The 230,686-nt window shown below is 69.1% G+C and carries 206 protein-coding genes, 6 tRNA genes and 1 pseudogene (1 of these 213 cut by a window edge); 134 read left to right on the top strand and 79 right to left on the bottom strand.

The window, feature by feature from the left end; genetic code table 11:
* The 5 genes from P3H15_RS07185 to P3H15_RS07165 all read left to right on the top strand — a co-directional run.
* Positions 1–551, top strand: partial view of an RNA methyltransferase gene (locus P3H15_RS07185; RefSeq protein ID WP_276136580.1) — the 3' portion only. Its footprint begins 298 nt before the window's first position; 551 of the gene's 849 nt are visible here — the last part of the coding sequence; the start codon falls outside the window, past its left edge; it ends in the stop codon at positions 549–551.
* Positions 552–635: 84 nt separating this feature from the next.
* Positions 636–1,505, top strand: a complete 870-nt coding sequence (gene dapF, locus P3H15_RS07180) for a diaminopimelate epimerase (protein ID WP_276136579.1) — start codon at positions 636–638, stop codon at positions 1,503–1,505.
* Positions 1,506–1,563: 58 nt separating this feature from the next.
* Positions 1,564–3,018: a GTPase HflX gene (gene hflX / locus P3H15_RS07175; protein WP_276136578.1), complete on the top strand. Its 1,455-nt coding sequence runs from the start codon at positions 1,564–1,566 to the stop codon at positions 3,016–3,018.
* The gene (locus P3H15_RS07170) at positions 3,011–4,126 is read left to right on the top strand and encodes a hypothetical protein (protein WP_276136577.1); all 1,116 of its coding nucleotides are present in this window, start codon (positions 3,011–3,013) and stop codon (positions 4,124–4,126) included. The genes hflX and P3H15_RS07170 overlap by 8 nt, the downstream gene beginning before the upstream one ends.
* A 69-nt stretch (positions 4,127–4,195) precedes the next feature.
* Positions 4,196–5,518, top strand: a complete 1,323-nt coding sequence (locus P3H15_RS07165; protein ID WP_276136576.1) for an esterase family protein — start codon at positions 4,196–4,198, stop codon at positions 5,516–5,518.
* 15 nt (positions 5,519–5,533) lie between these two features.
* Here the strand turns inward: P3H15_RS07165 and P3H15_RS07160 are convergent, their stop codons facing one another.
* Genes P3H15_RS07160 through P3H15_RS07145 form a run of 4 tightly spaced genes read right to left on the bottom strand, consistent with a single transcriptional unit; the run spans position 5,534 to position 9,715 of the window.
* Positions 5,534–5,791 (bottom strand): HPr family phosphocarrier protein, encoded by a 258-nt coding sequence (locus P3H15_RS07160; protein ID WP_005240765.1) that lies wholly within the window; start codon positions 5,789–5,791, stop codon positions 5,534–5,536.
* 57 nt (positions 5,792–5,848) lie between these two features.
* Positions 5,849–7,954, bottom strand: a complete 2,106-nt coding sequence (locus P3H15_RS07155; protein ID WP_276136575.1) for a fructose-specific PTS transporter subunit EIIC — start codon at positions 7,952–7,954, stop codon at positions 5,849–5,851.
* A 16-nt stretch (positions 7,955–7,970) separates the two neighbouring features.
* Positions 7,971–8,951, bottom strand: a complete 981-nt coding sequence (gene pfkB / locus P3H15_RS07150) for a 1-phosphofructokinase (RefSeq protein WP_276136574.1) — start codon at positions 8,949–8,951, stop codon at positions 7,971–7,973.
* Positions 8,948–9,715, bottom strand: coding sequence for a DeoR/GlpR family DNA-binding transcription regulator (locus P3H15_RS07145; protein ID WP_072942464.1), 768 nt, complete (start codon positions 9,713–9,715; stop codon positions 8,948–8,950). Before P3H15_RS07145 ends, pfkB begins: the two co-directional genes overlap by 4 nt.
* 197 nt (positions 9,716–9,912) lie before the next feature.
* Between P3H15_RS07145 and ptsP the strand changes: the two genes are divergently transcribed.
* A complete protein-coding gene (gene ptsP / locus P3H15_RS07140) occupies positions 9,913–11,583 on the top strand; it encodes a phosphoenolpyruvate--protein phosphotransferase (RefSeq protein WP_276136573.1) in 1,671 nt (556 codons plus the stop codon).
* Between the two features lie 67 nt (positions 11,584–11,650).
* Here ptsP and P3H15_RS07135 read toward each other — a convergent pair whose 3' ends face one another.
* On the bottom strand, positions 11,651–12,907 hold the full coding sequence (locus P3H15_RS07135; protein ID WP_276136572.1) for an acyl-CoA dehydrogenase family protein: 1,257 nt from the start codon (positions 12,905–12,907) through the stop codon (positions 11,651–11,653).
* Between the two features lie 272 nt (positions 12,908–13,179).
* On the opposite strand from P3H15_RS07135, the gene P3H15_RS07130 reads away from it, so the two are divergent.
* On the top strand, positions 13,180–14,508 hold the full coding sequence (locus P3H15_RS07130) for a uracil-xanthine permease family protein (protein WP_276136571.1): 1,329 nt from the start codon (positions 13,180–13,182) through the stop codon (positions 14,506–14,508).
* A gap of 127 nt (positions 14,509–14,635) precedes the next feature.
* Positions 14,636–15,778 carry an acyl-CoA dehydrogenase family protein gene (locus P3H15_RS07125; RefSeq protein ID WP_276136570.1) on the top strand — a complete coding sequence of 381 codons (1,143 nt, stop codon included), beginning with the start codon at positions 14,636–14,638 and terminating at the stop codon, positions 15,776–15,778.
* A 117-nt stretch (positions 15,779–15,895) separates the two neighbouring features.
* Here the strand turns inward: P3H15_RS07125 and lexA are convergent, their stop codons facing one another.
* On the bottom strand, positions 15,896–16,627 hold the full coding sequence (gene lexA / locus P3H15_RS07120) for a transcriptional repressor LexA (RefSeq protein ID WP_276136569.1): 732 nt from the start codon (positions 16,625–16,627) through the stop codon (positions 15,896–15,898).
* A 216-nt stretch (positions 16,628–16,843) separates the two neighbouring features.
* Here lexA and P3H15_RS07115 point away from each other — a divergent pair, with 216 nt between their 5' ends.
* Positions 16,844–17,341 (top strand): LysM peptidoglycan-binding domain-containing protein, encoded by a 498-nt coding sequence (locus P3H15_RS07115; protein WP_276136568.1) that lies wholly within the window; start codon positions 16,844–16,846, stop codon positions 17,339–17,341.
* Between the two features lie 180 nt (positions 17,342–17,521).
* Positions 17,522–17,986 (top strand): transcriptional regulator NrdR, encoded by a 465-nt coding sequence (gene nrdR, locus P3H15_RS07110; protein ID WP_015890458.1) that lies wholly within the window; start codon positions 17,522–17,524, stop codon positions 17,984–17,986.
* A gap of 38 nt (positions 17,987–18,024) precedes the next feature.
* Here the strand turns inward: nrdR and hrpA are convergent, their stop codons facing one another.
* Positions 18,025–21,912: an ATP-dependent RNA helicase HrpA gene (hrpA, locus tag P3H15_RS07105; protein ID WP_276136567.1), complete on the bottom strand. Its 3,888-nt coding sequence runs from the start codon at positions 21,910–21,912 to the stop codon at positions 18,025–18,027.
* A gap of 70 nt (positions 21,913–21,982) precedes the next feature.
* Between hrpA and P3H15_RS07100 the strand changes: the two are divergent.
* From P3H15_RS07100 to P3H15_RS07085, 4 genes and pseudogenes are all read left to right on the top strand, one after another.
* Positions 21,983–22,626 (top strand): annotated as a pseudogene (locus P3H15_RS07100) (Pr6Pr family membrane protein).
* A 97-nt stretch (positions 22,627–22,723) separates the two neighbouring features.
* Entirely contained in the window at positions 22,724–23,803 is a 1,080-nt protein-coding gene (locus P3H15_RS07095) for an alpha/beta fold hydrolase (RefSeq protein ID WP_276136566.1), read from the top strand.
* Positions 23,804–24,140: 337 nt separating this feature from the next.
* Entirely contained in the window at positions 24,141–25,505 is a 1,365-nt protein-coding gene (locus tag P3H15_RS07090; RefSeq protein WP_276136565.1) for an MFS transporter, read from the top strand.
* Between the two features lie 62 nt (positions 25,506–25,567).
* On the top strand, positions 25,568–26,800 hold the full coding sequence (locus P3H15_RS07085) for an aspartate aminotransferase family protein (RefSeq protein ID WP_276136633.1): 1,233 nt from the start codon (positions 25,568–25,570) through the stop codon (positions 26,798–26,800).
* Here P3H15_RS07085 and P3H15_RS07080 read toward each other — a convergent pair.
* Positions 26,764–27,066 (bottom strand): hypothetical protein, encoded by a 303-nt coding sequence (locus P3H15_RS07080; protein ID WP_276136564.1) that lies wholly within the window; start codon positions 27,064–27,066, stop codon positions 26,764–26,766. The two genes, P3H15_RS07085 and P3H15_RS07080, sit on opposite strands and share 37 nt — an antisense overlap.
* Positions 27,067–27,084: 18 nt before the next feature.
* Between P3H15_RS07080 and P3H15_RS07075 the strand changes: the two genes are divergently transcribed.
* A complete protein-coding gene (locus P3H15_RS07075; protein ID WP_276136563.1) occupies positions 27,085–27,801 on the top strand; it encodes a hypothetical protein in 717 nt (238 codons plus the stop codon).
* On the opposite strand, the gene P3H15_RS07070 is transcribed toward P3H15_RS07075, so the two are convergent.
* Entirely contained in the window at positions 27,787–28,467 is a 681-nt protein-coding gene (locus P3H15_RS07070; RefSeq protein WP_276136562.1) for a PhzF family phenazine biosynthesis protein, read from the bottom strand. The genes P3H15_RS07075 and P3H15_RS07070 overlap by 15 nt on opposite strands.
* An 88-nt stretch (positions 28,468–28,555) precedes the next feature.
* Here P3H15_RS07070 and P3H15_RS07065 point away from each other — a divergent pair, with 88 nt between their 5' ends.
* Complete coding sequence (locus P3H15_RS07065; RefSeq protein ID WP_276136561.1) at positions 28,556–29,479, top strand: hydrogen peroxide-inducible genes activator; 924 nt, start codon at positions 28,556–28,558, stop codon at positions 29,477–29,479.
* Between the two features lie 13 nt (positions 29,480–29,492).
* Here P3H15_RS07065 and P3H15_RS07060 read toward each other — a convergent pair whose 3' ends face one another.
* Positions 29,493–30,254, bottom strand: a complete 762-nt coding sequence (locus tag P3H15_RS07060; protein WP_276136560.1) for a LysR family substrate-binding domain-containing protein — start codon at positions 30,252–30,254, stop codon at positions 29,493–29,495.
* Positions 30,255–30,312: 58 nt separating this feature from the next.
* On the opposite strand from P3H15_RS07060, the gene P3H15_RS07055 reads away from it, so the two are divergent.
* Entirely contained in the window at positions 30,313–30,717 is a 405-nt protein-coding gene (locus P3H15_RS07055; RefSeq protein WP_276136559.1) for a DUF5997 family protein, read from the top strand.
* Positions 30,718–30,720: 3 nt separating this feature from the next.
* Here P3H15_RS07055 and P3H15_RS07050 read toward each other — a convergent pair whose 3' ends face one another.
* The 3 genes from P3H15_RS07050 to P3H15_RS07040 all read right to left on the bottom strand — a co-directional run bounded on the left by P3H15_RS07050 (position 30,721) and on the right by P3H15_RS07040 (position 35,417).
* Complete coding sequence (locus P3H15_RS07050; protein ID WP_276136558.1) at positions 30,721–33,225, bottom strand: RNA helicase; 2,505 nt, start codon at positions 33,223–33,225, stop codon at positions 30,721–30,723.
* 40 nt (positions 33,226–33,265) lie between these two features.
* Positions 33,266–34,303 carry an alpha/beta fold hydrolase gene (locus P3H15_RS07045; RefSeq protein ID WP_015890471.1) on the bottom strand — a complete coding sequence of 346 codons (1,038 nt, stop codon included), beginning with the start codon at positions 34,301–34,303 and terminating at the stop codon, positions 33,266–33,268.
* A 145-nt stretch (positions 34,304–34,448) separates the two neighbouring features.
* Positions 34,449–35,417, bottom strand: coding sequence for a proteasome assembly chaperone family protein (locus tag P3H15_RS07040; protein WP_276136557.1), 969 nt, complete (start codon positions 35,415–35,417; stop codon positions 34,449–34,451).
* 286 nt (positions 35,418–35,703) lie between these two features.
* Here P3H15_RS07040 and P3H15_RS07035 point away from each other — a divergent pair, with 286 nt between their 5' ends.
* The 3 genes from P3H15_RS07035 (at position 35,704) to P3H15_RS07025 (ending at position 38,423) form a co-directional block, all read left to right on the top strand.
* The gene (locus tag P3H15_RS07035) at positions 35,704–36,330 is read left to right on the top strand and encodes an MBL fold metallo-hydrolase (RefSeq protein ID WP_072942364.1); all 627 of its coding nucleotides are present in this window, start codon (positions 35,704–35,706) and stop codon (positions 36,328–36,330) included.
* 118 nt (positions 36,331–36,448) lie between these two features.
* Positions 36,449–37,114, top strand: a complete 666-nt coding sequence (locus tag P3H15_RS07030; RefSeq protein ID WP_276136632.1) for a DUF5642 family protein — start codon at positions 36,449–36,451, stop codon at positions 37,112–37,114.
* Positions 37,115–37,274: 160 nt separating this feature from the next.
* Positions 37,275–38,423: a DUF4192 domain-containing protein gene (locus tag P3H15_RS07025; protein ID WP_276136556.1), complete on the top strand. Its 1,149-nt coding sequence runs from the start codon at positions 37,275–37,277 to the stop codon at positions 38,421–38,423.
* Positions 38,424–38,430: 7 nt separating this feature from the next.
* Here the strand turns inward: P3H15_RS07025 and galE are convergent, their stop codons facing one another.
* On the bottom strand, positions 38,431–39,423 hold the full coding sequence (gene galE, locus P3H15_RS07020) for a UDP-glucose 4-epimerase GalE (protein WP_072942361.1): 993 nt from the start codon (positions 39,421–39,423) through the stop codon (positions 38,431–38,433).
* Between the two features lie 3 nt (positions 39,424–39,426).
* The gene (locus P3H15_RS07015) at positions 39,427–40,119 is read right to left on the bottom strand and encodes a metal-dependent transcriptional regulator (RefSeq protein WP_015890477.1); all 693 of its coding nucleotides are present in this window, start codon (positions 40,117–40,119) and stop codon (positions 39,427–39,429) included.
* Positions 40,120–40,252: 133 nt separating this feature from the next.
* Here P3H15_RS07015 and P3H15_RS07010 point away from each other — a divergent pair, with 133 nt between their 5' ends.
* Together P3H15_RS07010 and P3H15_RS07005 are read left to right on the top strand one after the other, a co-directional pair.
* On the top strand, positions 40,253–41,524 hold the full coding sequence (locus P3H15_RS07010; protein WP_072942360.1) for an acetoin utilization protein AcuC: 1,272 nt from the start codon (positions 40,253–40,255) through the stop codon (positions 41,522–41,524).
* Positions 41,517–44,276 carry a GNAT family N-acetyltransferase gene (locus tag P3H15_RS07005; RefSeq protein ID WP_276136555.1) on the top strand — a complete coding sequence of 920 codons (2,760 nt, stop codon included), beginning with the start codon at positions 41,517–41,519 and terminating at the stop codon, positions 44,274–44,276. The genes P3H15_RS07010 and P3H15_RS07005 overlap by 8 nt, the downstream gene beginning before the upstream one ends.
* Positions 44,277–44,369: 93 nt before the next feature.
* On the opposite strand, the gene P3H15_RS07000 is transcribed toward P3H15_RS07005, so the two are convergent.
* The 3 genes from P3H15_RS07000 to P3H15_RS06990 form a co-directional block, all read right to left on the bottom strand.
* Positions 44,370–45,341, bottom strand: coding sequence for a sigma-70 family RNA polymerase sigma factor (locus P3H15_RS07000; RefSeq protein ID WP_005240812.1), 972 nt, complete (start codon positions 45,339–45,341; stop codon positions 44,370–44,372).
* Positions 45,342–45,507: 166 nt separating this feature from the next.
* A complete protein-coding gene (locus P3H15_RS06995; RefSeq protein WP_276136554.1) occupies positions 45,508–46,986 on the bottom strand; it encodes a methyltransferase in 1,479 nt (492 codons plus the stop codon).
* A gap of 30 nt (positions 46,987–47,016) precedes the next feature.
* Positions 47,017–47,376 (bottom strand): DUF3099 domain-containing protein, encoded by a 360-nt coding sequence (locus P3H15_RS06990; protein ID WP_276136553.1) that lies wholly within the window; start codon positions 47,374–47,376, stop codon positions 47,017–47,019.
* 77 nt (positions 47,377–47,453) lie between these two features.
* On the opposite strand from P3H15_RS06990, the gene P3H15_RS06985 reads away from it, so the two are divergent.
* Positions 47,454–47,690: a DUF3039 domain-containing protein gene (locus tag P3H15_RS06985; RefSeq protein ID WP_276136552.1), complete on the top strand. Its 237-nt coding sequence runs from the start codon at positions 47,454–47,456 to the stop codon at positions 47,688–47,690.
* Here the strand turns inward: P3H15_RS06985 and P3H15_RS06980 are convergent.
* On the bottom strand, positions 47,663–48,835 hold the full coding sequence (locus tag P3H15_RS06980; RefSeq protein WP_276136551.1) for a YihY/virulence factor BrkB family protein: 1,173 nt from the start codon (positions 48,833–48,835) through the stop codon (positions 47,663–47,665). The two genes, P3H15_RS06985 and P3H15_RS06980, sit on opposite strands and share 28 nt — an antisense overlap.
* A 253-nt stretch (positions 48,836–49,088) precedes the next feature.
* Here P3H15_RS06980 and P3H15_RS06975 point away from each other — a divergent pair, with 253 nt between their 5' ends.
* Positions 49,089–50,852, top strand: coding sequence for a DEAD/DEAH box helicase (locus P3H15_RS06975; protein ID WP_276136631.1), 1,764 nt, complete (start codon positions 49,089–49,091; stop codon positions 50,850–50,852).
* Between the two features lie 111 nt (positions 50,853–50,963).
* Here the strand turns inward: P3H15_RS06975 and P3H15_RS06970 are convergent, their stop codons facing one another.
* Complete coding sequence (locus P3H15_RS06970; protein ID WP_005240831.1) at positions 50,964–51,158, bottom strand: hypothetical protein; 195 nt, start codon at positions 51,156–51,158, stop codon at positions 50,964–50,966.
* Between the two features lie 261 nt (positions 51,159–51,419).
* Here P3H15_RS06970 and P3H15_RS06965 point away from each other — a divergent pair, with 261 nt between their 5' ends.
* The 3 genes from P3H15_RS06965 to P3H15_RS06955 are packed head-to-tail and all read left to right on the top strand — an operon-like array spanning position 51,420 to position 53,483.
* A complete protein-coding gene (locus P3H15_RS06965) occupies positions 51,420–51,773 on the top strand; it encodes a DUF952 domain-containing protein (protein ID WP_276136550.1) in 354 nt (117 codons plus the stop codon).
* 47 nt (positions 51,774–51,820) lie between these two features.
* On the top strand, positions 51,821–52,303 hold the full coding sequence (locus P3H15_RS06960) for a cation:proton antiporter regulatory subunit (protein WP_005240833.1): 483 nt from the start codon (positions 51,821–51,823) through the stop codon (positions 52,301–52,303).
* A gap of 7 nt (positions 52,304–52,310) precedes the next feature.
* Positions 52,311–53,483, top strand: a complete 1,173-nt coding sequence (locus tag P3H15_RS06955; RefSeq protein WP_276136549.1) for a cation:proton antiporter — start codon at positions 52,311–52,313, stop codon at positions 53,481–53,483.
* An 81-nt stretch (positions 53,484–53,564) separates the two neighbouring features.
* Here the strand turns inward: P3H15_RS06955 and P3H15_RS06950 are convergent, their stop codons facing one another.
* Both P3H15_RS06950 and ppgK read right to left on the bottom strand, forming a co-directional pair.
* Positions 53,565–54,938, bottom strand: a complete 1,374-nt coding sequence (locus tag P3H15_RS06950; RefSeq protein ID WP_276136548.1) for an RNA polymerase sigma factor — start codon at positions 54,936–54,938, stop codon at positions 53,565–53,567.
* A gap of 121 nt (positions 54,939–55,059) precedes the next feature.
* Entirely contained in the window at positions 55,060–55,812 is a 753-nt protein-coding gene (gene ppgK, locus P3H15_RS06945; protein ID WP_276136547.1) for a polyphosphate--glucose phosphotransferase, read from the bottom strand.
* A 161-nt stretch (positions 55,813–55,973) separates the two neighbouring features.
* Between ppgK and P3H15_RS06940 the strand changes: the two genes are divergently transcribed.
* Positions 55,974–56,894: an inositol monophosphatase family protein gene (locus P3H15_RS06940; protein ID WP_276136546.1), complete on the top strand. Its 921-nt coding sequence runs from the start codon at positions 55,974–55,976 to the stop codon at positions 56,892–56,894.
* Positions 56,895–56,901: 7 nt separating this feature from the next.
* On the opposite strand, the gene cei is transcribed toward P3H15_RS06940, so the two are convergent.
* Entirely contained in the window at positions 56,902–57,591 is a 690-nt protein-coding gene (cei, locus tag P3H15_RS06935) for an envelope integrity protein Cei (RefSeq protein ID WP_276136545.1), read from the bottom strand.
* Between the two features lie 482 nt (positions 57,592–58,073).
* Here cei and P3H15_RS06930 point away from each other — a divergent pair, with 482 nt between their 5' ends.
* On the top strand, positions 58,074–58,376 hold the full coding sequence (locus tag P3H15_RS06930) for a DUF4193 domain-containing protein (RefSeq protein WP_005240850.1): 303 nt from the start codon (positions 58,074–58,076) through the stop codon (positions 58,374–58,376).
* A gap of 46 nt (positions 58,377–58,422) precedes the next feature.
* On the opposite strand, the gene P3H15_RS06925 is transcribed toward P3H15_RS06930, so the two are convergent.
* The gene (locus P3H15_RS06925; protein ID WP_072942341.1) at positions 58,423–58,893 is read right to left on the bottom strand and encodes a DUF3093 domain-containing protein; all 471 of its coding nucleotides are present in this window, start codon (positions 58,891–58,893) and stop codon (positions 58,423–58,425) included.
* 86 nt (positions 58,894–58,979) lie between these two features.
* Here P3H15_RS06925 and dut point away from each other — a divergent pair, with 86 nt between their 5' ends.
* Positions 58,980–59,501: a dUTP diphosphatase gene (gene dut / locus P3H15_RS06920; RefSeq protein ID WP_276136544.1), complete on the top strand. Its 522-nt coding sequence runs from the start codon at positions 58,980–58,982 to the stop codon at positions 59,499–59,501.
* A gap of 2 nt (positions 59,502–59,503) precedes the next feature.
* Positions 59,504–60,355, top strand: a complete 852-nt coding sequence (locus tag P3H15_RS06915) for a DUF3710 domain-containing protein (protein WP_276136543.1) — start codon at positions 59,504–59,506, stop codon at positions 60,353–60,355.
* A gap of 49 nt (positions 60,356–60,404) precedes the next feature.
* On the opposite strand, the gene P3H15_RS06910 is transcribed toward P3H15_RS06915, so the two are convergent.
* Entirely contained in the window at positions 60,405–61,118 is a 714-nt protein-coding gene (locus tag P3H15_RS06910; protein WP_276136542.1) for an alpha/beta fold hydrolase, read from the bottom strand.
* Between the two features lie 136 nt (positions 61,119–61,254).
* Between P3H15_RS06910 and P3H15_RS06905 the strand changes: the two genes are divergently transcribed.
* Positions 61,255–61,632, top strand: a complete 378-nt coding sequence (locus tag P3H15_RS06905) for an OB-fold nucleic acid binding domain-containing protein (RefSeq protein WP_043825920.1) — start codon at positions 61,255–61,257, stop codon at positions 61,630–61,632.
* 28 nt (positions 61,633–61,660) lie between these two features.
* A complete protein-coding gene (locus P3H15_RS06900; RefSeq protein ID WP_276136541.1) occupies positions 61,661–62,341 on the top strand; it encodes a DUF3159 domain-containing protein in 681 nt (226 codons plus the stop codon).
* A gap of 79 nt (positions 62,342–62,420) precedes the next feature.
* On the opposite strand, the gene P3H15_RS06895 is transcribed toward P3H15_RS06900, so the two are convergent.
* Entirely contained in the window at positions 62,421–63,080 is a 660-nt protein-coding gene (locus tag P3H15_RS06895) for a TrkA family potassium uptake protein (RefSeq protein ID WP_124392938.1), read from the bottom strand.
* A 64-nt stretch (positions 63,081–63,144) separates the two neighbouring features.
* Positions 63,145–63,810, bottom strand: a complete 666-nt coding sequence (locus P3H15_RS06890; RefSeq protein ID WP_072942332.1) for a TrkA family potassium uptake protein — start codon at positions 63,808–63,810, stop codon at positions 63,145–63,147.
* A gap of 162 nt (positions 63,811–63,972) precedes the next feature.
* Here P3H15_RS06890 and P3H15_RS06885 point away from each other — a divergent pair, with 162 nt between their 5' ends.
* The 3 genes from P3H15_RS06885 (at position 63,973) to P3H15_RS06875 (ending at position 67,781) form a co-directional block, all read left to right on the top strand.
* Positions 63,973–65,967 (top strand): APC family permease, encoded by a 1,995-nt coding sequence (locus tag P3H15_RS06885; RefSeq protein ID WP_276136540.1) that lies wholly within the window; start codon positions 63,973–63,975, stop codon positions 65,965–65,967.
* Positions 65,968–65,980: 13 nt separating this feature from the next.
* Positions 65,981–67,249 (top strand): class I SAM-dependent RNA methyltransferase, encoded by a 1,269-nt coding sequence (locus P3H15_RS06880; protein WP_276136539.1) that lies wholly within the window; start codon positions 65,981–65,983, stop codon positions 67,247–67,249.
* Between the two features lie 73 nt (positions 67,250–67,322).
* The gene (locus P3H15_RS06875) at positions 67,323–67,781 is read left to right on the top strand and encodes a MarR family winged helix-turn-helix transcriptional regulator (RefSeq protein ID WP_072942327.1); all 459 of its coding nucleotides are present in this window, start codon (positions 67,323–67,325) and stop codon (positions 67,779–67,781) included.
* Here P3H15_RS06875 and P3H15_RS06870 read toward each other — a convergent pair.
* From P3H15_RS06870 to glsA, 4 genes are all read right to left on the bottom strand, one after another.
* Entirely contained in the window at positions 67,778–68,440 is a 663-nt protein-coding gene (locus P3H15_RS06870) for an SIMPL domain-containing protein (protein ID WP_276136538.1), read from the bottom strand. The genes P3H15_RS06875 and P3H15_RS06870 overlap by 4 nt on opposite strands.
* The gene (locus P3H15_RS06865) at positions 68,437–69,276 is read right to left on the bottom strand and encodes an ABC transporter permease (protein ID WP_276136537.1); all 840 of its coding nucleotides are present in this window, start codon (positions 69,274–69,276) and stop codon (positions 68,437–68,439) included. The genes P3H15_RS06870 and P3H15_RS06865 overlap by 4 nt, the downstream gene beginning before the upstream one ends.
* Complete coding sequence (locus tag P3H15_RS06860) at positions 69,273–70,232, bottom strand: ATP-binding cassette domain-containing protein (RefSeq protein ID WP_276136536.1); 960 nt, start codon at positions 70,230–70,232, stop codon at positions 69,273–69,275. The genes P3H15_RS06865 and P3H15_RS06860 overlap by 4 nt, the downstream gene beginning before the upstream one ends.
* 92 nt (positions 70,233–70,324) lie before the next feature.
* Positions 70,325–72,145, bottom strand: a complete 1,821-nt coding sequence (glsA, locus tag P3H15_RS06855; RefSeq protein ID WP_276136535.1) for a glutaminase A — start codon at positions 72,143–72,145, stop codon at positions 70,325–70,327.
* 251 nt (positions 72,146–72,396) lie between these two features.
* Here glsA and dxs point away from each other — a divergent pair, with 251 nt between their 5' ends.
* On the top strand, positions 72,397–74,346 hold the full coding sequence (gene dxs / locus P3H15_RS06850; protein ID WP_276136630.1) for a 1-deoxy-D-xylulose-5-phosphate synthase: 1,950 nt from the start codon (positions 72,397–72,399) through the stop codon (positions 74,344–74,346).
* Between the two features lie 72 nt (positions 74,347–74,418).
* Here the strand turns inward: dxs and P3H15_RS06845 are convergent, their stop codons facing one another.
* On the bottom strand, positions 74,419–75,816 hold the full coding sequence (locus tag P3H15_RS06845; RefSeq protein WP_276136534.1) for a sugar porter family MFS transporter: 1,398 nt from the start codon (positions 75,814–75,816) through the stop codon (positions 74,419–74,421).
* Positions 75,817–75,912: 96 nt separating this feature from the next.
* Positions 75,913–76,929 carry an iron-siderophore ABC transporter substrate-binding protein gene (locus P3H15_RS06840; RefSeq protein WP_276136533.1) on the bottom strand — a complete coding sequence of 339 codons (1,017 nt, stop codon included), beginning with the start codon at positions 76,927–76,929 and terminating at the stop codon, positions 75,913–75,915.
* Between the two features lie 294 nt (positions 76,930–77,223).
* Between P3H15_RS06840 and P3H15_RS06835 the strand changes: the two genes are divergently transcribed.
* The 6 genes from P3H15_RS06835 to P3H15_RS06810 are packed head-to-tail and all read left to right on the top strand — an operon-like array spanning position 77,224 to position 83,997.
* Positions 77,224–78,003 (top strand): GntR family transcriptional regulator, encoded by a 780-nt coding sequence (locus P3H15_RS06835; RefSeq protein WP_072942313.1) that lies wholly within the window; start codon positions 77,224–77,226, stop codon positions 78,001–78,003.
* Positions 78,000–78,227: a ferredoxin family protein gene (locus tag P3H15_RS06830; protein WP_005240903.1), complete on the top strand. Its 228-nt coding sequence runs from the start codon at positions 78,000–78,002 to the stop codon at positions 78,225–78,227. Before P3H15_RS06835 ends, P3H15_RS06830 begins: the two co-directional genes overlap by 4 nt.
* Before the next feature lie 16 nt (positions 78,228–78,243).
* The gene (locus tag P3H15_RS06825) at positions 78,244–79,674 is read left to right on the top strand and encodes an ABC transporter substrate-binding protein (protein ID WP_276136532.1); all 1,431 of its coding nucleotides are present in this window, start codon (positions 78,244–78,246) and stop codon (positions 79,672–79,674) included.
* Positions 79,671–80,528 carry an ABC transporter permease gene (locus P3H15_RS06820; protein ID WP_276136531.1) on the top strand — a complete coding sequence of 286 codons (858 nt, stop codon included), beginning with the start codon at positions 79,671–79,673 and terminating at the stop codon, positions 80,526–80,528. The genes P3H15_RS06825 and P3H15_RS06820 overlap by 4 nt, the downstream gene beginning before the upstream one ends.
* Positions 80,525–81,298, top strand: coding sequence for an ABC transporter ATP-binding protein (locus P3H15_RS06815; protein WP_276136530.1), 774 nt, complete (start codon positions 80,525–80,527; stop codon positions 81,296–81,298). Before P3H15_RS06820 ends, P3H15_RS06815 begins: the two co-directional genes overlap by 4 nt.
* The gene (locus tag P3H15_RS06810) at positions 81,298–83,997 is read left to right on the top strand and encodes a fumarate reductase/succinate dehydrogenase flavoprotein subunit (RefSeq protein ID WP_276136529.1); all 2,700 of its coding nucleotides are present in this window, start codon (positions 81,298–81,300) and stop codon (positions 83,995–83,997) included. Before P3H15_RS06815 ends, P3H15_RS06810 begins: the two co-directional genes overlap by 1 nt.
* 50 nt (positions 83,998–84,047) lie before the next feature.
* On the opposite strand, the gene P3H15_RS06805 is transcribed toward P3H15_RS06810, so the two are convergent.
* From P3H15_RS06805 to P3H15_RS06790, 4 genes are all read right to left on the bottom strand, one after another.
* A complete protein-coding gene (locus P3H15_RS06805; RefSeq protein ID WP_276136528.1) occupies positions 84,048–86,156 on the bottom strand; it encodes a 3-hydroxyacyl-CoA dehydrogenase NAD-binding domain-containing protein in 2,109 nt (702 codons plus the stop codon).
* Positions 86,157–87,365, bottom strand: a complete 1,209-nt coding sequence (locus P3H15_RS06800; protein WP_072942301.1) for a thiolase family protein — start codon at positions 87,363–87,365, stop codon at positions 86,157–86,159. It abuts the gene before it with no gap.
* A gap of 149 nt (positions 87,366–87,514) precedes the next feature.
* A complete protein-coding gene (locus P3H15_RS06795) occupies positions 87,515–88,801 on the bottom strand; it encodes a ribonuclease D (RefSeq protein ID WP_276136527.1) in 1,287 nt (428 codons plus the stop codon).
* Positions 88,802–88,850: 49 nt separating this feature from the next.
* The gene (locus P3H15_RS06790) at positions 88,851–90,245 is read right to left on the bottom strand and encodes a wax ester/triacylglycerol synthase family O-acyltransferase (protein WP_276136526.1); all 1,395 of its coding nucleotides are present in this window, start codon (positions 90,243–90,245) and stop codon (positions 88,851–88,853) included.
* Between the two features lie 166 nt (positions 90,246–90,411).
* Between P3H15_RS06790 and P3H15_RS06785 the strand changes: the two genes are divergently transcribed.
* Positions 90,412–91,662, top strand: coding sequence for an alpha/beta hydrolase (locus P3H15_RS06785; protein ID WP_276136525.1), 1,251 nt, complete (start codon positions 90,412–90,414; stop codon positions 91,660–91,662).
* Here P3H15_RS06785 and P3H15_RS06780 read toward each other — a convergent pair whose 3' ends face one another.
* Positions 91,663–92,256, bottom strand: a complete 594-nt coding sequence (locus P3H15_RS06780; protein ID WP_072942294.1) for a DUF3000 domain-containing protein — start codon at positions 92,254–92,256, stop codon at positions 91,663–91,665.
* Between the two features lie 161 nt (positions 92,257–92,417).
* Between P3H15_RS06780 and hemE the strand changes: the two genes are divergently transcribed.
* The 4 genes from hemE to P3H15_RS06760 are packed head-to-tail and all read left to right on the top strand — an operon-like array spanning position 92,418 to position 97,907.
* Positions 92,418–93,485 (top strand): uroporphyrinogen decarboxylase, encoded by a 1,068-nt coding sequence (gene hemE, locus P3H15_RS06775; RefSeq protein ID WP_276136524.1) that lies wholly within the window; start codon positions 92,418–92,420, stop codon positions 93,483–93,485.
* Complete coding sequence (locus P3H15_RS06770; protein ID WP_276136523.1) at positions 93,482–94,843, top strand: protoporphyrinogen oxidase; 1,362 nt, start codon at positions 93,482–93,484, stop codon at positions 94,841–94,843. The genes hemE and P3H15_RS06770 overlap by 4 nt, the downstream gene beginning before the upstream one ends.
* Before the next feature lie 4 nt (positions 94,844–94,847).
* Complete coding sequence (gene hemQ / locus P3H15_RS06765) at positions 94,848–95,543, top strand: hydrogen peroxide-dependent heme synthase (protein WP_276136522.1); 696 nt, start codon at positions 94,848–94,850, stop codon at positions 95,541–95,543.
* A gap of 15 nt (positions 95,544–95,558) precedes the next feature.
* Positions 95,559–97,907 carry a molybdopterin-dependent oxidoreductase gene (locus P3H15_RS06760; RefSeq protein ID WP_276136521.1) on the top strand — a complete coding sequence of 783 codons (2,349 nt, stop codon included), beginning with the start codon at positions 95,559–95,561 and terminating at the stop codon, positions 97,905–97,907.
* Here P3H15_RS06760 and msrB read toward each other — a convergent pair.
* The 4 genes from msrB to P3H15_RS06740 are packed head-to-tail and all read right to left on the bottom strand — an operon-like array spanning position 97,867 to position 102,096.
* Positions 97,867–98,304 (bottom strand): peptide-methionine (R)-S-oxide reductase MsrB, encoded by a 438-nt coding sequence (gene msrB / locus P3H15_RS06755; protein ID WP_072942286.1) that lies wholly within the window; start codon positions 98,302–98,304, stop codon positions 97,867–97,869. The two genes, P3H15_RS06760 and msrB, sit on opposite strands and share 41 nt — an antisense overlap.
* Positions 98,305–98,358: 54 nt before the next feature.
* Positions 98,359–99,693, bottom strand: coding sequence for a glycosyltransferase family 87 protein (locus P3H15_RS06750; RefSeq protein WP_276136520.1), 1,335 nt, complete (start codon positions 99,691–99,693; stop codon positions 98,359–98,361).
* A gap of 34 nt (positions 99,694–99,727) precedes the next feature.
* Complete coding sequence (locus P3H15_RS06745) at positions 99,728–101,284, bottom strand: alpha/beta hydrolase (RefSeq protein WP_276136519.1); 1,557 nt, start codon at positions 101,282–101,284, stop codon at positions 99,728–99,730.
* Between the two features lie 23 nt (positions 101,285–101,307).
* The gene (locus P3H15_RS06740; RefSeq protein ID WP_276136629.1) at positions 101,308–102,096 is read right to left on the bottom strand and encodes a pyrimidine reductase family protein; all 789 of its coding nucleotides are present in this window, start codon (positions 102,094–102,096) and stop codon (positions 101,308–101,310) included.
* 34 nt (positions 102,097–102,130) lie between these two features.
* Between P3H15_RS06740 and zapE the strand changes: the two genes are divergently transcribed.
* Positions 102,131–103,147: a cell division protein ZapE gene (gene zapE, locus P3H15_RS06735; protein ID WP_276136518.1), complete on the top strand. Its 1,017-nt coding sequence runs from the start codon at positions 102,131–102,133 to the stop codon at positions 103,145–103,147.
* Positions 103,148–103,156: 9 nt separating this feature from the next.
* Here zapE and P3H15_RS06730 read toward each other — a convergent pair whose 3' ends face one another.
* On the bottom strand, positions 103,157–103,687 hold the full coding sequence (locus P3H15_RS06730; RefSeq protein WP_072942281.1) for a GNAT family N-acetyltransferase: 531 nt from the start codon (positions 103,685–103,687) through the stop codon (positions 103,157–103,159).
* 1,460 nt (positions 103,688–105,147) lie between these two features.
* Here P3H15_RS06730 and P3H15_RS06725 point away from each other — a divergent pair.
* A complete protein-coding gene (locus tag P3H15_RS06725; RefSeq protein WP_276136517.1) occupies positions 105,148–105,636 on the top strand; it encodes a 2-isopropylmalate synthase in 489 nt (162 codons plus the stop codon).
* 70 nt (positions 105,637–105,706) lie between these two features.
* On the opposite strand, the gene P3H15_RS06720 is transcribed toward P3H15_RS06725, so the two are convergent.
* The 5 genes from P3H15_RS06720 to P3H15_RS06700 form a co-directional block, all read right to left on the bottom strand.
* A tRNA-Val gene (locus P3H15_RS06720) sits at positions 105,707–105,781 on the bottom strand.
* 16 nt (positions 105,782–105,797) lie between these two features.
* Positions 105,798–105,870, bottom strand: a tRNA-Gly gene (locus P3H15_RS06715).
* Positions 105,871–105,950: 80 nt separating this feature from the next.
* Positions 105,951–106,022: transfer RNA gene (locus P3H15_RS06710), tRNA-Val, on the bottom strand.
* A 1-nt stretch (position 106,023) separates the two neighbouring features.
* Positions 106,024–106,094: transfer RNA gene (locus P3H15_RS06705), tRNA-Cys, on the bottom strand.
* A gap of 24 nt (positions 106,095–106,118) precedes the next feature.
* Positions 106,119–106,191 (bottom strand) — tRNA-Gly (locus P3H15_RS06700).
* Positions 106,192–106,442: 251 nt separating this feature from the next.
* On the opposite strand from P3H15_RS06700, the gene P3H15_RS06695 reads away from it, so the two are divergent.
* From P3H15_RS06695 to P3H15_RS06645, 11 genes are all read left to right on the top strand, one after another.
* Positions 106,443–106,514: transfer RNA gene (locus P3H15_RS06695), tRNA-Val, on the top strand.
* A 155-nt stretch (positions 106,515–106,669) separates the two neighbouring features.
* Complete coding sequence (locus tag P3H15_RS06690) at positions 106,670–107,872, top strand: RtcB family protein (protein WP_276136516.1); 1,203 nt, start codon at positions 106,670–106,672, stop codon at positions 107,870–107,872.
* Between the two features lie 77 nt (positions 107,873–107,949).
* Complete coding sequence (locus tag P3H15_RS06685; protein ID WP_072942273.1) at positions 107,950–108,375, top strand: TIGR02611 family protein; 426 nt, start codon at positions 107,950–107,952, stop codon at positions 108,373–108,375.
* 95 nt (positions 108,376–108,470) lie between these two features.
* Positions 108,471–110,528, top strand: coding sequence for a threonine--tRNA ligase (thrS, locus tag P3H15_RS06680; RefSeq protein ID WP_276136515.1), 2,058 nt, complete (start codon positions 108,471–108,473; stop codon positions 110,526–110,528).
* A 5-nt stretch (positions 110,529–110,533) separates the two neighbouring features.
* Positions 110,534–111,109 carry an HIT domain-containing protein gene (locus tag P3H15_RS06675; RefSeq protein ID WP_072942269.1) on the top strand — a complete coding sequence of 192 codons (576 nt, stop codon included), beginning with the start codon at positions 110,534–110,536 and terminating at the stop codon, positions 111,107–111,109.
* A gap of 79 nt (positions 111,110–111,188) precedes the next feature.
* Positions 111,189–111,854: a phosphatidylinositol phosphate synthase gene (gene pgsA / locus P3H15_RS06670; RefSeq protein ID WP_276136514.1), complete on the top strand. Its 666-nt coding sequence runs from the start codon at positions 111,189–111,191 to the stop codon at positions 111,852–111,854.
* Positions 111,851–112,756 (top strand): phosphatidylinositol mannoside acyltransferase, encoded by a 906-nt coding sequence (locus tag P3H15_RS06665; protein ID WP_276136513.1) that lies wholly within the window; start codon positions 111,851–111,853, stop codon positions 112,754–112,756. The genes pgsA and P3H15_RS06665 overlap by 4 nt, the downstream gene beginning before the upstream one ends.
* Positions 112,753–113,880 (top strand): glycosyltransferase family 4 protein, encoded by a 1,128-nt coding sequence (locus P3H15_RS06660; protein WP_276136512.1) that lies wholly within the window; start codon positions 112,753–112,755, stop codon positions 113,878–113,880. The genes P3H15_RS06665 and P3H15_RS06660 overlap by 4 nt, the downstream gene beginning before the upstream one ends.
* A complete protein-coding gene (locus P3H15_RS06655) occupies positions 113,877–114,899 on the top strand; it encodes an NUDIX domain-containing protein (protein WP_072942263.1) in 1,023 nt (340 codons plus the stop codon). The genes P3H15_RS06660 and P3H15_RS06655 overlap by 4 nt, the downstream gene beginning before the upstream one ends.
* A gap of 152 nt (positions 114,900–115,051) precedes the next feature.
* Positions 115,052–115,954: a pyridoxal 5'-phosphate synthase lyase subunit PdxS gene (pdxS, locus tag P3H15_RS06650; RefSeq protein WP_015890540.1), complete on the top strand. Its 903-nt coding sequence runs from the start codon at positions 115,052–115,054 to the stop codon at positions 115,952–115,954.
* Between the two features lie 152 nt (positions 115,955–116,106).
* Positions 116,107–116,928: an acyl-CoA thioesterase II gene (locus tag P3H15_RS06645; protein ID WP_276136511.1), complete on the top strand. Its 822-nt coding sequence runs from the start codon at positions 116,107–116,109 to the stop codon at positions 116,926–116,928.
* A 6-nt stretch (positions 116,929–116,934) separates the two neighbouring features.
* Here P3H15_RS06645 and P3H15_RS06640 read toward each other — a convergent pair whose 3' ends face one another.
* The gene (locus P3H15_RS06640) at positions 116,935–117,558 is read right to left on the bottom strand and encodes a hypothetical protein (RefSeq protein WP_276136510.1); all 624 of its coding nucleotides are present in this window, start codon (positions 117,556–117,558) and stop codon (positions 116,935–116,937) included.
* Between the two features lie 56 nt (positions 117,559–117,614).
* On the opposite strand from P3H15_RS06640, the gene tesB reads away from it, so the two are divergent.
* Both tesB and pdxT read left to right on the top strand, forming a co-directional pair.
* Positions 117,615–118,469, top strand: a complete 855-nt coding sequence (gene tesB, locus P3H15_RS06635; protein WP_276136509.1) for an acyl-CoA thioesterase II — start codon at positions 117,615–117,617, stop codon at positions 118,467–118,469.
* Positions 118,466–119,074 carry a pyridoxal 5'-phosphate synthase glutaminase subunit PdxT gene (gene pdxT / locus P3H15_RS06630; RefSeq protein WP_087555886.1) on the top strand — a complete coding sequence of 203 codons (609 nt, stop codon included), beginning with the start codon at positions 118,466–118,468 and terminating at the stop codon, positions 119,072–119,074. Before tesB ends, pdxT begins: the two co-directional genes overlap by 4 nt.
* A gap of 158 nt (positions 119,075–119,232) precedes the next feature.
* Here pdxT and P3H15_RS06625 read toward each other — a convergent pair whose 3' ends face one another.
* Together P3H15_RS06625 and P3H15_RS06620 are read right to left on the bottom strand one after the other, a co-directional pair.
* Positions 119,233–119,415 (bottom strand): hypothetical protein, encoded by a 183-nt coding sequence (locus tag P3H15_RS06625; RefSeq protein WP_276136508.1) that lies wholly within the window; start codon positions 119,413–119,415, stop codon positions 119,233–119,235.
* Positions 119,412–119,768, bottom strand: coding sequence for a GntR family transcriptional regulator (locus P3H15_RS06620; RefSeq protein WP_276136507.1), 357 nt, complete (start codon positions 119,766–119,768; stop codon positions 119,412–119,414). The genes P3H15_RS06625 and P3H15_RS06620 overlap by 4 nt, the downstream gene beginning before the upstream one ends.
* A gap of 145 nt (positions 119,769–119,913) precedes the next feature.
* Here P3H15_RS06620 and P3H15_RS06615 point away from each other — a divergent pair, with 145 nt between their 5' ends.
* The 10 genes from P3H15_RS06615 to P3H15_RS06570 all read left to right on the top strand — a co-directional run bounded on the left by P3H15_RS06615 (position 119,914) and on the right by P3H15_RS06570 (position 131,392).
* Positions 119,914–120,666 (top strand): YebC/PmpR family DNA-binding transcriptional regulator, encoded by a 753-nt coding sequence (locus P3H15_RS06615; protein WP_276136506.1) that lies wholly within the window; start codon positions 119,914–119,916, stop codon positions 120,664–120,666.
* A gap of 135 nt (positions 120,667–120,801) precedes the next feature.
* Positions 120,802–121,371, top strand: a complete 570-nt coding sequence (ruvC, locus tag P3H15_RS06610; protein ID WP_087555889.1) for a crossover junction endodeoxyribonuclease RuvC — start codon at positions 120,802–120,804, stop codon at positions 121,369–121,371.
* Positions 121,368–121,970: a Holliday junction branch migration protein RuvA gene (gene ruvA / locus P3H15_RS06605; protein ID WP_276136505.1), complete on the top strand. Its 603-nt coding sequence runs from the start codon at positions 121,368–121,370 to the stop codon at positions 121,968–121,970. Before ruvC ends, ruvA begins: the two co-directional genes overlap by 4 nt.
* Entirely contained in the window at positions 121,967–123,064 is a 1,098-nt protein-coding gene (gene ruvB / locus P3H15_RS06600; RefSeq protein ID WP_276136504.1) for a Holliday junction branch migration DNA helicase RuvB, read from the top strand. The genes ruvA and ruvB overlap by 4 nt, the downstream gene beginning before the upstream one ends.
* 136 nt (positions 123,065–123,200) lie before the next feature.
* Entirely contained in the window at positions 123,201–123,578 is a 378-nt protein-coding gene (gene yajC / locus P3H15_RS06595; RefSeq protein WP_276136503.1) for a preprotein translocase subunit YajC, read from the top strand.
* A gap of 143 nt (positions 123,579–123,721) precedes the next feature.
* Positions 123,722–125,392: a protein translocase subunit SecD gene (gene secD, locus P3H15_RS06590; protein WP_072942238.1), complete on the top strand. Its 1,671-nt coding sequence runs from the start codon at positions 123,722–123,724 to the stop codon at positions 125,390–125,392.
* On the top strand, positions 125,389–126,615 hold the full coding sequence (gene secF, locus P3H15_RS06585; protein WP_276136502.1) for a protein translocase subunit SecF: 1,227 nt from the start codon (positions 125,389–125,391) through the stop codon (positions 126,613–126,615). The genes secD and secF overlap by 4 nt, the downstream gene beginning before the upstream one ends.
* 1 nt (position 126,616) lies before the next feature.
* A complete protein-coding gene (locus tag P3H15_RS06580) occupies positions 126,617–128,383 on the top strand; it encodes an ABC transporter substrate-binding protein (protein WP_276136501.1) in 1,767 nt (588 codons plus the stop codon).
* Complete coding sequence (locus P3H15_RS06575; protein ID WP_276136628.1) at positions 128,380–128,913, top strand: adenine phosphoribosyltransferase; 534 nt, start codon at positions 128,380–128,382, stop codon at positions 128,911–128,913. Before P3H15_RS06580 ends, P3H15_RS06575 begins: the two co-directional genes overlap by 4 nt.
* Before the next feature lie 103 nt (positions 128,914–129,016).
* Positions 129,017–131,392 (top strand): bifunctional (p)ppGpp synthetase/guanosine-3',5'-bis(diphosphate) 3'-pyrophosphohydrolase, encoded by a 2,376-nt coding sequence (locus P3H15_RS06570; protein ID WP_072942231.1) that lies wholly within the window; start codon positions 129,017–129,019, stop codon positions 131,390–131,392.
* 78 nt (positions 131,393–131,470) lie between these two features.
* Here P3H15_RS06570 and P3H15_RS06565 read toward each other — a convergent pair whose 3' ends face one another.
* Both P3H15_RS06565 and P3H15_RS06560 read right to left on the bottom strand, forming a co-directional pair.
* Positions 131,471–132,265, bottom strand: coding sequence for a peptidylprolyl isomerase (locus P3H15_RS06565; protein WP_276136500.1), 795 nt, complete (start codon positions 132,263–132,265; stop codon positions 131,471–131,473).
* 22 nt (positions 132,266–132,287) lie between these two features.
* On the bottom strand, positions 132,288–133,166 hold the full coding sequence (locus P3H15_RS06560; protein ID WP_072942228.1) for a peptidylprolyl isomerase: 879 nt from the start codon (positions 133,164–133,166) through the stop codon (positions 132,288–132,290).
* Between the two features lie 177 nt (positions 133,167–133,343).
* Between P3H15_RS06560 and P3H15_RS06555 the strand changes: the two genes are divergently transcribed.
* Genes P3H15_RS06555 through P3H15_RS06545 form a run of 3 tightly spaced genes read left to right on the top strand, consistent with a single transcriptional unit; the run spans position 133,344 to position 135,933 of the window.
* Positions 133,344–134,024 carry an MBL fold metallo-hydrolase gene (locus P3H15_RS06555; protein ID WP_174705493.1) on the top strand — a complete coding sequence of 227 codons (681 nt, stop codon included), beginning with the start codon at positions 133,344–133,346 and terminating at the stop codon, positions 134,022–134,024.
* Between the two features lie 15 nt (positions 134,025–134,039).
* Entirely contained in the window at positions 134,040–135,311 is a 1,272-nt protein-coding gene (gene hisS, locus P3H15_RS06550) for a histidine--tRNA ligase (RefSeq protein ID WP_015890560.1), read from the top strand.
* A complete protein-coding gene (locus tag P3H15_RS06545; RefSeq protein ID WP_276136499.1) occupies positions 135,274–135,933 on the top strand; it encodes a hypothetical protein in 660 nt (219 codons plus the stop codon). Before hisS ends, P3H15_RS06545 begins: the two co-directional genes overlap by 38 nt.
* Before the next feature lie 4 nt (positions 135,934–135,937).
* Here the strand turns inward: P3H15_RS06545 and P3H15_RS06540 are convergent, their stop codons facing one another.
* From P3H15_RS06540 to P3H15_RS06530, 3 genes are read right to left on the bottom strand one after another with little or no spacing between them, the layout of a single operon-like run.
* Positions 135,938–137,344 carry a hypothetical protein gene (locus P3H15_RS06540; protein ID WP_276136498.1) on the bottom strand — a complete coding sequence of 469 codons (1,407 nt, stop codon included), beginning with the start codon at positions 137,342–137,344 and terminating at the stop codon, positions 135,938–135,940.
* Positions 137,341–137,670 (bottom strand): type VII secretion target, encoded by a 330-nt coding sequence (locus P3H15_RS06535; RefSeq protein WP_276136497.1) that lies wholly within the window; start codon positions 137,668–137,670, stop codon positions 137,341–137,343. Before P3H15_RS06535 ends, P3H15_RS06540 begins: the two co-directional genes overlap by 4 nt.
* Before the next feature lie 60 nt (positions 137,671–137,730).
* On the bottom strand, positions 137,731–138,438 hold the full coding sequence (locus P3H15_RS06530; RefSeq protein WP_276136496.1) for a TetR/AcrR family transcriptional regulator: 708 nt from the start codon (positions 138,436–138,438) through the stop codon (positions 137,731–137,733).
* A 221-nt stretch (positions 138,439–138,659) separates the two neighbouring features.
* Here P3H15_RS06530 and P3H15_RS06525 point away from each other — a divergent pair, with 221 nt between their 5' ends.
* The 4 genes from P3H15_RS06525 to P3H15_RS06510 are packed head-to-tail and all read left to right on the top strand — an operon-like array spanning position 138,660 to position 143,680.
* Positions 138,660–140,198: an amino acid permease gene (locus P3H15_RS06525; RefSeq protein ID WP_276136627.1), complete on the top strand. Its 1,539-nt coding sequence runs from the start codon at positions 138,660–138,662 to the stop codon at positions 140,196–140,198.
* A gap of 1 nt (position 140,199) precedes the next feature.
* Positions 140,200–141,045: an urea amidolyase associated protein UAAP1 gene (locus tag P3H15_RS06520; protein WP_276136495.1), complete on the top strand. Its 846-nt coding sequence runs from the start codon at positions 140,200–140,202 to the stop codon at positions 141,043–141,045.
* Positions 141,042–141,698 (top strand): urea amidolyase associated protein UAAP2, encoded by a 657-nt coding sequence (locus tag P3H15_RS06515; protein ID WP_276136494.1) that lies wholly within the window; start codon positions 141,042–141,044, stop codon positions 141,696–141,698. Before P3H15_RS06520 ends, P3H15_RS06515 begins: the two co-directional genes overlap by 4 nt.
* Positions 141,695–143,680, top strand: a complete 1,986-nt coding sequence (locus P3H15_RS06510; RefSeq protein WP_276136493.1) for a 5-oxoprolinase/urea amidolyase family protein — start codon at positions 141,695–141,697, stop codon at positions 143,678–143,680. The genes P3H15_RS06515 and P3H15_RS06510 overlap by 4 nt, the downstream gene beginning before the upstream one ends.
* Positions 143,681–143,727: 47 nt before the next feature.
* On the opposite strand, the gene P3H15_RS06505 is transcribed toward P3H15_RS06510, so the two are convergent.
* Genes P3H15_RS06505 through P3H15_RS06495 form a run of 3 tightly spaced genes read right to left on the bottom strand, consistent with a single transcriptional unit; the run spans position 143,728 to position 145,699 of the window.
* Positions 143,728–144,204, bottom strand: coding sequence for an SRPBCC family protein (locus P3H15_RS06505; protein ID WP_276136492.1), 477 nt, complete (start codon positions 144,202–144,204; stop codon positions 143,728–143,730).
* Positions 144,201–144,557, bottom strand: coding sequence for a helix-turn-helix transcriptional regulator (locus P3H15_RS06500; RefSeq protein ID WP_276136491.1), 357 nt, complete (start codon positions 144,555–144,557; stop codon positions 144,201–144,203). Before P3H15_RS06500 ends, P3H15_RS06505 begins: the two co-directional genes overlap by 4 nt.
* 56 nt (positions 144,558–144,613) lie before the next feature.
* Positions 144,614–145,699: a dihydrodipicolinate reductase gene (locus P3H15_RS06495; protein WP_276136490.1), complete on the bottom strand. Its 1,086-nt coding sequence runs from the start codon at positions 145,697–145,699 to the stop codon at positions 144,614–144,616.
* Positions 145,700–145,829: 130 nt separating this feature from the next.
* Here P3H15_RS06495 and P3H15_RS06490 point away from each other — a divergent pair, with 130 nt between their 5' ends.
* Positions 145,830–147,422, top strand: coding sequence for an HD domain-containing phosphohydrolase (locus tag P3H15_RS06490; RefSeq protein ID WP_276136489.1), 1,593 nt, complete (start codon positions 145,830–145,832; stop codon positions 147,420–147,422).
* A gap of 38 nt (positions 147,423–147,460) precedes the next feature.
* Here the strand turns inward: P3H15_RS06490 and P3H15_RS06485 are convergent, their stop codons facing one another.
* Together P3H15_RS06485 and P3H15_RS06480 are read right to left on the bottom strand one after the other, a co-directional pair.
* A complete protein-coding gene (locus P3H15_RS06485) occupies positions 147,461–149,239 on the bottom strand; it encodes an ATP-binding cassette domain-containing protein (RefSeq protein ID WP_276136488.1) in 1,779 nt (592 codons plus the stop codon).
* Positions 149,236–149,637, bottom strand: coding sequence for a WhiB family transcriptional regulator (locus tag P3H15_RS06480; protein WP_276136626.1), 402 nt, complete (start codon positions 149,635–149,637; stop codon positions 149,236–149,238). The genes P3H15_RS06485 and P3H15_RS06480 overlap by 4 nt, the downstream gene beginning before the upstream one ends.
* Before the next feature lie 362 nt (positions 149,638–149,999).
* Between P3H15_RS06480 and P3H15_RS06475 the strand changes: the two genes are divergently transcribed.
* The gene (locus P3H15_RS06475) at positions 150,000–151,292 is read left to right on the top strand and encodes a cyclopropane-fatty-acyl-phospholipid synthase family protein (RefSeq protein ID WP_276136487.1); all 1,293 of its coding nucleotides are present in this window, start codon (positions 150,000–150,002) and stop codon (positions 151,290–151,292) included.
* Between the two features lie 85 nt (positions 151,293–151,377).
* On the opposite strand, the gene P3H15_RS06470 is transcribed toward P3H15_RS06475, so the two are convergent.
* The 8 genes from P3H15_RS06470 to P3H15_RS06435 form a co-directional block, all read right to left on the bottom strand.
* Complete coding sequence (locus P3H15_RS06470; RefSeq protein ID WP_276136486.1) at positions 151,378–153,441, bottom strand: transglycosylase domain-containing protein; 2,064 nt, start codon at positions 153,439–153,441, stop codon at positions 151,378–151,380.
* A gap of 510 nt (positions 153,442–153,951) precedes the next feature.
* Positions 153,952–155,223, bottom strand: a complete 1,272-nt coding sequence (locus P3H15_RS06465; RefSeq protein ID WP_276136485.1) for a cytochrome P450 — start codon at positions 155,221–155,223, stop codon at positions 153,952–153,954.
* A 205-nt stretch (positions 155,224–155,428) separates the two neighbouring features.
* Positions 155,429–156,388, bottom strand: coding sequence for a PDR/VanB family oxidoreductase (locus P3H15_RS06460; RefSeq protein ID WP_276136484.1), 960 nt, complete (start codon positions 156,386–156,388; stop codon positions 155,429–155,431).
* Positions 156,389–156,893: 505 nt separating this feature from the next.
* Positions 156,894–158,198, bottom strand: a complete 1,305-nt coding sequence (locus P3H15_RS06455) for a CdaR family transcriptional regulator (RefSeq protein WP_276136483.1) — start codon at positions 158,196–158,198, stop codon at positions 156,894–156,896.
* Positions 158,199–158,930: 732 nt separating this feature from the next.
* Positions 158,931–159,563: a TetR/AcrR family transcriptional regulator gene (locus P3H15_RS06450; protein ID WP_276136482.1), complete on the bottom strand. Its 633-nt coding sequence runs from the start codon at positions 159,561–159,563 to the stop codon at positions 158,931–158,933.
* A 70-nt stretch (positions 159,564–159,633) separates the two neighbouring features.
* Positions 159,634–160,623: a nitronate monooxygenase family protein gene (locus tag P3H15_RS06445; protein ID WP_276136481.1), complete on the bottom strand. Its 990-nt coding sequence runs from the start codon at positions 160,621–160,623 to the stop codon at positions 159,634–159,636.
* 151 nt (positions 160,624–160,774) lie between these two features.
* Positions 160,775–161,758, bottom strand: a complete 984-nt coding sequence (locus P3H15_RS06440; RefSeq protein ID WP_276136480.1) for a TrkA family potassium uptake protein — start codon at positions 161,756–161,758, stop codon at positions 160,775–160,777.
* 111 nt (positions 161,759–161,869) lie between these two features.
* Complete coding sequence (locus P3H15_RS06435; RefSeq protein ID WP_072942187.1) at positions 161,870–162,268, bottom strand: RidA family protein; 399 nt, start codon at positions 162,266–162,268, stop codon at positions 161,870–161,872.
* Between the two features lie 108 nt (positions 162,269–162,376).
* On the opposite strand from P3H15_RS06435, the gene P3H15_RS06430 reads away from it, so the two are divergent.
* Entirely contained in the window at positions 162,377–163,411 is a 1,035-nt protein-coding gene (locus P3H15_RS06430; protein WP_276136479.1) for an Rv2578c family radical SAM protein, read from the top strand.
* 153 nt (positions 163,412–163,564) lie between these two features.
* Entirely contained in the window at positions 163,565–164,020 is a 456-nt protein-coding gene (locus P3H15_RS06425; RefSeq protein ID WP_276136478.1) for a hypothetical protein, read from the top strand.
* Positions 164,021–164,039: 19 nt separating this feature from the next.
* Here the strand turns inward: P3H15_RS06425 and P3H15_RS06420 are convergent, their stop codons facing one another.
* The 3 genes from P3H15_RS06420 to P3H15_RS06410 all read right to left on the bottom strand — a co-directional run bounded on the left by P3H15_RS06420 (position 164,040) and on the right by P3H15_RS06410 (position 166,372).
* The gene (locus P3H15_RS06420; protein ID WP_276136477.1) at positions 164,040–164,756 is read right to left on the bottom strand and encodes an SRPBCC domain-containing protein; all 717 of its coding nucleotides are present in this window, start codon (positions 164,754–164,756) and stop codon (positions 164,040–164,042) included.
* 2 nt (positions 164,757–164,758) lie between these two features.
* Positions 164,759–165,385 carry a helix-turn-helix domain-containing protein gene (locus P3H15_RS06415; RefSeq protein ID WP_276136476.1) on the bottom strand — a complete coding sequence of 209 codons (627 nt, stop codon included), beginning with the start codon at positions 165,383–165,385 and terminating at the stop codon, positions 164,759–164,761.
* 63 nt (positions 165,386–165,448) lie between these two features.
* Positions 165,449–166,372, bottom strand: a complete 924-nt coding sequence (locus tag P3H15_RS06410; RefSeq protein ID WP_276136475.1) for a neutral zinc metallopeptidase — start codon at positions 166,370–166,372, stop codon at positions 165,449–165,451.
* Between the two features lie 143 nt (positions 166,373–166,515).
* On the opposite strand from P3H15_RS06410, the gene aspS reads away from it, so the two are divergent.
* The 14 genes from aspS to aroB all read left to right on the top strand — a co-directional run bounded on the left by aspS (position 166,516) and on the right by aroB (position 185,193).
* A complete protein-coding gene (gene aspS, locus P3H15_RS06405; protein WP_276136474.1) occupies positions 166,516–168,324 on the top strand; it encodes an aspartate--tRNA ligase in 1,809 nt (602 codons plus the stop codon).
* Positions 168,325–168,393: 69 nt separating this feature from the next.
* On the top strand, positions 168,394–169,365 hold the full coding sequence (locus tag P3H15_RS06400) for a DUF389 domain-containing protein (protein WP_276136473.1): 972 nt from the start codon (positions 168,394–168,396) through the stop codon (positions 169,363–169,365).
* The gene (locus P3H15_RS06395) at positions 169,365–171,929 is read left to right on the top strand and encodes a circularly permuted type 2 ATP-grasp protein (RefSeq protein WP_276136472.1); all 2,565 of its coding nucleotides are present in this window, start codon (positions 169,365–169,367) and stop codon (positions 171,927–171,929) included. The genes P3H15_RS06400 and P3H15_RS06395 overlap by 1 nt, the downstream gene beginning before the upstream one ends.
* A complete protein-coding gene (locus P3H15_RS06390; RefSeq protein WP_276136471.1) occupies positions 171,926–172,876 on the top strand; it encodes a transglutaminase family protein in 951 nt (316 codons plus the stop codon). The genes P3H15_RS06395 and P3H15_RS06390 overlap by 4 nt, the downstream gene beginning before the upstream one ends.
* Before the next feature lie 65 nt (positions 172,877–172,941).
* Positions 172,942–174,117: a phosphotransferase family protein gene (locus P3H15_RS06385; protein ID WP_276136470.1), complete on the top strand. Its 1,176-nt coding sequence runs from the start codon at positions 172,942–172,944 to the stop codon at positions 174,115–174,117.
* Between the two features lie 55 nt (positions 174,118–174,172).
* Positions 174,173–175,606 (top strand): replication-associated recombination protein A, encoded by a 1,434-nt coding sequence (locus P3H15_RS06380; RefSeq protein WP_276136469.1) that lies wholly within the window; start codon positions 174,173–174,175, stop codon positions 175,604–175,606.
* 78 nt (positions 175,607–175,684) lie between these two features.
* Entirely contained in the window at positions 175,685–178,357 is a 2,673-nt protein-coding gene (alaS, locus tag P3H15_RS06375; protein WP_276136468.1) for an alanine--tRNA ligase, read from the top strand.
* Between the two features lie 2 nt (positions 178,358–178,359).
* Positions 178,360–178,896 carry a Holliday junction resolvase RuvX gene (gene ruvX / locus P3H15_RS06370; protein WP_276136467.1) on the top strand — a complete coding sequence of 179 codons (537 nt, stop codon included), beginning with the start codon at positions 178,360–178,362 and terminating at the stop codon, positions 178,894–178,896.
* Positions 178,893–180,668 (top strand): endolytic transglycosylase MltG, encoded by a 1,776-nt coding sequence (locus tag P3H15_RS06365; protein WP_276136466.1) that lies wholly within the window; start codon positions 178,893–178,895, stop codon positions 180,666–180,668. Before ruvX ends, P3H15_RS06365 begins: the two co-directional genes overlap by 4 nt.
* Positions 180,658–181,485: a shikimate dehydrogenase gene (locus P3H15_RS06360; protein WP_276136465.1), complete on the top strand. Its 828-nt coding sequence runs from the start codon at positions 180,658–180,660 to the stop codon at positions 181,483–181,485. The genes P3H15_RS06365 and P3H15_RS06360 overlap by 11 nt, the downstream gene beginning before the upstream one ends.
* Before the next feature lie 91 nt (positions 181,486–181,576).
* Positions 181,577–182,179: an A24 family peptidase gene (locus tag P3H15_RS06355; RefSeq protein ID WP_276136464.1), complete on the top strand. Its 603-nt coding sequence runs from the start codon at positions 181,577–181,579 to the stop codon at positions 182,177–182,179.
* A 75-nt stretch (positions 182,180–182,254) separates the two neighbouring features.
* Positions 182,255–183,442 (top strand): chorismate synthase, encoded by a 1,188-nt coding sequence (aroC, locus tag P3H15_RS06350; RefSeq protein ID WP_276136463.1) that lies wholly within the window; start codon positions 182,255–182,257, stop codon positions 183,440–183,442.
* 38 nt (positions 183,443–183,480) lie between these two features.
* On the top strand, positions 183,481–183,987 hold the full coding sequence (locus P3H15_RS06345) for a shikimate kinase (RefSeq protein ID WP_072942154.1): 507 nt from the start codon (positions 183,481–183,483) through the stop codon (positions 183,985–183,987).
* A 93-nt stretch (positions 183,988–184,080) separates the two neighbouring features.
* Positions 184,081–185,193, top strand: coding sequence for a 3-dehydroquinate synthase (gene aroB, locus P3H15_RS06340; protein ID WP_072942152.1), 1,113 nt, complete (start codon positions 184,081–184,083; stop codon positions 185,191–185,193).
* 105 nt (positions 185,194–185,298) lie between these two features.
* Here aroB and P3H15_RS06335 read toward each other — a convergent pair whose 3' ends face one another.
* A complete protein-coding gene (locus P3H15_RS06335) occupies positions 185,299–186,045 on the bottom strand; it encodes a B-4DMT family transporter (protein WP_276136462.1) in 747 nt (248 codons plus the stop codon).
* A 135-nt stretch (positions 186,046–186,180) separates the two neighbouring features.
* Here P3H15_RS06335 and P3H15_RS06330 point away from each other — a divergent pair, with 135 nt between their 5' ends.
* The 18 genes from P3H15_RS06330 to P3H15_RS06245 all read left to right on the top strand — a co-directional run bounded on the left by P3H15_RS06330 (position 186,181) and on the right by P3H15_RS06245 (position 205,352).
* Positions 186,181–187,284 carry a Xaa-Pro peptidase family protein gene (locus P3H15_RS06330; protein WP_276136461.1) on the top strand — a complete coding sequence of 368 codons (1,104 nt, stop codon included), beginning with the start codon at positions 186,181–186,183 and terminating at the stop codon, positions 187,282–187,284.
* A 34-nt stretch (positions 187,285–187,318) separates the two neighbouring features.
* Positions 187,319–187,882 (top strand): elongation factor P, encoded by a 564-nt coding sequence (efp, locus tag P3H15_RS06325; protein ID WP_276136460.1) that lies wholly within the window; start codon positions 187,319–187,321, stop codon positions 187,880–187,882.
* Positions 187,883–188,392 carry a transcription antitermination factor NusB gene (nusB, locus tag P3H15_RS06320; protein WP_276136459.1) on the top strand — a complete coding sequence of 170 codons (510 nt, stop codon included), beginning with the start codon at positions 187,883–187,885 and terminating at the stop codon, positions 188,390–188,392.
* Between the two features lie 140 nt (positions 188,393–188,532).
* Complete coding sequence (gene pyrR / locus P3H15_RS06315) at positions 188,533–189,162, top strand: bifunctional pyr operon transcriptional regulator/uracil phosphoribosyltransferase PyrR (RefSeq protein ID WP_276136458.1); 630 nt, start codon at positions 188,533–188,535, stop codon at positions 189,160–189,162.
* Positions 189,163–190,107, top strand: a complete 945-nt coding sequence (locus tag P3H15_RS06310) for an aspartate carbamoyltransferase catalytic subunit (RefSeq protein ID WP_276136457.1) — start codon at positions 189,163–189,165, stop codon at positions 190,105–190,107.
* The gene (locus P3H15_RS06305; protein WP_276136456.1) at positions 190,104–191,447 is read left to right on the top strand and encodes a dihydroorotase; all 1,344 of its coding nucleotides are present in this window, start codon (positions 190,104–190,106) and stop codon (positions 191,445–191,447) included. The genes P3H15_RS06310 and P3H15_RS06305 overlap by 4 nt, the downstream gene beginning before the upstream one ends.
* The gene (locus P3H15_RS06300) at positions 191,444–192,010 is read left to right on the top strand and encodes a transporter (protein WP_276136455.1); all 567 of its coding nucleotides are present in this window, start codon (positions 191,444–191,446) and stop codon (positions 192,008–192,010) included. Before P3H15_RS06305 ends, P3H15_RS06300 begins: the two co-directional genes overlap by 4 nt.
* A complete protein-coding gene (gene carA / locus P3H15_RS06295; protein ID WP_276136454.1) occupies positions 192,007–193,167 on the top strand; it encodes a glutamine-hydrolyzing carbamoyl-phosphate synthase small subunit in 1,161 nt (386 codons plus the stop codon). Before P3H15_RS06300 ends, carA begins: the two co-directional genes overlap by 4 nt.
* Positions 193,167–196,535 carry a carbamoyl-phosphate synthase large subunit gene (carB, locus tag P3H15_RS06290; RefSeq protein WP_276136453.1) on the top strand — a complete coding sequence of 1,123 codons (3,369 nt, stop codon included), beginning with the start codon at positions 193,167–193,169 and terminating at the stop codon, positions 196,533–196,535. The genes carA and carB overlap by 1 nt, the downstream gene beginning before the upstream one ends.
* Positions 196,532–197,377 carry an orotidine-5'-phosphate decarboxylase gene (gene pyrF, locus P3H15_RS06285; RefSeq protein WP_276136452.1) on the top strand — a complete coding sequence of 282 codons (846 nt, stop codon included), beginning with the start codon at positions 196,532–196,534 and terminating at the stop codon, positions 197,375–197,377. Before carB ends, pyrF begins: the two co-directional genes overlap by 4 nt.
* 126 nt (positions 197,378–197,503) lie before the next feature.
* A complete protein-coding gene (gene mihF, locus P3H15_RS06280) occupies positions 197,504–197,824 on the top strand; it encodes an integration host factor, actinobacterial type (RefSeq protein ID WP_072942134.1) in 321 nt (106 codons plus the stop codon).
* An 8-nt stretch (positions 197,825–197,832) separates the two neighbouring features.
* Positions 197,833–198,456, top strand: a complete 624-nt coding sequence (gmk, locus tag P3H15_RS06275; protein WP_276136451.1) for a guanylate kinase — start codon at positions 197,833–197,835, stop codon at positions 198,454–198,456.
* 41 nt (positions 198,457–198,497) lie between these two features.
* The gene (gene rpoZ / locus P3H15_RS06270; protein WP_005241734.1) at positions 198,498–198,803 is read left to right on the top strand and encodes a DNA-directed RNA polymerase subunit omega; all 306 of its coding nucleotides are present in this window, start codon (positions 198,498–198,500) and stop codon (positions 198,801–198,803) included.
* Positions 198,804–198,817: 14 nt separating this feature from the next.
* Positions 198,818–200,119, top strand: coding sequence for a bifunctional phosphopantothenoylcysteine decarboxylase/phosphopantothenate--cysteine ligase CoaBC (coaBC, locus tag P3H15_RS06265; protein ID WP_276136450.1), 1,302 nt, complete (start codon positions 198,818–198,820; stop codon positions 200,117–200,119).
* A gap of 133 nt (positions 200,120–200,252) precedes the next feature.
* Positions 200,253–201,467: a methionine adenosyltransferase gene (gene metK, locus P3H15_RS06260; protein WP_072942128.1), complete on the top strand. Its 1,215-nt coding sequence runs from the start codon at positions 200,253–200,255 to the stop codon at positions 201,465–201,467.
* Positions 201,468–201,513: 46 nt separating this feature from the next.
* Positions 201,514–203,532: a primosomal protein N' gene (locus P3H15_RS06255; RefSeq protein WP_276136449.1), complete on the top strand. Its 2,019-nt coding sequence runs from the start codon at positions 201,514–201,516 to the stop codon at positions 203,530–203,532.
* A gap of 87 nt (positions 203,533–203,619) precedes the next feature.
* Positions 203,620–204,276: a PadR family transcriptional regulator gene (locus tag P3H15_RS06250; RefSeq protein WP_276136625.1), complete on the top strand. Its 657-nt coding sequence runs from the start codon at positions 203,620–203,622 to the stop codon at positions 204,274–204,276.
* Positions 204,277–204,374: 98 nt separating this feature from the next.
* On the top strand, positions 204,375–205,352 hold the full coding sequence (locus P3H15_RS06245) for a triacylglycerol lipase (RefSeq protein WP_276136448.1): 978 nt from the start codon (positions 204,375–204,377) through the stop codon (positions 205,350–205,352).
* 62 nt (positions 205,353–205,414) lie between these two features.
* Here P3H15_RS06245 and P3H15_RS06240 read toward each other — a convergent pair whose 3' ends face one another.
* Complete coding sequence (locus P3H15_RS06240) at positions 205,415–205,621, bottom strand: hypothetical protein (RefSeq protein ID WP_072942124.1); 207 nt, start codon at positions 205,619–205,621, stop codon at positions 205,415–205,417.
* A 238-nt stretch (positions 205,622–205,859) separates the two neighbouring features.
* Here P3H15_RS06240 and fmt point away from each other — a divergent pair, with 238 nt between their 5' ends.
* From fmt to P3H15_RS06225, 3 genes are all read left to right on the top strand, one after another.
* Positions 205,860–206,783 (top strand): methionyl-tRNA formyltransferase, encoded by a 924-nt coding sequence (gene fmt, locus P3H15_RS06235; RefSeq protein WP_276136447.1) that lies wholly within the window; start codon positions 205,860–205,862, stop codon positions 206,781–206,783.
* Entirely contained in the window at positions 206,780–208,207 is a 1,428-nt protein-coding gene (locus P3H15_RS06230) for an RsmB/NOP family class I SAM-dependent RNA methyltransferase (protein WP_276136446.1), read from the top strand. Before fmt ends, P3H15_RS06230 begins: the two co-directional genes overlap by 4 nt.
* Before the next feature lie 127 nt (positions 208,208–208,334).
* On the top strand, positions 208,335–209,192 hold the full coding sequence (locus P3H15_RS06225) for a mycofactocin-coupled SDR family oxidoreductase (RefSeq protein ID WP_276136445.1): 858 nt from the start codon (positions 208,335–208,337) through the stop codon (positions 209,190–209,192).
* 60 nt (positions 209,193–209,252) lie between these two features.
* Here the strand turns inward: P3H15_RS06225 and P3H15_RS06220 are convergent, their stop codons facing one another.
* A complete protein-coding gene (locus tag P3H15_RS06220; protein WP_276136444.1) occupies positions 209,253–209,591 on the bottom strand; it encodes an MmcQ/YjbR family DNA-binding protein in 339 nt (112 codons plus the stop codon).
* A gap of 58 nt (positions 209,592–209,649) precedes the next feature.
* Between P3H15_RS06220 and rpe the strand changes: the two genes are divergently transcribed.
* From rpe to ppc, 15 genes are all read left to right on the top strand, one after another.
* The gene (gene rpe / locus P3H15_RS06215; protein ID WP_276136443.1) at positions 209,650–210,333 is read left to right on the top strand and encodes a ribulose-phosphate 3-epimerase; all 684 of its coding nucleotides are present in this window, start codon (positions 209,650–209,652) and stop codon (positions 210,331–210,333) included.
* Positions 210,334–210,361: 28 nt separating this feature from the next.
* Complete coding sequence (gene ribD, locus P3H15_RS06210; RefSeq protein WP_276136624.1) at positions 210,362–211,414, top strand: bifunctional diaminohydroxyphosphoribosylaminopyrimidine deaminase/5-amino-6-(5-phosphoribosylamino)uracil reductase RibD; 1,053 nt, start codon at positions 210,362–210,364, stop codon at positions 211,412–211,414.
* An 11-nt stretch (positions 211,415–211,425) separates the two neighbouring features.
* Positions 211,426–212,034: a riboflavin synthase gene (locus tag P3H15_RS06205; protein ID WP_072942119.1), complete on the top strand. Its 609-nt coding sequence runs from the start codon at positions 211,426–211,428 to the stop codon at positions 212,032–212,034.
* Between the two features lie 80 nt (positions 212,035–212,114).
* Positions 212,115–213,368 carry a bifunctional 3,4-dihydroxy-2-butanone-4-phosphate synthase/GTP cyclohydrolase II gene (locus tag P3H15_RS06200; RefSeq protein ID WP_276136442.1) on the top strand — a complete coding sequence of 418 codons (1,254 nt, stop codon included), beginning with the start codon at positions 212,115–212,117 and terminating at the stop codon, positions 213,366–213,368.
* Positions 213,365–213,856 carry a 6,7-dimethyl-8-ribityllumazine synthase gene (gene ribH / locus P3H15_RS06195; RefSeq protein ID WP_087555955.1) on the top strand — a complete coding sequence of 164 codons (492 nt, stop codon included), beginning with the start codon at positions 213,365–213,367 and terminating at the stop codon, positions 213,854–213,856. The genes P3H15_RS06200 and ribH overlap by 4 nt, the downstream gene beginning before the upstream one ends.
* A gap of 13 nt (positions 213,857–213,869) precedes the next feature.
* Positions 213,870–214,322, top strand: coding sequence for a PH domain-containing protein (locus P3H15_RS06190; protein ID WP_276136441.1), 453 nt, complete (start codon positions 213,870–213,872; stop codon positions 214,320–214,322).
* A 67-nt stretch (positions 214,323–214,389) separates the two neighbouring features.
* Positions 214,390–216,573: an excinuclease ABC subunit UvrC gene (gene uvrC / locus P3H15_RS06185; protein ID WP_276136440.1), complete on the top strand. Its 2,184-nt coding sequence runs from the start codon at positions 214,390–214,392 to the stop codon at positions 216,571–216,573.
* A gap of 44 nt (positions 216,574–216,617) precedes the next feature.
* Complete coding sequence (rapZ, locus tag P3H15_RS06180; RefSeq protein WP_072942446.1) at positions 216,618–217,484, top strand: RNase adapter RapZ; 867 nt, start codon at positions 216,618–216,620, stop codon at positions 217,482–217,484.
* Positions 217,481–218,506, top strand: a complete 1,026-nt coding sequence (gene yvcK, locus P3H15_RS06175; protein WP_276136439.1) for a uridine diphosphate-N-acetylglucosamine-binding protein YvcK — start codon at positions 217,481–217,483, stop codon at positions 218,504–218,506. The genes rapZ and yvcK overlap by 4 nt, the downstream gene beginning before the upstream one ends.
* Positions 218,503–219,480, top strand: a complete 978-nt coding sequence (whiA, locus tag P3H15_RS06170; protein ID WP_276136623.1) for a DNA-binding protein WhiA — start codon at positions 218,503–218,505, stop codon at positions 219,478–219,480. The genes yvcK and whiA overlap by 4 nt, the downstream gene beginning before the upstream one ends.
* A 261-nt stretch (positions 219,481–219,741) precedes the next feature.
* Positions 219,742–220,761, top strand: a complete 1,020-nt coding sequence (gene gap / locus P3H15_RS06165) for a type I glyceraldehyde-3-phosphate dehydrogenase (protein ID WP_015890630.1) — start codon at positions 219,742–219,744, stop codon at positions 220,759–220,761.
* Positions 220,762–220,780: 19 nt separating this feature from the next.
* The gene (gene pgk, locus P3H15_RS06160) at positions 220,781–221,992 is read left to right on the top strand and encodes a phosphoglycerate kinase (RefSeq protein WP_276136438.1); all 1,212 of its coding nucleotides are present in this window, start codon (positions 220,781–220,783) and stop codon (positions 221,990–221,992) included.
* Positions 221,993–221,995: 3 nt separating this feature from the next.
* Positions 221,996–222,781 (top strand): triose-phosphate isomerase, encoded by a 786-nt coding sequence (tpiA, locus tag P3H15_RS06155; RefSeq protein WP_276136437.1) that lies wholly within the window; start codon positions 221,996–221,998, stop codon positions 222,779–222,781.
* A gap of 125 nt (positions 222,782–222,906) precedes the next feature.
* Positions 222,907–223,140: a preprotein translocase subunit SecG gene (gene secG / locus P3H15_RS06150; protein WP_072942108.1), complete on the top strand. Its 234-nt coding sequence runs from the start codon at positions 222,907–222,909 to the stop codon at positions 223,138–223,140.
* A gap of 46 nt (positions 223,141–223,186) precedes the next feature.
* The gene (ppc, locus tag P3H15_RS06145; protein WP_276136436.1) at positions 223,187–225,943 is read left to right on the top strand and encodes a phosphoenolpyruvate carboxylase; all 2,757 of its coding nucleotides are present in this window, start codon (positions 223,187–223,189) and stop codon (positions 225,941–225,943) included.
* A gap of 350 nt (positions 225,944–226,293) precedes the next feature.
* Here the strand turns inward: ppc and pgl are convergent, their stop codons facing one another.
* Genes pgl through tal form a run of 4 tightly spaced genes read right to left on the bottom strand, consistent with a single transcriptional unit; the run spans position 226,294 to position 230,614 of the window.
* Positions 226,294–227,037: a 6-phosphogluconolactonase gene (gene pgl, locus P3H15_RS06140; RefSeq protein WP_095860617.1), complete on the bottom strand. Its 744-nt coding sequence runs from the start codon at positions 227,035–227,037 to the stop codon at positions 226,294–226,296.
* Positions 227,030–227,941: a glucose-6-phosphate dehydrogenase assembly protein OpcA gene (gene opcA, locus P3H15_RS06135; RefSeq protein ID WP_276136435.1), complete on the bottom strand. Its 912-nt coding sequence runs from the start codon at positions 227,939–227,941 to the stop codon at positions 227,030–227,032. Before opcA ends, pgl begins: the two co-directional genes overlap by 8 nt.
* Entirely contained in the window at positions 227,942–229,486 is a 1,545-nt protein-coding gene (zwf, locus tag P3H15_RS06130; protein ID WP_276136434.1) for a glucose-6-phosphate dehydrogenase, read from the bottom strand. It abuts the gene before it with no gap.
* Positions 229,487–229,489: 3 nt separating this feature from the next.
* A complete protein-coding gene (tal, locus tag P3H15_RS06125) occupies positions 229,490–230,614 on the bottom strand; it encodes a transaldolase (protein ID WP_276136433.1) in 1,125 nt (374 codons plus the stop codon).
* Positions 230,615–230,686 lie beyond the last annotated feature (72 nt).

Below are 230,686 nucleotides of genomic sequence, written 5' to 3'. Positions count from 1 at the left end.
GCGAGAAGACCGACGCCGCGCCGGAACTGATCGCGGTCGCGAAGACCCGCGCCCCGCGACTGAAGGACCTGCGGCTGCAGTCCGTCCCCCTGATCGTCGTGTTCGACCGGCCCACCTCACCCGGAAATCTGGGCACCCTCGTCCGCTCCGCCAACGCGTTCGGCGCCGACGCGGTCGTCGTGGTCGGCCACGGCGCCGACCCGTTCGACCCCCGGAGCGTCCGCGCCTCCACCGGATCGCTCTTCGCGATGCCCGTCGTCACCGTGTCGTCCGTCGACGAGATCCTCGCGTTCCGCGACGCCCGGCGAGCGTCCGGAACCGACCTGCACATCGTCGGGACGGACGAGACCGGTTCCGTCACCATCGACGCCCACGACTTCGGTGGCGGCACCGTGCTCGTGATCGGCAACGAGACCCGCGGGATGAGCGCCGCGTGGCGAGGCGCCTGCGACACGGTCGTCAACATCCCGATCGGGGGCGCGGCCAGTTCCCTCGGCGCCCCCTCCGCCGGCGCTGTCGCCCTCTACGAAATCGCCCGGCAGCGCAGATGAACCGCACCGCGGTAGCGCAGATGAACCGCACCGCGGTAGCGCAGATGAACTGCACCCCCTCGGCGGTTGGTTAGAGTGGTGCGCATGGATTTCAGCAAGGGACACGGCACCGAGAACGACTTCGTGGTCCTCCCGGATCCCGACGTCCGCATCGATCTGTCCGCCCCGCGGGTGGCGGCGCTGTGCGATCGCAGGCGTGGACTCGGCGCCGACGGAATCCTGCGCGTCGCCAAGGCCGGTGCGCTGGCCGCTGCCGGCGTGCTCGCCGAACTCCCGGACGGCACGTCCGAGGACGACTGGTTCATGGACTACCGCAACGCCGACGGGTCGATCGCGGAAATGTGCGGCAACGGTGTCCGCGTCTTCGCCCACTACCTCCGGTCCACCGGCCTCGAGACGCGCGACGAGTTCGTGGTCGGCAGCCGGGCCGGCGGCAAACCGGTCATCGTGCACTCGGCCGACGGCTCCGTCGGCGAGGTCACCGTCGACATGGGGGTGGTGCGAGATCTGGGAACGAGCGCCGCGACCATCGACGGCAAGGTGTTCAACGGCATCGGCATCGACGTCGGCAATCCGCACCTGGCGTGTGTCGACGCGCATCTCACGGCGGCGTCCCTGTCGGCCCTCGACCTGACGGCCGCGCCCGGTTTCGATCCCGGTTTCTTCCCGCACGGCGTCAACGTGGAGATTCTCACCCGCATCGATTCCGGTGCCGTGGACATGCGGGTGCACGAGCGCGGGGTCGGCGAGACCCGGTCGTGCGGCACCGGCACGGTGGCCGCGGCCACCGCCGCGCTGCGCTTCGACGGCGCCGATTCCGGTGAGGTGAATGTCCGCATTCCCGGTGGTCAGGTCACGGTCGCGCTGTCCGGCGGCCGGGCGACGTTGCGTGGACCGTCCGTCCTGGTGGCGTCCGGGAACCTCGACGACAGCTGGTGGAACGGCCTCGCCTGATCGCCCTGCGCGAAATGCACGTGCACGCCCTCGACATTCCGTGGGATCATGAGGGTGTATGACGAAAACACATCGCACAGAAGAATCGCCGATCTCCGACTTCACTGAGTTCGCCTACGACGACGGGCGCCCTTCGGTCGGCGAGATGCAACTCGAGGACCGCAGCGCGCTGCGGCGGGTTGCCGGGCTCTCCACCGAGCTCACCGACGTCACCGAAGTCGAATACCGGCAGTTGCGCCTCGAACGCGTGGTGCTCGTCGGTGTCTGGACCCAGGGAACCGCGGCGCAGGCCGAATCCAGCATGGCGGAGCTCGCCGCACTGGCCGAGACCGCCGGATCGGAGGTCCTCGAGGGCCTCGTCCAGCGGCGGGACAAACCCGACGCGGCCACCTACATCGGGTCCGGCAAGGCCGAGGAACTCCGTGAGGTAGTCCTCTCGACCGGCGCCGACACCGTCATCTGCGACGGTGAACTCACCCCGGCGCAGCTGACCGCGCTGGAGAAGGTCGTCAAGGTCAAGGTCATCGACCGGACCGCCCTCATCCTCGACATCTTCGCCCAGCACGCCACGTCCAGGGAGGGCAAGGCGCAGGTGGCGCTGGCTCAGATGGAATACATGCTGCCCCGACTGCGCGGCTGGGGTGAATCGATGTCCCGGCAGGCGGGTGGTCGCGCCGGCAGCAACGGCGGTGTGGGTCTGCGTGGTCCCGGTGAGACCAAGATCGAGACGGACCGCCGTCGTATCCGTGAGCGGATGGCCAAGCTGCGTCGCGAGATCAAGGGCATGAAGGCCGCCCGCGACACCAAACGCACCAGGCGACTGCGCAGCGAGACCCCGTCCATCGCGATCGTCGGCTACACGAACGCCGGCAAGTCGAGCCTGCTCAACGCGTTGACCGGATCCGGGGTGCTGGTGCAGAACGCGCTGTTCGCCACCCTCGATCCCACCACCCGCCGGGCGGCGCTGGACGACGGCCGCGAATACGTCCTCACCGACACCGTCGGGTTCGTGCGGCATCTGCCGACGCAGCTGATCGAGGCGTTCCGCTCGACGCTCGAGGAAGTGACGGACGCGGATCTGCTGCTGCACGTCGTCGACGGTTCCGATCCGCTGCCCACGGATCAGATCAAGGCCGTCCACGAGGTGATCACCGAGGTGATCCGGGAGAACGACGCCGCGGCACCGCCCGAGCTCATCGTGGTGAACAAGATCGACGCCGCCGACCCGGTCACGTTGACCCAGCTGCGTGGCCTGCTGCCCGGTGCGTCGTTCGTCTCCGCCCGGACCGGGGAGGGCATCGCCGAGTTGCGGGCACATCTGAGCGACGTCCTGGTCCGCCCGGAGATCGAGGTCAGCGTTCTCCTCCCGTACAACCGGGGCGATCTGATGGCCCGGATCCACTCGGACGGTCAGATCCTCGACTCCTCCCACGAGGAGGACGGCACACGCGTCCACGCGCGGGTGCCCGAAGCGCTGGCGTCGGCGCTGGTCGAGTACAGCGGCAGTGCCTGACCGCTCACGGTGGTCCGCCCGCGTGGCGGTCGCCGTGCTCGCGGCGTGCGTACCGCTCGCCGCGGCGGGAGTGGGGAACGCCGAGCCGTTCTTCCGCGACCGGACCGCCGTCGACGCGTCGGAGTTCGGTCCGCTGTGCACTCCTGACGATTCCGCGATCGGCACCCCGGAAGAGGCCTCGCTCGAGGAGCTGTCGGGGCTCGTGTCGGCGGGCGGGCTGCTCTACGCGGTCGGCGACAGCGGGTCCGATCGCGCGGTCGCGGTGATGGACGGGAACTGCGCCGTGCAGCGCTGGCTTCCGCTGCCGGTCGATCCGTACGACGTCGAGGACATGGCGTCCGGCCCCGACGGTCGGCTGTGGCTGGCCGACACCGGCGACAACGGACGCAGGCGCGAGACGGTGGCGTTGATCGCGATGGACCGTGACACGGGCGCGGGAGAACTGCATCGGCTGACGTATCCGGACGGCCCCCACGATGCCGAGACCGTCCTCGTCCAGCGCGACGGCACCCCGCTGATCGTCACGAAGGAAGTGTTCGGGGCGGGCAACGTGTACCGGCCCGTCGGGGGTGTCGCCGTGGGTGATCTCGCGAGCCCCGGCCCGACCCCGCTGGAGAAGGTCGGAACGCTGGACGTCTCGGCGACGAACGGCGTCGACGACGCGACCACCGGCAGCGGCACCACGGCCCCGGCCGTGCATTCGACGATGTTCACCGGCGGGGCCGTGTCCGCCGATGGGACCGTCGCCGCCGTGCGCAGCTACTCCGAGGTGTTCCTGTTCTCCGCCCCGGACGGCGACCTGGCGGCGGCATTCGCGGCCGGACCCGCCGTGCGCGCCCACGTGCCGGAGCAGCCGCAGGGGGAGTCGGTCGCGTTCACCGAGGACGGCGACCTGCTGATCGCCTCCGAGGCCCGGGAGGGGCCCGTGCCACCGATTCGGGTGCTGCCCGGGGCGGTGTCGAGGGTGCAGGAACAGGCCCGTGCCCAGGCCGTTTCGGACGAGGCGTCGACGCAGTCGCCGGGAACGGCGTGGGGTATCGGCGTCGTCGGCGGCGTGGTCGTGCTCGCCGTGGTCGCCGGCTATCTCGTCCGCCGTCGTGCCCGATAGGTCTGATTTGCGAGAAATGTTGCGAGCCTGATTCTTTCGGTGGGTGACACGGTGTGAATACTGGGCGCTGTGCAGGCCCACGAGTTGTTGTCGCGTATCGCCCACCTGTCGCTCGAGCACGGTCGCGCCCGGGTCGCGTCGACGGCGGCCGTGATGGTGGGCCTCGTCGTGTTGCTCGCGGTGACTCGTTCCACCAGACCTCCGGTCGTCGGCGCAGCGGCGGTCGCGGTGCCCGTGACCGCCGTGATCGGAGGCGCCGTGTGGGCGGCGTACCGTCCGCTGCCCAACCAGATACCCCTCACCGGGTACGCCTGGATCTGGCTCGCCGTCGGAATCCTCGTCCTCGCCGCGGCGCTCCTGCTCCGGAAACCCGGAGTCCGGCGGGCCGGGGTGATCGCTGTCGCGGCTGCCGCGGCCGCGGCCGCGGCGGTGGGCCAGGTGAACGCGGAGGTCGGCGTCTTCCCGACCGTCGGCTCGCTGGTGGGGCACCGCCCACCGACGAGCGTCCAGCCGGTGTCGTTCGGTGACGTCTCCGGGTTCGAGGACGCGGTGCAGTCGGGGACCCCGCTGGACTCGGTGTGGACACGTCCGGTGCGCACACCCGGCTCCGGTGTGGTGACGGAAGTGGAGATCCCGGGCACCGAATCCGGATTCGGTGCCCGGCCGGCTGTGCTGTACCTGCCGCCGGCGTACCTGACGTCACCCCGGGCGGTGCTCCCCGTCCTGGTGATGATCGCGGGACAACCGGGGCGGCCCCAGGACTGGTTCAGCAGCGGACGACTGGGATCCACCGTGGATGCGTATGCCGCACGGCACGACGGACTCGCACCGGTCGTCGTGGTGGTCGACGCGCTGGGCTCGCAGGACGCGAATCCGCTGTGCCTCGATTCGGCGCTCGGCAACGCAGCCACCTACGTGGCCCGCGACGTGCCCGCCTGGATCGAGACGTCCCTGCAGGTGTCGCACGATCCGGCACAGTGGGCGATCGGCGGATTCTCCTACGGCGGAACCTGCTCGATCCAGCTGGCGGTGAACTATCCGCGAATCTTCCCTACTTTCCTCGATTTCCTCGGTCAGGACGAGCCCTCGCTCGGCGATCACGCGGGGACGGTCGCGGCGACGTTCGGCGGCGACGAGCGCGCGTTCGCGGCGGTCAATCCGGCCGACGTGCTGAAGACACGACAGTTCCCCGAGTTGACCGGGGTGTTCGTGGCCGGGGCCGCCGACGACGAATACCGCCCGCAGCAGCAGCGGATGTTCGCTGCCGCGCGGGCGGCCGGTCTGAACGTGCGGTACTACGAGCTTCCCGGTGGCCACGAGGGTGCCACCTGGAGTGCGGCACTCGAACGCGAGATGGACTGGACCGGCCGTCAGCTGGGGCTCACAAGCTGACGGGCCGGGTACCGGTCAGGCGTCGAGGTCGGCCGCCACGAGCTGCGCGACCTTCTCGACGGCGTCGGCGTCGTCGCTGGTCACGGTGACGTCGGTGCCCTTGGTGGCGCCGAGCGTCATGATGAGCAGTGCGGAGCCGGCGTCCACGGGTTCACTGTCCGCCACGGCCAGCGTGACGGGCACACCGGCGGCGGCAACCGCTTCGGCGATGACGGCGGCGGGACGGGCGTGCAGGCCGATGGACGAACCGACGGCGACTGTGGTGCTGGGCATGGACTCTCTCCTCTGTCGGTGGGGTTGGTGCGGGTCGAGCGGGTCGATCTGTTTCTCTTACGCTGCGACTGTCGCAACGTCGGGGTCGAGTTCGGCGTCGGACGCGCCGGGCTTGATGAATTCCTTCGCGCCGACGACGCACAGGGCGGCGACGACGACACCGGCGGCCAGCGACACCAGGAACCACAGCAGGTTGCCGATGGCGAAGAAGACGAAGATTCCGCCGTGCGGTGCGCTGAGGGTGACGTCGAACGCCATGATCAGGGCGCCGGTGACGGCGCCGCCGGCCATCATCGAGGGGATGACGCGCAGCGGGTCTGCGGCGGCGAACGGAATGGCGCCTTCCGAGATGAACGCCGAGCCGAGGAGCCAGGCCGCCTTGCCGTTCTCCCGTTCCGCCTCGCTGAACAGGCTGGGACGCAGGACGGTCGATGCGAGGGCCATCGCCAGCGGCGGGACCATGCCCGCGGCCATCACGGCCGCCATGATCCGCAGCGAGGCGGGGTCGTTGACGTTGAGGCCTGCCACCGCGAACGCGTATGCGGCCTTGTTGACCGGGCCTCCGAGGTCGAAGCACATCATCAGTCCGAGGATGATGCCGAGGAAGATGACGGAGCTGCCGGACAGTCCGTTGAGCCAGTCCGTCAGACCCGTCGTGATCGCGGCGAGCGGACGGCCGAGGACCAGGAACATGAGGGCGCCGACGATCAGTGTCGCGAACAGCGGGATGATCACCACAGGCATCAGGCCGCGCAACCATTGAGGCACCGGGATCCGGCTGATCCACAGCGCGACGACACCGGCGATCAGACCGCCGACGAGGCCTCCGATGAATCCGCCGCCGACGAAGACCGCCACCGCACCCGCGGTGAAGCCCGGCGCCAGACCGGGCCGGTCGGCGATCGCGAAGGCGATGTAACCGGCCAGCGCGGGGACGAGGAAGCTGAACGCCAGCGAACCCAGCTGGAACAGCACCGCGCCCAGGTACGTCGTCAGGCCACCGTCGGGGAGTTGGCCGAGGGAGTTGTTGAGGACGATGTCCTCCGCGGGACCGGAGATCTCGTAGCCGCCGAGCAGGAACCCCAGGGCGATCAGCAGACCACCCGCGGCGACGAACGGGATCATGTAGCTGACACCGGTGAGCAGCACCTGACGCAGGTGGGTGCCCCAGCCGACCGACCCGGCCGGCTCGTCCGCGGCGCTGCCCGCGCTCCCCGCGTCCACGGTCGCCGCGGACGGGTTCATGCCCGCACGCAGCGCCTCGGTGATCATGGTGTCGGGCTCGTTGATCGCGCGCTTGACGCCCGACGCCACCACCGGCTTGCCTGCGAAACGCTCCTTGCCCTTCACGCCGACGTCGGTGGCGAAGATGACGGCGGATGCGCCCGCGATCACTCCGGAAGGCAGCGGTGTGCTGCCGCTCGAACCCTGCGTCTCCACGTGGACGACGACGCCTGCGCGTTCGCCGGCGGCGACGAGGGAGTCGGCGGCCATGTAGGTGTGGGCGATGCCGGTCGGGCAGGCCGTGACCGCGACGATGTGCTTCGGCCCCGCCTCGGGTTCCGGTTCCTTCTCCGGGGCGACCGGTTCGGGCGTCGTTGCCGGAGCCGGGGCAGCAGCCGCGGCCGCAGCGGCGGCGGGTGCTGCAGCCGCCGTCGCGGCAGCAGGTGCGGCGGCGGGCGCGGGGGCCAGGACGTCGTTGACCAGGGTGACGATCTCGGCGGGGGTCTTCGCATCACGCAGCGCGCCGACGAAGGCCGGGCGTACCAGCGCCCGGGCGAGCGAGGACAGCAGCTTCATGTGCTCCGCGCCCGCACCCTCGGGTGCGGCGATGAGGAACACCAGATCGGCGGGTCCGTCGGGGGCGCCGAAGTCGACCTTCGGGGCGAGCCGGGCGAATCCGAGAGACGCCGCCACAACGGCCTCCGAGCGGCAGTGCGGGATCGCGATCCCGCCGGGAAGTCCTGTCGCCGATTGTGATTCACGCGCCAGCGCGGCATCGCGGAGAGCGTCCGCTTCGGTGGCGCGACCGGCGTCCGCGAGACGCTGGGAGAGCGCGGAGATCACGTCCTCCTTGGCGGCTCCGAGGTCGGTGTCCAGGGAGATCAGATCTTCGCTGATGATCTGCGGCCCCGAATCACGGTCGGGTGTCGAGTGAGACATGGTGTTTCCTTCTGGTTCAGGCCGGATCGGGGGCGGGGGAGCTGAGGGCGGTGACGGTGACGGCGTCGATGTCGACGTGTTCGGGGGTCGGCAGGGTGGTGCCCGGGAGGGCGGCCGCCGCGCTGCCGTAGGCAACGGCGGATCGGAGGCAGTCCGCGGGCGACGCGCCGGACAGGTGCGCTGCCAGGTAGCCCGCCAGCGAGGAGTCGCCGGCGCCGACGGTGCTGCGGGCGACGATCGGTGGTGGCGTGGCCCACCAGGCGCCGGCCTCCGTCACGAGAACGGCGCCCGCGGCGCCGAGCGTGGCGAGGACGGCTTCGACCCCACGATCCACGAGCTGCCTGCCCGCGTGGGCGGTGGCCGTCGGGTCTCCCCGCAGCGCGGACTCCTCGAGCAGGTGCCCGTCGGCGCCGGTGAGTTGCGCGAGTTCCTCGCTGTTCGGTTTCACGAGGTCGGGGCAGGCCGCCGGGAATCGGTCCGCGAGTGCGAGCAGCGGGGCGTCCGAGGTGTCGACGGCGACCCGGCACGACGCCGAACGCAGCGCCTCGACGAGCGTGGCGTACCAGTCGGTGGGGATTCCCGGGGGCAGGGAACCGGACAGCACCACCCATTCGGCCCGGGACCCGCGTTCGATGATCTCCGACTGCAGATCGGCGAGGGACCGGGCCGACATCGTGACACCGGGTTCGTTGATCTTGGTGGTGGTGCCGTCGGGTTCGGTGACGGTGATGTTGGTGCGTGCCGAACCGGACGTCGCGACGGTCACGTGCTCGATCCCGTGCTCGGACAGGGCGGTGAGCAGGGGGTCGCCCGCGTTGCCGGGCAGCACCGCGACAGCGTCGACACCGGCGGACGTGAGCGCGCGGGCGACGTTGACGCCCTTGCCTCCGGGGTCGCTGTGGGTCGCGGCTGCGCGCAGGACGGTTCCCCGTTCGAGGCGCCCGAGCAGGTTGACGGTGCGGTCGATGCTCGGATTGGCGGTCAGCGTGACGATCATGCGATCACCACCTCGATTCCCTGGTCGTGGAAGTGGGCTCGGTCTGCGGGCGTGATGTCGGCGTCGGTGACGAGGATGTCGACGCTGTGGATGGGGGCGAAGCTCACGAGGTGCTCACGGCCGACCTTCGACGAGTCGGCGACCACGACGACGTGGTTGGCGCAGCGGACCATCGCACGCTTCACGGCGGCCTCCTCGGTGTCCGGTGTGGACAGGCCGTGGCCGACGCTGAGCGCATTGGTGCCGATGAATGCGACGTCGACGCGGAGGACGTCGAGGATGCGCAGCGCCTCCTCGCCGACGGCGGCCTGCGTGATGCCGCGAACGCGGCCGCCGAGCATGTGCAGGGTCACCGAATTGAGTCCGGCGAGCCGGGCCGCGATCGGCACCGAGTTGGTGATCACGGTGAGGTCCAGATCGGACGGCAGTTCCGGGATGATGCGCCCGGTGGTGGTTCCCGCGTCGAACAGCACGCTGCCACCGGACGGCGGCAGGTAGGCGGCGGCGCGCTTGGCGATCCGATCCTTCTGCTCGGCGCGGGTGTGATCGCGCTCCGTCATGCCGGGTTCGGTGACGGTGAGGGAACCTGCGGGGACCGCGCCGCCGTGCACGCGACGGATGTGGCCGAGGCGTTCGAGCAGCGCGAGGTCGCGGCGCACGGTCTCGGTGGTGACGCCGAAGGTGTCGGAGAGGTCGGCGACCGACATGCGCCCCCGCTGCGAGATCAGCGTGGTGACCGCTTGCTGGCGTTCTTCCGGATACACCGTGACCCCGTTCCTGTTCTCGTCGATGAAGTCTTCGGTGACGAGATCCGTTATGGTCTGCATCACACGAAATGTTGTGTCATGTTGTTTTACGCCCGAGTATGTTGACATGTCAAGAGTTGAGAGTAATCTCCGTCACATAGTCGATTCGCATTTCCGACTGTGTGACGACAGAACGAGCCGGCCAGGAGGACCCGATGACCGAAGACCGTGAAATCGTGCGAGGTACGCCGGTGGTACCGGGCATTGCCTACGCGCCGGTGATCTGGCCGGCCCCGCGGCCGGAGGTCGCACCCGGATCCGCCCGGATCGACGAGGCGTCGCGCGACGCGGAGATGGTCCGCTTCGAGGAGGCGGCCGCCGTGGTGTCGCAGCGACTCCGCGACCGCGCGGCGAGCGTCTCCGGCGCCGCGGCGGAGGTGCTGCAGGCGAACGCGGCGATGGCCGCAGACCGCGGTTGGCTCGGTGCGGCGCAGAAGCTGATCGCCGGCGGAACCCCGGCCGGGGAGGCGGCAGCGGAGGCCACCGAGCAGTTCGTCACCCTGTTCACCAAGATGGGTGGGCTGATGGCCGAACGCGTGACCGACCTGCGTGACATCCGCGACCGCGTCGTCTCCGAACTCCTCGGCCTACCCGAGCCGGGCATCCCCGTGCCCACGACCCCGTCGATCCTCTGCGCCCAGGACCTGGCGCCCGCCGATACCGCCGGTCTCGATCCCGAGCTGATCGTCGGACTCGTGACCGTTCTCGGCGGCCCGACGAGCCACACCGCGATCATCTCGCGGCAGCTGGGCATCCCGTGTGTCGTCGCGGTGCGTGATCTCGAATCCGTCGTCTCGGGGACCCCCGTCCTCCTCGACGGCTCGGCGGGCGAACTCGTGATGGAACCGGACCCCGTCGAGGCCCGCGCCGCCGTGGAGCACGGGCGCGCCGAACGGCTCCGCATCCAGTCCTGGGAAGGGCCGGGCCGCACCAGCGACGGGCACGCCGTCTCGATTCTGGCCAACGTGCAGGACGGGGCCGGGGCGCGGTCGGCGTCCGGGACCGCCGCCGAGGGCGTCGGACTGTTCCGCACCGAGTTGTGCTTCCTGGACCGCGATTCCGAGCCCGGCGTCGACGAGCAGGCCGAGATCTACGGCGAGGTGCTCGACGCGTTCGCGGGCCGGAAAGTGGTGATCCGGACCCTCGACGCGGGATCGGACAAGCCGCTGCGCTTCGCCAACCACGCCGACGAGGCGAACCCCGCGCTCGGGGTCCGCGGCATCCGCATCGCCGAACAGAACCCGGGCATCCTCAGCAGGCAACTCGACGCCGTCGCGGCCGCGGCGAAGCAGACGCAGTCGCAGCCGTGGGTGATGGCGCCGATGATTTCCACTCCCGCCGAGGCCGAATCCTTCGCGGCCGAGGTCCGCGCCCGCGGTCTCGTGCCCGGGGTCATGGTCGAGGTGCCTGCCGCGGCGCTGCTGGCCGACCGCCTCCTGCGTCACGTCGACTTCCTGTCCATCGGCACGAACGACCTCGCGCAGTACACGATGGCCGCCGACCGGATGTCGTCCGATCTGGCGTCGCTCACCGACCCCTGGCAGCCGGCCGTTCTCGCGCTCGTCGCGCGCACGGCCGAGGCCGGCGTCGCGGCGGGCAAACCGGTCGGCGTCTGCGGCGAGGCCGCCGCCGACCCGCTGCTCGCCTGCGTCCTGATCGGACTCGGTGTCACGTCGCTGTCCTGCGCGGGCGCCGCCGTGTCCGGTGTGGGGGCGAAGGTGGGATCGGTCACGCTGGACGACTGCCGCCGGGCCGCCGAGGACGTGCTCGCCACGAGCGATCCCGCGGAGGCGCGTGCCGCGGCGGTGCGGGTGCTCGGCACGTAGTCCACCGCCGGATTCCGGCCACTCACCGCCCGAAGGGCTCGAGGAAGTCCGTCCTCGAGCCCAGCTCTCAGGTCGTCACTGTGTCGAGTGAGTCGTAGTCCGGTGACGCGAGCAGGCTGTGGAGCTGGCGCCGGCGAACTCCCATATTTCCGCCGTCGAACAGCGGAAGCACGATCGCGTCTTGCAGGAGCCCTGCGAGAGGCAGGTCGTGGTTGTAACTGTCGATACCGACGACGCGCATGAGGTCGGTGATGACCTTCACCGCAGTCTCGGAGCCGTAGATCTTCGCCTGCACAGCCAGTTCGAGGGCACTGGGCAGTTCGTGGTCGAGAGCATTGCAGGCCTTCCAGCTCAGGTACCGGGCGGTCTCGATCGCGATCTTCGCGTCGGCGAGCGCATACCCGACCGCCTGATGTTCGATGATCGGCACCCGGCCGGCGCGCCGCTCACGCTTGGCGAACGCGAGGGTGAAGTCGAAGGCCGAACGCATGAGTCCCACGCCGAAGATTCCGACGAGGGCAGCGGTGCCGGCGAAACTCGCCTCGACCAGGGCCTTGCCGCCGCCGACCTCGCCGAGGACGTTCTCGCGCGGAACCCGAACATTGTCGAAGTGGAAGCGCGGGGTGAGATGCCCTCGGTGGCCCATCGTCTCGAAGTTCTCGTCGGATACGAAGCCATGGTCGGGTGTAGGCACGAGAAGGACGGAGAGCGAGTGGTCGGCGGCCGCTCGGGTCCGGGGATCGGGATCGGTGCGGCACACCACTGTGAGAATGTCCGCGCCCTTCGAGTCCCAGCCGGTTGCGCTGCTGATCCATTGCTTCGCGCCGTTGATCACCCACTGATCGCCGTCGAGTACCGCGGTGGTGCGGGTCCCTTCAGCCGGCGCAGGTTCGTCGAAGTTGGCGATCCCGCCCGGCTCGCTGTGACAGAAGGCGGCGAGCGGGGCACCGGTGCCGGACAGGAAGGGGCGCAATGTCTGCTGGACTTGGTCGGGGCTGCCGGCGTTGAGGACGGGGAGCAGCCCGAGTAGTGAGGCGAACAGCGTCAGCGACACGTTCGCATCGACTGCATAGAACTCCTCGGCGATCAACGCCAGGTCGACCATCCCGTTACCCTCTCCGCCCGCGGGCGCGGGGATGATCTTGCGGAGCCACCCCTGTGCGACAACGTCTTCGTAGGCAGGGCGGGTGGCGAGGAATCTCTCTTCGGCCGTGGGCAGATGGCGAATCGTCCTGCCGACGTCTGCCAACGCTTTACCGGCGAAATCGCGGGCCGAGAGTTGGAGCTCACGCTGCTGTGGGGTCAACGTGAAGTCAATGGCCATGATATTCGTCTCCTGGGTGTCGAGTACGCAGCAGCGCTGCATCGCGCAGTATCGCTGGGATCCGGCGGGCGGCCACTCGAATCGGCCACCGTCGTGTGAGCGACATCACTCATCATGCGTCGATCGGAACGTCGGTGTCTTGTCGGTTTACGCACGACTGTTGCCGTGGAGCGAACGAGTAGGAAATTGAGCGCGCGGGGTGAACGTCGCCGAAGCAGTGGATCCGGTCCGACGGCGCGAAAATCCCAGATCGTGCCTACTATTGGCGAACTGTGACGAAAAGAGAAACAGACGCCCCCGACGGTCCGGTCGGCGGCTCTGACGGCCCGTCCTCGACCACGCGCGCGTTCGGGTGGACGTTGCACGGCGACGGCAGGCGGATCGGCGAGGGCGAGGTGGTCGCTCCCGGCGAGCGCCTCACCTGGCCGCGCACGGTCGGAATCGGGATGCAGCACGTCATCGCGATGTTCGGCGCCACCCTCCTGGTGCCGACGATCACCGGGTTCCCGGTCACCACGACGCTGCTGTTCTCGGGTATCGGGACGGCCCTGTTCCTGCTCATCACCCGCGGTCGCATCCCCAGTTACCTGGGGTCGTCGTTCGCATTCATCGCGCCGCTGACGGCGTCGCAGAGTTCCGGTCCCGCAGCGCAACTCGGCGGTGTCGCGGCCGCAGGTCTGCTGCTGCTCGTCATCGGTGTCGCCGTGAAACTGGCCGGGTCGCGGGTCATCGACGCGGTGATGCCGCCGGTCGTCACCGGCGCCGTGGTGGCGCTGATCGGGCTCAATCTCGCACCCACCGCGGTGGATTCGTTCGAGTCACAACCACTGATCGCCGGGGTCACCCTGCTCGCGATCCTGCTCGTGACCGTTCTCGGCCCGGGGTTGCTGGGCCGCCTCGGCATCCTCGTCGGCGTCGTCGTCGGCTGGGTGTTCGCCGCCGCGATCGGCGGTCTCGCGGAGGAGCGGGTGACGGCGTTGCGGGACGCGGCCTGGTTCGGTGTGCCCGAACTGCGGGGACCGACGTTCGAATGGTCCGTCATCGCGCTGACCCTGCCGGTGGTAATCGTCCTGATCGCCGAGAACGTCGGCCACGTCAAGGCGGTGTCGGCCATGACGGGTCGGTCCCTCGACGACGTCGCCGGCAATGCGCTCGTTGCGGACGGACTGGCCACCACCCTCGCCGGGTTCGGTGGCGGGTCCGGAACCACCACCTACGCCGAGAACATCGGCGTGATGGCCGCGACGCGGGTGTACTCCACCGCCGCCTACTGGGTCGCGGCCGCCACGGCCGTGGTTCTCGCGTTCTCACCGAAGTTCGGAGCCCTCGTGTTCACCGTGCCGAACGGTGTCATCGGCGGCGCCACCCTCGTGCTGTACGGGCTGATCGGCGTCCTCGGTGTGCGCATCTGGATGGACGCCGAGGTCGACTTCACCGACCCCGTGAATCTCACCGTGGTCGCCGCCGCGCTCGTCGCCGGCATCGGCGACCTGACTTTGACGGTCGGATCGGTGGAACTCGGCGGCATCGCGTGGGGTTCGGTGGGCATCCTCGTCGCCTACCCGGTGATGCGCTGGCTCGCGGGGTTCCGCAAACGCTGACACCGGTGACCGGATGGGTCACGAATCCCGATCACCTGGGTCATTCACCCCGGAGTTCCTCGCCTCTACCGTCGAACCAGACGTATCTCGAACGAGACGTAACAGACAGTTGATACGAGGAGTCGGCGTGGAGCGCACCCTGTTCGAACCGGAGCACGAACTGTTCCGGGAGTCGTACCGCAAGTTTCTCGCACAGCACGCCGAGCCGAACCACGCCAAGTGGGAAGAGCAGAACATCGTCGACCGCAGCCTGTGGGTGGAGGCCGGAAAGCAGGGCTTCCTCGGCATGGCCGTGCCGGAGGAATTCGGCGGCGGCGGCGTGCGCGACTTCCGGTACAACGCGATCATCACCGAGGAGACGACCCGCGGCGGGTACAGCGGCATCGGCTTCACCCTGCACAACGACGTCGTCGCGCCGTACCTGCTCGAACTGAGCAACGACGAGCAGAAGCAGCGGTGGCTGCCCGGCTTCGCGTCGGGTGAGCTGATCACGGCGATCGCGATGACCGAACCGGGCACCGGCAGCGACCTGCAGGGCATCAAGACGCGCGCCGTACGCGACGGCGACGACTGGGTTCTCAACGGTTCCAAGACCTTCATCACCAACGGCATCAACGCCGACCTCGTGATCGTCGTCGCGTGTACCGATCCCGACAAGGGAGCGCAGGGATTCAGCCTCCTGGTGGTCGAACGGGACATGCCGGGCTTCGAACGCGGCCGCAACCTCGACAAGATCGGGATGAAGGCACAGGACACCGCAGAGTTGAGCTTCACCGACGTTCGCGTCCCGGCCGCCAACCTCCTCGGTGAGGAAGGCATGGGCTTTCTCTACCTGATGAAGAACCTCCCGCAGGAGCGGTTGTCGATCGCCGTGGTGGCCGCCGCCGCAATGGAATCGGCGCTGAACATGACGATCCAGTACTGCCGCGACCGGAAGGCCTTCGGAAAGTCGATCGGCAGCTTCCAGAACACGCGCTTCGTACTCGCCGAACTCGCCACGGAGGCGACGGCCGTCCGGGTCCTCGTCGACAAGTTCATCGAACTGCTCAACGACGAGAAGCTGTCGGTGCAGGAAGCGGCGATGGCCAAGTGGTGGACCACCGAGGCACAGGTCCGGCTGATCGACCGGTGCCTGCAGCTGCACGGTGGCTACGGGTACATGAAGGAGTATCCGATCGCGAAGGCGTACATGGATTCTCGTGTTCAGACCATCTACGGCGGGACCACCGAGATCATGAAGGAAATCATCGGTCGCGGACTCGATCTCTGACGAGGCACGACCTGCGTATCTGCAACGAACTCCGGCCTCCGGCCGTACCGGGGTGGATGCGAGTGGGGCCCACGGCGATCGCCGTGGGGCCCCACTCGTGTCTGCCGCCGGCAGTGACTAGATCTTGCGCATGACGGTGACGACCTTGCCCAGAATGGCCGCATCGTTGCCGGGGATCGGATCGAACAGCGGGTGGTGCGGCATCAGCCACACCTCGTTGTCGGTGCGCTTGAACGTCTTGACGGTGGCTTCGCCGTCGATCATCGCTGCCACGATGTCCCCGTTGTCCGCCACGTTCTGCTGCCGGACCACCACCCAGTCGCCGTCGCAGATCGCGGCGTCGATCATCGATTCGCCGACGACCTTGAGCAGGAACAGCGAACCCTGGCCCACGAGTTCACGGGGGAGCGGGAAGACGTCCTCGACGGCTTCCTCGGCGAGGATCGGGCCACCGGCGGCGATCCGGCCGAGGACCGGGACGAACGTGGGCTCCGGCAGGGGTGCGTCGTCGGTACCGGACTTGACCGCTGCCAACTCGACAGTGGTCCCGGCGTTCGCGGCGACGCCCGCCGCGACCTCGTCGAGACCGCGCACGTCGACGGCGCGCGGACGGTTCGGATCCCGGCGGAGGAAACCCTTCCGCTCCAGCGTCCGCAGCTGATGGGCGACGGACGACGTGGAGGTGAGCCCCACGGCGTCGCCGATCTCGCGGATGCTCGGCGGGTAACCGCGCTCGTTGACGGACTTGCGGATCACCTCGAGGACGCGGCGCTGCCGGTCGGTCAACCCGGCGGCGGAGCCACCGCTCACACGTGGAGTCGAACCGTCGGTCGAGCTGTCGTCCTTCATGGCGAGGTGCCTCCGTCTGTGTGTCGATCTTCTCGGTATGGGTCGCATGTGACTGCTGTGCCGCGTGACACGAATCTATCCCGCTTTCCTCGGAGTTTCAAACATCTGTTCGATATGTGTCGCGAGAAGTAGAGACTTTGTCGGAGGGTCGTGGTAGAAATCGAACATGTGTTCTTTCGAACGCGTGATCGAACGCCAGGAGCAGCGGAGGTACCGATGAGCAACGCAGTTCTCCATCGGCAGGCAGTGCCGAACCGGCAGGCACTCGCGCGGGGTGCCGTCCGTTCCGGCGCCGCACGGTCGTACCGCACCGAACCGCGTCGCCGGCGCACCGACGGGGAGTTGCGACGTCCGTCGTCCGGCGCCGTCGCGTACCGGCCCATCCACACCGGCGTCTCCCGCGCCGACCACGAACGCGGGGCGAACGATGTCGGCTGGCGGACGGTGCTCGCCGGTATCGTGATCACCGCCGGTGTGTTGTGCGGACTCGCCGGGGTGGCGCAGCTGGCCACCGGCGGCAGTGTGAGCAATTCGGCGGCCACGGAGGTCGTGCAGGTGCAGCAGGGCGAGAGCCTGGCCGCGGTCGCTGCGCGGATCGCGCCGGAAATGCCGGTGGCGCAGGTGGTCGAGCGGATCATGGAGCTCAATGCCATGTCCAATTCGGCGTTGCACCCGGGCCAGAGTCTGATCGTCCCGTCCTCCGCGACCCGGTGACGGGGGTGGCTCTGCATGACTGTCCCGCCGGGCGGCCGAGTAGTCTCGGAGGCTGTCAGTCCCACCACCGCGTGTGGTCGCGTCGAGATCGTGCATCCGCTGCGTGAATCCGTTTTCGTCGGTTCGCCATCGGGGGAGGCGAACAGTTGCGGCCACGACGGCTACGACGAAGGAATCGCCATGCACTGCCCGTTCTGCCGGCACCCCGATTCACGTGTGGTCGATTCGCGCGAAGCCGACGAGGGACAGGCCATCCGCCGCCGCCGTTCGTGCCCCGAATGTGGTCGACGGTTCACCACCGTCGAGACCGCCGTCCTGTCGGTGGTCAAGCGCAGTGGGGTCACCGAACCGTTCAGCCGGGAGAAGGTGGTGCGGGGTGTCCGCCGTGCCTGCCAGGGCCGGCAGGTCGACAACGACGCACTGAATCTCCTTGCCCAGCAGGTCGAGGACGCGGTCCGCGCATCGGGTTCCGCGGAGATCCCGAGCAACGAGGTGGGTCTCGCCATCCTCGGTCCCCTTCGTGACCTCGACGAGGTTGCGTATCTGCGGTTCGCGTCCGTGTACCGGTCGTTCAGCTCCGCAGAGGACTTCGCGCGCGAGATCAAAGAGCTACGCGAACACCGCGAATCCCGCGACGACGCCTGAGCCTGCGCGTCCGCGCATTTCTTGCATTGCCCTGCGCGTCAGCGCACCTTCTGCATGGCGCTCAGTACCCGCTTCTCGGAGACCGGGACCGGCGTTCCGAGTGTTTGAGCGAACAGGCTGACGCGCAGTTCCTCGATCATCCAGTGAATCGCGTCGACCTCGGGTGAGTGCTGCCGTTCTTCCGGCAGGCCGGCGAGCATCCGTTCGTATCCGGCGTACACCCGGTCGAGCGCATCCATCCCCTTCTGGTCGCGCGGTGCGCTCCCGGGCAGGGCTTCCAGTCGTGCGACCGCGGCAGCGAGGTAGCGGGGCAGTTCGCGGAGGCGGGTGGCGCCGATGTCGGCGACGAATCCGGGAAACAGCAGCGACTGCCGTTGTTCCCGCACGTCGTCGGCGGCCTCGCCGGTGGCGCGTTCCAGCACGACGGCGAGCCGGTGGTCCGCTTCGAGCACCGGCGACACGAGTCGCACGAGTACTGCCACGTTCCGGGCCATCTCGGCGCGTGCCTTCGCGACGAGGGCGTCGAATTCCTGCGGCGTGCGCACCGGGGTGCCGTGTGCGGCGATCAACTGATTCGCGGCGGCGGTGCGGCAGTCGTCGATGAGGGCGTCGAGGCTGCCGTCGGGGTTCTGCCCGAGCGCCAGCCGCTGTGCGTTGCCCAGGCCGGATGTCACCGTCTTCGCCTGGGTGGGAACGGCGGCCAGCAGCAGCCGGCGCGTTCCGTCGCGCATCGCGGCGCGCTGGGCGGCGGCGGTGCTGAGGACGCGGACGGCGACACCGTCACCCTCCGGGACCAGCGCGGGGTAGCCGGTGACCTTCTGACCGCCGAGTTCGCGTGTGACGGTGGCCTCGAGGGAACCGAGGGTCGCGGGTGTCCACGTGAGTGCGGGGGGCCGCTCCGAGTTCGACGCCGCCTTCGCCACTTCCGCCTGGACGCGGGGTGCGAGCGACTTGCGCAGCGACACGAGGTCCTTGTTCCGCCCGAGGACGGCACCCTTCTCGTCCACGGCGACGAACGTCATGCGCAGGTGGTCGGGGAGGGCGGTGACGTCGAAATCCTTGGGGTCGATGCGGCAGGCACCGAGCCGCGACAGTTCGCGTGCCATCGCCGTGGTGAGCGGTTCGGAGCGCGGTTTCACCGCGGCCAGTGCGGCGGCCGCGAAGTCCGGTGCCGGAACCACCTGTCGGCGAAGGGTCTTCGGGAGCGTCTTGATCAGTGCGGTGACCAATTCGACGCGCATGCCGGGGACCAGCCAGTCGAAGCCGACGGCGCGCAGCCCCGCGAGCAGGGCGATCGGGATGCGGGCGGTGACGCCGTCGTCTTCGTTGCCGGGCTCGAACTGGTAGGTGAGCGGGACCTGCATGTCGCCCTGACGCCAGGCGTCGGGGTATTCGCCGCCGAGCACCGCGGCCGAATCGGCGTTGACGACCGTCGACTGGGTGAACGTGAGCAGGTCCGGATTCTTGCGGCGGGCGCCTTTCCACCAGGAGTCGAAATGCCGGGCGGAGACCGCCTCCGGGCCGACGCGCTGGTCGTAGAAGTCGTAGAGCGTGTCGTCGTCGACGAGGATGTCGCGTCTGCGGGCGCGGTGCTCGAGTTCCTCGACGTCTTCCAGGAGTGCGCGGTTGTCGTGGAAGAACTTGTGCTGGGTCTGCCATTCGCCCTGCACCAGGGCATGGCGGATGAACAGGTCCCGGGACGTCTCGGGGTCGATGGTGCTGTAGGTGACCGCACGCCGGGCGACGAGGGGGATCCCGTACAGCGTCACGCGTTCGTAGGCCATGGCGGCGCCGCGTTTCGACGACCAGTGCGGTTCGGAGTAGGTGCGTTTCACGAGGTGCGGGGCCAGCTTCTCGGCCCATTCGGGTTCGATCCTGGCCGACATCCGCGCCCACAGCCGGGACGTCTCGACCAGTTCGGCGGCCATCACCCATCGCGGTGGCTTCTTGAACAGGCTCGAGCCGGGGAAGACCGCGAATCGGCTTCCGCGCGCCCCGAGGAAGTCCCGTTTGTCACCCTCGCGCAGCCCGATGTGTGACAGCAGACCGGCGAGGAGCGACTGGTGGATGGCCGCCTCGCCTGCCGGGGTGCCGGTGGTCTCCCAGCCGAGTCCCCTGGTGATCTGGCGGAGTTGACCGTGCAGGTCCTGCCATTCGCGGATGCGCAGCCAGTGCAGGAACTCGTTTCGGCACATCTTGCGGAACTGGTTGGACGACAACTCGTTCCGCTGCTCGCGCAGATACTTCCACAGTTCGAGGAAGGCGAGGAAGTCGGAATTCTCCACGGCGAACCGGGCGTGCTTCTCGTCGGCCGCCTGCTGGAACTCGGCGGGACGTTCCCGCACGTCCTGGATGGAGAGTGCGGCGACGATGACGAGCACCTCGGACAGGCAGCCGTTGCGGTGCGCCTCGACGAGCATCCGGGCCATGCGCGGATCGACGGGGATCTGCGCGAGTTCCCGTCCGACCGGGGTGAGGACGGGCTGCTCGTTCTGGGCTTTCCGTTCGATCGCTCCGAGTTCCTCGAGCAGGCCGATGCCGTCGCGGACGGCGCGCGGGTCCGGCGGTTGCACGAACGGGAACGCGGCGACGTCGCCGAGGCCGAGCGCCGTCATCTGCAGGATGACGGACGCGAGGTTGGTGCGCAGGATCTCCGGCTCGGTGAACGCGGGCCTCGACTCGAAGTCCTCCTCGGAGTAGAGGCGGATACAGATCCCGTCGGCGACACGGCCGCAACGACCGGAACGCTGGCGGGCGGAGGCCTGCGAGATCGGTTCGATCGGCAGGCGTTGCACCTTGGTGCGCACCGAGTAGCGGGAGATGCGGGCGGTGCCCGGGTCGACGACGTACCGGATGCCGGGCACGGTGAGCGACGTTTCCGCGACGTTCGTCGACAGCACGACCCGCCGCCCGGTGTGGGGGGTGAACACCTTGTGCTGCTCCGCAGCCGACAATCGCGCGTACAGGGGCACGATCTCGGTGCCGCGCAGTCTGCGGTCGCGCAGGGCGTCGGCGGTGTCGCGGATCTCCCGTTCGCCGGAGAGGAAGACGAGGATGTCGCCGTCGCCCTCAGCGGAGAGCTCTTCGACGGCCTCGCACACCGCGTCGACGGGGTCGCGGTCGAATGTCTGCTCGCCGACTTCCACCGTGAGCGGGCGATACCGCATCTCGACGGGGAACGTGCGCCCGGACACCTCGACGATCGGCGCGGGCACGCCGTCGGCGGCGAAGTGTTCCGCGAAACGTTCCGGGTCGATCGTCGCCGACGTGATGATCACTTTCAGATCGGGCCTGCGGGGGAGGAGCTGGCGCAGGTATCCGAGGATGAAGTCGATGTTGAGGCTGCGTTCGTGCGCCTCGTCGATGATGAGGGTGTCGTACCGGCGAAGCATCCGGTCGCGCTGGATCTCGGCGAGCAGGATTCCGTCGGTCATCAGCTTCACCAGCGTGCCGTCCGACACCTGGTCGGTGAATCGCACGGTGTAGCCGACGGTCTCACCGAGTTCGCTGTGGAGTTCCTCGGCGATGCGCTCGGCGACCGTCCGCGCCGCCAGACGGCGGGGCTGGGTGTGTCCGATGAGTCCGCGGACGCCGCGGCCGAGTTCGAGGCAGATCTTCGGGATCTGCGTCGTCTTGCCGGATCCCGTCTCGCCGGCCACGATGACGACCTGATTCTCGGCGATCGCCTTCGCGATGTCGTCGCGGCGCCGGCTCACCGGCAGTGCGTCGGGGTACTCGATGGCGGGGACGCTGTCGAGTCTTCGGGTGACGCGGCCGCGCGCGGCGTCGATCTCGTCGGACAGGGAGGCGAGGGCGTCGGGCGTGCGGGCACGGTCGAGTCGCCGGCGGAGCCGGTGTTCGTCGCGCAGAGTGAGTTCGCCGAGGCTGTTCTTCAGTTCCCGCCGGCTGGGTGCTGTGGTGGACATGCTGGACCCCAGCCTAGCCAACCCGGTGGATCGCCCTGTGCCGCGCCCGCCCGTGTGCGAATATCGGCGGATGGACGCCGCCGTCGTCACGGAGCTGCGAGGTCAGAGGATCGTTCGGGTTCTGCGGGCGGCGTTCGCCGCCTACGGGCTGGTCGCGTTGCTGTGGATTCCGCTCCGCAACGTCGGCAGTGACGACTTCTCGACGGCCGACTACCTCAGCTATTTCACCATCGAGAGCAACATCCTCGCTGTCGTCGTCCTGCTGATCGGCGCGATCCGGGATCCGCAGTCGCGGCGCTGGCAGCTGTTCCGCGGCGCGACGACGCTGTACATGGTCATCACCGGAGTCGTGTATGCGGTGCTGCTGGCGAACATCGACGTCATGCTGCAGGACGGCTGGATCAACACGGCCCTGCACCGGCTGCTGCCGCTCGTCCTGCTGGTCGACTGGGTGCTCGCCCCGTCCCGGGTGCCGATCTCCGACGCCCAGAGTCTCGGCTGGCTGATCTTCCCGGCCGTGTACGGCGCCTACTCCCTGATCCGGGGCCGATCGTCGACTGGTACCCGTATCCGTTCCTGGACCCCCGCAACCAGGGGTACGTCCAGCTGGCCGTCACCGCGGTCGTGTTGCTGCCGGCGAGGGCGTTGATGGCGCTCGCCGTGAACGCGGTGGGACGTCTCGGTGCGCGCCACCGGTACGGCGAGGACCGGTAGCGGCGAAGCCTCGCGCAGCCGATTCGCGGACCGCGCTATCCTCCACACGACAGGCGTCCACGCGATCATCCGTGACTTCGGCAACGGCTGGGAGACTATGTTCGACGAGTTCGCAGGGGAGACCTTCGACCTGCTCACCCGCGACCGCGGCAGTGTCGTCGCCGCCGACGACGGGGTCCCCCTCGCGGTGCGCGAGGTGGGTCCGGCGTTCGCCCCGCTGACCGTGGTGTTCGTCCACGGGTTCTGCAACCGGATGACCGGCTGGCACTTCCAGCGGGTTCAGCTCGAGGAGACGTGGGGCTCGACGATCCGCATGGTGTTCTTCGATCTGCGCGGCCACGGCAACTCCGGGGTGCCGCGGCGGGACACGTGCACGATCCCGCATCTCGCGCAGGACGTCGACGCCGTGATCCGGGCGCTGGTGCCGGAGGGGCCGATCGTGCTGGTCGGCCACTCGATGGGCGGCATGGCCGTCCTCTCCTACGTCGGCCGGAACCCCGATCTGATCGGTTCCCGCGTCGTCGGGGTGGGGCTGATCGCCACCGCGGCGGAGAAGCTGGGTGACGTGGGGCTCGCCCGCACCCTCAACACGCCCGTCGTCGCCGGTTTCAGCACCGCGGCCCGTCACCTGCCCCGGGTGGTCCAGAGCGGCCGCGGCGCGAGCAAGCGGGTGCTGGCGCCGATCCTGAGGTCGGCGTCGTTCGGTGACCGCAGCATCAGCCCGGCGATCATGTGGCATTCCGAGCAGATGATCAACGACACCTCGCTCAAGACGCTGGTCGACTTCCTGCCGTCGTTCAAGAACCACGACGAGACGGCGGCGGTGCCGTTGCTGGCACCGATCGAGACGCTCGTCGTGTGCGGCGATCGTGACGTCCTGACCCCGTTCCGCTATTCGAAGGCCATCGCCGGCGTGTTGCCGGACACGGAACTGGTGAAGGTGCCCGGTGCGGGACACATGGTGCAGCTGGAGCGGGCGCAGCTGGTCACGGACGCGATCGATCGTCTCCTGATCCGTTCCGTCGAAACCCTGCCCACACCGAGTGCCTGGAGCGAGTGGGTGCGGGTGGCCACGGACCACGTGGACCACGTGCGGCACTGGGTCGCCCACGGCGGGCCCGCCGCCTGGTGGCGGGGGCTACGCGGTCGTCCCGTCGCCGGCCCCACGTTCCGGTAACACGCAGAATTCGTTTCGTCGACGGGCGGGAAGAGCAGTGACGTCGACCCCGGTGCGCTCGCTTCGACGTACTCGCGGCCGTATGCGTCCGTCCACCGGCGGGTCCACGGCTAGCCCAGGGTCTCGCACCAGAATCGGGCCAGTGATTGCGAGTCCCGGCAGTCGACGGCAATGGCGTGATTCGGCTGGTCATGGGTTGCGGTGACCCGCGCATCGGTGACTGAACACCGTCCCGGGCGGGTACTCGGTGCCCGTGTAAACCGCGAAATCGACGACAACACGTGTCACTCGGGACACAATGAGGGCACGCGACCACCGGCCTCAGGAGGCGGGATCTATGGCATCTGCGGATGCGTCAGCCGAGCAGGAAGCCCTCCCACCAGGTGTTCTCCGACGCGCGATCGCGGCGTCGGCGATGGGAAACGCCACCGAATGGTTCGACTACGGTGTGTACGCGTTCACGGTGTCATACATCTCGGCTGCGTTTTTCCCCGGCGACACCGGTTCCGCCACCCTCTACGCCCTGCTCGTGTTCGCGGTGTCGTTCGTGGTGCGTCCGCTCGGCGGTCTCGTGTGGGGTCCGCTGGGTGACCGGCTCGGCCGTCGCCAGGTCCTCGCTCTGACGATCATCCTGATGGCGGGTGCGACGTTCTGCGTCGGCCTCGTGCCGAGCTACGACGTCATCGGTTTCTGGGCGCCGCTGCTGCTGGTGCTGCTGCGCATGATCCAGGGCTTCTCGACCGGCGGCGAATACGGCGGCGCGGCAACGTTCATGGCCGAGTACTCGCCGGACCGCAAGCGCGGCTTCTGCGGAAGTTTCCTCGAGTTCGGCACCCTCGGCGGGTACGCGCTCGGCGCGATCGTGGTTCTGGCGGTGGAGTTGTTCTCCAGCGATCCGTTCATGTCCACCTGGGGCTGGCGTATCCCGTTCCTGATCGCCGGGCCGATGGGCCTGATCGGCCTCTACCTGCGGACCAAGCTCGAGGAGACGCCCGTCTTCCGGGAACTGGACGCGGAAGGCGCGGTGGAGTCGGGGACGACCCACGAGTTCAAGGACCTGATCACCGAGTACTGGAAGCCGTTGCTGCTGCTCGGCGGACTCGTCATCGCGTTGAACGTCACCAACTACACGCTGCTGAGCTACATGCCGACCTATCTGGAAACGCAGATCGGCCTGTCGTCCACCGCATCGCTGACGTTGTTCATCGTGGGGCAACTCGTGATGATGGCCGTCATTCCGTTCGCGGGCGGGTTGTCGGACCGGGTGGGCCGAAAACCGTTGTGGTACGGCTCACTCGTGGGATTGATCGTGCTTGCCGTCCCGATGTATCTGCTGATGCGTCAGGGTTTCGGATGGGCGATCCTGGCGTTCGCGGTTCTCGGGTTGCTGTACGTCTTGCAGCTGTCCACGATTTCGGCGACGTTCCCGGCGATGTTCCCGACACACGTGCGGTTTGCGGGGTTCGCCATCGCCTACAACGTGTCGACGTCGTTGTTCGGTGGCACGGCCCCCGCGGTCAACGAACTGCTCATCGAATGGACGGGCAACTCGCTGATGCCGGCGTTCTACATGATGGCCGCGTGTGGGATCGGTCTCGTCGCGCTGTACTTCGTGGCGGAGACCGCGGGCGCGTCCATTCGCGGTCGTGGGATACCGGGTGTCGACACGGAAGCGCACCCCACCGCACTCGTGCAGAAGTGACGCGGCCGGATCCGAGCCGGGGCGCCGTGGCATAGTCGCCTGGGGTGGGGTTTCACGAAGGGATGAGCATGGCGTCGGCACTGTGGCACGGATTCGCGGATATGGGCGCGGTGGAACAGAAGGGCGCCTTCGTGGTGTCCCGCGGCGAGGGCGCGTACATCTGGGACAACCGTGGCAACCGCTACCTCGATGCGACTGCGGGTCTGTGGTTCACCAACGTCGGGCACGGGCGTGCGGAGATCGCGGACGCCGTCGCGGAGCAGTTGCGGACGATGGCGCACTTCTCGAACTTCGGTGACTTCGTTCCCGAGACCACCGCGACCCTGGCCGATCGGCTCGCCACCATCGCGCCGGTGCCGGGCAGCAAGATCTTCTTCACCTCAGGCGGCTCGGATTCGGTGGACACGGCGGCCAAGCTCGCCCGCCGCTACTGGCACGAGATGGGAAAACCGGCCAAGACGATCGTGGTCGGCCGCCAGAAGGCGTACCACGGAATGCACGTCGCGGGCACCGCGCTGGCGGGTATTCCCGTCAACCGCGAGGGCTACGGCGAGCTGATGGCCGACGCCGCGACAGTCGCCTGGAACGACGCCAAGAGCCTGCTCGAGCTGATCGAGAAGGTGGGTGCCGACACGATCGCCGCGTTCTTCTGCGAACCCGTCATCGGCGCGGGTGGCGTGTACCTGCCGCCGGAGGGGTACCTCGCGGAGGTCCGCGACATCTGCCGCGAGCACGACATCCTGTTCGTGGTCGACGAAGTGGTGACGGGATTCGGCCGCATCGGCGGCGAGTGGTTCGCGTCGACGCGATTCGATCTGCAGCCCGACATGATGACGACGGCAAAGGGTCTCACGTCCGGGTACGTCCCGATGGGTGCGGTGTTCATCGCCCCGCGGGTGGCCGAGCCGTTCTTCGCAGGCGGGGTGTGGTGGCGGCACGGCTACACCTACGGTGGGCACGCGGGTGCCGCCGCGGCCGCGCTCGCCAACCTCGACATCATCGAGCGCGAAAACCTGCTGGCCGAGTCGAAGCGGCTCGAGTCCTCGTTGCACGAGCACCTCGCGCCCCTCGCCGACCACCCGCGGGTCGAGGAAGTGCGCAGCGGTCTCGGTGCGGTCGCGGCCGTGCAGTTGGCCGATCCGGCGGAGGCGCTCCCGTTCGTGAATACGTTGCGTGAGTTCGGCATCTCGGGCCGCGCCGCGGGTCAGGGCGCCATGCAGATCTCGCCGTCGTTCGTGATGACGGACGATCAGGTCGCTCAGCTCGCCGACGGGTTCCGCCGGGCGCTGGGCTGATCGGAGCCGGCGCCCCGCCTGCGGAGGCGGTGCAGGGCGCCGGTGACCCGGTCCCGCCACGTCGGCGACGCCAGCGCGATCTCCTGCTGCCCGTCGTGCGCGGCGTACGCGCGGGTGTAGCGCTCGTGCAGACGGGCCCGCACCTCGTCGGGCGTGTACGCCTTGCGGTGCCGATCCGCGCGGACCGCGACGACCCCGGTCGCGGCGACACCCACCACACCGGCGAGTCCGAGAAGTTTCCACCATTGCCTGCCATGCAGTCGCATCCTTCTAGGCTAGGGCCCATGGACGCGCCACGGCACACGGACGCACGACGACACCGTTCCACCATCGACCTCGACACCGCGGTCGAGGTCACCCGCACCGGCGACATCTGGATCTTCCGCGGAGAGTCCCCGGCCGACAGGGCCATCCAGACGCTGACGAACAGTCCGGTCAACCACGTCGGCATGTCGGTGGTGCTCGAGGACCTTCCGCCGCTGATGTGGCACGCCGAGCTCGGGCATTCGTTGCAGGACATGTGGACGGGCCGCTTCCAGCGTGGTGTGCAACTCCACGACCTGCGCGCCGCGGTCCAGGTGTGGGGTGCGCGGTACGGGCAGCGGGGATGGCTGCGTCAGCTCGCCGAACCCGCGACGCCGCAGCAGGAGGACGCGTTGATGCGGGCGATCGCGCGGCTCGACGGAACGCCGTTCCCGTCCACCGCGAAACTCGCGTCGCGGTGGTTCGGCGGGCGCCTGCCCGGGTCGCGCCGTCGCCGGGAGCAGCCGGCGAGCCTCGAAAGCGCCTATTGCGCCGAGGTGGTCGCGCAGACGTACGAGGAGATGGGTCTGATCAGCGGTCGCAGGCGCACCAACTGGTACGACCCCGGCAAGTTCTGGAGCGGCGACCGGCTTCCGCTCGCTCCCGGTGTGACGCTGGGCCGGGAGATCGAGGTGAGCCTGAGCGAGGCCGACCTCGCCGCGGGGCGGGGACGGCGGCCGCCGTCAGAGGGTGCGTGACTTCTCGGGGTGTACCCGTCCGCCGACCTCGATCCAGCCGGCGGGGTCGTACGTGGTGCGCAGTTCGGACCCCTTGCCCTGGGTGATCAGGAGGGCGTGCCGCAGGTGCGCGGTGATCCGGACGGCGGCGGCTCCGGTGGCCTCGTCCTCGGTGATGCCCATGTCGGGGGCGAACATTCGCGACCGGATCGAATGCTCGACCTTGTCGGTCCACGCCCACAGATAGTGGTGCCCGGCGCCGAACTTCTTCGGGTCGGCAGCCTGGACCTCGCGCACGCTGTCCATGGGGTACAGCGAGAACTCCGGCGCCCACTCGGGCCGGGCCCGCACCCAGGTGATCGCGCCGGAACGCCGGGTGGTGACGGGGCCCGCAGGGACGTCGAGTGTGGTGACCGCGGCACCGCGCTCGTGCAACCACCAGGACAGTCCGACGGTGGGATGTCCGGCGAAGGGCAGTTCGGTGGTGGGGGTGAAGATCCGGGCGCGCGCGTGCGCGTCGTCGGGCCCGGGGATGTCGACGAAGATCGTCTCGCTGTATCCGAGTGTGCGGGCGACGGACTGCCGCTCCTCGGGCGGGACGGCCGAGGAGTCGACGATGCCGAGCGGATTGCCGTGGCGTCCTTTGTCGTCGGTGAACACCCGGACGACGTCTACGTGGATGGGCATTGACGCACCCTATCGCTCCACGGGTTCCTGCATAATGCAGGAACCTGTCCAAAAGGCCGAGGCGATGGAAAGCATTAGGCTGATAGGCATGGCCGATCAGAGTTATCAACCCACACTGTCGCAGCTGCGTGCGTTCGTGGCAGTCGCGGAGTACCGCCATTTCGGCACGGCGGCAGCACGATTGAGTGTGAGCCAACCCACACTGTCGCAGTCGCTGGCCGCACTGGAGAACGGGCTCGGTGTGCAGCTCATCGAGCGCAGCACCCGGCGCGTCCTCGTCACCGCGGCGGGGGAGCGGCTCCTCGGTCAGGCCAAGGTGATTCTCGAGGCCGCGGACGGTTTCGTCGCGACGGCCGCGGGCGTCGGCGACCGGTTGGCCGGGCCCCTGCGGATCGGGCTCATTCCCACCGTCGCCCCCTACGTGCTGCCGGCCCTGCTGCCGGCGCTGCGCGAGGAGATGCCCGCACTGGAGCCGCAGGTCATCGAGGACCAGACGGCGCGACTTCTCGAGGCGCTGCGTGTGGGCTCACTCGACGTCGCGGTGCTGGCCCTGCCGAGCGGTGTCAGCGGTCTCGTCGACATCCCCTTGTACACAGAAGATTTCGTGATGGTCGTCCCGAAGGGGCACCCGCTGGCCGGTCGCACCGACATCTCCCCGCCGATGCTGGACGAGCTTCCCCTCCTGCTGCTCGACGAGGGGCACTGCCTGCGCGATCAGACCCTCGACCTGTGCCGCTCGGTGGATGCACATCCGGTGGCGGGCGACACCCGCGCCACATCGCTGTCGACGGTGGTGCAGTGCGTCGCCGGCGGACTCGGCGTGACCCTGGTGCCGGAATCCGCCGTCCAGGTGGAGACCGGACGGGGTCCGCTCGCGACGGCCCGCTTCGCCGCTCCCGCGCCCGGTCGCACGATCGGCCTCGTGTTCCGGTCGTCCAGTGCCCGCGCGGACGACTACGGGCAACTCTCGCGCCTGTTCACGAAGACGGCGCCGGTGGGCACCCCCGCCTGACGGGCGGGGAGTGTCAGGACCGCCGACGCGGTTTGCCCTTCTTGCCACCCTTGGGCTTGCCGCCCTTGGCTCCGGTGCCGGAGCGCGGCGTCCGCGTCCCCGTGGCCGGCTTCTGGCGTGCGGCCGCCGCGGCGGGACGCTTCTTCTTCGGCTCCGCCGCCGGGGTGCGGCCCCGGGAGCTGTTGACGGTGCGACCCCGGACGATGCCGATGAACTCCTCCACCAGATCGGTGGTCTCGTCCTCGGGCCACGACAACGCGATCCGCGACTCCGGGCCGTCCGACACCGTCCGGTAGACGAGGTCCTTGCGGTGGTGGAGCCGGGCCAGCGACTGCGGGACGACGAGCAGCCCGACCCCCGCGGCGACCAGTTCGATCGCGTCGGCCGACGTGGCCGGACGGTCCGCGGCAGGCAGTCCCGGCAGCCGGTCCCACACGAGGACGTCGTCGAGGGGGTGCTGGATGATCTCGTCGGCCAGATCCGCGATCGACACCTCGTCCACCGCCGCCACGACGTGGTCCTTCGGTGCCACGACCACCGGGATCTCGGTGTACAGGGGGATGGCGCTGAGACCGGTCCGGTCAATCGGCAGCCGCACCAGTCCCACGTCCGCACTCCGGCGACGTAACTGATCGGGTGCGTCCGAGGCGGACACGGGGACGAGGGCGAGGGGGACGTCGGGCAGCCGTTCGGCCCAGATCCGTACCCACTTGGTGGGGGTCACGCCCGGGACATACGCGAGCCGGAAGGGAGGGGATGCATCCGCGTCTGTCACTCCGTCAGGCTACCGGGCGTGGTCAACGGCACCGCACACGCTCGTTACTCTTGACACCATGACGTCGCACAAGAGCCCTCAGACTATGAAGCCCGCCACCGCGGCGAAGAAGCTGGGTGTGTACCTCGAGGCCACCCCCGCGCAGTTCCAGGAGGGTGTCGTCTCCCGCGACGAGCTCGGCGCACTGCAGAGCGATCCGCCGGAGTGGCTGGTCGAGCTGCGCCGCAACGGCCCGCACCCGCGGCCGGTGGTCGCGGCGAAGCTGGGGGTGTCCATCGCGGGCCTCGCGCGCGGCGGCATCACCGAGGCGCTCACCACCGAGCAGATCGACGCCCTCATGGCGGATCGCCCCGAATGGCTGCAGCAGGAGCGCGCCACCCAGGCCGAGGTCCGCAAGGAGACCGTCCGCATCAAGGAGAAGAACGCGGCACGGCGTGATCAGCCCCGCCGGCCGCGTTCCTGACCGCTAGCCTTCGACGATGCTGAGCTCGTCGAAGATCACTTCACCGGCCGCGTCGGACTCGGGGAGGTCCACGACCGCCGTCAACGCCCACCCGTGATCACCCTGCGGGTCCTCGAGGACCTGCCGGACCCGCCACAGCTCGGGCGCGGTCTCCACCTGGAACAACTGGGGGCCGCGGGCCGAGGGCCCGGTGCCGAGCGAGTCGTACTCGTCGAAGTACGGCTGGAGCTGGTCCTCCCACTCCTCGGCGTCGATGCCGTCGTCCAGCCCCTCCAACTCGGCCCACCGCCGCCGCGAGGCGAGGTCGATGCGCCGGAACATGGCATTGCGCACCATCACCCGGAATGCCCGCGTGTTCGCGGAGATCGGGCGCGGCACGTCGGCGCCGAACGCGACCTGCTGGTCGTCGCCCTCGGCGCCGGGGTCGGTGAGTGATTCCCACTCGTCGAGCAGGCTCGAGTCGACCTGGCGGATCAGCTCACCCAGCCACTCGATGAGGTCGTCGAGTTCCTCCGTCCGGGCCTCGGTCGGAACGGTCTGGCGCAGTGCGCGATACGCGTCCGCGAGATACCGCAGCACGAGCCCTTCCGAACGGGCCAGACCGTAGTGGCTGACCATTTCGGCGAACGTCATGGCCCGCTCGACCATGTCCCGCACGACCGACTTGGGCGACAGCGCGAACTCCGTGATCCACGGATGCCCACCCCGGTACATCTCGAACGCCGGGAACAACAGGTCCGCGAGGGGCTTGGGCCAGGTGACCTCCTCGAGCAACTCCATGCGTTCCTCGTATTCGATCCCGTCGGCCTTCATCTGCGAGACGGCCTCGCCGCGGGCGAAGTGCTGCTGCGCCATGAGCACCTGCCGGGGGTCGTCGAGGGTCGACTCGATCACCGACACCACATCCAGTGCATAGGAATCGGATTCGACGTCGAGGAGTTCGAGGGCGGCCAGCGCGAACGGTGACAGCGGCTGGTTGAGTGCGAAGTCCCGCTGGAGTTCCATCGTGAGCCGGGCCATCCGGCCGTCGGCGTCGGGCTCGTCGAGTCGCTGCACCACACCGGCGTCGATCAGCCCCCGGTACAGCGACAGCGCCTTGAGGATGTGCTTGCGCTGCGCCGGCCGCGGCTCGTGGTTGTCTTCGAGGAGGTGCCGCATGGACTCGAAGCAGTTACCCGGTCGTGCGATGACGTTGAGCAGCATGGAGTTCGACACGGAGAACCTCGAGACGAGTGGTTCCGGCGATGCGGCGACGAGGCGATCGAACGTGGCCTCGCCCCACGACACGAATCCGTCCGGCGCCTTCTTGCGCTGCACCTTGCGGCGTTTCTTCGGGTCGTCGCCCGCCTTGGCCAGCGCCCGCAGATTCTCGACCTCGTGTTCGGGGGCCTGCACCACCACGGTACCCAGGGTGTCGTAGCCGGCGCGTCCCGCACGTCCCGCGATCTGGTGGAACTCGCGGGCCCGCAGGTGCCGCGTGCGGGTGCCGTCGAACTTGGTCAGCCCGGTCAGCAGCACGGTGCGGATGGGGACGTTGATCCCCACGCCGAGCGTGTCGGTGCCGCAGATGACCTTCAGCAGACCGTCCTGCGCCAGTTTCTCGATGAGGCGCCGGTATTTCGGCAGCATGCCCGCGTGGTGGACGCCGATGCCGTGCCGGACCAGACGTGAGAGCGTCTTGCCGAATCCGGTGGTGAACCGGAACCCGCCGAGGGCGTCGGCGATGGAGTCCTTCTCCTCGCGCGAACAGAAGTTGACGCTCGTCAGGGCCTGCGCGCGTTCCAGGGCGGCGGCCTGGGTGAAGTGGACGACGTACACCGGGGCCTGATTGGTGGTCACCAGTTCCTCGATCGTCTCGCTCACGGGTGTCGTCGCGTACGAGAACATCAGCGGAACGGGACGCTCGGTGCCCGCCACGACGGTGGTGGGCCGCCCGGTCCGGCGGGTGAGGTCGGACGAGAAGAAGTCGACCTCCCCGAGGGTGGCCGACATGAGGAGGAACTGGGCGTGGGGGAGCTCGACGAGGGGGACCTGCCACGCCCAGCCGCGGTCGGGTTCGGAGTAGAAGTGGAACTCGTCCATCACGACCTGGCCGATGTCGGAGTCGGGGCCCTCGCGCAGCGCGAGGTTGGCGACGATCTCGGCGGTCGCGCAGATGATCGGCGCCCGGGAGTTGACGGCGGCGTCGCCGGTCATCATGCCGACGTTCTCGGCGCCGAACACCTCGCACAGGGCGAAGAACTTCTCGCTGACAAGGGCTTTGATCGGGGCCGTGTAGAACGTGCGCTTGCCGGTGGCCATGGCGTAGAAGTGGGCGCCGACCGCCACCATCGACTTACCGGATCCGGTGGGCGTCGCGAGGATCACATTGGCCCCGGACACCAGCTCCATGACGGATTCTTCCTGGGCGGGATAGAGCGTCAGTCCTCGTTCTTCGGTCCAGGAGGTGAAGGCGTCGAAAACGGAATCGGAATCCGCGTTCTCGGGGAGCAGGTCGGAGAGAAGCACTGCTACAGGCTAGCCGGACGGCCGTGCGCCGCTGCCGGGCCTATGTCGCGCTGCGTTCGTCCGATCCCATCGCGTCGAGAACCGCCATGCGGGTGGACGCGCTGCCGGTGATGGTGCTCTCACCGACGCCGGTGACGAGCATCTGCCGCCACTTCGCCTCGTCGAACTGCAGGGGATGGGTTCCGGACAGGAACTTCTCGATGGTGCGCAGGAACCGCATCGGATCGTCGCGGAACGGGAAATGTCCTGCGCCGCGGAAGATCTCGAGGTGGGAGCCGGGCATCGCCGCGTGCGCGAGGTGCGCGTGGCTGACCGGAATGACGGCGTCCTGATCACCCCAGATGAGCTGCACCGGGAGGTTCTCGGTCAGATAACATCGGTCGAGCATCGTGACGACCTGCCCGCGCCAGTCGACGACCGCGCGGAGGGTGCGCAGGTACGCCTCGTACGCGGTGGGGTCGTACAGCTCCGCGAGTACCCGCACCAGGTCGGGTGTGTCGTGGAGCATGGCACCGGGGCGGAGGCGCGTGCCGTTCAGCTGACTCAGCACGTTCCCCACCAGCCGCACGGTGGGCATCGCGCCGGGAATGCGCAGCAGCTTCAGCGCCTCGTTGACCACCGGGACGGACGCGAGCCGCAGTAGCGGGTGGACGTCCTTGGTGACGCCGCCTGCCGATACCAGGACGAGGCGGTCGACCATCTGCGGGAACTGGTAGGAGAACTGCATGGCGACACCGCCGCCCAGCGAGTGACCGACGACGGTGACCTTGTCGATGCCCAGGGTGGACAGCAGGTCGCGCATGCCGTTGGCGTACGCCGCGACCGAGTAGTCGGCCCGCGGCTTGTCGGAGCGTCCGTGACCCAGCAGGTCGGGGGCGATGACGGTGTAGTTCTTGGCGAGATGCGGGATGATCTCGGTCCACGTGGAGGAGTTGTCGCCGATGCCGTGGATCAGCAGCAGCGCGGGACCCTCGCCCGCCATGCGGAACGCGCGACGGTAGCCGTGGATGGTGCGGAACATCATGCGGGTTTCGGCGTTCGGAACAGGCCTGAGCTTACGAATGCGGTTGTCGCTCATGTCGCCTCCTGAACTAGGTGCATTTCCCGAATGTTGACAGCTCAATCATCCGCTTGGTCTCGACGCTATTGCACCGGTCCCGGCCGAACAACTGGACCGTGCGGTCGCACAGTGCCGGGAGGGCGACCGCACAAACCGATACCGGTCAGGCCCCGCCCTGGGATCCCCCCTCCTCCTCGGAGTTGCCGCTCTCGCCGTCCTGCATCGCCTGTTCGGCCAGGAAACGCTCGAATTCCGCACCGAGTTCGTCGCCACTCGGCAGGTCTTCCTCGCTGGCCAGGAGCGTGGATTGCTGTTCTTGAGCCGTTACGTAGGCATCGTACTGACGTTCCAGGGCGTGGACGACGGTTTGTACCTCGTCGTTACCTGCGATGTGCTCGTCGACCTGTTCACGGACGCGGGCGGCGGCCTCGCCGAGCGCGGCCAGCGGCAGGTCCAGGTCGGTGACGTCACTCACATTCTCGAGGAGGGTTTCCGCCGCCCCCGGGTAGTCCGTCTGAGCCAGGTAGTGGGGAACGTGAACCGAGAATCCCACCGACTCGTGCCCGTGCTGCGCCATCCGCAACTCGATCAGCGAGGACGCGCTGCCCGGCACCTGCAATTCGCCCGACCAGCGCTGGTGGTCCTTGATCAGGTCCTTGTTGGTGGAATGCGCGGTCACACCGAGCGGACGGGTGTGCGGGATGGCCATCGGGATGGCGTTGATGCCCACGGTCCGGCGCACACCGAGCTGCTCGGCCAGCAGGCGCACCGCCGTCGTGAACCGCTCCCAGCGCAGATCGGGCTCCATGCCGGCCAGCAGCAGGAACGGGGTACCCGCCGCGTCCTTCAGCGCGTACAGGTTCAGCTCGGGCTGGTCGTAGTCCGAGAAGTGATCGGCCTTGAACGTCATCGTGGGCCGACGGGAGCGGTAGTCCACGAGCTCGTCGACCGCGAAGGAGGCGACGAGTTCGCTCTCGAGGCTCTCGCGGAGATGCGTCGTGGCGAGTTTGACGGCGTGGCCTGCGTCGGAGAAGCCCTCGAGTCCATGGATCAGCACGGGTCCCTGCCCGTCCGCGGAGGACAGCTGCGGTGCCGGGAACTCCAGCTCGTACATCTTCGACTGTTCGTCCATTACAGACCTCTTCTCCTTCGTGCCTGGCCTCCAGTGTCCCCTATCGTCTCCGGCATCGATACGTCGGACTTTGCTCTCGGAGGCCCTGCTCTGGGGGAACACGCCACGCCCGACCGATAATTCCCGCCGGACGGCCTCCGGTGTTCGCCCACAGCGAGATCCCGCGCACGGTCTGTGGCAATGTGAGGAACGGCACGATCCGAGACGGACGACCCTGGAGGTGCGCGATGTCGACACGGGTGCGAGCGATACGGGTGCGAGCGATACGGCGATCGAAGGTCGAGTCGTGAGCGTGCGCATCGACCGAGTGGTCACCTCCGGCACCTTCAGCCTCGACGGTGGCACCTGGGACGTCGACAACAACGTGTGGATCGTCGGTGACGACGCCGAAGTCGTGGTGATCGACGCAGCTCATACCGCAGCCCCGATCGTCGCGGCCGTCGGCGGCAGGCGCGTCCGGGCGATCGTCTGCACCCACGGTCACAACGACCACGTCACCGTGGCCCCCGAATTGTCCGCGGCACTGGACGCCCCGCTCTTCCTCCATGCGGCCGACGACGTGTTGTGGCAGCAGACGCACCCCGCCGTCGCCTATACGCCGATCGAGGACGGGCAGGAGATCGCGGTGGCCGGGACCGACCTCCGCGTGCTCCACACGCCCGGGCATTCTCCCGGTTCCTGCTGCCTGTATCTGCCGGAGGCGGGGGAGTTGTTCAGCGGCGACACCCTGTTCTCGGGCGGTCCGGGAGCCACCGGGCGCTCCTACTCGGACTTCCCGACGATCATCGGATCCATTCGCGATCGCCTGTTCGCGCTGCCGGCGTCGACGACGGTCCGCACCGGGCACGGCGACGGCACCACCATCGGCACCGAGGCCCCGCATCTGGAGGAATGGATCGCCCGCGGCAGCTGAGCCGCAGCCTCCCCGCTGTCGGTGTGCCGGCGTGGCAGAGTGGCGGAAAGGGTACATCCGACACGGGAGGACGACGGTGACATCTCGGAGCACAGCGGTACGGACGGCCGTCGCCCCGGTGGTCGCGCTGGCCGCGGCGGCGATTCTCGCCGGGTGTACCTCGACCGTCTCCGGTGAACCGCAGCCGAGCACCACGATCGCGGCGGGTTCGCCGTCCGGAAAGGGACTGTCGAAGCTGCTGGTCGATCCGGCCGACTTCCCCGCCCGTTACGAGGCGATCGTCCTGCCCGCTCAGGCCGTGTCGATGGCGGCGCCCGACCTGACGGGGGTTCCGCAGGGTGCGGTGGTCGACCCCGCGGACTGTGCGCCGCCTGCACAGGACTACGGACCGACCGGCACGGTCATGGCGGTCGGTACCGACAATGCGAGCCGCTCGACGATCTCGGTCGAGCTCACCAGGACCGATACACCCCTCGGCGACCTGGCGGAACAGACGAAGCGGTGCGGTGAGGTCACCGTGACGGACAACGGGGCCGAGTCCACCGTCACCACCGAGATCACTCCGGCCCCTCCCGTCCGGGCGGACGACACCCTCGCGCTGCGGCGGACTGTCAAATCCGGCACCGGGAGCGAACAGGTCACCCAGTCGATGGTGACGCTGATCGCGCAGGTGGGCGACGTGCGGGTGTCCGCGACCTTCATGTCGTTCGGCGATGCGAAGGCCGACACCGTCGCTCTCGACGAAGTGTTCACCGCCGCCGTGCAGAAGGTGCAGAACAGCTGAGCGGGCCCTAGCACAGGGCTCCGACGACTTCTCGGCCGAACGGCGCGTCCGCCCGGCGCGGCGGCCGGGTTGTCCACAACCCGTCGCCCATCCACAGCCCTCTGTGTTTGCCCAGCTCGCCCGCCGGCCCCCGCGGCGTCGACCCGACAGAGTCTGGGGCATGACGACACCCGCATTCCCCCACGGTTCCGGCTTCTCCGACGATTCCGGCGGGGAACCGCCCCCGCAACAGCACACGGTCACACTGTCCGCTCCGGACGACCTCCTCGCCTCGATTCCCGCACTGCTCGGATTCCGGCCTGCCCGGTCGATCGTGGCGGTGTGCCTGACCGGGAAGCACAACTCGTCGGTCGGTGCCGTCATGAGACACGACCTGGTCCTCGGAGGTGCCGGAGGGCCGAGCCCGACGATGTGCGCGGCGCTGGGCCAGTTCGCCACCGTCTGTGAGCGCGACCGCGCCGGCGGGGTGATCCTGGTTCTCGTCGACGACCGTGTCACCGGCCCGTCCGCGCTCTGCCTCGACGAAGTGTCCGTGATCGTCGAAGAATTCGAGGAGCTCCTCGAATTCACGCCGACCGACCTTCTCGACGTCTTCCTCACGGCGGAGATCGCTTCGGGCGGTGCATGGTTCAGCTTCTTCGGCGGCAATTACGGCGTCCAGTCCGATCCGGCGTCGTCCCGCGTCGCGCTCGCGCGGGTCCTCGAGGGCAAGCCCATCCGCGCCTCGCGCGAGGAGATGGAGGCCACGATCGAGGTGGGGCCGGTGCTCGAACGGATGCAAATTGCCGCCCTCGTCGAACGTGGTCGCCCGTCGTCGCTTCTGCGAAGGCAACTGGCCGAGCGGTCGCCCATGCCGGATCGCTGCCACCGACTCGAGCTCGAACTGGTGCTGACACACGTGGCGCGGGTGTCGTCCGGTGAGAGGCTCCTCGCGCCGGAGTACGCGGAACTCGCGCTCGCACTGGACAATGTCACCGTCCGGGACAGCGTGCTCGCACTCGCCGTGGGCCCGTACGCCGACGATGCCGAGCAACTGTGGATTCTCCTGGCCCGCAACCTCCCCGACCCGGAACGCGCGAACCCGGCGGCGCTGCTCGGCTACAGCGCCTACCTGCGGGGGGACGGGCCGTTCGCCGGCATCGCATTGGCCGCCGCACTGGACTCGGAGCCGGGGCACAGGCTGGCCACCCTGCTGGACGGTGCACTGCACAGCGGAATGCGGCCGGCCGAGGTGCGGGGACTGGCCGACGTCGGTTACGAACGCGCGAGCGCGGTCGGCGTCGTGCTGCCCCCGCCGCTCGCCGGCTGAGCCGGCGTCAGCGACGTGCCGCGTGCGACCGGTCGCCCAGCTCCTGCAGGTAGGTCCAGGCATCGGCGACGATCTCGTCGAGGTCCGTGTGCTCCGGCCGCCACCCGAGTTCCGCGATCGCACGATCACTCGACGCGACGAGCACGGCGGGATCGCCTGCCCTTCGCGGCGCGTCCTCGACCGCGATGGGGAGCCCGGTGACCCGCGCGCACGCCGAAATGACTTCGCGCACACTGAAACCCGCGCCGCTACCGAGATTGTAGATGCGGTGCCTGCCCTCGATCGACGATTCCAAGGCCAGCACGTGCGCCTCGGCGAGGTCGAGCACATGGATGTAGTCGCGGATCGCCGTTCCGTCCGGGGTGGGCCAGTCGGTTCCGAAAATCGAGATCTTCTCCCGCTGGCCGAGCGCCACCTGGAGCACGAGAGGAATCAAATGCGTTTCGACGACCCGGTTCTCGCCGGCCGACTTGTACGCTCCCGCGACGTTGAAATACCGCAGGCTGGTCGCCGCGAGCGAATGCGCCACCGAGTACGAGGTGATGGCGTGGTCGATCGCGAGCTTCGTCGCCCCGTACGGGTTGGTGGGACGCGTCGGATCGGCCTCCGTGATCGGCGAGTGCTCCGGTTCGCCGTACGTCGCGGCCGTCGACGAGAACACGAGTTTCTGCGTCCCCGAGTGCCGCATGGCCTCGAGGAGTTCGAGCGTGGTGACGACGTTGCCGCGCCAGTACTTCTCCGGGTACTGGACCGACTCGCCGACGAGCGACTGCGCGGCGAAGTGCAGCACCCCGTCGAACCGGGGAGTGCCGCTCGTGCCCAGCACCTCCGCCGCCACGTCCGCGACGTCGCCCTCGATGAACTCGGCACCGAGCGGCACCGCGTCGGCATTACCCGTCGACAGGTCGTCGATGACGACGACCTCGTGTCCTCGTTCGAGCAGGACCGTGCTGCAGACGCTGCCGACATAGCCGGCGCCGCCGGTGACCAGAAGTTTCATCGACTATCCCTGAACCTGCTTCACCTGGACGGCGTGCGCCATCTCCTCGGACAGATCGAACCCGCTGTGGCCGGGCACCGTGATCGTGACCGACCCGGGCTTGGTCTCGACGGTGACGCGCGCGTCCGGAACGACGCCCGCCTCACGCAACTGTCCGATGACGTCCGGATCCGACTGGACGTGCTCGGCGAGACGGCGGACGACGACCGCGGTCGGCTTGCCGGGCGGCACGTCCGTGAGGCGGATGAGCGTCTCCGGCGGGTCGACCGGGCGGTCCAGCCCGAGCAGAGCCAGTCCCGGAATCGGGTTGCCGTACGGCGAGGTGGTGGGGTTGTTGAGCACCTCCACCAGGCGCCGCTCCACTTCCTCGCTCATGACGTGCTCCCAACGGCACGCCTCCGCGTGAACCTCTTCCCACCGGAGACCGATTACGTCCACGAGGAGTCGTTCGGCCAGGCGGTGCTTCCGCATCACGGACACCGCGAGTTCGCGGCCCTTCTCCGTCAGTTCCAGGTGGCGGTCACCGGCGACCAGGAGAAGGCCGTCACGTTCCATCCGGGCGACGGTCTGGCTGACCGTCGGACCGCTCTGCTCGAGTCGTTCGGCAATACGTGCTCGAAGTGGGACGACGCCCTCTTCTTCCAAGTCATAGATCGTCCGGAGGTACATCTCCGTGGTGTCGACCAGATCCTTCACACTCACACCCCTTCGTCTCGGTTGATTCTACCGGTGATTGCCCGGCACCGGCGCCGTCCGTCCCCGCCGCGCGTCGGTGCCGGTCCGGCGGGGTCTGCTGACACCCTCCACGGGGGACCAGTAGCGTGAGTCCATGACCGCGTCGTTCAGTTCCGGGGAGGATTCGGCTGCACTGGTATCGAACCGTGCAGTCGTGTGGAGTCCGGACTATCTCAGTTATCGGTGGAGTGCGGACCATCCGATGAATCCCACGCGGCTCGAGCTGACCATGTCGCTCGCGCGCAGCCTCGGGACTCTGGAGGGAGTCGAGCTGTTGCGGCCCGCCGCCGCCTCGGACGCAGATCTGTTGAGGATCCACACTCCCGCGTACATCGAAGCGGTCAAACAGGCCGGTCACTCCGCGACGTCCGGTGTGCTCGGCGCGGAGGCACCGCACGGGCTCGGCACGGAGGACAATCCCGTTTTCCCCCAGATGCACGAGGCGAGCGCGATCCTCGCCGGCGGATCCCTCGCCGCAGCGCAGGAGATCGCCGCGGGCCGCACCCGCCGCGCCGTCAGCATCGGCGGCGGCATGCATCACGCCATGCCCGACTGGGCCTCCGGCTTCTGTGTGTACAACGATGTCGCCATTGCCGTCTCCTGGCTGCTGGACAACGGTTTCGACCGGATCGCCTACATCGACGTCGACGCACACCACGGGGACGGTGTCCAGCACGCGTTCGCCAACGACCCTCGGGTCCTGACGATCTCGCTGCATCAGCACCCGGCAACCCTCTGGCCCAACACGGGGTGGTCGAGCGAAGTCGGCGAGGGATCGGGGGAGGGCACGGCGATCAACCTCCCCGTGCTGCCCGGCACCGTCGACGCGTTGTGGCTGCGCGGTTTCCACGCCGTGGTGCCCGGTGCCCTCGCCGCGTTCCGGCCGCAGATCGTGATCAGTCAGTGCGGTGTCGACAGCCACCGGGAGGACCCGCTGGCCGACCTCGCGCTGACCGTCGACGGACAGCGGGCCGCGTTCCTCGCGATGCGCGACCTCGCCGACCGCTACGCCGAGGGGCGCTGGCTCGCCGTCGGCGGCGGCGGTTACGGCCTCGTCCGGGTCGTCCCGCGGGCGTGGACCCACCTGATCGCCGCGGCGCTCGACCGGGAGATCGACACGGCCCGTGCCGTGCCCGAGGCCTGGCAGGAGCGGGCTCACGCCCTCGCGCCCAGCGTCGACCTGCCGGACACCATGGGCGACGGCGGGGAGGTCGACTACCTGCCGTGGGACGGTCCCGGCGGCACACCGGAAACCGGGATTCCGTCGGTCGACCGCGCACTGACGCGGATCGACTCCGCCGTCATCGCCACCCGCCGCGCCTGCTTCCCGCTACTCGGACTCGACCCGGAGGATCCCCGTGACTGAGCAGGCGGACGACAGCGAAACGACCGGTGCCACGGCGTCGTCGGGCGGCGCGGAGGCGGGCAGCACCGAGTCGTCGGTCGGTGCCGGGGCGACGGGGAAACCCGACCCCGCGCACAACTACCCGCGGCACTGGGTCGCCGACGTGCTCGCGGCGGACGGCGGGGCGGTCGCGTTGCGGCCGATCGTGCCCGAGGACGCCGACAAACTCGTCGCGTTCCACTCCAAGCTGTCCGAACGCACCCGCTATCTACGGTATTTCGGTCCCTACCCGACGATGTCGCAACGGGACGTCGTTCATTTCACCACGGTCGACCACCACGACCGGGTCGCGTTCGTGGTGCTGCTGGGGGACGAGATCATCGCCGTCGGCCGGTACGAGCGGCTCACCGGCGAGGGAGACGGTAAATCCGCGGAGGTGGCATTCGTCGTCGCCGATGCGCACCAGGGCCGCGGACTCGGGCCGATCCTGCTCGAGCACCTGGCCGCGGCGGCCGCGGAGAGCGGTCTGACGATGTTCGTCGCCGAGGTCCTCGCGGAGAACCGGAACATGGTGACCGTCTTCCGTGAGGCGGGATATCAGGTGAGCCGCAGCTTCGAGGGCGGCGTGCTCAGGCTCGAGTTCGCGATCGACCCCACGGAAGCGATGGTGTCCGTGCGCAATTCCCGCGAGCGGGCCGCCGAGGCGCGGAGTATGCGCAACGTGCTCAGTCCGCGTTCGGTCGCGGTGATCGGCGCGTCCACCGACCGGGCGAAGGTCGGCAACGCCGTCCTGACCAACCTGCTGCGGGCCGGATTCACCGGCCCGGTGTATCCGGTCAACGCCGAGCACCGTTCGGTCCACGGGGTGCGGGCGTACCCGACGGTCCGGGACATCCCCGACGAGGTGGACCTCGCGGTCGTCGCCGTCCCCGCCGAATCGATCAACGCCGTCCTCGACGACTGCCTGGACAAGGGGGTCAAGGCCCTCGTCGTCGTGTCCTCGGGATTCAGTGAAACCGGAATGGACGGACGGCAGTCCGAGCGCCGCCTCGTCCATGCCGCCCGCGCGCACGGGATGCGGCTGATCGGTCCGAACGCGCTCGGCGTGGCCAACAACGACCGAGAGGTGTCGTTGAACGCCACCCTCGCGCCCGTGCTGCCGAGCCCCGGCAACGTCGGATTCTTCTGCCAATCCGGCGCCCTCGGCATCGCCATCCTCGACGAGGCCGCGCGGAGCCGAATCGGGTTGTCCGCGTTCGTCTCTGCAGGCAACCGCGCCGACGTCTCCGGCAACGACCTGCTGCAGTACTGGGATTCGGACCCGGCCACCGAGGTCGTGCTGCTGTATCTGGAGAGCTTCGGCAATCCCCGCAAGTTCTCGCGGATCGCGCGGAGGGTGGCGAGAAACAAGCCGATCGTCGCGGTCAAGAGTGGGCGGCACGCCGTTCCGCCCGCGCTGGCGGCCAGCGGCGGCGAGATGGACGATTCGATCGTGCGTGCACTCTTCGAGCAGGCCGGGGTGGTGCAGGTCGGGTCGATCTCGCAGCTGTTCGACTGTGCGCTGCTGTTCGGGTATCAGCCGCTGCCCGCGGGCCCCCGGCTCGCTGTGGTCGGGAACTCCACCGCGCTCGGTGTCCTGGCGGCCGACGCGGCCCGCAGCGAGGGTCTGCAGGTCGGCGACCCCGTCGACCTCGGCCCGCAGGCCGGTCCCGAGGAATTCGCGACGGCGGTGCGGACGGCGCTCGCGTCCTTCGACGTCGATTCGGTGATCGCCGTGTTCGTTCCCCCGGTCGCCGTGCCCGCCGAACCGTATGCCCAGGCGCTGCGGGAAGCGGTGCGGGACGCCGACAAGCCGGTCCTCACGACGTTCCTCGCGGCGGAGGGCGTGCCCGACGTCCTGGCGGTCCGGGGTGAGGACGGGCATCCGACGCGCGGTTCGGTGCCCTCCTATCCGGGTCCGGAACGCGCGGCGCTGGCGCTGGCGCGGGCCTGGCGGTACTCGGCCTGGAAGAGTAAGCCGTCCTCGAAAGTCGTGCGCCCCAACGGGATTGACCCGGAACGGGCGAAAGGGTTGGTCGACGGCTGGCTCGGGGCGTCGTCCGGACGCTGGCTGTCGGACTTCGAGGCGTCGCAACTCCTCGCGTGCTACGGCGTGGACGTCGTGGAATTCCGGTCCGCCACCACCGAGGAGGAGGCCGTGCAGGCCGCCGAGGAACTGGGGTACCCGGTGGCGGTGAAGGCGACGGGGGAACAGTGGCGGCACCGGCCCGACCTCGGCGGCGTCCGCCTCGACCTCGTCGGACCGGACTCGGTCCGCTGGGCCTACCGCGACCTCGCCGCCGCATCCGGTGAACCCCTGCTCCACGTGCAGCGGATGGCCACCAAGGGAATCGGCTGCGTCGTCGGCGTGCAGGACGACCCGTCGTTCGGCTCGCTCATCTCGTTCGGGCTCGCCGGCGTGATCTCCGACCTGCTCGGTGACCGCGCCTACCGGGTGCTGCCCCTCACCGAGGACGCCGCGGCGGAGCTGATCGACGCACCGAAGGCCGCGCCGCTGCTGTCCGGCTACCGCAGCGCGGTGCCCGTGAACAAATCGGCCCTCGTCGACCTCGTACAGCGAATCTCCGCTCTCGCCGACGACCTGCCGGAGGTGCGGGAACTGGCCTGCGAACCGGTGCTCGCGTCCGCCGAGGGCGCGCTGGTCACCGATTCGCGCGTGCGGATCGGCCCGGAGCCCAGCGTCGCCGACCTCGGTCCCCGCCGGCTGCGCTGACCCGGCTCACGGTCCCGCAGGTCCCCGCACAGCACAGCGCCGGTGCCGGTCGTGTACGACCGGCACCGGCGCTGATGCGGAGGGAGACCCGGGTCAGCTGGCGTAGGAGCGCAGCCGCTCGGCGCGGTCGCCCTGGCGCAGCTTGCCCATCACCTCGCGCTCGATCTGACGGACACGCTCGCGGGAGAGCCCGAAGAGCTTGCCGATCTGGTCGAGGGTGCGCGGCTGACCGTCGTCGAGTCCGTAACGCAGGCGGATGACCTGCTGCTCACGTTCGTCAAGGGTGGCGAGCACGGTGCGCACGTCGCTGTGCAGGAGACCGGCGATCACGGCGTTCTCCGCGGACGTGGCCTCGGAATCCTCGATGAAGTCACCCAGCGGGGCTTCCTCGTCGTTGCCGACCGGCATGTCGAGGCTCACCGGGTCGCGGCTGTGGTCGAGGAGATCCGCGATCTTGTGCGCCGGGATTCCCGATTCCTCGGCCAGTTCGTCGTCGGTCGCCTCACGCCCGAGCTGCTGATGCAGTTCACGTTTGATGCGGGCCAGCTTGTTGACCTGCTCCACGAGGTGCACTGGGAGCCGGATCGTGCGGCTCTGGTCGGCCATACCGCGGGTGATCGCCTGACGAATCCACCAGGTGGCGTACGTCGAGAACTTGAACCCCTTCGCGTAGTCGAACTTCTCCATCGCGCGGATCAGGCCGAGGTTGCCCTCCTGGATGAGGTCCAGCAAAGGCATGCCGCGACCGGTGTACCGCTTCGCGAGCGACACGACGAGCCGCAGGTTGGCCTCGAGGAGGTGCGCGCGGGCGGACTGCCCTTCCCGGACGACCGTCGCGAGGTCGCGCTTCTTGGCGGGGGAGAGGCGCTTCCCCGTCTCCAGGATGTGCGCTGCGTACAGCCCAGCCTCGATTCGCTTGGACAGTTCCACCTCGTCTGCGGCCGTCAGCAGCGCTGTGCGGCCGATGCCGTTCAGGTAGACGCGGACCAGGTCGGCAGCGGGGCTCTGGGCGTCCAGATCGGCGGCGCTGGGGCGAATGCGAGTAGTGGTGCTGGGGCTTGTCATGACTTGCCTCCTCATCGGTGGTGTCTCATATGGATCAACGCACCGACGGCCCGGGAAAGTTCCCGGCCGGTAATTTACGAAGAGGCTGTGACCTGCGGGTTCCTCGATTCGGTCCTGAGAAGTTGCTGAGAACACGTATAAGGGGGACGGATCGGGAACCCGGCGGCTACGCGGGGAGCACCAGTCCGTGCCGGACGAGGGCGTGCACGAGCGGCACCGCCGACTGCGCGAGTTCGTCCGCGTCGACCCCGTGCGCGGCGGCGAGGAGTTCGATCAGTTCGCCCAGTACGAGGCCGTCGCCGCGCATGCCCGCGACGAGCGAGGCGACGAGATCGTCGACCTCGTGCTGCCACGCCGGGCCGTTTCCCCGGTGCAACCGGGCGACCACCTGCGTCCATCCCTCGTCTCCGGGCAGGAACACCCGCTCCAGGGCGGTGCTCTCCTCGACGCGGAACCGGGCGGTGAGCACGTCGTGGTCGCGCAGCCACGCCACCCGATCGAAGTACGCGAGCGCCTCCGCGCCGAGCGGATCGGTGTAGCCGTGGGTGAGGTCTTCCGCCATCAGATCGGTGGGTGCGTCGGTCCGGCGCAGGTAGACGAACCCGAAACCGACCCCCTCCACGTCTGCGCTCGCGAGGTGGTCCAGCCAGTCCCCGGCGATCGTGGCGGTGGCCGGGTCGCGGGTGTCGAGGCCGCCGTCCCGCATCCAGGTACCGACGTACAGGGCCGGGTCCGCGACGTCCCGCTGCACCACCCACGCGTCGATCCCGTGGGCGGGCAGCCAGGACGCCACCCGGGCACGCCAGTCCTCACCCTCGACGTGGATCCACGACGCCAGCAGCGCCGCCGTGCCGCCGGGCGCGAGGTAGTCGGCCACGCGGGAGATCATCAGCTCGCTCGCGCCGTCGAGGTCGAGGCCGGAGTCGCGGTAGGTGTGGCCCACCGTGGCGCGGCTCACGACGAACGGCGGATTGGCCACGACCTGATCGAACGTGCGGCCCTCGACCGGCTCGAACCACGACCCGGCGAGCAGTTCCACCTCCTGCTCGTTGAGCGCCGCCGTGACCGCCGCCAGGTCCACCGCCCGGACGTTCAGGTCCGTCGCCGTGATCGAGTCGGCGTAGGACGCGCCGTGCAGCGCCTGGATGCCGCACCCGGTCCCGATGTCGAGCAACGTCCCGACCGGTGCCGTCGGGGTGGCCTGCAGCAGCGACAGCGACGCGTGCCCGACGCCGATGACGTGGTCGACGGGTGTCTCGCGGGGGCGGAGGGAGCCGTCGAGGTCCGAGAGCACCCAGCGGTTGCCGCCGCCGATGTCCAGCGGCCGCAGGTCGAGGGCGGCCCGGACGACGTCGCCCTCGGATTCGAGCAGGCCTGCGGCGACGGCGTCGTCGACCGCGAGGGGGGCCAGCGCTTCGGCCACCTCGCCGGCGGGACAGTCGTCGGTGAGCAGGAACAGGCGGATCAGGGTGCCGAGTTCGCCGCAGGACGCGCTGGCCCGGCGCACCGGGACCGGTTCGTTGCGACTCAACGCCGCATGGACCTCGGGGCCGAGCGCATCGAGCAGGGTGTCCGTGTCGTACCGATTGCGGAGGAGGGCCGCACGCAGAGACGGGCAGATCGACAGCAGTTCGTCACGGTTCACCCGTGCATTGTTGCAGGACGCCCGTCGGCGTCAGCCCTCGATCGTGTGGTGCGGCGGCGCGGGCAGGGCCGTGGACGGTGCGTCGCGGTGGTCGTACCTGCTGGGCTCGTCCTTGGTGCGCGGCGGCCGGTCGTTCGCGATGAGGACCGCGATCCACGGCAGCGGGATCGACACGCCGATGATCGCCATCGAGATCCACGGGTTCTCCCAGATGCCGTACGCCACCGCCGCGAAGATCAGCGCCGGGAACCGGAACGACATGATGAGCAGGTACTTGCGGACACGGGCACGGTGTTGATCCTCGATGGATCGCGCTGCCTCGGTGATGAGAACCGGATTACTCGGTGAGCCGGCGTCGTGGGACCCACCGAACCCTGCACTTCGTGCCATGTCTCCACTGTTCCACTGTCGGGCGGCAAATGCACACGGGGGGTGGGATCGCCGGCCGGTTGCGGCATTATTGAGGGGTGAGCACTCAAACCAAGGAACGGCCCGACGTCACCACCGACGAGTCGACCGATGACGACACTCCCAAGGTCTTCCATTACGTGAAGAAGAACAAGATCGCGGAGAGCGCCGTCATGGGCACTCACGTCGTCGCGTTGTGCGGCGAGGTGTTTCCGGTGACGAAATCCGCGAAGCCGGGATCGCCGGTCTGCCCCGACTGCAAGAAGATCTACGACGGATTGCGCAAGGGCGACTGAGGTTTCGCCGGCGCTCGTCGCACACCCGGTGGCTCGGGAGATTCGCGTACCGGGCCGTCGGGCTCTTCGTCGTTCCCGGACCCTTGCCCGGCCGGATCGGGGCGGGTGCGGTCGCCGACGACCTTGATCGGGCCGGTGGCGATGCGGCGTGTGAGGCTGGTCACCGGACCCGCCGATGGTGAACTCTCGGCCTGCGCGGCGATCCAGTCCCGCATCTGGTCGATGCGGGTCGCCCTGGCAGGCCAGAACTCCTGCACGGTGGCGTTGAACTCGGCGCCGAGCACCACCGCGAAACCCAGGAAGAACGTGAACAGAAGGAACGCGATCGGCGTGGCCAGCGCCCCGTACGTGTACCCGGTTCCCGCCACCCACGAGAGGTAGCGGCGCAGGCAGGTGCTCGCGCCGAGGAAGAACACGCCCGCGACGAGCGCGCCGCCGAGCAGTCGGTGCCAGGGCAGCGACCGGGGGAGCGCCACCTTGTACAGCGTCGTCAGGCCGACGATGAGCAGCAGTCCCACGCCGGGGTAGTAGAACGTGTCGACGATCTGCGTCCCGATCGTGCGCCACGCCTCCGGGAGCACCCTCCCGACGAGCGTCGGCCCCAGCGCGACCAGCGGCAGGGTGAACACGGCGAGAATCAGGAACATCACGTAGAGCAGCAGCGCGAACAGGCGCTGCCACACGGGGTGCCGCGCCTCCTGCTGGCCGTGGGCCTCGACGATCGAGTCCACGAACGTGGAGATGGCCGACGAGCCCGCCCAGAGGGACAGCAGGAAACTCAGGGACACGATCTCGGGACGTCCCCGTTGGAGGACGTCCCCGACCGTCGGGCGGATGATCTGTTCGACGACGCTGTCGCTGAACACGGTCCCGCTGAAGTTGATGATCTTCGACTGGATGATGTCGACCGTGTCGGGTCCGAACCACCCGCCGACGTAGCCGAGCATGCCGAGGAGTCCGAGCAGGAGCGGGGGCAGCGACAGCGTCTGCCAGAAGGCCGCCGTGGCCGCCTTCCCGAAGATCGAATCGTCCCACGCCTTGCTCGCTGTGCGACCGATCACGCTCAGTGCGCGACGTAGCGGATGCCACCCGGACCGGGGTGGATCACCGCCACTCTGCGGTGTTGTCGAGGGTGTTTCGGTCATGATGTTTCCAGCATCCCTGACGACACGCCCGGTTGCCCACCGCTGCTGTCCTCGTGTCGCGACAAATCTGTCAGTATCGGAACTCGCGAATGCGGTTCGCGTCGGATCCGGGCGCTAGGCTCCTTGACGGACAGCGCCTTCGGGTCTGGACCGGACGTGTCGATCGATACCGAGGAGTGCGAGCAAACAGTGCCATGCCAGCGGAGGGCAGCCCGTGAGTGCTGAGACAGTGGGCTCCCAGTCGGCGCCGACAGTGGAAACCGAGGCCGCGCAGATCGTGGGTACCGAGGCCTACCTCGCACAGACCGAACCAGCCAGGCCCGCGGGATCGCTGCGCGCCTGGCAGCGTCGTGCGCTGACCAAGTACCTGTCCACCGGACCGCAGGATTTCCTCGCGGTCGCGACGCCGGGCGCCGGTAAGACCACCTTCGCGCTGCGCGTCGCGTCGGAGTTGCTGCGCGACCGGACCGTCGACCAGGTGACGGTGGTCGCGCCGACCGAGCACCTCAAGCACCAGTGGGCGGAGTCCGCGGCGCGCAACGGCATCGCGCTGGACTCGTACTTCTCGAACTCGACCGGGCAGACGTCCAGCGACTATCAGGGTGTCGTGGTGACGTACGCGCAGATCGCCTCCCACCCGTTCAAGCACCGGGTCCGCACCGAGAGCCGGCGCACGCTGGTCATCCTCGACGAGATCCACCACGGTGGCGACGCGAAGAGCTGGGGTGACGCCATCCGGGAGGCGTTCGGTGACGCCACCCGCCGTCTGGCCCTGACCGGTACGCCGTTCCGCAGCGACGACAGCGCGATCCCGTTCGTGACGTACGAACCCGACCGCGAGGGTCTGATGCGCTCGAAGGCGGATCACTCCTACGGGTACTCGGACGCGCTCGCGGACGGCGTCGTCCGGCCCGTCGTGTTCCTCGCGTACTCCGGCGAGGCACGCTGGCGGAACAATGCGGGCGAGGAGTTCTCCGCGCGGCTCGGTGAGCCGCTCAGCGCGGAGCAGACGGCCCGTGCGTGGCGCACGGCCCTGGACCCGTCGGGTGACTGGATTCCCGCGGTCCTGCACGCCGCCGACACCCGCCTCGGACAGTTGCGCACCGGCGGCATGCCCGACGCGGGCGGCCTGGTGATCGCCACCGACCAGACTGTCGCCCGTGCCTACGCGCAGACCCTGAAGGCGGTCACCGGCGAAGACCCGGTCGTGGTCCTCTCCGACGACCCGACGGCGTCCAAGCGGATCGCCGAGTTCGGCGCGAGTACCCAGAAGTGGATGGTCGCCGTCCGCATGGTGTCCGAAGGCGTCGACGTCCCCCGCCTGGCCGTCGGCGTGTACGCCACCAGCGCGTCGACCCCGCTCTATTTCGCGCAGGCGATCGGTCGTTTCGTGCGGTCCCGCCGCAAGGGTGAGACCGCGAGCGTGTTCCTCCCGTCGGTGCCGGTGCTCCTCGACCTGGCCAGCCAGCTGGAGGCGCAGCGCGACCACGTGCTCGGCAAGCCGCACCGGGAGAAGGACGGCTTCGACGACGACCTGCTCGCCGACGCGAACAAGCAGAAGGACGAACTCGGCGAGGAGGAGAAGGCGTTCACCTCGCTCGGTGCCGATGCCGAGCTCGATCAGGTGATCTACGACGGCTCGTCCTTCGGGACGGCCACGTTCTCGGGATCCGACGAGGAGGCCGACTACCTGGGTCTGCCCGGTCTGCTCGACGCCGATCAGATGCGCGCCCTGCTGCGTCAGCGTCAGTCGGAGCAGCTGGACAAGAAGGAGCCCGCCGCGCCCGCGCCCGTGCACACGCCAGTTCCGCAGGTCGCGGACCGGGTGGCTGCCGCCGGGCAGCTCGCGCAACTGCGCCGCGAACTGAACAGTCTCGTCGCGATGCACCACCACCGGACGGGCAAGCCGCACGGCACGATCCACGGCGAACTCCGCCGGGTCTGCGGGGGACCGCCCACGGCCATCGCCACCGTCGATCAGCTCACCGAGCGGATTTCCACCCTGCGGCAGTGGTGACCCCCGTCACCGCGTGACGCGGATGCACAAGAGACCGGCGAGTGCAGTGCACTCGCCGGTCTCTTGGTGCTGAAAGAGGTGAGCCTGGGACGGGTCACCCGGGCTGACGTATCAGATTGCAGCTTCGGCTTCGGACACGATCGTGGCGTTCATCTCGCGAAGTCGGTCTGCGTGCTCGTTGGCGTGGTGACCGCAGAAGAGCAACTCTCCTCCGGTCGGAAGGACCGCGCGAACGCGGGCTCCCGCACCGCACCGGTCGCACCGGTCGGCTGCGGTCAACGGGGGGCTGGTCAGTGTTCCGGGCATGACTCCTCCGTACTGGCTTTCGACTGGTGCCGAGTGCCTGGGGCCTTGGTCCGCCGCGTCGGGGGTGGCGCGGTGGATCTACTCTGTCAGACGTTTGGGGTTTACGCGTTGTTCCCGACGGCGTTTCTCAGTGTTGCATCACACACGAAACCGGCCCGAAACGTGCCGACAGCGACGTGACGAGCGCCGATGCGAACAGACCGATCGGTCCGAGTTCGCTGACAGCTGATTCGATTTCGGCCGTGACGCTAGTCTCACCGTGTGAAATCCGAAGACCAACTCGTTCACATCTGCAGCCGCGACGAATGGCGCGCCGCGGAACGCGAAGGGGCTCGCGTGCCCGCCACGTACGCCGCGGACGGATTCGTGCACCTCTCCACACCCGCTCAGGTGCATCTGCCCGCCAACCGGGTGTTCGCCGGGCGCACGGACCTCGTCCTCCTGAGACTCGACCCCGACGCGCTCGGCGCGCCGGTGAAGTGGGAGCCGGGCGTGCCGGCCGATCCGGCGTCGATGCTGTTCCCGCACCTGTACGGGCCGCTGCCCGTCACGGCGGTCACCGCCGTCGAGGAGTACCTCCCCGAGGCCGACGGCACGTTCCCGGCCCGGCGCTGACGCGAGCCTTCCGCGGTTGGTCACCCCCATCGGACTACCGTGGAGGCATGAACGTTGAAGTGACGCCACTACCCGGTATCGGGGTGCGTAAGGACTTCGAACTCGCCGCCGGTCGCCGCATCGGTGTCATCACCCATCGCGACGGCCGCACGGACCTGATCGTGTCGAAGGCCGACGACCCCGACGCCTGCGCCGCGTCCGTGCCGCTCACCACGGAGGAAGCGGCCGTGCTCAGCAATCTGCTCGGAGCACCGCAACTGGTGGCGCAGCTGGAGGAGGAACACCGGGACCTGCCCGGCATCCGCACCAAGCAGCTGTACATCAAGGAAGATTCCCGATTCGACGGCCGCCCGCTCGGCGACACCGCGATGCGCACGCGCACCGGCGTGTCGATCGTCGCGGTCATGAGGGCGGGCCAGGTGTACCCGTCACCGAAGCCCGACTTCCTGCTCACCTCCGGCGACCTGCTGGTCGCCGTCGGAACCACAGACGGACTGGACGCGTCAGCCAAGCTCCTGGCCAACGGCTGACAGACCCGTGAACACCACCACGCTCGCGCTCATCGAACTGGGCGCGGTGTTTTTCGCGCTCGGCCTGCTGGGCCGTCTGGCAGCTCAATTCGGGATGTCGCCGATCCCGTTCTATCTCCTCGGAGGCCTCTGCTTCGGCAGCGGCGGATTCGTCAACCTCGGCGACATCAGCGAGTTCAGCCACCTCGCGAGCGAGATCGGGGTGGTCCTCCTCCTGCTTCTGCTGGGGCTCGAGTACACCGCATCGGAACTCGTCACCGGGCTGCGACGGTCGTGGATGGCCGGTGTCGTCGACGCCGTCCTGAACGCCGCGCCCGGAGCGGTCGTCGCCCTGATGCTGGGGTGGGGGCCCACCGGTGCCGTCGTGATGGCCGGCGTCACCTACATCTCGTCCTCGGGCATCATCGCGAAGGTGCTGAGCGACCTGGGACGGCTCGGTAACCGGGAAACGCCGGTCGTGCTGTCGATCCTGGTGTTCGAGGACCTCGCGATGGCCGTGTACCTGCCCATCCTGACGGCCCTGCTCGCCGGCGTCAGTTTCGCCGGTGGGCTCGAGGCGGTGGCCATCTCCCTCGTCGTGATTTCCGTCGTCCTCGTGATCGCGCTGCGGTACGGCCGCTACGTGTCCGCCTTGCTGGACAGCCCGGACAGCGAGACCCTGCTCCTGAAGCTGCTCGGTGCCGCGCTGCTGGTGGCGGGGATCAGCTCGGCGATGCAGGTCTCGGCCGCCGTCGGGGCCTTCCTCCTGGGGATCGCGATCTCCGGCACCACCGCCCACAACGCGAGCCGCGTCCTCGAGCCGCTCCGCGATCTGTTCGCGGCGATGTTCTTCGTGGTGTTCGGGCTTAACACCGATCCCCGGGCGATTCCGCCGGTCCTCGGCTGGGCCGTGCTGCTCGCCGTCGTCACCGCGCTGACCAAGATGGTCACCGGTGCGTGGGCGGCGAAACAGCAAGGGGTCGGGAGGCTGGGCCGGGCCCGCGCCGGGGTCGCGTTGATCGCGCGCGGCGAGTTCTCGATCGTCATCGCGGGGCTGGCGTTGTCGGCTGGGGCGGTGGAGAGCGAACTCGTGGCACTCGCCACCGCGTACGTGCTCCTGATGGCCGTCATCGGCCCGGTGGCGGCACGAGTGGTCGAACCGGTGGCGGGCGCCTGGATCCGGGTTCGCACCACCGCGTGACGGGCGCCCGCCGGATGTCCCGGCGCACGAACGACGATGCCCCGGACTCGCTCGGAGTCCGGGGGCATCGCAGTCTGTGCGTCAGTCCAGGTAGTCGCGCAGCACCTGCGACCGCGACGGGTGGCGCAGCTTCGACATGGTCTTGGACTCGATCTGGCGGATGCGCTCACGCGTGACGCCGTAGACCTGTCCGATCTCGTCGAGGGTGCGGGGCTGCCCGTCGGTCAGGCCGAAGCGCAGGCGCACGACGCCCGCTTCACGCTCGGAGAGCGTCTCGAGCACCGACTGGAGCTGGTCCTGCAGCAGGGTGAAGGACACGGCGTCGACGGCCACGACGGCCTCGGAGTCCTCGATGAAGTCGCCGAGCTGGCTGTCGCCTTCGTCGCCGATGGTCTGGTCGAGGGAGATGGGCTCACGCGCGTACTGCTGGATCTCCAGCACCTTCTCGGGCGTGATGTCCATTTCCTTGGCGAGCTCTTCGGGCGTGGGCTCACGGCCCAGGTCCTGCAGGAGTTCACGCTGGATGCGGCCGAGCTTGTTGATGACCTCGACCATGTGCACCGGGATGCGGATGGTGCGGGCCTGGTCGGCCATCGCGCGGGTGATGGCCTGACGGATCCACCACGTGGCGTAGGTCGAGAACTTGTAGCCCTTGGTGTAGTCGAACTTCTCGACGGCACGGATGAGGCCCAGGTTGCCTTCCTGGATCAGGTCGAGGAACGCCATCCCGCGGCCGGTGTAGCGCTTGGCCAGCGACACGACGAGCCGGAGGTTGGCCTCCAGAAGGTGGTTCTTGGCGCGGTTTCCGTCGCGGCAGATCCAGCTCATGTCCCGGCGCTGGGCGGCGGGAAGCTTCTCGCCGGAGTCGGACAGCTCCTGCATGATCTGGGTCGCGTACAGCCCCGCCTCGATCCGCTTGGCGAGCTCGACCTCCTCTTCGGCGTTGAGGAGGGCGACCTTGCCGATCTGCTTGAGGTACGCGCGGACGGAGTCTGCGGATGCGGTCAGCTCGGCGTCCTTGCGGGCCTGGCGGAGCGCTTCGGACTCCTCCTCGTCCCACACGAAGTCGCCGGACGCCTTGTCCTTCTCGGACGGCTCCTCGGTCTCGTCGTCCTCGCCGACTGCGACGACCTCCACGACATCGGACTCGACCTCGGCGAGGTCGCCCTCGGTGATGTCGATGTCTTCCATGTCGGCGGGATCCTCGTCGAGGTCCTCGCCGTCCGCACCCTTACCGGCCGTGGCCTTCTTGCCGCCCGCCTTCTTCGCCGCCGCCTTCTTGGCGGGGGCCTTCTTCGCTGCTGCCTTCTTGGCGGGGGCCTTCTTCGCCGCTGCCTTCTTCGCGGGAGCTGCCTCGGCTGCCGGAGCGGTGCCGGTGGCTGCCGCTGCGACTGGTGCTTCCGGTCCTGACTCTGAAGTCGAATCAGCAGTCTGACGTGTATCGGTGGCTGCCACGTACGCCCTTTCGTGACGGTGTCGTGCGGCGTCACGCCAGAGTGGTCATCCGGCGGAGAGGTCTACTGGTTTCGCCGGCGCGCAGCCGGGCTCTTCCATTGTAACGACCCATCCGAAATAGTTACGGAGCGATGCCCGTTTCGACCGCGAGCGCAGCACCGACGATTCCCGCCGTGTTGAGCAGCGCAGCAGGTACGACGGGTGTCCTGTTGGTCAGATGGGGGATCCACTTCTCGTGTTTGCGGCTGATTCCGCCGCCGGCGATGAACAGATCCGGCCACAGGAGGTTCTCGAACCGGGTGAGCACCCGGCTGACCTCGGCGGCCCACTCCTTGTACGACAGATCCTTCTTCTCTTTCACCGAGGACGCCGCCCGGTGCTCGGCCTCCTTGCCGTCGACCTCCATGTGCCCGAACTCGGTGTTGGGAAGCAGTACGCCGTTGTGGAGAATCGCCGAGCCGATGCCCGTGCCGAACGTGAGGAGGATGACGACCCCCTTCGCGTCCCTGCCCGCGCCGAGGGCGTCCTCGGCCATCCCCGCCGCGTCCGCGTCGTTGAGGACGGTGACGCGCCTGCCGCCGAGTGCGTCCGAGAACAGCGCGCGCGCGTCGGTCCCGATCCACCCCTTGTCGATGTTCGCGGCGGATCGTGCGACGCCGCCGGTGACGACGCTCGGCAGAGTGATACCGACCGGTCCGTCCCATTCGGCCTGGCGGATGATCTCCGCGACGGTCTTCGCGACCGCCTCCGGGGTGGACGGATGGGGGGTGAGGAGCTTGATGCGGTCGCCGATCAGTTCTCCGGTCTCGAGATCCACGACGCCACCCTTGACGCCGCTGCCGCCGACGTCGACACCGAACCCCGTTTTGGCCATGGCGTGTGCTCCTCCGTGTCGACGACGACGTGTTCTCCGGGCGCGCTTCTGCTGCCCGTCACACTAGTGCGTCGAGGCGGGTTCGGTGGGTGATGACACCGGACGACGCTGTGGCGCCGGAAGGGAGCGCGGACCGTCAGCGGTGGTGTGAGGCAGCGAAAGTGTGTTCCGATGGGTGTGTGCATGCACCCCAGAGTTCAGACACCGCGCCCGGCCACGTCGGCACCGATCCCAGACGACTGCTCGAGGTCGCCGTCACGGTGGCCGAGGAGGCCGCCGCACACGTCCGGGCGCGGCGGCCCGAGGTGTTCGGAATCGTCGGGACGCGAGCGGAATCCGGCGACTCGGTGGCGTCGAAGAGCACTCCCACCGACCCGGTCACCGTCGTCGACACCGAGAGCGAGCAGGTCATCCGCGACCGCCTCGCGGAGCTTCGTCCCGAGGACGCGATCCTCGGCGAAGAGGGTGGGGGAGAGGGCGATTCCGTCGCGGGCGTGCGCTGGATCGTCGACCCGATCGACGGCACCGTCAACTTTCTGTACGGGGTGCCCGCGTACGCCGTCTCGGTGGCCGCCCAGATCGACGGAGTGTCCGTCGCCGGGGTCGTGGTGGACGTGGCGGCCCGGTCGACGTACGCGGCGGCGCGCGGCGGCGGGGCGACCCTCACCGACGCCGACGGACGGGTCAGCGCACTGCGGTGCAACCCCGTCACCGACGTGTCGATGGCGTTGCTCGCCACCGGATTCGGATACGGTGCGGCCCGGCGCACGGTTCAGGGCGCCCTCATCGCCGACATCCTGCCGAGGGTGCGGGACATCCGCCGGATCGGCTCGGCGGCCCTCGACCTGTGCATGGTCGCGGCCGGCCGTGTCGACGCCCATTTCGAACACGGGCTGAGCCCGTGGGACTGGGCGGCGGGTTCGCTGATCGCGACCGAGGCGGGCGCCCGCGTGCGGATCCCGTCGCCGCACACGTCGAGTGCGGACGGTGAGGTGGTGGTGGCCGCGGCCCCGGGCATCGCGGACGCGCTGGACGCCCTGTTCGCCGAGATCGGGGCGGATAACCCGATCCCGGAGGAGTGACCGGCGGTCAGCAGCGGGCGGTGCGCGCCGCCTTCAGGAGATCGATGTCGAGAGGTGCGGGCTGGGTCCCGGGCGGCGGATCCTTCAGGGACCGCAGGACCTCCTCGGCGTCGGCGTTCGGCGAGATCTTGCGGAAGTAGGTTCCGAGGGCGAGGTCGACCGTGTCGTCGGTGCGGGTGTCCTGGATGAGTTCCGCGCACGGGGCCACCAGCCAGAGCGCGCTCGCGGCGGCGGCGCCGTTCGGGCCGAACCGCAGTTGCCCCTGACACTGCATGTTCTGGTCGACGTAGATCGGGTCGTTGCCCGCCTGGACGTCGGGTGCGCTCGCGAACCCGTAGTCGCTCAGCTGCGCGGCCACCTGCGCCGCCTGGCCGTGCTCGCCGTTGGCGTTGAACACGCGCACCTTCGTGGCGGACAGCGCGGCGGGCTCCACGTCCCGCAACGTCGAGCCGTCGACCCTCTCGCCCAGCGCCTGCGGCGGCGGGGCCGCGGGATCGACCGGCTGCGCGGCCGGTTGCGGAAGATTGCAGTCGACCGTCGCGGCCAGGTCCTCGTCGTCGCCGAGGACGCCGATCCACACGACGGCTCCGAGCAGGGCGAGGACCGCGAACACCACGAGGATCGGCATCGCCCGCCGCCGCCGGAACGGACGACCCTTGTCGTCGAGCGGGCTGCCTTCGGTGATCAGTGAAACCACAGTGTGCCTCGACCTCTCCTACGAACTGCGCTTCGAACGTGTCGCCCGTCCAGCGCACCGATACAGGGCCCGGCCACACGTCGTGGCGCAGGTTCGGCACCTACCTTAGATCCCTGCGGCGTCATAACCCCGAACCCATCCCCGTTGTGGAATGTCACAGCTTGCTGTGGTGTTGGTGACGATTAGCAGACAATTTGCGCGATCGGCCGATTCGGTTACGTCTTTTGTACTTCCTTCGGCTACTGTCTGGCGGCCCCAGTCGTTCAAAGCATGCAGAACGAGGGTCGGCAGAAGATGACAAAAGAGGCGTAGATCATGATTCCGGAGCCTGGTATCCGGGCACGTATCCACTCGCTGCAGCGCCCTGCAGCCGCAGGGTGTGATCTGCGCCGAGGCGGTTTTCGTGTGGACGGTCGACCTGGCATTCGGTTCGACGCGTCGCACGGGCCGGGATACACGGACGAAGATGAGGGGAAGGCGACATGGCAACTGACTACGACGCACCGCGGCGAACAGAGTCCGACGAGGTTTCGGAGGATTCGCTGGAGGAACTGAAGGCGCGACGCAACGAGGCTCAGTCGGCTGTTGTCGACGTCGACGAGTCCGACACCGCGGAGTCGTTCGAACTGCCCGGCGCGGATCTGTCCGGTGAGGAATTGTCGGTGCGGGTCGTGCCGAAGCAGGCCGACGAGTTCACGTGTTCGAGCTGTTTCCTGGTGCATCACCGCAGCCGGCTCGCCAGTGACGCGGGTGGAGTGCTGGTGTGCAGGGACTGCGCGGCCTGACCGGCGGCGAGTTCGAGAGGCGGACGGTGGGAGGCCCACCGTCCGATCAGTCTCCGTCCGTCTGCGGGCGGGCACGGTCGAGCGCGGCCAGCAACTCCGCGGGCCGGCGCGTGCTGATCAACCAATAGGGGGTCGGGTCCTCGGGGTCGTCGAGCACGATCAGTGCCATCGGCTTGACCCAGACCCGGTGTTGCACGAAGGCGGCGGGGTCGAGCTGACGGCCGAGAGCTGCACTCTTCGCCGAACCCGGTACCTCGGCGACCCGCGCGATGACGTCCACCGGCAGATGCGCCTGTCCGACGCGCAGATGGACGCCGCTCGGTTCCTCGACGACTTCGACCCGCAGGCGGCTGAGCCAGACGAGTCCCCACACGGGCAGCGGCAGCAGCAGGACGTACGGCAGCCACGCGCGCAGGCCGGGCGCACCCATGTGCACCTCCGCGGCGAGCAGCCCGGCGACGAACAGGCCCACAGCCCACCACCAGACGGGCACCCACAGGCGCTCGGAGTACAGCACGGGCGAGGCGTTATCGGTGGGCGCGACTTCGGGCCGGGACGTTTCTGACACCCGTCCAGGATAGTCGGTGTCTGAGAGTAGGCTCGGTGCACGTGAGCGACCTATCTCCCGGCCATTCTCCCGCCGCGACCCCCACCATTCCCCCCGTCGCCCTCCAGCGGCTGGACCCGGGCATTCCGGTTCCGCAGCGCGCGCACGACGGCGACGCAGGTGTCGACCTCTGCAGCACCACCGATGTGACCATCGAGCCGGGGCGCCGCGTCCTCGTCGGAACCGGTATCGCGGTCGCGTTGCCCCTGGGCACCGTCGGGCTGATCCACCCCCGATCCGGGCTGGCGGCCAAATCGGGATTGTCGGTGGTCAACACCCCCGGCACCATCGACGCGGGATACCGGGGCGAGATCAAGGTGTGCCTGATCAATCACGACCTCGAGACCCCGATCGAGATCCGGCGGGGTGACCGGATCGCCCAACTGCTCGTGCAGCGGGTCGAACTGGTGTCGTTCGCCGAGGTCGAGTCCCTCGACGGCACCACCCGCGGCAGCGACGGACACGGGTCGAGTGGAGGCCACGCCAGCCTCGTCGGCAATGCCAGTGAAGGAGCCTGATCATGTTCGGACGTCGTAAGAAGGCGGAAGCCGAGGCCGACCGGCCCGATTTCTTCGAGGACGCGGAGATGGACGCCGCGGAAGACGACGCCGACGCCGCGGACTACGAGGACGACTACGACGCCGTGACCGAGGTGGACGGCGGTCCGTACGACGCCGACGACCTCGAGTCGGGAGCCGACCTCACCGTCGGCGAGGTCGGGACCCGCCTCGACCTCGGTTCGGTCCTCGTGCCGATGCCCCAGGGCGCCCAGTTGCAGGTCGAGATGGCGCCCGACGGTTCGCCGCAGGCCGTGCATCTCGTCACCCAGCACGGACGCATCACGGTGGCCGCGTATGCGGCCCCGAAGTCTCCCGGTCAGTGGCGTGAGGTCGCGGGCGACCTCGCCGAATCGTTGCGCAACGACAACGCGACGGTGAGCGTCGAGAGCGGACCGTGGGGACGTGAGGTGTTCGCCGTGACCCCGAACGCCGACCTGCGCTTCATCGGCGTCGACGGCTACCGGTGGATGGTGCGCTGCGTGGTCGCGGGACCGAGCGGTGGCAACACGACCGACTCGGAACTCGTCGCGACCGCCCGGGCGATCCTGCGTGACACCGTGGTGAAGCGGGGAAACGAGCCGAACCCGGTGCGGACCCCACTGCCGGTGGTGCTGCCCGACGCCCTCGCCCAGCAGCTGGCCGCCGCCCACCAGCAGCAGCTGGCGCAGCAGCAGGGAGGCGCCCCGCAGCAACCGGCTCCGCAGCAACCGGCCCCGGGTCCGCAGGGCGAGCAGCAGCCGCCGCAGGCCCCGGCCCAGCCGCAGCAGCGTCGCGGCGAATCGGGTTCGGCGATGCAGCAACTCGGTCGCTGAGCCCGCGTCCGGTGGGGGATTGCGGGGGGATTGCGGGGGATGACGACGCTCAGGCCGTGTGCAGGACCGAGTCCAGCGCGCTGAGGCACGTGTAGCCGAGAACCGCCGGATCGGCGCCGATCTCGTCCAGTGTCACCGTGACGAGACCGGCGTGCGGTAGTCGTTCGGACCAGGTGCGGGCGACCTCGAGGGGGTGCACGGCGTCGTCGGTCGCGGCGGCGATGCCCACCGGCGCCGCGATGCGCTCGAGGTCGTCGAGACCGGGCGCGTGATACTCCGACGCCTCGTCCAGTGCCGCGGGCAGGTGCGGCCACTGGGATCGCCAGGATTTCGCCAGTTCCCGGCCCAGCCACGGTGGGCTGGAGGCGATCATCTCGGCGGTGACCTGTTCGAGGCCGTCCGCCCGCAGCCGGGCGGCGGTGAACCGGGCGCTGGCGGCGGCGGGGGCGTCCGCGGCGGTCCCGGTCCACGCGGGCAGCGCCGCGAGTACTCCCGCGACACGATCGGGGTGTGATCCTGCCCACTGCAAACACACCGCGGCGCCGATGGAGACCCCGCCGACGAGGATTCTTCCGTGCTGTGCGGCGGCGTCGTCGAGCGCGTCGAGGTAGCTGCCGACGACCCTCCGGGGATCGGGTTCGACTGCGACCGTACGCACTCCACGGCTGGTCAGGGGCTCGGTGAAGGCACGGGCGACGAAGTCCGCATCGGACCCCGTACCGGGGAGCACGACGGCCACGGACGGCCGGTCATCAGAGGGCATGAGTTGATCCTGCCTGGTGCGTCACAGCGGCCTCCCGGTGGTGTGGTTGCGGGGAACCAATGGGTCTACAGTGGCGAATACACAGCCCTACGAGCGGCGCGAAGATCTCGCGTCGCACATGCTCCAGGAGCGCGCAATGGCACCCGCCACGGCAGGATATTTTCGTCGGCTGACTCGAAGGCTCACCGAAGACCTCGAGCAGCTGGACGCCGAGGAAATGGCCGAGACGTCTCAGGCGTCCGGCGCACAACGTGCCTGCGACTGCAGCCGCGGCGAAGAGGTCACCATGCTGGGGCGGCTCCGCAGTGTGGAAGCCTGTCCGAAGTCCGGAAACGCCAGCATCGAGGCGGAATTCTTCGACGGCACGGAACAGATCAAGCTGGTGTGGATCGGGCGGCGGCGAATTCCGGGTATCGAGCCGGGCAAGACGCTGCTCGTGCGTGGACGTGTCGGTGAACGCGACGGCCAGAAGGTGATCTTCAACCCGTATTACGAGCTGCGCGGCGACTCGTAGGGTCCGCCTTGTGTGGCACTCTCGTTGAGTGACCGAAACGAAGCAGCAATCCATACTCGACCAGCTCGGCGGTATCAGCGGGCTGATCTATTCGACCCTGCCCATCCTGGTCTTCGTTCCGGTCAATGCTGTGTGGGGTCTGGGCCCGGCGATCTGGGCGGCCCTCGGCGTCGCCGCCGCGATTCTCGTCTGGCGTCTCGTCCGCCACAGCCCCATCCAGCCCGCGGTGTCGGGGTTCTTCGGCGTCGGTATCTCCGCGTTCATCGCTTACCGCACAGGCGATGCCAAGGGGTACTTCCTGTTCGGCATCTACACGAGCCTCGCGTACGGGGCGGTCTTCCTGATCTCGATTCTGGTGCGCCGGCCGCTCGTCGGCCTGATCTGGGGCTTCCTCAACGGCCACGGCAATCTCTGGCGGCGCCATCGCGGCGCGGTGCGCGCCTACGACGTGGCCACCGCCGCCTGGGCGCTGGTGTTCGCGGCCCGATACCTCGTGCAGTCGCAACTCTACGATTCGGACCAGACCGGCTGGCTCGCGTTCGCCCGCATCGCGATGGGCTGGCCGCTGGCCGGATTGGCTCTCCTGGTGACGATCTGGGCCGTGCGCCGGGCCGACCGGATCGTCGAGCCGGGTCCGGCCGAGGACACGGGCGTACCGACCGACGACACGGAAGCGGGTGGCCCCAGGGAGGAGCCCGACCGCCCCTGAGTGCGATCCCCGACCTGGGGCCGCCTGAGCGCTGACCGATTGTGCCGGAGAAGAATTCGGCGCTGCTCGCGCCGGGCGGCTACGAGAGCCCGACCGCCGCGCGCAGGTCGTCCTCGACATCCACCCCGGCGACGAACAGCAGCTCGTCACCGCCCTCGAGCGGATCGTCCTGCTGCGGCACGATGACTCGTCCACCGCGCAGGATGGTGACCAGCGCGGCGTCGCGGGGCAATTGCAGCTTGCGGACGGGTTTCCCGGCGAGGGGCGTGTTGTCGGGCAGCGTGACCTCGACGAGGTTGGCCTGCCCCTGGCGCAGCGTCATCAGCCGCACGAGATCGCCTACCGACACCGCCTCCTCCACCAGCGAGGCGAGCATCCGGGGGGTGGACACGGCGACGTCGACGCCCCAGGACTCGTCGAACAACCACTCGTTGCGCGGATCGTTGACGCGGGCGACCACGCGGCTGACCCCGAACTCGGTCTTCGCGAGGAGGCTGAGGACGAGGTTGGCCTTGTCGTCACCGGTGGCCGCGATCACGACCTCGTAGGTTTCCAGGGAGGCCGTCTCGAGGCTGCTCAGCTCGCACGCGTCGGCGTGGACCCAGGTCGCCTCGGGCACCGACTCCTGTTCGACGTGCTCGAGTTTGCGCTCGATCAGCATGACGTCGTGTTCGCTGCGGACCAGTTCGCGCGCGATCGAGCGTCCGACTGCGCCGGCTCCTGCGATTGCGACTCTCATCGATTGCTTCCGTTCGGGTGGTCGATCGTGAACATTCTCACTGCCGTCTCAGCTCGCTGCCGTCTCAATTGTCCGAAGGCGGGGGATTGCCCGCGAGTGCCACGGCCTCGGCCACCGTTCCCGACACGGCCGCGATGTACACCTGGTCGTCGGCCTGGAACACCGTCTTGCGGTCCGGCAGGACGCCGGTGCCGAAGCGGATGATGAACGCGACCCGCGAATGGGTCGCCGCCTCCAGTTCGGCGACGGGCCTGCCGATCCAATCCTCGTGCAGGGACAACTCGGTGACCGCGACCGTTCCGGACGGGTCGCGCCACTTGGTGGTCTGGCTGTCGCGGGTGAGGGTGTGCAGGAACCGGTCCGTCGACCACGGGACGGTCGCGACGGTGGGGATCCCGAGCCGCTCGTACACGGCGGCGCGCTTCGCGTCGTAGATCCGGGCGACGACGCGTTCCACACCGAACGTCTCGCGGGCGACCCGCGCGGAAATGATGTTGGAGTTGTCGCCGGACGACACGGCGGCGAACGCCTCCGCACGCTCGATACCGGCCTTGACCAGCACGTCACGGTCGAAACCCATGCCGACGACGGTGTGTCCGGGGAAGTCGGGTTCGAGACGCAGGAACGCGGCGGGGTCGCGATCGATGACCGCGACCTCGTGGCCGATCCGGGTCAGCGAGCCGGCGAGGGATGAGCCGACCCGGCCGCATCCCATAATGACCACATACACCTTGTACTCCGTTTCTGGGCTCTGGTTTCACGTCTCGAGTACGTGCGTACCGAATCGAACCGTACAGTGCCCGGACGGAAGAGCAACCGGGACAGAGATCGCAATCCGGACACATTGGTGGGTGAGGGTCCAGGTTTTCTGCGGACGGCTTACGCTTTGGCAGTGTCAAAGCTCTCGACCGCCACAAAGCGGCTACTGCTAGGCAGACCCTTCCGGAGCGACAAGCTCGGGCACACGCTGCTTCCCAAGAGGATCGCCCTCCCCGTCTTCGCGTCCGACGCGATGTCCTCGGTGGCGTACGCCCCCGAGGAAATTTTCCTGGTGCTGTCGGTGGCGGGCATCTCCGCCTACGCCTACACCCCCTGGATCGGGCTCGCCGTCGCCGCCGTGATGGCGGTGGTGGTCGCCAGCTACCGGCAGAACGTGCACGCCTACCCGTCCGGCGGCGGCGACTACGAGGTCGCGACCGTCAATCTCGGTCCCACCGCCGGTCTGACCGTCGGCAGCGCCCTGCTGGTGGACTACGTGCTCACGGTGGCCGTGTCCATTTCGTCGGCGGCGTCCAACATCGGTTCGGCGGTCCCGTTCGTGGCCCAGCACAAGGTACTGTTCGCGGTCGCGGCCATCGTCCTGCTGACCGCCATCAACCTGCGGGGCATCCGCGAATCCGGTGCCGCCTTCGCGATCCCGACGTACGCGTTCATCGCCGGCATGGCGCTGATGCTGCTGTGGGGGTTCGTCCAGATCTACGTGTTCGGCGACGACCTGCGCGCCGAATCGTCCGGGTTCGAACTCGAAGCCGAGGACTCACACCTGTACGGGATCGCGTTCGCGTTCCTGATCGCGCGGGCCTTCTCGTCCGGGTGTGCGGCACTGACCGGTGTCGAGGCGATCAGCAACGGTGTTCCCGCGTTCCAGAAGCCGAAGTCCCGTAACGCGGCGACCACGCTGCTGCTGCTGGGGTCGATCGCCGTCGTGTTGCTGATGGGCATCATCATCCTGGCTCAGAAGATCGGGATCGTGTACGCGCACAGCCCGGCCGAGCAGCTGATCGGCGCGCCGGCCGGCTATCACCAGAAGACGCTGATCGCGCAGATCGCGGAGACTGTGTTCGGCGGTTTCCCCATCGGGTTCTACTTCATCGCCATCGTGACGGCCCTGATCCTGGTGCTGGCCGCGAACACGGCCTTCAACGGCTTCCCCGTGCTCGGCTCGATCCTCGCGCAGGACCGCTACCTGCCGCGTCAGCTGCACACCCGCGGCGACCGCCTGGCGTTCAGCAACGGCATCCTGTTCCTGTCCGGGGCGGCGATCGCGTTCGTCGTCCTGTTCGGCGCCGAGGTGACCAAGCTGATCCAGCTGTACATCGTCGGCGTGTTCGTCTCGTTCGTGCTCAGCCAGACGGGCATGATCCGGCACTGGACCCGGCATCTGAAGACCGAGAACGATCCCGCTTCGCGCCGGCGGATGCAGCGCTCCCGGGTGATCAACTCCATCGGCCTCGCCATGACCGGTGCGGTCCTGATCATCGTGCTCATCACGAAGTTCGCGGCAGGCGCGTGGATCGCGATCGTGGCCATGGTCGCGATATTCGTCGTGATGAAGATGATCCGGAAGCATTACGACAGCGTCGCGCGGGAACTCGAGGAGCAGGAATGGGACGGGGTGCTGCCCAGCCGCACGCACTCCATCGTGCTCGTCTCCAAGCTGCACATGCCGACGATGCGCGCGCTGGCCTACGCCAGGGCGACACGGCCGGACACGCTCGAGGCGATCACCGTCAATGTCGACGAACCCGACACGAGGGCGCTCGTGCGGCGGTGGGAGAAGAGTGACATCTCGGTGCCGCTCAAAGTGATCGAGTCGCCGTACCGCGAGATCACCAAACCCGTGCTCGACTACGTGCGCCGCGTCCGGAAGGACTCGCCGCGGGACGTCGTCACCGTGTTCATTCCCGAGTACGTGGTGGGGCACTGGTGGGAGCAGATCCTGCACAACCAGAGTGCACTGCGGCTCAAGAGCCGGCTGCTGTTCCAGCCGGGGGTGATGGTCACCAGCGTGCCGTGGCAACTGAACTCGTCCGAGAAGGCGAAGACACTGAACATCGAATACACGGCCGGGGCCTCGCGCCGCGGCTACGAACCCGACGACAAGTGACGGACGAGAAGCGTTGAGTGAGAACTGGTCGGACCGCCACCTCGAGCTGCGGCTGGGAAATCCCGGGCACGGTGGTTTCGTCGTCGCCCGCCACGAGGGCCGGGTGGTCTTCGTCCGGCACGGGCTGCCGGGCGAGCGGGTCGTCGCCCGGGTCACCGAGGACCGCGGCGGGTCGTACTGCCGGGCCGACGCGATCGAGATCCTCGACGCGTCGCCGGAGCGGGTCGCCCCGGTGTGCCCGGTGTCCGGTCCGGGCGGCGCGGGCTGCTGCGACTTCTCGCACGCGAGCCTGCACCTGCAGCGGGACATGAAGTCGCAGGTCGTGTCGGAGCAGCTGGTGCGGCTCGCGCGGGTGCAGCGCGACGTGGACGTCGAGGAACTGCCCGGCACGGGGGACGGCACGGGCTGGCGCACCCGGGTCCGGCTGGCCGTCGACCCGGACGGCCGTCCCGGCTACCACCGGCACCGCAGTTCCGGGATCGTCACGGACCTCGCGTGCCCGCAGATCGAGGCCGCCGCGTACGACGGTGTGGGCGAACACGATTGGAAGCCCGGCAGCGAGGTGCAGATCGTTCTCGACGGCGCGGGGGAGCGGCACGTGGTCGAGATCGCGCCGCCGAAGGTGTCGCGGACCGGCCGCACGAGTCCCGGGCGGCGTGGTGCCATGGCACGGCGGGCCGCAGGCGGTGCGCCGCGCGCGGAGCGGGTGGTCGTGGGATCGGGCCGCCCGGTGGAGCGGGTGCGCGACCGCACATGGGAACTGGCCGCCACCGGGTTCTGGCAGGCGCATCGCGGGGCCGCCGAGGCGTATTCCGCGGTGGTCTCCGAATGGGGCGGGCTGTCCGCGGGTGAGACGGCATGGGACCTGTACGGGGGAGTCGGGGTGTTCGCCGCCGCCCTCGCAGGCGGCGCCGGGTCGTCGGGACACGTGGATTCCGTGGAGTCCGCGCGCCAGGCCGTGGCGGACGGGAAGGCGGCGCTCTCCGACCTCCCGCAGGTGCGCTTCCACGCCGACCGGGTCGAGCGCGCGATCGCCGGGTTGGCCTCCCCGCCACGGGTCGTGGTACTCGATCCGCCGCGTGCGGGTGCCGGGCGTGAGGTGATCGAGACGGTCGCCGCCGCCGGCGCCGAGCGGGTGGTGCATGTGGGGTGCGACCCGGCGTCGTTCGCCCGCGACATCGGTCTGTACCTCGGGCAGGGATATCATGTCGACGAGTTGCGCGCGTTCGACGCGTTCCCGCTGACCCACCACGTGGAGTGCATCGCGTTGCTCACGCGCTGACGAAGTTCGTTACCGAACGCAACAATACGTATAGTCGAGCCCGCAGGTAGTGGGTGTTCGGGACGGGGACAGGATGTCGGTACAGGCAGATACTGCGCAGGCGCTCGTCGATGCGGTGTTCGCGCTCGGGCGGTCGTTGCGGGCGGTCGTCTCCGCGAGCGGCGAGACCCCGATCGCGCCCGCACTGACGAGCGTGCTGTTCGTGCTCGCCGCGCGCGGGGAGTGCCGCCAGAACGAACTGGCCGCCGACCTGTGTGTGAGTCAGTCCTCGCTGAGCAGGCAGATTTCCGAACTGGTCGACGCGGGATACGTGTCCCGCGCCGCCGATCCCGACGACAAGCGGGCCTCCCGGATCCGGGTGTCGCCGAGCGGGATGGACATTCTGGCCGAGACCACCGCGCGCCGGGCCGAACGGTTGCGCGGCATGCTCGAAGACTGGTCACAGGAACAGGCACTGGCGGCCGTGACGTCGCTGACCCAGCTCACCGACACGTTCGCCGCCTCGGTGCAGCAGCGCGGCCCCCGGGCCTAGACCAGCCGCCACCGCACGCGCACGTCCACCCGCGTCGGTTTCTCACCGCGTTCGACGGCGATCGCGGAATCGGCCGCCGCGAACGCCTTCGCGACCGGTCGCGGGGATACGTCACCGATGTCGACCTCCGCGATGTCGAGCACCTCGCCCAGTGCGCTCCCCGACAGCGAGGCGTACTGCTCCGCTTTGCCGAGGGCATCGGCCCACGCCCGTTCCCGGGCGGTCGCAGTCAGCGCGGCCGGATCGGAGAAGTCGAATTCGAGTCCACCGAGGCGGATGTCGTCGCCACCCGCGCCGACGCAGGCGGCCACCACCTGCGCCGGTGACGGTGCGGACGCGCCGGCCGCACGGACGGTGATCTGCAGCGTCGTCGCCGCGGTGTAGCCCGTCACCTCGTTGCCCCGGCCCTCGGCCCACGTGGTCTCGGAGTGCACGGACAGCCCGGTGGTCGCGAGGTCGGGACCCGAGACGCCGTACCCGCGCAGGGTGTCGGTGACGGCAGTGGTGGAGCGGGCGACGGCCTCGAACGCATCGGCCACCGCGGGACGCGTCGCCGTCACGGTGACGGAGGCGCGGACGAGATCCGGAACCGCGGAGACGATTCCGGATCCGCGCACCGTCACCGCATGCTCGGCGGGACCGGACACAGGCACCGTCACGACTTGCGGTTGTACAGGCGCATCGTCAGTGGTCCGAAGATCACGACGAATCCGGCGCACCACCCGAACACCACGGCGAGATCTGCCATCTCCACCGTTCCGGCCATGAGCCCGCGAATGGACGTCACCAGCGTGCTGATCGGGTTGACGCCGACGAACGCCTGGAGCCAGCCCGGCATGGTCGCGGGGTCGACGAAGATGTTGCTGGCGAACGTCAGTGGGAACAGGATGAACATCGACACCCCCATGACCGCCTGCTCGGTGCGCATGAGCATCGCGAACATCGTCCAGATCCACGACAGGCTGAACGAGAACAACAGCAGCAGTCCGATCGACGCCACCACACCGACGAGCCCGCCATCCGGGCGGAAACCCAGGACGAGCCCGAGGATCAGGACGATGATCGAGGCGATCGTGTAGCGGACGACGTCGCCGAGCAGCGCGCCCACGAGAGGCGACGGACGCCAGATCGGGAGCGACCGGAACCGGTCGAAGACACCCTTCTCGATGTCCTTGTTGAGCGTTAGGCCGGTGTACATGGTGATCATGACGACCGTCTGCACGAGGATGCCCGGCAGCAGGAACTGCACGTAGGCGCTGGTCGATCCGGCCAGCGCACCCCCGAACAGATACGTGAACATCAACGTGAACATGATCGGGAACATCGTCACGTCGAACAGTTGCTCGGGAACGTGCTTGATCTTGAGCAGTGCCCGCCAGCCGAACGACAGCGACGTCGACAACGCGGTGGGGCGCGCGGGCCTCGGGCCGGGCATCTTCAGGACGTCGGCGACAGCCGCTGCGGTGTCGGCGGTCCGGTCGGTGGTGGAGGTCATGCGTGCTCCTCGGTGGGTCGGCCGGTGAGGGAGAGGAAGACTTCGTCGAGGCTCGGCTGCCCCAATGCGAATGTGCTGACCGCGATTCCGGCGTCGTCGAGTGCGGGCAGCGCCCGCGAGACCCGGGCCGGGTCGTCGATGCGGGCGGTGAGTGCGGCGGGATCGGCTTCCTCGGTGACCGGCACGTCGAGCACGTCCCGCAGCAGCGCCGCCGCCGCGGGACGGGTGGCGATGTCGGTGACCCGCACGTGCAGCGCGCCCGATCCGACGGAGGCCTTGAGTTCGCCGGTGGTGCCCTCGGCGATCACCTTGCCGTGGTCGATGACGGCCACCCGGTCGGCGAGTTGGTCGGCCTCGTCGAGGTACTGCGTGGTCAGCAGCACCGTCGTTCCGCCTGCCACCAGTGCGCGGACGATTTCCCACACCTGATTGCGGCTGCGTGGGTCGAGACCGGTGGTGGGTTCGTCGAGGAAGATCATCTCCGGGGTGACGATGATGCTCGCCGCGATGTCGAGCCGCCGGCGCATGCCGCCGGAGTAGTTCTTCACCTGCCGGTTGCCCGCCTCCTCCAGACCGAACGCGGACAGCAACTGCTCGGACCGGGTGCGGGCCGCCGCGCGGGAGTACCCGTACAGCCGGCCGAGCAGCAGCAGATTCTCGCTGCCCGTCAGATCCTCGTCGAGCGAGGCGAACTGCCCGGTGAGGGAGACCTTGCTGCGCACGGCGTCCGGCTCGGTCGCGACGTCGTGTCCCAGCACGGTGGCGGTTCCACCGTCGAGGGGCAGCAGCGTGGCCAGCATGCGGATCGCGGTGGTCTTGCCCGCGCCGTTCGGTCCGAGGACGCCGTAGACGCCTCCGAGGGGAACGGCGAGATCCAAGCCGTCGACCGCGTGGGTGGATCCGAATGTCTTGACGAGTCCCGTCGTCTCGATGGCCAGCTTGGTCGCTGTGAGCATTGCACCCTGCTTTCGATTCGAGCGTCGGCGGTTACGAGCCCCAAGCCTGTCCGATTTTTCCGATTCGGGCAACGGGTTTTCCCGCGGGCCGATCAGAGTCCGTCGCCCTGGCGCAGCAGCGCCCGCAGCATCACGTCGAGTTGCTCGTAGGCGCCCGATGCCAGGCGTTTGAGCAGTGCCAGCTCGAGTTTCGGTTCCTCCGAGGCCATTTCGGCGTAGCGCTCGACGGTCAGTACCGCGACCGTCACCTCGGTCTCGGCGCGGACGTCGTTGAGGAACCGGGAGTCGAGCATCATCGTCATCTCCCCGAAGCTCATGCCCGCCGACAACGTCATGAATCGGTGCACCGCACCCGACTGGTCGGTGATCGTGGAGCTGACGCTGCCGGACAGGATGAGGAACAGCCCGGCGGCCCGGTCGCCCCGGTGGATGACGAGGTCACCGCGCGAATACGACTGGGTGACCAGATCGCGGGTGAACCGTTCGAGTTGCTTCGCGCTGAGGGTGGACAGCATGGGGTGTTCGGCGATCGTGACGGACGACGGCTGACGTGCCGTGCTGCAGTGCCGGTCGAGGAGGATGTCCTCACACCACTGCACGGCGGCATCCAGGTCGGCGAACACCCGGCCCGCCCGTCCCGACAGGTCGGAGCGGGTGTTGCCGAGCAGACCGGCCGGGTCGACGAACGCCAGCGCGCACCCGCACTGTCCGAGGTCCGCCCGCAGGGTCTCGAACATCCCGCGGGCGACCCCGCTGACGTCGTCGACGCGCCGGACGTCGATCACCACCGCGTCGAGGTTCTCCTCGACGCCGCCGATCTCGCGCACCGCGCTCTCCGCGCCGGCGAACAGCAGATCGCCGTGCAGTTCGTAGATCCGGCTGCGCTTGCCGACGTCGTCGAGGGCGGCGCGCTCAGCGGGTGACCGCCGCATCCGCGAGGGGGCGTCCGACACCGAGTACCGGGCGCGGACCGCGGAACGGGCGGCGCGGGTGACGTGCAGGAAGTGCAGTTCCAACTCGTTCGACAGGGCCCGGCACGCCTCGACTCCGCGGACGCTGTTGCCGTGGGAGTCGAGGCGCGGCGAGTAGATCGCGATCCCGATCTGCCCGGGCAGGACGGCAAGGACGCCGCCCCCGACTCCGCTCTTGGCGGGCAGGCCGACCTCGTAGACCCATTTGCCCGCGGCGTCGTACATGCCGCACGTCGACATCACACTCAGGACCCGCTCGACCAGGGCCGGCTCGAGGACGGTCTCCCCGGTGACGGGATTGACGCCGTTGTTCGCCATCGTCGCCGCCATCAGGCTCAGGTCGCGGCACGTCACGTCGAGGGAGCACTGACGGAAGTAGAGATCGACCGCCTCGTCGGGGTCGCCGGTGATGATGTCGAACGAGCGCAGCATGTGGCCGATCGCCCGGTTGCGGTGCCCGCTCCGCGACTCGGACTCGTAGACCGCCCGGTTGAACGTCAGGTCCCGGCCTGCGTACCGGGAGTACGTGGACCGGATCCGCTCGAATCGCGTGTCGAGGTCGGGACCGGCCACCAGCGACGTCGCGGTGATCGCTCCGGCATTGATCATGGGATTGCGGGGCCGTTCCGTCCGCGGGTCGAGGCTGATCTCGTTGAACGGTTCCCCGGACGGTTCGACGTCGATCTTCTCGGCGACGGCGGCGGAGCCGCGATCGGCGAGGGCCAGGGCATAGGTGAACGGTTTCGAGATGGACTGGATCGTGAACGGCAGGCGGGTGTCGCCGACCTCGTACACGTAGCCGTCCACTGTCGCGACGCAGATGCCGAACGAGTCGGGGGCGACCGCCGCGAGCTCGGGAATGTAGTCGGCGAGCTGTCCGCCGCGGTTCTCCCGGGTCTCGGTGAAGACTTTTCCGATCAGCGCGTCCACGACGGTGCTCATGAGAAGACCCTAGAGGCTGCTCACGACGAATTCGGCTGTTCTGCCGGGCCCGCCCGGCGACGCAATTGTGTGAAGCCGGTCACGGCTGTGGCCGGAATGCCCGAGGACGAAGCCGCACCACGGCGCCGCCGCGACCGGTACCGTGTGTCCCGCCCTTCCGCGGCTCCGTAGACTGGTTCCACTGTGACGTGACACGAAGCCACGTGGCAGAGGCGCGCAAGGCAGCGTGCATCACGGAGGGAGCGATCTCGTTGGGTGTTCTTGCCCGTATCCAGACGCCTGACGATCTTCGTCAGCTGAATCCGGCGGAGATGAAGCAGCTCGCCGCGGAGATTCGTGAGTTCCTCGTGCAGAAGGTGGCGGCGACCGGCGGGCACCTCGGCCCCAACCTGGGCGTCGTGGAGCTGACGCTCGCGCTGCACCGCATCTTCGAGTCGCCGGCCGACCCGATCATCTTCGACACAGGTCACCAGGCGTACGTCCACAAGATCCTCACCGGCCGCAAGGACGATTTCGACTCGCTCCGCAAGCAGGGCGGCCTGTCGGGGTACCCGTGCCGGGCGGAGAGCGATCACGACTGGGTCGAGTCGTCCCATGCGTCGGCGGCGCTGTCGTACGCCGACGGCCTCGCGAAGGCCTTCGAACTGACAGGCCAGGCCCGCCACGTGGTCGCCGTCGTCGGTGACGGCGCCCTCACCGGCGGCATGTGCTGGGAGGCGCTGAACAACATCGCCGCGGGCAAGGATCGCTCGGTGGTCATCGTCGTCAACGACAACGGCCGCTCGTACGCCCCGACCATCGGTGGTCTCGCCGACCACCTCGCCGCCCTCCGGCTCCAGCCCGGCTACGAGCGGATTCTCGACAGCGGCCGGCGGATGGTGAAGAAACTTCCGTGGGTGGGACGCACCGCCTACTCGGTTCTGCACGGGATGAAGGCGGGACTCAAGGACGCCGTCGCCCCGCAGGTGATGTTCACGGACCTGGGCATCAAGTACCTCGGGCCGGTCGACGGCCACGACGAGGCCGCGCTCGAATCCGCGCTGCGCCGCGCGAAAGCGTTCGGCGGTCCGGTCATCGTGCACGCCGTCACCCGCAAGGGCATGGGTTACGCGCCCGCCGAGAACCATGTGGCCGATCAGATGCACTCGACCGGCGTGATCGATCCGGTCACCGGTAAATCGGCCGGATCGGCGTCCGCCGACTGGACGTCGGTGTTCTCCGCCGAGCTGATCGACCAGGCGAGCCACCGTCAGGACATCGTGGCGATCACCGCCGCTATGGCGGGCCCGACCGGTCTCGCCGCGTTCGGCGAGAAATACCCCGACCGCATGTTCGACGTCGGGATCGCCGAGCAGCACGCCGTCACGTCGGCCGCCGGCCTGGCGCTCGGCGGCCTGCACCCGGTGGTCGCCGTCTACTCGACGTTCCTCAACCGCGCCTTCGACCAGTTGCTGATGGACGTCGCCCTGCTGAAGCTGCCCGTCACCCTCGTCCTCGACCGCGCGGGCATCACCGGCAGCGACGGCGCCAGCCACAACGGCATGTGGGACATGTCGCTGCTGGGCATCGTGCCCGGGATGCGGGTCGCGGCTCCCCGCGACACGGCCACCCTGCGGGAGGAACTGCACGAGGCGCTGGCCGTCGACGACGGGCCGACCGCATTGCGCTTCCCGAAGGGCACGGTCGGTGACGACGTGCCCGCCGTGAGCCGGCTCGACGGCGTCGTCGACATCCTGCGCGCCCCCTCCGGTCGCAACGACGTGCTCATCGTGTCGGTCGGCGCGTTCGCCGGTCTCGCGCTCGCTGCCGCGGAACGTCTGGAACAACAGGGCATCTCGGCGACCGTCGTCGACCCGCGGTGGGTGCTGCCGGTCCCGGAGTCGCTCCTGAAGCTCGCCGAGGACTACACGATGGTGGTCACCGTCGAGGACAGCGGCCTGCACGGCGGTGTCGGGTCCACCGTGTCCGCCGCGCTGCGGTCGGCCGGGGTCGATGTGCCCTGCCGCGATCTCGGTGTTCCGCAGCGGTTCCTCGACCACGCGTCCCGCGCGCAGATCCACACCGAGTTGGGACTCACCGCGCAGGACGTCGCCCGGCAGATCACCGGGTGGTTCGCCGGCCTCGGCAACGTGCGCCCCGGGCAGCAGAACGGGGTCGTCGCCGGCCTCGACGCGCAGCGCGCGGAGAACAGCGGTCAGTAGGACCAACCCCGCCCCACACGAGAAATCCGGCCGAATCACGGAGTGATTCGGCCGGATTTCTCGGTACCCGGGTCAGGTGTGCATCTCCTCGAGTTCCATGCCCTTCGTCTCCCGGACCTTCAACCGGACGAAGAAGTACGACAGCAACGCGAAGAACGCGAACAGGCCGTACAGGAACCACAACCCGACCGAGCGGGTGAGCGGCGGGAACGACAGCGTGACCGTGAAGTTCGCGATCCAGTTCGCCGCCGTGCTGATGCCGAGGGCGTAGGCGCGCATGTTGTTGGGGAACATCTCGCCCAGCATCACCCACATGATCGGGCCCCAGGTGGCGGCGAAGAAGATCACGAACAGGTTGGCGCCGATCAGTGCGAGCGCTCCCCACGGGCTGGGGAGGACGACGTCGTCGCCGCTGCCGGTCGCCTGGGAGAAGGCGACCGCGGCCAGCAGCAGGCTCACGAACATGCCGAGCGAGCCCACCTCGAGCAGAATCTTCCGGCCGATCCGGTCGACGAACAGGATGGCGACGAATGTCATGCCCACGTTGATGATCGCGGTGATCACCGACGTGGTGAACGACTCGTTTTCGGTGAAACCTACCGACTTCCACAGCGTCGTGGAGTAGTAGAAGATCGCGTTGATACCCACGAACTGCTGGAAGACGGCCATGAAGATGCCGACCCAGACGAGTGGCTGCAGCCCGAACTTCGGGCCGCGGATATCGTCGAACGACGCCGTCGACTCGTGGCGGAGGGTCAGCCGGATCTCGGAGACGCGTTCCTGCGGGTCGACCTCGCCGGTGATGTTCGCGAGGATGTCGGCGGCCTCCTGATCGAGGTGCTTGCCCACCAGGTATCGCGGCGACTCGGGGATCATCAGGGCGAGAACGCCGTACACGACGGCGGGAATCACGCCGACGAGGAACATCCAGCGCCACGCCTCGAGGTTGAGCCACAGTTCGTTCGACGCGCCGCCCGCCGCATTCTGCAGCACCGCGTCCGACAGCAGCGCGGCGAAGATGCCGAGGGTGATCGCCAGTTGCTGCAGCGACGCCAGCGCGCCGCGGTAGCGGGCAGGCGCGATCTCCGAGATGTACGTGGGCGCAATGACCGACGCGATGCCGATGCCCAGACCGCCGAGGACGCGCCACAGCATCAGGTCCGGGACGCTGAACGCGAGACCGGAACCGAACGAGGACACCACGAACAGCACCGAGCCGAGCAGCATCACCTTCTTGCGGCCCCAGCGGTCCGCGAGGCGGCCCGCAAACCACGCGCCCACAGCACATCCGAGCAGCGCGATCGCCACGGCGAAGCCCGTGAAGAACGACCCCAGCTCGAAGTGGTCCTGGATGGAGTCGACGGCGCCGTTGATGACCGAGCTGTCGAAACCGAAGAGAAAGCCACCCACCGCGGCGGCGACGGTGACGCCGATGACCTTCGCGGTGTGTCTTTCGGACATCTGCGTCATCGCATACCTGCTTTCGACGAGCGTTCCTGATGCGGGCACAACCGAACTAGGTGTACCGGAATACGCTACGCCCGACACCGCCTCTCAGGCGGGAGTTCAGGCACCCGCTTTCTTCGCGGCCTCGCTGAGCTGAGGCGTCAGCTTGTCCAGAACCCACGGGGTCGCGAGGACGCTGGTCTGGCTGAGCCCCGAGATGATCTTCGTGTCCGACAGCGCGACCGCGGTACCACGGCCGATGGCACCGAGATTCGCGTAGGCCGGGTTTGCGGCGACGGTGGTGTTCTCCGGGACGAACGCGACCACGACGTCGGCGTCCACGTCGGAGATGTTCTCCACGGAGATGTCGGCGAAGAACTTGTCGGGGTCGTTCGACGCGGCCAGCTTCTGCACGCCGGGGGACACGGTGAAGCCGAGCTGCGTCAGCACCTGCACGCGCGGATCGGAGGGCATGTAGACGTTGACGGTCGCGGCGTCGGTGTCGAAGTTGACGACCGAGATCGTCTTGCCCGCGAACTCGGGATGCGCGGCGGCGGTCTGGGCGAGGGTGTCGTCGAGACCGGCCACCAGCTGCTCGGCCTCGGCGCTCTTGCCGAGTGCCTGCCCGACCAGTGTGGTCTGGTCCTGCCACGTGGTCTGCCACGCCTTGTCCGGGTACGCGACGGTGGGGGCGATGCCCGACAGCTTCTCGTACGTCGTCTCGTCGAATCCCTCGTACGGGGCGAGGACCACATCGGGCGCCAGCGCGGCGACGCCCTCGATGGGGGTGGACGTGGCCGCGTCGAGCAGCGTGGTCGCGGACGGGTCGAAACGGTCCTGCAGCCAGGGCATCACGCCGTTCGCCTCGGCGCCGTACGTGTATTTCGGCATGCCGACCGGTGTCTGGCCGAGGGCGTAGACGACTTCCTGGGCGTTCCATCCGAGGGTGACGATGCGTTCGGGTGCCGCGTCGAGGGTGGTCGATCCGAACGTGTTCGCGAGGGTGACCGGGAATCCGTCACCGGACGCCTCCGCGGCGCCTCCGCCGTCGCCGGACGAGCACGCGGCGAGGAAGAGGGACGAACTGGCCACGGCGAGTGCGACGGCGAGCTGACGTCTGGCGGTGGGTGCGAACACGGCAAGGACTCCTTCGGGACGAGAAATGGAAGGTAAGCCTAACCTAGACTTGCGTGCTCGTTCGTCGGACGCCGCCACTTCGAATCACCGTGATTGGAATTCCCGGGCCCGCCGCCGCCTGGCGCATTGCCGGGGCACTGCCGTGTTCGCGCTGGTGAGACGTGTCGCCGCCGGCGCGGACCCGGCCGATTCACCGAGGCGTCCGGGGGGCGTGTTCGCTGCGACTCCGGGGCACGAGGACTGCCGTTAGCGTGGGTCTTCGTCCAGCTCACACGCACAATCGACGAAGGAACCCTGGTGGTGAATCCGACTCCCCTCCCGACGGCGTCACGCAGTTCCCGTGCGGACCATGCGCGCAGATTCGCCGACCTGCTGCGGCAGCAGATCCACGCGGAATCCTTCGCCGAGCGCGGATTGCCGTCCGAATCGGAGTTGGCCGCCGAGTTCGGCGTGTCGCGCAACGCGGTGCGCGACGGACTGGCGCTGCTGAAGCAGGAAGGGCTCATCGACCGCGCCCCCCGTGTGGGAACCCACGTGGCGCAGCGCAAGTACGACCACGGCCTCGACGCCCTGCTGGGGCTGAAGGAGACGCTGAAGGGGCACGGCGAGGTCCGCAACGACGTCCGCGCGGCCGTGGAGATCAGCCCGCCGCCCGCCGTCGCCCGCCGGCTGCAACTGGAGCCGGGCGAACCCGCCGTGTACATCGAGCGGGTGCGCTACCTCGGAGACCTCCCGCTCAGCCTGGACCTCACATACCTCGTCCCCGACATCGGCGCCGAGATCCTCGGCCGCGACCTCGAAACCAACGACGTGTTCGCGCTGATCGAGGAGGTCTGCGGTCAGCCACTGGGTTCCGCCGATCTGGCGATCGAATCCGTCAACGCCGACGCGCACTCCGCCGCGAACCTCCAGACCCCCGAGGGCGCGGCGCTCCTGCTGCTCGAGCGCCTCACCCGGCTCGTCGACGGACGCCCGGTCGACCTCGAATACATCCGCATGCGCGGTGACCGGATCACCATGCGCAGCAACCTCGTCCGCAGACCCGACATCACGAACTGGGAGCTCACCTCATGACCTTGGTCAACCAACGCGCCGACGTACCCGTCACGATCGACGAGTCGCTGTGCATCGAGGGCTGCACCCTGTGCGTCGAGATCTGCCCACTCGATTCCCTCGCCATCAACCCGGAGAACGGCAAGGCGTTCATGCACGTCGACGAATGCTGGTACTGCGGCCCCTGCGCGGCGCGCTGCCCGACCGGCGCGGTCACCGTGAACATGCCGTACCTCCTCCGCTGAGCGAAAGACCACACAGATGAAGCGACGTTTCCCCACCTTCGCGATCGCCGCCGCGGCACTGACACTCGTGGCGACGAGTTGCTCCCTCGAACCGTCGACCGGCGACGGTGACGCGGTCACCGTGGTGATCGGGTACCAGTCCAAGACGATCAACACCGTCACCGCCGGAACCCTGCTGCGGGCGCAGGGCTACCTCGAACAGCGTCTGCAGGACGTCACGGAACGGACGGGGACGAAGTACTCCGTCGAGTGGCAGGACTACGACACCGGTGCGCCGATCACCGCCCAGATGGTGGCGGAGAAGATCGACATCGGATCGATGGGCGACTACCCGATGCTGATCAACGGCTCCCGCACCCAGGCGAACCCGCGGTCGAAGACGGAGATCGTCTCGGTGACCGGGTACAACCCCGAGGGCGCGCTGAACATGGTGGTGGTGCCGCCGAACTCACCGGCGACCACGCTCGGCGACCTGGCCGGACAGAAGGTGTCCGCGAGCGTCGGCTCCGCGGGCCACGGCACCCTCGTCCAGGCACTCGACCGCGCCGGGATCGACCCGGCCACCGGCGTCGAGATCCTGAACCAGCAGCCGCAGGTCGGATCGTCGGCACTGGAATCCGGTCAGGTGGCGGCATTGTCGCAGTTCGTCGCGTGGCCCGGACTCCTCGTCTTCCAGGACAAGGCCAAGCTGCTCTACGACGGCGCCGAACTGCGCACCCCGACCCTGCACGGTGTGGTGGCCCGGGAGGCGTACGCGGTCGAGCACCCCGAGGTGCTCGACGCGTTCCTCCGGGCGCAGCTCGACGCCACCCGGTTCGTGCAGACCGAACCCCTCGAGGCGTCGCGGATCGTCGCCGACGCCAGCGGGCTGCCGCAGGAGGTCGTGTACCTGTACAACGGCCCGGGCGGCACCTCCTTCGACACCACCCTCAAGCCCGGCCTGATCGGTGCGCTGAAGAACGATGTGCCGTACCTGAAGTCGATCGGCGACTTCACCGACCTCGACGTCGACGGTTTCGTGAACGACGCACCGCTGCGGTCCGCGTTCGAGGCGGACGGTCAGGACTACGACACCACGCTCGCGTCCACCGCCAACCCCGCCGCCGTCACCGGCACCGACCCCGTGTGCGCCGCGCCCGCGAGCGACCCGGCGCTGGCCGGGGAGGTGTGGTTCGACGGCGCCACCGAGACTCAGCCCGCCGCGAACCCGACCTGCCTGCTCCGGGCGGTGAAACAGGCCCGTGCGGAGGGCCGCACCGTGCGCGCCGGCTACGTCCCCGACGCCGAACTGGGCACCCGATGGTTCGCGGACAAGGCCGTGTGGGTACGCGACGGCGACACCTTCCTGCCGTTCACCACCGGCGCCGCGGCCGACCGCTACCTGCGCACGCACCCGTCGGGGGCCGTGGTCACTTACGACCGCGCCGTCGAGGAGGTCCGGCCGTGACCACGCTGGACCAACCGGATGTCCTGTCCGGCACCGAAGACGTTGTGGAAGAACATGATCCGGCGACCAGTCGGCGGTCGTCGCCGTGGCGGTCCCGGCTCGTGCGAGTCGCCTCGGTGCTGGCTGCGATCCTCGCGTGGCAGCTGCTGACCGCCTACGACGTCCGGCTGTGGCTGCGGTTCGACACGCTCCCCACCGTCACCGACGTGGTGTCCGCGTTCGGCACCCAGCTGCAAACCGATCTGTTCTACCGCGACCTCGGGCAGTCGCTGATCCGCATCCTCAGCGGATTCGGCCTCGCCACGGTGGTCGGGGTGGCCACCGGAATCGCCCTCGGCAGATCGGAATTGTTCGCCGACGTCCTCGGCCCGCTGACCGAACTGGCGCGGCCCATCCCCGCCATCGCGGTGGTACCCGTCGCGATCCTGCTGTTCCCCAGCGACGAGGCGGGCATCGTGTTCATCACGTTCGTCGCCGCGTTCTTCCCGATCATGGTGAGCACCCGGCACGCCGTCCGGGCACTGCCCACGCTGTGGGAGGACTCGGTGCGCACCCTCGGCGGCGGACGCTGGGACGTGCTGGCCAGGGTCGTGCTGCCCGGGATCCTGCCCGGCGTGTTCGGTGGACTGTCCGTCGGGATCGGGGTCGCCTGGATCTGCGTGATTTCCGCCGAAATGATATCCGGCAGGCTCGGTGTCGGGTACCGCACCTGGCAGGCGTACACGATCGTCGACTACCCCGGCGTCTTCGTCGGCATGATCACCATCGGCATCCTCGGATTTCTCACGTCCGGGGCGGTCGAACTGCTCGGCAGGCGCGTCACCCGATGGCTGCCACGAGGGGAGCGCGCATGACCGCCACCGCCGGAACGTCCGTGGCCGCGGGCATGTCGCTGGTCCTCGACGACGTCACCCTGTCCTACACCGGGACACCCGTCATCCGTTCGCTGTCGCTGACCGTGGTGCCCGGCGAGATCCTGGTGCTCACCGGACCTTCGGGGTGTGGCAAGTCCACGGTGCTGCGCGCACTGGCGGGCCTGCTGCCGCCGGATTCGGGGCGGGTCGTCGCCGACGGCGCCGCGGTGGAGTCGACCTCCCGGGACCGGGCGGTCGTCTTCCAGGACAACGCGCTGCTCCCGTGGCGCACCGTGCGCTCGAACGTCGAACTGGCGCTCGCGCTCCGCGGCGAACCCCGCAAGGGGCGCCGTGAGACCGCCGACCGCTGGATCGCCGAGGTGGGCCTGACCGGGTTCGGCGACTACCTGCCGAAGAACCTGTCCGGCGGCATGCGCCAGCGGGTCCAGTTGGCGCGCGGCCTCGCCGGGGCGCCGCGGGCGGTGATGATGGACGAACCGTTCGGCGCCCTCGACACCCAGACCCGCGGCGTCATGCAGCGATTGCTCGTCGACACGTGGAGCACGCACCCGACGACGGTGGTGTTCGTGACCCACGACGTGGACGAGGCGGTGCTGCTCGGCGACCGGGTGGCCGTGCTGGGCCGGGCGGGTGATCCGCTGCGGGCGCTCGTCGACATCCCGCACCCCCGCGACCACCTCGACCATCCCGGCACCCGTGCCGCCCGCGCCGACGTCCTCGGCGCGCTGAACCACACTCCGGAGACCTGATGGACATCCCCGACCTCGCCGACACCGTCCGCCTCGACTGCGACGTCCTCGTCATCGGTGGCGGCACGGCAGGCACGATGGCGGCGCTGACCGCCGCCGAGAACGGCGCGAACGTGCTGCTGCTCGAGAAGGCGCACGTGCGCCATTCCGGGGCGCTCGCCATGGGCATGGACGGCGTCAACAACGCCGTCATCCCCGGCAAGGCCGAACCCGAGGACTACGTCGCCGAGATCACGCGCGCCAACGACGGAATCGTCAACCAGCGCACCGTGTACCAGACCGCGACCCGCGGTTTCGCGATGGTGCAGCGCCTCGAGAAGTACGGCGTCAAGTTCGAGAAGGACGAGTACGGCGAATACGCGGTCCGCCGGGTGCACCGCTCCGGTTCGTACGTGCTGCCGATGCCCGAGGGCAAGGACGTGAAGAAGGCGCTGTACCGGGTCCTGCGGCAGCGGACGATGCGCGAGAAGATCCGCATCGAGAACCGGCTGATGCCCGTCCGGGTCCTGACGGAGAACGGCCGCGCGGTCGGCGCCGCGGCGCTGAACACCCGCACGGGCGAGTTCGTCGCGGTCGGCGCGAAGGCGGTCATCCTCGCGACCGGCCCGTGCGGCCGGCTGGGGCTACCGGCGTCGGGATACCTCTACGGCACCTACGAGAACCCCACGAACGCCGGCGACGGCTACTCGATGGCCTACCACGCGGGCGCCGAACTCAGCGGCATCGAATGCTTCCAGATCAACCCCCTGATCAAGGACTACAACGGCCCGGCCTGCGCGTACGTCGCGAACCCGTTCGGCGGCTACCAGGTCAACGCCGAGGGGGAGCGGTTCGTCGACTCCGACTACTGGTCCGGGCAGATGATGAGCGAGGTCAAGAGCGAGATCGAATCCGCCCGCGGCCCCATCTATCTCAAGGTCAGCCACCTGCCGGAGGAAACCCTCGACACGCTCGAGTCGATCCTGCACACCACCGAACGCCCCACCCGCGGCACGTTCCACGCGAACCGCGGTCACGACTACCGCAGCCACGACATCGAGATGCACATCTCCGAGATCGGCCTGTGCAGCGGGCATTCCGCGTCCGGAGTGTGGGTGGACGAGCACGGCGCGACCACCGTCCCGGGGTTGTACGCCGCCGGCGACCTGGCCTGCGTCCCCCACAACTACATGATCGGCGCGTTCGTCTACGGCGACCTCGCCGGATCCCACGCCACCGGCACCCTGCCCGACGTCGACGCGCCGGACGCACTGCCCGCGGAACAACTGGCCGCCGCGCACGAGCTGATCTACCGGCCGCTGCGCAACCCGGACGGCCCGCCCCAGCCACAGGTCGAGTACAAGCTGCGCCGCTTCGTCAACGACTATGTGGCACCGCCGAAGACGGCGACGAAGTTGTCGATCGCCGTCGAGACGTTCGAACGGATGGCGGGAGAGATCGCCGGGATGGGCGCGACCACCCCGCACGAGCTGATGCGCTGCGCGGAGGTCACGTTCATCCGCGACTGCGCCGAAATGGCGTCCCGCAGTTCCCTCACCAGGACCGAGAGCCGGTGGGGGCTGTACCACGAACGCGCGGACCTCCCGGACCAGCGGGACGACGAATGGGGTTACCACCTGAATCTTCGGCGCGGCGAGAACGGCGACATGGAGTTCTTCAAGCGCCCCGTCGAACCGTACTTCGTGCCGGTGCCCGGACTCGATTCCCTTCCGCCGGTGGACCGGACCGTCGTCCCCGTCGCTCAGCCGCCGCTGGTCGGGGGGCGTGCGCCGGTGGAGGAACGCTCCCGCATCGCGGCGCCTGCCCGGCAGGAGCCGTCCTCACCGGCCATCGTCGAGGTCCTCGGACTCGACGCCCCGAGCGTCGCCGAACTCGCACCGTACCTGCAGGACGCCGATCCGCAAGTCCGCGTCACGGCACTGTCGGTGCTGACCGAAGGGACCCCCGACGGATTCGGTGCCGCCCTCGTCGACGCGCTCGGCGACGGCGCGGTGGCGGTGCGCCGCGCCGCCGCCGACGGACTGCGCGAACTCGTCGAGGTGCTGCCGTCGGCCGACGGACTGGCCGAGCACCTTCGGTCGTCCGACGCCGTGGTCCGGGCCGCCGTGGTCGACGTCCTGCGCGCCCTGCACGGCGGCTCGGCGGAGCAGTTCCTGACCGCGCTGTCCGACACCGACCACCACGTCCGGATCGAGGCGGTGCGGGCACTGGTGTCACTGGACCGGTGGGAGTCGGTGGCCGAGGGCGCGCACGACGAGAACCGCGAAGTGCGGATCACCGTCGCACACGGCCTGGCCACCGTCGGGCTCGGCGGTATCGAGACGGTGCGCACGCTGGCCGGAGACCGGGATCCGCTGGTGCGCGCCGCCGCGCTCACGGCGTTCGCGAGCCTCGGTTGCCGCGGCGACGACGTCGCGCTCGCGACAGCGGCGCTGCGGGAGTCGGCCTGGCAGATCCGGCAGGGCGCCGCCCGGGCACTCGCCGGTGCGGAACCCGACGTCGCAGTGCCCGCGCTGGCGGACGCCCTGACGGATGCCCATCTCGACGTGCGCAAGGCGGCGGTCCTCGCACTCGGCCGGTGGACCGGCGACCGCGAAGCCGTCGGCGCCCTCACCGCCGCTCTCGAGGACACCGACGCCGACGTGCGGGCCTACGCGCGCCAGGCCCTCGCCGCCGCCGACCACGTTCCCGTCCCCTGAGCATGTGAGTGGCGATGCGTGCCGGGGCACACATCGCCACTCACATGGGGTCAGACGCTCGCGACGCCCGGCGCCAGGAACCGCTTGCCGTTGACGGCCTCGGACGTGCCGGTGCGGTCCAGGTACGGCGTAATGCCACCGTTCCAGAAGCCGAACCCGCCGCCGAGGATCAGGCAGAGATCGATGTCCTCGGCCGCCGCGACGACGCCCTCGTCGAGCATGATCTGAATCTCCTCGGCGAACGCGCGACGCGTGCGCTCCAGAACCTCTTCGGACGTGGACGCCGTGTCGCCCTGCTTCCACAGCGCCGCGACCTCGGGGTCGACGACCTGCGTGCCGTCGGCGCCGTAGCTCCACACGGCCGGCTTCTTCGCCTCGACGAGCGCCTCGAGCCCGGGGGAGTTGTGGAACCGCTCCGGGTACGCCGCGGCGAGGGTCTCGCCGGTATGCAACGCGACCGCCGGACCGACGAGCGCCAGCAGCGTGAACGGGGTCATCGGCATGCCGAGTTCGGCGATGGCGTTGTCGGCCACCTCGAACGGGGTGCCCTCGTCGACCGCGTTCATGACCTCACCGAGGGTGCGGATCAGGAGTCGGTTGAAGACGAACCCGGGCAAGTCGGCGGAACCGACGGCCGACTTCTTCAGCGCCTTCGCGGTGGCGAATGCCGTTGCCAGGGTGGCGTCGTCGGTCTTCTGGCCCTTGATGACCTCGAGCAGCGGCAGCACGGCGACCGGGTTGAAGAAGTGGAAGCCCACCACCCGCTCGGGGTGGTTCAGGTCCGCGGCCATCTCGGTGATCGACAGAGAGGACGTGTTGGTGGCGAGGATCGTCTCGGGGGCGATGTACTCCTCGAGTTCCGCGAAGATCTTCTTCTTCAGGTCGAGGTTCTCGAACACGGCCTCGATCACGAAGTCGGTGTTCGCGAACGCGGCCTTGTCGAGCGAACCGGACACGAGTGCCTTGAGACGGTTGGCGGCGTCGGGGGACAGCCGGCCCTTGCCCTGCAGCTTGTCGATCTCGCCGTGGACGTAGGCGACACCCTTGTCGATGCGCTCCTGGTCGATGTCGGTGAGGACGACCGGCACCTTCAGCTGGCGGACGAACAGCATCGCGAGCTGGCTGGCCATCAGACCGGCCCCGACGATGCCGACACCGGTGACCTTGCGCGCGAGCGATTTGTCCGGTGCGCCCGCGGGCCGCTTGGCCCGCTTGTTCACCAGGTCGAACGCGTAGAGGCCCGCGCGGAGTTCGTCGGCGAGCAGCAGGTCGGCGAGCGCCTCGTCCTCGGCGGCGAAGCCCTTGTCGAGCGACGCCGGGTCGGTGAGATCGGTGGTCCGGGCCAGCTCGAGGAGTTCGACGGCCTTGACCGGTCCGGGTGCGTTGTTCTTGGTCTTGCCCTCGACGATCGCCTTCGCGCGGGCGATCGCCTCGTCCCAGCCCGTGCCCCGGTCGATCTCGGGACGCGTGGGGGTGATCTCGCCGGCCAGGACCTGCGCCGCCCAGGCGAACGACTGCTCGAGGAAGTCTGCCGAACCGAACACCGCGTCGACGACGCCGAGTTCGAGGGCCTTCTTCGGGGTGAGCGTCCGGTTCTGGTTCAGCGCGTTCTCGAGGACGACGGTGACCGCATTCGAGGGACCGATGAGGTTGGGCAGCAACTGCGTTCCGCCCCAGCCCGGCACCAGCCCGAGGAACGTCTCGGGCAGACCCAGCGCGCCGGCGCTCTCGGAGGCGGTGCGGTAGTGGCTGTGCAGCGCCACCTCGAGGCCGCCGCCGAGCGCGACGCCGTTGACGAACGCGAATGTCGGCACGGACGATTCGCGCAGCCGGCGGAACACCTTGTGTCCGAGGCGGCCGAGTTCGAGCGCCTGGTCCCGGTTCGTGATGCTCGGAACACCCTTGAGGTCCGCCCCGGCGGCGAAGATGAAGGGTTTGCCGGTGATGGCGATCGCGACGGGGTGGGCGGCGAACGCCTCGTCCAGGGCCGCGTCGAGGGCCGCCAGGCCACCCGGCCCGAACGACGACGGCTTGGTGTGGTCGAAACCGTTGTCGAGGGTGATCAGCGCGACCGGGCCCTCGATGCCCGGTACCGCGACGATCTTGGTGTACGCGTTGGTCACGACCTCGTCGGCGAATGCCGTTGCAATGTCGGTCATCTACTTGGCTCCATCGAAGTTCGGGTTCTCCCAGATCACGGTTCCGCCCATGCCCAGACCGATGCACATCGTGGTCAGGCCGTAGCGGACGTCGGGGCGCTGGGCGAACTGGCGGGACAGCTGGGTCATCAGGCGGACGCCGGAGGACGCGAGGGGGTGGCCGCACGCGATGGCGCCGCCCCACTGGTTGACTCGCGGATCGTCGTCGGCGATGCCGTAGTGCTCGAGGAACGCGAGGACCTGGACGGCGAACGCCTCGTTGATCTCGAACAGGCCGATGTCCTCGATCTTCAGACCGGTACGCCCCAGCAGTTTCTCGGTGGCGGGTACCGGCCCGATGCCCATGACCGCGGGGTCGACGCCCTGGAACGCGAATCCGACCATGCGCATGCCGATCGGCAGCCCGAGTTCGAGCGCGGTGTCCTCACCGGCGAGGAGAGCGGCGGTGGCGCCGTCGTTCAGGCCGGCCGCGTTGCCCGCGGTGATACGGCCCGCGGGACGGAACGGCGTCTTCAGCTTCGCGAGGTCTTCGAGGGTGGTGCCCGGACGCGGCGGCTCGTCCTCGGTGGCCAGCCCCCAGCCCGCGGCGGAGCGGGTGGCGACGGGCACGAGGGTGTCGGCGATGAAGCCGGCCTTCCGGGCGGCCTCGTACTTGTTCTGGCTGGCGACGGCGTACGCGTCGGTGCGGTCCTTGGTGATGCTCGGGAACCGGTCGTGGAGGTTCTCGGCCGTGTTGCCCATGACGAGTGCGCTGGGGTCGACGAGGCGGTCGGCCAGGAACCGGGGGTTCGGGTCGGCGCCCTCACCCATCGGGTGGTGGCCCATGTGCTCGACGCCGCCGGCGATCACCACGTCGTACTGGCCGAAGCCGATGCCCGAGGCGGTGGTGGTGACGGACGTCATGGCGCCGGCGCACATGCGGTCGATAGCGAAACCGGGGACCGTCTCGGGGAGCCCGGCCAGGATCGCGGACGTGCGGCCGATGGTGAGGCCCTGGTCGCCCGTCTGCGTGGTCGCGGCGATGGCGACCTCGTCGATGCGCGCGGGGTCGAGTTGCGGATTGCGGCGAAGCAGCTCACGGATGGTCTTGACGACGAGGTCGTCCGCGCGGGTCTCCGCGTACATGCCCTTGGGGCCGGCCTTGCCGAACGGAGTGCGGATGCCGTCGACGAAGACGACGTTGCGTTGAGTTGTGGTGGATGGAGCCACGCGAATTCCTCCTGATGGAGCAGTTTGGTTCCGGATCACGGCCAGGCGTCCGGCCTCCAGACCAGCGTACCCCTACCGTTACTCGCGGGTAACTTAATGGGTACCTCATCAAGAATTCACGCGCTCACCCCGCGTGTCGGCGCTCGCGATCAGTCGTCGCCGGAGCCCTTCTGCTCGGCTGCGGCGCGCAGCGCGGTCGCCAGCCGGGGCACGGTCAGCATCCGCTGCCAGGGGCGCGCCCCGCCGGCGTCGAGCACCCCGTCGATCGCCGCCTCGTCCCCGTCCTCGGGAGCCGCCCAGTCCCAGCACAGCCTCCGGACGAGTTCCGGGGTCACCAGGTTCTCCACCGGCACCGACACCTCCGACCCGAGAGCGGCCAGCGCGGCGCGGGCCGCCGTCAGCCGATCCGCGGCGTCGGGGTCGTGCCGCGCCCACCGGCTCGCGGGCGGGGGGCCCGTGAACGGCGGGGTCTTCGGGGGAAGTTCGTAGTCCGGCAGCGCCGCGGCATCCTCGAGCGCCTGCAGCCAGATCCGGGAATGCCGCCGCTGCCGGGGACCGCCGAACACGGGCAGCGCCCGCAGCGCCTCGATGCTGCGGGGGTCCTTGGTCGCGGCGTCGATGATCGCCGAATCCGGAAGCACCCGGCTGGGGGAGACGTCGCGTTTGCGGGCCAGGTCCTCCCGGGCCTGCCACAGCGACCGTGCGGCGGCGAGTTGCCGCTGCGTCTTCAGCGACGTGATGTGCGACGTCCGCCGCCAGCGGTCGGCCTTGGGCTTCGGTGGTCCCGCGAGCCGGATGTGCTCGAATTCCTGTGCCGCCCACTCGCTCTTGCCCTGCTCGTCGAGTTCCGCGGCCATCACGTTCCGTAACTCGACCAGGACCTCGACGTCGAGGGCCGCGTAGTTCAGCCAGGTGTCGGGCAGCGGCCGCTTCGACCAGTCGGCGGCGCCGTGGCCCTTCCGGAGTTCGAGGCCCAGCGTCCGCTCGACGATGGCGGCGAGGCCGACCCGTTCGAACCCGGCGAGGCGCCCCGCGAGTTCGGTGTCGAACAGCGTCGCCGGCGCCAGGCCGATCTCCGCCAGTCCCGGCAGATCCTGGTCGGCAGAGTGCAGGATCCACTCCAGCGGGTTGATCACGTCCGCCAGCGGGGCGAGATCGGCGGCGGTGGGGATCGGGTCGAGGAGCACCGTCCCCGCACCCTCCCGGCGCAGTTGCACGAGATACGCCCGCGCCGAGTAGCGGAAGCCGGACGCCCGCTCGGCGTCGACCGCCAGCGGCCCGGTGCCCTCGCTCAGCGCGGCCGCGGCCTTCGCGACACCCTCCGCGGTGGTCACCACGTCGGGTACGCCGTCCCGGGGTGCGAGCAGGGGTACTACCTGCCTGCCGGGTTCTTCGGCGGGGACGGGTGACGAGGCGTCGTCGGTGACTTCGGACATGACAGCTGACTCTACGTCTCTTCGGGATTCCCGCAGCGCACCGGCGGGTTCACGGCCGGTTCCCCGCTGCCTCGACGAGCTCGTCCAAGGCCGCCGGAAACGCGTCGACGAGGTCCCAGAGGTGGGGCGCGAGTTCCGGGCAGCTCATCAGGCCGACGTCGAGTTGACCGTTCAGTGACATCACCGTCACGTTGAGCCCCGCGCCGTGGAAGATCGGGCCCAGCGGATACATCGCCCGGATCAGGGCGCCAAGAAAGTACAGCGGGACCGCAGGCCCCGGCACATTCGAGATCACCAGGTTGTGGACCACGGGATGCCGTTCCGCCAGGCCGAGGGTCGAATAGAGGCGCATCGCCGTGCCGAACACGGCCTGGCCGGCGAACTGCGACCAGTCCTGCAGCAGGCTCGCGCCGAGCGTCTCGTTGTGTTCCTTGGACGTCGAGTTGTGCTCGCCGATCGCCAGCAGGCGTTCGGCGGGATCCTCGATCTGGGTGCCGAGTTGGGTGAACATCCCGGACACCTGGTTGGTGCCGGGCCGGTCCGATTTTCCGTGGACCGACACCGGGACGATCGCGACCAGCGACTTGTCGGGCAGTTCCCTGCGGCTTTGCAGGTACTTCCGCAGTGCGCCCGAGCACAGGGCGAGGACGACGTCGTTGACCTTGACGTCGAACGCGTTCTTGACCGTCTTGACCTTGTCGAGGTCGAGTTGGGTGAACGCGAGATTGCGGTGACTGGTCAGCGTGCCGTTGAGGGACGTGCGCGGTGCGGTGAACGGCGCGGGCATCGCCTCGCCGCGCCGGGCCCGGCCGATCCAGCGGGGCAGCACCGTCAGGCTCTGGGGGACGATACGCAACAGTTTCGCGGGACGGGACGCGACGGCGAGCAGCCCGCCCACGACGATGTCGAGCGTGCTCGCCTGCCCTGCGCTCTCGGCGGAGTCGTCGCGGTCGGGCCGCGGGGCGTCCGGTTCGAGGCCGCACAGCTGGGCCATCATGTTCGCGCCGGTGATCCCGTCGACGCCGGCGTGGTGCATCTTCGACATCACGGCGACGGAACCGTCCTCGAGGCCCTCGATCACCCACATCTCCCACAGCGGCCGGGTGCGGTCGAGGGGGATGCCCGCGATGTCGCCGCACAGTTCGGCCAGCTCGTCGCGGCCGCCGGGGGCGGGAAGGGCGACGCGGTGGCAGTGCCGGTCGATGTCGAAGTCGGCGTCCTCGACCCACACCGGGTGGTCGAGGTTGAACCTGGAGTCCTGCAGCTTGCGCCGGAAGGCGGGAATCGCCTCGGTGCGGGCGCCGAGTTCGGCCTCGAGCCCGGCGAACGTGTATCCACCCGGAACCGTCGAGACGTCGAGGACGATGACTCCGCAGACGTGGAGGAGTTGCGTCGACGTTTCGAGGTAGAGGAAGGACGCGTCGAGACCGCTGAGTCGCTGCATGAACCGATACTAGAACACGTTCTAAAAGCTGGTCCAACGAATCGCGGAACCGCGAGGTCCGCGCGACGGTGGGCCGACGAGGCGGCGCCCGGTGTCGTTCTCGATCCACCCGCGCAGGGGTGCGGGGCGCAACCGCGCCATTAGAACATGTTCTACGGTGGGAGGTATGACCCGAGGCTTCGTTCTCCGGCAGGCCGTCGGCGCCGCACTCGCCGCCAACGCCCTGCGTCCCCTGCCCGGCGCGCCCACCTCGGTGGTCGCCTTCTTCTCGGGGTGGCTGACCACCGAACTCGCACCCCACCTCCTCGCCGTGACCGCCGCCGACGCCGCCCAGCACACCGCCCGTCACGGAACGCGGACCCGCAGCGACCGCGTCGGTCTCGCACTGGCCGCCGTCTCCGCCGCCGGGCTCGCCGCCGTCATCGCGACCGGCCGGGGCGCAGGAGCCGAAGCCGAATCCGCGCTCGTCGAGACGCTCGGCGAGAACTACACCGACCGCGACCACGCCATCGACCACCCCGCGCGACCGGTGTGGCGGCAACTCCTCAACCCGTTCTGGATGCGGAACAAGGCCGTCACCCGGGTCCGCAACCTCGCGTACGGGCCGGGCGGGCGCCGGGCCCGCCTCGACATCTACCACCGGCAGGACCTGCCGTCGAAGAGCCCGGTCCTCCTCCAGATCCACGGCGGAGGCTGGGTGATCGGGAACAAGGACCAGCAGGGCCTGCCGCTGATGCTCGAGATGGCCTCGCGGGGGTGGGTGTGCGCGGCCGTCAACTACCCGCTGTCGCCGAAGGCGAAATGGCCGGAACACCTGATCGCGATCAAGCGGGCCCTGGCCTGGCTCCGGGAGCACGTCGAGGAGTACGGCGGCAACCCCGACTTCATCGCCGTCACCGGCGGTTCCGCAGGCGGCCACCTCGCCGCCATGGTCGGCCTCACCGCGAACGACAGCCGGCTGCAGCCCGGATTCGAGGACGTCGACACGTCGGTCCAGGCGTGTGTGCCCTACTACGGCGTCTACGACTTCGCCGGCGACACCGGAATCAAGGCCGTCCTCCAGCGCGTGCACTCCGGACTGATGGCGATGGTGCTCGGCAAGAACGCCGTGTTCCCCGACGACTACCGGGCCGCGTCGCCGCTCGCGCACCTCCGGGCGGACGCACCGCCGTTCTTCGTGATCCACGGCACGAGCGATTCGCTCATTCCCGTCGCCGAGGCGCGGATCTTCGTAGACGAACTCCGGCAGGTGTCCGACAACCCCGTCGTCTACGCGGAACTGAAGGGCGCGCAGCACGCGTTCGACGTGTTCCCCTCGATCCGCAGCATCTCGGTCACGCAGGCCGTCGGGCGGTTCCTGGAATGGTCGCGCAGCGCCACCACCGACGTGCCCGCGGCGGGCACGGAATCGGCCTGACTACTTGCCGCCGAGCGTCTTCAGCTGCGCCACCCCGGCGGGCGGCAGACCGGCCGCGTACGCCAGCACCTCGCAGAATGCCTCGACGTGCGCGGCCAGTTCGACCGACGTCGCCGTCCACGACGCGCGCAGCTCCAGCTGATGCGCATGCGGGGGACCGGCGATGTCGCCGTACCGCACCGACGTTGTCGCGGTCACCGTCCCGCCGAGCGCGTTGAGGGGTTCGTGGCGCGACTCCAGCGCGTCGACGAGCCAGCTCCACGCCACCTCGGGAAGCAGGGGGTCGGACGCCACGGCGGCGTCCAGGTCGGCCTGAATGTAGGCGACCAGCCGCATCGTGCCGTTCCAGGCCTCGTCGCCCTCGGGGTCGAACAGGAGGATCAATCTGCCGAACGCGTCACCCTCGCTTTGCTCGGCGACGACCCCGGTGTCCTCGTGCACGACCTCGGCGCCGACGGCGTAGCTGAACGGCGCGAGTCGTTGCGGGGGCCGGATGGGACCCAGCTCGATGTCCGCGCGGACCTGCGCGGAATTCATCGCTTCGACGGCGGCGCGGAACTCGGCCGGTTCGGCGGGCGATCCCGAAGTCGTCACAGCCCGGGACGTTAGACCCGGACCCACGCATCTCGTCGGAGGCGCGCCGAGCAGGGCCGATCGGCGGCGGAGCCGCGGCATGGCAGCATGAGAGCTGCCGAAATTCGAGCAGGCAGAGAGCGCGAGGACCGATGAGCGGGTTGGAAAGCACCAATGCAGGCATGAGCGAACGGGCGACGTACGCCGCGAGGCGGGTGCTGCCCGACGCACCCCTCCTGGCGGCCGCGGAAGGCCGCGCTCCCGCCCGGCGCCCGGTGTGGTTCATGCGGCAGGCGGGCCGCTCGCTTCCCGAGTACCGCGAGATCCGGTCGGGGATCGGCATGCTCGAGTCGTGCTTCGATCCGGCACTGGTCTGCGAGATCACCATGCAGCCCGTGCGCAGGCACGGGGTCGACGCCGCGATCCTGTTCTCCGACATCGTGGTGCCGCTGAAGGCGGCCGGCATCGATCTGGACATCGTGGCCGGCACCGGTCCCGTCGTCGCGAATCCGGTCCGGTCGATCGCGGACGTCGCGGCCCTGCCCCGGCTGGTGCCCGAGGAGGTCGGCGCGGTCGCGCAGGCCGTGCAGTTGCTCACCGCGGAACTCGGGTCGACGCCGCTGATCGGTTTCGCCGGCGCCCCGTTCACCCTCGCCTCGTACCTGGTCGAGGGCGGACCGAGCCGCAATCACGAGCGCACGAAGGCGCTGATGCACTCCGACCCGAAGACGTGGCACGCGCTGCTCGGCACGCTCGCCGACACCACCATCACATTCCTGCAGACCCAGCTGCGCGCCGGCGTCGACGCGATCCAGCTGTTCGACTCGTGGGCGGGCGCGCTGTCGCTGGCCGAGTACCGCGAATTCGTGCTGCCGCATTCCGAGCGGGTGTTCGCCGAGGTGGCGAGCGCGAAGGTGCCGCGGATCCACTTCGGCGTCGGAACCGGTGAGCTGCTCGGCGCGATGGGCGAGGCGGGTGCGGATGTGGTCGGCGTCGACTGGCGCATCCCCCTGGACGTCGCGGCGCGCCGGGTCGGCCCGGGCAAGGCGCTGCAGGGCAACCTAGACCCCGCGGTGCTGTTCGCGGGACCGGCGGCCGTCGAGAAGCAGGTGCGCCGCATCATCGCGGAGGCCGACGCCGCCCTCGCCGCAGGCGCCACGGGACACATCTTCAACCTCGGGCACGGCGTCCTGCCCGACACCGACCCGGGTGCGCTGACCGCGCTGGTCGAGTTGGTGCACTCCCTGTGACCGGGTCGTCGCCGAACGTACTCGTCGTCGGCGGCGGCATCTCCGGGCTCGTTGCCGCGTACCGCCTGCGGCAACGGCTCGGCGCCGGTGCCCGGATCGTCGTCGCCGACGGCGCGCAGCGGCTCGGGGGCAAGCTGCGCACGGTGGATCTGGCCGGGGAACCCGTCGACGTCGGGGCGGAAGCCTTCATCGCGCGGCGCCCGGAACTGCCTGCCCTGCTCGGTGAACTCGGTCTCGCCGACCAGCTCGTGCATCCGGCGGGGCTGCGTCCGCTCATCTGGTCTGAGAACGCTCTGCACCCGCTGCCCGCCGACACCCTCATGGGGATCCCCGCGGACGAGAACAGCCTCCGGGGACTCGTCGACGAGCGGACCCTCGCGCGGGTGGCGGGGGAGCGGACGGTGCCCCTCGACTGGACGCCGGGTGACGACGTCTCCGTCGGTGCGCTGGTCGGCGACCGGTTCGGTGCGCAGGTGGTCCGGCGGTCGGTGGATCCGCTTCTCGGAGGGGTCTATTCGGGGCTGGCGGACACCATCGGTGTCCGCGCCGCCCTCCCCACCCTCGCGGCCGCTCTGGACCGCGGTGCCACGAGCCTGTCCGCCGCCGTGGCGGAGGCACTTCCCCCTCCCGTTGCAGGGCCGGTGTTCGGGGCGCTGCGCGACGGCTACGGCGTCCTGCTGCGCGCCCTGACGGACGCCGCGGGCGCAGAGATCGTGCACGAGCGAATAGAAGCGCTCGACCGCGACGGCGACGGCTGGTCGGCGGACCCGGTGGGCCGGGTGGACGGTGTCGTGCTCGCCGTGCCCGCTCCGCAGCTCGCCGAACTGCTCGCCGGCATCGCCCCCCGCGCGGCGGCGGCCGCCGCCGACATCCCGCTGGCCTCCTCGGCCGTCGTCGCGCTGGCCCTGCCTGCCGGCACCGACATCCCGCAGAACTCCGGGATCCTGGTCGCCACCGACACGTCGCTCGGCGCGAAGGCGTTCACCCTGTCGAGCCGCAAGTGGCCGCACCTCGCCGAGCGGGAGGTCACCCTCGTGCGGGCATCGTTCGGACGGTTCGGCGACGCCGCCGTCGTCGACGCACCCGACGACGAGCTGATCGCCGCGGCCCGGCGCGACCTCGCGACCGTCACCGGGGTGTCCGCGGAGCCCGTCGCCGCACACGTCCAGCGCTGGCACGGCGGACTGCCGCAGTACGGTCCCGGCCACGTCGAGCGGGTGGCGGTGATCGAGCAGGAAATCGCAGGTCTGGACGGTGTCGAGGTGTCCGGGGCGCTCCTGCGGGGGGTGGGTGTACCCGCGTGCGTGGCCGCTGCGACGACGGCGGCTGCACGGCTCTCCGGGCGAGTGGCACGATAGACCCATGGCACGCCTCGACTTCGACGCATTGAATTCTGAAATCCGCTACCTCATGTTCTCGGTGTTCCAGGTGGAACCCGGTGTACTCGGGGACGACCGGGAAGCTGTGATCAAGGAGGCACGGATCTTCTTCGACGCTCAGGCCGAGAAGGGTGTCGTGGTGCGCGGGCTCTACGACGTGGCGGGACTGCGCGCCGACGCCGACTTCATGATCTGGACGCACTCGGCGAGCATCGAGGCCCTCCAGGCCACGTACGCCGACTTCCGCCGCACCACCGCCCTGGGCCGCGCGAGCAAGCCCGTGTGGAGCAACGTCGCGTGCCACCGTCCGGCCGTCTTCAACAAGAGCCACATCCCGGCGTTCCTGGCAGGCGAGGATCCGGGCAACTACATCTGCGTGTACCCGTTCGTCCGCTCCTACCAGTGGTACCTGCTGCCCGTCGACGAGCGCCGGAAGATGCTCGCCGACCACGGCATGGCGGCCCGCACCTACAAGGACGTGCGCGCCAACACCGTGCCGGCGTTCGCACTCGGCGACTACGAGTGGATTCTCGCGTTCGAGGCGCCAGAGCTGTACCGCATCGTCGACCTCATGCGCGACCTGCGCGCCACCGAAGCCAGGCTGCACGTCCGCGAGGAGGTGCCGTTCTTCACCGGCCCGCGGGTGGATGTGGAGAAGCTCGTCGCGGCTCTGCCGTGATCTGACGCACGAGAAATGAGTGACGCCGACGGGGCCCGCAGGGCGCCCCGCTACCAGCACATGTCGCACTGGGGCATGTTCGAGGCCGAGGTCGCCGACGGCGACGTCGTGGCCGCGCACCCGTACACCGGCGACGCCGACCCGTCACCGGTGCTGGGCAACCTCGCCGGGTCGGTCCGCACCAAGGCGCGGATCACCGGTCCGGTCGTGCGCCGGGGGTGGCTGGAGAACGGCCCGGGACCGAGCACGTCCCGCGGCTCCGACGAGTTCGTGCCGGTGGACTGGGAGGAGCTGACCCAGCGGCTGGCGAACGAACTGCGCAGGGTGGTCGACACCCACGGCAACAGCGCGATCTACGGCGGTTCGTACGGCTGGGCCAGCGCGGGCCGGTTCCATCACGCGCAGAGCCAGGTCCACCGGTTCCTGAACACCCTCGGCGGCTACACCCGTTCGGTGCACAGCTACTCGCTGGGCGCGACGGGCGTCGTCATGCCCCGGGTGGTGGGCACGCACTGGAAGATGTTCGCCCGCTCCACGTCCTGGAGGCTCATCGCCGAGCACACCGACGTCATGGTGTGCTTCGGCGGCGTCCCCCTCAAGAACACCGGCGTCAATCACGGCGGCACCAGCGACCACCCCACCCGTGACGCCCTCGATGCCCTGCGGCGGCGCGGCGGATCCGTCGTGTCGTTCAGCCCGTTGAGCGACGACGTGCACGGCGTCGCCGAACGGCACGCGCCGGTGCCCGGCACCGATGTCGCGATCATGCTGGCCCTCGCGTACGTTCTCGCGTCGGAAGGCCTGCACGACACGGCGTTCCTCGCCAGCCACTGCGTCGGCTACGACCGCTTCGAGGACTACCTGCTCGGACGCTCCGACGGTGTCCCGAAGTCGCCGGCCTGGGCGGAGCGGATCTCCGGCATCGCCGCCCCGGACCTGGTGGCCCTCGCCCGGCGGATGGCGGCGGGCCGGACGATGGTGACCGTCACCTGGTCGCTGCAGCGGGTCCGGCACGGCGAGCAGGCCCCGTGGATGGGGGTCACCCTCGCCGCGATGCTGGGCCAGATCGGCCTTCCCGGTGGTGGTTTCGGTCACGGCTACGGTTCCATGAACGAGCCCGGGCTCGCCCCGGTCCCGTACCCGCTGCCCACCCTTCCTCAGGGTCTGAACCCGGTCCGCGACTTCATCCCCGTGGCCGCGGTCTCGGACATGCTCCTGAACCCGGGTGCCCCGTTCGACTACGACGGTCAGCGGCTGACATACCCGGACATCAAGATGCTCTACTGGGCGGGCGGCAACCCGTTCCACCACCACCAGGACATTCCGCGTCTGCGCCGCGCACTGGCCCGGCCCGACACGATCGTGGTCCACGACCCCTACTGGACGCCGATGGCCCGGCACGCGGACATCGTCGTCCCGTCCACCACGTCGCTCGAGCGCGCCGACATCAGCTGCACCCGCAACGATCCGCTGCTCGTCGCCATGCACGCCGCGGTGACGCCGTACGCCGACGCGCAGGACGACTACGACACGTTCGCCGCCGTCGCCCGGAAACTGGGCGTCGGCGAGAAGTTCACCGAGGGCCGCACGTCCGGGCAGTGGCTCGAGCACCTGTACGGGCAGTGGCGGGACTTCGTCCGCGCGGACGGCGGACCGGCGCCGAGTTTCGACGATTTCTGGACGCAGGGCCACGTGCGGATGCGCACCGAGGACGACCTGATCCTGTTCGGCGACTTCCGGGCGGATCCGGTGAAGTTCCCGCTCGGCACCCCGAGCGGGCGGATCGAGATCTTCTCCGAGGACATCGACGGATTCGGCTACGACGACTGCGCCGGCCACCCCCGGTGGTACGAGCCGGAGGAGTGGCTCGGCGGCCCGCGGGCCCGGCAGTTCCCGCTGCATCTGATCGCCAACCAGCCACGCACCCGCCTGCACAGCCAACTCGATCACGGCGGCACCAGCCAGAAGTCGAAGATCCGGGGCCGCGAACCGCTGCGCATCCATCCGGACGATGCCGCCGACCGCGGACTGACCGGCGGCGACGTCGTCCGGGTGTTCAACGACCGGGGCGCGTGCCTCGCCGGTGTGGTGGTGGACGAGGGTGTCCGCCGCGGTGTGGTGCAGCTGTCGACGGGGGCCTGGTACGACCCGCTCGACGCGACCGACCCGGATTCGCTCTGCGTGCACGGGAACCCGAACGTGCTGACCCCGGACGTGGGGACGTCGTCACTCGCCCACGGCTGCACGGGCCAGCACGTGCTCGTGCAGATCGAACGCTACGACGGCGAGCTGCCGCCGATCCGGGCGTTCGATCCGCCCACGATCATTCGCCGGCCGGTTCCAGAACCAGCGAGATCGAATTGATGCAGTACCGCTGATCGGTGGGGGTGGGGTAGCCCTCGCCCTCGAAGACGTGGCCGAGGTGGCTGTGGCACGTCGCGCAGACCACCTCGACGCGGCGCATGCCCAGCGAGGTGTCCTCGCGGAGGATGACGGCGTCCGAGTCGGACGGGTCGAAGAACGACGGCCACCCGCAGTGCGATTCGAACTTCTCGGTGCTGCGGAACAGTTCGGCGCCACAGGCCCGGCAGTGGTAGACGCCTTCCGTCTTGGTGTCGGTGTACTCGCCGACGAAGGGGCGCTCGGTGCCGGCCTGGCGCAGCACCGCGTACTCCTCGGGAGTCAGTTTCTCGCGCCACTCGCTGTCGGAGAGAGCAACCTTCGGGGCGGACTGCGTGGGATCCTGCTGCTGCGAACTCATGGCTCCACGCTAATACGTTTCGCCGGTTCCGGCCGTGAGGCCCCGGCGACACGGCTACGTCTTGGCGGCGGCCGACTCGATCTGAGGCTGCCGGTCCGGTTCCGGCTCCCGCGGAGTCTCGGGGGCCTTCTCGCCCGGTTCGAGGAGGAACGCCGGATCGATGCCCCGGTCGAGGCGGCCTTCGCGTCGCGCCGTGACGTAGCGGACGGTGAGCACACCGAAGATCACGAGGAGCATCAGACTCCACCCCAGCGTGGTCTTCATGTACTCGGCGGTCCGGCCGGCCTCGATGAACCGGCTCGACAGCCAGCTGTCGTAGCTCATGAAGCCGTACACGGCCAGCCACGCCGGCCAGTTCCGCATCACCGAATTCTTCAGCACTACGGACATCAGGAGCGGGAACAGCATCATCGAGTAGTACATCTGGCCCAGCGAGCCGAGCAGCCACGACGCGGTCAGCAGAACCCCGGACGTGGTGACCACGAAGAACAGTTCGTCGTGGCGGTAGAAGCGGTGGAGCAGCCACAGCGACGAGAGCACGATGGCGGCGAAGACGCCGCGCAGCGCCCAGATCATGCCGGTGGGCAGACCGTAGTACTTGCCGTTGCCGACGATCGCGCTGTTGAAGTAGTCGCGCGACTCCATCAGGTACGGCACCGTGTGGTGCACGAAGTCCATCGGGTCCGCCGACAGCTGCCACGCGACGGCGGTGAGGATGAGGGGGATGCCGATCGCGGTGACGAACACCTTCCACTGTCCGCGCACCAGGGGCAGCAGCAGAAGTGGGGCGAGGATCGGTTTGACCGCGAACGTCAACCCGATGGCGACGCCGGACCACATGTCCTTGCGCTTCATGAGCAACACCAGGAACGCGATCTCACCGAGCAGGACGAGACCGTTGATGTTGGTGAAGACCAGGGTGTTGGTGACGGTCTCGGACGAGAACGTGGCGAGCAGCAGGATCGGGGCCGCGATGGAGTTCAATCCCAGGCCGAACAGCCGTAGTAGCAGGTACAGCGCGATCACGATGGCGATCGCGTTCGCGATGATGAACAACCAGCGGGACTTCTCGGGGTCGATCACCGCGATCGGCGCCATCAGCAGCGTCCCGGACGGCGGATACAGGTAGTGCGGATCGACCCAGTTGAAGTTGGCGGTGTAGACGGGACGCCCGTTGAGGAAGGCCAGCGCGGCGTTGTAGACCGGCCGGAAGTCGTCGGTGATGTACCCGTTGACCGCCTTGACGACCACTCGATGCAGCACGGTCATGACGGCGATCGGCCACAGCGCGAAGTTGATTACCTCGTTGGCAGTCCGCCCGGTGCGCGGTTCGAGTTGTCGAAGGAACACCACGGCACGGTACACCGAGATGCCCTGACGTGCGGTCACGCACCCCCTGCGGGTGTCGGGCGGAACACCTCCGCTAGGCGGGGCAGGCGCTCCCGTCCGGCGGCAGCTTCCCGTCCGTGACGTAGGTGACGATCGACTTCTGCGCGCAGTCCGAATGGGTGGCGGGGTGGCCGCTGCCGTGCCACGTCAGCGTCGCCGTCGCGGCGCCGGCACTCGACACGGCCCCCGTCACCGTCCCCACCCCGGCGTTCCCGACGACCGGGTCGGCGGTGCCGCTGAGCACCAGGACCGGCAGTGTCAGCTCGCCGGGCAGGGCGGGGGGCGCGGTCGCGGGCCAGGACGTGCAGGTGAGCAGGCCGACGGCGGCGTTCGGGCCGAACAGCGGGAACCGTTCGCCCCACAGCTTCTGCAGTTCCCGGACCCGGTCGGGTGCGGGCCACTGCTGGCCGTCCGTGCAGCGGGTGATGAACTGGCCGTCGCTCTCGTAGGCGGCCTCGGCCTGCGCGATCGCCGCGAGGATCGGCGCCGTGTTCCCGGTGAGGGCGGCGGACACCGCATCCGACAGGGCGCGGACGCGGCCCTGCTGGTCGCCGCCTGCCGCCGCGAGCGACCCGGACACCGCGGTGAGGAGGGCGTTCGCGGAGACCCCCGGGATCTGGCCGTTCGCGGCGCGGGTGACGGCGTCCGTCACCGCGGCGCGGGGATCAGCGCCGAGGGAGCAGTTCAGGGCGGTGCACTGGCGGGCGAACGCGTCGAACGCCGCCTCCTGACCCGCCACCTGCTGCTCCGTGACGGTCGCGGCGTCCACCGTGGTGACGGCGGGGGAGTCGAGGACGAGCCGGCCGACCCGGCCGGGGTACTTGGCGGCGTAGCTGAGCGCGACCGCGCTGCCGTTGCCGGTGGCGAGGATCCCGAGCGCGTCGACGTCCCAGGTGCGGCGCAGTTCCTCGATGTCGTCGGCGGCGTGGGTGCTGTCGAACGCGAGTTCCTGCGGCTGCAGGTAGTCGGTGCACGCGATGGTGGCGTCGCGGCCCAGCGCGGTCACCTTGTCGACCTGGTCACCCGTCCCCGGGTCGAACTGCCCGAGATCCGCCAGGCTGCTGCGGAGTTCCGGGGTCAGGCACTCGATCTCCTGCGAGGCGGCGATCCCACGGCGGTCCACCGCGACCACCGGACGCGTCGAGAGCAGCGACGTCAGACCACCGGTGCTCAGCGCTGCGAGCGTCGCGGTCGACGACCGGTCCGATCCCGACGTGAGCACGAGCGGGGCCGCGTTCTCGGGGGTGTCCGCGAGCCGCGCCCGCATCGCGCCCATCGTGAAGGTCCCGGGCAGGGTGCCGCTCTCGTCGACGGCCGCCTCGTAGGAGCCGCATTCGAAGATAAGCCCGGCAGGGGATGTCGTGCCCGGGCCCAGGGCGCCGAGCGTGCTTTGCGTGCAGTCCGTCCACGCCAGGTCGTTCTTCGGGGTCTGCAACACGGGCGGGGCAGAGTCGGGGTTCTCGGTCTCGGTCGCGGTGGGTTCGCTGCCGCCGCCCTCGCGCTCGACTGCCACGTGCGGGCGGTTGGACGGTCCGGCTCCGCACGCGGTGCACACCACGAGAACCATTGCGAGCAACACCGATCTGCGCATGGCGACCACCCTGCCAGGTTCCCCTACGGGCGGGGCATCCGCACCCATCGGGTGAGGACGGTGCCGTCGGTGTCGGTGAGGATGTGCGCGGGAGTCATCGCGGTGATCCGGGCATTCGGTGCGGTCGCGACGCGACCGGCGGTTCCCCCGGCGAGCACCGGCGCCGTGGTCAGGCAGACCTCGTCGACGGCGTCGTCCGCGATCAGCTGCCCGAACAGGCTCGGGCCGCCCTCGCAGAGCACGCGCCGGAGTCCGAGGTCGTCCAGCGCCGCGAGCAGTCCTTCGCTGGTGATCTGCCCGTCGCCGGCCGTGACGATCCGGGCACCCGCGTCGGTGAGGGCGCGGATCCGCGCCGGGTCCGCGCCCGAGCACGTGACGACGATCGGGGCCACCTCGGTGTCCGTGAACAGGCGGGCCCGCGGGTCGAGGTGGGCGCGGGCGGACACGACGGCGATCGGCGGGACCTCCGGCATCCCCGAGGCCACCCGGCGACGCCTGCCCTCGGCGCCGACGCGCGCCCCGCCGTAGTTCTCCGCCCGGACGGTTCCCGCCCCGACCAGCACGACGTCGGCCAGTTCCCGCAGGGTCGCGAAGACCAGTGCGTCCGCGGGGGTGCCGAGCGCCCCGCTGACCCCGTCGACCGAGACGGCGCCGTCGATGCTGCTCACGAAGTTGACGCGGATCCACGGTCGTGGGGTCTCCGCCGGGTAGGCGTACAGCTCGCGCAGCGTGTTCGCGGCCGATTCGCTGGACTCCTCCCGGACGGGCGGACGGTCCGGTGTGAAAAATGTCGCAATATGTACACGGTGCATGTTGGTGATCACAACACGTGGATACCCTGCTTGTATGCATGCACGTCTTGTCGATCGCAGCCCCGTGGTCCCCGCTGATCAGTTGGTAGCTCAGATGGTGCCCCCGGCCATGTTCGACGAGGTGAGCTTCGCGTCGTACATTCCCGATCCCGCAGAACCCAGCCAGGCCGCCGCGGTCCAGAAGGCGGAGGAGTTCGCGAAGAAGGTCGTGAAGATCCGCAGCGGCGGTCGACGCGGTCTGTTCGGGAAGAAGACGCCGGCCACCGGTGCCGGTCTCTACCTCGACGGCGGCTTCGGCGTCGGCAAGACTCACCTCCTGGCCTCGATCTTCCACAGCGTCCCGTCGCCCAAGGCGTTCGGCACGTTCGTGGAGTTGACGCACGTCGTCGGCGCCCTCGGCTTCAACAAGGCCGTCGAGCAGCTGTCCGACCACAGCGTCCTGTGCATCGACGAATTCGAACTCGACGACCCGGGCGACACCATGCTGGTCTCCCGCCTGCTGTCGGAGTTGTCGGCGCGCGGCGTGTCCATCGTGGCGACGTCGAACACGCTGCCCGGCCAGCTCGGTGAGGGCCGATTCGCCGCACAGGACTTCCTGCGGGAGATCAAGAAGCTCGGCTCCATCTTCGAGACGATCCGCGTCGACGGACCCGATTACCGCCACCGCGACCTGCCGCCGGCCCCGGACCCGATCTCCTCGGAGGAGCTCGCCGAGCGCGCCGACAGCATCCCCGGCGCCACTCTCGACGACTTCGACGCGCTGTGCACGCACCTCAGCACGCTGCACCCGTCCCGCTACAACAAGCTGGTCGAGGGCATTCCGGCTGTGTTCCTGGACGGCGTCCACCCCGCGGAGGACCAGTCGGTCGCGCTGCGTCTGGTGGTCCTCGCCGACCGCCTCTACGACGCGAGCATCCCGGTCACCGTGGCCGGGGCCAAGCTCGACGCGATCTTCACCCCCGAGATGCTGGCCGGCGGGTACCGGAAGAAGTACTTGCGTGCCACGTCGCGCCTGCTGGCGCTCTCGCGGTTCGAGGTCGCGGCGAGCTGACCCGGCTCGCTACAGCGCCCGCTGCATCACGAAATCATGGTGCAGTTGGGTGCCGACGACGAACGTCTTCGTTCCGACCTGCGCGAATCCGTGCTTCGCGTAGAAGCGCTGGGCTCGCACGTTCTCCTGGTTCACCCCCAGCCACAGCCCGGCGCACCCCGCCGCGACCGCGCGTTCGACGATCGCATCCATCAGCGCGGACGCGACACCGGTCCCGTGATTGCCGGGCAGCACGTACAGCTTGCTGATCTCGGTGGTCGGCCGCAGGGTCACGACCCTGCCGACGTCCGGATCGGCGGGTTCCCCGTCGATCAGCATCGCGTAGCCGACGATCGCCCCGCCGTGCGTGACCTTGAGAACGGTGCGGTCGGGGTCGGTGAGGTACTCGGAGAACCGTTCCGCGGACAGCACGTCGTCGATGAACGTGGCGATGTCGTCCTGCGTCGCCCCGGGCGGGCACGCGAGGGGGAACGTCGCCGCGGCGACGTCGGCGATCGCTTCGGAATCCCAGATTCCCGCCGGGTCGATTTCGACAGTCACAGCTGATCCACCGCGTCCTTCGCTTCCCGAAGTGTCATCCCCGTACTGTCCCGCAGCAGGCCGACCGCCGCAACGGTCCGGCCGTACTCGACCGTGGCCTTCGCGTGCCGCACGCCGATTCCGTCCCGCGCGACGAGAAGCTTGATCGCCTCGGTGGTCCGGCCCCGGTCCAGGAGGCACGTCACCTCGTCCCGGGTGGCGTCGTCGAGTTGCCGCCACGTCGATGCGGGATGCAGGTCGGGTGGGGTGTGCGAGCCGCCACGACAGGACCGCGACGAGACCAGAACCGCGATGTAGACGTTTCCCACCGCGATCACGAACCATCCCCAAGTCGGCATGACCTAAGTAGAACATCTGCTGTCGGTCGCGATCCGGGGCCCACTCGGATTGCTCGTCCCGGTCCGGGGCGAACGCGGGCGCCAGGAGAAGGAGCCCGACCGCGAACAGGAGCGGGACCACGAACCCGATCCGCAGGCTGGTCGCGACGGCGACGCCGCCGATGATCGCTCCGCCCACGAGGGTTCCCGCGTAGTTGAACACGTTGATCCGCGCCGCGACGTCGTCGACCTGTCCGGCGGGCGCCAGCCGTCCGGTGGCGCTCAAGCACAGGGGACCGAGGCCCACGACGAGGAATCCTCCGATGGCGACGGCCGGGGACCCGGCGAACACGACGACCGCCATTCCGGCGACACCGACCGCCGATCCCGCACGGACGACGGCGATCTCGCCGTACTTCGCGACCCAGAAGTCGCCGCTGAGCCGCGACACCAGGGCCGGTTCCCGGCGGCGGAGGAGCCGGGAACCGCAACAGGCCAGACCGGCGGTCACGACGAACGCCGCCGTCAGCTGGGCGGCGGCGACCACGATGACCGTGTCGTCGAACCCGAATCGGTCCTGGTACTGCGGCAGCTGGGTGAGGACGGCTGCGAGGAGGAAACCCTGCAGTCCGAAGGCGGCCGCGGCGGCGATCCGTGCCGATCGGTGGTCGGTGGACACGTCCGCGCGTGGTGGATCCGTCATGAGCCGGCCTTCGGTCGTGGACATCCGATGATTGGACGAGTGTCCAATACTTTGCGGGGATGCGCAGCGTTCTCCGGATCGGCGGGCGATATGTCCGAAGGCGACGGTCGGTGAGGTGCCCGGAACAAGACTGAGCCCCAGCCTTGGATGGGGGGTCATGGCTGGGGCTCATTGCCATCGGGGGGGTGGATGGCAAGTTCGACGATACATGAGGAATTCCTCACGTTCCAGAAGCAGGGGTAACGATTTCGTCACCCGACCGTCGCCGGCGCTACCGCACGCACCGGGGTTGTCTCGGCGGACGGTTGTCGCTTACAGTGTCCTCCATGCAGCGCATCCTCGTAGTTCTCCGCCGTAGCGGGGTCTGATACGGACCGACCCCTCGCTGCGGGTCGTTGAGCTACGCGTTGGTCCTCCCTCCTTTCAGGAAGACCACGAGAATGAGCGCCAACACTTCTTTCGCTTCGACCTTTCCCTCGTCGGCACCGGCCACCGATCCGTTCGCCGCGCGCCACGGCAAGTCGCTGCCGTCGGAACTCCGCACCGAGGCCGCCGGAATGACCTGGAACGCGTTCGACACCGTCTACGCACCGTCCAACGGTCCGTTCCGCCTGGGTAGCTGGTCGGAAACGAAGACCGGACCCGGAATGTGGGATTTCGAAGCCACCCTCGGCATCGGCGAATCGATCTGCAAGACCGGTGCGAGCGCGCCCGGCCCGGTCGCCGCCATGACCTCGATGCTGTACGACGCGGGGTGTGCGATGGAGATCCTGTCGTTCCATCAGCACGAGATCGGGCACCGCACCGCGACCTTCCTGCTCTGTGAGAGCGCCGGCATCCGGCTCTGGGCGATGGGAATCGGGGAGTCCCGCACGGAATCGACTCTGCGCGCAATGATCTCCGGCGCCAACCGGCTCCGGCCCGCCTGACCCGCAACGACGTGCGGCCCCGGTCGATGACCGGGGCCGCACGTCGTGAACTGTTCGGTTGAACGCGAAATGGTGCGCGATACTGGGATTGAACCAGTGACCTCTTCCGTGTCAGGGAAGCGCTCTCCCGCTGAGCTAATCGCGCGGGACGGAAAAAAGAGAGCGGACGACGGGATTCGAACCCGCGACCCCAACCTTGGCAAGGTTGTGCGCTACCAGCTGCGCCACGTCCGCATTCGTGAAGGCCCCTTCCGGGGCCGTCACTGTCGAGCAAGTCAAACATCTAACAGTCGAGCATCTAGCATCTATCTCGGTGCGCGATACTGGGATTGAACCAGTGACCTCTTCCGTGTCAGGGAAGCGCTCTCCCGCTGAGCTAATCGCGCGAGGTGGAGACGGGAATCGAACCCGTGTGCACGGCTTTGCAGGCCGTTGCCTCACCACTCGGCCACTCCACCGTAAAGGTTGAGTCCAACCTCTCGAGCGGACGACGGGATTCGAACCCGCGACCCCAACCTTGGCAAGGTTGTGCGCTACCAGCTGCGCCACGTCCGCATGCACCGTGTAACTCGCGGAGAATGTTCTCCGTGGTGCGGTTGAGAACATTAGCGGACCATCCGCGATAGTTACAAATCTGCAGGTCAAGGCATCAGACGGTGAACTGGGCGTGAACGGGGCCGGGTCGCGGGCGCGCCACATGCGGGGTCCGGCACGAATCCCACCCGAATCCCATCGGGGTGATTTTCGTTCGGCCGCCGGGTCTGTTAATGTTCCAACTCGTTCGAGCGCGAGTGTTTGCGCGCCTCGGTCCCGTGGCTCAGTGGAAGAGCGTCCCGTTCACACCGGGGAGGTCGCTGGTTCGATCCCAGCCGGGACCACCGAAAGAAGAGGCCGTTTCCGAAATCGGAAACGGCCTCTTCTTTTTCGTGTGCGCACCCGGAAAATCGGTTGTTGCCGCTCTCCGGTGCGACGGACAATGAACTGAGCCGGCCGAAATTTCCCGGGTGATCCGCTACCGAAGGACTGAAGTCCCATGTTCCCCGTGAGGCTGGAAGGCACCACCGCGCCGACATTGATGTGGGCGGAGGAGCAGACCATCGAGCAGGCTGCGTTGCAGCAGCTGCGGAACATGGCGGACCTGCCGTGGGTGCACGGGGTCCGCGTCATGCCCGACGTCCACGTGGGCAAGGGCGCGACGGTCGGTTCCGTCATCGCGATGCGGGCGGCGGTCGCCCCCGCGGCGGTCGGCGTCGACATCGGCTGCGGAATGACGGCGGTCCGGACCGATGTGACCGCGGGCGACCTGCCCGACACCCTGCGGTCGATGAGGTCGCACATCGAGCGGGCGGTGCCCGTCGGTTTCGCCATGCACGAGCACTCGGTGAACGTCGGCGCGCTGGGTACGGATGCCGGGGGAGTGAAGAAGGGGTGGCACCGCTTCTGGCAGGAGTTCGGCGACCTGCATTCCGGCGTGCAGTCCCGGGAGTCGCGGGCGATGAAGCAGATCGGCACCCTCGGCGGCGGCAACCACTTCATCGAGGTGTGCCTGTCGGACACCGACGAGGTCTGGCTGATGCTGCACTCCGGGTCACGCAACATCGGTAAGGAACTGGCGGAGCGGCACATCGCGGTGGCGCGGGCTCTGCCGCACAACCAGCGGCTGGTCGATCGCGATCTCGCGGTGTTCCTCGCAGGCAGTAAGGAGATGGACGCGTACCGCCACGACCTGACGTGGGCGCAGGAGTACGCGGCCCGGAACCGTGCCGTCATGCTCACGCTGGTGATGCGGGCCTTCCGGCAGTCCCTGCCCGGCAGAACGGTGCGGTTCGACGAGCCGATCTCCTGTCACCACAACTATGTGTCGGAGGAGATCGTCGACGGCGAGCCGATGCTCGTCACGCGTAAGGGCGCGATCCGGGCGGGCCGGGGTGATCTCGGACTCATCCCCGGGTCGATGGGCACCGGTTCCTACGTGGTGCGGGGCCTGGGCTCCGAGTTGTCGTTCAATTCGGCGTCGCACGGGGCGGGACGGACGATGAGCCGCACCAAGGCGAAGAAGAGGTTCACCGTCGAGGACCTGGTGCGGCAGACGTCCGGCGTCGAGTCGCGTAAGGACGCCGGCGTGATCGACGAGATCCCCGGCGCCTACAAGGACATCGAGCAGGTGATCGAAGCGCAGGCCGATCTCGTCGAGGTCGTGGCACACCTGCGGCAGGTCGTCTGTGTGAAGGGGTGACCGCAGGTCGCGGTCGGTAGGGTGGACTGGTGACCAGCAGAGAAGCTCGACCGGGACCCGCGCCCGAGAACAGGGATGTGGACGACTCGGATCTCTCCCCGTTCCAGGAAGCGGAGAGCCGCTGGCGCCGGTGGCGGGCACACGTCGCCGCGCGCCCGAGCCTCAACCTGGCGTACCGCATCGTGGTGGGGGTGATCGGCGTTCTCGTGCTCGCCGCCGGGATCGTCGCGATCCCGTACCCCGGCCCCGGCTGGCTGATCGTATTCGCGGGGCTCGGCATCCTCGCGTCCGAGTTCGCGTGGGCGCACCGGTTGCTGCACTACGCGCGGCAGCGCTACGACAAGTTCATGGACTGGTTCTCGCGGCAGTCGCTGGTGGTCAAGGGGGCGGGCGCGTTGCTGACGTGTGCCGTCGTCCTCGCCACGCTGTGGTTGCTTGGGACGTTCGGGCTCGTCGGGACGTGGATCGGCCTCGACTACCCGTGGCTGGAGAGCCCGCTCTAGCCGGACGCATGATTGGGTGTCACTGCTGGGCCGATAACATGGGCTGGCACATTCACCATGTCTGCACCGCACACCTCACCTAGGAGAACATCGCCGTGAGCACCCCCGCATCCGCCGCCCCAGCCACCCTCGTCCGGGTGCCCGCGGGGACGACGGCCGGTACAGCGGTTCGGGAGGCCGGCTACCCGAGCAAGGGCCCGGACGTCGTCGTCGTGGTCCGTGACGCCGAGGGCCAGCTCAAGGACCTGTCCTGGGTGCCCGACGCCGACGTCGAGGTCGAACCGGTCGCGGCGAACACCGACGACGGCCGCAGCGTCATCCGCCACTCGGCGGCGCACGTGCTCGCGCAGGCCGTCCAGCAGGAATTCCCCGAGGCCAAACTCGGCATCGGCCCGCCGATCAAGGACGGCTTCTACTACGACTTCGCCGTCGAACGCCCCTTCACTCCCGAGGACCTCGCGAACCTCGAGAAGCGGATGAAGAAGATCGTCAAGGGATCGCAGCGGTTCTCGCGCCGCGTCGTCGACTCGCTGGAGGAGGCGCGCGCCGAACTGGCGAACGAGCCCTTCAAGCTCGAACTCATCGACGACAAGTCGGGAATCGACGATCCGGAGATCATGGAGGTGGGCGGCAACGAGCTCACCATCTACGACAACCTGGACCCGCGGACCGGCGAGAAGGTGTGGGGTGACCTGTGCCGCGGCCCGCACATTCCCACCACCAAGCACATCCCCGCGTTCAAGCTCACCCGCAGCTCGGCGGCGTACTGGCGCGGCAACCAGGACAACGCCGACCTCCAGCGCATCTACGGCACCGCGTGGGAGTCGGCGGAGGCGCAGGAGCAGCACCTGGAACTGCTCGCCGAGGCCGAGCGCCGCGACCACCGCAAGCTGGGGTCGGAACTCGACCTGTTCAGCTTCCCCGACGAGCTCGGCTCGGGACTGCCCGTGTTCCATCCCCGGGGCGGGATCATCCGCACCGAGATGGAGGACTACTCCCGCAAGCGCCACGTCGAGGAGGGGTACGAGTTCGTCAACACCCCCCACATCACCAAGGGCCACCTCTACGAGGTGTCGGGTCACCTGGACTGGTACCGCGACGGCATGTTCCCCGCGATGCACATCGACGAGGAACTGAACGAGGACGGCACCGTGCGCAAGCCGGGCCAGGACTACTACCTCAAGCCGATGAACTGCCCGATGCACAACCTGATCTTCCGCTCCCGCGGACGGTCGTACCGCGAACTGCCGTTGCGGCTCTTCGAGTTCGGTTCGGTGTACCGGTACGAGAAGTCGGGTGTCGTCCACGGACTGACCCGCGTGCGCGGCATGACGCAGGACGACGCGCACATCTACTGCACCCGCGAGCAGATGCGCGACGAACTGGCGACCACCCTGCAGTTCGTCCTCGGCCTGCTGAAGGACTACGGACTGGACGACTTCTACCTCGAGCTGTCCACCAAGAACCCGGACAAGTTCGTCGGCGACGACGCCGTGTGGGAGGAAGCGACGGCGACGCTCGCCGAGGTCGCGGAGTCGTCGGGGCTGAACCTCGTTCCCGATCCGGGCGGCGCCGCGTTCTACGGCCCGAAGATCTCGGTGCAGGTGCAGGACGCCCTGGGGCGCACCTGGCAGATGTCGACCATTCAGCTCGACTTCAACCTGCCCGAGCGGTTCGATCTCGAATACACCGCCAACGACGGCACCAAGCAGCGGCCGGTGATGATCCACCGGGCCCTGTTCGGCTCCATCGAACGGTTCTTCGGTGTGCTCACCGAGCACTACGCGGGTGCGTTTCCCGCCTGGCTGGCGCCCGTCCAGGTGGTCGGCATCCCGGTGGCCGAGGCGTTCGCCGATCACCTCTTCGACGTGGTGAAGCGGCTGAAGGCCGCCGGTGTCCGTGCCGAGGTCGACGCGAGCGACGACCGCATGCAGAAGAAGATCTTCAACCACACGGCGCAGAAGGTGCCGTTCATGCTGCTGGCGGGTGCGCGCGACGTCGAAGCCGGCGCGGTCAGCTTCCGATTCCGCGACGGCACCCAGGTCAACGGGGTGTCCGTGGACGACGCCGTGCGCATCGTCACCGAGTGGATCGGCCGCCGCGAGAACGCCTCGCCGACCGCGGAACTGCTGCAATCCGGTCAGGAAGGGTGACGCACATGACCGGAGGTGACGACCTGACGGCCGACGAGATGCTCGGCGGCCCCGGCCGCCTGGTCGACCGCGGACCCGGCGAGCCCGATCACCTTCAGCGGATCTGGTCGCCGCACCGCATGTCGTACATCGCCGAGACGCCGAAGTCGCGGGACACCCCGAACGAGCCGTTCATCGACATCCCGAAGATGGACGACGAGGACGGGCTGATCGTCGCCCGCGGGGAACACGTGTACGCGGTGCTCAACCTGTACCCATACAACCCGGGGCACCTGATGGTGGTTCCCTACCGCAAGGTCGCGGCGCTCGAAGACCTGACGGAAGAGGAGAGCGCCGAGCTGATGTCGTTCACACAGCAGGCGCTGCGCGTGATCAAGCGGGTGTCGCGGCCGGACGGTTTCAATGTCGGCCTCAATCTCGGTGCGGCGGCGGGTGGTTCGCTCGCCGAGCACCTGCATCAGCACATCGTTCCGCGCTGGGGCGGGGACGCGAACTTCATCACGGTCCTCGCCGGGGTCAAGGTCATGCCGCAATTGCTGCGCGAGACCCGGGGGCTGCTGGCGAAGGCCTGGAATGAATGACGCGATAGATGAATGACGCGCGAGTCGCTGACTCACGCGTTCGGGGTTCCTGTCGGGAAGTGAAGAACGGGGTGGAGAGGTGCTGAGCTTCTTCGGGCGGGCATCGGTGTCCAAGGTGACGGCGCCGCTGGGGAAGGCCCTGGTCAAGACCGGGCTCACCCCCGATTCCGTCACCGTCATCGGCACCGTCGCGACCGTGGCGGGAGCCGTCACGCTGTTTCCCAGCGGGCATCTGTTCTGGGGAGCGATGTTCATCTGGCTGTTCGTGATGTTCGACATGCTGGACGGCGCGATGGCACGCGCGCGGGGCGGCGGAACCCGGTACGGCGCCGTCCTCGACGCCACCTGCGACCGAGTGGCCGACGGCGCGATCTTCGCCGGCCTCGCCTGGTGGGCCGTCTACCACGAGAGCAGCAAGCCGCTGCTGATCGCGACGCTGCTGTGCCTCGTCACCTCGCAGGTGATCTCGTACGCCAAGGCGCGCGCCGAGGCGAGCGGACTGTCCGCCGACGGCGGCCTCATCGAACGGCCCGATCGGCTGATCATCGTGCTCGTCGGCGCCGGCGTCACCGGGCTCGGAGTGCCGTGGGCCGTGCACGTCGCGATGTGGTTGCTGTCGGCGGGCAGCGTGATCACCGTGTTCCAGCGGGTTCTGGCGGTCCGCCGGTCGCCGGGGGCGCGGGACGTGCTGCCCCTGCCGCCCGCAGATCCGACGCCGGAAGACGGACAGGCGACCGTGCAGTGAGCGGCGTGTCCGAACGCCTCAGCGACCTGGGGTACGCGGCCGGCTGGCGGCTGGTGCGTGCACTGCCCGAGAAGGCCGCGGTCACCCTGTTCGACAGGGGAGCCGACTTCGCCGTCCGCAGCGGCGGCCCGGACCAGTTGCGCCGCAACCTCGCCCGGGTGCTGGGCGTGACCCCCGCCGAGGTGCCGGATGCCCTGATGCGGGCGTCGATGCGGTCCTACGCACGGTACTGGCGGGAGGCGTTCCGGCTGCCGTCGATGGACCTGGTGAAGACCGGCGCCGCCCTCGACGAGCTGATCGAGGGTCAGAAACACCTCGACGCGGCGAAGGAAGCCGGCCGGGGCGCGATTCTCGCACTTCCGCACAGCGGCAACTGGGACATGGCCGGTGTGTGGTGCGCCCAGCACTGGGGTGGCCTGTCCACGGTCGCCGAACGGCTGAAACCCGAATCGCTGTACCAGCGGTTCGTCGACTACCGCGAAGGCCTCGGCTTCGAGATCTTCCCGCTCAGCGGCGGTGAGCACCCCCCGTTCGTGGAACTGTCGGAGCGGTTGCGGGACAACGGCATCGTGTGCCTCCTCGGTGAACGCGACCTGGCGAAGAAGGGTGTCCCGGTGACGTTCTTCGGGGAACCGACCCGCATGCCCGCCGGTCCCGCCAAGCTGGCGATCGACACCGGTGCGCCGCTGCTGCCGGTGCACTGCTGGTTCACCGACGGCGGGTGGGGTTTCCGCATCGACCCGCCGATCGACACGACCGCGGGAGTGGCCGCGGCGACCCAGGCCCTGGCGGACCGGTTCGAGGCCAACATCGCCGCACATCCCGAGGACTGGCACATGCTTCAGCCGCTGTGGCTGTCCGACCTGTCTCAGGCGAGGCTCTCCCGGTTGGAGAACTCGTGAAGATCGGCATGGTCTGCCCGTACTCGTTCGACGTCCCGGGCGGAGTGCAGGCGCACGTCGTCGACCTCGCGGAGGTCCTGATCGAGCGCGGGCACAAGGTGAGCGTCCTGGCGCCGGCGTCCGACGACGTCGACCTGCCCGGTTTCGTCGTGTCGGCGGGACGCGCCCTCGCGATTCCCTACAACGGTTCGGTGGCCCGGCTGAGTTTCGGCCCAGCCGCGAGTGCCCGGGTCCGGCGGTGGATCTCGGACAACGACTTCGACGTCCTGCACATCCACGAGCCCAACGCGCCGAGCCTGTCGATGCTCGCCATGCGGGTGGCGGAGGGGCCCATCGTGGCGACGTTCCACACCTCGACCACGAAGTCGTTGGTGCTGAGCACGTTTCAGGGCGTGCTCCAGCCGTACCTGGAGAAGATCAGCGGGCGCATCGCGGTATCGGAACTTGCGCGGCGCTGGCAGGTGGAATCGCTCGGCTCCGACGCCGTCGAAATCCCCAACGGCGTCGACGTCCCGGCGTTCGCGAACGCCGAACCGCTGCCCGGCTATCCGCGCCCCGGCAAGACCATCCTCTTCCTCGGCCGCTACGACGAGCCACGCAAGGGCATGGCCGTGCTCCTGAAGGCGCTGCCCGCGCTGGTGGAGAAGTATCCCGATCTCGAGGTGCTGGTGGTCGGCCGCGGCGACGAGGACAAGTTGCGCCGCGAGGCGGGCCCGGTGTTCGGGCATCTGCGTCTGCTCGGCCAAGTCGACGACGCAGAGAAGGCGTCGGCGCTGCGGAGCGCCGACGTGTACTGCGCCCCCAACCTCGGCGGTGAGAGCTTCGGCATCGTGCTGGTGGAGGCGATGGCCGCCGGAGCCGCCGTCGTCGCGAGTGAACTGGACGCATTTCGCCGGGTCCTGCGGGACGGGCAGGCGGGCGTGCTGGTGCCGGTGGGGGACGCGGCGGCGCTCGCCGCCGGGATCGACTCGGTGCTCGGCGACCCCGAGCGCAGCACCGCGCTCACCGACGTCGGTCGCACGGTGGTCACCGAATACGACTGGCCGGTGGTGGCCGAGCAGATCCTGCGTGTCTACGAGACGGTCACCGTCGGCCGCGACGGCGTGCGGGAGGTCGGCTCGTGACGCTCTCCGCCCTCACGATCCTGGTTCTCGCGCTGGTCGCGGCCGTCGTCCTCGCGATCGGCCTGTGGGCGTACGGCACGGCCAACCGCCTCGACCGCCTGCACGTCCGCTCCGACCTGTCCTGGCAGGCCCTCGACGCCGCACTCGCCCGCCGGGCGGTGGTCGTCCGTGCGGCGGCCGCGGCGATGGACCCACCCGAGGGCAGGTCGCTGGCCGCGCTGGCGGCCAGGGCCGAACGAGCGGACCGGGCCGACCGGGAGATCGCCGAGAACGCGTTGTCCAGCGCACTCTCGTCGCTCGACCCGGACACCCTGCGCCCCCAGCTGGTGGCGGAACTCGCCGACGCCGAGGCGCGGGTGCTGATCGCCCGCCGATTCCACAACGACGCCGTCCGCGACACGCTCGCCCTGCGCACCCGGCGGCCCGTCAGATGGCTGCACCTCGGGGGCACGGCCCCGCTGCCGACGTACTTCGAGATCACCGAACGCTCGTCCGCCGCCGCGGTCACCGAGGGACTGTCCCTCGACTCTGTCCGGACGTCCGCCCGGGTGGTGCTGCTCGACGGTGACGGCCGGGTGCTGCTGCTGCGGGGACACGACCCCACCGTCCCCGACATCTACTACTGGTTCACGATCGGTGGCGCCGTCGAGAAGGGCGAGAACCTGCGGGCGGCGGCGGTCCGGGAGATCGCCGAGGAGACCGGGCACACCGCATCACCCGAGTCGCTGCGCGGACCGATGTGGCGTCGGGTGGCGATCTTCTCCTGGAACGGGCAGCTCATCCGGTCCGAGGAGCTGTTCTTCGCATTGCGCACCGACGGGTTCGAGCCGCATCACGGCGGCTTCACCGAACTCGAGAGCCGCACCATCACCGGTCACCGGTGGTGCACCGCGGACACGGTGCGGGAACTGGCGGCGGCGGGCGAAGCCGTATACCCGCACGACCTCGCGGATCTCCTCGACGAGGCAGAAGCGGTCGCAGTTGCCGCCGACGACCCCGAGGTGCGCGCGATCACCTGAGCCGACCGCAGGTCCGGAGAAAGCCAGCAATCGCGGACTGGCTACGGAAGTGGACTGGCGTTCGTCCTAGAATCGGGTACTGCAGCGTGAAACGTTCTCGCTCACGCATGCCGCTATCGCAATCAATCCACGCCACACCTCAGGAGTTCGCTGTGAGCACCCCCGACACCACCCCCACCACCGGTACGGCGCGCGTCAAGCGCGGCATGGCCGAGATGTTGAAGGGCGGGGTCATCATGGACGTCGTCACCCCCGACCAGGCGAAGATCGCCGAAGACGCCGGTGCCGTCGCGGTGATGGCACTCGAGCGGGTGCCCGCGGACATCCGCGCCCAGGGCGGCGTGTCCCGGATGAGCGACCCGGACATGATCGACGGCATCATCTCGGCGGTGTCGATCCCGGTGATGGCCAAGGCTCGGATCGGGCACTTCGTCGAGGCGCAGATCCTGCAGTCGCTCGGTGTCGACTACATCGACGAGTCCGAGGTCCTGACGCCGGCCGATTACGCCAACCACATCGACAAGTGGAAGTTCACGGTTCCGTTCGTCTGTGGTGCCACGAACCTGGGTGAGGCCCTGCGCCGGATCACCGAGGGTGCGGCGATGATCCGCTCGAAGGGTGAGGCCGGCACCGGGGACGTGTCCAACGCGACCACCCACATGCGCACCATCGGCGGGGAGATCCGCCGGCTGACGTCGCTGAGCGAGGACGAGCTGTACGTGGCGGCCAAGGAGCTGCAGGCCCCGTACGACCTGGTCGTCGAGGTCGCCAAGGCCGGTAAGCTGCCGGTCACCATGTTCACCGCCGGTGGCATCGCCACCCCGGCGGACGCGGCGATGATGATGCAGCTCGGTGCGGAGGGCGTGTTCGTCGGGTCGGGCATCTTCAAGTCGGGCAACCCGGCCGAGCGCGCCGCGGCGATCGTCAAGGCGACCACGTTCTTCGACGACCCGGACGTCCTCGCGAAGGTGTCCCGCGGGCTGGGCGAGGCGATGGTCGGCATCAACGTCGACGACATCCCCGTCCCGCACCGGCTCGCCGAACGCGGCTGGTGATCCCCGCGCTCGATCACTGATCGAGCGTCGGCGCTCCCGGCGCTGTTCCTCCGCTCGCACCGCACGTGGCCCCCACCGGGGCCCGTGCGGTGCGGCCCGGTGCGCGGGCCCGTGGGAGAGTGTCAGCGGACGAGCATCGGAAGGGGCCGTGGATGGCGACGATCGAAGAGATCCTGGAAGTGGAACGCCTCGAGGAGAACATCTTCCGGGGCATAGCGACCGAGACCATGCTTCCCCGCACCTTCGGCGGGCAGGTGGCCGGTCAGGCACTGGTGGCGGCGGTCCGCACGGTCGAACCCCGGTTCGCGGTGCATTCGCTGCACGGCTACTTCCTCCGTCCCGGCAATCCCGCGATGCCGATCGTGTACCTCGTGGACCGGATCCGGGACGGCCGCTCGTTCGTGACCCGGCGGGTCAGCGCCGTGCAGGACGGCCAGGCCATCTTCACGATGTCGGCGTCCTTCCAGGTCGACGACGCGGGCATCGAGCACCAGGACGAGATGCCGGTGGTGCCGCCTCCCGATTCGCTACCGTTCGCCAGCGAGTCCGAAGACCCGGAGATCGCCTGGCTGGCCCGGGAGTGGTCCGACTGGGACATCCGGATCGTCGGACACGGGGAGGTCGACCGCATCCGCGGTGCGGCCGCGCAGCAGCAGGCGTGGTTCCGGTCCCGCCGGACGCTGCCCGACGACCCCGTCTTCCATGTCTGCGCGCTGGCGTACATGAGCGACATGACGCTCATCGGTTCCGCGATGACTCCGCATCCCGGTGTCGAGATCGACAGTGCCTCACTCGATCACGCCCTGTGGTTCCTGCGCCCGTTCCGGGCCGACGAATGGCTGCTGTACGACCAGACGTCACCGTCCGCCGGCTTCGGCCGGGGGCTCGCACAGGGGCGCATCTTCGACCGGAAGGGGAACCTGGTCGCCGCCGTGGTGCAGGAAGGGCTGACCCGGTTCCTGCGCACGACGTGACCGGGTTCAGCGGCCCGCCCGGACCGCGGGTTTCGGCGGATGGTCGTACCGCACCAGCAGGTCGGGTTCGGCGGTGACGTCGGCGGCGCGGCGCAGCAGCGCGGGCACGGTCCATCGTTGATCGGCCGGGGTACCGCGCAGCAGGGCCCCTTCACTCAGGTGGAGGTGCACGGTGACGTCGAAGTCGAGGTCCCGGCCGAGCAGCATCGGGCCCGTCACGAGAAGCACCTGCCCGTCGGCCGCGGGTACGCGGGCACAGCGGGCGGAGCGATCCTCGGCCTCGTCCCACAGTCGCGGCAACCACCGGCGGTCGGTGCGGACCGACCGCACCACCTCCCGGTTCAGTGCGTCGTAGTCGAACCAGAGCGTGCGGTAGCTGAGTTCGTCGTCGCGTCCGTGCTCGAACCGCAGGGAGGCCGGCCGGACGTAGTCGTGGACGGACACGACGTCGCAGGGCCGGCCCTGTTCGCGCAGCGACGCGCAGATCGCTTCCGCGAGGGGCAGCGGCCGCGCGGCGTCGGGGGCATCGATCGCGACGACGGCGGTGCCGTCCAGCGCGAGACAACGTTCGGTGACGAGCGCGACGAGACCGTCCGGGCTCGTCGGTGTGAACATCGTCATGGCACCCATGGTGCCTCGAGCCCGAACCGGGCGGATAACCTTGACCAGGCACAGAAGGAGGGCGGATGGCGAGCATCGAGGACATTCTCGAACTCGAAGCGCTGGAGAAGGACATCTTCCGCGGGTCGGTTCATCCGTCCGTGCTGAAGCGGACGTTCGGCGGGCAGGTCGCCGGTCAGTCGCTCGTCTCCGCCGTCCGCACCGTCGACGAGAGATTCGAGGTGCACTCTCTGCACGGGTACTTCCTGCGCCCCGGAAATCCGGCGGAACCCACCGTGTACCTGGTCGACCGGATCCGGGACGGCCGGTCCTTCTGCACCCGGCGGGTCACGGGCATCCAGGACGGCAAGGCGATCTTCACCATGTCGGCGTCGTTCCACTCTCAGGACGAGGGCATCGAGCACCAGGACACGATGCCGTCGGTCCCCGAGCCCGAAGAGCTCGTCGACGCACAGACCGTCGAGGAGATGGCCGCCACGGATCTCTACCGGGAATGGAAGGAATGGGACGTCCGTATCGTTCCGGCCGACTGCACCAGGAAGACTCCCGGAATCGCCGCACAGCAACGCGTGTGGATGCGCTACAGAAACAAGCTGCCCGACGATCAGGTCTTCCACATCTGCACCCTCGCCTACCTCAGTGACATGACGCTCCTCGGCGCGTCGAAGGTCCCGCACCCGGGAGTGGTGACCCAGACCGCGTCGCTCGACCACGCCATGTGGTTCCTGCGCCCGTTCCGCGCCGACGAGTGGCTGCTCTACGACCAGACCTCACCCTCCGCCGGCTTCGGCCGCGCCCTCACCCAGGGCCGCATGTTCGACCGGAACGGCACCATGGTCGCCGCCGTGGTGCAGGAGGGGTTGACCCGCATCCAGCGCGATCAGGACCAGCGCGACATCGAGACAGGAAACATGGCATGACCCGCCCCCTCGTCGGAGTACTCGCCCTGCAGGGCGACGTCCGTGAACACCTTGCCGCACTGAATGATTCGGGCGCCGATGCCGTGGGCATCCGTCGCCCGGAGGAGCTCGAGAAGATCGACGGTCTGGTGATCCCGGGCGGTGAGTCGACGACGATGAGCAAGCTGCTGCAGATCTTCGAACTGCTCGAGCCGCTGAAGGCCCGCCTGCGCGACGGGTTGCCCGCCTACGGGTCCTGCGCCGGGATGATCCTCCTCGCGAGCGAGATCCTCGACACCCGGCCCGACGCCCAGCACCTCGGCGCCATCGACATGACCGTGCGCCGCAACGCATTCGGCCGTCAGGTCGATTCCTTCGAGTCCGACCTCGAATTCGAAGGGATCGTCGGCGACCCGATGCGGGCAGTGTTCATCCGGGCCCCGTGGGTGGAGCGCGTCGGCGACGACGTCCAGGTCCTCGCCCGGGTGCCCGAGTCGGGTGGCGCTGCCGCCGGACGCATCGTCGCCGTGCGGCAGGGTTCCGTGGTGGCGACGTCGTTCCACCCGGAGGTCACGGGGGACCGGCGAGTGCACGAGTTGTTCGTCGACATCGTCCGCGGGGTCTAGGGCATCTCTCCCGATCCCTGACCCGCCGGACGGGGTGCGGCGAGCGAGTTGAGGAGCGCCGCACCCTGGGCGGCGCCGTCGACGGTGACGGGGAGCCAGAGCGCGGCGTCGGTGCGGATCCGGGCCGCGACGACGCCGGCGGTGCCCGCGGCGATCGCTCAGACGGCGAGGGCGATCCAGAAGTAGGTGGTCGTGTCGGTGAAAGCGTCGGGTCGGCTGCCGGACCAGTGGCCGGCCACCACCGGCGGCAGATCGCCGCCCCACGCGAGTCTCGCGATCACGAGGGCGAGGAGGGGTACCGCCGAGGTCGCGGCGAGGAGGCGCGTGCGGGAGGTCGTCATCGTTCGGTGGTCTCCTTGATCACGTCGAGCATCTGTTCGGTGTCGAGTCCGAGGCGCCGTGCCTCGGCGACGAAAGTGCGTGCGGCTTCGGTCAATCCGGTACGAATCGGGTCCGTGTCGGCGCGGACGACCGCGCCCCGGCCCCGGCGGAGGTCGATCAGCCCCTCGTCGCGGAGGGTGGCGTAGGCGCGCAGCACCGTGTGGAGGTTGACGTCGATGGACTCGGCCAGTGCCCGGGCGGAGGGCAGCCGGTCGCCCGCGCCGATCTCGCCGCGCAGGAACGCACCGCGCACATTGGCGGCGATCTGTTCGCCCAGTGGGGTGCCGGAGCTGTGGTCGACTCGCATCACCATTGTTTGCATTATATGCAAACAATGGTGACTATTGCGAGTTGTTACCCCGGGATAGCGCAGGGGCGGCCGGGCTGCGGGTAACATCGTCAAAGCTGAAACCGCGCATTCGGCGTGCCAAAAGCAGCAGGAAAGGGGCTTGAATCGCATGAGCGGCCACTCCAAATGGGCCACCACCAAGCACAAGAAGGCTGTGATCGATGCCAAGCGTGGCAAAGCCTTCGCGAAGCTGATCAAGAACATCGAGGTGGCGGCCCGTACCGGCGGTGGCGACCCTGCGGGAAACCCCACCCTGTACGACGCCATCCAGAAGGCCAAGAAGACGTCGGTCCCCAACGACAATATCGAGCGCGCCCGCAAGCGCGGCGCCGGTGAAGAAGCGGGCGGCGCCGACTGGCAGACCATCATGTACGAGGGCTACGGACCCAACGGCGTGGCCGTCCTCATCGAGTGCCTGACCGACAACCGCAACCGTGCGGCCGGCGAGGTGCGGACCGCGATGACCCGCAACGGCGGAAACATGGCCGACCCGGGCTCGGTGTCCTACCTCTTCACGCGCAAGGGCGTCGTCACCCTGGAGAAGGGCGACCAGACCGAGGACGACGTGCTGATGGCCGTCCTCGATGCCGGCGCCGAAGAGGTCACCGACCTCGGCGAGACGTTCGAGATCGTGAGCGAGCCCACCGACCTCGTGGCCGTCCGCAGCGCTCTGCAGGAGGCGGGAATCGACTACGACTCCGCCGAGGCGGACTTCCGAGCATCCGTCGAGGTCCCGGTCGACGCGGACGGTGCCCGCAAGGTGTTCAAGCTCGTCGACGCGCTCGAGGATTCCGACGACGTGCAGAACGTCTACACCAACGTGGACCTCTCCGACGAGGTGCTCGCGGAGCTCGACGGCTGATCGCACGAGACGTGGCTCGGGGCGGGGGAGCGGTGCTCGCCCGCCCCGTCGCGTCCTGCGTGTTGGTCCGTCGGCACGTCCGACCCCACGGCTAAGCTATCGAACAGCTGTTCGGCGTGGGAGAGGTGGCTGTGCGTGCGTGTGCTGGGTGTGGATCCCGGTCTGACCCGGTGCGGATTCGGAGTGGTGGACGGCGGCAACGGCCGCACCGTCACCCCGGTGGCCGTCGACGTGGTCCGAACCCCGGCAGACCTCGAATTGTCGTCCCGGCTGTTGCGGATCTCCGAGGCCGCCGAATCGTGGATCGATCTGCACCGGCCGGAGGTCGTGGCGATCGAGCGGGTGTTCTCCCAGCACAATGTCCGCACCGCGATGGGCACCGCGCAGGCGGGCGGCGTCGTCGCCCTCGCCGCCGCGCGCCGCGGCATCCCCGTGTGTTTCCATACCCCCAGCGAGGTCAAGGCGGCCGTCACCGGAAGCGGATCGGCCGACAAAGCTCAGGTGACGGCGATGGTGACACGCATCCTCAAGTTGGCGGCCGCGCCCAAACCGGCCGACGCCGCGGACGCGCTGGCCCTGGCGATCTGCCATTGCTGGCGGGCGCCGATGATCGAACGCATGGCCCGCGCCGAAGCCGCGGCCGCCGAACAGAAACGTCGCTACCAGGCCCGGCTGGCCGAAGTGAAGAAGGCAGGTACACGATGATCGCGTCCGTCCGTGGCGAGGTGCTCGAGATCGCCCTCGACCATGCGGTGATCGAATCCGCGGGAGTGGGATATCGCGTGAACGCGACCCCGGCCACCCTCGGCGGGCTGCAGCGGGGAACCGAGGCCCGGTTGGTCACGGCGATGATCGTCCGCGAGGACTCGATGACGCTGTACGGGTTCCCCGACTCCGAGTCCAAGGAGTTGTTCGGGCTGCTCCAGACGGTGTCGGGTGTCGGTCCACGCCTGGCGATGGCGACACTCGCCGTCCTCGAACCCGAGGCGTTGCGGGCCGCGCTCGCCGAGGGCAACGTCACGGCACTCACCCGGGTGCCCGGCATCGGCAAGCGCGGGGCGGAGCGGATGGTCGTCGAACTGCGCGACAAGGTCGACGCGGTCGCGTCCACGTCCGGGGCGGTGCCGCTCGGCGCGGGCGGCGGCGGATCGATCCGCGATCAGATCGTCGAGGCGCTCGTCGGGCTGGGCTTCCCGGCCAAGCAGGCCGAACAGGCCACCGACTCCGTCCTCGCCGAGGCCCCCGAGTCGACCACCTCGTCCGCGCTGCGCTCCGCCCTGTCCCTGCTCGGGAAGTCCAGATGAATCCCGAACCCGGCGGCGACTATGACGACGAGTCCCCGGTTTCGGCCGATCTCGTCGCCGGTGACGGCGACATCGAGGCCAGCCTGCGGCCGAAGAACCTGCACGATTTCATCGGGCAGCCGCGGGTCCGGGAGCAGTTGCAACTCGTCCTGACCGGCGCCAAGATGCGCGGCGGCACCCCCGACCACATCCTGCTCTCCGGCCCGCCCGGGCTGGGAAAGACCAGCATGGCGATGATCATCGCCGCCGAACTGGGTTCCTCGCTGAGACTGACGTCGGGTCCGGCGCTCGAGCGCGCCGGCGATCTGGCCGCCATGCTGAGCAATCTCGTCGAGGGCGACGTGCTGTTCATCGACGAGATCCACCGCATCGCCCGTCCGGCGGAGGAGATGCTCTACCTCGCGATGGAGGACTTCCGGGTCGACGTCGTGGTCGGCAAGGGTCCCGGCGCCACCTCCATACCGCTGGAGGTCGCGCCGTTCACCTTGGTCGGGGCCACCACCCGCTCGGGGGCGCTCACCGGGCCGCTACGCGACCGGTTCGGGTTCACCGCCCACATGGACTTCTACGAACCGGCGGAGCTGCAGCAGATCCTCCTGCGGTCGGCGGGCATCCTCGGGGTGCAACTCGGCGAGGAGGCCGGCGCCGAGATCGCGAGTCGGTCCCGGGGCACACCCCGTATCGCGAACCGCCTGCTCCGCCGCGTCCGCGACTACGCCGAGGTTCGCGCGGACGGCGTCGTCACCCGCGAGATCGCGCACGCCGCCCTCGCCGTGTACGACGTCGACCAGCTGGGACTCGACCGCCTCGACCGTTCCGTCCTCAGCGCCCTGGTGCGCAGCTTCGGCGGCGGCCCGGTCGGGGTGTCCACCCTGGCGGTCGCGGTGGGTGAGGAGCCCGCCACTGTCGAGGAGGTGTGTGAGCCGTTCCTCGTCCGCGCCGGAATGATCGCGCGCACACCCCGCGGCCGTGTCGCCACCGCGGCCGCGTGGATGCAACTGGGCCTGACCCCGCCGCCGGACGCCGTGACCGGCGGAATCGAGGTCCGCGTCAACGAACCGCAGGCCTCTCTGTTCGATCCGGAAGACCCCTGATCGACTCCCGGAGAAACGCCCGCCTCGTGCCGACCGAACCGGTGTCCGGGCCGGTGATGGCACACTGGTGTATTGCATCGGTCCAACCGGGACCAGTGCTTCGGACCGTGCGACATACCTCGAGGTTGACTTACAGATGGATTTTCTCTTCCCGCTCCTGATTCTGGCGCTGCTCGTCCCGATGTTCCTGGGGATCCGCCGGCAGAAGAAGGAGGCGGCCAAGGTGACTGTTCTGCAGGACTCGCTCTCGGTGGGCGACCGCATCCTCACGACCGCCGGTCTGCACGGCACCGTCGTCGCGCTCGGCGACGACACGATCGACCTCGAGATCGCTCCCGGCGTGGTCACCACGTGGTCGCGTCTCGTCGTCCGCGAGCAGATCGTCGACTCCCCGCTGCAGGGTGACGGTGCCATCGACCACGAGTCGATCAGCACCGAAGCCCCCGACACCGACATCGTGCGCGAGGATCGTGAGAACGGCGGCGACACCACGCCGCGGCTGAACAAGGACTGACCGGCGCTTCCGCGCGGCACCCGCGCAACCGTCGCGTCGCAGGCGCCCGGGCGCGGTGACCGGGGCACAGCCCTGCGTCCGCCGGCCCCGTGCGCTGTGAGCGTTCCCACCCGAACTGCACGTACTGAGGAGACATAGAGATCGTGGCACCTTCCACAGGATCGGTGCATCCCGTCCGCTACCTCACCGTTTTCGCGGTGCTCGTGGCGGTTCTGTATGCCCTGGTGTTCTTCACCGGCGACAAGTCCGCGACACCCAAGCTGGGCATCGACCTGCAAGGTGGGACCCGAGTCACTCTCACCGCACGCACCCCGGACGGCAGCAAGCCGACGCCGGACAGCCTGCGGCAGGCGCAGGAGATCATCGAGACCCGTGTGAACGGACTCGGCGTGTCCGGCTCCGAGGTGGTCATCGACGGCGACAACCTGGTCATCACCGTCCCCGGCGACGACAGCGCCCAGGCCCGGTCGCTCGGCCAGACGGCGCGGTTGTACGTCCGCCCCGTCCAGACGTCGCAGGCCGCGGCCGCTCCCGGCACGCAGGCGCCCGCCGCCGGTGAGACACCGGCCCAGGCGCCCGCCGGAACCGAGACCCCCGCGCCGCAGAACCGGCCGTTCCCGGCACAGGACCCGTCCACGTCACCCGCGCCCGCCCCCACGGCGGAACCGGCGCCCACCGACGAGTCCGGGACCGAAACCGCCGAGGCGGCCGACGAGATCGCGGCCGCCCGGGCAACGCGCCAGAGCACCGACCCCGCCGTACAGCAGCAGGCCATGGCGACCCTCGACTGCAGCGTGCCCGACCCGTTGCGCGGCAACGACGACCCGGCTCTGCCGCTGGTCGCGTGCTCCACCGACGGTCAGGCCGTGTATCTGCTCGAACCGGCGATCATCGACGGCCAGGAGATCGCCGACGCGACGTCCGGGTACAACTCCCAGCAGTCGCGGCACGAGGTGAGCCTGACCTTCAAGTCCGAGGGCAGCAACACCTGGGCCACGTTCACGTCGCAGAACATCGGCAAGCAGGCCGCGTTCACACTCGACTCCAAGGTGGTGAGCGCGCCGGTCGTCCAGGGCGCGACACCCGCAGGCAGTTCGACGTCGATCACCGGTTCGTTCACCGCGGACAGCGCGAAGGAACTCGCCAACACCCTGAAGTACGGTTCGCTGCCGCTGTCGTTCGCGGCGTCGGAGGCCGAGACGGTATCCGCGACCCTGGGACTCGCCTCGCTCCAGGCCGGTCTCATCGCCGGTCTGGTGGGTCTGGTCCTGGTGCTGCTCTACTGCCTGCTCTACTACCGCATGCTCGGAGTGCTCACGGCGCTGTCCCTGGTCCTGTCCGGTGTGATGGTCTACGCGATCATGGTGCTGCTCGGCAGGTACATCAACTTCACCCTCGACCTCGCCGGCATCGCCGGTCTGATCATCGGTATCGGCATGACGGCCGACTCGTTCGTGGTGTTCTTCGAGAGAATCAAGGACGAGATGAGAGAGGGACGCAGTTTCCGGTCCGCGGTTCCGCGCGGCTGGGCGCGTGCGCGCCGGACCATCCTGTCCGGTAACGCGGTCAGCTTCATCGCCGCCGCGGTGCTGTACATCCTCGCGATCGGCCAGGTGCGCGGGTTCGCGTTCACCCTCGGCCTGACCACCATTCTCGACGTCGTCGTCGTGTTCCTGGTGACGTGGCCGCTGGTCCACCTGGCCTCGAAGTCGCCGTTCTGGTCGAGGCCGGGCGTCAACGGACTGGGTGCCGTGCAGCAGATCGCCAAGGAACGCAAGGCTGCCGCAGCGTCGGCGAAGGAGTCACGAGTATGAGCGAATCGACCACGTCGTCCAAGTCTGCGTCGCAGACGGACCCCGAGTCTTCGCTGTCCGATTCGGGCGTCAACCAGACATCGATGCCCCGGCACAGCTGGCTGTCCCGGCTGTACACCGGAACCGGCGCCTTCGAGGTGGTCGGCCGCCGCCGCTTCTACTACATCCTGACCGGCACGATCGTGCTGATCTCGCTGCTGAGCATCCTCCTCCGCGGATTCACCCTCGGTATCGACTTCGAGGGTGGATCGCGGATCCAGTTCCCCGCGGGCGACGGGGTCGACACCACACAGGTGGAGAACGTCTACTCCGACGCGCTGGGAATGGACCCCGTCTCGGTGCAGACCGTCGGCTCGGGTTCGAGTGCGACCGTGCAGATCCGCTCGGAGGCGCTCGACGCGGCCCAGGTGGTGAAGCTGCAGAACGCGCTGTACGACGAGTTCCAGCCGAAGGACAGTGACGGCACCGTCAACGAGAACGTGATCAGCGTCGCCGACGTCAGCGAGACGTGGGGAGGGCAGATCACCCAGAAGGCGCTGATCGCGCTGCTTGTATTCCTCGTGATCGTCAGTGTGTACATCGCCGTCCGGTTCGAGCGCGACATGGCGATCGCCGCGATCGTCGCATTGTTCTTCGACATCGCCGTCACCGCCGGTGTGTATTCGCTCGTCGGCTTCGAGGTGACCCCGGCGACCGTCATCGGCCTGTTGACGATTCTCGGTTTTTCGCTCTACGACTCGGTGGTGGTGTTCGACAAGGTCGAGGAGAACACCCGGGGAATTCTGCACCTGACCCGACGCACGTACGCCGAGCAGGCGAACCTCGCGGTCAACCAGACGTTGATGCGCTCGATCAACACCACACTGATCAGCGTGCTGCCGGTGCTCGCGCTGATGGTGGTCGCGGTGTGGATGCTCGGTGTCGGAACGCTGAAGGACCTGGCGCTGGTGCAGCTCGTCGGCATCATCGTCGGTGCGTACTCGTCGATCTTCTTCGCGACACCCTTGCTGGTCACCCTGAAGGAGCGGTGGGGTCCGGTGGCCGCGCACACGCGGAAGGTCCTCGCCCGACGGGCGACCCTGGCCGAAGGCGGAGCGCAGAAGGCCGGCGCGCCGGCTGCCGCATCCACCCCGGAGGCGGCCGTGCCGCGTTCCCGAACCGCGTCGACCGCACCTGCTCCGGGCTCACGTCCCACCGGGAAGCGCAACAAGAAGAGGCACTGACATGCCCGCATCGCACAGCACCCGGCGCGGTGCGCCCACCCGACGCGGCCGGACGGTGGCCGTGCCGGGTGCCGGTCTCCTCGCGGCCGTGCTCCTCGCAGGCACCCTCGTCGGATGCGCCGAGGAGGGCGAGCAGATCCCGTCGATCGGCTACGCCATCGACAACACCGTCACCACCTACAACGCGAACAGCGTCGCGGGTGCGGTGTCGGGGGCGCGTCAGGCGTTCGCGCGGGTCCTGCCCGGGTTCAACTACACCGGGCCCGAAGGCGGACCGGTGGCCGACACGGACATCGGCACCGCCAACGCGATGCCCGGGGACGCCCTCACCATCCAGTACAAGCTGAACCCCAACTCCGTCTACTCCGACGGCGTCCCGATGTCCTGCGACGACCTGGTGCTCACCTGGGCGGCGAACAGCGGCCGCTTCACCCGCCGGAACGACCAGGGCGCGACCGTCCCGATGTTCGATGCGGCGAGTACCGCCGGCTACACGGACATCGACCGGATCGACTGCCAGACCGGTGCGAAGGATGCCGTCGTCACGTTCAAGGGGGGACGGAACGTCACCGACTGGAAGTCGCTGTTCGGTGCGACGTCGATGATGCCGGCGCACGTCGTCGCCACTGCCACCGGCGTCCCCGACATCGTGTCCGCCGTGCAGAATTCGGACACCGCGGCCCTCACGCGCGTCGCGGACTTCTGGAACTCCGGATGGACGATGACACCGGGCGACCTCGACCTCGCGCTGTTCCCGGCGTCCGGCCCCTACAAGGTCGAATCGTTCTCCGCGGACGAGGGTCTGGTGCTGGTGGCCAACGACCGCTGGTGGGGGAACCGCCCCGCCACGTCCCGGATCGTGGTGTGGCCCAAGTCTTCCGACATCAGCGCGCGGATCGGTGACGGTGCGGTCGAGGTCGTCGACGTCGCCGCGGGATCGGCGCCGGACCTGGACCTCGGCGGGTTCGACGTGACCGAGGTTGCCTCCCGCAGCGTCGAGCAGTTCGTCCTGTCCACCTCGGGGCTGTTCGAGAACGCGGCGGGACGGCGGGCGTTCGCGGCCTGCCTGCCCCGCGACGAGCTGGCGACGAAATTCGGGCTCGCCGCGGAACCGGACGCGGACGGCGCCGGCTCCGGCGGTCCGGTCGACACCCGGGTCACCGCACCCGACAGTCTCGTCCACCAGTCGGTTGCCGGCGCTGTCGGCGGCCGGTACGAGACGGCGGACACGGCGGCGGCCACCGCCGCGCTCGCCGACACCGACAACACGTCGGCGACCGTCCGGATCGGATACCTGGGTCCGAACCCGCGGCGCGCCGACATCGTGTCCGCGGTCGCAGCGGCATGCGCGCCGGCCGGGATCACCGTGCAGGACGTCGCCTCGCCGGAGTTCACACCGTCGATGCTGCGCGGCGGGCAGGTGGACGTGGTGCTCGCGGGGACGGCGTCCGCCCCCGGTGCGGCAGGCACGGCCGCGGCCACCACCGCGATGTACGCTCTCCGCAGCGGAAACGGATCGAACTTCGGCGACTACAGCAACAGTCGCGTCGACCAGATCGTCGATCAGCTCGCCGTCGACGACTCGACCGCCACCCAGCTGTCGCTGTCGACGGAGGCCGAGAACATCCTCTGGTCGGACATGCCGACGGTGCCGCTGTCCGACCAGCCGCGGACCGTCGCGTTCGCGTCGGGTCTGCAGGCGGGAACGGTCAATCCGACTGTGTCGGGCGCCGGGTGGAACATGGACAGGTGGGTTCTGCGCCGGTGATCGATCATTCCGCGGCCCGTGACGCCGTCACCCGGCTCACCCGGTGGGCCGACGACTTCCCGCAACCCGGCGTGCGGTTCGCCGATCTGACGCCCGTCTTCTCCGACGCCGACGGTTTCCGCGTCGTCGTCGACGCGCTCGCCGCGTGCGCGCCGGCGGCGGAGGTGATCGCCGCCGTCGACGCGCGGGGGTTCCTCCTCGGCGGCGGCGTCGCCCGGGAGCTGGGATCCGGTGTGGTGGCCGTGCGGAAGTCGGGCAAACTGCCGCCGCCCGTGCTGTCGCAGTCGTACACCCTCGAATACGGAACGGCCACGCTGGAGATCCCGGCCGGATCGATCGGCCTGCAGGGACGCTCGGTGCTCGTCGTCGACGACGTCCTCGCCACCGGCGGCACCCTCGACGCGACGGCGCGGCTCGTGGAATCCGCAGGTGCCCGCGTGATCGGCATCGCCGTGGTCCTGGAGATCGCTGCGCTGGGCGGCCGGGAGCGCCTCGGAAAGTACCCGCTCACGTCCCTCGTCACAGTCTGAGTACTAAAGTTGGGCCTGGTGGTCGTCACGGCCACCGGGGCGCATGCCCGAGACCAACCAGGGCCCCAGAGCCCGAGCCATTTCAGTGGTAGGAGGTGACGGCATGACTTCGAATCTTGATCGGTCGCAGAACACGGGAACCCCCGCGTCTGCGCAATCCGATGCCGAGTCACCTGCAGCGAACCCGGCTTCCGGTAACAACCGTGGAGCACAGGGATTCGCCGTTCCGGCGTCCGCATCGCGCCGGGTACGAGCGCGACTCGCCAGGCGCATCACAGGTCAGCGGAACACGACCATCCGGCCGGTTCTCGAACCCCTCGTAAGTCTGCATCGCGAGCTCTACCCCAAGGCGGACCTGGCGCTCCTGCAGCGCGCCTACGACGTGGCCGAGGAACGGCACGCCAGCCAGCGCCGCAAGTCGGGCGACCCGTACATCACGCATCCGCTCGCCGTCGCCAGCATCCTCGCCGAACTGGGGATGGACACGACCACCCTGGTCGCGGCCCTGCTCCACGACACCGTCGAAGACACCGGCTACTCCCTCGACCAGCTGACCGACGAGTTCGGCGAAGAAGTCGCGCACCTCGTCGACGGCGTCACCAAACTCGACAAGGTGGTGCTCGGCAACGCCGCCGAGGGCGAGACCATCCGCAAGATGATCATCGCGATGGCCCGCGATCCGCGCGTGCTGGTGATCAAGGTGGCCGACCGGCTCCACAACATGCGGACCATGCGGTTCCTGCCACCCGAGAAGCAGGCCCGCAAGGCCCGCGAAACGCTCGAGGTGATCGCGCCGCTGGCCCACCGGCTCGGTATGGCCACCGTGAAATGGGAACTCGAAGACCTGTCCTTCGCGATCCTCCACCCCAAGAAGTACGACGAGATCGTGCGGCTCGTCGCCGACCGGGCGCCGTCCCGCGACACCTACCTGGCGAAGGTCCGCGCGGAGATCAACGCGACCTTGACCGCGTCGCGGATCAACGCGGTCGTCGAGGGCAGGCCCAAGCACTACTGGTCGATCTACCAGAAGATGATCGTCAAAGGCCGCGACTTCGACGACATCCACGACCTGGTCGGGGTGCGGATCCTGTGCGACGAGGTCCGCGACTGTTACGCGGCCGTCGGTGTCGTCCACTCGCTGTGGCAGCCGATGGCCGGCCGGTTCAAGGACTACATCGCGCAGCCGCGCTACGGCGTCTACCAGTCGCTGCACACCACCGTCGTCGGACCGGAGGGCAAACCCCTCGAGGTGCAGATCCGCACCCACGACATGCACCGGACCGCGGAGTTCGGCATCGCCGCGCACTGGCGGTACAAGGAGACCAAGGGCAGGCACTCCGGTGACGTCGCCGAGGTCGACGACATGGCGTGGATGCGTCAGCTCCTCGACTGGCAGCGTGAGGCCGCCGACCCGGGGGAGTTCCTGGAGTCGCTGCGCTACGACCTCGCGGTCAAGGAGATCTTCGTCTTCACCCCCAAGGGCGACGTGGTGACCTTGCCCGCCGGGTCGACACCCGTCGACTTCGCGTATGCGGTGCACACGGAGGTCGGGCACCGCTGTATCGGCGCCCGGGTCAACGGCAGGCTGGTGGCGCTCGAACGCAAGCTCGAGAACGGCGAGGTGGTGGAGGTCTTCACCTCCAAGGCCGTCAACGCCGGTCCGAGCCGCGACTGGCAGACGTTCGCCGTGTCGCCGCGCGCCAAGACGAAGATCCGGCAGTGGTTCGCCAAGGAACGCCGCGAAGAGGCGCTCGAGGCGGGCAAGGACGCTATCGCGAAGGAGGTGCGGCGGGTCGGCCTGCCGCTGCAGCGCCTGATGAACGCCGAGTCGATGGCGTCCATCGCACACGAACTGCACTACACCGACGTGTCGATGCTGTACACGGCGGTCGGTGAGAGTCACGTGTCGGCGCAGCACGTCGTTCAGCGTCTGGTGGCCCATCTGGGCGGGGTCGGCGACGTCGAGGAGGAGCTGGCCGAGCGGTCCACCCCGTCGACCATGCCGATGCGTCCGCGGAGCACCGGCGACGCGGGTGTGCTGGTTCCCGGCGCGGAGGGCACGGTTGCCAAACTCGCCAAGTGCTGCACACCCGTTCCCGGCGACGAGATCATGGGCTTCGTGACCCGGGGCGGCGCGGTCAGCGTCCACCGCACCGACTGCACCAACGCCGGCTCCCTGCAGGAGCAGTCGGAGCGGATCATCGAGGTCAAGTGGGCGCCGTCCCCGTCGTCGGTGTTCCTGGTGGCCATTCAGATCGAGGCGCTCGATCGGCACCGGTTGCTGTCGGACGTGACGAAGGCGCTCGCGGACGAGAAGGTCAACATCCTGTCGGCGTCGGTGACGACGTCCGGCGACCGGGTGGCGATCAGTAAGTTCACGTTCGAGATGGGCGACCCGAAGCACCTCGGGCACGTGCTGAACGTGGTCCGCAACGTCGAGGGCGTGTACGACGTGTACCGGGTGACGTCCGCCGCCTAGCGGTCGTCCCCGGCGACGAACGGGACGGTCGTTCGAGTAGATCGAACGACCGTCCCGTTCGTGCGGTCGGGTGCGGGGTCAGCCGACCTTCGCGGTCTCGATCTGCACCGGGGTGTTGGGCTTGCCGCCGCCTGCGGACATGGATCCGTCGTCGCCGTCCGCCGCGATCTTCTCGACGGTCGCGAGGCCCTCCTCGGAGATCGAACCGAAGACGGTGTAGTTGGGCGGGAGCACCGAGTCGGCGTAGACGAGGAAGAACTGGCTGCCGTTGCTGCCGGGCTGCCCGCTGTTGGCCATCGCGACGGTGCCGCGGGGGTAGACCACCGGATTCGCGAGTGCCGGATCGTTCGGCGCGAACGCGGTCTCCGGGTACTCCGTGTCGAATCCGTAGCCCGGGCCGCCGGTGCCCGCCCCGCTCGGGTCGCCGCACTGCAGCACTTGCAGACCCACTTCGGTCGTCAGCCGGTGGCAGGGGGTGTCGTCGAAGTACCCCTGCTGCGCCAGGCTCGTGAAGCTGTTCACCGTGCACGGGGCCTCGGCGCGGTCCAGGACCAGGCCGATCGGTCCGGCGCTGGTCTGGAGATCGACGGGAACCGTGCCCACCGTGGACACACCGGACGTGGGCGGCGGGGTGACGTCCTTGACGGCGGGCCGCCCCGCCGGGTAGGTGCAGTCGACGGTGGCCGCGGCGGGAGCCGGGACCGCGGGGAGCGTGCCGAACTTGGACAGGTCGAGCGACTGCTCCGCCGCGCTCGTGGCGGCCGCCTTCGACGAGGTGCCGGTCGACGAGCCGCCGGAGTCGGACGAATCCGAACAGCCGGCGAGGAGGACCGCGAGGCTCACGCCTGCGACGAGAATCGAGGTGCGTTTCATCGGTCCATCCTCACACGAGACGTCAGTCCATCCGGACGGACGTGATGTCGATGGGCAGGTTCGGCTTGCCGCCGCCGGCCTGCATCGATCCGTCGTCACCGGCCGCCGCCACCTTCTCGATGGTGGCGAGACCGGTCTCGTCGACCTTCCCGAACGCGGTGTACTGCGGGGGGAGCTGCGAGTCGGCGTAGACGAGGAAGAACTGGCTGCCGTTGCTGTCGGGCTGCCCGCTGTTGGCCATCGCGATCGTGCCGCGCGGGTACGTCACCGGAACCTGCAGCGCCGGATCCGACGCCTCGTACTGGTCGGTGGGGAATTCGTTGGCGAACCCGTAGCCCGGACCGCCGGTGCCCGCGCCGGTGGGGTCGCCGCACTGCAGGACCTTCAGTCCCTCGGACGTGACGAGCCGGTGGCAAGGGGTGTTGTCGAAGTAGTTCTGACTCGCCAGGCTCAGGAAGTTGTTGACCGTGCAGGGGGAGTCGGCGTTGTCCAGGACCAGACCGATGTTTCCCTGCGTCGTCTGCATGCTGACGCTGACTTCCCGGAGCGTGGTGTCGATCTCGTCGGTGCGCGGCGGGTTCACCTGCTTCGCCGGCGGCTGACTGTCGGGGGTGTACGTGCAGGACACCTTCTCGGGCAGCGGTTCGGACCGGCCTGCGGGCATCACACCGGGCGACTGCGGTGACGCCGACACCGACTCCGCCGCCGATGCCTCCGTCGCCTCGTCGTCGCCGCGGGTGAGGGAGAAGACGACGGCGCCGGCGGCCACCACGAGCACGACACCGAGCACCGAACCGGCGATGGTCAGCTGCTTACGCTTGCGTGCTCTGTCGGCGCGGCGTTCGAGCTGACGCTCGAGCTTTCGTTTCGCTGCTTCCCGGCGCTGCTCGTTGCTCGGCACTGCGGTGGTCCTCCCGTGTCGGTCTGGCTGGAAGTCGGTCGATAGGGCAGTTGGCCGGTGCGAACTGCCCCCGGCACACGACCTCCAGAGTCTGCCATCCGAACCTGAGAACATCCTGGCGGGGCGGCGGCTTAGGCTGTAGCGACTGCAATGACCACTCGAACAGGAGCGTCGCGCGTGCTCGTCACAGGATTCCCGGCCGGGATGTTTCAGACCAACTGCTACATCCTCGCGCAGGACGATGCCCCGGAATGCGTCGTCGTCGACCCAGGACAGGATGCCGCCGAACCGCTGTTCGAGTTCCTGGACCAGTCGAATCTGACCCCGACGGCGGTGCTGCTGACCCACGGACACCTCGACCACGTCTGGAACGCCTACGACGTCTGCGAGAAGTTCGGGATCCCCGCGTACATCCACCCCGAGGACCGCTACATGCTGTCGGACCCCGGCCGCGGCATCGGCCCGACGATGAAACCGTTCATCGAGGGCATGACGTTCGTCGAGCCCGGCGAGGTGATCGAACTGGCCGACGGCGACGTGATCGAGCAGGCCGGGATGTCGTTCGCCGTCGACCACACCCCCGGGCACACGCAGGGGTCCGTGGTGTTCCGCACCCGGGTCGTCACCGAGAACGGCCCCGTCGAGATCGCCCTCACCGGTGACACGCTGTTCCAGGGATCGATCGGCCGGAGCGACCTGCCCGGCGGCAACCACGAACAGTTGCTGCAGTCCATCGCCGACAAGCTTCTGGTCCTGGCCGACGACACGGCGGTCCTCCCCGGGCACGGCGGTTCGAGCACCGTCGGCGCCGAACGTGGGTCGAACCCGTTTCTCGTTGGACTCCCGGGATCGAAATAAGGAAAAGTAACGACAGTGAGCAAAGCCAGCACCTTCTCCGCCCCCAAGGGCGTCCCCGATTACGTCCCGCCGCAGTCGTCCGAGTTCGTCGCGGTCCGTGACGGACTCACGCGCGCTGCGCGTCTGGCCGGATACGGCCACATCGAACTTCCCATCTTCGAGGACACCGGGCTGTTCGCCCGCGGTGTCGGCGAGTCCACCGACGTCGTCAGCAAGGAGATGTACACGTTCGCCGACCGCGGTGACCGTTCGGTGACACTGCGGCCCGAGGGCACCGCGGGTGTCATGCGGGCCGTGATCGAGCACGGCCTGGACCGCGGCCAGTTGCCGGTCAAGCTGAGCTACGCCGGCCCGTTCTTCCGTTACGAGCGACCGCAGGCCGGCCGATACCGCCAGTTGCAGCAGGTCGGGGTCGAGGCCATCGGCGTCGACGACCCGGCACTCGACGCCGAGGTCATCGCCGTCGCCGACGCCGGTTTCCGCGGCCTCGGTCTCGAGGGTTTCCGGTTGGAGATCACGTCCCTCGGCGACGACACGTGCCGTCCGCAGTACCGGGAACGGTTGCAGGAGTTCCTGTTCGCGCTTCCCCTCGACGAGGAGACCCGTCGGCGGGCGGAGATCAACCCGCTGCGGGTGCTCGACGACAAGCGCAAGGAGGTGCGCGAGATGACGGCGGACGCCCCGCTCATGCTCGATCACCTCTCGGACACGGCGAAGGCGCACTTCGACGAGGTGCTCGCGCACCTCGACGCGCTGGGGGTGCCGTACGTGGTCAACCCGCGGATGGTCCGCGGCCTCGACTACTACACGAAGACGACGTTCGAGTTCGTTCACGACGGTCTCGGCGCGCAGTCGGGTATCGGCGGCGGCGGACGGTACGACGGTCTGATGGCCCAGCTGGGTGGTCAGCCGTTGTCCGGCATCGGTTTCGGGCTCGGCGTCGACCGCACCGTCCTGGCGCTCGCCGCGGAGGGCAAGACCGCGGGCTCGACGGCCCGCTGCGAGGTCTTCGGCGTCCCGCTGGGCGAGGAGGCGAAGGCGAAGCTGGTGGTGATCGCGCAGCAGTTGCGCGCCCAGGGAATTCGAGTCGATCTCGCGTACGGCAACCGCGGGGTGAAGGGCGCGATGAAGGCCGCCGACCGGTCCGGCGCCGCGCTGGCGCTGGTGCTCGGCGACCGCGACATCGCCGAGGGCACGGTGGGAATCAAGAATCTCGCCACCGGCGATCAGGAATCGGTGTCGTCGGCGGATGTTCTCGCGCGCGTCGGAGCCATCCTTGGCGCCTGACGACACCGCGCCGGTGTCGCTCGACCTCGTCCCGATCGCGTTGATCGCACCGCGGCTCAAGAAGGTCGCGGCGATCGCCGTGCTGATCGGTGTCGTGGTCGGCGTCGTCGTCGGGTTCTTCGGCCCGGTGTGGGTGGGCGTGACGGTCGGGGCCGTGATCGCAGTCCCGACCGCCGCGTCCGCGCTCCTCACATTGCGGCGTCGCATCACGCTGCAGGCCGGGCGGATCCGGTCGACGGGGGGTCTGCGCAGCCGGCGCGTCGACGTCACCCGCGCGGTGGCCGCGGAACTGGTGGTCCGTTCGGCCCGGGTCAGCGAGGTGAGTGTCCGGATCACGGATCCCGACGGGAGCCTCGCGATTCCGCTCGCCCTCTACACGACGGACGGCGGCCGGGAACTCGAGATCCTCGGGCTCCGCAGGCTGGCGGACGCCCTGACGACCAGTGAACTGGTACCGGCTGCGGCGATCGCGTCGGTCCTCATCGAGCAACTCCGCGCGGAAGCGCGCGGCGCGGCCCTCCCCGAACGCCCGCTGTTCCGGGCCGTGGAACTGGTGCGTTCGGAGGGTCGCGTGCCCACCACCACGCTCACCGATCACGAGGTGGCGGCACTGCTCGACTGAGCGATCAGCCGCGATCGCCGAACGCGGCGTCGTCGAGATCCTCGCCGCCGATCACGGCGGGCGCGACCATCGGCAGGTCGCCGGCGAACGCGTTGTTCTCGCCGGCGTTGACGAGGTAGCTCGGTGTGGACCGGCCGCTCAGCTGTTCGTCGCCGCCGCGCCCGGCGCCCGCCGTGCCGGCGCCGCCCATCCCGCCCATTGCCCCGCCCGGTGCGAGAGGGGACGAGGCGGCCGGAGTGGCGCCGGGTGCCGGAGCGGTGCCCGGTGTCGTCGGGCTCGCCGTCGCCGGGGGCACGACCGCCCCGGTAACCGCTCCGCGGGGTACCGAACCGCTTCCCGCCGAGGCGTTTCCGCCCGCGCCGCCGCCGTACATGCCGATGCCCGCGCCGCCGGCCGTGCCCACCGCGCCGGGTGCTGCGCCGACGGCACTGTGTGCCGGGGTGACGGCGGATTTCGCCGCGACGGTGTCGGCGGGCAGATCGGACGAGGAGACACTGGCCGCCTGGGTACTCGCCGACACCAGGTCGCCGACACCGTCGGTGACGGTGGAGATCATCGGCTTGCCCACGCCCTCGATCACGGTGGACGCGACGGTGAACGGCGACGTCGGTGCCGCTCCCCCCACGGCTCCTGGCGCCGGGGGCGGCGGAACCGGGACCGGCGTGGCGAGACCGTTCATCGTGAGGGTCTGCTCGTTCAGTTCGGTGCGGGTCTGCGTCACCACTCCGATGGCCGCCTTGATGTGCTCGGCCGCGGACGCGAGAAGCATCGCCTGCCCGGGCGGAGTCATCACCATCGGCGCGGCGGCGACCGCGGTGGCCGCGAACGACTCCGAGATCGTCATCAGGTTCGCATTGCCCCGCGCCACGGACGCGGCGGCGGTCTGGGTGGTGGTCGAGATCTCCGTGCCACGTTCGCTCAGTTCGGTGCCGCTCGCCTGGGCCTGCACACCCTGGGACTGCGCTGCCTGCGCCGCCTGACTCTGCCAGATCTGGTCGAGGACCTTCAGGCCCGACAAGCTCATCGAGATGGCCTGGTCGATCAGGCCCGAGGACATGTCGAGGACGGACGTCGGGTCGAATGCGCCGAACGTGCCGGTGCCGAAGCTCCCGGCGAGATCGGAGAGCGGCTTGAACAATTCGTCCACACCCGGCAGTGCGGGCAGAGCGTGCCCCTGCAGCAGTGCCTCGACCGGGTTCGGTGGCAGGGGCGGCAACGACGGCAGGGCCGGTAGCGGTGGCAGCTCACCGAGCGGCGCATCCAGCAACGGGCCGAGCGGGGAATTCTGCAGGGCCTCGAGCGGGGTGCTCGGCAGTGGTGTGGCGAGGGCGTCGCCGACGGGTGAGCCCTGGATCAGGTCGAGAACAGATCCGGGCTCGGCGGGATGACCGGCGGCTTCGGGGGAGGTCATGCGAGGCCCCCGAGTCCGTCGCCGACAGCGCCGAGCGCTGCGCTGTTGGCGCCGTCGACGGAGTCGTAGGACCGGGCGGTGGCGTCGGCCGCGATCGCGGTCTGCGCGTAGTGCGTTGCGAGTTCGGCGACCGATGTGGCGTGACTTGCCTGCGCGGCAGCGAAGGACGCGAGAAAGTCGGCTCCGATCGGGCCGAATACGGGCGCGAGCGCCGCGAGATTCGCGCCGAGATCGAGTGCGGCGGCGCTGCTGATCTGTTCGGCGGCCTGCGCAGCGGTGGCGCCGTATTTCCTGATGCCGTCCGTGACGACGAAGACTTCGCTCAAGATAACCCCCCAGTGACTAAGCGTTCGCCAGACTTTATCGCACGGGAGCGACATGCACGGCTAGAGGTGAAGGGGTGTTCCGCCCTCGGTCTCGGCGAGAAGTGCGCGCGACTTCGCCCGGATTTCGTCCAGCGGTTCCGTCCATCCGAGTGCGCGGAGGCAGGCGTCGGCGAGGAGTCCGGCAGCGCCCTCGTTCTCGGGCCCGGGCAGCAGTCCGCGTTCGATGTCGGCGCGGGTTGCGATGGCGCTCTCGACGATTCGGAACGGCAGGTCGGCCAGGGCGGGGGAGGTGTCGGCGGAGACGGCGGTGATTTCCGTGAGCGCCCGCTCCGCCAGCAGCCGGTAGTGGCCGCGCAGCCGGGTGCGCTGGGTGCGGAACGGCTCGAATCGATCGGTCAGCAGTTCCGGGAGAAGGTACAGCGCACCGAGATTCCATCTGGTGGCCGTGAGTTGCGTGACGTCGTAGGTGGCGAGCGCGTGCAGGCGCACCGTGGCGGGGGCGTCGGCGCCGGTGAGCCGCTCGGCGGCGGCGAGCGCGGGGGAGACCGTTTCCTCGAGCAGCGCCGCCAGGATCTCCTCCTTGTTGGGAAAGTGGTGGTAGAGCGACGCCTGCCGGATGCCGACCATCTCCGCGATCCGCCGGGTCGAGGTGGCGGCGAAACCCTTGGTGGTGAACAACTCTCCGGCGGCGTCGAGGATCTCCTCGGGAGTGGTCTGCCCTGGTCTGCGCTGACTGGTCAGTCGGGGTCGTCCCGGCCCTGTGGTCACCGCTCCATGATGTCAGGTCGCGTCCGGAGCCGACCCCGACCACCCTCCGTGAGGGTTTCGTCACGCGGCCGAAACGTAGGCAACGATGCTGTTACGGCCGATCGCGATCTGGATACGCGGGCGTCACCCATCGAGGCCTCTCCGCGAGAAAACTATCGAGCGACAGATATTGCCCTCGCCGAAGGAGTACGCCCTTGAGTACACCCACAAGGACTGCGCAGGTGCCGACCGCGCCGGCTCCCGCATCTCTCCGCCCGTCCGGCGTCGACGACACGGGCGACCTCGGCGAATTCGGCTACGAGCAGCAGCTCCACCGCTCCCTGGGCAAGTTCGCGTCGTTCGCCGCCGGCTTCTCGTTCGTCTCCATCCTCACCACCATCTTCCAGCTCTTCGGGCTCGGATTCGGGTTTGCCGGGCCCGCCTTCTTCTGGACGTGGCCGGTGGTGTTCGCCGGCCAGTTCATGGTGGCGCTCAACTTCGCCGAACTCGCCGCCCGGTACCCCATCTCGGGGGCGATCTACCAGTGGTCTCGCCGGATGGGCGGCGAGGTGGTCGGCTGGTTCGCCGGATGGTTCATGATCCTCGCGCAGATGGTGACGGCGTCCGCCGCGGCCATCGCCCTGCAGGTCGTTCTCCCCAACGTGTGGAGCGGATTCCAGATCATCGGGGAGGACAGCACACTGACGTCCGCGAGCGGTGCCGCCAACGCGGTGCTCCTCGGCTCCGTCCTGCTCATGCTGACCACGTTCATCAACTGCATCGGCGTCAACTGGATGTCCCGGATCAACAACATCGGTGTGACCTGCGAGATCGTCGGGGTCATCGCGGTGGTCGGGATGTTTCTCACTCACGCCCGGCGCGGACCGGGCGTCGTGTTCGACACCGGTACGGCGGGTGCGTCGCCCGGCTACGGATGGGCGTGGATCGTGTCGGGGCTGATGGCGGCCTACGTGATGGTCGGGTTCGGTTCGGCGGGCGAACTCGCCGAGGAGACCAGGAACCCGCGCCGGGTCGCGCCGCGCACGATCCGCCTCGCGCTGTCCGTGTCGGCGCTCGGCGGCGGGCTGATGATCATCGGCGCGCTGATGGCCGCGCCGAGCCTGACGGACGGCCGTCTCGCCGCCGAGGGACTGCCGTACGTGCTCTCGTCGATCCTCAGCTCCCCGTGGGGAACCCTGCTCCTCGTCGACGTCGCGATCGCCGTCTTCGTCTGCACGCTCGCCATCCAGACGGCGGCATCGCGGCTGGTGTTCTCGATGGCCCGGGACGGCCGGCTGCCGGCCTCGCGGATTCTGTCGACGGTGAACCCCCGCACCGGAACCCCCATCGCGCCGTCCGTGCTGATCGGCCTCGTGTGCATCGGCATCCTCGCCGTCAACGTCGGGAACTCCGCGATCTTCGCGACCCTCTCGAGCGTCTGCATCATCCTGATCTACCTCGCCTACCTGATGGTCACGGTGCCGCTCCTGCTGCGCAGGCTGAAGGGCTGGCCGCACGGGGGACCGCAGGTCGACGCGGACGGTCGGACGCTGTTCTCGCTGGGACGGTTCGGACTGCCCGTGAACATCCTGGCCGTCGGCTACGGCGCGCTGATGGTCGTCAACCTGTCCTGGCCGCGCGCCGAGATCTTCGACCCCAGTGGCGACTACCCCCTCCTGCGGTGGGCCGCCCCCGTCACCGTCGCCGCCGTGGTCGCGCTCGGGGTCGCGTGCTTCCCGCGCGGCCGCACGACCCCCAACCCCGTCACGATCGGAGCCTGACATGACCTCAGTGGACACCTCGACCACCAGCGCCGCGAAGGAACACGCGCGTGCCCAGTCGGGCGTGGTCACCGACTCGATGCCGGTGGTCCCCGCGTCGTCCTGGACCACCCCGCCGTCCGGTGTCGATCCGGCGCTGCTCACGTGGGCGGAGACCGTTCCCGGCGGCCGGTACACCACGAAGGTGCTGGGCCGCGGCACCCGACTGCGACTGCGCGACCTCGACGGCCGGGCCTGCGCCCACCTGCTGTTGTACCGGGCGGACGCGCCGTGGGAGCGGCTCAACGTCGCCGACACGGTGAAGGTGCCGTGGCAGGCGTACACGGGGACCGGGCATCCGCTCCTCTCCGACCAGGGGCGCGTCCTCGCGACCGTGGTGTCGGACGGGTCCGGCCGGCACGATGCCCTCTGCGGCACCACCTCGCTCGCCACGAACACCGCGAAATACGGTGACGGCAGCCTGCATTCGGGGTCTCCCGCCGGCCGTGAACTCTTCACCGTGGCGGCCGCGAAGCACGGGCTCGAGCGTCGCGACCTCCCGCCCTCGCTGTCGTTCTTCCACGGGGTGCGGGTGGGTGCGGACGGATCGCTGAGCAGCATCGGATCCGCCGGCGCGGACACCGCCGTCGACCTCGTGATCCACCTCCCGGTGATCGTCCTGATCGCCAACACGGCGCACCCCCTGGATCCGTCGCCGACGTACGACACGACCGCGCTCGAAGTGCTCGCCTGGACCGGCGCCGACGTGGCCGAGCCCGTCGACGCCGACCCGGAGTACCGGCGCGCCTTCCTCAACACCGAAGACGTCTGGGCTGCAGCGCAGCGCCAGGGACGGGAGCAGGCATGACCACCACCATCGAGACTGCGCCGCTGGTACCGGGAACGGTGATCCTGGACGAGGAGGTCGGCGCCCGCGGACCCTGGTCCGCCGTCGTCGCGGCCGGCGACGTCCTGACCATCGTGGATCTGTACGGCAACCAGGCCGTCGACACCCTGATCTACGCGGCCGACGACCACCGGCAGCGCTACTCGGCCGCCGCGACGGTGTCGGCGCAGCGAAATCTGTTCCTGACCACGGGAAGTGTGCTCCGCACCGACGATCACGACGCGCTGATGACACTCGTCGCCGACGAGGTCGGCTCGCACGACACGGTGGGCGGCGCCTGCTCCCAGGAGTCGAACACCCTGAGGTACGGCCACCACACCAAGCATCAGCACGCCTGCGTCGAGAACTTTCTCGCGGAAGGGTCGCGGTGGGGGATCGGCAAGCGGGATCTGGTGTCGAACATCAACTTCTTCATGAACGTCCCCGTCGACGCCGACGGCACACTCGGCATCGTCGACGGCCTGTCCGCACCCGGCCGCAGGCTCGCGCTCAGCGCGGACCGCGACGTTCTGGTACTGGTGTCCAATTGTCCGCAGATCAACAACCCCTGTAACGGTTTCGACCCGACACCGGTGCGGATGATCGTGACCCGGCCGGCGGGAGCTCCCGCATGAGCGCCAAGATCACGGTTCAGCGGCCCGGCATGCTCACCACGGTCCAGGACTTCCCGGGCCGGATCGGCTACTGGCACGTCGGGGTACCGCCGTCAGGTCCGATGGACGACCTGTCGTTCCGGCTCGGGAACACCGCGCTCGGCAACGACGAGGGCGCCGCCGGAATCGAATGCGCCATGTCCGGCCCCGCGTTGCAGTTCGACGAGGAGACGGTGGTCTGCGTGACCGGTGCGCCCGCCCCGGTCACCGTCGACGGCGTGCTGCACGCGCAGTGGCGACCGGTACGGGTTCCGGCGGGCGGGACCCTGGACGTCGGCGCGGTCGCCGGACCCGGGCTGCGCATCTACCTCCTCGTCCAGGGCGGGCTCGACATCGACGACTTCCTCGGCAGCGCCTCGACTTTCACACTGGGCAAGTTCGGCGGTCATCAGGGCCGCACGCTGCGCCAGGGCGATGTGCTCGCGGTCGGTGAGCACGACGGCACCCGCGCGGCCGCCGTTCCCGCAGAACACGTCCCCGCCCTGTGCAGTCGCTGGGAGATCGCGGTCACCGAGGGCCCACACGGCGCACCCGAATTCTTCACCCGCGCCGACATCGACACGCTGTACCGGACCGACTACGAGGTGCATTTCAACTCGGACCGCACCGGGGTGCGGCTGATCGGGCCCAAACCCGACTGGGCTCGCACGGACGGCGGCGAGGCAGGACTGCACCCGTCCAACATCCACGACAACGCGTATTCGGTCGGCGCCCTGGACTTCACGGGAGACACCCCGATCCTCCTGGGTCCGGACGGGCCGAGTCTCGGCGGGTTCGTGTGCCCCGTCACGGTCGTCTCCGCGGAACGCTGGAAGCTCGGACAACTGGCCCCCGGCGACAGGGTGCGCTTCGTGCCGATTCGGGCCGACCGGGCCGCGTCCACGCGTGCGCTGGGGACTGCCCGGCGGGCGGCGTTCTCGACGGTCTTCTCCACCACCGGTGACCGGGACGACGGCGTGATCGCCCGGCGCGACGGTGAGACCGCGGTGACGTACCGGCGGTCCGGCGACGACAATGTGCTGGTCGAATACGGCGACATGAGCCTCGACCTCGCACTGCGGGCCCGCGCACACGCGCTGCACCAGCGGCTCGAGGTCGAGAAACCGGCCGGGCTCCTCGACCTGACACCGGGCATCCGGTCGCTGCAGGTGCGGGTCGACCCCGACGTGCTGCCGATCCCGAAGCTGATGGGGCTGCTCGCCGAGGCGGAGGACGCGCTGCCCGCGGCGAACGAACTCGTCGTGCCGAGCCGCTCCGTGCGGATGCCGCTGTCGTGGGACGACCCCTCGACGCGTGAGGCGATCCAGCGGTACATGCACGGTGTCCGCGCCGACGCGCCGTGGTGCCCGTGGAACATCGAATTCATTCGTCGCATGAACGGCCTCGGCAGTGTCGACGACGTCTTCGACACCGTCTTCGGGGCGGAGTACATGGTGCTCGGACTCGGCGACGTCTACCTCGGCGCGCCCGTCGCGACACCTCTGGACCCGCGGCATCGGCTGGTCACCACGAAGTACAACCCCGCCCGCACGTGGACGCCGGAGAACGCGGTCGGCATCGGTGGGGCGTACCTGTGCATCTACGGGATGGAGGGCCCCGGCGGCTACCAGTTCGTCGGCCGCACCACCCAGGTGTGGAACCATCGGCACCCCGAGAAGTCCGGACCGTTCGAGGACGGCACCCCCTGGCTGCTGCGCTTCTTCGACCGGATCTCCTGGTACCCCGTGGAACCGGACGAGCTGATGGACCTGCGATCCGACGTCGCCGCCGGCCGCGGCGGCGGAATCGAGATCACGGAGGGCACGTTCTCGCTCGCCGAGCACCAGCGGTTCCTCGCGGCCAATGCCGAATCGATCGGCGGATTCCGAGCCGAACAGGCCGTCGCGTTCGCCGCTGAGCGGCAACGATGGTCCGCGGCAGGGGAATTCGCGACGGTGGGCTGATCGCTCGTCACGCGCCCAAGACTCTTGCGCATGTCCGGCCTCCTCGGTTACGCCTGTCGCTCGGCGAGTTCGGCGAGTTGCTCCGTGACGGTGCCCCAGCCGTCGTAGAAGCCCATTTCTTCGTGGGTGTTCCGGTCCGCGTTGTTCTTGTGCATCACGTGGGCGACGTATTCGGTGCCCGTCGGATGGTCGGTCATCGTGATGATCGCGGTCATGAACGGCTGTTCGGCGGGGCGCCAGCCACCGACGAGGGAGTTGGTGAACACGATGCGTTCGAGTTCGTCGACGGCGAGAAAGCAGCCGTTCATGTGGGGCACGAATTCGCCGTCGTCTTCGCTGATCTGGGTGGTGAGCGCGCCGCCCGGGCGTAGTTCCATGTCGACGACCCGGCACCGGGAAGGCGCGGGGACCCACCATTGTTCGAAGCTGGCAGGGTCGGTCCAGGCGCGCCACACGACGGCCCGGGGCGCCCGGATGATGCGCGAAATCGTGAGGTCGAGATCGGGTCTCGCAGTGTCGGTCATTGCGGTGTGTCCTTCGCGTGAGGGATGACTGTGTGTTCGGTGACGAATTGTTCGAGCCTGTCGGTGCGGCCCTCCCAGAGTTCCTGTTGCTCCGCGAGCCAGAATTCGACCGCCGTGAACGGCGCCTTCTCGATCGCGCACGTCCGTACCCGGCCTTCCTTGCGTGTCCGGATCCACCCGCTGTCCTCCAGGAAGTGGATGTGCTTCATGAAGGAGGGCAGGGCCATGTCGAACGGTTTCGCCAGTTCGCTGACCGTCGCCGGGCCGCGGCTCAGGCGGCCCAGCACGGCCCGCCGGGTGGGGTCGGCGAGCGCTTGGAAGATGCCGTTGAGCTGCTCCGGATACTGAGCCACAAGGCAAAGTATTCACCGCAACGATGGTTAGCGCAAGGGCTAACTGTTTGGGTGTGTCAGCCGAGCTTGCCGTGACCGGGGACGAGCGGGACATCCAGGGCGTCGTAGAGCCCCGGCGCGGCCGTCCGCAGCCACGGAATCGCGTTGACCAGGCGCCCCACCGCGGTGGCATTGCCACCGGCCGCTCGATTGCCGCCCTCGTCGGTGGCCTCCACATTGATCTCGATCCGTGGACGGCCCTCGATGATCACCTTGTGGGCGCCGTCCCCGCCGTCCGGTGGTGAGGGCCAGTCCGGGGCGCACGACGGGTGGATCCGCGTGACGTGCTCGATGACGATGCGGGGTTCGCCGCCCACGATGCCCTGGACTTCGAAACGCAGTGCCCCCTGGGTTCCCGCCTCGAACTCGCCCATGAGTTCGGTGGTGATCGTCTCCTCGAGCGGCCGGCGTATTAGCGTCTCCCGGATCTCCTCGAGTTCCACCCCGAGAGCGCGGGCGATGAGCCGGATCTGGCCGCCCCACACCATCGTGGGCACCGTCGCCGCGACCATCGGCGGTTCGTAGTGCATCGGCTGGCCCATGCCGACGAGGTACCGCACCGAATCGTGTTGGTCGTAGGTGGTGTAGTCGAAGATCTCCTGGCAGCGGATCCGATCGATCGTGCCCGCCAGGCCCGTCATCAGGATCGGCAGGATGTCGTTGCCCCATCCCGGATCGACACCCGACACGAACAGCGCGCCGCCGCCGGACTTCGCCGCCGCTTCGATCGGGTCGCGCAATTCGGCCGGCGCAGTGCGGTGGTCGTACAGCGCATAGATCGACGGGGTCACGACGACCGCCCCGGCATTCAACGCGCGGGTGATGTCGGACGCGGCATCGTCCGGGCGGATGTCGCCGGACGCGGCATAGACGACGGCGCCGGGAGAGTGCGCGAGCACGGCGTCGGCATCGTCGGTTGCCGCCACCCCGAGCGAGCGGCCGAGGCGCGCGAGGTCGCCGGCATCGCGTCCGACCTTCTCCGGGTTCGCCACGAGCACCGCCGTCAACTCGAGTCCGGGGTGGGCGTCGACGGCGCGGATCGCGGCCCGCCCCACATTCCCGGTTCCCCATACCACGGTCCGGATCTTCCCCTGGTCAGCCATGGAATCGGACCCTACCCAGTTCGCGGGACGGTCATGGCCCGAATCGGGCAACACCGGACCCATTCGACGACTGTGCGCGGCAGCGCTGGACCGTGTACAGGTGGACGGTGTTCAGGTGGACAATGGGTAGATGCACCCGCACGGGACGCTGCCCGGCTCGGGAAAGGGTCTGAGCAGAGCCGAACTGCTGGCCTCGGTATCGCTGGCGATCGACCTCGGTCTGGGGCAGCCGATGGAACACATGCTGCGATCGTCGTTGATCGCGACACGGATCGCCGAGCGGATGGGGCTCGACTCCCGGCAGCGCGAGACCGTGTACTACGCCAATCTGATCGGGTGGATCGGTTGTCACGCCGACTCCCACGAACTCTCGGCGCTCTTCGGCGACGACATCGCCTTCCGCGCCGACACCTACGCGGTGGACATGACAGGCCTGCCGTTTCTGCGGCTGACGATGAGTCATGTGGGACGCGGATTGCCAGGCTGGGAGCGCGGTATCCGTGCGGCAGCATTCCTCATTGCCGCTCGCGGTCAGGTCGCCACGCTGATCCATTCGCATTGCAGTTCCGCCGGGGTTCTGTCCGATCGGATGGGTTTGGACGGGCAGGTAGGAAAGGCGCTGGCCTACGCCTTCGAACGCTGGGACGGCCGCGGATTGCCGAACGGTTGTCGCGGGGAGGGTATCCCGGTCGAGATCCACATCGCGCACGTAGCAGACGTCGTCGAGGTGCACCTGCGGACGGGTGGGCTCGCGCACGCGAAGGACGTTCTGCGTTCCCGGCGCGGCAGTCAGTTCAGCCCGGCCGTGGCGGAGGTGTTCGAACGTGACGCGGCGGCGATCGTCGACGGGGTGCTGGAAACGGACGTGTGGATCGCGGCGTTGGCCCAGGCGCCGGATCGTGACCGAACCCTGACGGCCGAGGAGAGCGACGAGTTGCTCAGTGCCATGGCTGATTTCGTCGATCTGAAATCGCCGTTCGCCCTGGGGCATTCGCGTGGCGTCGCGAATCTGGTCGCCGGGGCGGCCCGGCACCTGGGCATGTCACCACCGGACGTCACGAATCTCTACCGTGCCGGCCTCGTGCACAGTCTCGGCAAAATGGGAGTGTCCAACCAGATCTGGGAGAAGAAGAGGCCTCTCACCACGGCCGAATGGGAACGGGTACGGATGTATCCGGATCTGACCGGCCGGATACTGAGCCGAGTCAATGGCTTGGAATCGGTGGTGTCCGTCGCGATGAAGCACCGGGAACGGATCGACGGGTCCGGCTTTCCCCGGGGGATCGCCGGCGCGGAGTTGACCGCGCAGGACCGGCTGCTTGCGACGGCGGACGCATATCAGCGACTGCTCGAACCGCGTCCACACCGGCCGGCGCTCGATCCTCGCGGCGCAGCGGATCGGCTGCGCGAGGAGGCGCGTGCCGGACGCCTCGACGCCGAGTCGGTGGCGGCTGTGCTGGCGGCGGCCGGGCAGCGGCTGTCGAGGCGCACGCCCTGGCCGGCCGGGCTGACCGACCGCGAAGTCGAGATCCTGCGACTCGTCGCGCAGGGCCGGTCCAACCGGGACATCGCCGCCGAACTGTTCATTGCAGAGAAGACGGCACGCAACCACGTCGAACGTGTCTACGCCAAGCTCGGTGTCAACAACCGCACGCAGGCCAGTCTCGCCGCGATCGACCGGGGTCTGGTGGGATTCCCGGTCAATGCGGTCGTGGGGAAGTGAAGGGTCCGCCGTCCGGCGGGACCGACCGTGCCGGGCCGTCATCGCCGGGGTGCGCCGGGCCGGGACCGCCGGTCCAGTACCCACACCGTGGCGAGTGTGAGGCCCACGGCAAACGCGGCGAGCGCGAGGAGGCTGCCGCCGGTGCCACCCCGGAAGGTGTCGCCGTAGGCGGACATGGCCGGCACCGTGGCGCTGTACCGGTCGAGATCCAGGTCGCGACCCAATGCTTCGAATGCGTGGCGGTTGGACAGGCCGAGGCTCATCAGGCGTCCCGGGACGGCCATCTCGTCGACGGGGACTATGGCGCCACCGAACAGAACCTGAGGGAAGCAGAGCATCGGCAGGGCGAGGGCGGCCTGCGCGGCGTTGGAGACCGCGGCCGAGGCGAGCAGACCGAGGACCAGAGCGGACGTCGCTTCGATCACGATCGTCACGAACAGGAAGGCGTACACGTGCCATCCGACGGCGGGGAGCCGACCGAGCGCCCGCAGAACACCGAGGAGCAGCGCGCTCACTCCCGCCAGCACCGGAAGCAGAGCTGTCACCTTGGACGCCACGTAGGCGCTCACACTGAGCCCGGCCAAGCGCTCCTGCCGGAAGACGGCCATCTCCCCGACGATCTGGAGCAGTCCGTACGTGAGGCCGAAGAAGAAGCCCGCGAATGCGATCCAGAACACGATCTGGGCGGGGCCGAGGTCGGCCGCGCTGCGCGGATCGAACGCGCCGCGCTGGAACAGCGTCGCCATCATCGCCGTGACCAGCACCGGTGAGCCGAGCAAGACCGCCAGGGTCAGCCGGTTGCGAAGGAGAACATCGACATTGCGACGTGTGAGGAGCCACCATTGCTGCACCATGCCCGTGCGTTCGACGTCCGAACGGGCGGCCGGGAGGGGCGGTGGAGCCGAGCCGGGCCGGGCGTCCGAATTCTCACCGCTGTCCGCGAATCGCTCCGCCCAGATCTGAGGGGTGTGCTCGCGTGCCAGCCGGTCGTACACCTCGGCGAGATCCTCCACACCGAAGTAGCGTCGAGCCTCGGTCGGGCTGCCGGTGAAGGCCAGGTGGCCGTCGCGAGCCAGGAACACCACCCGGTCGCACCGGTCGATGCCGGCCGGCTCATGTGTCGTGAGGACGACTGTGACCCCGCGCCGGCTGAGTCGGTGCAGCAGGCGCATCACGTCGGCTGCGGTCGACGGATCGAGCCCGGAGGTGGGTTCGTCGAGGAAGAAGAGGCGTGGCCGGGTGAGTAGCTCCACGGCGATACTGGCCCGCTTGCGTTGGCCGCCGGACAGCGCATGGACCGGCACCTCGGCCCGATCGGCCAGGTCGAGGTCCTGCATGGTCTCGTCGACGATCCGGTCCGCTTCGGCCGCCGACGTGCCCGCGGGCAGCCGGAGCCGCGCCGCGTACCGCAGCGTGCGGCGCAGGGGCATCTCGAGGTGGATGATGTCGTCCTGGGGTACGTAGCCGATACGGGAATCGGCGACGACCCGGGCCCCGCGAACGACGCCGTCGTGCCGAACCTCCCCGGCCGACGGTGGTTGCAGTCCGGCGAGGATCTCCAGCAACGTGCTCTTTCCTGCTCCACTGCCGCCGGCAATGGCGACCAACTCGCCCGGTTCGACCGATAGCGACAGCTCCTGGAGGATCTGCCGCCCCCCGACACTCCTGCTCACGTCGACCGCATCGACCCGCCCGCCGTCCGCCGCTTCAGGTGCGTGATCCGACAGGCAGGTACCGATCCGCCCGACGGTCGGTGGTTCGAATGCCGATTCGGTCGTGACCGGTGATTTGCGTGATTCCTGAACTCGCTTTGTCATGCTCTGATCATCGGTCCGCCGGTTCCGTCGTCGCATGGGGCGTTTGCCTCAAATCGCGAGGTCCGTCCGGGCCGCGGGTGCTGGGAACCGAGGGGACGGCGCTCACCGGCGTGGAGCCGCTTGGTGTGCCTTCGCCGGTCCGTTTCCGTCATACCACCCCACACGCCATAGGGTTCACCCACCGTGAGCGCGTGATCGCGGCACTGTTCGAGCACGGGGCAGGGCAGGCAAATCTGCCGGGCCTGCGCTTCGCGCCGGGCACGGGCGTTTCCGCGTTCGGCATCGGGGGCGAAGAACACCGCCAGATCGTCACCGCGGCACGCGGCACGCGCCTGCCAGTCACCGGAATCGTGTGTGACGTTGCCGCTGGGCGTGAAGGGGTCCGCGGTGGACAGCAGCTGTGCACGTGCCTCCTCCGGAGGGTTCCGTCCGGCTGCAGCCGAGGTGTCAGATGGCACGGAAAGTCCTTTCGCTGTGTCGGCGGTCCAGGCGACCTGGGCGACCACTTCAGAGTCGTCGGCGAGACGTGCAGAGAACACCGACATTCACCCAGTCGTTCCCAGGCGTGCGGCGACGAGATCCGAGAACCGGCGACGCCCGAATCGGTAGCGGTAGTTGGTGTGATGGTCTGCGGCGACGGACGTTCCATCGATATGGTCGACGAGGTGGATTTCGGAACGTTTGTGGGTTGACAGGCCTGTGGGTCACGGCGAGCGGCACGAAGTGCGCACGCCGGACCCACACTTCGACGGAGGTGGGTATGACGGTCGCTGACACGGTGGCTCCGCTGGTTCGCGCAGTGCTCGGTACGCAGGTCCCGGTGGGGATCAGGTGCTGGGACGGCAGTCGCAGTGGGCCTCCGGACGCGCCGTGGCAGGTGCACCTCGTCAATCGGCGTGGCCTGCGGCGGTTGCTGTGGGCGCCGAATGATCTCGGTTTCGCCCGGGCCTACGTGTCCGGCGACATCGACATCGAGGGTGACCTGCTCGCCGGACTGGACGCGCTGGAGGAGGTGGCGGACCCGAGCCGGGGCCCCGGTGTGCGGATAGACGGGCAGACGAAGAAGGCGCTGGTGACGGCGGCGCTGCGCCTGGGGATCGTCGGGCTGCCGCCGAAGCCGCCGGCGGAGGAGATGACATTGGCGCGCGGGCGCCGGCACGACAAGGCCCGGGACGCCGCCGCGATCAGCCACCATTACGACGTCGGCAACGACTTCTATCGACTCGTGCTCGGTGAGTCGATGACCTACTCGTGTGCGTACTGGGCGGAGCCGGGCGGGGATCTGGACGCGGCCCAGTACGCCAAATGCGATCTGGTGGCCCGCAAGCTCGGACTGACCGCGGGGATGCGGGTACTCGACGTCGGCTGCGGGTGGGGGACTTTCGCGCTGCACGCGGCACGTCATTACGGTGTGCACGTCGTCGGCGTCACGCTGTCCCACGAGCAGGCGGACTACGCCGCCAAACGGATGGTCGACGCCGGGGTGGGGGAGTTGGTGCAGATCAGGGTCCAGGACTACCGTGACGTCGCGGACGGCCCCTACGACGCGATCTCGAGCATCGGCATGGCCGAACACGTCGGCGACGCAATGCTGGCGACCTACGCCGCGGACCTGTTCGCGCTGCTACGCCCGGAGGGCCGGTTGCTCAACCACGCGATCTCGCGGCGACCACGCAAGACCGCGGACAGTTTCTCCACGACGTCGTTCATCGATCGCTATGTGTTCCCGGACGGTGAAATCGAACCGATGGCACCGATGATCGACGCGCTCGAAGGTGCCGGCTTCGAGGTGCGCGACGTCGAGTCGCTGCGCGAGCACTACGCGCTGACCCTGCGGGCCTGGGTGGCGAACCTGGAGGCGAACTGGGACGAGGCGGTGGCCTCCAGCAGCGCGGGGCGGGCACGGGTGTGGCGGCTGTACATGGCCGGAGCGGCCTTGGCCTTTTCGGCGAACCGGCTCGGGATCAATCAGATTCTGGCAGTCAAGAGCACCGAACGGGGCAGCAGCGGCATGCCCGGCACCCGCGACGAACTGTTGCGGGCGCACACCTGAGCGGCGGCGTGCCGAACCCGGGCCGGCGCTGAACCGCACGGGGGCAAGGCCCGCTCCGGTCGTCGCGGGCCTCCACCCCACCCGGTCAACGGGCGTAGCGCGGGTCGATCGGAGGCAGGAAGGTGGGGCCGAAGTTGTTCGCGATCGGCATCATCGCCGTGAACCAGGTGCGGGCGGGCTCGGTGCCGCCGAACAGATTTCCGTCCCCGCACGCGCGCAGTGGGCTGGTGCAGATCTGGCCGGGGGTCGGGGTGTCCCCGAACACGTAGACACTGCCTGCCAGGTTGTTCGTGTACCCGACGAACGCCGACGACATGTGCGATTCGGTGGTCCCGGTCTTGCCGGACATCGGCAGCTTCCATCCGGCGGCGCCGGCCGCGGCCGACGCCGTGCCACCGGGCAGGTCGTCCTTGCTGAGCGCGTTCGACAGGGTGTCGGCCAGGCCGGGATCGATGACCTGCTCGCACGCCTGCTGGGTGAGCGGGACCGGCCGGCCCTGCCGGTCGACGATGGAGTCGATCGGGCTCGGCGGGCACCACTTGCCGTGTGAGGCCAGGGTCGCGGCGACATTCGACAGCTCCAGCGGATTGATCCACACCGGGCCGAGGGTGAACGATCCCAGATTCTGGTCCTTCTGCATGTCGGCCAGGCTCTGGTCCCCGAACCCGGACGTGCCCGGTTCGTTGTAGGAGCGCATGCCGAGGCGTACTGCCATGTCCACCGTCGCATCGACCCCGGTGGCCTGGAGAAGTTTCACGAACGCAGTGTTCGGTGACTGGGCGAGGGCGTCGGTGAGCGACAGTGCCCGCGGATACGGGGCGGCGTTCTGCACGCAGTAGGCGCCGCCGGGGCACCCGGGGGCACCGCCGTCGCCCATCCCGAAGGCGTCGAACCGGCCCGGCACGTCGAGGATCGCGTTCAGGCGCAGCCCCTTCTCCATGGCCGCTGCGGTGGTGAAGATCTTGAACACCGAACCGGCTCCGTGTCCGGACAGTGAATAGGGCAGCTCCTGCACCGTCTCGGCGGCGGCTGCGTCCAGGCCGTAGTTGCGGCTGCCTGCCATGGCCAGGACCCGGTGTTGGTCCTGCCCGGGCTGCACGACGTTCATCACGCTCGCGATGTCGGGGAGTTTCGGGTCGGCGTATTTGGTCACCGCCGACTTCACCGATCCCTGTACGGCCGGATCGAGGGTGGTGCGGATCAGGTAGCCGCCCCTTTCGAGTTGCTCCCGGGACAGCCCGGCGTTCTGGAGGTACTGCAACGCGTAGTCGCAGAAGAACCCGCGGTCGCCGGCGGCGATGCATCCGCGGGGAAGGTTGTTCGGTTTCGGGAGCACCCCGAGCGGCGTTTCCTTCAGCGCGCGGATCTCGGCGGCCCGGTCCGGGACATTCACGACCAGGGTGTCCAGGACGACGTTGCGGCGCTCGAACACCCCCTCCGGGTTGGTGTAGGGGTTGAGTGCGGAGCTGGACTGCACCATGCCCGCGAGCATCGCCGACTGCGCGAGGTTCAGGTCCTTCGCGTCGATGCCGAAGTACGTGCGGGCGGCGTCCTGCACCCCGAACGAACCGTTGCCGAACGGCACCAGATTCAGATAGCGGGTGAGGATTTCCTCTTTGGACAGTTCCTGGTCGAGGGTCATCGCCATCCGGATCTCCCGGATCTTGCGGACCGGCGTGGTCTCGATCGCGGCCCGGCGTTCGCCGTCGGTCTTGGCGACCACGTGCAGCAGGTAGTTCTTCACGTACTGCTGATCGATCGTCGAGGCACCCTGTTCGATCTGACCGCTGGTGGTGTTGGTGAAGAACGCCCGCATCGTGCCCTGCCAGTCCACGCCCTGGTGTTCGCCGAACCGTCTGTCCTCGATGGAGAGAATCGCCAGTTTCATGTCGTTGGAGATCTGGTCGCTGGGAACCTCGAATCGGCGCTGGTCGTACAGCCAGGCGATCGGGTTCCCGGTGACGTCGGTCATCGTCGTCACCGCAGGCACCACCCCGTCGGACAGTTCGGCCGAGGAATTACCGACGCTGTCGGCGGCGCGGTTGGATGCATACCCCAGCCCGGCGGCGATCGGGAACATCACCCCGGCCAGCAGCACTCCCGCGGCCACCGTGGCGCCGGTGAGTTTGAGAACGGTCCTGGATTGCAATTCGGCACCTCCTGCGACGATGCACCGGCAACGACGCAACCGGTGCTCGCCCGATTATCGGGCCACTCGGCGCGGTTGGGGCGCGAATGACACGCATCCGCCACAACGTGACGGGTGACCAACCGGCCGCGCGGCCTCTCAGGGCGATGCCTCACCCCACGCATGCATCGCATGTGTGTCCTCCTCCGGCCGACCCGGATGGTCAGGACGGTGACGCCGGGGAAGGGCGGGGCGGAAGCCGTCGACCGCGATCGGAATCTGTCACTCCGCGGCCGCGACCGAGTTCGTCGAGTCCGGATCGTTGGGAAACCTGATGAAGCCGAGGTCGTTTCGGCGGAGGACACAGGAGATGTCGTCGTATCGGGTCAGGACCCGGCAGCCGTTGCCGAGGGCCGAGTAGCTGATCGGAAAACTCTGCCCCGTATGGGATATCGGCGAGATGTTCGGCGATGGGTACCGGGCTGTGCGGGTTGTAGTCGCGGCGGTGCCGCTCGCGTAGGTCGTCGACGGTCAGTTCTCGGGTCGTCGTCCGGATCCGTCCGTTTCTCGCGTCCCGGCAGGGTAGGTGAGGTGGACGTTCTCGACTCCCCAGGCGAGGCCGAGATGTTCGTGCGGTTCGACGCCGGCAGCGAGTTCGAATGTGGGCATCCTGCGGCGCAATTCGGTGAATGCGATCTTCAGCTCGAGCCGGGCCAGGTGCAGGCCGACGCAGCGATGCGGGCCCAGCCCGAACGCCAGGTGCGGCTTGGCCGCGCGGTCGAATTTCACCTCGTCGGGCTGCGGATAGTACTGCGGATCACGGTTGGCTACGGCGAGCGGGAAGTGCACGCGCTCACCCTTGGTGAGCGTGATGCCCGCGACGTCGACCGAATCGTGGACGACGGTGCGTGTCGGCACGGCAGGTGCCGCCCAGCGGAGCAGCTCCTCGATCGCGGGCTCGAGACTGTCCGGCGTCTCGAACATCGCGTCCCACTGTTCCGGGTGCTGGGCGAGGTAGACCATCGACTGTGCGAGCACGCTCTGGACGGTGTCGAGCCCCGCCAGCATCATGAGCAGGAACATGTCGAACAGTTCCAGGTCGGTGAGTTTCTTGCCGTCGATCTCGGCCTCCAGCGCGGCGGAGGTGACGTCGTCCCGGTGAGGCGCGGTACGGCGTGCGGCGATCATGTCGAGCATGTACTGGCGAATCTCACCGTGGGCCTTGCCGCGTGCGGCATTCGTCTCGTCCTGGGTGCCCCCGACGACGCCGTGCAGCAGCGTCGACACCCAGGCGTTCATGGTGTGGAGGTCTTCCAACGGCCAGCCCATGATGGTCAGGACGGTGACGCCGGGAAAGGGTAGGGCGAAGCCGTCGACGAAGTCGCACGTGCCGTCCTCGATCCAGTCGTCGATGAGCCGGTTGGCCCAATCGCGCAGGCCGTCTTCCAGCAGCGCGACCTTCCTGGGCGCGAAGTGCGGATCGAGGAGTGCACGGAACTGTTTGTGGCGGGGACCGTCGATCTCGATCGGGACCATGCCCTCCTCGGAACCCTGCGTGTTGATGCCGTCGGGGTCGTTGGGGAAGCTGACGAAGCCACGGTTGCTGCGCCGCAACACACTCGAGATGTCGTCGTAGCGCGTGAGGACCCAGCATCCGTTACCTCGCATCGAGTAGCTGATCGGCAGCTTCTCACGTCGGTCGGCCATCTCTGCGAGATGTTCGGAGATGGGAACAGGGTTGTACGGGTCGTAGTCGCGGCGATACTGCCGGCGCAGGTCGTCGAGCGTCAGTTCTGTGGTCATTGAGGACTCCAGGAAAGGTGAGGGAATACGACACTGGTGTTGTAATCATTGTTGTGGCGTGGGTTACATAGTAACGAAACACGATAGCGTTGGCCAGACGCGCTGCGACCGAAGGGCGCACACACGAAAGTGCCGACGGCCGTGAACGGCCTCGCGCACGCCACCTGCAGCGAGGGCGATCACGAGTGAAATGCGTTCGGAGTGTTCAGATCTCGAGAACGAGGCGCGGACCGCGCGATCGCGAGACGCACACCATCATCGTCTCGTTGGCCTCCTGCTCGGCCGGGCTGAGGATCGAATCGCGGTGTTCGGGTGTGCCGTCCAGCACGACGATCTCGCAGGACCCGCATATGCCCTCCTGGCACGACGCGACTACCGGCACGCCCTGCTCTTCGAGGACCTCCAGGATCGATTTGTCCGGCGGAACAGTCACGACCTGGTCGGAGATGGACAGCTCGACCTCGAACGACCCGGACAGGGCCGGTGCCTCGAGCAGCTTGGGGCTGAATCGCTCGATATGGAGGGAACCGGACGGCCAGCTCCCTGTTGCTGTTTCGATCGCCTGGATCAGGGGTTCGGGACCGCAGCAGTAGATGGTCGTGCCGGCTCGTACCGTTCCGAGGAGGCCGTCGAGATCGAGTAGGCCGAACTCGTCCTGCGGGCGGACGGACACCCTGTCTCCGTAGGTGGATTCGAGATGGTCGACGTACGACATGCTCGACCGTGAACGCCCGCCGTACAGCAGTTCCCACGGAATGCCGCGTTCCTCGGCGGCCAGAATCATCGGAATCATCGGGGTCACACCGATACCGCCCGCGACGAAGATGTAGTTGCCTGCCGGTTCGAGGGGGAAATTGTTCCGCGGTCCCCGCACCTCGACGGCGGCGCCCACCTCGAGCTGGTCGTGGACATAGATCGAGCCGCCCCGGCCCCCGGCTTCGCGCAGGATCCCGACCTGCCACGATGTGCGGTTCCGGGGATCGCTGCACAACGAATACTGTCGCACTGCGTCGCCGGGAAGAATGAGGTCGATGTGTGCACCCGGCTCCCAGGGCGGCAGTGGGGAACCGTCCGGGGAAGACAGCTCGAGCTGCACGACGTCGGAGGCCAGAACTTCCCGGCGCGTCAACGTCAGGGTTCTCGACTGTTCGGGATCCGAATCCACCGAGGCCTCCCTCGATTCACTGACCATCGCATCTGACATGACTTACCACCTGTTCGGGCTGGGCGGGGGTTCCACCATTGGCTACTGCGCTCGGAATGATTGACCGAGTAACAACCATAAAACTAACATTATTAAAACAATATTAGTAGGAGTCGCCGGAATTTCCGTGAATCCACGTCCGGCTGCCGATTTCGCCAAGGCTGTTGCCGCCGAGACCTATTCGACGGCGTGACGGCACCCGCGATCCGCACTCCCCGGCGGACTCGGCTTCGCGGGAGTGTGGGCCCCACCGGAACGTCACGTGAGCCGTCGCCGACGCCGCGTGCCGGCCCGGCGATGCTGCGGAACATGGATTGAAGCGCGAAAAGTACATGCCAGGCAACGTGTCTCGGTCGCTTCGCGTGTACTCTGCACAGTTTTCAGGCGGCTCCGCCGCCCGTGCGTGGTTGACGAGGGTTGAGGCTCGTTAACCGCGCACGGGCGCGAAGCGCCCTGCCGCTGAGCATCATTCGGTTGTGTTCGTACCGGAATCGAGTACTGCGGTTCCGAGCCAGTAGCAGAGCGCCAGCGCGTTCTCGAGTTCCAGGCGCCCCTCCCGGACGTTCTTCCCGAGCAACTCCTCGATCTTGTGTATCCGGTAGATGACCGTGTTCTTGTGCATGGTCAACGCGGCGGCGGCAGCGGTATAGCTTCCCCCGGTCGAGAAGAAGGTTCGGAGCGTCTGACGGTGCAGCGCTGCGGTCGGATCGTCGACCGCAAGAGGGCCGAGGACATCGCGCACCCACCTGCGAGCGGAGTCGAGGTTCTCACACATCAGCGCCACCGCACCGACCAACCCGATGGGAACCACACGGGGACCGGACGCATTCGAAGCGCGTGCCACGACCGTGGCCTGGGCGGCTTGACGGTGGGTGCGGACGAACCCGATCATCCCGTGCTGCGGGGCGCCCAGAGCGACCGTGATCGGTTGGTCCCACTTCTCGACCGTCGTGGTCCATCCCGCAATGTCGACGCGCGCGTTACTGCCGAGCGGGAGCCATGCCCACACGGTGCGTTCGTCACGGGGTTCGAACAACGGCCGTTCGCGGCAGCCGAGGTGCCCGGCGAGTGCGGTGACCGCACGCTCGAAGGCGGGAAGGTCGCCGGCCGTGCCGCCGGGTTCGATCCACGCGATGAGGCCCAGGTGGAATTGGTCGAGTTGATATCCGAGTGTGGACTCGGCTGCCGTCACGTCGACGGGGCGGCCGTCGAGGAGGTCGCCGATCCGAGCGGAACGGGCGGTACTGCGGTGGCGGAGCCACGTCTCGTATTCGAGTTCGTAGGTGTCGAGCATCTGTTCGTAGAGGCCGTCGATCTGAGTGGACAGTCGCGTCATGATCTCCACCGCCGCCTGCGCGACGACGGCTGGATCGGTGCCGAGTGTCTCGAGTTGTTCCAGACACCAGCGCAAAATCGTGTTGTGCGTCAGTCGGTAACCGCGGTCGAGGACGGTGATGGGAAGACCACGCTGAGCGAGTACGCGGGCGTACTCGGACATTGCGATCGGCATCGGCATCGGCTCGGTGTCGCGGTCGTGTTCGAGCATCGCCAGGCTCAGTGACGTCGCGGCCTCCGCACAAGCGGTGAGAAGTTGTACGAGGTGGAGGTCGGTAGTGACTTCGTCGATCTCCGAGATCGTGCGCGTGATCATTTCTTCTGCAATGGCGACGCTGTGGGCGTTCGTCGCGGCGTAGACGGTGGCCACGAGTGTTCGCACTGCGGACCGCTGATCGGTGTCGGACGACACGCCGTCGCTGTTGAGTCTTGTCATTGTCCGAGTGCTCACCCCTGGAGCCGGCTCCACGAGCGTACCGCCGGAGCGGAACGAAGATCTTCGCGACAATGCCTCCGCGTCGCCCTGTCCGAAGCTGTCACAGGTGGGTGGCAATGGGCACGGAGTGGGAGACCATCTACCGATCTCATGCAGCCGGAGTCGGCGCGAACAGCAGCACCCAACGGTTGTGATGCAGTGATGCGGTGCCTGATGTCGTCGAGGAGTTGGTGAGCCGCGGCCGGTGTTGCTTCGAACTCGACCAGCGAGGCGAGGCAGATGAGATCCTGCGAGGTGACGCGGTGGGAGTCCGGTGCGTCGGCTCTCCGACGGGAGAGGACGCGAAGGTGGAGGCGGGCCTGTGCGCCGAGGCGCCCTGCCGCTGTGAGCACGAGTTCTTCCCACGTGAGATAACCGAAGGGATCATCCGGCGATGGTGGTTCCGGCAGCAGTTCTGCGATTCGTCGGGCCAAGGTGGCGAAGTGAGCAATCTGTTCCACTTGGGCTCCTCTACCAAATGTAATGCCGGTCACATTGGACGTTATTGGTCCGCCACCGGCATTCCAATGGACCAGGAGCCCACAGATTCATTGTTCCTATTGGACTGTGGGTACAAATGGCTCGCGCCACTCGGCACTCGGAAGCCAGTCGCCAGGCGCAGCGAGCGTTGCCGGGAACCGGCAACGCTCGGTCCCACACATTCGGTCGACCGGCGGCCGGCGACCGATGTCGTCACGCCTCGGGGGCGTAGGTCGCGAGGTACGCGTTGAACAGCCGTCGCGCTTCGGTGATCGTGTCGTCGTCGCCGCCTGGGGAACGCCGGAACGCCACGTCGAAGAGCCGGTTGCCGGCTTCGAAGGCCAGCTGCAGGACGAGCAGGGGGGTGTCGGCGCGGAGGAGTCCCTGGTCGATCAGAAGGCTCCAGAGTGCATGCGCCTTCTCGTCGTCGAACGCTTGCACCAGCTCGGTCATGGACTCGTTGCGTCCTGCGAACCACAGTTCAGCGCAGGCGGGGTGCTGCCTGAAGTATGCCAACTCGGGGTCGATGATCGCGTCCGCGGCGTCGTGGAGCGCACGGATCCGGGCGGTGGTCAGGGCCGCACTTACCTGTTTGTCGAGCTCACGCAGGTGGTTCGTCAGCAGTTCGATCTCGACCTCGTGACGGTCGGGAAAGTAGTGGTACATCGACGCGGTCGGAATCCCCGCCCGTTCACCCACCGCTTTGAGGGTCGCCGCCGCGTAGCCCTGCTCACACAGGATCGCCTCGGCTGCGTCGAGGATGGCCCGCCTGCGCTCCACTCCGCGGCGTTGCGACCGGCCTGACGGCGACGGAGCCTGTCGCGTCATCCGCGGCGCGCTGTCCATGGTCGCCAGCCTTCCAGACCGTGTATGAAGTCGAACACGATTCGTGACCGTATCAGCAGATGGCTCCGGGTCACGCCGTGGTCTGAGCCAGCTGTGCCGGCAACCGCGCGCTGATGATGTGTCGTGCGTCGTCGAGGATGGTGCCGATGATGTCGGCGCAGCCGGCGACCTCGTGGATCAGCCCCTGGGCCTGGCCGGCCCACCAGAGTCCGTCCTCGACGTCGCCGGCGCCGTACACCCGATCGCGACCGCGAGCGCCGCTGGCGAGATGGGCGATGTCGTCGAAGCCGGCACCTGGGCGCCGGGACAGGTCGAGGATCTCTTCGGAGACCGAGTTGCGGGCAACGCGGGCGGAGTTGTGGAACTCGCGGAACACGATTCGGGTGTCGCGTTCGGTGTTCTGAACGATCTGCTGCTTGACGTTGTCGTGGATGGGCGCCTCGGTGGTCGCCATGAACCGGGTGCCCATGTTCACCGCGGACGCCCCCAGCGCGAGCGCGGCGACGAGGCCTGCGCCGGTGGCGATTCCGCCGCTGGCGATGATCGGGATCGACAGGGCCCGGGCCGCCGCGGGGATGAGCACGAGTCCGGGGACGTCGTCCTCGCCGGGGTGCCCGGCGCATTCGAAGCCGTCGATGCTGATCGCGTCGACGCCGAGTTGCTCGGCCTTGACGGCGTGCCGGACCGAGACCGCCTTGTGGATCACCTTCACGCCGGCGGCTTTGAAGGTGGGTAGGTGCGGCTGCGGGTTGCCGCCTGCGGTTTCGACGATGGTGATGCCGCTGTCGACGATGGCGTCGCGGTAGTCGTCGTAGGGGACCGGTTGGATGGTGGGCAGGATGGTGAGGTTGACGCCGAACGGTTTGTCGGTGAGGTCGCGGCAGCGGGCGATCTCCTTGACCAACGCCTCGGGGGTGGGCTGGGTGAGGGCGGTGAGGAACCCGAGTGCCCCGGCGTTGGCCACCGAGCTGATCAGGTCGGCGGTGCCGACGGCGGTCATGCCGCCGCACACGATGGGGTGTTCGATTCCGAAGGTCTGGGTGAACTCGTTGCTGAACATGTTCTCCTCGAAGAGTGGCCTGGCCGGAGCGCCATACTGAAACTCGAATCGAATTCGAGAATAGATATCGTGGGCGGGCACCGTCAAGGGGAAGGGCGCGGCGCCACCGGCTGGGTTACGCGGGGAGGTGACCCCTCACCCGCGCAGGGAGTCACGGGTTGACGTGGTGGCGTGCCGCATCGAGTTCGTCGGGGGTTCCGAGAGCGATGAGGATCGTTTCGGGTTCGAGTTGGACAGTGGGCGCCGGATTGGCGACGAACTGACCGGAGACGGTGCGAATCGCAAGCAACAGTGCGCCGCTTGTGTGAAGTCCCATCTGCGCAAGCGTGTATCCCACCCAGGGTGACGCGGAACCGACGGTGATCTCTTCCATTCGGTAGTCGAGGGTTTCGTCGTGCATCACCACGTCGAAGAATTCGGCCACGTGAGGTTGCAGTGCAAAGGAACCCATTCGGCGGCCGCCGATCAGTTGTGGGTTGACAACCCGGTTGGCGCCGGCGCGTACCAGTTTGGACATCGACCCCTCGTTCCGGGCGCGGGCGATGATGATGAGATCCGGGCGCAATGCCCGGCTCGACAGCGTGACGTACACATTGTCGGCGTCGGTGTCGAGCGCGGAGATCAAAGCGTGAGCGTGCGCGATCCCGGCTGCTTCGAGGGTCCGGTCGTCGGTGACGTCGCCGATGACGGTGGGATGCTCGATATCTCGGAGTCTGTCCGGTTCGCGGTCGATGACGACGATCTCGCGGCCGAGTGAGGTGAGGTATTGCGCGCTCGCAGTACCCACCCGGCCCCATCCGCAGATGATGATGTGGCCGGTCATCCGGCTGATGCGTCGATCCATTCGCCGTCTCTCCATGTGGTGGCGTAGGTGGCCCTCGATGAGCGCCTCGAGGAGGACGCCGAACATGTACAGCGCGGTGCCCACCCCCGCAAGGATGAGGGTGATCGTGAATATTTCCCCGACGCGGCTGAGCGGATGTACTTCGCGGAATCCGACGGTCGTGATCGTGGTGACGGTCTGGTAGAGCGCGTCCAGGAGCCCGAAGCCGAGGACGATGTAGCCGACCGTGCCGATGACAACGACCAGCGCGAACGCGAGGAGCGCTCGACCGATTCGTCCCAGGGGGCTCACCGCGACAATTGTTCACCCAATCCCGTCGAAGAGTGGGTACTTCCGGTGGACCACCGGTAGGCGGGGAGGCGGACGTGGCGCTCGCCGGCGTGGTTCCGCCTCCCCGGATGGTCAGTCGCCGATGACGGCGTCGGCCTCAATCTCGATGAGCAGGCCGGGGGCGATCAGCGCGCTGACCTCGAGGATCGTCGTGGCGGGACGGATCTCGCCGAAGACCTCGCCGTGTGCGATGCCCGCTTCTTCCCACCGGCTCATGTCGGTGAGGTACATGCGGGTGCGGATCACGTCGGTCGTGCTCGCGCCGGCCTCCGCGAGCGCCGCCTCGATTCGGCGCAGCGCCTCGCGGGTCTGCTCTGCGAGATCGTCTCCGCCGACGGGGCCGTCGGGACCCGACGCGGTGGTGCCCGACACGGACACGAGCTGACCGATACGCACGGCACGGGAATAGCCGATCTTGCCTTCCCACTCGGAACCGGACGAGACGTTGTTTCTGTTCGACATGAGCGACATTGTCGCAAGCCCCGATCCGGCGCTCACCAGCGCGGTCGACGGTGACGATCTCGCGTCCGCCCGGTGCGAAGCCTTGACACTGGTTAGAACAAATGTTCGCATGTACTCATGAGGTGGGATGGGCAAGCGGTCGACGCAGACGACGGTGCATTGCCGGGGCTGGAACGCGCCGAGCTGGTGCGGAGCGTGCAGACACCCGAGTTCGACGGCATCACCTTCCACGAGGTGCTCTGCAAGAGCGCGCTGAACAAGATGCCCGACGAGTCGCAACTCCCATTCCGGTTCACCGTCAATGCCTTTCGCGGGTGCTCACACGCGTGCCGCTACTGTTTCGCCCGGCCCACCCACGAATACCTCGACCTCGACGCGGGCCGCGACTTCGACAGCCAGATCGTCGTGAAGACCAACGTTGCGGCGGTGCTGCGCAAGGAGTTGGGGCGCCGGTCGTGGAAGCGTGAACACGTGGCGCTCGGCACCAACACCGATCCGTATCAGCGCGCCGAGGGCCGATACCGTCTGATGCCCGGCATCATTCGCGCGCTCGCCGAATCCGCGACCCCGTTCTCGATTCTGACCAAGGGGACGCTGCTGCGGCGCGACCTCCCGCTACTGACTCTCGCCGCCCGGCAGGTGCCGGTGAGCATCGGCGTCTCGCTGGCGATCCACGATCCCGACCTCCAGAAGTCGATCGAGCCGGGAACACCCACCCCGAAGGCGCGCCTCGATCTGATCCGGGCGATCGCCGACGCCGGGCTGCCGTGCAATGTGATGGTGGCCCCCGTCATTCCGTTCCTCACCGATTCGGTGCGGCACCTGGACGGCCTGCTCGAATCGATCGCCGATGCCGGCGCCTCGGGCGTGACCGTCTTTCCGATGCATCTGCGCGGCAGCACCAAGGGCTGGTTCATGAACTGGTTGTCGACGGAGCATCCCGCGCTGGTCCGTCAGTACCGGCAGTTGTACGGTCGGGCGGCCTACGTTCCGCCCGAATACAAGTCGTGGCTGAAGCAGCGAGTCGACCCGCTCGTCGACCGGTACGGCCTCGGCGGCGGTGCGAAACACCGGGAGGCCGGGCAACCCGAACCGGATCGCCGTGAACTGGTCGGGGCGGGTCGTCCCGGACCGGCGCTCACCCTCTTCTGAGGCCCGTTCCACCGGCTGATCGGCCGCGCCGGAGGCTCGGATGGATCGCGACGAACGGTAGTCGACCCCGGCGGTGCGGACACGTAACGCGCCCGGCATTCCCGGAGACACACGGGGGAGGGGTTCGCCCGCCGCACACGACCGAGGAGCGCCATGACTGTGGGAAATCGGGTAGGCCGTTCGGCGGTGGTGGCATCGCTCGCCGCTGCCGCGCTGTTCGGTGCACCCACTACTGCCGTTGCGGATACGGCGACGCTGACACCCACGTTCACGGTCGGGCACGGTCTGAATCCCGGCGACATCAGCGTGTGCGGTGGCCGGATCGACGCCCAGGCGTCGTCCGGCTACCCGGGGCCGTCCGGGCCGAACTACGTCATGCTGAGGACGCATTTCGTGGGCAGTTCCCGGGTCTGCATGGTCGACGGAACGTTGCGTTGGCGCAACCTCGACACCGGTGCGTCCGGAACGACGCAATGGGCGTTGAGCGGATGGGACGGTCCTGGGGCTCCGACAGCCGTCTACTTCGATCCGGGGGCGGGTCGGGTCAGTGTCGAGATCACCCCGAGCACGCCGAACATTCCGGGTCGAGGCGAGTTCACGGCCTCCTGACTTCGGGTACCACGGAGTGTCAGGCGAAGACGTCGTCCAGCCAGGACGTCCACGCGTCCTGCGACTTCTCCTGGTCGGTGCCCGCGGCGAACAGGTGGTGCGCCGCGTCGACCGTTCCGCCGAATGCGTTGCGACCGTAGAACCGGTACAGCGCGTCGGCGGTCCGGATGCCGATGAAGTGCGGCGTCAGGTAGTCGACGACACCGTCCACCGTGCCGAATCCGGGGACGTCGACAGTGACGGTGTCGCCGGCGGTCGACGTGTCGGACAGGCCGAGCGCGCCGCGGAGCGTGGTCATCGCGCCGGGAGCGGAGGAGGCCGCCGGGCCGCCGGTCGCGATGTAGGTGGCTGCGCGGCCCGCGAAGTACCGGACGTACTGGCCGAGGCTGTGCAGGTAGAACGTGGTGTGCTTGTCGGCGCCGTCGTACTGGGCGTCCCAGTCGTCGGTGAAGATGCCGCTGTGCACGTAGCGCAGCGCCGCGGTGCCGCCGTCCCGCGCCTCGATGAGGTACTCGAGAGCGTTGAACCGGCCGTCAGGGCCCTCCTGGCGGACCGCGAACTTCTGCGGCGGCTCCCAGGCGATGACGGCGGGGTCGTCCGGCCCCTCGCTGCCGACCCCGGGATCGAGTTCGGTGGGGAACATCCAGCCGGCGGTGCCGGTGGTGACGGCGGCGAACACGTCCTCGGGGGTGGCGTTCAGGACGACTTCGCGACGGATCTCGAAATTCTTCGACATGGCTAGCTCTCCTCGTGACGGTTGTCGGATGACTTCGCTTGCGCAGACGGTGTTTTCAGGCTCGGATGCAGTGCGACGACGAGGCGGTGCCTGCGCCCGTTCGGGGCGTTCTCGTCGTGGTAGCGGGACACCAGGTTCTTCACGGACTCGCCGAGTTCGTCGGCGAACGCGGACCGGTCGGCCGCCGACGCGAACCGGATCTCGCTGTCGATCGCAAAGGTGGCCAACGGCTGACGCGCCGCGGTGGCGCCGGCGATCAACTCGCCGACCTCACGCACCAGTCGCGCGGCCAGTGCCACCAGCCAGCGGGCCGACAGTTGGTCCGGTGCCCGGTCGGGATCGGGCGCGAGAGCGGCGAACGCGGCGGGGGAGATGACGTACGACGCCGCGGTGGCCTGGAACACCCGCTCGGTGACGTTGCCCTTCTTGCGCTCCTCGACGAGTTCGACGAGGCCGTGCTCCTCGAGCGCCCGGAGGTGGTAGTTGGCCTTTTGCCGTGTCAATCCCACCTGCGCGGCGACGGAACTCGCGGAACCGGGTTCGGCGAGCGCCGCCAGCAGCCGCGCCCGGACCGGGTCCAGGGAGATCTCGGCGGCGGCCGCGTGATCGATCACTGCTACGTCCAGCATGCGTCCACTGTCGCACCGACAGTAAATTCTGTCAAGACAAAAAAGTTTGTCGGTGGATTTCGGTCAGCGGAGCGCGGGCGGGTTGTTCAGATCGCGTGCCGAGTAGGTGTCGCAGGCCTGTACCTGGCCGGTCCGGTATCCGGTGGCGAACCATTTCTGGCGCTGCTGCGAGGAGCCGTGTGTCCAGCCCTCCGGATTCACCCGGGCGCCCGCCGACTGCTGGATCCTGTCGTCGCCGACCGAGGATGCGGCGGAGAGGGCGTCGTCGATGTCGGTGTCGGTGAGGGTGTTCAGGAACGGTGGTCCGCCGTCGGGGCCGGGGAGGGTGTCGGCGTAGTGGGCCCACACGCCCGCGTAGCAGTCGGCCTGCAGTTCGGTTCGCACCGCGGCCGAGTCGGCGCCCCGCGGGTCGGCCTGCGCACGTCCGATGTCGCCGAGCTGGTTCTGGATGTGGTGGCCGAACTCGTGGGCCACGACGTACTCCTGCGCCAGCGGTCCGCCGCTGGACCCGAAGCGGTCGACGAGGAGCTGGAAGAAGCTGGTGTCGAAGTACGCCGTCGAGTCGGCCGGGCAGTAGAACGGCCCGACCTCGCTGGTGGCGTTGCCACAGCCGGTGCTGACGGAACCGGAGAACAGCACGACCTCCGGCGGCACGTACGCGGTGCCGGTCTGTTGCGCGAGTTCCTGTCCCCACACCGAGTCGAGACTGCCCGCGGTGAACACCACCCGGCAGTTCACGTCGCGGTTGGCGTCCGCACCGGTCTCGCATCCTTCGAGGCCCGCGCCGGAATTCTGGGAGGACTCGGTGGCACCGCTGAGACCGCCGAGCAGCGAACCGGGATCACCACCGAGGAGCAGCGCCAGAACCAGCACGATCAGACCGCCGGCGCCGCCGCCCAACGCGAACTTGCCGCCGAGGCCACCGCCGCCCCTACCTCCGGTCGACACCCGGCCGGAGTCCATTCGGGCGCCCTCGTTGAAGGTCATGTGTCTTCGCTTTCTCGTCAGTTTTCCGGTGCGTGCCGATCGAGCCTCGCACGTGAAGCGGGTATGCGTTTCCGCTCACGCACGGTGTCTCCGTAGGATCTCAGCCAACGAAGTAGCTTGCCCCATGTTTCGAAAGGAATCCCGTGCTGCGCACACATCTCGCCGGTTCATTGCGAGCCGAGCAGGCCCAGCAGACCGTAACCCTCACCGGTTGGGTTGCCAGGCGTCGTGATCACGGCGGGGTGATCTTCATCGATCTACGTGACGCGTCGGGCGTGTCCCAGGTGGTGTTCCGGGAGGGCGCCGCTGCCGAGCAGGCTCACCGTCTGCGCGCGGAGTACTGCGTCAAGGTGACCGGTGTGGTCGAGGTGCGTCCCGAGGGCAACCAGAACTTCGAGATCCCGACCGGGGCGATCGAGGTCAACGTCACCGACCTCGAGGTCCTCAACGAGAGCGCGCCGCTGCCGTTCCAGCTGGACGACCAGGCCGGTGAGGAAGCGCGCCTGAAGTACCGCTACCTGGACCTGCGCCGTGAGGGCCCCGGCCATGCCATCCGGTTGCGCTCCAAGGTCAACGCCGCGGCCCGCGCCGTGCTCGCACACCACGAGTTCGTCGAGGTCGAGACGCCGACGTTGACGCGGTCGACGCCGGAGGGTGCCCGCGACTTCCTGGTTCCCGCGCGTCTGCAGCCGGGCAGCTTCTACGCGTTGCCGCAGAGCCCGCAGCTGTTCAAGCAGCTGCTCATGGTCGGCGGCATCGAACGCTACTACCAGATCGCGCGCTGCTACCGCGACGAGGACTTCCGCGCGGACCGCCAGCCCGAGTTCACCCAGCTCGACATCGAGATGAGCTTCGTCAACCAGGACGACGTCATCCTCCTCGCCGAGGAGGTGCTGGCCTCGCTGTGGAAGCTGGTCGGGCACGAGATCAAGACGCCGATCGCGCGGATGACGTACGCCGAGGCGATGCGCCGCTACGGTTCCGACAAGCCGGACTTGCGCTTCGGTGTCGAACTGGTCGAGTGCGCCGAGTTCTTCAAGGACACCACGTTCCGCGTCTTCCAGCAGGAATACGTCGGGGCGGTGGTCATGCCCGGCGGTGCGAGCCAGCCGCGGAAGCAGCTCGACGCCTGGCAGGAGTGGGCGAAGCAGCGCGGGGCGAAGGGCCTCGCCTACGTGCTCGTCGGCGAGGACGGCACCCTCGGCGGCCCGGTGGCCAAGAACCTGACCGACGCCGAACGCGAGGGCCTCGCCGCGTATGTCGGCGCGAAGCCGGGCGACTGCATCTTCTTCGCCGCCGGCACCACCAAGTCGTCCCGGGCGCTGCTCGGTGCCGCCCGTGGCGAGATCGCCCGCAAGCAGAACCTCATCGACCCGGACGCCTGGGCGTTCGTGTGGGTCGTCGACGCACCGCTGTTCGAGCCGACGGCGGATGCCACCGCGAGCGGCGACGTCGCGCTCGGCTACAGCGCCTGGACGGCGGTGCACCACGCGTTCACCTCGCCCAAGCCGGAGTCGATCGACACGTTCGACACCGACCCGGGGTCCGCGCTCGCGTACGCCTACGACATCGTCTGCAACGGCAACGAGATCGGTGGCGGCAGTATTCGTATCCACCGCAAGGACATTCAGGAGCGAGTGTTCAAGGTGATGGGTATCTCCCACGAGGAGGCCGAGGAGAAGTTCGGCTTCCTGCTCGACGCGTTCGCGTTCGGCGCCCCGCCGCACGGCGGCATCGCATTCGGCTGGGACCGCATCACCGCCCTGCTCGCCGGTGTCGATTCTATCCGTGAGGTCATCGCGTTCCCGAAGTCGGGTGGCGGCGTCGATCCGCTGACGAGTGCTCCGGCTCCGATCACCGCGCAGCAGCGCAAGGAGTCCGGGGTGGACGCCAAGCCGGAGCCGAAGGGCGACGCCGCGGCGGCCAAGCCCGACGCGCACGCCGAGAAGTAGGCGGGTCCTCCGGCGCGATCTGCCGGCGGGACTCGATGACCGGACGACGCGGAACAGCCGGGGGACACGATGTTGCACCTGCGAGTGATCTGTCCGGCCGAGCGCACCGAGGACGTCCTCGGTGCGCTCGCCGCGGAACCCGGCGCCACCCATGTGGTGGTGTTGCGCGACGCCGCGATCGACCCCGCCGGTGACGCGATCCAGACCGATGTGGCCCGCGAGTCCGCGAACGACGTGATCGACGCGCTCGAGGCCCTCGGAATCGACCGCACCGGCGCGATCACGGTGGAGCCCGTCGACACGGTGCTCTCGAAGTCCGCACACGAGGCGGAGAAGGCGGCCCCGGGCGATCCCGCGGACAGCGTCGTGTGGGAGGAACTGGTCAGCCGGACGCGCGAGGAGTCGACGCTCAACGGCACGTTCCTCGCGTTCCTCACCATCGCCTGCCTGCTGGCCGCGGTGGGTGTGGTGACCGACTCGCCGATCACCGTCGTCGGGGCCATGGTGGTGGGACCGGAGTTCGGCCCGCTCGCCGCGCTCGCCGTCGCCCTGATGCGGCGCAAACTCGGGCTGGCCCGGCGGTCGCTGATCGCCCTGCTCTTCGGTTTCCCGTTCGCGATGGCGGCGACGCTGGTCGCGACACTGCTGATGGAGCGGCTCGGCTGGATGGAGTTCGAGAGCATCGAGTCCCTCGACCAGGTCGACTTCATCTACCGAGTCGGACCGCTGTCGCTGATCGTCGCGCTGATCGCCGGCGCGGCGGGCATGCTCGCGCTCGTGTCCTCGAAGTCGGCGGCGCTCGTCGGCGTCTTCATCTCCGTCACCACCGTTCCGGCGGCCGGATTCGCCGTCGTCGCGGTCACCGTGGGCGAATGGCGCGTCGCGGCACTGGCGGCGCTGCAACTCGGGGTCAACATGGTGGGCATCGTCGTCGCCGGCGTCCTGGTCCTGGCCCTGCGACTCCGCAGCGGCGGCGATCCCCGCCGACTACTCGAGCAGGCGCGGAAAGACCGCTCCCCGGCGCAGCGGCGGAGGGCCTGATGGGCGTCTCGCCGCACGACGGCGCGGGCTACGACGAACTGTTCGACCACGACGGCGGCCTCCGGGAACCGTGGGCGGAGTTGGCCCAGGACTTCACGAACGGCGGGCCGGACTCCGTCCGCCGCCTGCAGTCCCGCATCCGGCTGCTTGTCGACAACCACGGGATCACCTACAACCCCCTCGACGGTTCGGACGCGCCGACCGCACCGCCACGATGGGAGATCGACGCCGTCCCGCTGATCGTCGCGGCCGAGGAGTGGGAGCAGCTGGCGGCGGGTTTCGTGCAGCGTTCCCGGCTTCTCGACGCGGTACTCGCGGACCTGTACGGACCGATGACCCTCGTCCGGAGCGGCGCCGTCCCGGCCCGCACGGTGTTCGGGCACCCCGGCTACGTCCGTGCGGCGCACGGCATCACGGTGCCGGGCCGCCACCAGCTGTTCCTGCACGGACTCGACGTCGGCCGCGCGGCGGACGGCACGTTCCACGCGCTGCGCGACCACACGCAGTCCCCGGCGGGCGCCGGCTACGCGATGGCGGACCGCCGCGTCATCGCACGGGCGATGCCCGGTATCTACGAGACGGTCGGACCGCGCCCGCTGTCCTCGTTCGCCCAGTCGATGCGGCTCGCGGCGATCGACGCCGCTCCCGCGGGCACCGAGGACCCGCTCGTCGTCGTCCTCAGCCCCCGCACCCGGTCCGAGGCCGCATTCGATCAGGCGTACCTGGCTACGGTCCTCGGCTTCCCGCTCGTGGAGAGTGCCGACCTGGTGGTCCGCGACGGCCACGTGTGGATGCGGTCCCTCGGCAGTCTGGAACGCGTCGACGTCATCGTCCGGCGGGTGGACGCCGACCTCGCCGACCCCCTCGACCTGCGCCCCGGCTCCCGGTCCGGGGTGGTCGGTCTCGTCGAGGTGCTGCGCCGGGGCGCGGTGACCGTCGTCAACACCCTCGGCAGCGGAATCCTCGAGAACCCCGCCCTCACCCGGTTGCTTCCGGACCTGTGCCGACGGCTGCTCGACGAGGACCTGCTGCTGCCGTCGGTTCCCAGCTTCTGGGGCGGCGACCGGTCGGAGCTGTCGCACATCCTCGCGAACGCCTCGTCGATGGTGCTGCGCGCGGTGCACGGGGGTGCGCCGATCGTGCCCGCCGACCTCGGTGCCGCCGACCGGGACACCCTGCTGGACCGGGTGCGGGCCGAACCCGAGCGGTGGGTCGGGCAGATCGTCCCGGACCCCTCGTACGCACCCGCCGCCGGTGGATCCGGGGACGTCGTGCTCGCACCGGTCGGGATGCGGCTGTTCAGCGTCGCGCAGCAGGTGGGATACACGCCGATGGCCGGCGGTCTCGGCACGTCCCTCGTTCCCGGGGCCGAGCGCGGGGACCGCCGCCACGCCGGGGCGAAGGACGTGTGGATCCGGCTGGCGCAACGCACCGCGTCCACCGACCCGGGCGACGGCTCCGAGCGGGACGGAGAGACCCTGCCCACGTATGCGGCGACGACGTCCGACCTGATGACGTCGCCGCGCGCGCTGACCGAACTGTTCTGGATGGGCCGGTTCGCCGAGCGCGCCGAGGGTGCGGCCCGGCTGATGATCGCCGTGGGGGAGAAGTACCGCGACTACCGCCTGCGACCGTGGCTGGCGGGCGGCGGAAGCCTCCCGATCCTGCTGAACACGGTCCTGCGGGTCGCCGACGCCGGGAACCACGCCGTGGCCGACTCGGGCTCCGATCCGGTCACCGACCAGCGGCGGGTGCGCTCCGAGTTCCGCTCGCTGACGGCGGACCCGGACCGGGACGGGTCGCTCGCCCACGCGGTGCGCGGCGTCGAGCAGGCCGCGCGGGCCGTGCGCGGGCAATTGTCGAACGACATCTGGGCCGTCCTCAGCTCCGTCGAACGCGCGCTCGGACAGGTCGCGGCCGACACCGTCGACGACGGGTCCGTGCTGTTCGAGGCGCAGTCTGCGGTGCTCGGCGGCATGCTCGCGCTGTCCGGGGTCGCCGCGGAGTCGCTGGTTCGCGACACCGGCTGGCACGTCATGGACATCGGCAAACGGATCGAGAGGGCATCCACCTTGATTGCGCTGGTGGACTCCACCCTTGGGCGGAAGACGGATCCCGCGACGGAACGGGCGGTGATCGAATCGCTTCTCGTCGCCACCGAGAGTTCCGTGGTCTACCGCCGTCGCAACCGCGGTATCCGCCCGGCGGCCGTCGCCGAGTTGCTGCTGTTCGACGTGAAGAACCCGCGGTCGCTGGCGTTCCAACTGGAGGCGCTGCGCACGAATCTGGCCGCACTGCCGGACGCCTCGGGTGCGTCCCGTGCGGAGCGGCTCGCCGAGGACATGGTCAACACCGTGCGGCGCGTCGACCCCGTCCGACTCGAATCGGTCGACGCGGGCGGGTCCCGGAAGGAGCTGGGTGAGCTGACGACCACGATGCGCGCACTGCTGAGCGAACTGTCCGATGTGATGCTGAAGGGTCAGCTGTCGCTGCCCGGCGGCACCCAGCCGCTGTGGGGCAGCGGCGCCTCGTGGAGCACCTCCCCGGGCGGAGTCTCCGCATGACCGACACGACGCCCCGCACGGACCCGGCAGCGGACCGTCCGGTTCTGCGCAGATACAAGATCACCCACCGCACGACGTACACGTACTCGGGGCCGGTGACCTCGTCGTACGGCCGGGGTTACCTCCTGCCGCGCGACACCGAGGAACAGCGGTGCGTCGCTTCCGTCGTCGACGTCACACCGCCGCCCGCGGACCGCTCCACCGGGTCGGACGTGTACGGCAACCGGGACCTGTACTTCCAGGTGAGCACGCCGCACGAGGAACTGGTGGTGGCGGCCGTATCCGAGATCGAGGTGTACGGACCGGACAAGGCGAGGCTCGCGGCCGCACCGGCGAACGCGCCGTGGGAGCTGTCCCGGCCCGTGGGCACCGAGGGCGCGATGGCGCAGGAGTTCGTGCTCGACCTCGAGCCTCCCGAGATCGGCGACGCGGTCCGCGAGTACGCGGCGCCGAGTTTCCCGCCGGAACGGCCCCTCGTCGACGCGGTAGTCGATCTCACGACCCGCATCCACCGCGACTTCGAGTACAAGTCGGGGTCGACGTCGGTCTCGACGCGGGTCGCGGAGGTGCTGGAGAAGCGGTCGGGCGTGTGCCAGGACTTCGCCCGGCTCGCCATCGCCTGCCTGCGCTCACGCGGACTCGCGGCCCGGTACGTGTCCGGGTACCTGGCGACGCAGCCGCCACCCGGCAAGGAACGGATGATCGGAGTCGACGCGACGCACGCCTGGGCCGCGGTGTGGATGCCGGGGGACCGGTGGCTGGCCTTCGACCCCACCAACGACCAGCTCGTCGACGAGCGGTACACCGTGGTCGCGTGGGGCCGGGACTACGCCGACGTGCCGCCCCTGCGCGGTGTCATATACACAGAGGCACGAAACAGCACCATTGCGGTGTCGGTTGACGTGGCGCCGATGGAAGTACTCGCACCGGATCAGCCGAAATGCTGAAATTCATCGGGGCTTCCGGAGGAGGACTCGATGATCCGTGTCACTAGCAGGTAAGTTGGTCGGCGATGACTGCAATACTGGCAGACCCCGTTTCAGAGGTAGTTGCCGCAGCCGAGAAGCTGCTCACCCGTCGCACAGGGGCACCCGTGACACTGGTGGATCCCGTGGATCTCGGCGGTAGTGGCCGCACCATCGTGCTCCGTGTGCGGGTGGCGGAGAATCCGTTCTCCCTGCCCCGGACGTTGGTGATCAAGCAGGTCCGCGAGGAGTCCGGGTTGTCCGGCGCGAGGGCCGTCGATCCCGACGACCTGTCCGGCGACAGCCGCAGCGCCTTCCTCCGCGAGGCCGTCTCGTACCAGTTCGCCACGGCGCTGGCGACGGACAGCCGCCCCGGAGCCGAACTGCTCGCATCCGACCTCGAAGCCCGGCTCCTCGTGCTCAGCGACCTCGGGGACGCCACCCCGATCAGCGCGCTGCTCGAGCACTCCGATTCCGACACCGTCACCAACACCCTGATGGCCATGGCCCAGGCGCTCGGCCGCATGCACGCGGCCACCGTGGGCCGCGAAGAAGACTTCACCGCGCTGCTGCGCCGCGCCGAGGTGGCGCACTGCGACGACACCGTGGCCGAGCAGGTCGAGCGTGCGGTGCCCGCCGTGCCCGGTCTGCTGTCCGACATCCTCCGCGTCGACGTGTCCCCGGAGTTGACCGAGCAGGTGGCGCGGGCAGCGAAGCTGTTCGAGAGCGGGCGGTTCCGGGCGTTCAGCCCGTCCGACCTGTGCCCGGACAACATCATCGTCAACGACGAGGGCGTCCGGTTCCTCGACTACGAGTGGGGCGGGTTCCGCGACGCGATGCTCGACATCGCGTACGCGCTGGTCTCGTTCCCGGGCTGCCTGTGCAGCATCGAACTGTCCGAGGACCGCACCCAGGCGATGATCGAGGCCTGGCGGGCGGAGGTCGTGGGGATGTGGCCCGCGCTCGCCGACGACAACGTGCTCGCCGCCCGCATGGTCGAGGCGCAACTGATCTGGGTGTGGCTCAGCACCTACCTGTTCCTGCCGGACAACCACACCCGGATCGCGGCCGTCCGCGAGCATCACCTGTCGGTGCCGCGGTCCGAGGCGCTGACCCAGCGCTGGGACAAGCTGGCCCGTTCGGCGGATCACGCGGGGAACACGGTGGTCGCCCACGACGCCCGCGTCATCGCCGACAAGATCCGGGGACTGTCCGTCGGGTGATCCGTGGTCCGGCCGGACTGGGTCGGACGGTGCGGGTTCCAGTAGCGTCGAACTTGTGAGCGATCTTTTCGGTTCGGATGTCGGCGAGGACGAGTCGGCGGGCCTGTTCGAGACGGCGCAGCCGGACGAGGCGGCGGCTCCGCGCTCGGTCCCCGGTCCGGTGCCGGTCGACCACCGCGCACCGCTGGCCGTGCGCATGCGTCCCCGCACGCTCGGCGAGGTGGTCGGGCAGCAGCATCTCCTCGGCCCCGGTGCGCCGCTGCGGCGGCTCGTGGAGGGGTCGGGGGCGGCCTCCGTGCTGCTGTACGGTCCGCCCGGCACCGGCAAGACCACGCTGGCGTCGCTGATCTCCGGCGCCACCGGGCGCCGCTTCGAGGCGCTGTCCGCGCTGTCCGCCGGTGTGAAGGAAGTGCGTGGCGTCATCGAACTCGCTCGCCGACGGCTCCTCGCGGGCGAGCAGACGGTGCTGTTCATCGACGAGGTGCACCGCTTCTCCAAGACCCAGCAGGACGCACTGCTGGCGGCGGTGGAGAACCGGATCGTGCTGCTCGTGGCCGCCACCACCGAGAACCCCTCGTTCTCCGTGGTGTCCCCGCTGCTGTCCCGATCGCTGGTCCTGCAACTGCAGTCGCTGACGGCGGACGACATCGAGAACCTCCTAGAGCGGGCGCGCACCGACGAGCGGGGTCTCGGCGGGGACATCGAGATCGCCGGCGACGCGATGGACCATCTGGTGCGCCTCGCGGCCGGTGACGCCCGGCGGGCGCTCACCGCGCTCGAGGCGGCGGCGGGCGCGGCGCGCGACCAGGCCGGTGACGCGGACCGTCCGGTGCTGCTGGACCTCGCGACGGTGGAGGCGAGCGTCGACAAGGCCGCCGTCCGCTACGACCGTGACGGCGACCAGCACTACGACGTGATCAGTGCGTTCATCAAGTCGATCCGCGGTTCGGACGTCGACGCCGCCCTGCACTATCTGGCGCGGATGCTGACCGCGGGCGAGGACCCCCGCTTCATCGCGCGGCGGCTGGTCGTCCATGCCAGCGAGGACATCGGGATGGCCGACCCCACCGCGTTGCAGACCGCGACCGCCGCCGCGCAGGCGGTGCAGTTGATCGGGATGCCAGAGGCCCGCCTCGCCCTCGCCCAGGCCACCATCCACCTCGCGACCGCGCCGAAGTCGGGGGCCGTCATCGCCGCGCTCGGCGCCGCGATGGCGGACGTCGCGGCGGGAAACGCCGGGCTCGTTCCACCGCACCTGCGCGACGGCCACTACGCGGGGGCGGCCAAGCTCGGCAACGCCGTCGGCTACCGATATCCCCACGACCACCCGGACGGGGTACTGGCGCAGCAGTATCCGCCCGACGAGCTCGTCGGCGTCGACTACTACCAGCCCACCACCCACGGCGGCGAGCGTGACATCGCGGGGCGCGTGGACAAACTGCGGGCCATCGTCCGCGGCACGAACCGTCAGGGTGGCCGGTTAAGCTGAATGTTGCCGAACCGCCGGGTGTGCCCAGCCACCCGGCGACCGTAGTTGCCCTCGAGACAGACAATAAGGATCACTGACGTGCAGACCCACGAGATTCGCCGGCGCTTCCTCGACCATTTCGTCAAGGCGGCCCACACCGAGGTACCCAGCGCCTCGCTGATTCTCGACGATCCGAACCTGCTGTTCGTCAACGCCGGAATGGTGCAGTTCGTGCCGTTCTTCCTCGGTCAGCAGACGCCGCCGTACCCGAGGGCGACCAGTGTCCAGAAGTGTGTGCGCACCCTCGATATCGAGAATGTGGGCATCACCACACGGCACAACACGTTCTTCCAGATGGCCGGCAACTTCTCCTTCGGCGACTACTTCAAGCGCGACGCGATCAAGCACGCTTGGTCGCTGCTGACCTCCGGCGTCGACGACGGCGGCTACGGGTTCGACCCGGAGCGGATCTGGGTGACGGTCTACCTCGACGACGACGAGGCCCGCGACATCTGGCGCGACGAGGTCGGCGTTCCCGAGACCCGGATCCAGCGCCGCGGCATGGCCGACAACTACTGGTCCATGGGCATCCCCGGGCCCTGCGGCCCGTGCTCGGAGATCTACTTCGACCGCGGCCCCGAATTCGGTGCGGAAGGCGGCCCCGAGGCCGACGAGGACCGCTACATCGAGATCTGGAATCTCGTGTTCATGCAGAACGAGCGCGGTCTCGGCATCAGCAAGGACAACTTCGAGATCCTCGGGCCGCTGCCGAAGCAGAACATCGACACCGGCATGGGAGTCGAGCGCGTCGCATTCCTGCTCCAGGGCGTCGACAACGTGTACGAGACGGATCTCGTGCGCCCGGTCATCGCGAAGGCCGAGGAACTGTCGGGCCGCAAGTACGGCGCCGACCACGACGACGACGTGCGGTTCCGGGTGATCGCCGACCACGCGCGCACCGCCGCGATGCTCATCGCCGACGGCGTGAACCCCGGCAACGACGGCCGGGGCTATGTCCTGCGCCGCCTGCTGCGGCGCATCGTCCGCTCCGCGAAGCTGCTCGGCGCCGACAAGCCCAGCATGCGGGAGTTCATCACCGTCGTCCGCGACACGATGGCGCCGTCGTACCCGGTCCTCGACACCGACTTCGGCCGCATCGAGACGGTCGCCGTGGGGGAGGAGACCGCGTTCCTGAAGACCCTCACGTCCGGTTCCAAGCTGTTCGAAGGCGCCGCCGAATCGGTGAAGGCGTCCGGAAAGTCGACGATCGGCGGCGAACAGGCGTTCGCGTTGCACGACACGTACGGCTTCCCGATCGACCTGACCCTGGAGATGGCGGCCGAGGCCGGACTGACCGTCGACGAGGAGGGTTTCCGCACGCTGATGGCCGAACAGCGGCAGCGCGCGAAGGACGACGCCCAGGCACGCAAGCACGCGCACGCCGACCTGACCGTCTACAAGGAACTCCTCGACCGCGGACCCACCGAGTTCACCGGATTCCACGAATTGGTTTCCGAGGCACACGTTCTCGCGCTGATCTCGCAGGGGCAGCGCGTCCCCGTGGCGACGGTCGGCCAGGACGTCGAGGTCATCCTCGACCGCAGCCCCCTGTACGCGGAGGCGGGCGGCCAGATCGCCGACCTCGGCACCCTCACCGGTCCGGGGCTGCGGGTGAAGGTCAACGACGTCCAGAAGATCGCCAAGAAGCTGTGGGTCCACAAGGTGACCGTGCAGGAGGGACAGATCACCGAGGGCGACGTCGTGCTCGCGCAGGTCGACGCCGCGTGGCGCAAGGGCGCCACCCAGGGGCACTCCGGCACGCACATGGTGCACGCCGCGCTGCGACAGGTGCTCGGCCCCAACGCCGTTCAGGCCGGCTCGCTGAACAAGCCGGGCTACCTGCGGTTCGACTTCTCCTGGCAGGGCGCGCTGACGGAAGCGCAGAAGCAGGACATCGAGGTCGTCGCGAACGAGGCGGTGGCCGCCGACTACTCCGTGAACACGTTCGTCACCGACCTCGACAAGGCGAAGTCGATGGGCGCGATGGCGTTGTTCGGCGAGAACTACGGCGACGAGGTGCGGGTCGTCGAGATCGGCGGACCGTTCTCGATGGAGCTGTGTGGTGGAACTCACGTGGGCAGCTCCTCGCAGATCGGCAACGTCACGCTGCTCGGTGAGCAGTCCGTCGGCTCCGGCGTGCGCCGCGTCGAGGCCTACGTCGGGCTCGACTCGTACCGCTACCTGGCCAAGGAACGGGCCCTGCTCGCCGGGCTGTCGTCTTCGCTGAAGGTGCCCTCGGAAGAGGTGCCCGCCCGCGTCGAGGCACTGGTGGAGCGACTTCGGGTGGCGGAGAAGGAACTCGAACAGACCCGCGCGCAGGCGGTTCTCGCGTCGGCGGGCACCTTCGTCGACAAGGCCCAGCGGGTCGGGCCGGTGCTGCTGGTCGCGGACTCCGCCCCGGCCGGTGTCGGCGGCAACGACCTGCGCGGGCTCGTCACGGATATCCGAGGCCGATTCGGCACCCAGCCCGCCGTCGTCGTGCTGCTCGGTGACGTCGACGGCAAGGTGCCGTTCGTGGTGGCCGTGAGCAAGGCCGCGCAGGAACTCGGCCTGTCGGCCGGCGACCTCGTGAAGGAATTCGGTCCGAAGATCGGCGGCCGCGGCGGCGGAAAGGCCGACATGGCACAGGGTTCCGGTTCGGACACCAGCGGAATCGCGGCCGCTCTCGACGCGGTCCGGGCGCAAGTCGCGGACAAGGTGGGGAGCCAGTAGCGGTGGATCACGCGGAACAGGGTCCGGATCGACCGGGAGTCGACGACCCTGGGCGTGGTCGGCGTATCGGCATCGATGTGGGCAGTGTCCGCATCGGTGTCGCGTCGAGCGACCCCGACGGGATCCTCGCCACCCCGGTGGAGACGGTGCCCCGGTCCAAGGAACGCGGGCCCGACGCGCCGGATATCCGGCGCATTGCCGACATTGTCGAGGAATACGAGGCGGTGGAGGTTATCGTCGGTCTGCCGCAGACCCTGCGGGGTGAACGGGGAAAAGCCGCCTCGATCGCTACTGTGTTCGCGAAGCGACTGCGAAGGAAGGTCGACCCGATACCGGTGCGGATGGCGGACGAACGTCTGACGACGGTCACTGCCGCGCGGGCGCTTCGCGAGAGCGGTGTCAGTGCGAGGGGCCAGCGTCCTGTGATCGACCAGGCTGCGGCGGTGGCGATCTTGCAGGGATGGTTGGACGAGCGGAGCAGGTCGGTGAATGCAGGGGATTCAGGTGGGGACGCGCAGCTACCGGAGGCAGGCCAGTGAGCAATCACCGCCGCCCCGCAGGTGAGCGACCCGACTTTCAGTACATCCCCCGCGAACCCCGACGGCACCGCTACCTCGACGGGGACGACGACGAGGTCGACTACACGCCACCCCCCGACGACGACCTCGGCACCACCGGCCGCCACGCCGTCGTGTACGACGAGCCGCACTTCGACGAGCCGCACTACGACGAGCCGCACTACGAGGAACAGCACCTCGAGGAACCGCAGCGCCACGAACCGCACCGCGAGTACGCGGAGCCGCGATATGAGCAGCGGTACGAGCAGCCCTACGACCCCGAGTCCGTGTACGAGGACGGATACGGTCCCCGCTCCTACGGCGACGCCCGCGCGTACCGGGAGACGCCGGCCGACGACCACCCGTATGTGGACGACCACGTCGACGAGCCGGACGAGGTATACCCCGACGACGGCTTCGACCACCCGCACGACGAACCCGACGTCGCGTTCGCGGAGGCCGAGACGCAGATCATCTCGGCGATTCCCGAGGAGATCCCACCCTCGGCGATTCCCGAGGAGATCCCACCCTCGGCGATTCCCGAGGAGATCCCACCGACCCGCGCCGCTGCTCGCACGCAGGCCCGTAGGCGCAAACAAGCCAGGGGGCGCGCACGCCGGGGCAAGGTGTTCGGGGTCCTCGCCGCCGCGACGGTCCTCATCGTGCTGGTCGGTGTCGTGTTCGTCGGCGGCAAGCTGTTTTTCGGTGGGTCCGACGCGCCCGCGGACTACGCAGGCCCCGGTGGTCCCGAAGTGGTCGTGCAGGTCCATCCGGGCGATACCGCGGAGGAGATCGCCACCACCCTGGCGGACCGCGACGTCGTCGCCAGCGGATCGGCGTTCTTCAACGCCGCAGTCCAGAGCAACGCCATGAACTCGGTGCAACCCGGCTTCTACAGCCTCTCCACCCAGATTCCCGCGGACGACGCCGTGCAGGAACTGGTCGACCCGGCCTCCCGCGTCGGGCAGATGATCATCTCCGAGGGCAGGCAACTCCACGACACGACCGACGTGCAGACCGGCGCCAAGAAGAAGGGGATCTACACGCTGATCTCCGAGGCCAGCTGCCTGGGTGACGCCGGTCAGCAGAAGTGCATCAGCTACGACGACCTCAACGCCGCCGGCGCGGGCGACCTGTCCGCGCTGGGTGTGCCCGACTGGGCGAAGGACTCGGTCGCGGGTGTCCCGGACCGGGATCGCCAGCTCGAGGGACTGATCGCCGCGGGCAGTTGGGATTTCGATCCGACGGCGGGTCCCGCCGCCATTCTGCAGAAGCTCGTGTCCGAGAGTTCCGCGAGCTACGAGAAGACCGGGATCCTCACCGCGGGCGACCAGGTCGGTCTCACCCCGTACAAGATGCTGGTCGCGGCGTCGCTGGTGGAACGCGAGGCGATGCCCGACGACTTCTCGAAGGTCGCGCGCGTCATCCTGAACCGGCTCGCCGTCAACCAGGCGCTGCAATTCGACTCCACGGTCAACTACGCGCTGGACACCACCGAACTGGCGACCACCGACGCCGACCGCGCGCAGGTGACCCCCTGGAACACGTACGCCAGCCCCGGCCTGCCCGCGACGCCGATCTCGTCGCCGAGCATCGGGGCGCTCCAGGCGGTCGAACAACCGGCGCCCGGCGACTGGATCTACTTCGTGACGGTCGATGCGAAGGGCACGACACTCTTCACGAAGAGCTACGACGAACACCTGGCCAACATCGACCAGGCTCTGAACAACGGGATTCTCAACAGTGGACGATGAGTTGGTGACCGCACGCAAAGCTGCGGTGCTGGGCAGCCCGATCGCGCATTCGCGATCACCGCAACTGCACCTCGCGGCGTACCGGGCGCTCGGTCTCACCGGGTGGACGTACGACCGCATCGAGTGCGACGGGGAGCGACTCCCCGGGCTGGTGTCCGGGCTCGGCCCGGAATGGGTCGGTCTGTCCGTCACGATGCCGGGCAAGATCGCCGCGCTCGAATTCGCGTCCGAGCGCACCGACCGTGCCGTGGCGATCGGCTCCGCGAACACCCTCGTGCGCATCGAGGGGGGCTGGCGTGCCGACTGCACCGACGTGGACGGGGTCAGCGGCGCGCTCACCGCGGGCGGCGTCGGTGCCATCGCGGGCGCCGAGGCGGTCGTCGTCGGCGCCGGGGGAACGGCCAGGCCCGCGCTCGTCGCGCTCGCCGACCTGGGCGTGAAATCGGTGACCGTGGTGGCCCGCGACGCGGGTCGCGCGGCGGGTGCACTGGGGTGCGCGGAATCGGTGGGGCTCGAGGTCCGGTTGCTCGGCTTCGACAGCCCCGAACTCGGTGCCCGGTGCGCCGCGGCCGCCGCACTCGTCAGCACCGTTCCGTCCGCCGCGATCACCGACTACGCGGACGTTCTGGGCCGGGCGCCGTTCGTGCTCGACGCGATCTACGACCCGTGGCCGACCCCACTGGCGGCTGCGGTCGAGGTGGCCGGGGGAACGGTGGTCGGCGGTCTGTCGATGCTGCTGCACCAGGCGTTCGGGCAGGTCGAGCAGTTTACCGGCCGCCCGGCGCCGCGCGAGGCGATGGCGGCCGCTCTGGGCTAGTTGTCCACAGGCCCGGCCGCCATCCACAGGGCGATCGTTCGCGCAGGTCGCCGCGAGGGGTCCGGGTGTCCGGTCACGCACGCTGGTCGGCATGTGGTGGCTGATCGTGACGAGTGTGGTGGCCGGTGCGGCTGTGGGACGGTGTGTGCGCCTCACCGCGGGCCGGTTCGTGGGCCCGGTGCCGCCGGGCTGGTGCGAGGCGGTGTGCGCGGTCGGCGTCGCCGCCACGGTCTGGGCCGACGCCGGCCGCAACCCGGTGTGGATATTGCCGGGTGCTCTCGCGTTCTGGTGGTGGTGTGTGAGTCTCGCCGCCACCGACCTGTGCGCCCGGAGGCTGCCGAACCTGCTGACGCTGCCCGGGTTCCTGGTGATCGTCGGTATCGGTGTCGCGACCGGCGCCGTGTCCGCCGCCGTGATCGGCGGTCTCCTGCTGGCCGCGGCCTATCTCGCCCTCTACTTGGGAGCACCCGGTGCGATCGGCGCCGGTGACGTGAAACTCGCGCTCGGCGTCGGCGCGGCCGCCGGGCTGGCCGGGGGAGAAGTCTGGGTGTTTGCGGCCGCGCTCGCGCCGGCACTGACCGCGGTGGCGGGCTGCGTCGTCCTCGCCGTCCGGCGCTCGCCGCCGCCGCTCCCACACGGACCCGCGATGTGTGCCGCGACGCTGGTGGCGCTGTTCGCCGGGCACCTCACCTGACCGAGTCCGCACCCCGCGCGCGCCCCGGGAGGACCACCGTCACTGCCGGACGCGGCGACATGGAAGGATATTGGCGTGCTGCGCTGGATAACTGCCGGAGAATCCCATGGTCCCGCCCTCGTCGCGATGCTCGAGGGGATGGTCGCGGGCGTCGAAGTGACGTCCGCGGACATTTCGACCCAACTCGCGCGACGCCGCCTCGGCTACGGCCGCGGTGCGCGGATGAAGTTCGAGGCCGACAAGGTCACCATCGTCGGTGGTGTCCGACACGGCCGGACGCTCGGCGGCCCGATCGCCGTCGAGGTGGGCAACACCGAGTGGCCCAAGTGGGAAACCATCATGTCCGCGGACCCGGTGGACGCAGACCTGCTCGCCGACCAGGCGCGGAACGCGCCGCTCACCCGTCCGCGCCCCGGTCACGCCGACTACTCGGGCATGCTCAAGTACGGGTTCGACGACGCGCGCCCCGTTCTCGAGCGCGCGAGTGCGCGTGAGACGGCGGCCCGGGTCGCGGCCGCGACGTTCGCCCGGGGTTTCCTGCGCCAGGTGTTCGGCGTGGAGGTGCTGTCACACGTGATCTCGATCGGCGCGTCCGACCCGTACGTCGGCCCGGAACCCACCGCATCGGATCTGGCGGCGATCGACGCCAGCCCGGTGCGCGCGTTCGACAAGGCCGCGGAGGAATCGATGATCGCCGAGATCGAGGCGGCCAAGCGGGACGGCGACACCCTCGGTGGTGTCGTCGAGGTCGTCATCCACGGTCTCCCCGTGGGTCTCGGATCGTTCATCAGCGGCGCGGACCGCCTCGACGCCCGCCTGGCGTCCGCCCTGATGGGAATCCAGGCCATCAAGGGTGTCGAGGTCGGCGACGGCTTCGAGACCGCGCGCCGCCGCGGCAGCCAGGCGCACGACGAGATGCGTCCCGGCCCGGACGGGATCCTGCGTTCGACCAACCGCGCCGGCGGACTCGAGGGCGGCATGACCAACGGTGAGGCGCTCCGCGTGCGCGCGGCGATGAAGCCGATCTCGACGGTTCCGCGCGCGCTGGCCACCGTCGACATGTCGACCGGTGAGGAAGCCGTGGCCATCCACCAGCGGTCCGACGTGTGCGCGGTGCCCGCCGCCGGTGTCGTGGCCGAGGCGATGGTGGCGTTGGTCGTCGCCCAGGCCGCGCTCGAGAAGTTCGGCGGCGACTCGGTGGCCGAGACGGCCGCCAACTACGAGCGTTACGCGTCGGGTGTCGCAGCCCGGCTCGCGCGATGACCAGTCCGTCTGCCGTCGCGCCGGGGCGGTGACGGATGATGGCACCGAAAGCCGTGCTCGTCGGTCCGCCGGGAGCAGGTAAGTCCACGATCGGGCGTCGCCTCGCGCAGGCGCTGGACCTGTCGTTGTTCGACACCGACGTGGCCGTCGAGGAAGAGGCGGGACGCACGATCGCCGAGATCTTCGTCCAGGAGGGTGAACCCGCCTTCCGGGCCCTCGAGGAAGAGATCGTGCGGAAGGCCATCGAGAGTCACGAGGGGATCGTCTCGCTCGGTGGTGGGTCCATCCTCTCCGAGCGCACCCGCGAGTTGTTGAAGGGCCAGACGGTGATCTACCTCGAGATCAGCGTGGCCGAGGGGCTCAAGCGCACGGGGACCAACACGGCGCGTCCCCTCCTCGCCGGTGGCGACCCCCGCCAGAAGTACACCGAGTTGATGCGCAAGCGCCGACCGCTGTACCGGGAGGTGGCGTCCATCCGGATACGCACGGACGGGCGGAGTCCCGCCCGGGTGGTGCAGCAGCTGGTGGCGAAACTCGCCGAGTGATCGGCGACCCCGGCGGAGTCGCGGAGTGATGGGCGACCCGGCGGAACAGAGACATCCGAGAACCTCGGACAAGACGGAGCGGAGCAGCAGACAGTGACCGAACCGGTACGCGTACAGGTGCAGACGGCGAACCCCTACCCGGTCATCATCGGGCGCGGATTGCTCGGCGAGCTGGTGGACGAACTCGCCGGCACGAGGACGGTGGCGATCTTCCACCAGCCGCCGCTGGCGGAGACGGCGGAGGCGGTGCGCGCGGCGCTCGCCGAGAAGGGGATCGATGCGCACCGCATCGAGATTCCGGACGCGGAGGACGGCAAGGATCTGGCCGTCGCCGGGTTCTGCTGGGAGGTCCTCGGCCGGATCGGCCTGACCCGCAGCGACGCCGTCGTCAGTCTCGGCGGCGGCGCGGCCACCGACCTCGCCGGGTTCGTTGCGGCCACGTGGATGCGCGGGGTGCGCGTGATCCACGTGCCCACGACGTTGCTCGCGATGGTGGATGCGGCGGTCGGCGGAAAGACCGGAATCAACACCGAGGCCGGCAAGAACCTGGTCGGATCGTTCCACGAGCCGTCGGCGGTGCTCATCGACCTGGCGACGCTCGAGACGGTGCCCCGCAACGAGATCGTCGCGGGCATGGCGGAGGTCGTGAAGACCGGATTCATCGCCGACCCCGTCATCCTGGAGCTCATCGAGAAGGATCCCGAGGCCGCGCTGGACCCCACGGGAACCGTTCTGCCCGAACTGATCCGGCGGTCCGTGGAGGTCAAGGCCAAGGTCGTGGCCGCGGACCTGCGCGAGTCGGATCTGCGGGAGATCCTCAACTACGGGCACACGCTCGGGCACGCGATCGAGCGGCGGGAGCGCTACCGCTGGCGTCACGGTGCGGCGGTCGCCGTCGGGCTCGTCTTCGCGGCCGAACTGGGGCGGCTGGCGGGACGTCTGGACGATGCGACGGCGGACCGGCACCGCACCATCCTGGAACTGGTGGGGCTGCCCACCACGTACGACGCGGACGCGTTCGGCCAGCTGGTCGAGGGAATGCAGACGGACAAGAAGAACCGGGCCGGCGTGCTGCGGTTCGTCGTGCTCGACGGGCTCGCGAAGCCCGGACGGCTCGAGGGCCCGGACCCGTCTCTGCTCGTCGCCGCGTACTCCGCGGTGGCTCGCGAGGCGACGCCGGGCGCCGGCGGCGCCGTTCTCCTGTGACGTAGCGCGAAGAAGCAAGGACGCGGCGGTGTGAGCGAGTGCGCTCACACCGCCGCGCCGTCTGTCGGTGTGGAGTCGGTCGGGTGTTGGAGAGCCGAACGGCTGCTACTCGCCGCGGCGCGGGTCGTCCGTGGTCCGCTTCCCGAGGTCGACCGGGTCCTGCCAGGTGGTGTCCCCGCCGTGCGGCTGGTCGAGGTCCGACGTGTCCTCGCGGTAGTTGTGCACCGGTTCGAACACCGCGGTGTCGGCGTCGGAACCGGCGTACCCCGTGTCCGGGGTCTGCTCGTACGCCTGGCCGGGGTAGTTCTGTCCGTACCCGTCGTCGTCGGCGACAGCTGCGGCTGCGGTTCCCCCCGCTGCGGCTCCTGCGGCCACTCCGGCGCCGTGCGCCGCCGGCCGGCGTTCGGCGCGGTCCTTCACCGTCTTCCTGGACTCCCGGCCGACGAAGAACCGGCCGAGGAACACGGCGAGCATGGCAGGCACGAAGATCAGCAGGACCGTGAACGCGGCCCCGGACGTGATCTCGAAGAAGAACGAGTTCTGGGTGACGTTGAGGTTCGGCACCAGGTTGGCGAGCCAGCTCCCCACGCCCGCGACGACTCCGCCGAGCAGGGCCGCCTTCAGCCACAGCATCGTCAGGTCGGCGCCGTCCTCCGGATCGGGGTTCCGGCGACGGTCCCGGATGCCGTCGATGCCGGCCCAGATCAGTGCCACGAACACGACGATCAGCAGTGCGAGCCATCTCAGAGCGGAACCCTGGAGTGGCCACTGTGTGATCGACACACCGAGGATCACACGAACGAAAACATGTATCAGGGCCATGCCGAGGCCGCGTACCACCCACGCATTCATGGGCACAGCGTAACGAGCGGGTTTTCGCCCGTGTGGCCTAACCCACACGGGGATTGTCTGGAACCTGTTCTCGCCGCCGTGACGGTGCCGCCGCCCGCGCCCTCCCGGCGGCGGATTGCCGGTACGTTTGACGACATGCCTGCTGATCATGGTTCGCGGCGCGCGGCGCTGCGCGCGGCCCTCGCCGTCCGGGATCTCGACGCACTTCTGGTGACGAATCTGGTGAACATCCGGTATCTCACCGGGTTCACCGGCTCCAACGCCGCGCTGCTCGTGCACGCATCGGACGCGGAGGGCGCCGAGGAGCGCACCGTCATCTGCACCGACGGCCGCTACCTCACGCAGGTTGGAGAACAGGTTCCCGATCTGCGGGCCGAGATCGCCCGCGCCAGCGCCGCCCACCTCATCGAATCGGTGAGGCGGCGGAGCCCGTCGTCGCTGGCGTTCGAGAGTCACGTCGTCACCGTGGACGAGTTCGCCGCCTGGTCGGTGCTCGCGCCGGACGCGCGGCTCGACCCCGTTCCGGGTCTCGTCGAGGAACTGCGGATGGTGAAGGACGACTTCGAGGTCGGACTGCTGCGCGCGGCGTGCGCGGCCGCCGACTCCGCGCTCGCCGAGCTGATCGAGCGCGGTGGTCTCCGCCCCGGACGCACCGAGAAGGAGGTCGGCCGGGAACTCGAGGCGCTGATGCTCGCGCACGGCGCCGACGGCATCTCGTTCGAGACCATCGTCGCGGCGGGCGCCCACTCGGCGATTCCGCACCACCGCCCGACCGAGGCGGTGCTCGGCAGCGGCGATTTCGTCAAGCTGGACTTCGGGGCCGAGATCGGCGGTTACCACTCGGACATGACCAGAACGTACGTCCTGGGGCAGGCCGCGGATTGGCAACGCGACGTATATGCGCTGGTCGCGCGGTCGCAGGAGGCCGGGCGGGACGCGCTGCGCCCGGGAGCGGAGGTGTCCGCGGTGGACGCCGCCGCCCGCCGGGTCATCGAGGACGCCGGCTACGGGGAGCTGTTCCTGCACGGGCTCGGACACGGCGTCGGCCTGGAGATCCACGAAGCTCCGGGAATCGGCAAGCTGGGCACCGGTACACTTCTGGACGGTGCGGCGGTGACCGTCGAGCCGGGCGTGTACTTCTCCGGGCGCGGAGGCGTGCGGATCGAGGACACGCTCGTGGTTCGTGAGCAGGGACCGGAGCTGCTCACACTCACCACCAAAGACCTGACTGTCGTGTAGACGGTTTCGACCTTATCGAGGAGACGCGAAGCAAGTGGCTTCCACCAGTGATTTCAAGAACGGCCTGGTCCTGCAGATCGAAGGCCAGCTGTGGACGATTACCGAGTTCCAGCACGTGAAGCCCGGCAAGGGTCCCGCGTTCGTGCGCACCAAGTTGAAGAACGTGCTCTCGGGCAAGGTCGTCGACAAGACGTTCAACGCCGGCGTCAAGGTGGACACGGCCACGGTCGACCGCCGTGACATGACGTACCTGTACCACGACGGCTCCGACTACATCTTCATGGACGGCGACACCTACGACCAGATCTCGATCAGCGAGGCCACCGTCGGCGACGGCGCCCGCTTCCTGCTCGAGAACATGGCCGTGCAGGTCGCGACGCACGAGGACGTTCCGCTGTTCGTGGAACTGCCCGTCACCGTCGAACTGGTGGTCCAGCACACCGATCCCGGCCTGCAGGGCGACCGCTCCACCGGCGGCACCAAGCCCGCCACCCTCGAGACCGGAGCCGAGATCAACGTTCCGCTGTTCATCAACACCGGTGACAAGCTGAAGGTCGACTCCCGCGACGGCAACTACCTCGGGCGTGTGAATTCCTGAGTGTCCGGTACGCATAAGAAACTCGGCGCACGGCACAAGGCCCGCAAACGCGCCGTCGATTTCCTCTTCGAGGCCGAGGCGCGAGATCTCGATCCGGTCGATCTCGCGACCGAGCGCGCGGAATTGTCCGGCAAGGACGATTCGGTGGCACCGGTCGCCCCGTACACCGTCACCGTGGTGACGGGTGTCGCGGAGAACCTGGACCGTCTCGACGAGGTGATCTCGTCCCACCTGCAGGACTGGACGCTGGAGCGGCTTCCCGCCGTCGACCGCGCCATCCTGCGGATCGCCGTGTGGGAGCTGTTCCACGCCACCGACGTGCCTCCGGTCGTGGCCGTGGACGAGGCGGTGGAACTCGCCAAGCAGCTCTCCACCGACGAGTCCCCGGGTTTCGTCAACGGCATCCTCGGTCAGGTCGTGCTGGTGGCCCCGCAGGTGCGGTCGGCTGCGGCCGCGACGTCGCGCCGCGCCGCGACCGCCGACGGCGAGTCGAACGACGCCCGCTCGTAAGTTCGTGTCCCGCTGCGGGCCCGCGTCGGCGGGTCCGCAGGTCAGGGGTCCGGGCCTGGCGCAGTCGACGCGCTGATAAGCTGTCCGCGTCAGGCATCCTTTAACGATCCGTCCAGTGAGGCGGAGAAGGAGGTCGTTGTATGCGCGTGCCCGAAGGGTCTCGCCCCGCCGGGGAACCGGCGGATTCAACACCAGAAGAGTCCCCGTCCGTCGAACCCGCACGAGAGCTGCTGTCCGCAGCCGATGTGGGACGGACCATTGCGCGAATCGCGCACCAGATCATCGAGAAGACCGCGATCGACGCCGCGGACGGTGCAGCGCCGCGTGTCGTTCTGATCGGCATCCCGACCCGGGGCACGACGCTCGCCGCGCGGCTCGCCGGGAAGGTCGAAGAATTCTCCGGGGTGCGCCCACCGGTCGGCTCCCTCGACATCACCCTGTACCGCGACGATCTGCGGACCAAACCGCACCGGCCCCTCGAACGCACCTCGGTGCCCGAGGGCGGCGTGGACAACACCCTGGTCGTCCTCGTCGACGACGTGCTGTTCTCCGGCCGCACCGTCCGCTCGGCGCTCGACGCCCTCCGCGACCTCGGTCGGCCCCGTGCCGTCCAGCTGGCCGTCCTCGTCGACCGCGGGCACCGTGAACTGCCGCTGCGCGCCGACTACGTGGGCAAGAACGTGCCCACCGCCCGCACCGAGGACGTCAAGGTGCTCCTGAGCGAACACGACGGCCGCGACGCGGTCATGATCTCCGGGGGGAAGAGCTAAGTGAAGCACCTGTTGTCGATCGCGGACCTGACACGGGAATCGGCCGTCGAACTTCTCGACGAGGCCGAACGCTTCGAACAAGCCCTCCTCGGACGTGAGGTGCGGAAGCTCCCGACGCTGCGCGGCCGGACCGTGATGACCGTGTTCTTCGAGAACTCGACCCGCACCCGGGTGTCGTTCGAGGTCGCAGGCAAGTGGATGAGCGCAGACGTCATCAACGTCAGCGCATCCAGTTCGTCGGTGTCGAAGGGTGAATCGCTCCGGGACACGGCGATGACGTTGCGCGCCGCCGGCGCCGACGCCCTGATCGTGCGGCATCCCGCGTCGGGTGCGGCCCACCAGATCGCGAGCTGGACCGGACGTCAGGACGACGGCGGACCCGCGGTGATCAATGCCGGCGACGGCACGCACGAACACCCCACCCAGGCGCTTCTCGACGCGCTCACACTGCGTCAGCGCCTCGGCGACATCGAGGGCAAGCGCATCGCCATCGTCGGCGACATCCTGCACAGCCGGGTCGCGCGGTCGAACGCGCTGCTGCTGTCGATGCTCGGCGCCGAGGTCGTCCTCGTCGCGCCGCCCACGCTGCTCCCGGTCGGTGTGTCGTCGTGGCCGGTGTCGGTGGCGCATTCCCTCGACGCGGAGCTGCCCGGTCTCGACGCCGTCCTCATGCTGCGGGTGCAAGCGGAACGGATGAACGGCGGGTTCTTCCCGTCCCAGCGGGAGTACTCGATCACTTACGGCCTGTCGGAGAAGCGGCTCGCGCTGCTTCCCGAGCACGCGGTGGTGCTGCACCCCGGGCCGATGCTGCGCGGCATGGAAATCGCCTCGGCGGTGGCCGATTCGTCGAGAACCGCCGTGCTGCAGCAGGTGACCAACGGTGTGCACATGCGGATGGCGGTGCTGTTCCGGCTGCTGGTCGGGGCGGAGGAGGTTGCGGGATGAGTGACAGTGCAGTGACAGGAGAGACAGTGCTCATCAAGAACGTGTTGCTGTACGGCGAGGGCGAGCCCACCGACGTTCTGCTCGGTGACGGCGTCATCGCCGCGATCGGAGCGGACGCGGGCAAGGACGCCACGCCCGACGCCGAGGTGATCGACGCGGCGGGGCAGATCCTGCTCCCCGGTTTCGTCGATCTGCACACGCACCTGCGGGAACCGGGCCGCGAGGACACCGAGACCATCGATTCCGGTTCGGCCGCCGCGGCGCTCGGCGGGTACACCGCGGTGTTCGCGATGGCCAACACCAGCCCGGTCGCCGACTCGGTGGTCGTCACCGACCACGTGTGGCGCCGCGGCCGGGAGGTCGGGCTCGTCGACGTGCACCCCGTCGGCGCCGTCACCGTGGGGCTCGAGGGCAAGCAGCTCGCCGAGATGGCCACGATGGCGTCGGGGGCCGGCCGGGTGCGGATGTTCTCGGACGACGGCCACTGCGTCTACGACCCGCTGATCATGCGCCGGGCCCTCGAGTACTCGAGCTCGCTCGGAGTGCTCATCGCGCAGCACGCGGAGGAGCCGCGACTGACCGTCGGGGCGATCGCGCACGAAGGACCCACCGCCGCCCGGCTCGGGCTGGCGGGCTGGCCCCGCGCCGCCGAGGAGTCGATCGTCGCCCGTGACGCACTGCTCGCCCGCGACGCCGGGGCGCGGGTGCACATCTGCCACGCCTCCACTGCCGGCACCGTCGAACTGATGAAGTGGGCGCGCGGACAAGGCATTTCGATCACCGCCGAGGTCACCCCGCACCACCTGCTGCTCGACGACTCCCGGCTCGAGACGTACGACGCCGTCAACAAGGTGAACCCGCCCCTGCGGGAGACGAGCGACGTCGCCGCGCTCCGGGCCGGACTGGCCGAGGGGACCATCGACTGTGTCGCGACCGACCACGCGCCGCACGCCGAGCAGGACAAGTGCTGCGAGTTCGCGGCCGCCCGCCCCGGAATGCTGGGGCTCGAGACGGCGCTGTCGATCGTCGTGCAGACGATGGTCCGCACGGGGCTGCTCGACTGGCGCGGCGTTGCCCGGGTGATGAGTGAGCGCCCGGCCGAGATCGTCGGACTCGACGACCAGGGTCGCCCGCTCGAGGTGGGCGAGCCCGCCAACCTCGTGCTGATCGATCCGGACGCCGAATGGACCGTCCACGGCCCCGATCTGGCCAGCGTCGCCCACAACACGCCGTACGAGTCGATGACCCTCCCGGCGCGGGTGACGACGACGATCCTGCGCGGCCGGATCACCGCGAGCGACGGCAAGGCCCGCGTCCGGGTGCGAAACGGCAGGGGATGACGGTGGAGAGAATTCTGTGGATAGTCGGCCTCGTCGCGTTCTGGGCGCTGGCCATCTTCCTCATGTACGTCGGCTGGCGCGGTCGCGCCCGGCGGCAGGCCGACCGGGTCGGGCAGCTTCCCGGCGTGCCCGCGCACCTCGGCGCGCAGACGATCGCCCCGGCCACCGGGCTGTACGTGGGCAGCACCCTCGCCCCCAGCTGGCAGGACCGGATCGCGGTCGGCGACCTCGGCTTCCGGGCGACGGGCGAGATCTCCCGCTACGAAACCGGGATCCTGCTCGAACGCGACGGGGCTTCGGCGATCTGGATTCCGCAGGACGCGGTCCGCGCGGTGCGCACCGAACGCGGCCTCGCGGGCAAGGTCATGAGCAAGGACGGCGTCCTGGTGGTCCGGTGGGAGCTGCCGACCGGCACCGAGATCGACACCGGTTTCCGCAGCGACGACAAGTCGGTGTACCCGGCCTGGGTGGGCACAGGGACACCGGACGGCAAGACAGACAGTGAAGATTCAGCGAATGCGGCGAGCTCTGGTGAGGTCGAGCAGAACGGAGAGAACGCATGAGCGGCTACGACACCGACTCTGCAGTACTGGTCCTCGAGGACGGACGGGTATTCCGGGGCACCACTTTCGGGGCCGTCGGCCAGACACTCGGTGAGGCCGTCTTCAGCACCGGCATGACCGGGTACCAGGAGACGCTCACCGACCCCAGCTACCACCGCCAGATCGTCGTGGCCACCGCGCCGCAGATCGGCAACACCGGGTGGAACGACGAGGACGACGAGTCCGTCGGACCCACCGGCAGCAGCGCCGAGGCGAAGATCTGGGTCGCCGGGTACGTCGTCCGCGACCCCGCCCGCCGCACCTCCAGCTGGCGTGCCACCGGATCCCTGCAGGACGAACTCGTCAAGCAGGGAGTCGTCGGGATCGCCGGCATCGACACCCGGGCCCTGGTCCGCCACCTGCGCACCCGCGGCTCCATGCGTGCCGGCGTGTTCTCCGGCGACGCCCTCGCCGACACCGACGTGCTGGTGGACCGGGTGAAGGGCCAGCCGTCGATGCTCGGCGCGGACCTGGCCGGCGAGGTCAGCACCACCAGCGGGTACGTCGTCGAGCCGACCGGGGGAGACGCGCGCTTCACGGTCGCGGCCATCGACCTCGGCATCAAGACCAACACCCCGCGCATGTTCGCCGAGCGCGGCATCCGGGTGCACGTGCTCCCGTCCGACGCCACGCTCGCGCAGATCCTGGACCTGAAGGCCGACGGCGTCTTCCTCTCCAACGGTCCCGGCGACCCGGCGACCGCCGACGGCGCCGTGCACCTGACGAAGGAAGTCATCGGGCAGGGTCTGCCCCTGTTCGGCATCTGCTTCGGTAACCAGATTCTCGGGCGCGCACTCGGTCTCGGCACGTACAAGATGAAGTTCGGTCACCGGGGCATCAACATCCCGGTCGTCGAACACGAGACGGGACGCATCGCGATCACCGCGCAGAACCACGGGTTCGCGCTGGAGGGGGAGGCCGGACAGGAGTTCGACACCCCGTTCGGCAAGGCCGTCGTCAGCCACACCTGCGCCAACGACGGCGCCGTCGAGGGGGTCCGCCTGCTCGACGGATCCGCCTTCTCGGTGCAGTACCACCCCGAGGCCGCGGCGGGCCCGCACGACGCCGCGTACCTGTTCGACCGCTTCACCAGCCTGCTCGAGGGAGTCAAGAACTAATGCCACGCCGTACAGATCTCTCGCACATCCTGGTGATCGGCTCCGGGCCGATCGTCATCGGCCAGGCCTGTGAGTTCGACTACTCCGGAACCCAGGCCTGCCGGGTGCTGCGTGAGGAGGGCCTGCGGGTCAGCCTCGTCAACTCCAACCCGGCCACGATCATGACCGACCCCGAATTCGCGGACGCCACGTATGTGGAGCCGATCACCGCCGAGTTCGTCGAGAAGGTCATCGCCCTCGAGGCCGAGAAGGGGCACCCGATCGACGCCGTCCTCGCGACGCTCGGCGGCCAGACGGCCCTGAACACCGCGGTGGCGCTGCACGAGCAGGGCATCCTCGAGAAGTACGACGTCGAGCTGATCGGCGCCGACTTCGACGCCATCCAGCGCGGCGAGGACCGGCAGAAGTTCAAGGACATCGTCGCCAAGGTCGGCGGCGAGTCGGCGCGCTCCCGCGTCTGCTACACGATGGACGAGGTCCGCGACACGGTCGCCGAACTCGGCTTCCCCGTGGTCGTGCGGCCGTCGTTCACGATGGGCGGACTCGGCTCCGGCATGGCCTACGACGACGAGGACCTCACGCGGATCGCCGGCGGCGGCCTCGCGGCGTCCCCCACCGCCAACGTGCTGATCGAGGAGTCGATCCTCGGGTGGAAGGAATACGAGCTCGAGCTGATGCGCGACGGCCGCGACAACGTGGTGATCGTGTGCTCGATCGAGAACGTCGACCCGGTCGGTGTGCACACCGGTGACTCGATCACCGTCGCCCCCGCCATGACCCTCACCGACCGCGAGTACCAGGCGATGCGCGATCTCTCGATCGACATCCTCCGCGAGGTCGGCGTCGACACCGGCGGTTGCAACATCCAGTTCGCGATGGACCCTGCCGACGGGCGTCTCGTCGTCATCGAGATGAACCCGCGCGTGTCCCGGTCCAGCGCGCTCGCGTCCAAGGCGACCGGCTTCCCGATCGCGAAGATCGCCGCGAAGCTCGCCATCGGCTACACGCTGGACGAGATCGTCAACGACATCACCAAAGAAACCCCGGCGTGCTTCGAGCCGACCCTCGACTACGTCGTGGTCAAGGCGCCCCGGTTCGCGTTCGAGAAGTTCCCCGGCGCCGACGACACCCTCACGACCACGATGAAGTCGGTCGGTGAGGCCATGTCGATCGGCCGCAACTTCACCGAGGCGTTCGGCAAGGTGCTGCGCTCCCTCGAGACCAAGCGGGCCGGGTACTGGACGGGTCCCGACGTGGAGGCCGCCGACCTCGACAGCCTCCTCGCGGAACTGAGCATCCCCCGCGACGGTCGCGTGTACGGCCTGGAGAAGGCGTTCGCGCTCGGCGCCACCGTCGAGCAGCTGTTCGACGCCACGAAGATCGACCCGTGGTTCCTCGATCAGATCCTGCAGATCCACGAACTCGGCGACGCGCTGCGCGAGGCGCCCGAGGTGACCGAGGGGGTCCTGCGTCGCGCCAAGCACCACGGACTGTCGGACCGGCAGATCGCGGCCCTGCGCCCCGAGATCGGCGGCGAGGACGCGGTCCGTGCGCTGCGTGAGCAGTGGGACGTCCACCCCGTCTACAAGACGGTCGACACCTGCGCCGCCGAGTTCGAGGCGAAGACGCCGTACCACTACTCCACGTACGAACTGGACCCGGCGGCCGAGTCCGAGGTGGCCCCGCAGACCGAGCGTCCGAAGGTCCTGATCCTCGGTTCCGGACCGAACCGCATCGGTCAGGGCATCGAGTTCGACTACTCCTGCGTCCACGCCGCCCTGACGCTGTCGGAGGCCGGCTACGAGACCGTGATGGTCAACTGCAACCCGGAGACCGTCTCCACCGACTACGACACGGCCGACCGGCTGTACTTCGAACCGCTCACGTTCGAGGACGTGCTCGAGGTGTACCGGGCGGAGTCGATCTCGGGCACCGTCGCCGGTGTGATCGTGCAGCTCGGCGGTCAGACCCCGCTGGGTCTGGCGAAGCGGCTGAAGGCGGCGGGGGTGCCGATCGTCGGCACCAGCCCCGAGGCGATCGACCTCGCGGAGGACCGCGGCGAATTCGGGAAGGTGCTGGTCGACGCCGGCCTGCCCGCCCCCAAGTTCGGCACCGCCACCACGTTCGCCGGGGCCCGCGACATCGCGGCCGGCATCGGATACCCGGTGCTGGTGCGGCCGTCGTACGTCCTCGGTGGCCGCGGCATGGAGATCGTGTACGACGAGGCGTCCCTCGAAAGCTACATCTCCCGCGCCACCGAGATCTCCGACGACCGGCCGGTGCTGGTCGACCGGTTCCTGGAAGACGCCATCGAGATCGACGTCGACGCACTCTGCGACGGCACCGAGGTGTACCTCGGCGGTGTGATGGAGCACATCGAGGAGGCCGGTATCCACTCGGGCGACTCGGCCTGTGCGCTGCCGCCGATCACCCTCGGCCGCGCCGACCTCGAGAACGTCCGCCGCTCGACGGAGGCGCTCGCGAGGGGCATCGGCGTGAAGGGCCTGCTCAACGTCCAGTACGCACTCAAGGACGACATCTTGTACGTCCTCGAGGCCAACCCGCGCGCCAGCCGCACCGTGCCGTTCGTGTCGAAGGCGACGGCCGTGCAGCTCGCCAAGGCGTGCGCCCGTGTCATGCTCGGCGAGTCCATCGCCGATCTGCGCGCGAGCGGCGTGCTCCCGGCCACCGGCGACGGCGGCTGGACCCCGGCGGACGCGCCCGTCGCCGTCAAGGAGGCGGTGCTGCCGTTCAACCGGTTCCGCCGCGCCGACGGCACCGGGGTCGACACCCTGCTGAGCCCGGAGATGAAGTCGACCGGCGAGGTCATGGGCATCGACGCCGACTTCGGCACCGCGTTCGCCAAGAGCCAGACCGCCGCGTACGGTTCGCTGCCCACCTCGGGATCGGTGTTCGTCTCGGTCGCCAACAAGGACAAGCGGTCGCTGATCTTCCCGGTCAAGCGGCTCGCCGACCTCGGCTTCCGGATCCTGGCCACCGAGGGCACCGCGGCGGTCCTCCGCCGCAACGGAATCACCTGCCAGGAGGTGCACAAGCACTCCGGCGAGAAGCTGGAGGCGGGGGAGCGCACCATCGTCGAGACGATCCGCGACGGCGAGGTCGACATGGTGATCAACACGCCGTACGGCAACTCCGGACCGCGTGTCGACGGCTACGAGATCCGCAGCGCGGCCGTCGCCATGAACATCCCGTGCGTCACCACCGTGCAGGGCGCGTCCGCCGCGGTGCAGGGCATCGAGGCCGCGATCCGCGGCGACATCGGCGTCCAGTCGCTCCAGGCGCTGCACGCGCGGCTGCGCTCGCCCGCCGTCGTCGTGGCCCCCGCGACCGGGGCCGTCTCGTCGTGAGCGGACACCATCACCACCACCACCACTCCTGGGTGCATCGGCTGACGTCGGCGGTCGAGCACCGGGGGCGGTTGTGTGTCGGCATCGACCCGCATCCCGGGCTGCTCGAGGCGTGGGGCCTTCCCGTCTCCGCCGAGGGGCTGGAGACGTTCGCGGAAATCTGCGTGGAGGCCTTCGTCGGTGAGGTGGCCGTCGTGAAGCCTCAGGTGGCGTTCTTCGAAGCGTACGGCTCCGCAGGATACGCGGTGCTCGAACGCACCATTTCGGTCCTCAGAGAGGCAGGGACGCTCGTCGTCGCCGACGCCAAGCGTGGGGACATCGGGTCGACGATGGCGGCGTACGCGCAGTCCTGGCTGGGCGCGGAGTCACCTCTGTCGTCCGATGCCGTGACGGTGTCGCCGTACCTCGGATTCGGTGCCCTGGATCCGGCGCTGTCGCTGGCGGCGGAGCAGGGCCGCGGGCTCTTCGTGCTGGCGCGGACGTCCAATCCCGAGGGCGGCGATCTGCAGGCGGCAGGGACGGCCGCAGGGGTGTCCGTGGCCCAGTCCGTGGTGGATGCGGCAGTCCGGCACAACGACGCGCAACCGGGTCTCGTGGGTCTGGTGGTGGGCGCGACACGCGGACACGGCCTGGATTTGTCGAATTTTTCCGGGCCGATTCTCGCGCCCGGTCTCGGCGCCCAGGGCGCGACTCCCGGTGATCTCGCCGACATTTTTCCCGATTCCCGTAAACTGTTGTTGCCGAACAGTTCTCGTGGTGTTCTTCGGGCGGGACCGTCGGCGGCGGCACTGCGTGAGGCGGCCGTGAAGGTGCGTGACGAGATCGAGTCCGCACTCTCATAGCCCACCTGAATCCGGCTCTGACCTCGGGGGGTGGGTTCGCAATCGGGGCCGGGCGTGAGTACGGTCGCTATCGCTGCTGGTTATCCAGTGGTTTGGACTATTTGCCAACGACGAGACGGAGGAACCGTGGCCCTTCCCCAGTTGACTGATGAGCAGCGCGCTGCTGCTTTGGAGAAGGCAGCTGCTGCCCGCAAGGCCAGGGCTGAGCTCAAGGAGCGCCTGAAGCGTGGTGGCACCGACCTCAAGCAGGTTCTCAAGGACGCCGAGGACGACGAGATCCTGGGCAAGATGAAGGTGTCGGCACTGCTCGAGGCGCTGCCCAAGGTGGGCAAGGTCAAGGCGCAGGAGATCATGACCGAGCTGGAGATCGCTCCGACCCGTCGACTCCGTGGCCTCGGCGATCGGCAGCGGAAGGCCCTGCTCGCGAAGTTCGACTTCGAGGCCTGAGCACGACAGTGGTAGCTGACGCACAAGTGTCAGAGAGCAAGACCGCAGTGCGGAGGGGTCGGCTGGTAGTACTGGCCGGCCCCTCGGCCGTCGGAAAGTCCAGCGTGGTGCGACTCCTGCGTGAGCGGATGCCGGAGCTCGTCTTCAGCGTGTCCGCGACGACGCGTGATCCACGCCCGGGCGAGGTGGACGGCAAGGACTACCGGTTCACCTCTCGTGGCGAGTTCCAGCGAATGATCGATTCCGGTGAGCTGCTCGAATGGGCCGAGATCCACGGCGGACTCCAGCTGTCGGGAACCCCGGCCGCGCCCGTCCGCGCGGCGATCGAACAGGGCAGACCGGTGCTGGTCGAGGTCGATCTCGCCGGTGCGCGGGCCGTCCGTGCCGCGATGCCGGAGGCGTTGCTCGTCTTCATGGCGCCCCCGAGCTGGGACGTGCTGGTCGAGAGATTGACCGGCCGGGGCACCGAATCCGCGGACGTCGTGGAGCGGCGTCTCGCGACCGCCCGGGTCGAGCTGGAGGCGCAGGACGAGTTCGACGTGGTCGTCGTGAACGAGGATGTCAGCCGAACGTGCGACGAGTTGGTATCCTTGTTGGTTGGACGACCGGAACAGTCCGAGTCGACCCACTAGATCTCACATCAACTAGCCAGAACAATTTCAGGAGATACCGAGTGAGCAGCACCCCCGCAGTAGCGTCCGCAACACCCAGCCACGGCGCCCTGCCGGCTTACGACACCCCGCTCGGCATCACCAACCCTCCGATCGACGAGCTTCTCGCTCGCACGTCGTCGAAGTACGCGCTGGTGATCTACGCGGCCAAGCGTGCGCGTCAGATCAACGACTACTACAACCAGCTCGGCGACGGCATCCTCGAGTACGTCGGCCCGCTCGTGGAGCCGGGCCTGCAGGAGAAGCCGCTGTCGATCGCGCTGCGTGAGATCCACTCCGATCTTCTCGAGCACACCGAAGGCGAGTGAGCGGAGGACCTGCAGTGCCTGACCAGGCAGCGGGCCCGGACTCCGGGCGCGTGACGGATTCACCGGAACCGGGGCCCTCGGGGACACGCCAGCGGATCGTCGTCGGTGTCGGCGGCGGCATCGCCGCGTACAAGAGCTGCGCCGTCATCCGCGCCTTCACCGAGGCCGGACACCACGTGCGGGTCATCCCGACGGAGTCCGCGCTCGAGTTCGTCGGCAAGGCGACGTTCGAGGCGCTGTCGGGCAACCCCGTGCACACGGGTGTGTTCACCGACGTTCCGCAGGTCCCGCACGTGCGTCTCGGGCAGGAAGCGGACCTCGTCGTCATCGCGCCCGCCACCGCCGACCTCATGGCGCGGGCCGTGGCGGGACGCGCGGACGACCTGCTCACCGCGACGCTGCTCACCGCGCGATGTCCCGTCGTGTTCGCACCGGCGATGCACACGGAGATGTGGGAGCACCCGGCCACCGTCGCCAACGTCGCCACGCTGCGCGACCGCGGCGTGACCGTCATCGAACCCGCATCCGGCCGTCTCACCGGCAAGGACACCGGCGCAGGCAGGCTGCCCGAACCCGACGAGATCGTCGGATTGGCGTCCTTGCTGGTCGAGCGTCCCGACGCGCTGCCCCGTGACCTCGAGGGCCGGCGGGTCCTCGTGTCCGCGGGCGGCACCCGGGAACCGCTCGACCCGGTGCGGTTCCTCGGGAACCGCAGTTCGGGCAAGCAGGGGTACGCCATCGCGCGGCTCGCCGTGCAGCGCGGCGCCGAGGTCACCCTCGTGTCCGGGTACACCGCCGGCCTCGCCGACCCGGCCGCCGTCGACATGGTGCACGTGCGCACCGCGGAAGACATGCGGGTCGCCGTCGCCAAGCACGCGCCCGGGTTCGACGCGGTGATCATGGCCGCGGCCGTCGCCGACTTCCGGCCGACGACGACGGTCGCGAGCAAGATCAAGAAGGGCGCGGGTGAGCCCGACTCGATCGCACTCACCAAGAACGAGGACATCCTCGCCGGCCTGGTGCAGTCCCGGAGGGACGGCGAGATCCCGGCGAAGACCGTGATCGTCGGATTCGCGGCCGAGACCGGCGACGCCGACGGCGACGTCCTCACGTATGCACGGGCCAAGCTCACCCGGAAGGGCTGCGACCTCCTCGTCGTCAACGCGGTCGGTGAGGGCAAGGCGTTCGAGGTCGACCACAACGATGGCTGGCTGCTCGGAGCCGACGGCTCCGAGTCCGCGCTCGAGCACGGATCGAAGGCGTTGATGGCGAGCCGGGTGCTCGACGCCGTCGGCCAACTTTGCCGGACACTCTGACGGAATATCCGGCAGAGTTTCGGTGATTCGAAGGGTGGTCACTTCCGCCGGGGTGGCGCTAGGGTCGTTCGTTGTATTACGCAGCTAAGCTGTTTTCACGTGCTGTTCAGGACAACTGTCGAGAGGGAATTCTGTGAGCCAGTCCGGTAGTCGGCTATTCACCAGTGAGTCTGTGACCGAGGGGCACCCGGACAAGATTTGTGATGCGATCAGCGACTCCATCCTCGACGCGCTCCTCACCGACGACCCGCGTGCCCGCGTCGCCGTCGAGACGCTGGTGACCACCGGACAGGTCCACGTCGCCGGTGAGGTGACGACCACCGCCTACGCCGACATCCCCAAGATCGTGCGCGACACCGTGCTCGAGATCGGGTACGACTCCTCGGCCAAGGGCTTCGACGGCAACTCCTGCGGCGTCAACGTGGCGATCGGGGCGCAGTCCCCGGAGATCGCCCAGGGCGTCGACCACTCGCACGAGGTTCGCACCGGCGAACTGAGCGACGACGAGATCGACCGTCAGGGCGCGGGCGACCAGGGGCTGATGTTCGGGTTCGCCACCACCGACACCCCGGAACTGATGCCGCTGCCGATCGCGCTGGCGCACCGGCTGTCGCGTCGACTCACCGAGGTCCGCAAGTCGGGGGTCCTGCCGTACCTGCGTCCGGACGGCAAGACCCAGGTCACCATCGAATACGACGGTGACAAGGCGGTGCGCCTCGACACCGTGGTCATCTCGACGCAGCACGCCGCCGACATCGACCTCGACAACCTGCTCACTCCGGATCTGCGGGAGAAGGTGCTCGGTTCGGTTCTCGCGGAGATCGACATGCCCGAACTCGACGTCTCGGACATCCGCCTGCTCGTCAACCCGACCGGCAAGTTCGTGCTCGGCGGCCCGATGGGCGACGCCGGGTTGACCGGCCGCAAGATCATCGTCGACACCTACGGCGGCATGGCCCGCCACGGCGGCGGCGCGTTCTCCGGCAAGGATCCGTCGAAGGTCGACCGGTCGGCGGCCTACGCCATGCGCTGGGTGGCCAAGAACGCGGTCGCGGCGGGTCTCGCGGACCGGATCGAGGTCCAGGTGGCGTACGCGATCGGCAAGGCGGCGCCCGTCGGCCTGTTCGTCGAGACGTTCGGAACCGAGAAGACGGATCCGGTTCGGATCCAGCAGGCCATCACCGAGACGTTCGATCTGCGTCCGGGCGCCATCATCCGCGACCTCGACCTGCTGCGCCCGATCTACGCGCAGACCGCGGCGTACGGTCACTTCGGTCGCACCGACATCGACCTCCCGTGGGAGAGCATCGACCGGGCGGAGAAGCTGCGGGCAGCCGCAGGCCTCTGATCGGTAGTCACGGCGCGGCGGGTGCCGCTGCGGTAGGGGCGGCCGCGTGAGCACGGACAAGGTCGCGGCAGAAGCCGACCCGGTTGCCCGGGTGCTGCCGCTGCTTCCGCTCGCGCACCTCGACCGCGAGTTCGACTATCTCGTGCCGAAGGACCTCGACGAGCAGGCGCAGCCCGGGGTCCGGGTCCGCATCCGGTTCGCCGGGCGCCTCGTCGACGGATTCGTCGTGGCCCGCACCGCGACGAGCGACCATCAGGGCCGGTTCGGCTGGCTCGAACGGGTGATCTCACCGGAGCGGGTGCTGACCGAGGAGATCACCCGGGTCGTCGACCTCGTCGCCGGCCGCTACGCAGGAACCCGTGCCGACGTCCTGCGGCTCGCGATTCCGCCGAGGCATGCGCGGGCGGAGTCCGAGGCCGCGTCCGAACCGCCCGAGGTGTCCGGCACCGCGATCGCCACCGACGCGTGGGACCGGTACGTCCACGGCGCCGCTTTCCTGACGGCGCTGTCCGAGGGGCGCGCCCCCCGCGCGGTGTGGCAGGCACTCCCCGGCGAGGACTGGCCGGCGCGTCTCGCCGAACTGTCCGGGCTCGTCGCCGCCACCGGGGCGAGCACCGTCGTCGTGGTCCCCGACCAGCGCGACCTCGACCGAGTGGTCGCTGCCGTGGAGACGCTGCTGGGCAAGGACGCCGTCGTCGGACTCGCCGCCGGTCTCGGGCCCGCGCTGCGCTACCGGCGTTGGCTGGCGGCGCTCCGCGGAACCGCCAGGGTCGTCGTCGGGACCCGGAGTTCGGTGTTCGCGCCGACCCCGCGCACCGGACTGATCGTCGTGTGGGACGACGGGGACGACAACCATTCCGAACCGCGCGCACCGTACCCGCACGCCCGCGAGGTGGCGCTGCTCCGCGCGTACGCCAGTGGGTGTGCGGTGGTGCTGGCCGGGCACGCGCGCACCGCGGAGGCCCAGGCCCTGGTCGACTCGGGCTGGGCGCACGACCTCGTGGCCTCCCGGGACGCCGTGCGGGCGGCCGCCCCGAAGATCACCGCACTCGCGGACAGCGACCACGCCCTGGCCCGCGACCCCGGAGCGCGGGCCGCCCGGTTGCCCGCCATCGCCTTCGCCGCCGCCCGGGAGGCTCTCGGCGCCGGCCGGGGAGTGCTGGTCCAGGTACCCCGGCGCGGCTACGTCCCCAGCCTCGCGTGCGGCAAGTGCCGGGCGCCCGCGCGGTGCCGGCGATGCAACGGACCGCTCGCGCTGCCGTCCGCGGCCGGTCCGGACGGGGCGGGAACACCCGCGTGCCGGTGGTGCGGCGTCGCCGACGCCGCACATCGCTGCCACGCGTGCGGAGCGCGGGCGCTGCGGGCCGTCGTGGTCGGTGCGGGACGCACCGCCGAGGAACTCGGTCGCGCCTTCCCCGGGGTCGCCGTGCGGATGTCCGGAGGGTCGGACGTCGTCGACGAGGTGAAGCATGGCCCGACCCTCGTGGTGTCGACGGTCGGGGCGGAACCGGTGATGCCGGGCGGCTACGGCGCGGCGTTGCTGCTCGACGGCTGGGCGCTGCTGGGCCGCCCCGATCTGCGTGCCGCCGAGGAGACGATGCGGCGGTGGATGACGGCGTCGTCGCTCGTGCGCCCGTTCGCCGACGGCGGTCAGGTGGTCGTGGTCGCCGATTCGGGCATTCCGACGGTGCAGGCGCTGGTCCGCTGGGATCCGGTCGGTCACGCGCGTGCGCAGTACGAGGAGCGGGCCGAGGTCGGATTTCCGCCCGCCATCCATCTCGCGGCGATCGACGGCAGCGCGAAGGCGATCGCCGACCTCCTGGACCTCGCCGATCTGCCGGCGAACGCCGAATTGCTCGGCCCGGTCGAGCTGCCTGCCGGGGAGCGGCTGCCGTTCTCCGGTGACGCGCCGGAGCCGGCGGAGGTGGAGCGCATGCTGATCCGGGTGCCCCGCGGGGAGGGGAAACCGTTGGCCAAGGCGTTGGGCGAGGCGCAGTCGGTGCGCAGTGCGCGGAAGGATTCGCAGCCCGCGCGGGTACAGATCGACCCCATTCACATCGGGTAGTTGACCGCCGTCACAGAAAAAAGGCCTTGCCGCGCCGCAATTGACGATATATCGTTGATGTATCAGCGATACAGAAGGAGGCTGATGATGGAAGACTTCCATTTCGAACACAGAGGTTCCCGACGGGAACGATTCGGACGCGAACGGATGGCACGGCCCGACGGGCCGCACCGTCACGGACACCGCCGAGGCGGCTTCGGCCCCGAGGGCGGTCCGGGCTTCGGGCCGGGAATGCACTTCGGCCGCGGACGCGGGCGGGGTGGCAGGGGACGGCGCGGCGATGTCCGCTCCGCGATCCTCCTGCTGCTCACCGAGCAGCCGATGCACGGCTACGAGCTGATTCAGCAGATCGTCGAACGCAGCGACGGGGTGTGGAAGCCCAGTCCCGGTTCGATCTATCCCGCGCTGTCGCAGCTCGAGGACGAAGGTCTGGTGCTCATCGAAAAGGTGGCGGGCCGCAAGACCGCGCGCCTCACGGACGAGGGCACGGCCTTCGTCGAAGCGAACAAGACCGAACTCGGCACCCCGTGGGACGACGTGCGGGAGAGCGTCGGCAGGCCGGCCGAGGACCTGCGGGGCCTGATCGGGCTGCTGATGGGCGCTGCGGGGCAGGTCGCCGCGGTCGGTGACGACGATCAGGTCCGGCGGGCGGGCGAGATTCTCACCGAAGCGCGGCGTTCGTTGTATCGCCTTCTCGCAGAAGACGATCAGGGCGACGCGGGCAAGAACGACACCGACTCGTAGGGCGCCGCACCCCGCCGCGGACCCGCAGGCTCGACGAGACATCGCGTGCACATTCTGGGAAGGTTCTCAGCAATGTCTCAGCGAAGTCGGGAGAGATCATGAGGTTTCGGGGTGCCGGTGCGGTCGTCGCGGGTGTCGTCCTGCTGATGTCCGGCGCAGTGTCGACCGCCCAGGCGGACGACGCCTCCCCGCCCTCACTCGTCGTGCCCGCCGGCGCCGGGCTTCCCCAGACCGGGCGTAGTGCCGCCGCCGCGTACGCGCACGACCACCCGGGCAGCGCACCCGCCGGATCGAACGACTTCACGTGTACGCCCTCCGCGGACCACCCCGAGCCGGTCGTGCTCGCACACGGCACCGACGCCAGCGCGTACGCGGACTGGGCCGCCCTGTCGCCGACGCTCGCCGCGGACGGCTACTGCGTGTTCGCCCTCAACTACGGCGGTGCGCCGGGCGCCGATTCGTTCGGGACCGAGGACATCGTCGCGAGCGCGGGGGAGTTCGGCCGGTTCGTCGACCGGGTCCGCGACGCGACCGGTGCGGCCCAGGTGGACGTCGTCGGCTACTCGCAGGGCGCGAACGTCACGAGGTACTACGTCAACAAGCTCGGCGGTGCCCCGTTCGTCGACCACTGGGTCGGACTGGCGTCGCCCAGCTACGGGGGAGTGATGTACGGCCTCGTTCCGGTCGTGCAGGCGCTGCCCGGCGGCCCGGATTTCGCCCGCACGGTGACGTCGGTGGCCGTCAGTCAGCAGATGCAGGGCTCGCCGTTCATGAACGACCTCAACGCGGGCGGCGACACCGTGCCCGGCGTCTCGTACACGACGATCGGGTCGCGGTACGACGAGATGATCCAGCCGTACACGAACATGGCGCTCCGCGGCGCCGGGGCGGTCAACATCCTGATTCAGGATCGATGCCCCGAGGACGGCACCGGGCACTTCCGGGCACCCTACGATCCGTTCGCGCTCGACCTGGTCCGTGCAGCGCTCGATCCGGATGCGGTTCCGCTCGCTCGCTGCGAGTTCGTGCCGATCGGTGCGGGTATCCCGGAGGTCGTCGTCGACGGTAACCGCTAGCCCCGACGGACAGAAGCGGGGAGCCGTGCAGTGCACGGCTCCCCGCTTCTCGTGTGTGGCTGCTACTCCGCCAGTTTCGCGACGGCCTGCGCCCACAGGAAGTACTTGTTGGTGCCGAGGTCCTTCACGGTCTTGATGTTGAAGGCGGCCGCCAGGTGTTCGGCGTCGGAATCGCTCACGCCCTGCAGGGCGGCGACCGGGGCGCCTGCCAGTTCCTCGATCGGTTTCGTCTCGTATGCCTTGTCGAACTTGCTCTCGATTCCTGCCATCGTTACCTCCAGGGGTTCGAAAACGGGACACCGGCCCGACCGTTCGCGCCGGCCTCAGAACAGTCAATACCCGTCCTCCGTCGCTGTGGGCGGTTCGGCGGAATCGCTTCGCCGAGTGTCATGGGCCGTGTGCGACTCCCTAGACTGGTCGGCACATCGTCGACCTGAGGGGAGCTTTCTTCGTGAGTACCGTTTCGGCCCGCGCAGCGGTCCACCGTCCGTCGTGTGGGTCGCCGGCGTGCGCATAGTCTTCGCCGGAACCCCCGAGCCCGCCGTTCCCTCACTCGAACGATTGATCCGTTCGCCGCGCCACGACGTCGTGGCGGTGATCACGCGCCCCGACGCGGTCGCCGGACGTGGACGCAAGGTGGTCCGCTCACCGATCGGCGCGCTCGCCGACTCCCACGGCATCGAGGTGCTCACCCCGGAACGGCCCACGGAACCGGAGTTCCTGGCGCGCCTCACGGACCTCGCACCCGACTGCGCGCCCGTCGTCGCCTACGGGGCGCTGCTGCCGCAGAAGGTGCTCGACATCCCGGCCCACGGCTGGGTGAACCTGCACTTCTCGCTGTTGCCGGCGTGGCGCGGGGCCGCCCCCGTGCAGGCCGCGATCGGCGCGGGCGACGACATGACGGGTGCGAGCGCGTTCCGGCTGGAGGCGGGGATGGACACCGGCCCGGTCTACGGGGTGGTCACCGAACTGATCCGCGACACCGACACCGCGGGCGACCTCCTCGGACGCCTCGCCGACAGCGGTGCCGTGCTCCTGGAGTCGGTCCTCGACGGGATCGAGGACGGCGCGATCACGGCGGTCCCGCAACCGGCCGAGGGGGTCTCGCACGCCGCCAAGGTGACGGTCGAGGCGGCCCGGATCCGGTGGGACAGAACGGCTGCGGTGGTGGACCGGCACGTCCGGTCGGTGACCCCCGCGCCGGGCGCCTGGATGACGATCGGTGATCTGCGCGTCAAGGTCGGCCCGGTCACCGTGACGGACGAGCGACTGGAGCCGGGGGAGATCTCCGTGACCAAGTCCGGATTTCTGATCGGAACGTCCACGGTGGCGGTGCGGCTCGACCGCGTCCAGCCGCAGGGCAAGAAGCAGATGGCCGCCCTGGACTGGGCGCGAGGCGCACGACTCGACGCGGAGGTACGGGCACAGTGAGCGAATCCAGAAGGCCCGCACGCCGCGGCCAGTCCGGCTCGGGGGGCCGCAACAACCGCCCCCGTCAGGCGCGCCGCCCCGACGCGTCCCAGTCCGGACTCGACCAGCCCCGGCTCGCCGCGAGGGATGTGCTGCGCGCCGTCCGGGAACGCGACGCCTACGCCAACCTCGTCCTGCCAGGGCTGCTGCGTGAGCGGCGCCTGGACGGACGCGACGCCGCCCTCGCCACGGAACTGGCCTACGGCGCCGCCCGTGCCCGCGGGCTCCTCGACGCCGTGATCGCCGACTGCGCGGGCAGGCCGATCGCCGAGATCGACGGACCGCTCCTCGACGTTCTCCAATTGGGCGCCTACCAGCTGCTGCGCACCCGCGTCGCCCCGCATGCCGCCGTCGCCACCTCGGTCGACCTGGTCCGTGCGGAGGCCGGTCCGGGGAAGGCGGGGTTTGTCAACGCCGTGCTGCGCCGGGTGTCGGAGCGGTCGGAGGCGGAGTGGGTGGAGCGTCTCGCCCCGGCCGACCCGGTGGGCCGGCTGGCGTTCGAGCACGCGCACCCCACGTGGATCGCGCAGGTGTTCGCGGACGCGCTGGGCGCCGACGCCGGGGAACTCGAGGACGTGCTCGTCGCCGACGACGCCCGGCCGGCGGTGCATCTCGTCGCCCGCCCGGGGGAGATCTCGGCGGAGGAACTCGCGCTCGCCACCGGCGGCGAGGTGGGCCGGTACTCGCCGTATGCGGTCTACCTGGACGGTGGCGACCCGGGTCTGCTCGACGCGGTCCGCGAGGGGCTCGCCGGAGTGCAGGACGAGGGCAGCCAGCTCGTCGCCCGGGCGCTGTCGCTGGCGCCGCTGGACGGCCCGGACACCGGCCGGTGGCTCGACCTGTGCGCGGGCCCCGGCGGCAAGGCCGCCCTGCTCGGCGCGCTCGCCGGGATCGAGGGCGGGCGTCTCGACGCCGTGGAACCTGTGGCGCACCGCGCGGACCTGATCCGCAAGACGACGAAGGAACTTCCGGTCGATGTGCACGTCGCCGACGGCCGCGATCCCGGGCTGGAGGGCGGGTTCGACCGCATCCTGGTCGACGCGCCGTGCACCGGACTGGGTGCGCTGCGCCGACGTCCGGAGGCGCGGTGGCGCCGGCAGCCGTCGGACGTGGCGGGGCTCGCGAAACTGCAGCGGGAACTCCTCGCGTCGGCCGCCGAGCTGGTCCGCCCGGGTGGCGTGATCCTGTACGCGACATGTTCGCCGCACCTGTCCGAGACGGTGGCCGTGGTCGCGGACGCGGTGCGGCGCCACGGGCTCACGGCGCTCGACACGCGTGAGCTCGTTCCCGGGGTGCCGGGTCTGGGGGAGGGTCCGAGCGTTCAGCTCTGGCCGCACCGGCAGGGGACCGACGCGATGTTCATGGCCGCGTTGCGCAAGCCGTAGGCGTCGCCTTCCCGCTGCCCGGTCCTCCGCCGACACTCAGTAGAACCTGTTTCACTCTTGTTGTGAAACGTGTTCTAATTCTTCTCGCGACAGAGGCGTACGTCACGAGGCGAGTGGAGGACTTCAGATGAATCGGGTAGCGGGGAAGGTCGTTCTGATCACCGGAGCGGCGCGGGGCCAGGGTCGTAGTCATGCGGTGCATCTCGCCGACGAGGGCGCCGACATCATCGCCTTCGACCTCTGTGAGGACATTGCATCCACCGAGTACCCGCTGGCCACCGAGGCCGACCTTGCGGAGACGGGACGGCTTGTCGACAAGGCGGGGCGCCGCGTCGTCACCGCCAAGGTGGACGTGCGCGACCGGGCGGCGCTGCGCCGCGAACTCGACGTCGCGGTCGCGACGCTGGGACGTCTCGACGTCGTGGTCGCCAACGCGGGGATCGCGCCCCTCGGGAACGACGTGCCCGTCGAGGGTTTCGTCGATGCGTTCGACGTCGACTTCGTCGGTGTGGTCAACACGATTCACTCGGCCCTCCCGCACCTGGACGCCGGCGCGTCGATCATCGCGACGGGATCGGTGGCCGGGCTGGTCCCGCAGACCGGCCTGAACGGACAACAGGCCCTGCAGGGGCCGGGCGGCGACGGCTACGGTCTCGCCAAGAAGATGCTGTGGACGTACACCAACTCGCTCGCGCTCACCCTGGGCCCGAAGTCCATCCGCGTCAATGCGATTCACCCCACGAACTGCAACACGGACATGCTGCAGAGCCCCCCGATGTTCCGCACGTTCCGCCCCGATCTCGAGAACCCGACCGCCGAGGACGCGAAGGTCACGTTCCCGTTCATGCAGGCGATGCCCACCCCGTGGGTCGAGCCCGAGGACATCTCGCACGCGGTGGTGTTCCTGTCGTCCGACGAGTCCCGGTTCGTCACCGGTCAGCAACTCCGGGTCGATGCGGGGGCGGGTCTCAAGCTCGGCGTCTGACGCCGCTCCGACGAGGGTCCGGGCCGGTGTGCGGGCGCCGCCCGGGCCCTCGCCTTCTCGTCAGATCTGGTCGAACTGCTTGCGCAGCTTCGCCGGGGCCTTGATCCGCCAGGCGTCCCGGAGCAACTCGGTCAGCTGCGGGACGCCGACGTTCTCGAGGTCCACGAGGATCGAACCGTGGCCGTCGTAGTGCGCGGTGGTGTAGAACGGCGCGCCCTCGGCGAGCAGGGCCGCCTTCTCGTCGAGGTCGCACATCACGACCAGGCCGCCGTCCGACTCGGCCCGCAACCGGGCGAGCAGCTTGCCCGCCACCTTCAGTGCCGGCGTGTTGTACGAGGTGCTCTCCTGCACCTCCGGCAGCGACGCACCGATCGCCACGACGTCCGTCCAGGTCGGCATGGGGCCAGTATGGACCGCGTGACCCGGCCCCCACACGCGTACGACTAAACTTCGGCGCGTGGCAACCCCGATGATCGCACCGTCCATTCTGTCTGCCGATTTCGCGCGCCTCGCCGAGGAGGCGGACGCGGTCGCCGGTGCCGACTGGCTGCACGTCGACGTGATGGACGCGCATTTCGTGCCCAACCTGACCCTCGGCCTCCCCGTCGTGACGAGTCTCCTCGCGGCGACGGACATCCCGCTCGACTGCCATCTCATGATCGACGACCCCGGCCGCTGGGCGCCGCCCTACGCGGAGGCCGGCGCGCACAACGTCACGTTCCACGCCGAGGCGACCGACGACCCCCGGTCCGTCGCCCGGGACATCCGCGCCGCAGGCGCCAAGGCAGGCCTCAGCGTCAAGCCCGGCACGCCGATCGAGCCGTACCTGGAAATCCTGAAGGACTTCGACACACTCCTCGTCATGAGCGTCGAACCCGGCTTCGGTGGTCAGTCGTTCATCCCGGAGGTTCTGTCGAAGGCGAAGGCCGTCCGCCGCCTCGTCGACTCCGGTGAGCTGCGGCTGGTCGTGGAGATCGACGGCGGCATCAACGCCGAGACCGTCGAGGCCGCCGCCGAGGCCGGCGTCGACTGCTTCGTCGCCGGCTCCGCCGTCTACGGCACGAGCGATCCCGCGGAGGCCGTGCGCGCCCTGCGGGCCAGCGCCGCGAAGGCGTCGCCGCACCTGAGCCTGTCGCGGTAGCGGCACCCGGCACATCGTGAACCCCCACGTGCGGCACGAGAATTCGGCTGCGGACCTCGACGCCGCGATGCAGATCGCGATCGGCGCCGCGGAGTCGGCGCGCGGATTCACCAGCCCGAACCCGGCGGTCGGCGCGGTGGTCCTCGACGCCGCCGGGCGCATCGCCGGCGTCGGGATGACGCAGCCGCCCGGCGGCCCCCACGCGGAGGTCGTCGCGCTGCGGGAGGCGGGGGACGCAGCCCGCGGCGGCACCGCCGTCGTCACGTTGGAACCGTGCAACCACCACGGCCGCACCGGGCCGTGCTCGCGGGCGCTCCTCGACGCCGGTGTGGTCGCCGTGCACTACGCGGTGGGCGACCCGAACCCGGAGGCCGCGGGCGGCGCCGAGACCCTCGTCTCCGCGGGCGTCGAGGTGACGTCCGGTCTGCGCGCGCAGGACGTCGAACGCGGCCCGCTCCGGGCCTGGCTGCATCGGCAGCGCACCGGACGACCGCATGTGACCTGGAAGTACGCGGCCACACTGGACGGGCGCAGCGCGGCCGCCGACGGCACCAGTCAGTGGATCACCGGCCCCGAGGCGCGCGAACGCGTGCACGCCGACCGCGCGAAACTCGACGCCATCGTGGTCGGGACGGGGACGGTGCTGGCCGACGACCCGCGCCTGACCGCCCGGACGCCCGACGGGTCGCTCGCGGCGCACCAGCCGGTGCGCGTCGTCGTCGGACTCGGCGACATCCCGCCCGGCGCCCGCGTCCTCGACGACTCGGCGCCCACCCTGCTGCTGCGCACCCGGGACGTCGACGAGGTCCTCGCCGCGCTCGCCGACTACACCGACGTGCTGCTCGAGGGCGGGCCCCGGCTGGCCGGCGCGTTCCTCGCCGCGGGCCGGGTCGACCGCATCCAGGCGTACCTCGCCCCGCTGGTCCTCGGTGCGGGCACGTCCGCCGTGTCGGAGGCGGGTGTGCACACGATCGACGGCGCCCTGCGGTTCCGGCACGAGTCGGTCGAAACAATCGGCCCCGATCTGTTGTTGAGTCTGGTTCCAGCAGTGTCCGAAAACCCTGACAGTCACCGAACGTAGGAGAAGCCACAGTGTTCACCGGGATCGTCGAAGAGTTGGGTGAAATCGTCGCCAAGGAAGAACTGGCCGACGCCGCACGGTTCACCGTGCGTGGTCCGGTCGTGACTTCCGATGCGTCGCACGGTGATTCGATCGCGGTGAACGGCGTGTGCCTCACCGTCGTCGAGGTGCTCGCCGACGGCTCCTTCACCGCGGACGTCATGCAGGAGACGCTGAACCGGTCGAGCCTCGAGAAGATCGACGTGGGCAGCCGCGTCAACCTGGAGCGGGCCGCGGCGCTGAACAGCCGCCTCGGCGGCCACCTCGTCCAGGGCCACGTCGACGGCACCGGGCACATCATCAGCCGCAGCCCGTCCGAGAACTGGGAGGTCGTGCGCATCGCGCTTCCCGACGCCATCTCCCGGTACGTCGTGGAGAAGGGTTCGATCACGGTCGACGGTGTATCGCTGACGGTGTCGGCGCTCGGCGGGGAACGCGGCGCCGAATACTTCGAGATCTCGCTCATCCCGACCACGCTGCAACTGACCACGCTCGGGGCGGCGTCCGTCGGGACGCCCGTCAACCTCGAGGTCGACGTGATCGCGAAGTATGTGGAGCGGCTGCAAGCGGCCGGCCGCTGAGTCGTACTGTTGAGGAGCATCCCACGGATGCATCCGTTGTATTCGAAGATGCGTCAGTCAAGACTTTGGAGACCGAGCACGTGACCAGGTTCGACACTATCGAGCGCGCCGTTGCGGATATCGCCGCTGGCAAGGCTGTCGTCGTCGTCGACGACGAAGACCGCGAGAACGAGGGAGACCTCATCTTCGCCGCGGAGAAAGCCACCCCCGAGTTGGTTGCCTTCATGGTTCGATACACCTCCGGCTACCTGTGTGTGCCGCTCGACGGCGCCGACTGCGACCGGCTCGGCCTTCCCCCGATGTACGCCACCAACCAGGACAAGCACGGCACCGCGTACACCGTCACCGTCGACGCCCGCGAGGGCATCGGCACCGGCATCTCCGCGTCCGACCGCGCCGCCACCATGCGGTTGCTGGCCGACCCGGCCAGCGGCGCCCAGGACTTCACCCGCCCCGGCCACGTCGTGCCGCTGCGCGCCAAGGAGGGCGGCGTGCTGCGCCGTCCCGGTCACACCGAGGCCGCCGTCGACCTCGCCCGGATGGCCGACCTCCGGCCCGCCGGCGTGATCTGCGAGATCGTCAGCCAGAAGGACGAGGGCCACATGGCCCAGACCGACGAGCTGCGGGTCTTCGCCGACGACCACGACCTCGCGCTGATCTCCATCGCCGACCTGATCGCGTGGCGCCGCAAGCACGAGAAGCACGTGGAGCGGGTCGCGTCCGCGCGCATCCCTACCCGGCACGGCGAGTTCACCGCCGTCGGGTACCGGAGCATCTACGACGACGTCGAGCACGTGGCCCTGGTTCGCGGCGACCTGCCCGGCCCGGACGGCGACGGCAGCGACGTGCTGGTGCGGGTGCACTCCGAGTGCCTCACTGGCGACGTGTTCGGTTCGCTGCGCTGCGACTGCGGTCCCCAGCTCGACGCCGCCCTGGACATGGTCGCGCAGGAGGGTCGCGGGGTGGTCCTGTACATGCGCGGGCACGAGGGCCGGGGCATCGGCCTGATGCACAAGCTGCAGGCCTACCAGCTGCAGGACGCCGGCTCGGACACCGTCGACGCCAACCTCGAGCTCGGCCTGCCCGCCGACGCCCGCGACTACGGCATCGGCGCGCAGATCCTGGTGGACCTGGGCATCTCCTCGATGCGGCTGCTCACCAACAACCCCGCCAAACGCGTCGGACTCGACGGCTACGGGCTGCAGATCACCGAGCGGGTGTCCATGCCGCTGAGGGCCAACGCCGAGAACCTGACGTACCTGCGCACCAAGCGCGACCGTATGGGCCACGACCTGATCGGGCTCGACGACTTCGAAGCGGGGGAGATGCTGTGAGCGGCGAGGGATTGCCGGAGCTGCAGCTCGGGGAGGCCGGCGACCTCCGGCTCGCCATCGTCGCAGGCAGCTGGCACGCCGAGATCTCCGAGGCGCTGATCGCCGGCGCGCAGCGGGTGGCCGCCGAGGCGAACGTGAAGAACGTCACGCTGGTCCGCGTCGCCGGCGCCATCGAACTGCCCGTGGTCGCGCAGGCGCTCGCCCGCAGCCACGACGCCGTCGTCGCGCTCGGTGTCGTGATCCGCGGCGGGACCCCGCACTTCGAATACGTCTGCGACGCCGTCACGGCCGGTCTGACCCGGGTCTCGCTGGACGAGAGCACCCCGGTCGGGAACGGTGTGCTCACCACGGACACCGAGCAGCAGGCCGTCGACCGTAGCGGCCTGCCCGGATCCGTCGAGGACAAGGGCGGGCAGGCATGCGCGGCCGCACTCGACACCGCCGTCACGTTGGCGCGGCTGCGCCGGGCCGAGGAGTCCTTCGCATGATCCGGATCCACCCGTGACCACCCCCGAATCCGAGTGGACACTCGTCGCGAAGCCACGCAAGTCCCGCCGCTACGCGATCGGGGTGGCGGTCCTGCTCGTCGTCGTGCACGTGACGTTCGCGATTCTGTTGCGCGGCGATTCGACGGGCGTGTACTTCCGGCTCGCCGACCAGTTGGCGTTCGCGGGCATCGGCTGCCTCTTCGCGGCCGCAGTCCTGCTGCTGACGCGCCCGCGGGTGCGCATCGGGCCCCGCGGCATCGCCGTGCGCAACGTGCTCGGTGAGCGCATCGTCGACTGGGACCTGTACGAGGGGCTGTCCTTCCCGGACGGCGCGGCGTGGGCCCGGATCGAACTGCCCGACGACGAGTACCTGGCCGTGATGGCCATCCAGTCGAACGATCGCGAGTACGCCGTCGACGCCGTCGACCGGTTCCGCGCGCTCGCGTCGGAGTACGCGCCGTCCTGACCGGCGGACGCCCCTCCACGACGCCGCGGATGCGGGGTTGGTCGGTGGCGCCGACTAACGTGGAGGGGTGCCCGATCCTTCGACATATCGCCCCGCGACCGGAACGATTCCGGTCGACCCGGGGGTGTACAAGTTCCGCGATCCGCACGGCCGGGTCATCTATGTCGGGAAGGCGAAGAGTCTTCGATCACGGCTGAATTCCTATTTCGCCGACGTCTCGACGCTGCACCCGCGCACCCGCCAGATGGTGACCACGGCCGGCAGCGTCGAGTGGACCGTGGTGAGCACCGAGGTCGAGGCGCTTCAGCTCGAATACAACTGGATCAAGGAATTCGATCCCCGGTTCAACGTCCGCTACCGCGACGACAAGACGTACCCGATTCTCGCGGTCACCCTGAACGAGGAGTACCCGCGGCTGTTCGTCTACCGCGGCCCCCGGCGCAAGGGCGTCCGCTACTTCGGCCCCTATTCGCATGCGTGGGCCATCCGCGAAACCCTCGACCTGCTGCTGCGGGTGTTCCCCGCCCGCACCTGCTCGGCCGGGGTGTTCAAGCGGCACAACCAGATCGGCCGGCCGTGCCTGCTCGGCTACATCGACAAGTGCTCCGCGCCGTGCGTCGGACGCGTGTCCGCGGCCGAACACCGCAAGATCGTCGAGGACTTCTGCGACTTCCTGTCGGGGCGCACCGACAAACTGGTCCGGCAGCTCGAGGCCCGGATGCAGCAGGCGTCCGAGGAACTCGACTTCGAGACGGCGGCGCGGCTGCGCGACGACGTGGGCGCGTTGCGACGGGCGCTCGAGAAGCAGGCCGTCGTGCTCGGCGACGGCACCGACGCCGACGTCGCCGCATTCGCGACCGACGAACTCGAGGCCGCGGTCCAGGTGTTCCACGTCCGGGGCGGCCGCGTCCGCGGGCAGCGCGGCTGGGTGGTCGAGAAGGCCGGCGACGTCATCGACTGGGCCGCCGTCGATTCCGAGGCAGGCTCGGACCTGCCGTTGTTGGTCGAGCAGTTCCTCACCCAGTTCTACGGCGAGCAGGCGGCGCTGTCGGGCGCGGCCGAGCAGGAGGCGGGCAGCAGCGGAGTGCCGCGGGAGGTGCTGGTGCCCGTGCTGCCGCCGGACGCCGAACAGGTGCAGGAATGGCTCAGCGGTCTCCGCGGTTCCGCCGTCCGTCTCCGCGTGCCCCAGCGCGGCGACAAGAAGGCGCTCGCCGAGACCGTGCAGCGCAACGCGACGGAGGCACTGCAACAGCACAAACTGCGCCGCGCCGGCGACTTCACGTCGCGGTCGGCGGCCCTGCAGGGCATCCAGGAGGCCCTCGACCTGGATTCGGCGCCGCTGCGCATCGAGTGCGTCGACATCAGCCACGTGCAGGGCACCGACGTGGTGGCCTCCCTCGTCGTCTTCGAGGACGGGCTGCCGCGCAAGTCCGACTACCGGCACTACGCCATCAAGGAGGCCGCAGGCGACGGCCGCTCCGACGACGTCGCCAGCATCGCCGAGGTCACCCGGCGCCGGTTCCTCCGGCACAACCGTGACGTCGGGGTGCTGCGCGCGGAAGCGGCCGGGGTGGACGCCGAGCAGGTGTCCGGCGGCGACGGCGGCGACCTCGCCCCCGAGGCGGCGATCGACCCGCAGACCGGCAGGCCGCGGCGGTTCGCGTACCCACCGAACCTGTTCGTCGTCGACGGCGGCGCCCCGCAGGTGGCCGCGGCCTCGGCGGTCCTCGACGAACTGGGCATCACCGACGTCGCCGTGATCGGGCTGGCCAAGCGGCTCGAGGAGGTGTGGGTGCCGGGGGAGGAGGACCCGGTGATCCTCCCGCGCACCAGCGAGTCGCTGTACCTGCTGCAGCGGGTGCGGGACGAGGCGCACCGCTTCGCGATCACGTTCCACCGCAGCAAACGGTCCCGCCGGATGACGGCCTCCGCACTCGACTCGGTCCGCGGTCTCGGCGAGACCCGCCGCAAGGCCCTGGTGACGCACTTCGGCTCCGTCGCCAAACTCAAACAGGCCTCCGTCGAGGAGATCACCGCCGTGCCCGGCATCGGAACGACCACGGCGAAGGCGGTACTCACCGCTCTCGGGGCCGAGGAACCGTCTGCGGACGTCGTGGGAGTGGGGGATGATGAAGCAGATCGGAACGGGCCGGGCACGGCAGAACGCAACGGCGCGGACCTACCCCGCGAACCGGTAGGGCAGCACGGCCCGGCAGCACAGAGCGCATCGCAACGGACAGGTGTCGAGTGAACGAGCAGCACGCGCAGAGCGACCGTCCGCCCACGGTTCGGCCGATGGACTTCCTTCTCGTCACCGGGCTCTCCGGGGCGGGTCTGCAGACGGCGGCGAAGGTCCTCGAGGACCTCGGGTGGTACGTCGCGGACAACCTTCCCCCGGAACTGATCTCCCGGATGGTGGATCTGAGCCTGGAATCCGATTCGCGGCTCGAGCGGCTCGCCGTCGTCATCGACGTGCGCAGCCGGTTGTTCACCGGCGACCTCGGCTGGGTCCTCACCGAACTGGAGAGCAAGCCCGTGCACACGCGGGTGCTCTACCTCGACGCGTCGGACGAGGTGCTGGTCCGCCGATTCGAACAGGTCCGCCGCAGTCACCCGCTGTCCGGCGGGGGCGCCGAGGGCACCCTGTCGGAGGGCATCGCCGCCGAGCGCGACCAGCTCGCGAAGGTGAAGGCCGCCGCGGATCTGGTGATCGACACGTCGTCCCTCGCCGCGCACCAGTTGCGGCAGAAGATCGAGGACGCGTTCGGCGACGCCGAGAACCGCACCATGCAGGTAACAGTCCAGTCGTTCGGTTTCAAGTACGGTCTTCCGATGGACGCCGATCTCGTCTGCGACGTTCGGTTCCTGCCCAACCCGCACTGGATCCCCGAGTTGCGTCCGCACACCGGGCAGAACGCGGACGTGCGGGACTACGTGTTGTCGCAGGACGGTGCGGACGACTATCTCGCCACGTACCACCACCTGCTGGATCTGACGATCGCCGGATATCGTCGGGAGGGGAAGCGCTACATGACCATCGCGGTGGGATGCACCGGGGGGAAACATCGCAGTGTCGCGATGTCGGAGGCCCTGGCGGGCCGGCTTGGAAAGGACTCCGGGCTGAACGTGCGTGTCGTCCATCGTGATCTGGGGCGCGAATGAGGCCGGTGCGCCAGGCGCCCGCGATGGTCGCGCTCGGCGGGGGCCACGGGCTGTTCGCCACCCTCAGCGCCGCCCGCAGGCTCAGCCGTGACGTGACCGCCGTCGTCACCGTCGCGGACGACGGCGGATCCTCGGGACGGCTGCGCGCCGAACTCGGCGTCATCCCGCCCGGGGATCTGCGGATGGCGCTCGCCGCGCTCGCCGCGGACGACCCCGAGGTGCAGGACTGGACCGACACCATCCAGCACCGATTCGGCGGAATCGGCGCCCTCGCCGGACACTCGGTGGGCAATCTCATCCTCGCCGGACTCACCGAGGTGCTCGGCGACCCCGTCGCCGCGCTCGACGAACTCGCCCGGCTGCTGCGGATCGACGGGCGGGTGCTGCCGATGTCGCCGATCGCCCTGGACATCGAGGCCGACGTGCAGGGCCTCGAGGCGGACCCGCGGGTCAGCCGCTGCATCCGCGGTCAGGTCGCGGTCGCGACCACCCCCGGCAAGGTGCGCCGCGTGCGGTTGCTGCCGGCGAATCCGCCCGCCTGCCCGGACGCGGTCCGGGCGATCGACGTCGCCGACATGGTCGTCCTCGGCCCCGGGTCGTGGTTCTCCAGTGTGATCCCGCACGTTCTCGTGCCCGAACTCCTCGACACGCTGATCGCCACCCCCGCGCGGAAGGTGCTGGTACTCAACCTGGCTCCGGAACCCGGCGAGACCGCGGGATTCTCCACCGAGCGTCATCTGCACGTACTGTCCCAACACGCACCCGAACTCACCGTCGACTTCGTCGTCGTCGATTCGGGTTCGGTTCCACCGGGGCGCGAGCGCGAGCACCTCGCCCGCGCCGCCGGACAGTTCCGGGCACGCGTCGTCTACGCCGACGTGTCCGAGCACGGCACCCACACGCACCATGCAGGAAAACTTGCGTCCGTTCTCGAACAGCTCTGGAGCGACCCCGATGCGGGGTCTCGGGGGAGCGAAGCGGCCGAGACACCAGAGGAAAGGGAGAGCGCTTCGTGGCAATGACAGCAGAGGTCAAAGACGAACTCAGTCGTCTCGTCGTCACTCACGTGAGTTGCCGGAAGGCCGAGGTCTCGTCGCTGCTGCGGTTCGCCGGGGGATTGCACATCGTCGGCGGCCGGGTCGTGGTCGAGGCGGAAGTGGATCTGGGGTCCACGGCCCGCCGGTTGCGGCGCGAGATCTTCGACCTGTTCACCTACAGCGCCGACGTCCACGTTCTCAGTGCGGGCGGGCTGCGCAAGTCGTCCCGGTACATCGTGCGAGTCGCGAAGGAGGGGGAGGCCCTCGCCCGCCAGACCGGGCTGCTGGACCTGCGGGGACGCCCCGTGCGCGGGCTTCCCGCGCAGGTCGTCGGCGGCAGTGTCGCCGACGCGGAAGCCGCGTGGCGCGGCGCGTTCCTGGCGCACGGTTCGCTGACCGAGCCGGGACGCTCGTCGGCGCTCGAGGTCTCCTGCCCCGGACCGGAGGCGGCGCTCGCGCTCGTCGGGGCGGCGCGCAGGCTGGGCATCTCCGCGAAGGCCCGCGAGGTCCGCGGCACCGACCGGGTCGTGATCCGCGACGGCGAGGCCATCGGCGCGCTGCTCACCCGGATGGGAGCCCAGGACACCCGCCTCGTGTGGGAGGAACGGCGCATGCGCCGGGAGGTCCGTGCCACCGCCAACCGGCTCGCCAACTTCGACGACGCCAACCTGCGCCGCTCCGCGCGCGCCGCGGTCGCGGCGGCCGCCCGCGTCGAGCGGGCCCTCGACATCCTCGGTGACGAGGTCCCCGACCACCTGGCGGCCGCGGGTCACCTGCGGGTGGAGCACCGGCAGGCGTCCCTCGAGGAACTCGGCCAGCTCGCCGACCCGCCGATGACGAAGGACGCCGTGGCAGGCCGCATCCGGCGGCTGCTGTCGATGGCGGACCGCAAGGCGAAGGAAACCGGCATCCCGGACACCGAGTCGGCCGTCACCGCAGACCTTCTCGACGAGGCCTGAGCGTCGTCCGCCGTCACCGCCAGCCATCCCCGCTCCCGGACGAACGGGACGCTCGTCGCGTCAGATCGAACGAGCGTCCCGTTCGTTCCGGTCGGGACGGCCGGGCGGAGGGCGCCCGAGGTGACCGCGCGCGGGCGTCGCCCGCGCACTAGGGTAAGAACCACATCGACCGATGAAACCCGCGCCGGCCACCCGTCGGTGGTGTCGTAGCGGCGCGGGAGCAGAGCTGCACAACCAGAATCATGCGCAAAGGAGCAGATTGTGACTGTCCGGGTAGGCGTAAACGGTTTCGGCCGTATCGGACGTAACTTCTTCAGGGCGGTGGATGCGCAGAAGGCGCTCGGAACCACCGACATCGAGATTGTGGCGGTCAACGACCTCACGGACAATGCTTCGCTGGCGCATCTCCTGAAGTACGACTCCATCCTCGGCCGTCTCCCGCACGACGTCTCGCTCGAGGGTGAAGACACCATCGTCGTCGGCAGCCAGAAGATCAAGGCGCTCGCCATCAAGGAAGGCCCCGCGGCGCTTCCCTGGGGCGACCTGGGCGTCGACGTCGTCGTCGAGTCCACCGGCATCTTCACCGACGCAGCCAAGGCGAAGGGCCACCTCGAGGCCGGCGCCAAGAAGGTCATCATCTCCGCCCCGGCCAAGGGCGAGGACATCACCATCGTGATGGGCGTCAACGACGACAAGTACGACGGCAGCCAGAACATCATCTCCAACGCCTCGTGCACCACCAACTGCCTCGGTCCCATCGCCAAGGTGCTCGACGACGAGTTCGGCATCGTCAAGGGCCTCATGACGACGGTCCACGCGTACACCCAGGACCAGAACCTGCAGGACGGCCCGCACAGCGACCTGCGTCGCGCCCGCGCCGCCGCGCTGAACGTGGTCCCCACCGGAACCGGTGCCGCCAAGGCCATCGGCCTGGTCCTCCCGCAGCTGCTCGGCAAGCTGGACGGCTACGCGCTGCGCGTCCCGATTCCCACGGGTTCGGTCACCGACCTCACCGCGAACCTGCGGAAGTCGGCCAGCGTCGAGGACATCAACGCCGCGATGAAGGCTGCCGCCGAGGGACCGCTCAAGGGCATCCTGAAGTACACGGACGCCCCGATCGTGTCGTCCGACATCGTCACCGACCCGCACAGCTCGATCTTCGACTCCGGACTCACCAAGGTCATCGAGGATCAGGCCAAGATCGTGTCCTGGTACGACAACGAGTGGGGTTACTCCAACCGTCTGGCCGACCTCATCGGTCTCGTCGCCAAGTCTCTCTGAGCGAAGGTCCGGTATAACAGTGGCAGTTCAGACTCTCGACGATCTGCTGAACGCTGGGGTCGAAGGGCGTGCCGTGCTGGTGCGCTCCGACCTCAACGTTCCGCTCGACGGTGACCGGATCACGGATCCCGGGCGCATCCTCGCTTCCGCGCCGACGCTGAAGGCGTTGGCGGAGGCGGGCGCCAAGGTCATCGTCACCGCCCATCTGGGTCGCCCCAAGGGCGAGCCCGACCCGCAGTACTCCCTCGCACCGGTGGCGGCGAAGCTCGCCGAGGTGCTGGGGCGCAACGTCCAGCTCGCCGGCGACGTCGTCGGGCAGGACGCGCTGGCCCGCGCGGAGGGACTCACCGACGGCGACGTCCTCCTGCTGGAGAACATCCGCTTCGACCCGCGGGAGACCAGCAAGGACGAGGCCGAGCGGACGAAGCTCGCCAAGGCCCTGGTCGAACTCGTCGGCGACGACGGTGCGTTCGTGTCCGACGGGTTCGGTGTCGTGCACCGCGCGCAGGCGTCGGTGTACGAGGTCGCCAAGCTGCTCCCGCACTACGCGGGCACGCTCGTCGACGCCGAGATCGAGGTGCTCGGCAAGCTCACCCAGGAGCCCGAGCGGCCGTACGCGGTCGTGCTCGGTGGATCCAAGGTGTCGGACAAGCTCGCGGTGATCGAGGCGCTGGCCCCCAAGGTCGACACCCTCGTCATCGGCGGCGGCATGTACTACACGTTCCTCGCGGCGCAGGGCGTCTCGGTCGGCAACTCGCTGTGCGAGGAGTCGATGATCGACACGTGCAAGGCGCTGCTCGAGCAGTACGCCGACGTGATCCACATCCCGCAGGACGTGGTCATCGCCGATTCGTTCTCGGCCGACGCCGAGTCGAAGATCGTCTCGGTGCTCGAGATCCCGGACGGCTGGATGGGACTCGACATCGGACCGCAGTCGGTTCGCCGGTTCGCGGCGATCCTGACCAGCGCGAAGACCGTGTTCTGGAACGGCCCGATGGGTGTGTTCGAGTTCGAGAAGTTCGCCGCGGGCACCAAGGGTGTCGCCGAGGCGATCATCGAGGCCACCGGCAAGGGCGCGTACAGCGTCGTCGGTGGCGGTGACTCCGCCGCGGCGGTCCGCCAGCTCGGTCTGCCCGAGGACGGGTTCTCGCACATCTCCACCGGTGGCGGCGCCTCCCTCGAGTACCTCGAGGGCAAGGAACTCCCCGGCATCGCAGTTCTGGAGGGCTGAGGCATGGCACGGAAGCCGCTGATCGCCGGCAACTGGAAGATGAATCTGAACCACCTCGAGGCCATCGCGCTGGTTCAGAAAATCGCCTTCTCGCTCCCGGCGAAGTACTTCGACAAGGTCGACGTGACGGTGATCCCGCCGTTCACCGACATCCGCAGCGTGCAGACCCTCGTCGAGGGCGACAAGCTCCTGCTCACCTACGGTGCGCAGGACGTGTCGGCCCAGGATTCGGGCGCGTACACCGGCGAGATCAGCGGATCCATGCTGGCCAAGCTGGGCTGCACGTTCGTCGTCGTCGGGCACTCGGAGCGCCGGACCCTGCACGGTGAGGACAACGACACCGTGCTGGCCAAGACCAAGGCCGCGCTGAAGAACGGGCTCACCCCGATCGTCTGCATCGGTGAGGGTCTCGATATCCGCGAGGCCGGCGAGCACGTGTCCTACAACGTCGAGCAGTTGCGGGGCTCCCTCGCCGGGCTGTCCGCCGAGGACGTCGCCAAGGTCGTCATCGCGTACGAGCCGGTGTGGGCCATCGGCACCGGCCGGGTGGCCAGTGCCGCGGACGCGCAGGAAGTCTGCGCCGCGATCCGCGCCACGCTCGGCGAGCTGGCCTCGCCGGACGTCGCGTCCGGTGTCCGTGTTCTGTACGGCGGCAGCGTCAACGCGAAGAACGTCGGCGAGATCGTCGGTCAGACGGATGTGGACGGCGCCCTCGTGGGCGGCGCGTCACTGAAGGCCGACGAGTTCGCCACCCTGTCGGCGATCGCCGCGGGCGGACCTCTGCCGTAAGGCGCCTTCGGCGCTCGTGCGCCTTTCCGGTAGCGGTGGGTACCGGAAAGGCGCACGAGCGCGGAGCGCCTGTAGGGTGTACGAGGTCGTAGTTGTTCCTACTGGATGGGTGGACGTAGACAGACATGGAACTGTTCCTGGATATCTTGCTGGTGATCACCAGCTTGCTGCTGATTCTGCTGGTGCTGCTGCACCGCGGTAAGGGCGGCGGTCTGTCCAGCCTGTTCGGCGGCGGCGTCCAGTCCAGCCTGTCCGGTTCCACCGTGGTCGAGAAGAACCTCGACCGGCTCACCATCTTCACCGGTCTGATCTGGTTCATCGCGATCATCGGTATCGGCCTGGAGATCAAGTTCGGCTGATCCGCTTCATCATGCAGAGGGGCCGTCACCGGTCGATACTGGATGCATGATCGAAACCCCACGTGAGGCCACTGAACCACTCCGCGAAGACATTCGGCTCCTGGGCGGCATCCTCGGTCAGATAGTGCGGGAGCAGGCCGGAGACGGCGTCTTCGACCTCGTCGAGAAGGCCAGGGTCGAATCGTTCCGGGTTCGTCGTTCCGAGATCGACCGCGCCGATCTGGCCGACATGTTCACCGAGGTGTCCACGAGCGACGCCATTCCCGTCATCCGGGCCTTCAGCCACTTCGCCCTGCTGGCCAACCTCGCCGAGGACAACCACCGCGAACGCCGGCGCGCCGTCCACGTCGCCGCCGGTGAGCCCGCCCCCGACAGCACCCTGACCGCCACGTTCGCCAAGCTCGACGCCGCTCATCTGGGCAGCGACGTCGTCGCGGACGCGTTGCGCGGGGCGCTCGTGTCGCCGGTCATCACCGCGCATCCCACCGAGACCCGTCGCCGCACGGTGTTCGAGACCCAGACGCGGATCACCGAACTGATGCGGTACCGCGAACGCACCGCCCTGACCGAATCCGAGACGGCCGACGTCGACGTCCGGCTGCGGCGGCAGATCCTCACCCTGTGGCAGACCGCGCTGATCCGGTTGTCGCGGTTGCGGATCCAGGACGAGATCGAGGTCGGGCTGCGGTACTACGACGCGGCACTGTTCGAGGTCGTCCCGAAGATCAACGCCGAACTGCGCAGTGCCCTGCGGTCGCGGTGGCCGGACGCGGACCTGGGCCGGGAACCGATCCTGCGTCCCGGATCCTGGATCGGCGGGGACCGCGATGGCAATCCCTACGTCACCGACGAGGTGGTTCGCCAGGCCACGACCCGGGCCGCGGCCACCGCGATCGAGCACCATCTCGGGCAACTCGAGACGCTCGAGCGGGAACTGTCCATGTCGGCCCGTCTCGTCACCGTCACACCCGCCCTCGACCTCCTGGCCGCGGCGTCCCAGGACGATTCACCGTTCCGGGCCGACGAGCCGTACCGCCGTGCCGTGCGGGGCATCCGGGGACGGCTCACGGCCACGGCGCACCGCATCCTCGGGGCGGCGCCCGATCACGGGCTCGACCTCGGGCTCGCACCCTACGACACGCCGCGGCAGATGCTCGACGAACTCGACGTCGTCGACGACTCACTGCGGCGCGGCGGCGACGGCACGATCGCAGACGACGGCCTGGCGAGCTTGCGGGACTCGGTGGAGGTGTTCGGTTTCCACCTCTCCGGCCTCGACATGCGGCAGAACTCGGACGTGCACGAGACCGTCGTCGCCGAACTGCTGGCGTGGGCGGGCGTGCACGCCGACTACCCGTCGCTGTCCGAGGACGAGCGGGTGGAGTTGCTGTCGGCGGAGCTGTCCACCCGGCGCCCCTTGACCACGGCGAACGCCGAATTCAGCGAGCTGACGGCGAAGGAACTCGCCATTCTCCAGGCCGGCGCCGACGCGGTGCGGACCCTCGGTGCGGGCGCGGTGCCCAACTACATCATCAGCATGTGCACCTCCGTCAGCGACATGCTCGAGGCCGCCGTCCTGCTGAAGGAGGTCGGCATCCTCGATCCCGGGTCGGGGGAGGCGCCGACCTGCCCGGTGGGCATCGTGCCGCTGTTCGAGACGATCGAGGACCTGCAGCAGGGGGCCGCCACCCTCGAGGCCACCCTGGAGGTCCCGATCTACCGGGCCCTCGTGTCGTCGCGTGGCGACGCCCAGGAAGTGATGCTCGGGTACTCCGACTCCAACAAGGACGGCGGCTACCTGGCGGCCAACTGGGCGCTCTACCGTGCCGAGCTGGACTTGGTCGATGCGGCGCGCAAGACGGGAATCCGGTTGCGGCTCTTCCACGGTCGCGGCGGCACCGTGGGCCGCGGTGGCGGACCCAGCTACGAGGCGATCCTCGCGCAGCCGCCCGGCGCGGTGGCCGGATCGCTGCGGATCACCGAACAGGGCGAGGTGATCGCCGCCAAGTACGCGGAACCCCGCCTCGCGCAACGCAATCTCGAAACGCTGCTCGCCGCTACCCTCGAGGCCACCCTGCTCGACGTCGAGGGCCTCGGCGACGACGCCGAACCGGCGTACCGCATTCTCGACGAACTCGCCGCGCTGGCCCGCCGTGCCTACGGCGAATTGGTGCACGAGACACCCGGATTCGTGGAGTACTTCGAGATGTCGACGCCGGTCGCGGAGATCGGGGCGCTCAACATCGGCAGCCGTCCGGCCTCCCGCAAGCAGACCACGTCCATCTCCGACCTGCGGGCCATCCCGTGGGTGCTGTCGTGGAGTCAGTCCCGGGTCATGCTGCCCGGGTGGTACGGGACCGGCGCCGCGTTCGAGGAATGGACGCAGGGCGACCCCGAACGGGTGGCGACGCTGTCCCGCCTCTACGAGACGTGGCCGTTCTTCCGGACCGTGCTGTCGAACCTGGCGATGGTGATGTCGAAGTCCGACATGGGTCTCGCCGCCCGCTACGCGGAACTCGTCCCCGACGAGGAACTGCGGCGACGGGTGTTCGGCAAGATCGCCGAGGAGCACGAGCGGACCATCCGGATGTACAAGGCCGTGACCGGGAACGACACGCTGTTCGCGGACAATCCCGGTCTGGAGCGGTCGGTGCACAACCGGTTCCCGTACCTCGAGCCGCTCAACCACCTGCAGGTGGAACTGCTGCGCCGCTACCGGGCCGGGGACGACAGTGATCAGACGCGCCGAGGCATCCAGCTCACGATGAACGGGCTGGCGACCGCACTGCGCAACAGCGGGTAGCGAGGCCGGTTCCCGCGCCCCGCGAGAAGTGTGTGAACTTTCTTGCGGGGCGGGGGAACCGAACCGTCCGTCCCTGCGTCAAAACGGGAAAGAGCACAACGTTTCCGAGACGAAGTGGGGCGACGGATGAGGCGATGCGCGGGTGACCCGGTCTATTGGCGCGGCGGAATCGGGCGGCGGGGGACGCGGACGGCGAGCCCGCATCGGGCCGGCCGTATCGTCACCGAATGCCGGGTCACCCGGACACCCGTCGAACGGGACCCCCGGTCGCCCGCCGGGCTACCGGCGGACGACGACGAGGACCCCGTCGGATGAGAGTCTCAGTGAGGCGCGCCTCGGTTCGGCAAGTGTCAGTTCGGCAGCCGGGACGCGGCCGACGTGTCGAGCAGCCACCGGGTGGCCGAGAGTCCGCGGGCCCCGGACGCCGGGATCTCGACGGGCGGTGCGCCCGCGATCGCCGCGGCCACGGCCTCGGCCTTGGCGTCACCGGACACGACGAGCCACACCTCGTCGGCGTGCCGGACGGCGGGCAGGGTCAGCGTGACCCGCACCGGCGGCGGCTTGGGGGAGTCCGTCACCGCGACGACGAACCGGTGCTCCTCGCGGACCGCGTCGGTGTCCGGGAACAGCGAATTGACGTGTCCCTCACCGCCCATGCCGAGCAGGTGGACGTCGAAGACCGGGACCTGCCTGCCGTCGGCGTGCGCCCCGAGCACCTGTGCGTACGCGACGGCGGCCGCCTCCGGGTCGTTCTCGTAGATCCCGTCCGCGACGGGCATGGTGTGCACGCGGTCGGGATCGACGTCGACGTGGTCGAGCAGCGCGGCCCGCGCCTGCACGTCGTTGCGCTCCGGATCGCCGGCGGGCAGGAAACGCTCGTCACCCCAGAAGATGTCGATCGCGCGCCAGTCGATGTCGCCCGGGTTCTCCCGGACCTTCTCGAGCAACCCGATCCCGGTGCCGCCGCCGGTGAGGACCACCGACGCCGACCCGCGATCCTTCTGGGCGGCGACGACGGTGGCGACGAACCGCTCCGCGGCCTTCGTCACCAGCGTGGCGGTGTCGGGGTGCACTTCTACGTGGATGTCACTCATACGTCACCTTCGTCAGCCCGGCGAGTGCGGCCTCGTAGGCCTCGTCGGGGTCCAGTCTGCGTAGTTCTTCGGCCAGGCAGTCGCGGGTCTCCCGCCTTCCCAGCGCCACCAGCGCATCCGGTTTGCCCGTCCGCGACAACGTCGCGGTGGTGCCGGTCTGCGGGCGGCTGATGGTCAGGGTGCCGCCGTCCGCGAACTCGAGGGTCACGAACAGCGGTCCGACCCTGCGGCTGACGGGTGCATCGAGACGGCCCGCCAGCCATCCGGCGATCATGTCGACGGCGGGCTCGTCCACGAGGCCCGACACCACCGCCGATTCGATGCGCGAGTGCGGTGGCTGATCGACGGCCGAGGTGATGAGACCCCGCCACATCGTGATGCGGCTCCACGCCAGATCCGTGTCACCGGACGTGTAGGAGGCGAGACGGCCCTTGATCTCGGCGGCGGGATCCGGACGGTCCGTGGCGTCGGTGATGCGCCGGATCGCGAGCTTCCCGACCGGGTCCTTCGCGGGGACGGCGGGAGCGGACTCCGGCCACCACACGACGACCGGGGTGTCGGGGAGAAGGAACGGCACCACCACGCTGCTCTCGTGGTCGGCGAGTTCGCCGAACAGGCGGAGCACCACCACCTCCGAGGCGCCAGCGTCACCCCCGACCCTGATCTGGGCGTCCAGCCGGGGCTCGGCGTCGCGGGATCCGCGGGCGACGACGATGACACGGCAGGGATGTTCCCGGCTCGCCTCGTTGGCGGCGTCGATGATGTCCTCGGAGTTCTCGCTGTCCCGGGTGCACACCACCAGGGTGAGAACCCGTCCCAGCGTCACCGCCCCGCCGGTCTTCCGGAGCTCCACCAGCTTCTTGTTGACCTGGCCGGTGGTGGTCGAGGGGATGTCGATGATCATCTACGGCCTTCTCCATTCGCGACCGGTGCGGTGCATCATTTCGTCCGCGGACGGGGGACCCCACGTGCCTGCCTCGTACGGTTCCGGTTTGCCCTCGGCGGCCCAGGCGGCGAGCGCCGGATCGAGGATCTCCCACGACAATTCGACCTCGGCGTTGACGGGGAACAGGGAAGGTTCACCAAGCAGCATGTCGAGGATGAGGCGTTCGTACGCCTCGGGGGACGATTCGGTGAACGCCTGACCGTAGCTGAAGTCCATGTTGACGTCGCGGACCTCCATGCTCGATCCCGGGACCTTGGATCCGAAGCGCATCGTCACACCCTCGTCCGGCTGCACCCGGATGACGAGCGCGTTCTGCCCGAGTTCCTCGGTCATCGTCTGATCGAACGGCAGGTGCGGCGCGCGCTTGAAGATCACGGCGATCTCGGTGACCCGGCGGCCGAGCCGCTTCCCGGTGCGGAGATAGAACGGCACACCCGCCCAGCGGCGGGTGTCGACCTCGAGGGTGATCGCGGCGAACGTCTCCGTGGTGGAGTCCTGCGAGAAGCCGTCCTCCTCCAGCAGGCCGACCACCCGGGTGCCGCCCTGCCAGCCGCCCGCGTACTGGCCGCGTGCGGTGGTCTCGTCGAGCGGCTGCGCGAGCTTGGTGGCGGAGAGCACCTTGATCTTCTCCGCCTGCAACTCCGACGGTTCGAAGCTGATCGGCTCCTCCATCGCGGTGAACGCGAGGAGTTGCAGCAAGTGATTCTGGATGACGTCCCGCGCCGCCCCGATGCCGTCGTAGTACCCGGCGCGCCCACCGAGACCGATGTCCTCGGCCATGGTGATCTGCACGTGATCCACGTAGTGGGCGTTCCAGATCGGATCGAACAACTGGTTGGCGAAGCGCAGCGCCAGGATGTTCTGAACGGTTTCCTTGCCGAGGTAGTGGTCGATCCGGAAGACGGTGTCCTCGGGGAAGACCTCGTTCACGACCGCGTTGAGCTCACGCGCGCTCGCGAGGTCGTGGCCGAACGGCTTCTCGATGACCACCCGGCGCCACTGGCTGTCGTTCGACCGGGCGAGGCCCGCCTCGGACAGCTGCTTGAGGACCACCGGGAACGCGTCCGGCGGAATCGCGAGATAGAACCCGTGATTGCCGCCGGTCCCGCGTTCGCGTTCGAGCGTGGCGAGGGTGCTCGCCAGTTCCTGGAAGGACGCCGGGTCGTCGAAGCTGCCCTTGACGAAACGCAGGCCCTCCGACAGCCGCTCCCACACGTCCTCCCGGAACGGGGTCCGGGAGTGGTCGCGCACGGCATCGTGGACGATCTTGCCGAAATCCTCGTCCGACCAGTCCCTGCGGGCGAACCCGACGAGAGCGAACCCGGGCGGCAGAAGACCACGATTGGCCAGATCGTAGATGGCGGGCATCAACTTGCGCCGGGCCAGGTCGCCGGTGACACCGAAGATCACCAGCGCACACGGCCCGGCGATGCGTGGTAGGCGCTTGTCCCTACTGTCGCGAAGTGGATTGACCCAATCGTCTGACGCTGCGGGCTCGCTCACGTATCAGCTCTTCTGCCCTGCTGCGCGCAGCTGCTCCGCGGTGGCCTCCAGGAGTTCGTTCCAGGACACCTCGAACTTGTCGACGCCTTCGTCCTCGAGGACCTTGAACACGTCGGGCAGGTCGATGCCGGCGGCGGTGAGCTGGTCGAAGATCTCCTGCGAGGCGACGGCGGTGCCGGAGACGGTGTCGCCGGTGACCTCGCCGTGGTCGGCGAACGCGTCGAGGGTCTTCTCCGGCATCGTGTTCACGGTGTTCGGGGCGACCAGGTCGGCGACGTACAGGGTGTCCGGGTAGTCGGGGTTCTTGACGCCGGTCGATGCCCACAGTGCGCGCTGCGGGCGGGCACCGGCCGCGAGCAGACCCTGGAACCGCGGCGCCACCTCGAAGACCTGCTGGTAGGCGGCGTACGCGAGGCGGGCGTTCGCGACGCCGGCCTTGCCGCGCAGCGCGAGGGCGTCGGGGGTGCCGATCTTGTCGAGCCGCTTGTCGATTTCGGTGTCGACGCGGGAGACGAAGAACGAGGCCACCGAGTGGATGCGGGAGACGTCGTGGCCGGCGGCCTTGGCGGCCTCGAGGCCGTCGAGGTAGGCGCCCATGACGAGTTCGTAGCGTTGCACCGAGAAGATCAGCGTGACGTTGACGCTGATGCCCTCGCCGAGCACCTTGGCGATGGCCGGGATGCCGGCCTCGGTGGCGGGGATCTTGATGAACAGGTTGGGGCGGTCGACGATCTTCCACAGTTCGACGGCCTGCGCGACGGTCTTGTCGGCGTCGTGGGCGAGGCGCGGGTCGACCTCGATGGACACGCGGCCGTCGACGCCACCGCTGGCCTCGAACTGCGGGGCGAGGACGTCGCAGGCGGCGCGGACGTCGTCGGTGGTCACGGTGCGGATGGTGGCTTCCACGTCGGCGCCGCGTTCGGCGAGTTCGCGGACCTGTGCGTCGTAGACGTGGCCCTTGCTGAGTGCGGCTTGGAAGATCGACGGGTTGGTGGTGACGCCGACGATGCTCTTGGTGGCGATGAGTTCGGCGAGGTTGCCGGACTCGATGCGGTCACGGGAGAGGTCGTCGAGCCACACCGAGACGCCGGCTTCGGAGAGCTTCTGGAGGTTGGGGTTCTGAGTCATGGCGTTCTATCCCTTCACGCGTGCGAGCGAGCGCTGTGCGGCGGCGGTGACGGCTTCGGCGGTGAAGCCGAA

This window comes from Rhodococcus sp. T2V (genome assembly GCF_029269925.1).
Classification (GTDB): Bacteria; Actinomycetota; Actinomycetes; order Mycobacteriales; family Mycobacteriaceae; genus Rhodococcus_F; species Rhodococcus_F koreensis.
Note: the sequence above shows the minus strand (reverse complement) of the source record. Positions and strands in the feature narration are given on the sequence as shown.

Bases quoted from the DNA above. Each gene is read 5' to 3' on its own strand.
- dapF (WP_276136579.1), top strand. From the start codon at position 636: ATGGATTTCAGCAAGGGACACGGCACCGAGAACGACTTCGTGGTCCTC.
- hflX (WP_276136578.1), top strand. From the start codon at position 1,564: ATGACGAAAACACATCGCACAGAAGAATCGCCGATCTCCGACTTCACT.
- P3H15_RS07160 (WP_005240765.1), bottom strand. From the start codon at position 5,791: ATGCCCAGCACCACAGTCGCCGTCGGTTCGTCCATCGGCCTGCACGCC.
- P3H15_RS07155 (WP_276136575.1), bottom strand. From the start codon at position 7,954: ATGTCTCACTCGACACCCGACCGTGATTCGGGGCCGCAGATCATCAGC.
- pfkB (WP_276136574.1), bottom strand. From the start codon at position 8,951: ATGATCGTCACGCTGACCGCCAATCCGAGCATCGACCGCACCGTCAAC.
- ptsP (WP_276136573.1), top strand. From the start codon at position 9,913: ATGACCGAAGACCGTGAAATCGTGCGAGGTACGCCGGTGGTACCGGGC.
- P3H15_RS07135 (WP_276136572.1), bottom strand. From the start codon at position 12,907: ATGGCCATTGACTTCACGTTGACCCCACAGCAGCGTGAGCTCCAACTC.
- lexA (WP_276136569.1), bottom strand. From the start codon at position 16,627: ATGAAGGACGACAGCTCGACCGACGGTTCGACTCCACGTGTGAGCGGT.
- P3H15_RS07115 (WP_276136568.1), top strand. From the start codon at position 16,844: ATGAGCAACGCAGTTCTCCATCGGCAGGCAGTGCCGAACCGGCAGGCA.
- nrdR (WP_015890458.1), top strand. From the start codon at position 17,522: ATGCACTGCCCGTTCTGCCGGCACCCCGATTCACGTGTGGTCGATTCG.
- hrpA (WP_276136567.1), bottom strand. From the start codon at position 21,912: ATGTCCACCACAGCACCCAGCCGGCGGGAACTGAAGAACAGCCTCGGC.
- P3H15_RS07095 (WP_276136566.1), top strand. From the start codon at position 22,724: ATGTTCGACGAGTTCGCAGGGGAGACCTTCGACCTGCTCACCCGCGAC.
- P3H15_RS07090 (WP_276136565.1), top strand. From the start codon at position 24,141: ATGGCATCTGCGGATGCGTCAGCCGAGCAGGAAGCCCTCCCACCAGGT.
- P3H15_RS07085 (WP_276136633.1), top strand. From the start codon at position 25,568: ATGAGCATGGCGTCGGCACTGTGGCACGGATTCGCGGATATGGGCGCG.
- P3H15_RS07080 (WP_276136564.1), bottom strand. From the start codon at position 27,066: ATGCGACTGCATGGCAGGCAATGGTGGAAACTTCTCGGACTCGCCGGT.
- P3H15_RS07075 (WP_276136563.1), top strand. From the start codon at position 27,085: ATGGACGCGCCACGGCACACGGACGCACGACGACACCGTTCCACCATC.
- P3H15_RS07070 (WP_276136562.1), bottom strand. From the start codon at position 28,467: ATGCCCATCCACGTAGACGTCGTCCGGGTGTTCACCGACGACAAAGGA.
- P3H15_RS07065 (WP_276136561.1), top strand. From the start codon at position 28,556: ATGGCCGATCAGAGTTATCAACCCACACTGTCGCAGCTGCGTGCGTTC.
- P3H15_RS07055 (WP_276136559.1), top strand. From the start codon at position 30,313: ATGACGTCGCACAAGAGCCCTCAGACTATGAAGCCCGCCACCGCGGCG.
- P3H15_RS07045 (WP_015890471.1), bottom strand. From the start codon at position 34,303: ATGAGCGACAACCGCATTCGTAAGCTCAGGCCTGTTCCGAACGCCGAA.
- P3H15_RS07040 (WP_276136557.1), bottom strand. From the start codon at position 35,417: ATGGACGAACAGTCGAAGATGTACGAGCTGGAGTTCCCGGCACCGCAG.
- P3H15_RS07025 (WP_276136556.1), top strand. From the start codon at position 37,275: ATGACGACACCCGCATTCCCCCACGGTTCCGGCTTCTCCGACGATTCC.
- galE (WP_072942361.1), bottom strand. From the start codon at position 39,423: ATGAAACTTCTGGTCACCGGCGGCGCCGGCTATGTCGGCAGCGTCTGC.
- P3H15_RS07010 (WP_072942360.1), top strand. From the start codon at position 40,253: ATGACCGCGTCGTTCAGTTCCGGGGAGGATTCGGCTGCACTGGTATCG.
- P3H15_RS07000 (WP_005240812.1), bottom strand. From the start codon at position 45,341: ATGACAAGCCCCAGCACCACTACTCGCATTCGCCCCAGCGCCGCCGAT.
- P3H15_RS06990 (WP_276136553.1), bottom strand. From the start codon at position 47,376: ATGGCACGAAGTGCAGGGTTCGGTGGGTCCCACGACGCCGGCTCACCG.
- P3H15_RS06980 (WP_276136551.1), bottom strand. From the start codon at position 48,835: ATGACCGAAACACCCTCGACAACACCGCAGAGTGGCGGTGATCCACCC.
- P3H15_RS06970 (WP_005240831.1), bottom strand. From the start codon at position 51,158: ATGCCCGGAACACTGACCAGCCCCCCGTTGACCGCAGCCGACCGGTGC.
- P3H15_RS06960 (WP_005240833.1), top strand. From the start codon at position 51,821: ATGAACGTTGAAGTGACGCCACTACCCGGTATCGGGGTGCGTAAGGAC.
- ppgK (WP_276136547.1), bottom strand. From the start codon at position 55,812: ATGGCCAAAACGGGGTTCGGTGTCGACGTCGGCGGCAGCGGCGTCAAG.
- P3H15_RS06930 (WP_005240850.1), top strand. From the start codon at position 58,074: ATGGCAACTGACTACGACGCACCGCGGCGAACAGAGTCCGACGAGGTT.
- P3H15_RS06915 (WP_276136543.1), top strand. From the start codon at position 59,504: ATGTTCGGACGTCGTAAGAAGGCGGAAGCCGAGGCCGACCGGCCCGAT.
- P3H15_RS06910 (WP_276136542.1), bottom strand. From the start codon at position 61,118: ATGCCCTCTGATGACCGGCCGTCCGTGGCCGTCGTGCTCCCCGGTACG.
- P3H15_RS06905 (WP_043825920.1), top strand. From the start codon at position 61,255: ATGGCACCCGCCACGGCAGGATATTTTCGTCGGCTGACTCGAAGGCTC.
- P3H15_RS06895 (WP_124392938.1), bottom strand. From the start codon at position 63,080: ATGAGAGTCGCAATCGCAGGAGCCGGCGCAGTCGGACGCTCGATCGCG.
- P3H15_RS06875 (WP_072942327.1), top strand. From the start codon at position 67,323: ATGTCGGTACAGGCAGATACTGCGCAGGCGCTCGTCGATGCGGTGTTC.
- P3H15_RS06865 (WP_276136537.1), bottom strand. From the start codon at position 69,276: ATGACCTCCACCACCGACCGGACCGCCGACACCGCAGCGGCTGTCGCC.
- P3H15_RS06860 (WP_276136536.1), bottom strand. From the start codon at position 70,232: ATGCTCACAGCGACCAAGCTGGCCATCGAGACGACGGGACTCGTCAAG.
- glsA (WP_276136535.1), bottom strand. From the start codon at position 72,145: ATGAGCACCGTCGTGGACGCGCTGATCGGAAAAGTCTTCACCGAGACC.
- P3H15_RS06845 (WP_276136534.1), bottom strand. From the start codon at position 75,816: ATGACGCAGATGTCCGAAAGACACACCGCGAAGGTCATCGGCGTCACC.
- P3H15_RS06830 (WP_005240903.1), top strand. From the start codon at position 78,000: ATGACCTTGGTCAACCAACGCGCCGACGTACCCGTCACGATCGACGAG.
- P3H15_RS06825 (WP_276136532.1), top strand. From the start codon at position 78,244: ATGAAGCGACGTTTCCCCACCTTCGCGATCGCCGCCGCGGCACTGACA.
- P3H15_RS06815 (WP_276136530.1), top strand. From the start codon at position 80,525: ATGACCGCCACCGCCGGAACGTCCGTGGCCGCGGGCATGTCGCTGGTC.
- P3H15_RS06810 (WP_276136529.1), top strand. From the start codon at position 81,298: ATGGACATCCCCGACCTCGCCGACACCGTCCGCCTCGACTGCGACGTC.
- P3H15_RS06805 (WP_276136528.1), bottom strand. From the start codon at position 86,156: ATGACCGACATTGCAACGGCATTCGCCGACGAGGTCGTGACCAACGCG.
- P3H15_RS06795 (WP_276136527.1), bottom strand. From the start codon at position 88,801: ATGTCCGAAGTCACCGACGACGCCTCGTCACCCGTCCCCGCCGAAGAA.
- P3H15_RS06790 (WP_276136526.1), bottom strand. From the start codon at position 90,245: ATGCAGCGACTCAGCGGTCTCGACGCGTCCTTCCTCTACCTCGAAACG.
- P3H15_RS06785 (WP_276136525.1), top strand. From the start codon at position 90,412: ATGACCCGAGGCTTCGTTCTCCGGCAGGCCGTCGGCGCCGCACTCGCC.
- hemE (WP_276136524.1), top strand. From the start codon at position 92,418: ATGAGCGAACGGGCGACGTACGCCGCGAGGCGGGTGCTGCCCGACGCA.
- hemQ (WP_276136522.1), top strand. From the start codon at position 94,848: ATGGCACGCCTCGACTTCGACGCATTGAATTCTGAAATCCGCTACCTC.
- P3H15_RS06760 (WP_276136521.1), top strand. From the start codon at position 95,559: ATGAGTGACGCCGACGGGGCCCGCAGGGCGCCCCGCTACCAGCACATG.
- msrB (WP_072942286.1), bottom strand. From the start codon at position 98,304: ATGAGTTCGCAGCAGCAGGATCCCACGCAGTCCGCCCCGAAGGTTGCT.
- P3H15_RS06745 (WP_276136519.1), bottom strand. From the start codon at position 101,284: ATGCGCAGATCGGTGTTGCTCGCAATGGTTCTCGTGGTGTGCACCGCG.
- P3H15_RS06740 (WP_276136629.1), bottom strand. From the start codon at position 102,096: ATGCACCGTGTACATATTGCGACATTTTTCACACCGGACCGTCCGCCC.
- zapE (WP_276136518.1), top strand. From the start codon at position 102,131: ATGCATGCACGTCTTGTCGATCGCAGCCCCGTGGTCCCCGCTGATCAG.
- P3H15_RS06725 (WP_276136517.1), top strand. From the start codon at position 105,148: ATGAGCGCCAACACTTCTTTCGCTTCGACCTTTCCCTCGTCGGCACCG.
- P3H15_RS06690 (WP_276136516.1), top strand. From the start codon at position 106,670: ATGTTCCCCGTGAGGCTGGAAGGCACCACCGCGCCGACATTGATGTGG.
- P3H15_RS06675 (WP_072942269.1), top strand. From the start codon at position 110,534: ATGACCGGAGGTGACGACCTGACGGCCGACGAGATGCTCGGCGGCCCC.
- P3H15_RS06645 (WP_276136511.1), top strand. From the start codon at position 116,107: ATGGCGACGATCGAAGAGATCCTGGAAGTGGAACGCCTCGAGGAGAAC.
- P3H15_RS06640 (WP_276136510.1), bottom strand. From the start codon at position 117,558: ATGGGTGCCATGACGATGTTCACACCGACGAGCCCGGACGGTCTCGTC.
- tesB (WP_276136509.1), top strand. From the start codon at position 117,615: ATGGCGAGCATCGAGGACATTCTCGAACTCGAAGCGCTGGAGAAGGAC.
- pdxT (WP_087555886.1), top strand. From the start codon at position 118,466: ATGACCCGCCCCCTCGTCGGAGTACTCGCCCTGCAGGGCGACGTCCGT.
- P3H15_RS06625 (WP_276136508.1), bottom strand. From the start codon at position 119,415: ATGACGACCTCCCGCACGCGCCTCCTCGCCGCGACCTCGGCGGTACCC.
- P3H15_RS06620 (WP_276136507.1), bottom strand. From the start codon at position 119,768: ATGGTGATGCGAGTCGACCACAGCTCCGGCACCCCACTGGGCGAACAG.
- P3H15_RS06615 (WP_276136506.1), top strand. From the start codon at position 119,914: ATGAGCGGCCACTCCAAATGGGCCACCACCAAGCACAAGAAGGCTGTG.
- ruvA (WP_276136505.1), top strand. From the start codon at position 121,368: ATGATCGCGTCCGTCCGTGGCGAGGTGCTCGAGATCGCCCTCGACCAT.
- ruvB (WP_276136504.1), top strand. From the start codon at position 121,967: ATGAATCCCGAACCCGGCGGCGACTATGACGACGAGTCCCCGGTTTCG.
- yajC (WP_276136503.1), top strand. From the start codon at position 123,201: ATGGATTTTCTCTTCCCGCTCCTGATTCTGGCGCTGCTCGTCCCGATG.
- secF (WP_276136502.1), top strand. From the start codon at position 125,389: ATGAGCGAATCGACCACGTCGTCCAAGTCTGCGTCGCAGACGGACCCC.
- P3H15_RS06580 (WP_276136501.1), top strand. From the start codon at position 126,617: ATGCCCGCATCGCACAGCACCCGGCGCGGTGCGCCCACCCGACGCGGC.
- P3H15_RS06570 (WP_072942231.1), top strand. From the start codon at position 129,017: ATGACTTCGAATCTTGATCGGTCGCAGAACACGGGAACCCCCGCGTCT.
- P3H15_RS06565 (WP_276136500.1), bottom strand. From the start codon at position 132,265: ATGAAACGCACCTCGATTCTCGTCGCAGGCGTGAGCCTCGCGGTCCTC.
- P3H15_RS06545 (WP_276136499.1), top strand. From the start codon at position 135,274: ATGTTCTCGCGCGCGTCGGAGCCATCCTTGGCGCCTGACGACACCGCG.
- P3H15_RS06540 (WP_276136498.1), bottom strand. From the start codon at position 137,344: ATGACCTCCCCCGAAGCCGCCGGTCATCCCGCCGAGCCCGGATCTGTT.
- P3H15_RS06520 (WP_276136495.1), top strand. From the start codon at position 140,200: ATGACCTCAGTGGACACCTCGACCACCAGCGCCGCGAAGGAACACGCG.
- P3H15_RS06515 (WP_276136494.1), top strand. From the start codon at position 141,042: ATGACCACCACCATCGAGACTGCGCCGCTGGTACCGGGAACGGTGATC.
- P3H15_RS06510 (WP_276136493.1), top strand. From the start codon at position 141,695: ATGAGCGCCAAGATCACGGTTCAGCGGCCCGGCATGCTCACCACGGTC.
- P3H15_RS06505 (WP_276136492.1), bottom strand. From the start codon at position 144,204: ATGACCGACACTGCGAGACCCGATCTCGACCTCACGATTTCGCGCATC.
- P3H15_RS06495 (WP_276136490.1), bottom strand. From the start codon at position 145,699: ATGGCTGACCAGGGGAAGATCCGGACCGTGGTATGGGGAACCGGGAAT.
- P3H15_RS06490 (WP_276136489.1), top strand. From the start codon at position 145,830: ATGCACCCGCACGGGACGCTGCCCGGCTCGGGAAAGGGTCTGAGCAGA.
- P3H15_RS06485 (WP_276136488.1), bottom strand. From the start codon at position 149,239: ATGACAAAGCGAGTTCAGGAATCACGCAAATCACCGGTCACGACCGAA.
- P3H15_RS06475 (WP_276136487.1), top strand. From the start codon at position 150,000: ATGACGGTCGCTGACACGGTGGCTCCGCTGGTTCGCGCAGTGCTCGGT.
- P3H15_RS06465 (WP_276136485.1), bottom strand. From the start codon at position 155,223: ATGACCACAGAACTGACGCTCGACGACCTGCGCCGGCAGTATCGCCGC.
- P3H15_RS06455 (WP_276136483.1), bottom strand. From the start codon at position 158,198: ATGACAAGACTCAACAGCGACGGCGTGTCGTCCGACACCGATCAGCGG.
- P3H15_RS06450 (WP_276136482.1), bottom strand. From the start codon at position 159,563: ATGGACAGCGCGCCGCGGATGACGCGACAGGCTCCGTCGCCGTCAGGC.
- P3H15_RS06445 (WP_276136481.1), bottom strand. From the start codon at position 160,623: ATGTTCAGCAACGAGTTCACCCAGACCTTCGGAATCGAACACCCCATC.
- P3H15_RS06435 (WP_072942187.1), bottom strand. From the start codon at position 162,268: ATGTCGCTCATGTCGAACAGAAACAACGTCTCGTCCGGTTCCGAGTGG.
- P3H15_RS06430 (WP_276136479.1), top strand. From the start codon at position 162,377: ATGAGGTGGGATGGGCAAGCGGTCGACGCAGACGACGGTGCATTGCCG.
- P3H15_RS06425 (WP_276136478.1), top strand. From the start codon at position 163,565: ATGACTGTGGGAAATCGGGTAGGCCGTTCGGCGGTGGTGGCATCGCTC.
- P3H15_RS06420 (WP_276136477.1), bottom strand. From the start codon at position 164,756: ATGTCGAAGAATTTCGAGATCCGTCGCGAAGTCGTCCTGAACGCCACC.
- P3H15_RS06415 (WP_276136476.1), bottom strand. From the start codon at position 165,385: ATGCTGGACGTAGCAGTGATCGATCACGCGGCCGCCGCCGAGATCTCC.
- P3H15_RS06410 (WP_276136475.1), bottom strand. From the start codon at position 166,372: ATGACCTTCAACGAGGGCGCCCGAATGGACTCCGGCCGGGTGTCGACC.
- P3H15_RS06400 (WP_276136473.1), top strand. From the start codon at position 168,394: ATGTTGCACCTGCGAGTGATCTGTCCGGCCGAGCGCACCGAGGACGTC.
- P3H15_RS06395 (WP_276136472.1), top strand. From the start codon at position 169,365: ATGGGCGTCTCGCCGCACGACGGCGCGGGCTACGACGAACTGTTCGAC.
- P3H15_RS06390 (WP_276136471.1), top strand. From the start codon at position 171,926: ATGACCGACACGACGCCCCGCACGGACCCGGCAGCGGACCGTCCGGTT.
- P3H15_RS06385 (WP_276136470.1), top strand. From the start codon at position 172,942: ATGACTGCAATACTGGCAGACCCCGTTTCAGAGGTAGTTGCCGCAGCC.
- P3H15_RS06355 (WP_276136464.1), top strand. From the start codon at position 181,577: ATGTGGTGGCTGATCGTGACGAGTGTGGTGGCCGGTGCGGCTGTGGGA.
- P3H15_RS06345 (WP_072942154.1), top strand. From the start codon at position 183,481: ATGGCACCGAAAGCCGTGCTCGTCGGTCCGCCGGGAGCAGGTAAGTCC.
- P3H15_RS06335 (WP_276136462.1), bottom strand. From the start codon at position 186,045: ATGAATGCGTGGGTGGTACGCGGCCTCGGCATGGCCCTGATACATGTT.
- P3H15_RS06330 (WP_276136461.1), top strand. From the start codon at position 186,181: ATGCCTGCTGATCATGGTTCGCGGCGCGCGGCGCTGCGCGCGGCCCTC.
- pyrR (WP_276136458.1), top strand. From the start codon at position 188,533: ATGCGCGTGCCCGAAGGGTCTCGCCCCGCCGGGGAACCGGCGGATTCA.
- P3H15_RS06305 (WP_276136456.1), top strand. From the start codon at position 190,104: ATGAGTGACAGTGCAGTGACAGGAGAGACAGTGCTCATCAAGAACGTG.
- P3H15_RS06300 (WP_276136455.1), top strand. From the start codon at position 191,444: ATGACGGTGGAGAGAATTCTGTGGATAGTCGGCCTCGTCGCGTTCTGG.
- carA (WP_276136454.1), top strand. From the start codon at position 192,007: ATGAGCGGCTACGACACCGACTCTGCAGTACTGGTCCTCGAGGACGGA.
- carB (WP_276136453.1), top strand. From the start codon at position 193,167: ATGCCACGCCGTACAGATCTCTCGCACATCCTGGTGATCGGCTCCGGG.
- P3H15_RS06250 (WP_276136625.1), top strand. From the start codon at position 203,620: ATGGAAGACTTCCATTTCGAACACAGAGGTTCCCGACGGGAACGATTC.
- P3H15_RS06245 (WP_276136448.1), top strand. From the start codon at position 204,375: ATGAGGTTTCGGGGTGCCGGTGCGGTCGTCGCGGGTGTCGTCCTGCTG.
- P3H15_RS06240 (WP_072942124.1), bottom strand. From the start codon at position 205,621: ATGGCAGGAATCGAGAGCAAGTTCGACAAGGCATACGAGACGAAACCG.
- P3H15_RS06225 (WP_276136445.1), top strand. From the start codon at position 208,335: ATGAATCGGGTAGCGGGGAAGGTCGTTCTGATCACCGGAGCGGCGCGG.
- P3H15_RS06220 (WP_276136444.1), bottom strand. From the start codon at position 209,591: ATGCCGACCTGGACGGACGTCGTGGCGATCGGTGCGTCGCTGCCGGAG.
- rapZ (WP_072942446.1), top strand. From the start codon at position 216,618: ATGGACTTCCTTCTCGTCACCGGGCTCTCCGGGGCGGGTCTGCAGACG.
- yvcK (WP_276136439.1), top strand. From the start codon at position 217,481: ATGAGGCCGGTGCGCCAGGCGCCCGCGATGGTCGCGCTCGGCGGGGGC.
- whiA (WP_276136623.1), top strand. From the start codon at position 218,503: ATGACAGCAGAGGTCAAAGACGAACTCAGTCGTCTCGTCGTCACTCAC.
- tpiA (WP_276136437.1), top strand. From the start codon at position 221,996: ATGGCACGGAAGCCGCTGATCGCCGGCAACTGGAAGATGAATCTGAAC.
- secG (WP_072942108.1), top strand. From the start codon at position 222,907: ATGGAACTGTTCCTGGATATCTTGCTGGTGATCACCAGCTTGCTGCTG.
- ppc (WP_276136436.1), top strand. From the start codon at position 223,187: ATGATCGAAACCCCACGTGAGGCCACTGAACCACTCCGCGAAGACATT.
- pgl (WP_095860617.1), bottom strand. From the start codon at position 227,037: ATGAGTGACATCCACGTAGAAGTGCACCCCGACACCGCCACGCTGGTG.
- opcA (WP_276136435.1), bottom strand. From the start codon at position 227,941: ATGATCATCGACATCCCCTCGACCACCACCGGCCAGGTCAACAAGAAG.
- tal (WP_276136433.1), bottom strand. From the start codon at position 230,614: ATGACTCAGAACCCCAACCTCCAGAAGCTCTCCGAAGCCGGCGTCTCG.